The 230,686-nt window shown below is 71.8% G+C and carries 196 protein-coding genes, 2 tRNA genes, 5 pseudogenes and 1 riboswitch (2 of these 204 running past the window's edge); of the genes and pseudogenes, 119 read left to right on the forward strand and 84 right to left on the reverse strand.

Going from position 1 to position 230,686, the window contains the following annotated elements; translation table 11 throughout:
• Together E0H26_RS05610 and E0H26_RS29525 are read right to left on the reverse strand one after the other, a co-directional pair.
• On the reverse strand, window positions 1-10 hold the start of the coding sequence (locus E0H26_RS05610) for a nitroreductase family protein (protein WP_131301572.1). It extends 539 nt beyond the left edge of the window; 10 of the gene's 549 nt are visible here — the first part of the coding sequence; it begins with the start codon at window positions 8-10; its stop codon lies beyond the left edge, outside the window.
• An 83-nt stretch (window positions 11-93) separates the two neighbouring features.
• Window positions 94-903: a hypothetical protein gene (locus E0H26_RS29525; protein WP_240742026.1), complete on the reverse strand. Its 810-nt coding sequence runs from the start codon at window positions 901-903 to the stop codon at window positions 94-96.
• Between the two features lie 223 nt (window positions 904-1,126).
• Here E0H26_RS29525 and E0H26_RS05620 point away from each other — a divergent pair, with 223 nt between their 5' ends.
• Both E0H26_RS05620 and E0H26_RS05625 read left to right on the forward strand, forming a co-directional pair.
• Complete coding sequence (locus E0H26_RS05620; protein WP_131301575.1) at window positions 1,127-2,392, forward strand: aspartate kinase; 1,266 nt, start codon at window positions 1,127-1,129, stop codon at window positions 2,390-2,392.
• Between the two features lie 5 nt (window positions 2,393-2,397).
• Window positions 2,398-3,459, forward strand: coding sequence for an aspartate-semialdehyde dehydrogenase (locus E0H26_RS05625; RefSeq protein ID WP_131301577.1), 1,062 nt, complete (start codon window positions 2,398-2,400; stop codon window positions 3,457-3,459).
• Between the two features lie 94 nt (window positions 3,460-3,553).
• Here the strand turns inward: E0H26_RS05625 and E0H26_RS05630 are convergent, their stop codons facing one another.
• Window positions 3,554-4,972 (reverse strand): sensor domain-containing diguanylate cyclase, encoded by a 1,419-nt coding sequence (locus E0H26_RS05630; RefSeq protein ID WP_131301580.1) that lies wholly within the window; start codon window positions 4,970-4,972, stop codon window positions 3,554-3,556.
• Window positions 4,973-5,161: 189 nt separating this feature from the next.
• Here E0H26_RS05630 and E0H26_RS05635 point away from each other — a divergent pair, with 189 nt between their 5' ends.
• Window positions 5,162-5,941, forward strand: a complete 780-nt coding sequence (locus tag E0H26_RS05635) for a phosphodiesterase (protein WP_131301583.1) — start codon at window positions 5,162-5,164, stop codon at window positions 5,939-5,941.
• A gap of 341 nt (window positions 5,942-6,282) precedes the next feature.
• Window positions 6,283-6,741: a lamin tail domain-containing protein gene (locus E0H26_RS05640; protein WP_240742027.1), complete on the forward strand. Its 459-nt coding sequence runs from the start codon at window positions 6,283-6,285 to the stop codon at window positions 6,739-6,741.
• A gap of 61 nt (window positions 6,742-6,802) precedes the next feature.
• On the opposite strand, the gene E0H26_RS05645 is transcribed toward E0H26_RS05640, so the two are convergent.
• The 3 genes from E0H26_RS05645 to E0H26_RS05655 all read right to left on the reverse strand — a co-directional run bounded on the left by E0H26_RS05645 (window position 6,803) and on the right by E0H26_RS05655 (window position 8,307).
• A complete protein-coding gene (locus E0H26_RS05645) occupies window positions 6,803-7,135 on the reverse strand; it encodes a hypothetical protein (RefSeq protein WP_131301586.1) in 333 nt (110 codons plus the stop codon).
• Window positions 7,136-7,277: 142 nt separating this feature from the next.
• Window positions 7,278-7,354, reverse strand: a tRNA-Pro gene (locus tag E0H26_RS05650).
• Between the two features lie 59 nt (window positions 7,355-7,413).
• On the reverse strand, window positions 7,414-8,307 hold the full coding sequence (locus E0H26_RS05655; protein WP_131301589.1) for a metallophosphoesterase: 894 nt from the start codon (window positions 8,305-8,307) through the stop codon (window positions 7,414-7,416).
• A gap of 25 nt (window positions 8,308-8,332) precedes the next feature.
• On the opposite strand from E0H26_RS05655, the gene E0H26_RS05660 reads away from it, so the two are divergent.
• A complete protein-coding gene (locus tag E0H26_RS05660; protein WP_131301593.1) occupies window positions 8,333-8,788 on the forward strand; it encodes a GatB/YqeY domain-containing protein in 456 nt (151 codons plus the stop codon).
• A gap of 186 nt (window positions 8,789-8,974) precedes the next feature.
• Here the strand turns inward: E0H26_RS05660 and E0H26_RS05665 are convergent, their stop codons facing one another.
• Complete coding sequence (locus E0H26_RS05665; protein WP_131301596.1) at window positions 8,975-11,446, reverse strand: penicillin-binding protein; 2,472 nt, start codon at window positions 11,444-11,446, stop codon at window positions 8,975-8,977.
• 403 nt (window positions 11,447-11,849) lie between these two features.
• On the opposite strand from E0H26_RS05665, the gene E0H26_RS05670 reads away from it, so the two are divergent.
• Window positions 11,850-12,170 carry a WhiB family transcriptional regulator gene (locus tag E0H26_RS05670; protein ID WP_131301599.1) on the forward strand — a complete coding sequence of 107 codons (321 nt, stop codon included), beginning with the start codon at window positions 11,850-11,852 and terminating at the stop codon, window positions 12,168-12,170.
• 9 nt (window positions 12,171-12,179) lie between these two features.
• Here E0H26_RS05670 and bagB read toward each other — a convergent pair whose 3' ends face one another.
• The 3 genes from bagB to E0H26_RS05685 are packed head-to-tail and all read right to left on the reverse strand — an operon-like array spanning window position 12,180 to window position 14,971.
• Window positions 12,180-13,331, reverse strand: a complete 1,152-nt coding sequence (gene bagB, locus E0H26_RS05675) for an ArsA family ATPase (protein ID WP_206024899.1) — start codon at window positions 13,329-13,331, stop codon at window positions 12,180-12,182.
• A 54-nt stretch (window positions 13,332-13,385) separates the two neighbouring features.
• Complete coding sequence (gene bagA, locus E0H26_RS05680; protein ID WP_131301605.1) at window positions 13,386-14,363, reverse strand: ATPase BagA; 978 nt, start codon at window positions 14,361-14,363, stop codon at window positions 13,386-13,388.
• 26 nt (window positions 14,364-14,389) lie between these two features.
• Entirely contained in the window at window positions 14,390-14,971 is a 582-nt protein-coding gene (locus tag E0H26_RS05685) for an Rv0361 family membrane protein (RefSeq protein WP_131301608.1), read from the reverse strand.
• 327 nt (window positions 14,972-15,298) lie between these two features.
• Here E0H26_RS05685 and E0H26_RS05690 point away from each other — a divergent pair, with 327 nt between their 5' ends.
• The 7 genes from E0H26_RS05690 (at window position 15,299) to E0H26_RS05720 (ending at window position 23,201) form a co-directional block, all read left to right on the forward strand.
• The gene (locus E0H26_RS05690; RefSeq protein WP_131301611.1) at window positions 15,299-15,757 is read left to right on the forward strand and encodes a hypothetical protein; all 459 of its coding nucleotides are present in this window, start codon (window positions 15,299-15,301) and stop codon (window positions 15,755-15,757) included.
• A 44-nt stretch (window positions 15,758-15,801) separates the two neighbouring features.
• Window positions 15,802-15,957: a Sp36 family protein gene (locus E0H26_RS05695; protein WP_013736319.1), complete on the forward strand. Its 156-nt coding sequence runs from the start codon at window positions 15,802-15,804 to the stop codon at window positions 15,955-15,957.
• A 37-nt stretch (window positions 15,958-15,994) separates the two neighbouring features.
• Complete coding sequence (locus E0H26_RS05700; protein WP_131301614.1) at window positions 15,995-16,456, forward strand: RidA family protein; 462 nt, start codon at window positions 15,995-15,997, stop codon at window positions 16,454-16,456.
• Window positions 16,457-16,578: 122 nt separating this feature from the next.
• Window positions 16,579-17,481 carry an MBL fold metallo-hydrolase gene (locus E0H26_RS05705; protein WP_131301617.1) on the forward strand — a complete coding sequence of 301 codons (903 nt, stop codon included), beginning with the start codon at window positions 16,579-16,581 and terminating at the stop codon, window positions 17,479-17,481.
• A complete protein-coding gene (locus E0H26_RS05710; protein ID WP_131301619.1) occupies window positions 17,478-21,044 on the forward strand; it encodes an adenylate/guanylate cyclase domain-containing protein in 3,567 nt (1,188 codons plus the stop codon). Before E0H26_RS05705 ends, E0H26_RS05710 begins: the two co-directional genes overlap by 4 nt.
• 143 nt (window positions 21,045-21,187) lie before the next feature.
• A complete protein-coding gene (locus E0H26_RS05715; RefSeq protein ID WP_131301622.1) occupies window positions 21,188-21,700 on the forward strand; it encodes a hypothetical protein in 513 nt (170 codons plus the stop codon).
• Window positions 21,701-21,731: 31 nt separating this feature from the next.
• On the forward strand, window positions 21,732-23,201 hold the full coding sequence (locus tag E0H26_RS05720) for a serine/threonine-protein kinase (protein ID WP_131301625.1): 1,470 nt from the start codon (window positions 21,732-21,734) through the stop codon (window positions 23,199-23,201).
• 63 nt (window positions 23,202-23,264) lie between these two features.
• On the opposite strand, the gene E0H26_RS05725 is transcribed toward E0H26_RS05720, so the two are convergent.
• Window positions 23,265-23,588, reverse strand: coding sequence for a hypothetical protein (locus E0H26_RS05725; protein ID WP_131301628.1), 324 nt, complete (start codon window positions 23,586-23,588; stop codon window positions 23,265-23,267).
• 233 nt (window positions 23,589-23,821) lie between these two features.
• Here E0H26_RS05725 and E0H26_RS05730 point away from each other — a divergent pair, with 233 nt between their 5' ends.
• Window positions 23,822-25,615, forward strand: coding sequence for an alpha/beta hydrolase (locus tag E0H26_RS05730; RefSeq protein WP_131301631.1), 1,794 nt, complete (start codon window positions 23,822-23,824; stop codon window positions 25,613-25,615).
• Between the two features lie 74 nt (window positions 25,616-25,689).
• Here the strand turns inward: E0H26_RS05730 and E0H26_RS05735 are convergent, their stop codons facing one another.
• The 8 genes from E0H26_RS05735 to E0H26_RS05770 all read right to left on the reverse strand — a co-directional run bounded on the left by E0H26_RS05735 (window position 25,690) and on the right by E0H26_RS05770 (window position 35,320).
• Window positions 25,690-26,853, reverse strand: a complete 1,164-nt coding sequence (locus E0H26_RS05735) for an acyl-CoA dehydrogenase family protein (RefSeq protein WP_131302585.1) — start codon at window positions 26,851-26,853, stop codon at window positions 25,690-25,692.
• Entirely contained in the window at window positions 26,853-28,832 is a 1,980-nt protein-coding gene (locus tag E0H26_RS05740) for an ATP-binding protein (protein WP_131301634.1), read from the reverse strand. Before E0H26_RS05740 ends, E0H26_RS05735 begins: the two co-directional genes overlap by 1 nt.
• Window positions 28,833-28,844: 12 nt before the next feature.
• The gene (locus E0H26_RS05745) at window positions 28,845-30,446 is read right to left on the reverse strand and encodes an acyl-CoA carboxylase subunit beta (protein WP_131301637.1); all 1,602 of its coding nucleotides are present in this window, start codon (window positions 30,444-30,446) and stop codon (window positions 28,845-28,847) included.
• A complete protein-coding gene (locus E0H26_RS05750; RefSeq protein WP_131301639.1) occupies window positions 30,443-32,161 on the reverse strand; it encodes an acyclic terpene utilization AtuA family protein in 1,719 nt (572 codons plus the stop codon). Before E0H26_RS05750 ends, E0H26_RS05745 begins: the two co-directional genes overlap by 4 nt.
• Window positions 32,158-33,009, reverse strand: coding sequence for a TIGR03084 family metal-binding protein (locus E0H26_RS05755; protein ID WP_131301642.1), 852 nt, complete (start codon window positions 33,007-33,009; stop codon window positions 32,158-32,160). Before E0H26_RS05755 ends, E0H26_RS05750 begins: the two co-directional genes overlap by 4 nt.
• A gap of 19 nt (window positions 33,010-33,028) precedes the next feature.
• Window positions 33,029-33,664, reverse strand: a complete 636-nt coding sequence (locus E0H26_RS05760; RefSeq protein WP_131301645.1) for a TetR/AcrR family transcriptional regulator — start codon at window positions 33,662-33,664, stop codon at window positions 33,029-33,031.
• Between the two features lie 100 nt (window positions 33,665-33,764).
• Window positions 33,765-34,508, reverse strand: coding sequence for a metallophosphoesterase family protein (locus tag E0H26_RS05765; protein ID WP_131301648.1), 744 nt, complete (start codon window positions 34,506-34,508; stop codon window positions 33,765-33,767).
• A 134-nt stretch (window positions 34,509-34,642) separates the two neighbouring features.
• The gene (locus E0H26_RS05770; RefSeq protein ID WP_013736306.1) at window positions 34,643-35,320 is read right to left on the reverse strand and encodes a Crp/Fnr family transcriptional regulator; all 678 of its coding nucleotides are present in this window, start codon (window positions 35,318-35,320) and stop codon (window positions 34,643-34,645) included.
• Window positions 35,321-35,530: 210 nt separating this feature from the next.
• Between E0H26_RS05770 and E0H26_RS05775 the strand changes: the two genes are divergently transcribed.
• The 6 genes from E0H26_RS05775 to E0H26_RS05800 all read left to right on the forward strand — a co-directional run bounded on the left by E0H26_RS05775 (window position 35,531) and on the right by E0H26_RS05800 (window position 40,822).
• On the forward strand, window positions 35,531-36,193 hold the full coding sequence (locus tag E0H26_RS05775) for an adenosylcobinamide amidohydrolase (protein ID WP_131301652.1): 663 nt from the start codon (window positions 35,531-35,533) through the stop codon (window positions 36,191-36,193).
• A 58-nt stretch (window positions 36,194-36,251) separates the two neighbouring features.
• Window positions 36,252-37,400, forward strand: coding sequence for a CapA family protein (locus tag E0H26_RS05780; RefSeq protein ID WP_131301655.1), 1,149 nt, complete (start codon window positions 36,252-36,254; stop codon window positions 37,398-37,400).
• 27 nt (window positions 37,401-37,427) lie between these two features.
• Window positions 37,428-38,237: an endonuclease III gene (nth, locus tag E0H26_RS05785; RefSeq protein WP_206024927.1), complete on the forward strand. Its 810-nt coding sequence runs from the start codon at window positions 37,428-37,430 to the stop codon at window positions 38,235-38,237.
• Window positions 38,237-38,851, forward strand: a complete 615-nt coding sequence (locus E0H26_RS05790; protein ID WP_420812797.1) for a TlpA family protein disulfide reductase — start codon at window positions 38,237-38,239, stop codon at window positions 38,849-38,851. Before nth ends, E0H26_RS05790 begins: the two co-directional genes overlap by 1 nt.
• A gap of 60 nt (window positions 38,852-38,911) precedes the next feature.
• Entirely contained in the window at window positions 38,912-39,580 is a 669-nt protein-coding gene (locus E0H26_RS05795; RefSeq protein WP_131302586.1) for an NUDIX hydrolase, read from the forward strand.
• A gap of 63 nt (window positions 39,581-39,643) precedes the next feature.
• Window positions 39,644-40,822: a MarP family serine protease gene (locus E0H26_RS05800; protein WP_131301664.1), complete on the forward strand. Its 1,179-nt coding sequence runs from the start codon at window positions 39,644-39,646 to the stop codon at window positions 40,820-40,822.
• A 4-nt stretch (window positions 40,823-40,826) separates the two neighbouring features.
• On the opposite strand, the gene E0H26_RS05805 is transcribed toward E0H26_RS05800, so the two are convergent.
• The 3 genes from E0H26_RS05805 to eccCa all read right to left on the reverse strand — a co-directional run bounded on the left by E0H26_RS05805 (window position 40,827) and on the right by eccCa (window position 47,001).
• Window positions 40,827-41,531, reverse strand: coding sequence for a phosphatase PAP2 family protein (locus tag E0H26_RS05805; protein WP_131302588.1), 705 nt, complete (start codon window positions 41,529-41,531; stop codon window positions 40,827-40,829).
• A gap of 123 nt (window positions 41,532-41,654) precedes the next feature.
• Window positions 41,655-42,965 carry a type VII secretion-associated serine protease mycosin gene (gene mycP / locus E0H26_RS05810; protein ID WP_420812791.1) on the reverse strand — a complete coding sequence of 437 codons (1,311 nt, stop codon included), beginning with the start codon at window positions 42,963-42,965 and terminating at the stop codon, window positions 41,655-41,657.
• A gap of 85 nt (window positions 42,966-43,050) precedes the next feature.
• On the reverse strand, window positions 43,051-47,001 hold the full coding sequence (gene eccCa, locus E0H26_RS05815; RefSeq protein ID WP_131301671.1) for a type VII secretion protein EccCa: 3,951 nt from the start codon (window positions 46,999-47,001) through the stop codon (window positions 43,051-43,053).
• A 100-nt stretch (window positions 47,002-47,101) separates the two neighbouring features.
• Here eccCa and eccD point away from each other — a divergent pair, with 100 nt between their 5' ends.
• Window positions 47,102-48,499, forward strand: a complete 1,398-nt coding sequence (gene eccD / locus E0H26_RS05820) for a type VII secretion integral membrane protein EccD (protein WP_131301674.1) — start codon at window positions 47,102-47,104, stop codon at window positions 48,497-48,499.
• 26 nt (window positions 48,500-48,525) lie between these two features.
• Here the strand turns inward: eccD and E0H26_RS05825 are convergent, their stop codons facing one another.
• Window positions 48,526-49,032: an inorganic diphosphatase gene (locus E0H26_RS05825; protein ID WP_119579760.1), complete on the reverse strand. Its 507-nt coding sequence runs from the start codon at window positions 49,030-49,032 to the stop codon at window positions 48,526-48,528.
• A gap of 431 nt (window positions 49,033-49,463) precedes the next feature.
• On the opposite strand from E0H26_RS05825, the gene dacB reads away from it, so the two are divergent.
• From dacB to tilS, 3 genes and pseudogenes are all read left to right on the forward strand, one after another.
• Complete coding sequence (gene dacB / locus E0H26_RS05830) at window positions 49,464-50,918, forward strand: D-alanyl-D-alanine carboxypeptidase/D-alanyl-D-alanine endopeptidase (protein WP_131301677.1); 1,455 nt, start codon at window positions 49,464-49,466, stop codon at window positions 50,916-50,918.
• A 54-nt stretch (window positions 50,919-50,972) separates the two neighbouring features.
• The gene (locus E0H26_RS05835) at window positions 50,973-52,040 is read left to right on the forward strand and encodes a zinc-dependent metalloprotease (RefSeq protein WP_131301681.1); all 1,068 of its coding nucleotides are present in this window, start codon (window positions 50,973-50,975) and stop codon (window positions 52,038-52,040) included.
• A gap of 10 nt (window positions 52,041-52,050) precedes the next feature.
• A pseudogene (gene tilS / locus E0H26_RS05840) lies at window positions 52,051-53,022 on the forward strand (tRNA lysidine(34) synthetase TilS); the annotation flags it as partial.
• 174 nt (window positions 53,023-53,196) lie between these two features.
• Here the strand turns inward: tilS and E0H26_RS05845 are convergent.
• The gene (locus E0H26_RS05845; protein ID WP_131301686.1) at window positions 53,197-54,174 is read right to left on the reverse strand and encodes a GlxA family transcriptional regulator; all 978 of its coding nucleotides are present in this window, start codon (window positions 54,172-54,174) and stop codon (window positions 53,197-53,199) included.
• A 152-nt stretch (window positions 54,175-54,326) separates the two neighbouring features.
• Here E0H26_RS05845 and E0H26_RS29150 point away from each other — a divergent pair, with 152 nt between their 5' ends.
• The 4 genes from E0H26_RS29150 to folE all read left to right on the forward strand — a co-directional run bounded on the left by E0H26_RS29150 (window position 54,327) and on the right by folE (window position 58,204).
• The gene (locus tag E0H26_RS29150; RefSeq protein WP_165521767.1) at window positions 54,327-54,464 is read left to right on the forward strand and encodes a hypothetical protein; all 138 of its coding nucleotides are present in this window, start codon (window positions 54,327-54,329) and stop codon (window positions 54,462-54,464) included.
• A gap of 99 nt (window positions 54,465-54,563) precedes the next feature.
• Entirely contained in the window at window positions 54,564-55,139 is a 576-nt protein-coding gene (hpt, locus tag E0H26_RS05850; protein ID WP_119579745.1) for a hypoxanthine phosphoribosyltransferase, read from the forward strand.
• Window positions 55,140-55,481: 342 nt separating this feature from the next.
• Complete coding sequence (gene ftsH / locus E0H26_RS05855) at window positions 55,482-57,506, forward strand: ATP-dependent zinc metalloprotease FtsH (RefSeq protein ID WP_131301689.1); 2,025 nt, start codon at window positions 55,482-55,484, stop codon at window positions 57,504-57,506.
• 38 nt (window positions 57,507-57,544) lie between these two features.
• Window positions 57,545-58,204, forward strand: coding sequence for a GTP cyclohydrolase I FolE (gene folE, locus E0H26_RS05860; protein WP_131301693.1), 660 nt, complete (start codon window positions 57,545-57,547; stop codon window positions 58,202-58,204).
• 26 nt (window positions 58,205-58,230) lie between these two features.
• Here the strand turns inward: folE and E0H26_RS05865 are convergent, their stop codons facing one another.
• Together E0H26_RS05865 and E0H26_RS05870 are read right to left on the reverse strand one after the other, a co-directional pair.
• Window positions 58,231-58,953 carry a hypothetical protein gene (locus E0H26_RS05865; protein ID WP_131301696.1) on the reverse strand — a complete coding sequence of 241 codons (723 nt, stop codon included), beginning with the start codon at window positions 58,951-58,953 and terminating at the stop codon, window positions 58,231-58,233.
• Window positions 58,950-61,550: an FtsK/SpoIIIE domain-containing protein gene (locus tag E0H26_RS05870; RefSeq protein ID WP_131301699.1), complete on the reverse strand. Its 2,601-nt coding sequence runs from the start codon at window positions 61,548-61,550 to the stop codon at window positions 58,950-58,952. The genes E0H26_RS05865 and E0H26_RS05870 overlap by 4 nt, the downstream gene beginning before the upstream one ends.
• A 199-nt stretch (window positions 61,551-61,749) precedes the next feature.
• Between E0H26_RS05870 and E0H26_RS05875 the strand changes: the two genes are divergently transcribed.
• Complete coding sequence (locus E0H26_RS05875) at window positions 61,750-62,304, forward strand: hypothetical protein (protein ID WP_131302590.1); 555 nt, start codon at window positions 61,750-61,752, stop codon at window positions 62,302-62,304.
• Between the two features lie 2 nt (window positions 62,305-62,306).
• Here E0H26_RS05875 and E0H26_RS05880 read toward each other — a convergent pair whose 3' ends face one another.
• From E0H26_RS05880 to E0H26_RS05910, 7 genes are all read right to left on the reverse strand, one after another.
• Window positions 62,307-62,903, reverse strand: a complete 597-nt coding sequence (locus tag E0H26_RS05880) for a hypothetical protein (RefSeq protein ID WP_131301701.1) — start codon at window positions 62,901-62,903, stop codon at window positions 62,307-62,309.
• 13 nt (window positions 62,904-62,916) lie between these two features.
• Window positions 62,917-64,086, reverse strand: a complete 1,170-nt coding sequence (locus E0H26_RS05885) for a M23 family metallopeptidase (protein ID WP_131301703.1) — start codon at window positions 64,084-64,086, stop codon at window positions 62,917-62,919.
• The gene (locus E0H26_RS05890) at window positions 64,083-64,640 is read right to left on the reverse strand and encodes a hypothetical protein (protein WP_131301706.1); all 558 of its coding nucleotides are present in this window, start codon (window positions 64,638-64,640) and stop codon (window positions 64,083-64,085) included. Before E0H26_RS05890 ends, E0H26_RS05885 begins: the two co-directional genes overlap by 4 nt.
• Window positions 64,637-66,568, reverse strand: a complete 1,932-nt coding sequence (locus tag E0H26_RS05895; protein ID WP_131301710.1) for an MFS transporter — start codon at window positions 66,566-66,568, stop codon at window positions 64,637-64,639. The genes E0H26_RS05890 and E0H26_RS05895 overlap by 4 nt, the downstream gene beginning before the upstream one ends.
• A 1-nt stretch (window position 66,569) precedes the next feature.
• Entirely contained in the window at window positions 66,570-69,914 is a 3,345-nt protein-coding gene (locus E0H26_RS05900; RefSeq protein ID WP_131301713.1) for an ATP-binding protein, read from the reverse strand.
• Window positions 69,915-70,035: 121 nt separating this feature from the next.
• A complete protein-coding gene (locus E0H26_RS05905; protein ID WP_131301716.1) occupies window positions 70,036-70,398 on the reverse strand; it encodes a hypothetical protein in 363 nt (120 codons plus the stop codon).
• 13 nt (window positions 70,399-70,411) lie between these two features.
• Entirely contained in the window at window positions 70,412-70,729 is a 318-nt protein-coding gene (locus tag E0H26_RS05910) for a hypothetical protein (RefSeq protein WP_131301719.1), read from the reverse strand.
• A gap of 343 nt (window positions 70,730-71,072) precedes the next feature.
• Here E0H26_RS05910 and folP point away from each other — a divergent pair, with 343 nt between their 5' ends.
• The 7 genes from folP to E0H26_RS05945 all read left to right on the forward strand — a co-directional run bounded on the left by folP (window position 71,073) and on the right by E0H26_RS05945 (window position 75,779).
• Complete coding sequence (gene folP / locus E0H26_RS05915; RefSeq protein ID WP_240742029.1) at window positions 71,073-71,984, forward strand: dihydropteroate synthase; 912 nt, start codon at window positions 71,073-71,075, stop codon at window positions 71,982-71,984.
• Window positions 71,981-72,346, forward strand: coding sequence for a dihydroneopterin aldolase (gene folB / locus E0H26_RS05920; RefSeq protein ID WP_131301722.1), 366 nt, complete (start codon window positions 71,981-71,983; stop codon window positions 72,344-72,346). The genes folP and folB overlap by 4 nt, the downstream gene beginning before the upstream one ends.
• Window positions 72,343-72,870 carry a 2-amino-4-hydroxy-6-hydroxymethyldihydropteridine diphosphokinase gene (folK, locus tag E0H26_RS05925; RefSeq protein WP_131301725.1) on the forward strand — a complete coding sequence of 176 codons (528 nt, stop codon included), beginning with the start codon at window positions 72,343-72,345 and terminating at the stop codon, window positions 72,868-72,870. The genes folB and folK overlap by 4 nt, the downstream gene beginning before the upstream one ends.
• Window positions 72,871-72,973: 103 nt before the next feature.
• Window positions 72,974-73,459 carry a DUF3180 domain-containing protein gene (locus E0H26_RS05930; protein ID WP_420812798.1) on the forward strand — a complete coding sequence of 162 codons (486 nt, stop codon included), beginning with the start codon at window positions 72,974-72,976 and terminating at the stop codon, window positions 73,457-73,459.
• 132 nt (window positions 73,460-73,591) lie between these two features.
• Window positions 73,592-74,809 carry an ABC transporter permease gene (locus E0H26_RS05935; protein WP_131301731.1) on the forward strand — a complete coding sequence of 406 codons (1,218 nt, stop codon included), beginning with the start codon at window positions 73,592-73,594 and terminating at the stop codon, window positions 74,807-74,809.
• Window positions 74,810-74,877: 68 nt separating this feature from the next.
• Entirely contained in the window at window positions 74,878-75,180 is a 303-nt protein-coding gene (locus E0H26_RS05940; protein ID WP_131301735.1) for a hypothetical protein, read from the forward strand.
• A gap of 107 nt (window positions 75,181-75,287) precedes the next feature.
• Complete coding sequence (locus E0H26_RS05945) at window positions 75,288-75,779, forward strand: hypothetical protein (RefSeq protein ID WP_131301738.1); 492 nt, start codon at window positions 75,288-75,290, stop codon at window positions 75,777-75,779.
• A gap of 46 nt (window positions 75,780-75,825) precedes the next feature.
• Here E0H26_RS05945 and E0H26_RS05950 read toward each other — a convergent pair whose 3' ends face one another.
• Window positions 75,826-76,821: an ABC transporter ATP-binding protein gene (locus tag E0H26_RS05950; protein ID WP_131301741.1), complete on the reverse strand. Its 996-nt coding sequence runs from the start codon at window positions 76,819-76,821 to the stop codon at window positions 75,826-75,828.
• A 2-nt stretch (window positions 76,822-76,823) separates the two neighbouring features.
• Between E0H26_RS05950 and E0H26_RS05955 the strand changes: the two genes are divergently transcribed.
• The 4 genes from E0H26_RS05955 to E0H26_RS05970 all read left to right on the forward strand — a co-directional run bounded on the left by E0H26_RS05955 (window position 76,824) and on the right by E0H26_RS05970 (window position 81,429).
• A complete protein-coding gene (locus E0H26_RS05955; protein ID WP_131301744.1) occupies window positions 76,824-77,510 on the forward strand; it encodes an ABC transporter permease in 687 nt (228 codons plus the stop codon).
• 37 nt (window positions 77,511-77,547) lie between these two features.
• Entirely contained in the window at window positions 77,548-78,270 is a 723-nt protein-coding gene (locus E0H26_RS05960; protein ID WP_131301747.1) for an ABC transporter permease, read from the forward strand.
• Between the two features lie 202 nt (window positions 78,271-78,472).
• The gene (locus E0H26_RS05965; protein WP_131301752.1) at window positions 78,473-79,474 is read left to right on the forward strand and encodes a glycine betaine ABC transporter substrate-binding protein; all 1,002 of its coding nucleotides are present in this window, start codon (window positions 78,473-78,475) and stop codon (window positions 79,472-79,474) included.
• A 158-nt stretch (window positions 79,475-79,632) separates the two neighbouring features.
• Window positions 79,633-81,429 carry a hypothetical protein gene (locus E0H26_RS05970; protein WP_131301755.1) on the forward strand — a complete coding sequence of 599 codons (1,797 nt, stop codon included), beginning with the start codon at window positions 79,633-79,635 and terminating at the stop codon, window positions 81,427-81,429.
• Between the two features lie 48 nt (window positions 81,430-81,477).
• On the opposite strand, the gene E0H26_RS05975 is transcribed toward E0H26_RS05970, so the two are convergent.
• Both E0H26_RS05975 and E0H26_RS05980 read right to left on the reverse strand, forming a co-directional pair.
• Window positions 81,478-82,659, reverse strand: coding sequence for an NADH-quinone oxidoreductase subunit D (locus tag E0H26_RS05975; RefSeq protein ID WP_206024901.1), 1,182 nt, complete (start codon window positions 82,657-82,659; stop codon window positions 81,478-81,480).
• 44 nt (window positions 82,660-82,703) lie between these two features.
• A complete protein-coding gene (locus tag E0H26_RS05980) occupies window positions 82,704-83,927 on the reverse strand; it encodes an SAM-dependent methyltransferase (RefSeq protein WP_131301761.1) in 1,224 nt (407 codons plus the stop codon).
• A gap of 139 nt (window positions 83,928-84,066) precedes the next feature.
• Here E0H26_RS05980 and E0H26_RS05985 point away from each other — a divergent pair, with 139 nt between their 5' ends.
• The 7 genes from E0H26_RS05985 to E0H26_RS06015 all read left to right on the forward strand — a co-directional run bounded on the left by E0H26_RS05985 (window position 84,067) and on the right by E0H26_RS06015 (window position 90,846).
• A complete protein-coding gene (locus E0H26_RS05985) occupies window positions 84,067-85,023 on the forward strand; it encodes a Rossmann-like and DUF2520 domain-containing protein (protein WP_131301764.1) in 957 nt (318 codons plus the stop codon).
• A gap of 14 nt (window positions 85,024-85,037) precedes the next feature.
• Window positions 85,038-85,886: a pantoate--beta-alanine ligase gene (gene panC / locus E0H26_RS05990; protein ID WP_131302592.1), complete on the forward strand. Its 849-nt coding sequence runs from the start codon at window positions 85,038-85,040 to the stop codon at window positions 85,884-85,886.
• Window positions 85,887-85,915: 29 nt separating this feature from the next.
• Window positions 85,916-86,335, forward strand: coding sequence for an aspartate 1-decarboxylase (gene panD, locus E0H26_RS05995; protein WP_131301768.1), 420 nt, complete (start codon window positions 85,916-85,918; stop codon window positions 86,333-86,335).
• 157 nt (window positions 86,336-86,492) lie between these two features.
• Window positions 86,493-87,389: a septum formation family protein gene (locus E0H26_RS06000; RefSeq protein WP_131301770.1), complete on the forward strand. Its 897-nt coding sequence runs from the start codon at window positions 86,493-86,495 to the stop codon at window positions 87,387-87,389.
• 61 nt (window positions 87,390-87,450) lie between these two features.
• Window positions 87,451-89,145 carry an L-aspartate oxidase gene (locus tag E0H26_RS06005; protein WP_131301773.1) on the forward strand — a complete coding sequence of 565 codons (1,695 nt, stop codon included), beginning with the start codon at window positions 87,451-87,453 and terminating at the stop codon, window positions 89,143-89,145.
• Between the two features lie 26 nt (window positions 89,146-89,171).
• Entirely contained in the window at window positions 89,172-90,068 is an 897-nt protein-coding gene (gene nadC / locus E0H26_RS06010) for a carboxylating nicotinate-nucleotide diphosphorylase (RefSeq protein WP_131302594.1), read from the forward strand.
• Window positions 90,069-90,087: 19 nt separating this feature from the next.
• A complete protein-coding gene (locus tag E0H26_RS06015) occupies window positions 90,088-90,846 on the forward strand; it encodes a type III pantothenate kinase (RefSeq protein ID WP_131301776.1) in 759 nt (252 codons plus the stop codon).
• A 221-nt stretch (window positions 90,847-91,067) separates the two neighbouring features.
• On the opposite strand, the gene E0H26_RS06020 is transcribed toward E0H26_RS06015, so the two are convergent.
• Window positions 91,068-91,826 carry a class I SAM-dependent methyltransferase gene (locus tag E0H26_RS06020; RefSeq protein WP_131301779.1) on the reverse strand — a complete coding sequence of 253 codons (759 nt, stop codon included), beginning with the start codon at window positions 91,824-91,826 and terminating at the stop codon, window positions 91,068-91,070.
• A gap of 91 nt (window positions 91,827-91,917) precedes the next feature.
• Between E0H26_RS06020 and lysS the strand changes: the two genes are divergently transcribed.
• The 4 genes from lysS to E0H26_RS06040 all read left to right on the forward strand — a co-directional run bounded on the left by lysS (window position 91,918) and on the right by E0H26_RS06040 (window position 97,963).
• Entirely contained in the window at window positions 91,918-93,426 is a 1,509-nt protein-coding gene (lysS, locus tag E0H26_RS06025) for a lysine--tRNA ligase (RefSeq protein WP_131301782.1), read from the forward strand.
• 116 nt (window positions 93,427-93,542) lie between these two features.
• Window positions 93,543-93,893, forward strand: coding sequence for a histone-like nucleoid-structuring protein Lsr2 (locus tag E0H26_RS06030; protein WP_111242545.1), 351 nt, complete (start codon window positions 93,543-93,545; stop codon window positions 93,891-93,893).
• 475 nt (window positions 93,894-94,368) lie between these two features.
• Window positions 94,369-96,903, forward strand: coding sequence for an ATP-dependent Clp protease ATP-binding subunit (locus tag E0H26_RS06035; protein ID WP_131302596.1), 2,535 nt, complete (start codon window positions 94,369-94,371; stop codon window positions 96,901-96,903).
• Between the two features lie 415 nt (window positions 96,904-97,318).
• Window positions 97,319-97,963, forward strand: coding sequence for a C39 family peptidase (locus tag E0H26_RS06040; RefSeq protein ID WP_131301785.1), 645 nt, complete (start codon window positions 97,319-97,321; stop codon window positions 97,961-97,963).
• Between the two features lie 39 nt (window positions 97,964-98,002).
• On the opposite strand, the gene E0H26_RS06045 is transcribed toward E0H26_RS06040, so the two are convergent.
• Window positions 98,003-98,905 carry an HhH-GPD family protein gene (locus tag E0H26_RS06045; protein ID WP_131301788.1) on the reverse strand — a complete coding sequence of 301 codons (903 nt, stop codon included), beginning with the start codon at window positions 98,903-98,905 and terminating at the stop codon, window positions 98,003-98,005.
• Between the two features lie 97 nt (window positions 98,906-99,002).
• Between E0H26_RS06045 and E0H26_RS06050 the strand changes: the two genes are divergently transcribed.
• From E0H26_RS06050 to E0H26_RS06060, 3 genes are all read left to right on the forward strand, one after another.
• Window positions 99,003-99,515 carry a glycine cleavage system transcriptional repressor gene (locus tag E0H26_RS06050; RefSeq protein WP_131301791.1) on the forward strand — a complete coding sequence of 171 codons (513 nt, stop codon included), beginning with the start codon at window positions 99,003-99,005 and terminating at the stop codon, window positions 99,513-99,515.
• Between the two features lie 41 nt (window positions 99,516-99,556).
• Window positions 99,557-100,105 (forward strand): peptide deformylase, encoded by a 549-nt coding sequence (locus tag E0H26_RS06055; RefSeq protein WP_131302598.1) that lies wholly within the window; start codon window positions 99,557-99,559, stop codon window positions 100,103-100,105.
• 135 nt (window positions 100,106-100,240) lie between these two features.
• The gene (locus tag E0H26_RS06060; RefSeq protein ID WP_131301794.1) at window positions 100,241-100,960 is read left to right on the forward strand and encodes a hypothetical protein; all 720 of its coding nucleotides are present in this window, start codon (window positions 100,241-100,243) and stop codon (window positions 100,958-100,960) included.
• Between the two features lie 25 nt (window positions 100,961-100,985).
• Here E0H26_RS06060 and disA read toward each other — a convergent pair whose 3' ends face one another.
• The 4 genes from disA to E0H26_RS06080 form a co-directional block, all read right to left on the reverse strand.
• Complete coding sequence (disA, locus tag E0H26_RS06065; RefSeq protein WP_131301797.1) at window positions 100,986-102,164, reverse strand: DNA integrity scanning diadenylate cyclase DisA; 1,179 nt, start codon at window positions 102,162-102,164, stop codon at window positions 100,986-100,988.
• Window positions 102,165-102,271: 107 nt separating this feature from the next.
• The gene (gene radA / locus E0H26_RS06070) at window positions 102,272-103,723 is read right to left on the reverse strand and encodes a DNA repair protein RadA (RefSeq protein WP_131301799.1); all 1,452 of its coding nucleotides are present in this window, start codon (window positions 103,721-103,723) and stop codon (window positions 102,272-102,274) included.
• An 88-nt stretch (window positions 103,724-103,811) separates the two neighbouring features.
• Complete coding sequence (locus tag E0H26_RS06075) at window positions 103,812-104,534, reverse strand: hypothetical protein (RefSeq protein ID WP_131301802.1); 723 nt, start codon at window positions 104,532-104,534, stop codon at window positions 103,812-103,814.
• Between the two features lie 139 nt (window positions 104,535-104,673).
• Complete coding sequence (locus E0H26_RS06080; protein WP_240742030.1) at window positions 104,674-105,513, reverse strand: UbiA family prenyltransferase; 840 nt, start codon at window positions 105,511-105,513, stop codon at window positions 104,674-104,676.
• A 46-nt stretch (window positions 105,514-105,559) separates the two neighbouring features.
• Here E0H26_RS06080 and E0H26_RS06085 point away from each other — a divergent pair, with 46 nt between their 5' ends.
• The 4 genes from E0H26_RS06085 (at window position 105,560) to E0H26_RS06100 (ending at window position 109,298) form a co-directional block, all read left to right on the forward strand.
• Complete coding sequence (locus E0H26_RS06085) at window positions 105,560-106,297, forward strand: methyltransferase domain-containing protein (protein WP_131301808.1); 738 nt, start codon at window positions 105,560-105,562, stop codon at window positions 106,295-106,297.
• A gap of 98 nt (window positions 106,298-106,395) precedes the next feature.
• A complete protein-coding gene (locus E0H26_RS06090) occupies window positions 106,396-107,565 on the forward strand; it encodes an acyl-CoA dehydrogenase family protein (protein ID WP_131301811.1) in 1,170 nt (389 codons plus the stop codon).
• Window positions 107,566-107,599: 34 nt separating this feature from the next.
• Window positions 107,600-108,649: a type III polyketide synthase gene (locus tag E0H26_RS06095; protein ID WP_131301813.1), complete on the forward strand. Its 1,050-nt coding sequence runs from the start codon at window positions 107,600-107,602 to the stop codon at window positions 108,647-108,649.
• A 25-nt stretch (window positions 108,650-108,674) separates the two neighbouring features.
• Complete coding sequence (locus tag E0H26_RS06100; RefSeq protein WP_131301816.1) at window positions 108,675-109,298, forward strand: hypothetical protein; 624 nt, start codon at window positions 108,675-108,677, stop codon at window positions 109,296-109,298.
• Between the two features lie 27 nt (window positions 109,299-109,325).
• Here the strand turns inward: E0H26_RS06100 and E0H26_RS06105 are convergent, their stop codons facing one another.
• Window positions 109,326-110,003 carry a hypothetical protein gene (locus E0H26_RS06105; protein ID WP_131301819.1) on the reverse strand — a complete coding sequence of 226 codons (678 nt, stop codon included), beginning with the start codon at window positions 110,001-110,003 and terminating at the stop codon, window positions 109,326-109,328.
• Window positions 110,004-110,417: 414 nt separating this feature from the next.
• On the opposite strand from E0H26_RS06105, the gene E0H26_RS06110 reads away from it, so the two are divergent.
• The 4 genes and pseudogenes from E0H26_RS06110 to E0H26_RS06125 form a co-directional block, all read left to right on the forward strand.
• Entirely contained in the window at window positions 110,418-110,903 is a 486-nt protein-coding gene (locus E0H26_RS06110) for a CarD family transcriptional regulator (protein WP_007073334.1), read from the forward strand.
• A gap of 56 nt (window positions 110,904-110,959) precedes the next feature.
• Window positions 110,960-111,655, forward strand: a complete 696-nt coding sequence (gene ispD / locus E0H26_RS06115; protein ID WP_131301822.1) for a 2-C-methyl-D-erythritol 4-phosphate cytidylyltransferase — start codon at window positions 110,960-110,962, stop codon at window positions 111,653-111,655.
• Between the two features lie 16 nt (window positions 111,656-111,671).
• Window positions 111,672-112,154: a 2-C-methyl-D-erythritol 2,4-cyclodiphosphate synthase gene (ispF, locus tag E0H26_RS06120; RefSeq protein ID WP_131301825.1), complete on the forward strand. Its 483-nt coding sequence runs from the start codon at window positions 111,672-111,674 to the stop codon at window positions 112,152-112,154.
• Window positions 112,155-112,163: 9 nt separating this feature from the next.
• A pseudogene (locus E0H26_RS06125) lies at window positions 112,164-112,790 on the forward strand (tetratricopeptide repeat protein); the annotation flags it as partial.
• Window positions 112,791-113,928: 1,138 nt separating this feature from the next.
• Here the strand turns inward: E0H26_RS06125 and E0H26_RS06130 are convergent.
• Window positions 113,929-115,092 carry a homogentisate 1,2-dioxygenase gene (locus E0H26_RS06130; protein ID WP_131301828.1) on the reverse strand — a complete coding sequence of 388 codons (1,164 nt, stop codon included), beginning with the start codon at window positions 115,090-115,092 and terminating at the stop codon, window positions 113,929-113,931.
• 86 nt (window positions 115,093-115,178) lie between these two features.
• On the opposite strand from E0H26_RS06130, the gene E0H26_RS06135 reads away from it, so the two are divergent.
• The 5 genes from E0H26_RS06135 (at window position 115,179) to E0H26_RS06155 (ending at window position 119,512) form a co-directional block, all read left to right on the forward strand.
• Window positions 115,179-116,045: a hypothetical protein gene (locus E0H26_RS06135; RefSeq protein ID WP_131301831.1), complete on the forward strand. Its 867-nt coding sequence runs from the start codon at window positions 115,179-115,181 to the stop codon at window positions 116,043-116,045.
• Window positions 116,042-117,250, forward strand: a complete 1,209-nt coding sequence (gene fahA, locus E0H26_RS06140; RefSeq protein WP_131301834.1) for a fumarylacetoacetase — start codon at window positions 116,042-116,044, stop codon at window positions 117,248-117,250. Before E0H26_RS06135 ends, fahA begins: the two co-directional genes overlap by 4 nt.
• 177 nt (window positions 117,251-117,427) lie before the next feature.
• A complete protein-coding gene (locus tag E0H26_RS06145) occupies window positions 117,428-117,637 on the forward strand; it encodes a DUF397 domain-containing protein (protein ID WP_131302600.1) in 210 nt (69 codons plus the stop codon).
• A 92-nt stretch (window positions 117,638-117,729) separates the two neighbouring features.
• Window positions 117,730-118,194: an SRPBCC family protein gene (locus tag E0H26_RS06150; protein WP_131301839.1), complete on the forward strand. Its 465-nt coding sequence runs from the start codon at window positions 117,730-117,732 to the stop codon at window positions 118,192-118,194.
• Between the two features lie 70 nt (window positions 118,195-118,264).
• Window positions 118,265-119,512 (forward strand): outer membrane protein assembly factor BamB family protein, encoded by a 1,248-nt coding sequence (locus tag E0H26_RS06155; RefSeq protein WP_131301842.1) that lies wholly within the window; start codon window positions 118,265-118,267, stop codon window positions 119,510-119,512.
• Window positions 119,513-119,629: 117 nt separating this feature from the next.
• On the opposite strand, the gene hisC is transcribed toward E0H26_RS06155, so the two are convergent.
• The 4 genes from hisC to hppD are packed head-to-tail and all read right to left on the reverse strand — an operon-like array spanning window position 119,630 to window position 123,624.
• Complete coding sequence (hisC, locus tag E0H26_RS06160) at window positions 119,630-120,733, reverse strand: histidinol-phosphate transaminase (protein WP_131301845.1); 1,104 nt, start codon at window positions 120,731-120,733, stop codon at window positions 119,630-119,632.
• The gene (locus E0H26_RS06165; protein WP_131301848.1) at window positions 120,730-121,650 is read right to left on the reverse strand and encodes an RDD family protein; all 921 of its coding nucleotides are present in this window, start codon (window positions 121,648-121,650) and stop codon (window positions 120,730-120,732) included. Before E0H26_RS06165 ends, hisC begins: the two co-directional genes overlap by 4 nt.
• A gap of 22 nt (window positions 121,651-121,672) precedes the next feature.
• Window positions 121,673-122,407: an RDD family protein gene (locus E0H26_RS06170; RefSeq protein ID WP_131301851.1), complete on the reverse strand. Its 735-nt coding sequence runs from the start codon at window positions 122,405-122,407 to the stop codon at window positions 121,673-121,675.
• A gap of 11 nt (window positions 122,408-122,418) precedes the next feature.
• Window positions 122,419-123,624: a 4-hydroxyphenylpyruvate dioxygenase gene (gene hppD / locus E0H26_RS06175; RefSeq protein ID WP_131301854.1), complete on the reverse strand. Its 1,206-nt coding sequence runs from the start codon at window positions 123,622-123,624 to the stop codon at window positions 122,419-122,421.
• 137 nt (window positions 123,625-123,761) lie between these two features.
• Here hppD and E0H26_RS06180 point away from each other — a divergent pair, with 137 nt between their 5' ends.
• Window positions 123,762-124,265: an Lrp/AsnC family transcriptional regulator gene (locus tag E0H26_RS06180; RefSeq protein ID WP_131301857.1), complete on the forward strand. Its 504-nt coding sequence runs from the start codon at window positions 123,762-123,764 to the stop codon at window positions 124,263-124,265.
• A 37-nt stretch (window positions 124,266-124,302) separates the two neighbouring features.
• Here the strand turns inward: E0H26_RS06180 and E0H26_RS06185 are convergent, their stop codons facing one another.
• Entirely contained in the window at window positions 124,303-125,292 is a 990-nt protein-coding gene (locus E0H26_RS06185) for a helix-turn-helix domain-containing protein (RefSeq protein WP_131301860.1), read from the reverse strand.
• Between the two features lie 66 nt (window positions 125,293-125,358).
• Between E0H26_RS06185 and E0H26_RS06190 the strand changes: the two genes are divergently transcribed.
• From E0H26_RS06190 to E0H26_RS06225, 8 genes are all read left to right on the forward strand, one after another.
• A complete protein-coding gene (locus E0H26_RS06190; RefSeq protein WP_240742031.1) occupies window positions 125,359-126,657 on the forward strand; it encodes an MFS transporter in 1,299 nt (432 codons plus the stop codon).
• 108 nt (window positions 126,658-126,765) lie between these two features.
• Window positions 126,766-128,202, forward strand: a complete 1,437-nt coding sequence (locus E0H26_RS06195; RefSeq protein WP_131301863.1) for an outer membrane protein assembly factor BamB family protein — start codon at window positions 126,766-126,768, stop codon at window positions 128,200-128,202.
• Window positions 128,203-128,358: 156 nt separating this feature from the next.
• Window positions 128,359-130,020, forward strand: coding sequence for a fumarate hydratase (locus tag E0H26_RS06200; protein WP_131301866.1), 1,662 nt, complete (start codon window positions 128,359-128,361; stop codon window positions 130,018-130,020).
• Window positions 130,021-130,559: 539 nt separating this feature from the next.
• Entirely contained in the window at window positions 130,560-130,811 is a 252-nt protein-coding gene (locus tag E0H26_RS06205) for a GntR family transcriptional regulator (protein WP_131301869.1), read from the forward strand.
• 308 nt (window positions 130,812-131,119) lie between these two features.
• On the forward strand, window positions 131,120-131,521 hold the full coding sequence (locus tag E0H26_RS06210; protein ID WP_131301872.1) for a hypothetical protein: 402 nt from the start codon (window positions 131,120-131,122) through the stop codon (window positions 131,519-131,521).
• Between the two features lie 210 nt (window positions 131,522-131,731).
• Entirely contained in the window at window positions 131,732-132,385 is a 654-nt protein-coding gene (locus E0H26_RS06215; RefSeq protein WP_131301875.1) for an NYN domain-containing protein, read from the forward strand.
• Window positions 132,386-132,617: 232 nt separating this feature from the next.
• Entirely contained in the window at window positions 132,618-135,596 is a 2,979-nt protein-coding gene (locus E0H26_RS06220) for an AfsR/SARP family transcriptional regulator (protein ID WP_131301878.1), read from the forward strand.
• 45 nt (window positions 135,597-135,641) lie between these two features.
• A complete protein-coding gene (locus E0H26_RS06225; protein WP_206024903.1) occupies window positions 135,642-137,051 on the forward strand; it encodes a class II fumarate hydratase in 1,410 nt (469 codons plus the stop codon).
• A gap of 239 nt (window positions 137,052-137,290) precedes the next feature.
• Here E0H26_RS06225 and E0H26_RS06230 read toward each other — a convergent pair whose 3' ends face one another.
• Complete coding sequence (locus E0H26_RS06230) at window positions 137,291-137,836, reverse strand: CGNR zinc finger domain-containing protein (protein ID WP_131301884.1); 546 nt, start codon at window positions 137,834-137,836, stop codon at window positions 137,291-137,293.
• Window positions 137,837-137,919: 83 nt separating this feature from the next.
• Between E0H26_RS06230 and E0H26_RS06235 the strand changes: the two genes are divergently transcribed.
• Complete coding sequence (locus tag E0H26_RS06235; protein WP_131301887.1) at window positions 137,920-138,882, forward strand: EamA family transporter; 963 nt, start codon at window positions 137,920-137,922, stop codon at window positions 138,880-138,882.
• A 266-nt stretch (window positions 138,883-139,148) separates the two neighbouring features.
• On the forward strand, window positions 139,149-140,828 hold the full coding sequence (locus E0H26_RS06240; RefSeq protein ID WP_131301890.1) for a S8 family serine peptidase: 1,680 nt from the start codon (window positions 139,149-139,151) through the stop codon (window positions 140,826-140,828).
• 107 nt (window positions 140,829-140,935) lie between these two features.
• On the opposite strand, the gene E0H26_RS06245 is transcribed toward E0H26_RS06240, so the two are convergent.
• Window positions 140,936-142,126, reverse strand: a complete 1,191-nt coding sequence (locus tag E0H26_RS06245) for an endonuclease domain-containing protein (RefSeq protein WP_131301894.1) — start codon at window positions 142,124-142,126, stop codon at window positions 140,936-140,938.
• 273 nt (window positions 142,127-142,399) lie between these two features.
• Window positions 142,400-143,035 carry an IclR family transcriptional regulator gene (locus tag E0H26_RS06250; RefSeq protein WP_131302604.1) on the reverse strand — a complete coding sequence of 212 codons (636 nt, stop codon included), beginning with the start codon at window positions 143,033-143,035 and terminating at the stop codon, window positions 142,400-142,402.
• Window positions 143,036-143,224: 189 nt separating this feature from the next.
• Between E0H26_RS06250 and cysS the strand changes: the two genes are divergently transcribed.
• Together cysS and rlmB are read left to right on the forward strand one after the other, a co-directional pair.
• The gene (cysS, locus tag E0H26_RS06255) at window positions 143,225-144,640 is read left to right on the forward strand and encodes a cysteine--tRNA ligase (RefSeq protein ID WP_131301897.1); all 1,416 of its coding nucleotides are present in this window, start codon (window positions 143,225-143,227) and stop codon (window positions 144,638-144,640) included.
• Window positions 144,640-145,764 carry a 23S rRNA (guanosine(2251)-2'-O)-methyltransferase RlmB gene (gene rlmB, locus E0H26_RS06260; protein WP_131301901.1) on the forward strand — a complete coding sequence of 375 codons (1,125 nt, stop codon included), beginning with the start codon at window positions 144,640-144,642 and terminating at the stop codon, window positions 145,762-145,764. Before cysS ends, rlmB begins: the two co-directional genes overlap by 1 nt.
• 76 nt (window positions 145,765-145,840) lie before the next feature.
• Here the strand turns inward: rlmB and E0H26_RS06265 are convergent, their stop codons facing one another.
• A complete protein-coding gene (locus tag E0H26_RS06265; RefSeq protein ID WP_131301904.1) occupies window positions 145,841-146,932 on the reverse strand; it encodes an ABC transporter ATP-binding protein in 1,092 nt (363 codons plus the stop codon).
• A 319-nt stretch (window positions 146,933-147,251) separates the two neighbouring features.
• Here E0H26_RS06265 and E0H26_RS06270 point away from each other — a divergent pair.
• The 3 genes and pseudogenes from E0H26_RS06270 to E0H26_RS29155 all read left to right on the forward strand — a co-directional run bounded on the left by E0H26_RS06270 (window position 147,252) and on the right by E0H26_RS29155 (window position 150,366).
• Window positions 147,252-147,328, forward strand: a tRNA-Thr gene (locus E0H26_RS06270).
• 111 nt (window positions 147,329-147,439) lie between these two features.
• Window positions 147,440-148,243: pseudogene (locus tag E0H26_RS06275) on the forward strand (hypothetical protein); the annotation flags it as partial.
• Window positions 148,244-148,509: 266 nt separating this feature from the next.
• Window positions 148,510-150,366, forward strand: a complete 1,857-nt coding sequence (locus E0H26_RS29155) for a hypothetical protein (RefSeq protein WP_165521768.1) — start codon at window positions 148,510-148,512, stop codon at window positions 150,364-150,366.
• 112 nt (window positions 150,367-150,478) lie between these two features.
• Here the strand turns inward: E0H26_RS29155 and E0H26_RS06285 are convergent, their stop codons facing one another.
• Together E0H26_RS06285 and E0H26_RS06290 are read right to left on the reverse strand one after the other, a co-directional pair.
• Entirely contained in the window at window positions 150,479-151,585 is a 1,107-nt protein-coding gene (locus E0H26_RS06285) for a glycosyltransferase (protein ID WP_131301907.1), read from the reverse strand.
• Window positions 151,572-152,627: a glycosyltransferase family 2 protein gene (locus E0H26_RS06290; protein WP_131301910.1), complete on the reverse strand. Its 1,056-nt coding sequence runs from the start codon at window positions 152,625-152,627 to the stop codon at window positions 151,572-151,574. The genes E0H26_RS06285 and E0H26_RS06290 overlap by 14 nt, the downstream gene beginning before the upstream one ends.
• A 212-nt stretch (window positions 152,628-152,839) precedes the next feature.
• Between E0H26_RS06290 and E0H26_RS06295 the strand changes: the two genes are divergently transcribed.
• Window positions 152,840-153,610, forward strand: a complete 771-nt coding sequence (locus tag E0H26_RS06295) for an enoyl-CoA hydratase/isomerase family protein (protein WP_240742032.1) — start codon at window positions 152,840-152,842, stop codon at window positions 153,608-153,610.
• A gap of 81 nt (window positions 153,611-153,691) precedes the next feature.
• On the opposite strand, the gene E0H26_RS06300 is transcribed toward E0H26_RS06295, so the two are convergent.
• The 3 genes from E0H26_RS06300 to E0H26_RS06310 all read right to left on the reverse strand — a co-directional run bounded on the left by E0H26_RS06300 (window position 153,692) and on the right by E0H26_RS06310 (window position 156,598).
• Window positions 153,692-154,135, reverse strand: a complete 444-nt coding sequence (locus tag E0H26_RS06300; protein WP_131301913.1) for an HNH endonuclease — start codon at window positions 154,133-154,135, stop codon at window positions 153,692-153,694.
• Window positions 154,136-154,459: 324 nt separating this feature from the next.
• Window positions 154,460-155,986 (reverse strand): FAD-dependent oxidoreductase, encoded by a 1,527-nt coding sequence (locus E0H26_RS06305; RefSeq protein WP_131301916.1) that lies wholly within the window; start codon window positions 155,984-155,986, stop codon window positions 154,460-154,462.
• 129 nt (window positions 155,987-156,115) lie between these two features.
• Entirely contained in the window at window positions 156,116-156,598 is a 483-nt protein-coding gene (locus E0H26_RS06310; RefSeq protein WP_131301919.1) for an MSMEG_6728 family protein, read from the reverse strand.
• Window positions 156,599-156,692: 94 nt separating this feature from the next.
• Between E0H26_RS06310 and E0H26_RS06315 the strand changes: the two genes are divergently transcribed.
• The 4 genes from E0H26_RS06315 to E0H26_RS06330 all read left to right on the forward strand — a co-directional run bounded on the left by E0H26_RS06315 (window position 156,693) and on the right by E0H26_RS06330 (window position 170,359).
• Window positions 156,693-158,486: a potassium channel protein gene (locus E0H26_RS06315; protein ID WP_131301922.1), complete on the forward strand. Its 1,794-nt coding sequence runs from the start codon at window positions 156,693-156,695 to the stop codon at window positions 158,484-158,486.
• A gap of 101 nt (window positions 158,487-158,587) precedes the next feature.
• Complete coding sequence (locus tag E0H26_RS06320; protein ID WP_131301926.1) at window positions 158,588-159,130, forward strand: type 1 periplasmic-binding domain-containing protein; 543 nt, start codon at window positions 158,588-158,590, stop codon at window positions 159,128-159,130.
• A gap of 107 nt (window positions 159,131-159,237) precedes the next feature.
• On the forward strand, window positions 159,238-170,040 hold the full coding sequence (locus E0H26_RS06325; protein WP_131301929.1) for a LamG-like jellyroll fold domain-containing protein: 10,803 nt from the start codon (window positions 159,238-159,240) through the stop codon (window positions 170,038-170,040).
• A gap of 70 nt (window positions 170,041-170,110) precedes the next feature.
• Complete coding sequence (locus tag E0H26_RS06330; protein ID WP_131301932.1) at window positions 170,111-170,359, forward strand: hypothetical protein; 249 nt, start codon at window positions 170,111-170,113, stop codon at window positions 170,357-170,359.
• A gap of 331 nt (window positions 170,360-170,690) precedes the next feature.
• Here E0H26_RS06330 and E0H26_RS06335 read toward each other — a convergent pair whose 3' ends face one another.
• Window positions 170,691-170,939, reverse strand: a complete 249-nt coding sequence (locus tag E0H26_RS06335; protein ID WP_131301935.1) for a hypothetical protein — start codon at window positions 170,937-170,939, stop codon at window positions 170,691-170,693.
• 525 nt (window positions 170,940-171,464) lie between these two features.
• Here E0H26_RS06335 and E0H26_RS06340 point away from each other — a divergent pair.
• The 4 genes from E0H26_RS06340 (at window position 171,465) to E0H26_RS06355 (ending at window position 173,611) form a co-directional block, all read left to right on the forward strand.
• On the forward strand, window positions 171,465-172,187 hold the full coding sequence (locus tag E0H26_RS06340; RefSeq protein WP_240742049.1) for a helix-turn-helix domain-containing protein: 723 nt from the start codon (window positions 171,465-171,467) through the stop codon (window positions 172,185-172,187).
• The gene (locus E0H26_RS06345) at window positions 172,184-172,657 is read left to right on the forward strand and encodes an NUDIX domain-containing protein (RefSeq protein ID WP_131301942.1); all 474 of its coding nucleotides are present in this window, start codon (window positions 172,184-172,186) and stop codon (window positions 172,655-172,657) included. The genes E0H26_RS06340 and E0H26_RS06345 overlap by 4 nt, the downstream gene beginning before the upstream one ends.
• 130 nt (window positions 172,658-172,787) lie before the next feature.
• Complete coding sequence (locus tag E0H26_RS06350; protein ID WP_165521769.1) at window positions 172,788-173,261, forward strand: hypothetical protein; 474 nt, start codon at window positions 172,788-172,790, stop codon at window positions 173,259-173,261.
• Entirely contained in the window at window positions 173,258-173,611 is a 354-nt protein-coding gene (locus E0H26_RS06355; protein WP_131301945.1) for a hypothetical protein, read from the forward strand. Before E0H26_RS06350 ends, E0H26_RS06355 begins: the two co-directional genes overlap by 4 nt.
• Before the next feature lie 9 nt (window positions 173,612-173,620).
• Here the strand turns inward: E0H26_RS06355 and E0H26_RS06360 are convergent, their stop codons facing one another.
• Together E0H26_RS06360 and E0H26_RS06365 are read right to left on the reverse strand one after the other, a co-directional pair.
• Complete coding sequence (locus E0H26_RS06360; protein ID WP_131301948.1) at window positions 173,621-174,853, reverse strand: APC family permease; 1,233 nt, start codon at window positions 174,851-174,853, stop codon at window positions 173,621-173,623.
• 9 nt (window positions 174,854-174,862) lie between these two features.
• Window positions 174,863-175,600 carry a phosphatase PAP2 family protein gene (locus E0H26_RS06365; protein WP_206024931.1) on the reverse strand — a complete coding sequence of 246 codons (738 nt, stop codon included), beginning with the start codon at window positions 175,598-175,600 and terminating at the stop codon, window positions 174,863-174,865.
• Window positions 175,601-175,741: 141 nt separating this feature from the next.
• Between E0H26_RS06365 and E0H26_RS06370 the strand changes: the two genes are divergently transcribed.
• Window positions 175,742-176,953 carry a DUF4032 domain-containing protein gene (locus E0H26_RS06370; RefSeq protein WP_119577715.1) on the forward strand — a complete coding sequence of 404 codons (1,212 nt, stop codon included), beginning with the start codon at window positions 175,742-175,744 and terminating at the stop codon, window positions 176,951-176,953.
• 12 nt (window positions 176,954-176,965) lie between these two features.
• Here the strand turns inward: E0H26_RS06370 and nagA are convergent, their stop codons facing one another.
• The 3 genes from nagA to E0H26_RS06385 are packed head-to-tail and all read right to left on the reverse strand — an operon-like array spanning window position 176,966 to window position 180,064.
• Entirely contained in the window at window positions 176,966-178,075 is a 1,110-nt protein-coding gene (nagA, locus tag E0H26_RS06375) for an N-acetylglucosamine-6-phosphate deacetylase (protein ID WP_131301954.1), read from the reverse strand.
• Window positions 178,072-179,091, reverse strand: coding sequence for an ROK family protein (locus E0H26_RS06380; RefSeq protein WP_131301957.1), 1,020 nt, complete (start codon window positions 179,089-179,091; stop codon window positions 178,072-178,074). The genes nagA and E0H26_RS06380 overlap by 4 nt, the downstream gene beginning before the upstream one ends.
• Before the next feature lie 43 nt (window positions 179,092-179,134).
• Window positions 179,135-180,064: an SIS domain-containing protein gene (locus E0H26_RS06385; RefSeq protein WP_131301960.1), complete on the reverse strand. Its 930-nt coding sequence runs from the start codon at window positions 180,062-180,064 to the stop codon at window positions 179,135-179,137.
• A gap of 189 nt (window positions 180,065-180,253) precedes the next feature.
• Between E0H26_RS06385 and E0H26_RS06390 the strand changes: the two genes are divergently transcribed.
• The 6 genes from E0H26_RS06390 (at window position 180,254) to E0H26_RS06415 (ending at window position 185,636) form a co-directional block, all read left to right on the forward strand.
• Window positions 180,254-181,039: a DeoR/GlpR family DNA-binding transcription regulator gene (locus tag E0H26_RS06390; protein ID WP_131301963.1), complete on the forward strand. Its 786-nt coding sequence runs from the start codon at window positions 180,254-180,256 to the stop codon at window positions 181,037-181,039.
• 152 nt (window positions 181,040-181,191) lie between these two features.
• Entirely contained in the window at window positions 181,192-182,196 is a 1,005-nt protein-coding gene (locus tag E0H26_RS06395; RefSeq protein ID WP_131301966.1) for an ABC transporter ATP-binding protein, read from the forward strand.
• Window positions 182,193-183,206: an ABC transporter permease subunit gene (locus E0H26_RS06400; RefSeq protein WP_131301969.1), complete on the forward strand. Its 1,014-nt coding sequence runs from the start codon at window positions 182,193-182,195 to the stop codon at window positions 183,204-183,206. Before E0H26_RS06395 ends, E0H26_RS06400 begins: the two co-directional genes overlap by 4 nt.
• Before the next feature lie 205 nt (window positions 183,207-183,411).
• Window positions 183,412-183,873: a DUF3263 domain-containing protein gene (locus E0H26_RS06405; protein WP_131301972.1), complete on the forward strand. Its 462-nt coding sequence runs from the start codon at window positions 183,412-183,414 to the stop codon at window positions 183,871-183,873.
• A gap of 174 nt (window positions 183,874-184,047) precedes the next feature.
• Window positions 184,048-185,022, forward strand: a complete 975-nt coding sequence (locus E0H26_RS06410) for a hypothetical protein (RefSeq protein WP_131301975.1) — start codon at window positions 184,048-184,050, stop codon at window positions 185,020-185,022.
• Between the two features lie 104 nt (window positions 185,023-185,126).
• On the forward strand, window positions 185,127-185,636 hold the full coding sequence (locus tag E0H26_RS06415) for a GNAT family N-acetyltransferase (protein ID WP_131301978.1): 510 nt from the start codon (window positions 185,127-185,129) through the stop codon (window positions 185,634-185,636).
• 21 nt (window positions 185,637-185,657) lie between these two features.
• Here the strand turns inward: E0H26_RS06415 and E0H26_RS06420 are convergent.
• The 8 genes and pseudogenes from E0H26_RS06420 to E0H26_RS06450 all read right to left on the reverse strand — a co-directional run.
• Window positions 185,658-187,214: pseudogene (locus tag E0H26_RS06420) on the reverse strand (AAA family ATPase); the annotation flags it as partial.
• Window positions 187,215-187,409: 195 nt separating this feature from the next.
• A pseudogene (locus E0H26_RS30550) lies at window positions 187,410-188,024 on the reverse strand (AAA family ATPase); the annotation flags it as partial.
• Between the two features lie 37 nt (window positions 188,025-188,061).
• On the reverse strand, window positions 188,062-188,565 hold the full coding sequence (locus tag E0H26_RS06425; protein ID WP_131301984.1) for a hypothetical protein: 504 nt from the start codon (window positions 188,563-188,565) through the stop codon (window positions 188,062-188,064).
• A 41-nt stretch (window positions 188,566-188,606) separates the two neighbouring features.
• Window positions 188,607-189,359 (reverse strand): GTP-binding protein, encoded by a 753-nt coding sequence (locus E0H26_RS06430; RefSeq protein ID WP_131301987.1) that lies wholly within the window; start codon window positions 189,357-189,359, stop codon window positions 188,607-188,609.
• Entirely contained in the window at window positions 189,337-189,804 is a 468-nt protein-coding gene (locus E0H26_RS06435) for a DUF742 domain-containing protein (protein ID WP_131301990.1), read from the reverse strand. Before E0H26_RS06435 ends, E0H26_RS06430 begins: the two co-directional genes overlap by 23 nt.
• Window positions 189,801-190,271, reverse strand: coding sequence for a roadblock/LC7 domain-containing protein (locus E0H26_RS06440; protein WP_131301993.1), 471 nt, complete (start codon window positions 190,269-190,271; stop codon window positions 189,801-189,803). The genes E0H26_RS06435 and E0H26_RS06440 overlap by 4 nt, the downstream gene beginning before the upstream one ends.
• The gene (locus E0H26_RS06445; RefSeq protein WP_131301998.1) at window positions 190,268-192,913 is read right to left on the reverse strand and encodes a sensor histidine kinase; all 2,646 of its coding nucleotides are present in this window, start codon (window positions 192,911-192,913) and stop codon (window positions 190,268-190,270) included. Before E0H26_RS06445 ends, E0H26_RS06440 begins: the two co-directional genes overlap by 4 nt.
• Window positions 192,900-194,090, reverse strand: a complete 1,191-nt coding sequence (locus tag E0H26_RS06450) for a hypothetical protein (RefSeq protein ID WP_131302001.1) — start codon at window positions 194,088-194,090, stop codon at window positions 192,900-192,902. Before E0H26_RS06450 ends, E0H26_RS06445 begins: the two co-directional genes overlap by 14 nt.
• Window positions 194,091-194,453: 363 nt before the next feature.
• On the opposite strand from E0H26_RS06450, the gene E0H26_RS06455 reads away from it, so the two are divergent.
• The 7 genes from E0H26_RS06455 to paaN all read left to right on the forward strand — a co-directional run bounded on the left by E0H26_RS06455 (window position 194,454) and on the right by paaN (window position 204,725).
• Window positions 194,454-197,318, forward strand: a complete 2,865-nt coding sequence (locus tag E0H26_RS06455) for an alpha/beta fold hydrolase (protein WP_131302004.1) — start codon at window positions 194,454-194,456, stop codon at window positions 197,316-197,318.
• Window positions 197,318-198,244 (forward strand): ABC transporter permease, encoded by a 927-nt coding sequence (locus E0H26_RS06460; RefSeq protein ID WP_240742033.1) that lies wholly within the window; start codon window positions 197,318-197,320, stop codon window positions 198,242-198,244. Before E0H26_RS06455 ends, E0H26_RS06460 begins: the two co-directional genes overlap by 1 nt.
• 297 nt (window positions 198,245-198,541) lie before the next feature.
• A complete protein-coding gene (locus E0H26_RS06465; RefSeq protein WP_131302007.1) occupies window positions 198,542-198,991 on the forward strand; it encodes a DoxX family protein in 450 nt (149 codons plus the stop codon).
• Window positions 198,992-199,172: 181 nt separating this feature from the next.
• Window positions 199,173-199,308, forward strand: a riboswitch (SAM riboswitch).
• A gap of 9 nt (window positions 199,309-199,317) precedes the next feature.
• Window positions 199,318-200,604, forward strand: a complete 1,287-nt coding sequence (gene thrC, locus E0H26_RS06470) for a threonine synthase (RefSeq protein ID WP_131302010.1) — start codon at window positions 199,318-199,320, stop codon at window positions 200,602-200,604.
• 306 nt (window positions 200,605-200,910) lie between these two features.
• On the forward strand, window positions 200,911-201,927 hold the full coding sequence (locus E0H26_RS06475; protein ID WP_131302013.1) for a GNAT family N-acetyltransferase: 1,017 nt from the start codon (window positions 200,911-200,913) through the stop codon (window positions 201,925-201,927).
• 52 nt (window positions 201,928-201,979) lie between these two features.
• Entirely contained in the window at window positions 201,980-202,999 is a 1,020-nt protein-coding gene (locus E0H26_RS06480; RefSeq protein WP_131302017.1) for a GNAT family N-acetyltransferase, read from the forward strand.
• 52 nt (window positions 203,000-203,051) lie between these two features.
• Window positions 203,052-204,725, forward strand: coding sequence for a phenylacetic acid degradation protein PaaN (gene paaN, locus E0H26_RS06485; protein ID WP_206024907.1), 1,674 nt, complete (start codon window positions 203,052-203,054; stop codon window positions 204,723-204,725).
• Between the two features lie 452 nt (window positions 204,726-205,177).
• Here the strand turns inward: paaN and E0H26_RS06490 are convergent, their stop codons facing one another.
• Window positions 205,178-205,708 (reverse strand): GNAT family N-acetyltransferase, encoded by a 531-nt coding sequence (locus tag E0H26_RS06490; RefSeq protein WP_131302025.1) that lies wholly within the window; start codon window positions 205,706-205,708, stop codon window positions 205,178-205,180.
• Between the two features lie 212 nt (window positions 205,709-205,920).
• Here E0H26_RS06490 and E0H26_RS06495 point away from each other — a divergent pair, with 212 nt between their 5' ends.
• The 3 genes from E0H26_RS06495 (at window position 205,921) to groL (ending at window position 209,531) form a co-directional block, all read left to right on the forward strand.
• Window positions 205,921-206,124, forward strand: a complete 204-nt coding sequence (locus tag E0H26_RS06495; protein ID WP_013288855.1) for a cold-shock protein — start codon at window positions 205,921-205,923, stop codon at window positions 206,122-206,124.
• Between the two features lie 401 nt (window positions 206,125-206,525).
• A complete protein-coding gene (locus E0H26_RS06505; RefSeq protein ID WP_131302030.1) occupies window positions 206,526-207,632 on the forward strand; it encodes a hypothetical protein in 1,107 nt (368 codons plus the stop codon).
• A gap of 276 nt (window positions 207,633-207,908) precedes the next feature.
• Complete coding sequence (gene groL, locus E0H26_RS06510) at window positions 207,909-209,531, forward strand: chaperonin GroEL (protein ID WP_099849239.1); 1,623 nt, start codon at window positions 207,909-207,911, stop codon at window positions 209,529-209,531.
• A gap of 53 nt (window positions 209,532-209,584) precedes the next feature.
• Here groL and E0H26_RS06515 read toward each other — a convergent pair whose 3' ends face one another.
• From E0H26_RS06515 to E0H26_RS06520, 3 genes are all read right to left on the reverse strand, one after another.
• Entirely contained in the window at window positions 209,585-209,827 is a 243-nt protein-coding gene (locus E0H26_RS06515; protein WP_131302033.1) for a hypothetical protein, read from the reverse strand.
• A gap of 194 nt (window positions 209,828-210,021) precedes the next feature.
• A complete protein-coding gene (locus tag E0H26_RS30270; protein WP_276320378.1) occupies window positions 210,022-210,153 on the reverse strand; it encodes a hypothetical protein in 132 nt (43 codons plus the stop codon).
• Between the two features lie 130 nt (window positions 210,154-210,283).
• Entirely contained in the window at window positions 210,284-212,794 is a 2,511-nt protein-coding gene (locus tag E0H26_RS06520; protein WP_131302036.1) for a S8 family serine peptidase, read from the reverse strand.
• Window positions 212,795-212,894: 100 nt separating this feature from the next.
• Between E0H26_RS06520 and E0H26_RS06525 the strand changes: the two genes are divergently transcribed.
• Complete coding sequence (locus E0H26_RS06525) at window positions 212,895-214,712, forward strand: glycerol-3-phosphate dehydrogenase/oxidase (protein WP_131302039.1); 1,818 nt, start codon at window positions 212,895-212,897, stop codon at window positions 214,710-214,712.
• Between the two features lie 85 nt (window positions 214,713-214,797).
• On the forward strand, window positions 214,798-215,328 hold the full coding sequence (locus E0H26_RS06530; protein WP_206024933.1) for a hypothetical protein: 531 nt from the start codon (window positions 214,798-214,800) through the stop codon (window positions 215,326-215,328).
• Between the two features lie 94 nt (window positions 215,329-215,422).
• On the opposite strand, the gene E0H26_RS06535 is transcribed toward E0H26_RS06530, so the two are convergent.
• Window positions 215,423-216,823, reverse strand: coding sequence for an FAD-binding oxidoreductase (locus E0H26_RS06535; protein ID WP_131302045.1), 1,401 nt, complete (start codon window positions 216,821-216,823; stop codon window positions 215,423-215,425).
• A gap of 67 nt (window positions 216,824-216,890) precedes the next feature.
• Here E0H26_RS06535 and E0H26_RS06540 point away from each other — a divergent pair, with 67 nt between their 5' ends.
• Window positions 216,891-217,208, forward strand: a complete 318-nt coding sequence (locus E0H26_RS06540) for a DUF4031 domain-containing protein (protein ID WP_131302049.1) — start codon at window positions 216,891-216,893, stop codon at window positions 217,206-217,208.
• Here E0H26_RS06540 and E0H26_RS06545 read toward each other — a convergent pair.
• Window positions 217,177-217,836: an HD domain-containing protein gene (locus E0H26_RS06545; protein WP_131302052.1), complete on the reverse strand. Its 660-nt coding sequence runs from the start codon at window positions 217,834-217,836 to the stop codon at window positions 217,177-217,179. The two genes, E0H26_RS06540 and E0H26_RS06545, sit on opposite strands and share 32 nt — an antisense overlap.
• A 162-nt stretch (window positions 217,837-217,998) precedes the next feature.
• Here E0H26_RS06545 and E0H26_RS06550 point away from each other — a divergent pair, with 162 nt between their 5' ends.
• Together E0H26_RS06550 and E0H26_RS06555 are read left to right on the forward strand one after the other, a co-directional pair.
• Window positions 217,999-219,255, forward strand: coding sequence for an FUSC family protein (locus E0H26_RS06550; protein WP_240742050.1), 1,257 nt, complete (start codon window positions 217,999-218,001; stop codon window positions 219,253-219,255).
• Between the two features lie 27 nt (window positions 219,256-219,282).
• Complete coding sequence (locus tag E0H26_RS06555; protein ID WP_131302614.1) at window positions 219,283-220,776, forward strand: PrsW family intramembrane metalloprotease; 1,494 nt, start codon at window positions 219,283-219,285, stop codon at window positions 220,774-220,776.
• Between the two features lie 52 nt (window positions 220,777-220,828).
• On the opposite strand, the gene E0H26_RS29160 is transcribed toward E0H26_RS06555, so the two are convergent.
• Window positions 220,829-220,996 (reverse strand): hypothetical protein, encoded by a 168-nt coding sequence (locus tag E0H26_RS29160; protein WP_165521770.1) that lies wholly within the window; start codon window positions 220,994-220,996, stop codon window positions 220,829-220,831.
• A gap of 113 nt (window positions 220,997-221,109) precedes the next feature.
• Window positions 221,110-221,448 (reverse strand): GroES family chaperonin, encoded by a 339-nt coding sequence (locus E0H26_RS06560; RefSeq protein ID WP_131302054.1) that lies wholly within the window; start codon window positions 221,446-221,448, stop codon window positions 221,110-221,112.
• Between the two features lie 167 nt (window positions 221,449-221,615).
• On the opposite strand from E0H26_RS06560, the gene E0H26_RS06565 reads away from it, so the two are divergent.
• Complete coding sequence (locus E0H26_RS06565; RefSeq protein WP_131302057.1) at window positions 221,616-222,914, forward strand: AI-2E family transporter; 1,299 nt, start codon at window positions 221,616-221,618, stop codon at window positions 222,912-222,914.
• Between the two features lie 14 nt (window positions 222,915-222,928).
• Here E0H26_RS06565 and E0H26_RS06570 read toward each other — a convergent pair whose 3' ends face one another.
• On the reverse strand, window positions 222,929-225,073 hold the full coding sequence (locus tag E0H26_RS06570; protein WP_131302059.1) for an ATP-dependent DNA helicase: 2,145 nt from the start codon (window positions 225,071-225,073) through the stop codon (window positions 222,929-222,931).
• A gap of 138 nt (window positions 225,074-225,211) precedes the next feature.
• Here E0H26_RS06570 and E0H26_RS06575 point away from each other — a divergent pair, with 138 nt between their 5' ends.
• The 3 genes from E0H26_RS06575 (at window position 225,212) to E0H26_RS06590 (ending at window position 227,664) form a co-directional block, all read left to right on the forward strand.
• Complete coding sequence (locus E0H26_RS06575; protein ID WP_131302062.1) at window positions 225,212-225,718, forward strand: DUF402 domain-containing protein; 507 nt, start codon at window positions 225,212-225,214, stop codon at window positions 225,716-225,718.
• A gap of 310 nt (window positions 225,719-226,028) precedes the next feature.
• Window positions 226,029-226,655, forward strand: a complete 627-nt coding sequence (locus E0H26_RS06585; RefSeq protein ID WP_111211963.1) for a DUF47 domain-containing protein — start codon at window positions 226,029-226,031, stop codon at window positions 226,653-226,655.
• Window positions 226,656-226,659: 4 nt separating this feature from the next.
• Window positions 226,660-227,664 carry an inorganic phosphate transporter gene (locus E0H26_RS06590; protein ID WP_131302068.1) on the forward strand — a complete coding sequence of 335 codons (1,005 nt, stop codon included), beginning with the start codon at window positions 226,660-226,662 and terminating at the stop codon, window positions 227,662-227,664.
• A gap of 76 nt (window positions 227,665-227,740) precedes the next feature.
• Here E0H26_RS06590 and E0H26_RS06595 read toward each other — a convergent pair whose 3' ends face one another.
• Window positions 227,741-228,709: a Gfo/Idh/MocA family protein gene (locus E0H26_RS06595; RefSeq protein WP_131302071.1), complete on the reverse strand. Its 969-nt coding sequence runs from the start codon at window positions 228,707-228,709 to the stop codon at window positions 227,741-227,743.
• 102 nt (window positions 228,710-228,811) lie between these two features.
• On the opposite strand from E0H26_RS06595, the gene E0H26_RS06600 reads away from it, so the two are divergent.
• Window positions 228,812-229,642 (forward strand): NUDIX hydrolase, encoded by an 831-nt coding sequence (locus tag E0H26_RS06600; protein WP_131302074.1) that lies wholly within the window; start codon window positions 228,812-228,814, stop codon window positions 229,640-229,642.
• Window positions 229,643-229,649: 7 nt separating this feature from the next.
• Here E0H26_RS06600 and mshD read toward each other — a convergent pair whose 3' ends face one another.
• Entirely contained in the window at window positions 229,650-230,576 is a 927-nt protein-coding gene (mshD, locus tag E0H26_RS06605; RefSeq protein ID WP_131302077.1) for a mycothiol synthase, read from the reverse strand.
• Window positions 230,577-230,666: 90 nt separating this feature from the next.
• Window positions 230,667-230,686 carry the 3' end of a polysaccharide deacetylase family protein gene (locus tag E0H26_RS06610; RefSeq protein ID WP_131302080.1) on the reverse strand. The gene runs 853 nt beyond the window's last position, so the window shows 20 of its 873 coding nt (coding positions 854-873); its start codon lies off the right edge, out of view — the gene reads right to left on this strand; it ends in the stop codon at window positions 230,667-230,669.

Raw genomic sequence — 230,686 nt, forward strand, 5'->3', positions numbered from 1 at the left:
GGTCGGTCATGCGAACAGTGTCCTGTATGGGGGATTTGGCCTAACCGGTCGGATGGACGAATGTGGGGAAAAGCACCCGTAACGGATATGGGCTCAGGGCGTTCCGGTGACCTCGGGTTCGGGTACGTCGGTGCCGGCCGGTGCGGTCGGGTCGACGACCGGCGCCGCCACGCCCAGCGGTTCGCCCTCCACCACCGGCCCGGCCAGCTGCACCGAGGCCGGGGCCGGCTCGGGCGGCACGGCCAGCGTCAGCGTGCCGAACGCCGCGCGTACCGCGGTCAGGGTGCCATCGGCGTCGAAGCAGTAGATGCCGACATCCAGCGGCGGGTTGATCGACGCGGCGGTGGTCTCCACCGAATAGCAGGAGCCGGTGGCCCCGGCAGGCGCCATGGCCGGCGAGACGGAGAGCGGGGCGCGTCGGTCGGTCAGGACGTCGAGCCAGTCCGTGAACGGGTGCTGCACCCGGGGGTCGAGTCGGCGCGGCAGCGTGTCGTCCCGTTCGCCGAGGCGCACGCAGCTGGCCGGCTCCGGCCGGGTCGGCGTGGGGAGTGCGCACTGGAACAGCCCCTCGCTCGTCGCCGCGAGCGAGACGTCGGCGGTGCCACCGAGTGCGCCGCCGGGTATGTCCACCCGCCAACTGCCGTCGTTCGCGCTGGTCACCAGGATCAGCCGATCGGCAACCCCGTCGACCCGCAGGGTGTAGCGGGCGACCAGGTGCCGGTCCTGGGCGGCGGCCGCGAGCGCGGCCAGCTCGTCGCGAGCGGCGTCCATCCCCACCGGTCGAGGCGCCGATGTCGGCGGCGCCGGGTCGGCGGGCGGGTCGGCCGAGCAGCCGGCGAACAGAACGGGCAGGGCAAGCGCGAGCGGGGCGAACCGGCGTCGGGCCGGACGGTGGGCGTACACCCGGCCATTCTCGGCGTTGTGGGCGTTGTGCGGACACCCCCGGGCGGACACCCGTTTCCGGCGTGTCGCGCGCCACCTCGGGTGCGTACCCGGGCCGGATCGTGGGATCACCTGACCCGGCGGTCAGAGGGGACCGATACCCTGAGTCCGTCCGACCCGCGCCGCCGGCCTCGGTGCCGGCGGCGTCGGCATGCTCAGGGCAACCGGGAGGGAGTGCGCCGTCGTGGCACTCGTGGTGCAGAAGTACGGCGGATCCTCCGTCGCCAACGCCGAGCGGATCAAGCGGGTGGCCGAGCGGATCGTCGCGGCCCGCAAGGCCGGCGATGACGTGGTCGTCGTGGTCTCCGCGATGGGCGACACCACCGACGAACTGCTCGACCTGGCCAACCAGGTCAGCCCGCTGCCACCCGGCCGCGAACTGGACATGTTGCTCACCGCCGGGGAGCGGATCTCCATGGCGCTGCTCGCCATGGCCATCCACAACCTGGGGTACGAAGCCCGATCGTTCACCGGATCCCAGGCGGGCGTGATCACCACTTCGGTGCATGGCCGGGCCCGCATCATCGACGTCACCCCGGGGCGGCTCAAGGGCGCGCTGGACGAGGGTGCCGTGGTGATCGTCGCCGGGTTCCAGGGCGTCTCCCAGGACACCAAGGACGTCACCACGCTGGGGCGCGGCGGCTCGGACACCACGGCGGTGGCGCTGGCCGCCGCGCTGCACGCCGACGTCTGTGAGATCTACACCGACGTGGACGGCGTCTTCACCGCCGACCCGCGGATCGTGCCGAACGCCCGGCACATCAAGCAGATCACCTACGAGGAGATGCTGGAGCTGGCGGCCTGCGGCGCGAAGGTTCTGCACCTGCGCAGCGTGGAGTACGCCCGCCGGGCGCAACTGCCGATCCACGTCCGTTCGTCATACTCGACCAACACCGGCACCATGGTCACCGGATCGATGGAGGAGCTTTCAGTGGAGCAGGCACTGATCACCGGGGTGGCCCACGACCGCAGCGAGGCCAAGATCACGATCGTCGGGGTGCCCGACGAGCCGGGTGCCGCGGCACGGATCTTCGACACCGTCGCCGGTGCCGAGATCAACATCGACATGATCGTGCAGAACGTCTCCACCGAGGGCACCGGCCGCACCGACATCTCCTTCACCCTGCCCAAGGCCGACGGCCCCACCGCGATGGCCGCCCTGAGCAAGATCCAGGAGGCGGTCAACTTCAAGGGCCTGCTCTACGACGACCACGTCGGCAAGGTGTCCCTGATCGGTGCCGGCATGCGCTCGCACCCCGGCGTCGCCGCCGGCTTCTTCGCCGCGCTGGGCCAGGCCGGCGTGAACATCGAGATGATCTCCACTTCGGAGATCCGGGTATCCGTGGTCTGCCGGGACACCGACCTGGACGCCGCGGTCCGCGCCATCCACGAGGCCTTCGACCTCGGCGGCGACACCGAGGCCGTGGTGTACGCGGGGACGGGACGGTAGCGCGCGTGGCCCGGCTGCCCACCCTGGCCGTGGTCGGGGCGACGGGCGCCGTCGGCACGGTGATGTGTGAACTGCTCACCGGGCGCCGCAATGTCTGGGGCGAGATCCGCCTGCTGGCCTCCGAGCGGTCGGTCGGGCGGAAGGTGCGGTGCCGGGGCGAGGAGTTGACCGTCCAGGCGCTGACCGAGGAGGCGTTCGACGGCGTGGACGTCGCGATGTTCGACGTACCGGACGAGGTCTCCGCACACTGGGCGCCGATCGCCGTACGCCGCGGCGCGGTCGTGGTGGACAACTCCGGCGCCTTCCGGATGGATCAGGACGTCCCACTGGTCGTACCGGAGATCAACCCCGAGCAACTGGGTAACCGGCCGCGCGGCATCGTCGCCAACGCCAACTGCACCACCCTTGCGATGATCATCGCGATCGCTCCGCTGCACCGCGAGTACGGGCTGCGTGAGCTGGTGCTCGCCTCGTACCAGGCGGTTTCCGGGGCCGGTCAGGCCGGTGCGGACACCCTGCACGACCAACTGACCAAGGTGGCCGGCGACCGGCTGCTCGGCTCACGCACCGGCGACGTGCGTCAGGCGGTCGGCGACGACCTCGGCCCGTTCCCCGCGCCCCTGGCGCTCAACGTGGTGCCGTGGGCCGGCTCGCTGGTGGACGCCGGCTGGTCGTCCGAGGAGATGAAGCTGCGCAACGAGTCGCGCAAGATCCTCGGGATGCCCGACCTGAAGGTCTCCGCCACCTGCGTACGGGTCCCGGTGGTGACCGGCCACTCGGTGGCGGTGCACGCCGTCTTCGGCACCGAGATCGACACCGACGGCGCCCGTGCGGTGCTGCGCAACGCGCCCGGGGTGATCGTGGTCGACGACCCGGCTGCCGGGGAGTTTCCGATGCCGATCGATGCCGTCGGCACCGACCCCTCCTGGGTCGGCCGGATCCGCCGGGCCCTCGACGACCCCCGTGCCCTCGACTTCTTCGTGACCGGCGACAACCTCCGCAAGGGCGCCGCCCTCAACACCGCCCAGATCGCCGAACTCCTGGCGACTGACCTCCTCCGCTCCTAGGTGTCTCGCGGATCTTGGTACGAAACCGCCCCCATTGGGGCCCTCTCGTACCAAGATCCGCGAGACAGAACCTCGCGCGCCCCCGTGGGTGGGGTTAGGCGGCGGAGAGGTGGACGCCGTCGCGGCCCTGGCGTTTGACGGCGTAGAGGGCCTGGTCGGCGCGGCGGAGGGTCAGCTCGGGGGACTCGCCGGGGCGGGGTAGGGCGACGCCGACGCTGATCGTACGGCCGATCCGGCGGGCGGCCTCGGTGAGCCGCTCGGCGACCCGGACGGCCTCCTCGGGGCGGCTCACCTCGATCACCGCGACGAACTCGTCGCCACCGATGCGGTACAACTCGTCGCCCTGGCGCAGGGCGCCCTCCAGAGCCCGGGCCAGACCGACCAGCACCCGGTCGCCGGCCTGGTGGCCGTAGGTGTCGTTGACGATTTTGAAACCGTCCACGTCGATCGCCAGCAGGGCGGTACGGCCGGGGGTGGCGGTGGCGATCCGCCGCCCGAACGGGCCGGTGTGCCGCAGCCCGGTGAGCGGGTCGGAGCTGGCCTGCTCGCGGAGCCGATCCAGGGTGCGCAGCCGGTCCAGGCAGCTCCACGCCTGGCCGGCGAGTAGTTCCATCAGGTTGACCGTCCGGGGATCCGGACGCAGCAGCCGCTCGTCGGCGACCAGCAGCACCCCGCCGCCGTCGGCCGGGCCGACCGGTACCGCCACCAGCGTGCGTACCCCGGCCCGCACCAGTGGCTCGTGTTCCTCCGTCGGTGGGTGGCCAGGTTCGCCGAGGGTGTGGCCGGCGCCGTACCGGTGGGCCCGGTCGACGATGCGCCGTAGTGCCTGCGGGCCCGCCTCCGTCAGCTCGGCACGCATCCGCGTCTCCAACTCGCCGGGCGTCGCGGTCGGATCGCCGAGTCGTGGACCGGTGCGGCCGGCGAGCACCAGCACCGCCGCGTGCAGGGCCGACACGTCCCGGGCGGCCCTGATCGCGGCGGCCAGCAGATCCCACTCGGTGGTGGCGGCGGCCATCGCGGCGGCATGGCGGAGCAGCTTCTCGCTGCGGCTCTCCGCCGGCCCGCCGAGCGCCACGATCCGGGCGCCGAGGCGACCGGCGACCCGCTCGGCGGTCGCCCGCCAGGCGGCGAGCTCGGCCGGGCCGGTCCATTGCAGGTCGAGTACGCCGATCGGGCGGCCCGCCGGATCGAACACCGGCACGCATACCTCGGCGGTGACGTCGGGGCGTACCGGGATGTGGTCGGGGTCGGTGGTGACGTTCGGGACGACGGCCGGTTCGCCGCCGGTGAAGACCCGGCCGACGATCCCGGCGGCCGGGGCCACGGTGGCGAAGACCTGCCAGGAGCCGGTGGCGGCGACGCAGCGGAGCCGGCCGTTGACGTGCAGCAGGACGGCGATGGTGGCGGGCGTGTAGCGGGCCAGCGCGTCGACGGTCGCCTGGCAGACCTCGGCGACGGTCGGCGCCAGGGGCAGGCGGACCGTGACGTCACGGATGACTTGCTGGTGATCCACTCGTACGTCGTTCCAGGTCGGGTACGGTCCCGGCCGGTGCCGGGTCGCCGATCAAGCGTACTCATGGTTTGTGGGTGGCAGTTCTGCTCGTACACATGTGCTATCCACAGGCTGTGGACGCAGCCTGTGCACCCCCGCGAGGGGTGGCGGCGGCGATAGCGTGGGGGTTCCGGTCGAGTGGAGGTTCCCATGCTCATCGCTCACCTCAGCGATCCGCACCTCACCACTGGCGCGCTCGGCGCGGAGCCGGCCACCGGGCTGCACCGTGCCCTCGGCCGGGTGCTGGCGCTGAACCCTCGGCCCGACTGTGTGGTGATCACCGGCGACCTCGCCGACCATGGCCGCCCCGACGAGTACGCCGTGCTGCGCGAGGTGATCGGCCGTTTCCCGCTGCCGGTGCACCTGGCCACCGGCAACCACGACGACCGGGAGTCACTGCTGGACGCCTTCGGCGGTACGCCCTGGCTGGGCGGTGGCTTCTCGGCGTACTACCAGGTGGACCATCCGGGGGTGACCCTGGCGGTGCTCGACTCCCTGGTCCCGGGGTCGGACGGTGGTCGACTCGGCGCCGAGCAACTCGGTTGGCTCGACGGCGTGCTCGCCGCACGGCCCGACGTGCCGGCCGTCGTCTGCCTGCACCACCCGCCGGTCGAGGTCGGCATCCCGGCGGCCGACGAGATCCGACTCGCCGACGGTGACGCCCTCGCCGAGGTGCTCCTGCGGCATCCCCACGTGGTACGCGTCGCCGCAGGGCACCTGCACCGGCCGGTGACCACCGCCTTCGCCGGCACGGTGCTCACCGTCGCACCGAGCACCTGGCGGCAGGCCACGCTGACCATGAGCGGCGACGAACAGATCGGCTGGGTCGCCGAGCCGACCGCCCTGCTGCTGCATCGGGTGAGTGAGCGCGGATGTGTCACGCACACCGTGCAGGTCAGTCACACCGCCGGCATGACGTGCGGCTATTGACCGGTCGACCGGTGCCCGGCGGGGTGGCGCGAAGCGTACGGAAACGACGCCCGCCGTCTCGATGGTGATCCGTCACCGAACGTCCACAGTGGGCGTCGAAAGAGTAGCGGTCGGGCCGCCCTTCGGTTGAACAATTCCGCACCGGGCCGATTCGGAGAATCCAATCTGGCCGATCGATTCGACCCGGCCGGGTGTCGAATGGCGGCTGCTCGGCCTTATTCGGTGGCACGGCGTGCGCGAGTGTTCACGTTGCCGCGTCACGTCGTTAACCTCGCTCCGGTCACGCGCAGTCGGCGTGGCGCAACCGCGTCGATTTCGGCGCTCTCAGTGGGGGTAGACACATGACGAAAAGGCTCCTCGGGCTCATGACCGCGCTCACCGTGGCGGTGGGCGGTTCGCTGGCCGCCGCCGCCCCGGCGCAGGCCGCCACTCCGGCGATCGAGATCACGAAGGTGTACTACGACTCGCCGGGCGTGGACAATCGCTCGAACGCCAGCCTGAACGCCGAGTACGTGAAGCTGACCAACCGGCGCTCCCGCACCATCAACCTGAAGAACTGGACGCTGCGCGACAAGGCCAACCACGTCTACAAGTTCAGCGGCGACTTCAAGCTTGCCAAGGGCAAGAGCGTCATCATTCGTACCGGCAAGGGCAAGAACACCGCCAGCACCCGGTACTGGGGCTCGGGCAACTATGTCTGGAACAACACCGGCGACACGGCCTACCTGCGTAACGCCAGTGGCAAGCAGATCGACAAGTGCGCCTGGACCAAGAAGGGCAAGGGCTACACCAACTGCTGAGCTTCGCCGGTGCCGGCCGCACACCGTGGCCGGCACCGGCCGGCTCGTCGGCCGGGGCCGCTCAGCTCTCGATCGGTGGGCGGTCGATGTTGAGGTGGAAGGCCCGTTCCTCGGCCTCCTGCCGAGCCGCGACGAAGTCGCGCTGCCAGTCCTGGGCGTCGTCGGGGATGCGCGCGACCACGTGCTCACCGCGCACTCGGCCCTCCGCGTCGGTCAGCGCGACCCCGACGACGGTGTGCCCGCGACCGGGGATGGCGTAGTGGCGCACCGCCCAACGGGCGGACGCCTCCAGCGCGTGGCGTCGGCGCCGGACACGGGCCGTCATAGTCATGGAGACCAGCAGGACGGCGGTCACCACGACGGCTAAAGCGGCCACAAATCCGATGATCCGCATCCGCGCTAGGTTACCTCGCCGGCTGCCCGCGTGCCTGTCCAGGTCACGAGTGACGTCGCCCTGCGGAGACGTCGACGGGCAGCCAGAATGCGATCAGGGCTGGTCTCCGTGGTGGAGAACCAGCCCTGATCGCTGTTACCTCTGGTCGGGGTGGCCGGATTCGAACCGACGACCTCTTCGTCCCGAACGAAGCGCGCTACCAAGCTGCGCCACACCCCGAGGCGTGCCGACAAATAGTAGCCCACCCGTCCCGGTGGTCAAACTCGGTACCCCTGGCGTCAGCGGGGGATCAGGGTGAGCAGGCTGGCCTCCGGGCGGCAGGCGAAGCGGACCGGCGCGGTCGGGTGGGTGCCGAGGCCGGCGGAGACGTGCAGCCAGGAATCGGAGCCGGGCCAGCGGTGCAGCCCCTTCGCCATCGAGCGGGGCAGGCCGCAGTTGGTCACCAGCGCCCCCACCCCCGGTACGCACACCTGGCCGCCGTGCGTGTGGCCGGCGAGCAGCAGCCCGAAACCGTCGGCGGCCATCTCGTCGAGCAGCACCGGCTCGGGGGAGTGGGTCAGGGCGATGGAGAGATCCGCCGAGGCGGAGATCGGGCCGGCCACCACGCCGTAGTCGTCCCGTTCGATGTGCGGGTCGTCGACGCCGGCCATGTCGATCGCCCGACCGCCGGCCTTGACGGTGGTCCGCCGGTTGTTCAGATCCGCCCAGCCGGCGCCGACGAAGACGTCCCGCAGTTCCTCGTACGGCAACTCGAGGCCCTCGGTGTACTCCCGATCGGGCAGGAAGTAGCTGAACGGGCTCTTCCACACCGGGCCGGTGTAGTCGTTGGAGCCGAAGACGAAGGCGCCCGGATAGTCGAGCAACGGTTGCAGCGCCCGCAGGACGCCCGGCACCGCCTCCGGGTGGGCCATGTTGTCCCCGGTCACCACGACCAGGTCGGGGTCGAGAGCGGCCAGCGAAGCCACCCAGTGCTGCTTGCGTACCTGGTTGGGGGTCATGTGCAGGTCGGACAGGTGCAGGACGCGCAGCGGTTCGGTGCCGGCCGGCAGCACCGGGACGTCGAAGCGCCGGAGGGTGAACATGTTGCGCTCGACGAGCGACGCGTACGCCAGGGCGGCGGCGCCCGTCGCGACGGTGGCGGTCGCGAGCCGGAATAGTGTGCGCTTTCGCATGCCGATCAGGGTAGTTTGGGCGTCCATGAGCACGCTGAAGGACCGCCTCACCGCCGACATGCGGGCCGCACTGAAGGCCCGCGACGAGTTGACCACCTCCACCCTGCGGATGGCCCTGGCCGCCGTCGGCACGGCCGAGGTCGCCGGTAAGGCCAAGCGCGAGCTCAGCGAAGACGAGGTGCTGGCCGTGCTGACCAAGGAGGCCAAGAAGCGCCGGGAGGCCGCGACCGCCTTCGCCGACGCGGGGCGTACCGAGCAGGCCGCCAAGGAGACCGCCGAGGGTGAGGTGCTGGAGCGCTACCTGCCGCAGCAGCTCTCCGACGCGGAGCTGACCGAGTTGGTCGCGGGGGCGCTCGCCGCGGGCGGCTTCACCGGCAAGGCCCAGATGGGCCCGGCGATGAAGGCGGCGCAGGCCGCGGTGGCCGGCCGGGCCGAGGGCGGCCGGGTCGCCACCGAGGTACGCAGGCAGCTCGGCCTCTGACGCCTGCCGGCGCCCGGCGATTGCTTACCGGTGCCGGTGGTCGGGGCTGGTCACGATCGCGGAATCACGTTAACAAGGGGCCCTTCCTCTACCGCAGGCGTTAACAGGGTGCCCTTCCTTACACGCCGATGGGCGGGTACCTCCCCGTACGGAGGTACCCGCCCATCGGCGTGTTGCGCTTATCGATCAGCCCCCGGGCCGGTCGTCTGGCGGTCGGCTGGGCGGACCGGACGGACCGTTACCGGGCCGACCGTTGCCGTTGCCGTTACCGCCGCCGTCGTTGTCGTCGTTTCCGCCGCCACCGCCGGCGCTCACCATGATCGTCACGATGCCGCCCTTGATGGTGCGGCCGTCCGGGCTGGTGCCGGCGGCGGTGCCGGCCGGGCAGTCCGAGGCGACCCGGTTGCTGGAGACGACGGGGCTGAAGCCGGCACCGGAGATGCGGGACTTCGCCCGGTCGATGTCCAGGCACCGGACCCCGGGAATGGTGCGTTGGTCACCCAGGGCGATCTTCTGGCCCGGTGGGTCGAAGTTGATCGACTTCTTGCCGTCCATGGCGGCCTTGAGGGCCTGGAAGACCGGCGGGTTGATGCCGTCGGAAGTCTTGTGCTTCATCTTCACGTTGGTCTGCGGCCAGTCCGGGTCGGCCAGGATGCCGGCCACCGCGTACTGCTTGGTCATCGCGACCAGGGAGGCGGACTTCTCCGCGTCGGTGGTGCCGGACTTGCCGGCGATCGGCTTGCCGACGATGCCGCGCCCCTCCGCGGCCGTACGGGTGCCGCCGCACTTGCTCATGGAGGAGTTGTCACCGACCGGGCAGCGGGCGGCGTCGACGGCCGCGCGGGCCACTTCGGTGCTGATCCGCTTCTCACACCGCGGGTTTGCCACGTCCAGCTTGTTGCCGTCCAGGTCGCGGATCGACTGCACCGGGATCGGCTCGCAGTACTTGCCGTCGGCGGCCAGCGTGGCGTACGAGTTGGCCAGCTCCAGCGGCGTGGTGTCCGTGACGCCCAGGGTGAACGAGCCCCACTGGTTCGCGGCCTCCTTGTTGTTGGCCCAGGCGTTTTCCTTGCTGACCCGGAACTGGATGCCCAGCCGCTTCGCCACGTCGACCACGTTCTCCGCGCCGACCTGCTGTTGCAGCGGTACGAAGTAGGTGTTGGTCGAGGCGGAGAAGGCGCTCCACATGTCCTTCACGCCGCCGGGCTGCCGGTTGGAGTTCATCGGGCAGTAGAAGTGGGTGCCCGGGCAGGCGGCGTCGCCGCCAAGTTCGATCCGGTACTCGGACTTGAACTGCTGCGGCGCGTTGATGGTGTAGCTGAGCGGGATGCCCTTTTCCAGCGCGGCCACGATGGTGTAGATCTTGAACACCGAGCCGGCCTGGTAGCCGGTGATGCCGTCGCCGCCGGTCAGTAGCGGGTTCACCGTGTTCGGATAGTTGCCGAGCTTGCCACGGTTGCGCTGGACCGGGTCGCTGTGCGGCCGGTTCTTCGGATTGTTCGGATTGTCGAGCTTGAAGTTCCGGTTGACGGACAGCGCGCGTACCCGACCGGTGCCGGGCTCGATCATGGCGAGCATCACGGCTTCCTTGGCGGTCACCGGCTTGGCGTCGCGGACCGCCTTGTCGGCGCCGTCCTGGGCCTGCTTGTCCAGCGTGGTGACGATCGTGTAGCCGCCGCTCTTGAGCCGCCGCTCCCGGTCGTACGAGGTGGAGCCGAACGTCTCCTGCGCCATCCACCAGCGGTAGAAGTAGTCGCAGAAGAAGCCCCAGGCGTTCTTGTTGGTGGCGACGCAGCCGTTCGGTGCCCGCTTGCCCTTGACCACCAGCTTGACGGCCTTGGCCGCCTCGGCCTGCTCCTTGGTGATCGCACCGGTGGTGACCATGTGGTCGATCACGTAGTCGCGCCGGGTGACCGCCTGCGGGTAGCCGCTGGTGGTGGTCGGGTCGAACGAGGTCGGCGCCTTGACCAGGCCGGCCAGCATGGCGGCCTCTTCGATCTTCAGGTCCTTGGGCTTCTTGTTGAAGTAGACCTGGCTGGCGGCGAAGACGCCGTACGCGCCGTTGCCGAAGGCGGCGAGGTTGAGGTAGCGCTCCAGGATCTCGTCCTTGGAGAGCTCCTTGTCCAGCTGGATCGCGTAGCGCATCTCGCGCAGCTTGCGGGCGCTGGTGTCCTCGGTCGCGGCGAGCACGTCGGCGGGGTGGGTGGCCGAGTAGGCGATGCCCATCCGGACGTACTGCATGGTCAGCGTCGAGGCGCCCTGCCGGTCTCTGGCGGCGGAGCTGTTGTTGACGAACGCTCGGGCCACGCCGTTGAGGTCGACGCCGTTGTGCTTGTAGAAGTCGTGGTCTTCGGCGGCGATGATCGCCGCCACCATGTGGGGCGAGATGTCAGCGAACTTCACTTCCCGCCGGTTCTCGTCGTACATGGTGGCCAGTGGTGTCTTGCCGTCGGAGGCAAGTAGATAACTGATCTGGGGCGCGCGGGCCAGGGTCAATTCCTTCGGCAGCGCGCCGAAGGTGTCCGCGCCGGCCTTCGCGGCCAGGCCCGACATCGCCACCGCGGGAAAGGCCGCAGCGGCGACGACCACGCCGGCCAACAGCCCACAGATGAGCAGCGATGCGGCGTTGGTCAGGACGTTATGGTCACGTTTCCGCATCCAGGTCACCTCGACAGGGTACGCGAACAGGTAACGAGGGGCGCTGGGGCGTCTTTTCCCCATTTCCTGCGTGCGCCGGCCTCGTTGTGCTAGACGCGTGGCACCGGGTGTCCGGTTGCGTGATTCCATGCCGAGTTTCCTCCACGCGGGGGCGGCTCGCAGCGTTTTCGCGGACTCCGGTGGGGTAAGCGGCGGTCCCGAGCCCGAGAAGCCGGGAGTGTCCGAAATGATGGATTTAGCCGACAACGTTGCGTAATCGGGCAACTACAGAGCATGATGAGGGCGGCGACAGCGCCACATGAGTCGTCCGTGCCGCCTTGGGGTAAGGCGCGCCGGACGACCGGGGGGAATGCCGGCTGGCCCGCGACGGCGTCGGTAGTACTGCAAGGGGGGACGTGTACAGATGGGCATGATCACTGACTGGCCGTCGCTGGCGGCGTGTCAGAACGGGGACCCGGACGCGTTGTTCGTACAGGGCGCCGAACAGAACGTGGCGAAGCGGATCTGCCGGAGCTGCCCAGTTCGGTACGAGTGCCTGGCCGATGCGCTGGACAACCGGATCGAGTTCGGCGTGTGGGGCGGCATGACCGAACGTGAACGCCGGGCGCTGCTGCGCCGCCACCCGCAGGTCACCAGCTGGCGCAAGATGTTCGAGGCGGCGATGAAGAAGAACGCCAAGGACAAGAGCGGCAAGGACAAGATCTTGGTCGCCACCAGCGGTTGACCGGCGCGGTCAGGAGCGGCTGATCGCCGCTGCGATCGTCCGTAGCCCGTCGACGTCGTGCACGTCGGCGGGCTGCGCCGTCACCGACACGGTCGGGACCTGCGGGAACTCGTCGGTGAACCGGGCGGCCACCTGCTGCTCGCGTACCGACTGCTCGGCCAGGGCGGCGTGCGCGAGCAGCACCTCGACGGTGCCCTCGTGGCCGCCGGCCGACCGCAGCCGCTCAGCGGCGGCCCGACTCTCCTGGGCGCCCAACTCCGGCACCGCCGGACGGTGTACCCGGTTGAGCACCAGGCCCACCAGCGGCATCTTCTCCTGACGCAGCCGCCCGGCGAAGTAGGCGGCCTCCCGCACCGCGTCCGGCTCGGGCGCCGCGACCAGCACGAACGCCGTCTCCCCCGCCTGCAGGATGCGGTACGTCTGCTCCGCGCGCTGCCGAAAGCCACCGAACATCGAGTCGAGCGCGGCGACGAAGCCGGACAGGTCCGTCAGCAACTGCGCGCCGAGCACCTTCTGCACCACCCGGGAGAACATCCCGAAGGACGCCGTGACGAGGCTGAACATGCTGCGGCCCCCGGTGCGCGCCGGAGCGAGCAGCAGGCGCAGCATCCGCCCGTCGAGGAAGCGGGACAGCCGGGCCGGTGCGTCGAGGAAGTCCAGCGCCGAACGGGACGGTGGCGTGTCCACCACGATCAGATCCCACTCGCCCCGGGCGTGCAGCTGACCCAGCTTCTCCATGGCCATGTATTCCTGCGTGCCGGAGAAGGTGGAACTCATCGCCTGGTAGAAGGGGTTCGCAAAGATCTCCGCCGCCTTCGCCGGGTCGGTGTGCGCGAGCACCACGTCGTCGAAGGTGCGCTTCATGTCCAGCATCATGGCGTGCAACTCGCCGCCGCTGGCCTCGACGTCGATCCCCTTGACCTGCCGGGGGGTGTTGTCCAGCTCGGTCAGGCCGAGCGACTGGGCCAGCCGGCGGGCCGGGTCGATGGTGAGCACCACCGTCCGGCGGCCGTGCTGTTCGGCCGCGCGCAGCGCGAGCGCCGCGGCCGTGGTGGTCTTGCCCACCCCGCCCGCCCCGCAGCAGACCACGATCCGTACGCCCGGGTCGGCCAGGATCTGGTCGACGTCCAGCGGCGGCGTGGCGTTGTCGGAAGGCACCAATCGAGCGTATCGGGCCAACCCCGCCCGCGCGTCAGGCCGACGTCAAGGTGTGAGTCAATCGCCGGGCACCAGCGCCGTGGCGAGGGCGTCCAGGGCGGCCCGGTCCACCCCGCCGGGCAGCAGCGGCAACTCCATCAGCGGTACGCCCAGCTCCGCCAGGTCGCCGCGGAGCGAGTCCTCCAACTCCCGGCGGATCAGCTGGTCGCGCGCCTCGCCGTGCAGTCCGGCGACGATCCCACGTTCGACCGGCAGCCCGGCGGCGCGCAGCCCGCGGGTCAACTCCGCCTCGGTGACCATCCGGCCGGCCGGCAGCGGCGGCCGGGCGCCGTTGACGATCACCCGACCCACCCCGAAGCCCAGCGAGGTCAGTTCGTCGATCGCGTCGACCGTCTCCTGTACCGGCATCTCTTCGAGCAGGGTCACCACGTGCACGGCCGTCATCGGTGAGCGCAGCAGCGCGGCGACCCCCTCGCTCTGGGTCTTGATCGGGCCGACCTTCGCCAGCCGCGCGGTCTCGGCGGTCACGTTCAGAAAACGGCCGATCCGACCGGTGGGCGGGGCGTCCAGCACCACCGCGTCGTACACCCGCCGCTGGTCGACCGTGCGGGTGGTGGCCTCCTTGAGCTTGCCGGTGAGCAGCACGTCACGCAGCCCGGGGGCGATGGTGGTGGCGAAGTCGATCGCGCCGAGTTTGCGGAGCGCCCGCCCGGCCGCGCCGAGCTTGTAGAACATGTCGAGGTATTCCAGCAGCGCCTCTTCGGCGTCCACCGCCAGCGCGTACACCTCGCCGCCGCCGGGTGCCTCGGCCAGGTGACGCTCGGCGTACGGCAGCGGCTCGGTGTCGAACAGCTGCGCGATGCCCTGGCGCCCCTCCACCTCGACCAGCAGCGTGCGACGCCCACCGGCGGCCAGGCCCAGCGCCAGCGCGGCGGCCACGCTGGTCTTGCCCGTGCCGCCCTTGCCGGTCACCACGTGCAGGCGAGCGGGCCAATCGGTGCCGGCCCGGTCGGCCGGGCGCTGCGTTGCTCCCACCTGTCGAGCCTATCCATCCGGCGAGCTCAGGCCACCTCGCAGACCCACCAGCCGGCCTTGCGGATCACGGTGAAGCGGAGATCCTGGTTAGCGATCTTCTCGTCGGCGGTGGTCACCGTCACCGTGGTGGTGACCGTGGCCCGGTCGCCGGTCTCGTTGTCCACCTTCGGGGTGTCCCAGCGGAACCTGGGGCTCTGGTGGGCCGACATGTACGCCTCGACCTCGGCGACCTTGGCGCGAATCTTCTGCTGGTCCCGGGCGGCGGTGCACACCATGCTGGCCGCCTTCGCCGCGTCCCGCTCCTGGTAGACGGCGGTGAGGAACTCGTCCACCGCCACCGACGGCTCCGGCGCGCCCTCGCCGGACTCGGTGTTGCGCAACGTCAGGAACGCGGTCACGCCACCACCGGCGCAGAGCAGCAACACGACCCCCAGCGCGAGCGTGGCCACCAGGGCACCGCGCTTGCGGGGCGGCCTGCCGGCCGGCGAGGAGTACGGCGGGTAACCGGGCGGGGACGGCGGGACGGACGAGCCCATGGCGGCCGGGCCGGACTGGGCCGGCGGCAGGTCCGTGGGGCCGGTCGGGCCGCTGGCGGGTGGCTGGGTCATCGCGTCCCCCCGGTGTGGGCGCGTCGCCGCGTACTGCTGGCGAGCGGTGGGATCGGGCGGCCGGGCAGGCCGCCCGTCCAGACCGGAAGGGTAGCGGTCCACGGACCGGGTGCGGAGGACCTGGTGTCTCTCACACGAGCGGTGCGATCGGCTTCCCGCTGGTCGGGTGTCGCAAATGTGACCGAAGGCCATCGGACACGCGCGTCCTGTTGATGGGACCAGCGGGCCGTCCTACGGTCGCTCCGGCACGTCCGGGGCCGGGTCGGGCGCAAGGGCTCCGGACCGGCGGGCGGCGCCGTGACCAGGTACGACGCCCGGAGGCAGCGCATGCGCGACACGGAAAACACCCCCCGAGCACAGTTCCCGGCGGGGGTACGCGGGGTCAGCCGGACGGCCGGGGCCGGTTCCTCCGGCCGGCTGCCGGTCAACGAGCGGTCGTACCGGCGTCCCGCCGACCCGGTCGGCAGCCTGGAATCGGCCGGCGGGCGGGACGAGGAGAGCCCCGGGTACGTGATCCACCTGCCCATTCGGGTGACCGATCTGGCCGCCGCGACCACCCTGGCCGGTCAGGTGGCCACCTCGCTGAACTTCCTGCCCGAGTTGGACGCCGGTGAGACCGAGGTGTCGACCGCCGACGACCAGAACAACCGGCACCGGGTCTTCTGCGACCTGCTGCTGCCCGACCGCACCCGCTGCCCCCAGCCCTACGACCATCGGGGGCCCTGCGGGGAACTGCCGACCGCACCAGAGCAGCGTCCCGCATCCGAACCGGCTGGCGGACCGTAGGCTGTGCCCCGAAGTGTCCATGCCACTGAGGGAGCTTTCCACCGATGCAGAAGTGGGAATACGCCACCGTCCCGCTGCTGGTCCACGCGACCAAGCAGATTCTCGACAACTGGGGCGAGGACGGTTGGGAACTTGTCTCCGTCGTACCGGGGCCGAACCCGGAGCAGCTCGTCGCGTACCTGAAGCGGCCGAAGGCATGAGTGGGCGAATCGTCGTACTCAGCATGGGAGCGCCGGCATGAGTAACGGCCCCCACGCCAAGCTGGCGGAACTCGGACTGGAGCTGCCGGAGGTGGTTCCGCCGGTGGCCAGCTATGTGCCGGCGGTGCAGTCCGGCCAGCACGTGTACGTCTCCGGGCAGTTGCCGATGGCCGAGGGCAAGCTGCTGGCCACCGGCAAGGTCGGCGCCGGCGTCTCCGCCGAACAGGCCAAGCAACTGGCCCAGCGGTGCGCCCTCAACGCACTCGCCGCGGCCGACGCGCTGGTCGGGCTGGAGAACGTCGTCAAGATCGTCAAGTTGACCGGCTTCGTCGCGAGCGCACCCGGCTTCACCGGCCAGCCCGCCGTCATCAACGGCGCCTCGGACCTGCTCGGCGCCGTCTTCGGCGAAGCCGGCCGCCACGCCCGCAGCGCGGTAGGCGTCGCCGAACTCCCCCTCGACGCCCCCGTTGAGGTCGAACTCATCATCGAGGTCTCCTGACCCCCACGAACTCCCCGCGATCTTGCAGTTTTGGTCGGGACGAAGAGCGCTAACGAGGGCGAATCGGGGACCGAAACTGCAAGATCGCGGAGCCGGGTCGGCGGGGTCGTACGATCGCAGCCATGGGAGGGCATGTGACGGGGGCGGTGACCGCCCTCGCCAGCGAACTGCCGGAGTGGGTGACGTTGTTGCGGGCACCCAACCCGGGGCAGATGACGTTGGACGGCACCAATACCTGGCTGCTGCGGGGCCCGGGTGCCCAGTACGGGGTACTCGTCGATCCGGGGCCGGACGACGAGGCGCATCTCGCCGCGATCACCGCGCACGGGCCGATCGGTCTGGTGCTGATCACGCACGGACACCCCGACCACACCGAGGCGGCTCCCCGGCTGAGCGAACTGCTCGGCGGGGTGCCGGTCCGCGCCGTCGACCCCGCACACAGCATCGGCGCCCCGCCGCTACCCAGCACCCGCCCGACCAGCACCCGACCCGCCAGCACCGGGCCGGAGAGCAGCGGGCCGGAGAGCAGCGGGCCGGAGAGCAGCGAACTGGGCGGTGACGGGCACGGGCTGTCGATCCGGCTGGTGCCGACGCCGGGGCACACCGCCGACTCGATCTGCCTGCTGGTCGAGCATGACGGCCGGCAGGTGGTGCTGACCGGCGACACCATCCTGGGCCGGGGCACCACCGTGGTCGCCCATCCGGACGGTCACCTCGGCGACTACCTGGCCAGCCTGGAACTGCTCTCGGCGTACCGGGGGATCCCGGCGTTGCCGGGACACGGCCCGGCGCTGGCCGACTGCGGCGCCGCCGCCGACTTCTACCTCGCCCACCGGCGGGCCCGGCTCGACCAGGTCCGGGCGGCGCTCGACGCGGGCGCGGAAACCGCGGCGGAGGTGGTCGCGAAGGTCTACGCCGACGTGGACCGGTCGCTGTGGTGGGCGGCGGAGTGGTCGGTGCGCGCCCAACTGGAATACCTGGGTCGGGAATCCGGCGGTGACGCCGTGGGGTTGGACACACCGTGACCTGCCCGGTGTGTGGAACCGTCGCCGTACCCGGCGCGCGGTTCTGCCACAACTGTGGCGCCGCGCTGCCGGCCGCCGCGACCCTGCCGGCCGCCGAACGGCGGGTGGTGACCGTACTCTTCGGCGACCTGTCCGACTTCACCTCCTGGTCGGAGGATCTCGACCCGGAACGGGTCGGCGCGGTCACCGACCGGGTGTTGGCCGCCCTCGCCGGGGCGGTGAAGACCTTCGGCGGGCACGTCGACAAGCTGACCGGTGACGGGATCATGGCGGTCTTCGGTGCCCCGGTCGCCCACGAGGACGACGCCGAGCGGGCGGTACGCGCCGCGTTGTCCATGCAGCGGGCGGTGCGCCGGGTGCTGGACGACGAGCGCGGCGGCGGTGCGCCGCTGGGCCTGCGGGTCGGCTTGAACACCGGCGACGTGATCGCCGGCATCCAGGCCGCCATCGAGTACACGGTCATCGGCGACACCGTGAACACCGCCGCCCGGCTGGCCGACGCCGCCGCGGTCGGTGCGGTCTACGCCGGGGCCCGGACCGCCGCGGCCACCCGACACGTGGCCAGCTGGCGGGCGCTGCGGCCGTTGCGGCTCAAGGGCAAGCGCGAGCCGGTCGAGGCGTACGAGCTGCTCGGCCTGCTGGACGCGCCGGGCACCCGCTCCGGGCTCGGTGACGAGGCACCCTACGTCGGCCGGGAGACCGAGATCGGCCGGGTCGCCGGACGGCTGGCCGAGGTGATCGACCGGGGCGAGCCACGGGTGCTGCTGATGACCGCCGAGGCGGGCATCGGCAAGTCCCGGTTCGCCGCCGAGGCGGAACGCCTCGCCGCCGGTTACGACGTGGGCGCCGGACGGTACGCCGCGCACACCGGGGCCCGGGTGTTGTCGGTACGGTGTGCCGCGTTCGGCGAGCGTCGGCGGCTCGCCCCCCTCGCCGACCTGGTCCGCGCCGCCGCCGGCCTGCCCAACGACGCGGCCACCGCACTCACCCGACCCGCGGTGGAGGAGCGGCTGCGGCGGCTGGGACAGCGACTCAGCCGGTCCCGCACCGAGCCCGCCCCGGTCGCCGTCGACCAGTTGCTGGCCCTGCTCGGGTACGCCGAACTGCCGGACGGCACCGACCAGGTCGACTGGAGCAGCACGCCGTCGTCGGCCGACGCCGACGCCGTGCCCAACGCGGTGGCCGACCTGCTCAGCGCACTCGCCGCCGAGGCGCCGCTGATGGTGGTGGTGGACGACCTGCACGACGCCACGAGCGAGACGATCCGGGCGTTGGAGGTCACCCTGTCCCGGCTCAACGGTTCGGTCCTGGTGCTGCTGCTCGGGCGACCCGAACTGGTGCGTACCGCCGGAACGCTGACCCGGGTCGCGGACGCCGAGGTGCACGCGCTGCCGCCGCTGCGCGGCGCCGACGCGGCCCGGCTGCTCACCAGCTACCTCGGTGGTGGGCGGTTGCCCCAGGCCGACACCGACCGGCTGCTCGCCACCGCCCAGGGCAATCCCTTCTACCTGGCCGAACTGGTCACCCTGCTGATGGAGCGTGGCGCGCTGACCGCCGGGCTGGGCAACAGTTGGCGGCTGGCCCCCGGGTCGCTCGGCAGCCGGCTGCTCTCCCGCGACCTCGCGGCGGTGCTCGCGGCTCGGATCGACGCCCTGCCGCCCGAGGCCCGTGCGGTGCTACGTGACGCGGCGGTGGTCGGCGACACGGTGCCCGACGGTGCGTTGGAGGCGCTGCGGGAGCAGCGCGTGGCCCGGGACGGCCGGCCGGCCGCGGTGGTCGCCGTCGAGCTGGAACGGGCCGTGGAGGAACTGCTGCAACGCCGGATGCTGCACCGCACCCGGACGGGGTACGCCTTCGCCACCCCGCTGATGCGGGAGGCCGCCTACTCCGGTGTCAGCAAGGCGGAGTTGGCCGAGCGACATGCGGCGCTGGCTCGCTGGGCCGCCCCGCAGGAGGGCGCGACGGGCGGGCCGGGTGGCTTCGCCGACGCGGCCCGGGACGACTTCGTGGCCGGCCACGTCGAGCGGGCCACCGCGCTCGCCGACGCGGTCACCCTGCGCCCGGACGCGCCGGCCCGGGCGGTCGCACCGCTGGGCGTCGCCGCGCTCGGCCGCGCCGCGCGCCGGTCCCTGCAGGAGGGCGAGCCGGCGCTGGCCGTCGAGTACGCCGAGCGCGCCGCCGAAGTGGCCCGGGGCGAGGTGCCGGGCGGTGACCGGGTGGTCTACGCCCGGGCGTTGCTCCAGGTCGGGCGGGCCACCGATGCGCTGTCGTACGCCGAGAAGATTGCGGCGAACGCCGGGGACCAGGCGGCGACCCGGATCAGTGCCCTGCTGCTCGCCGGGCAGGCCCAGCAGGTGATGGGTGACCTGCGGCGGGCGGAGAACTGCTGGCGGGAGGCGTTGCAGGTGGCCACCGTCGCCGACCTGCCCACCCTGCGGGCGTCGGCGATGCGGCGGCTGGGCATGGCTGACTTCCTCGCCGGCCGGCTGGGCCAGGCGAGTAGTCGACTGGCCGCCTCGTACCAGGTCAGCCTGGCGGCGAAGGACCGTCGCGGGCAGGCGTGGTCGTTGCAGAACCTGGCCTGGGTGACCACCACCCGGGGAGACTTCGCCGGTACGGACGCCGTCCTCGGCCGGGCCGCCCGACTCTTCGCCGAACTCAAGGATCCGTACGGCCGGGCGTGGCTGCGCGGCACCACGGCGTTCGCCCGGCTGCTCGCCGGCCGGCTACGGGAGGCGCACCGGCTGGCCCGGATCTTCCTGCCGTTCGGTGAGCGGGTCGGCGAGGCGTGGGCGGTGGGCACCCTGCGGGCGGTCGACGCGTACGCCAAGGCGGAACTCGGTGACCTGGCGGACGCCGATCGGGAGGCCCGGCGGGCGTACCGGGAATTCGCCGCCGCCTCGGATGACTGGGGGCAGGGCTTCGCCCTGGTCGTACGCGGGGTGGTCGCCCGAGGGCTGGGCGAGCCGGAGCACGCCGCCGACCTGTTCACCGACGCGTTGGCGTACGCCCGCCGGACGGGTCACCCGCTGCTCACCGGGATGGCCGGCACGCTGCGCGGCTTCGTGGCGTTGGACTCAGGTGACGGCGCCGCCGCCGAACGCGACGCGCGAGCCGTGCTCACCAGTGTGGAGCCGCACAACCCGCAGGCACCGGCGCAGGTGGCTCCCCGGGTGCTGCTGGCGACCGCCCGGCTGGCGGCCGGCGACTCCGGTACCGCGGTCGGGCTGCTCGCGCCGGTCGCCACCGCTGCGGCGGGCACGCCCTCGCTGCTGTTCTCCCGTCGGCAGTCGATGGCCCGGTACGCCTCGGCGCTGCTCGCGCACGGGCAGTGCGAGCAGGCGTTGGACTGGGCCCGTCGGGCGGTGCACGTGCCGGCCGAGGACGTGCGCAGTCAGGTGATCGCGGTCAGTGTGTTCGCCGAGGCGTTGGCGGCGTGCGGCCGTTCGGCAGAGGCGACGGCCCGGGCCGAAGAGGCGGTCCGGCTGGCGTACGCCACCGAGCAGCGCAGCGAGCGGGCCGCAGCCGACGCGTTGCTCACCCGCCTGCGTACCGCCGGCTGAAAACCTCACCGAACAGGCGGGTTGGTACGGCAGATGCAGGTCTGTCGGTTTCGGTGATGTGATCCGTCGGGGGTGGCGGCTAGCGTGCATGTTGCACGCGACGGTCAATATTGACGGCTGTGCCGTCAAGGGGGAGGGCTCAGATGAGGCTGCCGCGCTCGGTTGCCGGCTGGACGATCGCGGTATTCGGCGTGTTGGCGCTGGTGATGGGGGCGGTCGGGCTGCTCTGGCCGGAAGCGCTGCTGGGGATGCTCGGCTTCGAGATACCGGAGACCCGGGCGGCCGGGGACTACACGGGCGTGTTCGTGACCGCCTCGTCGATGGCCTCGTTCAACATGGGCGTCTACTACCTGCTCGCCACCGCCACCGAGTGGCGCGCGTTCTACCGTTTCACGGTCGTCTTCCGGCTGGTCACCTTCACGGTGTTCACCCTCGCGGTGCTGGCCGACGTGGCGCCTGGCCGGTTCTTCGGGGTGGCGGCGTGGGAGGGCGTGGGCGCGCTGGCCACTGCCGCCGGCCTCTGGTGGGACGCTCGGCGCGGCGGTGACGCCGCAGCCCCGGCCGCTGACGATGCCACGGGTTCGGCGTCGTCGTCGGCGGAACACAGTGGTGCGGGAACGTCGGGCGTGGGGCCGGCCGCCGATGCGGTTCGCTGAGCGCCCGGCGCGGTTGGGTATTTTCGATACTGTGACCGACACGCCGCCCGGCGCCTTGCCGACGCCCATTGTGCCTGGTCTGACTGATTTGCAGGTGTTTGCCCGGGGTGGCTACGCGACGGTCTACCGGGCCACCCAGATCTCGGTGGACCGTGAGGTCGCGGTCAAGGTGGAGAACCGCACCCTGGGCAGTGAGCGGGACCAGGCCCGTTTCCTGCGCGAGGCGCGGGCCGCCGGCCGGATGTCCTCGCACCCGCACGTGGTCGACCTGTTCGACGTCGGCGTCACCATCGACCAGCACCCCTACCTGATCATGGAGTTGTGCGACGGGTCGTACGCCGAACGGATGCGTACCTCGCCGCTGGACGCCGTCGAAGCCCGGGACCTCGGCGTCAAGATCGCCGACGCGATCGCCCACTCGCACGGTGCCGGTGTGCTGCACCGTGACGTCAAGCCGGCCAACATCCTCTACTCGCACTTCAACACGGCGGTGCTGGCCGACTTCGGGCTGGCCGTGGTCGCCGAGATGCGCGACGCTTCGGTCGCCCTGGAGGTGCTCACCCCGGCATACGCCCCGCCGGAGATGTTCAACCACAGCCCGCCGTCGCCGGCCGTGGACGTGTACGCGCTCTGCGCCACGCTCTACGCGGTCATGCACGGCCGCCCGCCCCGCTGGCAGGCCGAGCGCAATCCGAGCCTGGTCACCGTGCTGGAGATGTTCCACCAGCCGATCCCCAGCCTGCCCGGAATTCCGGATGAACTGGTCGACGTGCTCCGCGCCGGCATGGCCAACGATCCGGCGGAGCGACCGTCCGCAGCGGAGCTGCGCGACCTGCTGGCCGGCCTACCGCTCGGGGCACCCGGGGCGAACGCCCAGGCCGCACCGATCGGATTCGGCGGTGCCCGGTACGACGCCGCTCGTTCCCCGTCACCTTCCGGCCAGCCGGCCGAGAGTGTCTCGACCGAGCGCAGTCGCCGGCGGCGCTGGTTCCTCGGCGCGGCCGGTGTGGTGGCGCTGGCCGCTTCGGCGGGGGTCGGCGCCTGGGCGGCCGGTGGCATCCCGTCGGGGCAGCCCACCCTCCCGGTTCGCCCGTCGGCGACCGGCGTACTTCGCCCGGGTTGCGCCGCCGTGCCCGAGGCGCTGCCCAGCGGTGCCCGGTGCGCGGAGGAGTTGGAGTGCTTCGGGCCGGTGCAGGTGCGTGGTCAACGGGCCCAGGCCAGTCAGGTGCCGTGCGACACCCGGCACACCTGGGAGAGCTACGCCCAGGGGGAGTTGCCCGCCGAGTTGGCCGGGGCCGGCCATGACGAGATCATCGCCGACCCGACTGTCCAGCGGGTCTGCAACGAGGAGACGTTCCGGCTGGTCAGCGGGGTCCGCCAGGCGACCGGCTGGAACCTGGAGGTGCTGCCGCCGGCCGACGCGGACGCCGACCGCACCTACCGCTGCCTGGCCGGCCGTGGGCTGGACGGGCTGGCTTCGCCGACCCTCACCGGCGGCTGACTCGGCGGCGACGATCGGGTCGGCCACGGTTGCCCGCCGGCCGGGTGGCCCGCTGACCGTCGCCTACTGGTCGTCGCGGCGGTAGCGGGCCCGCATCGCGCGGACCGCCTCGCGGTCACCCAACGTTTCCAGCGTGTCCGCGTCCACTCCGGGCGGTGTGGCCTCGGTGGACCCGGGCGGCTGCGCGGGGTCGGGTACGGCTTCGGCATCGTGCTGGCGGGCTGCGGCCACCGCCACCCCGGCGACGGTGGCCAGCAGTACGCAGAGCAGCGCCATCGCCACACCGAGCAGGTCCTGTCGGCGTCCGGCGACCAGTGACGCCAGCAACCAGCATGCCGCGACGGCCGCGACCACCGCGACGGTTCGGGCATCGGGGAAGCGTCTCACCCGTCCAGAATGTCGGGGACTGTCGATCTGTCAACTACGGGTGCCGTGCGGGTGTCATAACAGTTGGTAACAAGGGCTGATAACAGCGCTCGGAGTGAACAGTCCGTTACATCGGCGGCTGAAATGTGGCAAAGAAGGGCTTTGCCGGCCGGTGTTCATTGCGCGGAATCTCTAGAGTGTCGATGGTCGAGTCTCGACTCGACGTGTCCCTTTCCCCACCGGAAGGCGTCCACATGCCACGACCAATCCGGACCCTGGCCGCAGCAGGTGTCGCGGGCGTACTGCTCGCCGGAATGGCGGTCGCACCCGCCGCTGCCGCCCCGACCACTATCGCTGGCGCGACCGTGTCACATCGCACGAGCGTCAAGGAGCGGCTGCGCGTCGACCGGGTGCCCACGCCCAAGCTCGACTGGTACAAGTGCTACGACTACGCCGAGTGCGCCACTGTCGACCTGCCGCTGGACTACGACAAGCCGAAGGGCGCGACCACCGAGGTCGCGGTCCTGCGGGTCAAGGCGCGCGACCAGAAGCGCAAGATCGGTAGCCTCTTCCTCAACCCGGGTGGGCCGGGCGGTTCCGGCACCAGCATCGCGCTCGCCGCGCCGTACTTCCTGGGAGACGGGCTGCTCGACCGGTTCGACATCGTCGGGGTCGACCCGCGTGGTGTGGGCGCCAGCGACCAGGTCCGGTGCTTCAAGTCGGTGAAGGACCAGACCCGGGCGTACGAGGGGCTGAACGTCGCCTTCCCGTACACGAAGGCCGAGGAGAAGGCGTACGTCGCCGCCTCGATCCGGGTCGGCAAGGCCTGCTCCACCACGGGCAAGCCGCTCAGCGGTGCGATGTCCACCGCCGAGGTGGCCCGGGACATGGACGTGCTGCGCCGGGCCGTCGGTGACAAGAAGCTCAACTACCTGGGCTTCAGCTACGGCAGCGTGCTCGGGCAGTACTACGCGAACATGTTCCCCGACCGGGTTCGCGCCCTGGTGATCGACGGCGTGCTGGACCCGACGGCGTGGTTCGGCACCGGCAAGTCCGGCGACCTCCTCCAGGAGGACCGGATGCGCAGCGCGCAGGGTGCCACCAAGGCGCTGCGGGAGATCCTCAAGCGGTGCAAGCCGGCGGGGCTGGAACTCTGCCCGCTGGCCTACGGTGACCCGGCCGCCCTGTTCGAGACGGCGGCCAAGCGGCTGCAGGCCAAGCCGCTGGTGATCGAGGACCCGGACTTCGGCACGTTCACCTTCACCTACGCGGACTTCATCTCCTACATCCTCGGCGGGCTCTACGGCCCGTACGGCTATGTGGACGTCGCCTACCTCACCCAGGATGTGCTGACGCTGACCGACCCGGCGGCGGCGAAGGCGACCCGCGAGCGGGCCCGCGTCGCGGTGGTCCAGCGCGCGGTCAAGGCGGGGGAGACGAGGCGGGCCTTCGACTTCCCGTACGAGAACGGCCTGGAGACCTTCCTCGGCGTCGACTGCACCGACGCGAACCACCCCAAGGACGCCGGTTCCTGGCCGGCGCGGGCGGCCAAGGCCGACAAGCGTGACCCGTACTTCGGTCGGCTCTGGTCCTGGGCGAGCGCCCCGTGCGCCCGCGACACCTGGACGGTCCGCGACGAGGACCGGTTCACCGGCCCGTTCAACCGGCGGACCGCCAACCCGGTGCTGGTGGTCGGCAACTACTGGGACCCCGCCACCAACTACAACGGGGCGGTCGCCTCGGCCAAGCTGCTGCCGAACAGCCGGCTGCTGTCCAGCGACAACTGGGGGCACACCGCGTACGGGACGTCGGCCTGCGCGACCGATGCCATCGACGCGTACCTGCTGCGGCTGACGCTGCCGAAGAAGGGCAAGGTCTGCAAGGGTGACATCCAGCCCTTCGACGAGCTGCCCGAGTTCGGGGCGGCCGTGCGGGCCGACGTGTCCAAGAGCGACCTGGCCGCGCAGGGCGCACCGCGCCGTGGCGCACCGAAGCAGCTACCGCCGGTGGTGGCGCCGCTGCCGATCGGGACGCTGACCGGTCGCTGAGTTACGTTCGACAAGCCGGGGTACGACGGGCGTTCGGGTCGCCCGCCGTACCCCGGCCCGTTCCGGCCGCGCGGTCAGTACGACTTGTCCTGGCCGAGGACGTGCTGGGCGACGAAGTTGAGAATCATCTCGCGGCTGACCGGGGCGATCCGGCCGGCGCGTACCGCCCCGAGCAGGGTGGCCACGCCGTACTCGGTGGTCATGCCGGCGCCGCCAAGTGCCTGGACCGCCGTGTCGACGGCCAACGCCGCCGCCTCGCCGGCCGAGTACTTGGCCATGTTGCCGGCCACTCCCGCCTCCAGGTCGCGGCCCGCGTCGTAGAGCGCCGCCGCCTTCTGGATCATCAGCCGAGCCAGTTCGACCTGCACGGCGGCGTGCGCCAGCGGGTGTGACACCCCCTGGTGGGAGCCGATGGTCCGGCCGCCCCAGACCGCCCGGGTGGCGGTGTACTCCGACGCGCGCTCGATGGAGTACCGGCCGGTGCCGGCGCCCATCGCGGCGACCGTGATCCGTTCCGGGTTCAGCCCGGAGAACAGCGCCGGCAGGCCGGCGTCGACAGACTCGCCGATCAGCGCGTCGGCGGGCAGCCGTACGTCGTCCAGGTAGAGCAGGAACTGGTTCTCCGGGGAGAGGATCTCCATGTCGAGCTTGGACCGGGTCAGTCCGGGCGCGTCGGTGGGCACCACGAAGAGGGCGGGCTTGAGCTTGCCGCTCGCCGCGTCCTCGGTCCGGGCCACCACCAACACGTGCTGCGCCTCGTCGACCCCGGAGATGTAGCACTTGCGCCCGGAGAGGAGCCAGTCGTCGCCGTCGCGGCGGGCCACGGTGGCGAGGCGGTGGAAGTTCGACCCCGCCTCGGGCTCGGTGATCGCGAAGACGATCTTCTGGGAACCGTCGGCCAGCCCGGGCAGGTGACGTTTGCGCTGCTCCTCGGTGCCGTGCCGGTGGATGACGGTGGCGGCGATGGCGGGGGAGACCACGAGCAGCAGCAGTGGACAACCGGCGGCGGCCAGTTCCTCGCAGACGATGGCCAGCTCGGTGATGCCGCCGCCACCACCGCCGTACTCGGTGGGGATGTTGACGCCGAGGTAGCCGAGCCGGCCCGCCTCGTGCCACAGCTCGCTGGTGTGCTCGCCGGCCCGGGCCTTCTCGACGAAGTAGCGGTGGCCGTAGCGTCGGCCCAGCGCCCGTACCGCCTCGCGGAGCTGGTCCTGTTCCGGGCTGAGGTCGAAGTTCATCACGATGCCTCCTCGAACGGGTTGACCACGGCCAGCACGGCACCCGTGTCGACCTGCCCGCCGGGCGGTACCGGCAACTCGGTGACCACGCCGTCGGTCGGGGCGAACACGGGGTGTTCCAGCTTCATCGCTTCCAGGGTCAGCAGCAGGTCACCGGCGGCGACCCGCTGACCGACCTCGACGTGCACCCGGGTCACCGCACCGGGCAGCGGGGCGAGCAGCGACCCGGCGGCCAACGCCGCGCCGGGCAGCGGGAACCGCGGCAACTCGGCCAGCCGCGCCGCCCCGTCCGGGCCGTCCACGAAGACCTCCGATCCGACCCGGTGTACGCGATACCCCCGCCGCACCCCGGCCACGTCCAGCACGACCTGCTCCGGGTCCGCCTCGACGCCGGTGGCCGTGGCGGCGTCACCGGCGGGCGGCGACGTCGACCACTGGGCGAGCTGGCCAGCGCGGTCCAACCGGTAGCGGACCTCGATCTCGCCGCCGTCCGGGCCGGTGAATCGGGTGACCTGCGGGAAGGCAGGCACGTTGCGCCAGCCCGACGGCAGCCCGGCCAGCACCGGGGCGGCGGCGCGCCGGGCGGCCGCCGAGGCGAGCGCGGCGGCCAGGGCGACCAGCGGGAGTTCAGCGGGTGGCAGCAGCGGCGCGCGGACCTCCGGGTGCCGGTCCAGAAAGCCGGTGTCGACCGCCGCCGCCCCGAACTCGGGGCTGCGCAGCACCCGGACCAGCAGGTCCCGGTTGGTGGTGACGCCGTGCAGTTCGGCCCGGGCGAGGGCGCCGGCCAGGGCGCGGGCCGCCTCGGCGCGGGTGGGCGCCCACGCGATCACCTTGGCCAGCATCGAGTCGTAGTGCACGCCCACCACCGAACCGTCGAGCACCCCGGAGTCGAGCCGCAGGCCGTGGCACGGCCCGAACTCGGCGGTCACCCCGGGCACGGCGAACCGGTGCAGGGTGCCGGTGGCCGGGCGGTATCCCTCGGCGGGATCCTCGGCACAGAGGCGTACCTCGATCGCGTGCCCCTCGGCCGGCGGGGTCGTGGACACCGGCAGTGGCTGGCCCTCGGCGACCAGCAGTTGCAGCCGGACCAGGTCCAGCCCGGTGACCGCCTCGGTGACCGGGTGTTCCACCTGGAGCCGCGTGTTCATCTCCAGGAAGAAGAACGCGCCGTCGGGGGCGAGCAGGAACTCGACCGTGCCCGCGCCGAGGTAGTCGACCGCCCGGCCGGCAGCCACCGCGGCCTGGTGCAGCCGGGCCCGCAGGTGCGGAGCGAGCACCGCCGGTGCCTCCTCGACGATCTTCTGGTGCCGGCGCTGGATCGAGCAGTCGCGCTCGCCGAGGGCGAGCACCGTACTGTGTCGGTCGCCGACGATCTGCACCTCGACGTGCCGACCCCGTTCGACGTACCGCTCGATGAAGATCGTGTCGTCGCCGAACGCCGACGCCGCCTCGCGGCGTGCACCGGCGACGGCGTCGGCGAGCCCTTCGGCGGCACGGACGATCCGCATGCCGCGCCCGCCGCCACCGGCCGCCGCCTTGACCAGCACCGGGAAGTCGGTGACCTGGTCGGTCTCGGTCCAGCTGGGCAGCATCGGGACGCCGGCCTCGGCGAGCAGCGCCTTGGCGGCCAGCTTGTCGCCCATCGCGGCGATCGCTTTCGGGGACGGGCCTACCCAGGTCAGGCCGGCGTCGGTCACCGCCGTGGCGAAGTCGGCATTCTCGGCGAGAAAGCCGTAGCCCGGGTGGATCGCGTCCGCGCCGGACCGGCGGGCGGCGTCGAGGATCAGGTCGATCCGGAGGTACGTCTCGACGGGCGTGTTCCCCGGGAGGCGGACGGCCCGGTCGGCCTCGGCGACGAAGGGCGCGTCGGCGTCCGCGTCGGAGTGCACGGCGACCGTCTCGATGCCGAGGGCGCGGCAGGTGGCGAAGATCCGGCGGGCGATCTCCCCCCGGTTGGCCACCAGCAATCTTCTGATCATGAGTGACCTCTCCTACATCCGGAAGACGCCGAAGGCGTCGGCGCCCCGTACCGGTCCGTTGTGGATGGCCGACAGGCAGAGCCCGAGGACGGTACGGGTGTCCCGGGGGTCGATCACCCCGTCGTCGTAGAGCCGGCCGGAGAGGAACAGGGCACCGGACTGGGACTCGATCTGCTGCTCGACCATCAGCCGCATCGCCGTGTCGGAGTCGGCGTCGAACTCGTGACCCCGGGCGGCGGCGGCCTGCCGGGCCACGATGGACAGCACCCCGGCCAACTGCGCCGGGCCCATCACCGCCGACTTGGCGTTCGGCCAGGTGAACAGGAACCTCGGCTCGTACGCCCGGCCGCACATGCCGTAGTTGCCCGCGCCGTACGAGGCACCCAGGTTGACCGTCAGGTGCGGCACCTTCGAGTTCGCCACCGCATTGATCATCAGGGCGCCGTGCTTGATGATGCCGCGCTGCTCGTACTCGGTGCCGACCATGTAGCCGGTGGTGTTCTGGAGGAAGACCAGCGGGGTGTCGGCGGCGTTGGCGAGCTGGATGAACTGGGTCGCCTTCTGGGCCTCCTCGCTGAACAGCACGCCCCGGGCGTTGGCGAGCACGCCGACCGGGTACCCGTGCAGTTCACCCCAACCGGTCACGAGGGCGCTGCCGTACGCCGGCTTGAACTCGTCGAACTCGCTGCCGTCGAGCAGCCGGGCGAGTACCTCGCGCGGATCGAACGGCACCTTGAGGTCGGCGCTGACGATGCCGAGCAACTCCTCCGGGTCGTACTTCGGGGGTTGCGGATGTGGCGTGCGCGGCGCCGGGCCGCGCTTGCGCCAGTTCAACCGGCGTACGCACTGCCGGGCCAGCCGGATACCGTCCCGCTCGTCGGTGGCGAGGAAGTCGGCCAGTCCGCTTCTTGTCGCGTGCATGGCGGCACCGCCGAGCGACTCGTCGTCGGCGTCCTCGCCGGTGGCCATCTTCACCAGTGGTGGCCCGGCCAGGTAGACCTGTGACCGGTCCCGGATCATGATCGTGTAGTCCGACATCCCGGGCACGTACGCGCCGCCAGCGGTCGCGTTGCCGAAGACCACGCTGACCGTGGCGATCTTCTCGGCGGAGAGCCGGGTCAGGTCGCGGAACACCCGGCCGCCCGGGATGAAGATCTCCGCCTGGGTGGGCAGGTCCGCGCCGGCCGACTCGACCAGGTTCACCATCGGTAGCCGGTTGGCCAGCGCGATCTCACCGGCCCGCCGGGTCTTCGCCAGGGACCACGGGTTCACCGCGCCGCCGCGTACCGTCGGGTCGTTGGCGACGACCAGGCACTCGACACCCTCGACCACGCCGATCCCGGTCACCACGCTGGCCCCGACCGGAAAGTCGGTGCCGTACCCGGCGACCGACGACAGTTCCAGGAACGGGCTGTCCTGGTCCAGCAGCAACTCGATCCGTTCCCGGGGGAGCAGCTTGCCGCGGCGGTGGTGCCGGGTCACGTACTTCTCGCCACCACCGGCCCGCGCCGCGTCCAACGTGGCGTCCAGTTCGGCGAGGCGCTCCAGCAACGCCTCCCGGTTGGCGCGGAACGCCGCAGAGGTGGGATCGACAGCGGTCTCCAGTGTGCTCACGGTGCCCCCTCCGACGCGGCATCGGCGACCAGGTCCGCCGGCAGGTCGACCACCCGGGCGCGGAGCAGTTCGCCGAGCGCCTTGGCCTGCGGGTCGAACCGGGTGGAGGCGGCCACGCCGGCCCCCAGCAGTCCCTCGATGACGAAGTTGACCGCCCGCAGGTTGGGCAGCTCGTAGCGCTGCACGGTCAGCGTGGCGGTTTCCGGCAGCAGTTCGGCCAGCCGAGCGACGGTGAGCCAGCCGCGCAGCCAGGCCCAGGTCGCATCGGTACGCGCCCAGACGCCGAGGTTCGCGTCGCCGCCCTTGTCCCCCGAGCGCGCCCCCACCAGCACCCCCAGCGCCCCCCGCCGGGTCCGGTGAAAGGAAGGGCCCCCTGTTAACGCCTGGTGTTGTACAGGGGGCCCTTCCAAACACTTCACCGACGGCGCAGGGATCGGCACGCGGGTGCCGTCGGGCAGTACGGCGACGTGGGCGACCGCGTCCTGCGGCACCGTCTCGGCCGTGAAGACGCCGTACGGGGTGGCGTCGCCGGGCAGCGTGGTCAGCGTGCACCCCGGATAGGAGGCCAGCGCCAGTTCCACCGCCGCCGCCGAGAACGCCCGCCCGGCCCGTGTCCGGTCACCGTCGCGCAGGTGTACGTGCAGCAGCGCGCTGGCCGTCTCCGTGTCGGCCGCGTCCGGGTGGTCGGTGCGGGCCAGGGTGAACTCCAGCCCCTCCGTGCCGACCGCCTCGGTCAGCTGGGCCCGGACCAGGGCTGCCTTGGCCGGGACGTCCAGCCCGCAGAGTACGAACGTCATCGAGTTGCGGAAGCCGCCGAGATTGTTGACGCCGACCTTGAGGGTGTCGGGCGGCGCCTCGCCCCGGACACCGGACACCCGTACCCGATCCGGCCCGTCCTGGCGCAGCCGCACCGTGTCCAGCCGGGTCACCACGTCCGGGCCCAGGTACGCCGGCCCGCCCACTTCGTACAGCAGCTGGGCGGTGACCGTCTCGACGGTGACCGCGCCGCCGGTGCCGCCGTGCTTGGTGATCACCGACGAGCCGTCCGGATGCAGTTCGGCGATCGGGAAGCCGGGGCGACGGCCCCCGTCGGGCAGCTCGGTGAAGAAGCTGAAGTTGCCACCGGTCACCTGCGCCCCGCACTCGATCAGGTGCCCGGCCACCGTGGCGCCGGCCAGCGCGTCCAGGTCGTCGTGTCGCCACCCGAAGCGGGCGATGGCCGGGCCGACGGTCAGGGACGCATCGGTCACCCGGCCGGTCACCACGACGTCCGCCCCGGCATCGAGGCAGGCGGCGATCCCGAACGCGCCGAGGTACGCGTTCGCGGTCAGCGCGTCAGGCCGCTGGAGGGCGTCGCCCTCGACGTACCCGACGTCGACGTGCAGCCCGAGCCGCTCGGCCAGCGACCGGACGGCGGCGGCCAACCCGGCGGGATTCAGCCCACCGGCGTTGGTGACGATCCGGACGCCCCGGTCCAGCGCGGTACCGAGGCAGCCCTCCAACTGCCGGAGGAACGTCTTGGCGTAGCCGAGATCAGGGTCGCGCATCCGGTCCCGGCCGAGGATGAGCATGGTCAGCTCGGCCAGGTAGTCGCCGGTCAGCACGTCCAGCTCGCCGCCGTCGAGCATCTCCCGCCAGGCGGAGAACCGGTCGCCGTAGAAGCCGGAGGCATTGCCGACGCGCAGCGGCCCCTGCGGGCCGGTCGCCAGGCTCATGCCGGTGCTCCCTCAGTGGGTGCGCCGACCGGCCGGACCGTGCCGTCGGCCCGGTCGCTCGCGGGGTCCACGCGCGGGGGACGGCCGGCGCCGGGTGCACCGGCGAACGCCTGCGCCACGTCCAGCCACTCGTCGGCGACCGGCCCGGTGCTGGCCAGGGCCAGATCGGCGCGGTGCCGGCGTTGGGTCACCAGCAGGCAGAAGTCGAGCGCCGGACCGGTCACCCGGTCGACCGCGTCCGGCGGGCCGAAGTACCAGGTCGTCCCGCCGCTGGGCGCCAACAGCTCGACCCGGACCGGCGCCGTGGGGACCGGGCGGCCGTGGGTGGCGAAGCTGTGCCCGAGAGTACGGAATCCGAGGTACGCGACGTGCCGCAGGCGGTCGGTGGCAGGCCGGTCCACGCCGAGTGCCTCGGCCACGTCCTCGCCGTGCGCCCAGGTTTCCATGATCCGTGCGGTGACCATCGACGTCGGCGACATCCGGGTGCCGTACCAGGGCAGTTTCTCTCCGGCGGGGGTGGCGGCCAGGGCCGCCGCGAGCGTCGACCGGCCGGAGCGCCAGCGGTCCAGCAGCGCGGCGGGTGGGGCGAGGAACGACTCCGCGCCGGCGTCGACCAGCCGGGCCGGGTCCGGTGCGGAGGTGATCGTGGCGGAGAAGGCGGCGGGGTCCGTCGCGGCCAGCCGTGCCACGTGGTCCGTCCAGGCCAGGTGGGCGATCTGGTGGGCGATTGTCCAGCCCGGTGCCGGTGTCGGGCGGTCCCACCCCTGGGCTGGCAGGTCCGCCACGAGCGCGTCGAGCTGCTCGGACTCGGCAGCCAGATCGGTGAGCAGTGCGGGCAGGTCGACCATGGTGCCTCCGGACGGGACGTCAGTGCCGCTCGCTCCCGGGCGGGTCGGCCGCGGGGGTGAGCAGGGTGGCGAGCTGGTGCTTCCAGGCGTGCAGCAGGGCGGCCCGGCGGGCCGAGTCGTCGCTGAGCAGGTTGGCCACGCCGAGCCCACGCAGCAGGTCGAGGGTGGCCTGCACGGCCTCACGTACGCCGGGCTGGCGCTCGTCCACCCCGAGCAGGTCGACGGTCAGCCGGTACATCTCGCGGCCGACCCGGGCCTCCAGGGGCAGCAGGGCGGCACGTAGCTCGGCGTCGGTGCGGGCGGCCACCCAGAGTTCGAGGGCGGCGACGAAGAGCGGGCCGGTGAAGGCGGCGGCGAGCAGGTCGACCACCCCGTCCAGCCGGCTCGGGCCGGCCGGTAGGGCCTCGGCCTCGACCCGCAGCTCCGCCGCCCGCCGCTCGGTGAGGTGTACGACGGCGGCGGTGACCAGGGCCGCCCTGGTCGGGTAGTGGTGCAGTTGGGCGCCCCGGGAGACGCCCGCCCGCTGCGCGACGACGGTGGTGGTGGTGCCGGACCAGCCATGCTCCACCAGGCAGTCGACGGTCGCCTCCAGCAGTCGGGCCTGGGTGGCCCGGCTGCGTTCCTGTTGAGGGATCCGGGTCGATGCGGTGGACACGGGCACAGCCTGCCGCGCCAGAAACAAACAGTCAAGACTGACTTTTTATGCTCGCGGTGCCGCCCTGCGCGTCCTTGGCCGCGCCCGACGCTACGGAAAGTCAGCGCCCGTCGCGCGGACCGAAGACGACCAGGGCGTCCACGTCGCTGTTTCGGGACCGCAGGTACTCGTCGGCAAAGGCGGCGGCGTCCGGATAGCCCGACTCGGCGGAGACCCGGGCGCAGGCGGCGTCGATGTCGTACCCCGTCCGGCGCAACTGGACGCCCGGGCCAAGCAACGCCCACCAGGCGCCCGCGCCGCCGTACGGCATTCCGACGCTGCCCGGGTTGACCACCAGTCGCCGGTCGACCAGCCGGGTGAACGGCATGTGGGTGTGCCCGCCGACCACCGTGCTCACCTCGGGCGCAAGGCCGGCGAAGACCTCGGCCCAGCGGTCGATCCGGCTGTCGACCAGCACGACCTCCTCGTCGTCACGCGGAGTCGCGTGGCAGAACAACACCTCACCCAGCCCCGCCACGGGCCGCGTGACGGTCAGCGGCAGTGCGGCGAGCCGTGCGGCCTGGTCCTCCCGTAGCTGCCCGGCGGCCCAGTTCGACACGTCGATCGGGGACGGTCGGCCGGCTCGCGCCTCGACCAGTTCCCGGTCGGCGTTGCCCCGCACCCAACACGCCCGATCGCCGAGCGACGCGAGCAGATCCAGCACCTCGACCGGTTGGGGCCCGGCCGCGAGGTCACCGGTGAGCACGATCAGGTCGGCCGTTGCCACGTCCGGCTCGGCCAGCACGGCCTCCAGCGCCGGCAGTACGCCGTGGATGTCGGAGAGGACGGCGACGCGTTCCAGCATCGCCTCAGCGTCCTCGGCGGCCGGACCCCCGTCCAGCGATTCTGCGCCGGGCAGACGCCCCCGCGTTCAGGAGTGCGTAGGCACCGCCGGCCCGCGCATCGACCGGACGAGCGGTGCGCGGCGCGGGCGACTGGTCAGACCCGCGCGCGGCGGGCCAGGCGCTCCGGGTCGAGGATGATGATGCTCTTGCCGTCCAGCCGCAGCCAACCGCGCGAGGCGAAGTCGGCCAGGGCCTTGTTGACCGTCTCACGGGAGGCGCCGACGAGCTGGGCGATCTCCTCCTGGGTGAGGTCGTGCGTCACACGCAGCACGCCGCCGTCGCGGGTGCCGAACCGGCCGGCCATCTGGAGCAGGTTCTTGGCGACCCGGCCGGGCACGTCCGTGAAGATCAGGTCGGCGAGGGCGTCGTTGGTCCGGCGCAGCCGGCGGGCGAGCACCCGCAGCAACTGCTCGGCGATCTCCGGCCGGTTGTTCAGCCACGGCCGCAGCGCCTGCTTGCGCAGCCGGGCCAGCCGGCTGTCGGTGACCGCGGTGGCGGTCGCCGTACGCGGGCCCGGGTCGAACAGGGACAGCTCGCCCACCATGTCCGACGGTCCCATGACCGCGATCAGGTTCTGCCGGCCGTCCGCCGCCCGGCGACCCACCTTGATCTTGCCGGACAGCAGGATGTAGAGACTGTCGCCGGGCTCGCCCTCGTTGAACACGACCTCGCCCTTGCGGACCTCGATCGTCTCCATCTCCTTGGCGAGCGCCTCGGCAGCCTCCGGGTCTACTCCCTGGAAGATCCCGCTGCGGGCCAGTACCTCGTCCATCGCGCACCTCCGGTTGCGCGTGCCGTCTGCTCGGCCGGGTCTGCCGTCCGCTGATCCCCTCGCGCGCCGATCAGTCTAGGCGCACGTGAGCGGTAATCAGAGCTCCACCCCTGGAATCTTGATCGTTCGGCGTAACCTGCCCGTCGCCGACGACCAGTACGATCGCCGGCCCGCTCGGGTGGACGAGACCACAGGTCGTAGGGTCACCGCGTGTTGAGCGACCCCCTGCTGACCACCCGACGCGAGGACGGATGGGACATCCCGCTACTTGTGTGGCGGACGAGGCGACCCCTGCGGACGGTCAGCAGCGCACCGCTGGGCGGTGGGATCGGCGTACGACGGTGGGTGCTGAACGCGACCGTGCCGATGTCGTACCACCGGGACGACCCCGCCGAGCACCTGACCGAACTGGCCCGGCAGCTCGGCCTCGACGGACCCGGGGTGGGTCTGCTGACCGGAGTCGACGTCGGTGAGGTGGTGACCCGGACCGATACCGGAGTGCAGGTGTGGGCCACCGTCGGTCTGGGCATCCCGATTCCGGCGGCGGCCCCCGCCGCGCCGGTCGCGGCGCAGCGGGTCGGCACGGTCAACATCGTGGCGTACCTGCCGACCCGGCTCGGCGACGCCGCGCTGGTGAACGCGGTGGCCACGGCCACCGAGGCCAAGGCGCAGGCGATCGCCGAGCTGGGCCTGCCGGGCACCGGCACCCCGACCGACGCGGTCACCGTCCTCTGCCCGCCGAACGGGCCGGTCAGCCCCTACGGCGGCCCACGGTCGGAGTGGGGAGCACCACTGGCCCGGGCGGTGCACGCCGCGGTGCTGGCCGTCGGGACCGACACCGTCGTGCCATGGTCGGATCGGCTCCGGGTCTGAAACTCCCCGGCCGATCGGCCGTCGTGGTCCGGATTCCTGCCCGGTAGGGTCGCCCACGATGTATGCTCCCGCCCCCCTCGCGTCCGGACCACGCCGTCCCGTCGCAGCCGTGCTCGGTGCGCTGCTCGCCGCCGTCCTGCTCGCCGGTTGTGCCACTGCTGCCGAAGGGCCGATCTGGCAGCCGGGTACAGCTGGCGGTGGCACCGGTGCGCCGGTCGAGTCGCCGACGCCGAAGGTCAAGAAGGTCTCGCTCTCCGCCACCGGCGACATCGTGATGGCGATGGCGCCCAACCGGATGCCGCCCAACGACGGCAAGGGCTTCTTCGACTCGGTGAAGAAGGCGCTCGCCGCCGACGTGGTGATGGGCAACCTGGAAGAGCCGTTGACCGTGGACACCGGCACCGGCAAGTGCGGGGCGAACTCGACCCGCTGTTTCCAGTTCCGGGCCCCGCCGGAGTACGCCGCGCACCTGGCCGACGCCGGTTTCGACCTGCTCAACCAGGCCAACAACCACGGCTACGACTTCGGGCAGAAGGGGTACGAGAACACCCAGCAGGCGTTGGAGGAGCACGGCCTCGCCCACACCGGCGCGCCCGACCAGATCACCGTGATCGAGGTCAAGGGCGTCAAGGTCGCGGTGGCCGGTTTCTCGTCGTACCGCTGGTCGAACAGCCTGGTGGACATCCCGGCCGCGAAGAAGGTGATCGAGAAGGCCGCCACCCAGGCCGACATCGTGGTGGTGCAGGTGCACATGGGCGCCGAGGGCTCGGAGATGACCCGGACCCGTCCGGGCACCGAGATGTTCCTCGGTGAGAACCGGGGCGACCCGATCAAGTTCTCCCGCGCGATGATCGACTCCGGTGCCGACCTGGTCGTCGGCCACGGCCCGCACGTGCTGCGCGGCATGGAGTTCTACAAGGGCCGGCTGATCGCGTACAGCCTGGGCAATTTCGCCGGTGGCGGGAACTCGCTGAGCAACACCGGGCGCCTCGGCTGGGGCGGGGTGCTGAAGGTGTCCCTCGAAGCGGACGGCACCTGGGCGGGCGGCTCGTTCGCCTCCACGTACATGGACGGGGTCCGTAAGCCGGTGATGGATCCCGACGACCGAGGGCTCGGGCTGCTCAGGGAACTCACCAAGCTCGACTTTCCGGAGACCGGTGCACAGTTCACCGACTCCGGCAAGATCAGCCCGCCGGACCAGGACTGAGCCGTACCCGTACGCGTGCCGGCGGCGGTGTCGGCGGGGCGACGTAGGCTGGCCGTCGTGACCAGAAGTGCCACCGAGACCGACCTGGGGCGCACCCGGCGGGCGCGGCGGATCGGCCGCGTGCTGACCGAGACGCACCCCGACGCGCACTGTGAGCTCAACCACAACAGCCCGCTGGAGTTGGCCGTCGCCACCATCCTGTCGGCCCAGTGCACGGACAAGAAGGTCAACGAGGTCACCCCGAAGCTCTTCGCCCGCTACCCGACGGCCGCCGACTATGCCGGGGCGGACCGGGCCGAGATGGAGGAGCTGATCCGGCCCACCGGGTTCTACCGCAACAAGACCAGCTCACTGATCCAGCTCGGTCAGGCGCTCGTGCAGCGGTACGACGGCCGCGTCCCCGGCCGGCTGGTCGACCTGGTGACCCTGCCCGGGATCGGCCGCAAGACCGCCAACGTCATCCTCGGCAACGCCTTCGACGTGCCCGGCATCACCGTCGACACCCACTTCCAGCGGCTGGTGCACCGCTGGGGGCTCACCCCGGAGACCGACCCGGTCAAGATCGAACACGCGATCGGGGCGATGTTCCCGAAGCGCGACTGGACCATGCTGTCGCACCGGATCATCTTCCACGGCCGCCGGGTCTGTCACGCCCGCAAGCCCGCCTGCGGGGCGTGCACGTTGGCGAAGCTCTGCCCGTCGTACGGCACCGGGCCCACCGAGCCGGCCGCCGCGGCGAAGCTGCTCAAGGGCCCCCGGGCGGGTGACCTGGCGGCCGCCGCCGGGGTCGATCCCGACCTGGTGCCGGTCCAGGCGGTCCGGGCGGAGGCACCGTGATCCGTCGGATCGCCCTGCTCGCCGTGCCGCTGCTGCTGGCGGTCACCGCCGCCTGCACCGCCGACGCCGAACCACCCCCACCCAGCGGGCAGGACCCGGCCGCCAGCCGGCCGTCGCCGTTCGCGGACTGTGCCGCGCTGACCAGCGCACCGGACGGCTCGGTCGCCGACCGCCCGGCGGACGGCGACAGTCCGCTGCCGGAACTCTCCCTGACCTGCTTCACCGGCGGCGCGCCGGTCGCCCTGCGGGACGTCCGTGGCCCGGCAGTGATCAACATCTGGGCCTCCTGGTGCCCGCCCTGCCGCAAGGAACTGCCCGCCTTCCAGCGCCTCAGCGAGCGCGCCGACGGGCAGCTCCGGGTGATCGGGGTGAACACCCAGGACAGCCGCTCCGCCGCCCAGTCCATCGGCGAGGACTTCGGCGTACGGTTCCCGATGCTGGTCGACCAGGGGCAGGCGATGCAGCGGGCGCTGCGCCGCAACGCCTTCCCGATGACCGTGTTCCTGGACGCCAGCGGGCAGGTCCGGCACATCGACACCTCGGGTGCGCTCGACGACGCCAGCCTCGCTGGACTCGTCCGACAGCACCTGGGCATCGCGGTTGCGGGTGAGTGAGGTGTCGCGGTGAGCAAGGGCCCGGATACGGCGGCTGCGCGACAGGCGGCGCCCGGCTGGATGCAGCCGCTGCTGACCCGGCTCGGCACCGCTCGTACCGAGGACTTCACCCAGCTACGTACGCCGGAGCGTGGCGGCCGGGAAAGCGCGGTGCTGGTACTGCTCGGGGAGGACACCCGGACCGGGCCGGACGTGCTGGTCCTACAGCGGGCCGCGACGCTGCGCAACCACGCCGGTCAGCCGGCGTTTCCGGGCGGGGCCGCCGACCCGGAGGACGCCGACGCCGCCGCGACCGCGCTGCGCGAGGCCAACGAGGAGGTCGGCCTCGACGTCGGCAGTGTCACCCTGCTGGCCGAGCTGCCCCGGCTCTGGATCCCGGTCAGCGACTTCGTGGTGACCCCGGTGCTCGCCTGGTGGCATGCGCCGCACCCGGTGCACCCCCGGGAACCGGCCGAGGTGGCCCACGTCGCCCGGCTGCCGATCGCCGAGCTGGTCGACCCGGACAACCGGGTACGGGTCCGCCACCCGAGCGGCTGGATCGGCCCGGCGTTCTCGGTACGCGGGATGCTGGTCTGGGGATTCACCGCCGGGGTGCTGTCCGCACTGCTGGACATGGGTGGGTGGAGCCGGCCGTGGCCACACCAGCGGATGATCGAACTACCGCCGACGGGGGCGACACCGGCGCCCTCGGCCGGCACGGACGAGGCCGACGAGAGCGCGGTGCGCTGATCTGATGGTCACCTTCCGCTAGCGATCGTCATTCCGTGTGCCATCGGCCCGTACGCTTGAGCCGTGTCGGCCGTGGATCTCGTCCTGCTGTTGCTCATGCTCGTGTTCGCGATCAGCGGATACCGACAGGGGTTCGTCATCGGGGTGCTGTCGTTCTCCGGGTTCTTCCTGGGCGCCCTGATCGGGCTCCAGGTCGGGCCGATGCTCGCCCAGCAGTTCGTGGACAGCGGCACCCGGGTACTGATCTCACTGGTCGCCATCTTCGGGCTGGCCGTGATCGGTCAGGCGCTCGCCGGCTGGCTCGGTTCGCACCTGCGCCGCACGATCAACAGTGACGTGGGCCGGCGGGCCGACGACGTCGGTGGCGCCTTCGTCTCGCTCTTCGCGGTGCTGCTGGTCGCCTGGCTGGTCGCGGTGCCGCTCGGCTCCTCGTCGTTGCCCTGGCTGGCGGCCTCGGTACGCAGCAGCGCGCTGCTCAACGTGGTCGACCGGGTGCTGCCCGACCAGGCCCAACAGCTCTCCACCGCGCTGCGCGACACCGTCGACACGAACGGCTTCCCGGATGTCTTCGACGGCCTACGCCGCACCCAGGCCCGGCAGGTCGAGCCGCCCGACCCGGCGCTCGCCGGCTCCGAGGTGGTGGCCAGCGGTCAGCGTTCCGTGGTCAAGGTGCTCGGCTCCGCACCGAGTTGCTCCCGCCGGATCGAGGGCTCCGGCTTCGTCTACGCCGACGACCGGGTGATGACCAACGCGCACGTGGTCGCCGGCACCCGGTCGGTGGCGGTGGAGTTGCGCGGCGACCGGTACGACGGTGAGGTGGTCGTCTACGACCCGGACCGCGACCTCGCCGTGCTGTACGTGCCCGGGCTGCCCGGTCCGTCGATGCGGTTCGCCGCCGGCAACGCCTCCACCGGCGCGGACGCCATCGTGCTCGGCTTCCCGCTGGACGGGCCGTACAACGCCCAGTCGGCGCGGATCCGGGACGTCGGTCGGATCCCCGGGCCGAACATCTACTCGTCGGGAAGCGTGAACCGGGAGATCTACACGATCCGGGCGCTGGTCCGCAGCGGCAACTCGGGTGGCCCGCTGGTCTCCTCGAACGGTCTGGTGCTCGGGGTGATCTTCGCGGCGGCGGCGGACGACCCGAACACCGGCTTCGCGGTGACCGCAGCCGAGGCCCGGCCGGTGGCCCTGGAGGGCGCGCAGCGCACCCGGGGGGTCGACACCGGCGAGTGCACCTGACCGATCACCGTGCCGGTGGCCGACGAGGGGCCGCCGGCCGGGGCCACACCCCCAGAGCCGTGGCGGCGGCGGTGACCACCGTCAACCCGAGCAGCCACCCGGCCAGTACGTCGCTGGTCCAGTGCACGCCGAGGGCGATCCGACTGAACCCGGTGACCAGGGCGATCAGCAGGGCACCGAGCCAGATCACCGTGTGGACCACCGCCCCGGCCCGGACCACCGGTTGACCGGCCCGGTCCGGTGTCGGCGCGCGGGGCAGGAACACCACCACGAGTACCCCGGCGGCGAGCATCGCGTTCAGCGCGTGCCCCGACGGGAAGGCCAACCCGGGCGCCTCCGCCACGGGATCCGGCAGTGCCGGTCGGGCTCGGCCGACGAGCAGTTTCAGCAGCGGTCCGAGCAGGCCACCGACGAGCATGGTGGTGGCGACCCAGACCGCGAGTCGCCGGGCGCCCCGGCGGGCCAGCCAGACAACCAGGACCAGCGCGGCGGCGCGCAGCGGCATCGGTGCGAAGGCGTCGGTCCAGACGCTCATCACCCGGACCCAGAGCGGATGAGCGACGGCGTACCCGTGCAGGTGTTCGGTCACCGTCACGTCGAGCCGACGCAGTGGCGGCCAGCCGCCCAGCACCAGCCCGGCGAGCAGGGCGAACGGCAGGAACGCCAGCAGGCTGACGGTCGAGGTGCGGCCCAGCCGCAACGCGCCCATCGGCGGTACGCGCAGCTCGCGCCAGGAGGGCGGCGGGGTGCCGCGCCGATTGCTACCCACGGCGAAGGTGGTACCCGAAGCTGGGGGTCGGGTACCGGGCTTCGGCCCGATCCGTCCCGGCGGTCAGCGGGGCGACTGCCGGAACCGGCGCACCATCAGCACGGCCCCGGTGAGTAGCGCGACGAAGATCGCGGAGCCGATCCAGAGCCGTTCCGAACCGGTGTCGTCCTGGGCACCGGCGGCCCGGGCCCGCCAGCGGGTCTCCTGTTGCGCGCCGGTCAGGTCGACCTGGTCGGCGTCCGGGTCGTGGGTCGGGGCGGAGCCCGGCGCCGAGCCGAACCCGGTGACCCCCGGCGCCTCGTTGTCGTCCAGCGGGTTCTGGTGCACCAGGGGTACGTCGGCGGTCAACGCCGCGATCGGGTCCACCAGGCCGTAACCGAACCGGTCGTCGCGACCGGTGGGGCCGATGTCCTTCGCGGTGACCAGCAGCCGGTTGACCACATCACCGGCGGACATCTGCGGATACCGGGCCCGGACCAGCGCGGCCGTGGCGGCGACCAGTGGCGCGGCGAAGCTGGTGCCCTGCACCCGCCAGTACCCGCTCGGGGGACGAGCGCCGACGAGACCGCTGGCGGGCGCCGTCAGGATGGTGGCCCGGCCGGTGATGGCGCCGCTCCACAGGTTGTTGCTGGACCGCTCCAGGCCGGAAACCGCGATCACGCCGGGCTCGCGGGCCGGGTACCACACCTTCGCGTCGGGCGAGGTGGCCAGGTTGCCGGTGCAGGCGACGACCACCACGTCGCGGGCGAAGGCGTAGTCGATGGCGGCGGCCAGCGCCGGGCTGTCCCCGCTGCCGCCGAGCGACAGGTTGATCACCTGAGCGCCGTTGTCGACCGCCCACCGTACGCCCTGGGCGACGATCAGGGCGTCGTCGTAGCGGTTCTCCTCGTCGAGGACCCGCACGGGCAGGATCCGGGCGTCCGGGGCCAGCCCGACCACACCCTGGCGGTCGTCGTTACGCCCGGCGATGAGCCCCGCCACCGTCGTACCGTGCCCGACCGGATCCGGCTCGGCCGCTCCGCCCGGCGAGACCAGGTCGATCCCGGGCAGCACCCGCCCGACCAGATCCGGGTGGGAACCGTCCACCCCGGAGTCGATCACGGCTACCGTCACGCCACGTCCGGTCGACGTTCGCCAAGCGATCTCCGCGCCCAGCTTGTCGAGCTGCCACTGCTCGTCGCGGATCTGGTCGGCCCGATCGGCCACGTCGCCGGGCGCGTACGCCACTGGCACGGCGACGTGCGGGGTGACCGGCACGGCGGCGGCCGGCACCACCGCGACGACCGCCGACACCGCGGTGGCCGCCGTCGCGAGCAGCGTCCGGTTGGCCAACCATCCGGCCCCCGGCGGGCCGCTGTGCCGCACCCTGGTCACAATCTCAGCCGTTCGTCGCAGCAGACATGACGATCGGAGATTACCGGTTCCATTCCGCTCGCAGGGACGTTCGGTGGACTCGACGTCACTGTGGCGACATGTAGGCGAGTTGCACCAGCCGTACACCCTCACGTCGGGTGAACAGCCGGCCGCGTCCGGCCGGCAACGGACCGGGCCGTACCGGCCCGACCAGTGCGCCCTCCTCCGGACTGCCCGACATCACCAGGCCCGACGTGGACAGTTCGCGCAACCGCTGGACGACGGGCTCGTACTGGGCCCGACCGGCGCCGCCGGAACGTCGGACCAGCACCAGGTGCAGCCCCACGTCACGGGCGTGCGGCAGGTGCTCCTCCAGCGACCGCAGCGGGTTCGCCGGACCGCTGGCCACCAGGTCGTAGTCGTCGACCAGGACGAACAACTCGGGTCCGGACCACCAGGACCGGTCGCGTAGCTGGGCCGGGCCGACCTCGGGACCCGGAATCCGACCCTGCATGTAGCCGGCGGCGGACTCGACCAGGTCGGCGGTGTGCGCGGCGGCGGTGCCGTACCCGATCAGATGCGGGGTGTCGATGGTGCCGAGCAGGCTGCGTCGGTAGTCGACCAGGATCACCCGGGCCTGCTCCGGGGTGAACCGGGTGACGATCGAGGTGGCCAGGGCGCGCAGGAACGACGACTTGCCGCACTCGGCGTCGCCGTAGACCACGAAGTGCGGCTCGGTGGTGAAATCGAGGACGACCGGGCGCAGGTCCGCCTCGGCGATCCCGACCGGAATGCGCAGCCCGGTGGCGGCATCGAGGTCCAGGTCGGCGTAGGGCAGCACCGCCGGCAGCAGCCGTACCCGGGGCGCGGCCGGCCCGGACCATGCCCCGGCCACCTGTTTCACCAGCGCGGCGGTGTCCGAGCCGGCGGACTGTGGCACCGCGGTGAGGAAGTGCAGGCTGGCAGCGGTGATGCCGCGGCCCGGTGTCTGCTCCGGCACGTCCGCCGCCGCGCGTCGGGCGACCAACGAATCGGACGGGTCACCGAGGCGCAACTCCAGCCGGGAGCCGAACAGGTCTCGGATGGCCGGGCGGAAGTCCAACCAGCGCACCGCGGTCGCCACCACATGCAGGCCGTACGACAGGCCACGGGTGGCGAGATCGGTGATCAGCGGCTCCAGGTCGTCGTACTCGCTGCGCAGGGTCGCCCAGCCGTCGACGACGAGGAAGACGTCACCGAACGCGTCGCCGCCGGGTGCGCCGGAGGCGGGCTGAGCGGCCCGGCGCTGTCGCCAGGCGGCGATCGACTCGATGCCGGACTCGGCGAAGGCGCGTTCCCGCTCCGCCAACAGGGTGGCCATCTCACCCACCGTCCGGCGTACGCCGGTCGGGTCGGCCCGCCCCACGACCCCACCGACGTGCGGCAGGTCGCGCACCGCCGCCAACCCGCCCCCGCCGAAGTCGAGGCCGTAGACCTGCACCTCGGCCGGGGTGTGGGTGAGCGCCAACGCACAGATCAGCGTACGAAGGGCGGTGGATTTGCCGCTCTGCGTACCGCCGACCACCGCGACGTGACCGGCCGCGCCGTCCAGCGCCAGCCAGAGCAGGTCGCGCCGCTGCTCGTACGGCTTGTCGACCACCGCCACCGGCACCTGGAGGGCGCCGTGCAGCTCGGGGTTGCCGAAGGTCAGGCCACGGACCGGGTCGACCACGAGCGGTCCGACCAACTCGTCCAGGGTGGGTGCGCCGTCCAGCGGTGGCAGCCACACCTGATGGGCCGGCGGACCCTGCCCGGCGAGCCGGCCGACCAGCAGGTCGAGCAGGCTCTGCCCGCTCTCCTCGGCCGGCTCGGCGGTGATGGCCGGGGTGGGTGGCTGCGGCGTGGGCGTGAAGTGGGTGGAGAAGGCGACCAGCCGGGGCCGGTCCGGGCCGGCCGCCGAAGCCGACGTACCTCGCCGTCGGACCGGCCCGGAGACGTACGCGGCCTTGAACCGCAGCAGCGGCTCGGTGCCGAAGCGCAGGTACCCGTGCCCCGGTGAGCGGGGCAGTTCGTGGGCGTCCGGCACCCCGAGCACCGTGCGGGACTCCAGCGCCGAGAAGGTACGCAGACCGATCCGGTACGACAGGTGGGTGTCGAGCCCGCGTAGCCTCCCCTCTTCCAGCCGCTGGCTGGCCAGCAGCAGGTGCACGCCGAGGGAGCGACCCAACCGGCCGATCTGGACGAAGAGGTCGATGAAGTCGGGCTTGGCGGAGAGCAGTTCGGAGAACTCGTCGCAGACCAACAGCAGCGACGGCAGCGGGGCCAGTGGGCTGCCCGCCGCCCGGGCCCGTTCGTAGTCGCGCAGGCTGGCGAAGTTGCCGGCCCGGCGGAGCAACTCCTGCCGGCGGACCAACTCGCCGTTGATCGCGTCGACCATGCGGTCGACCAGCGGCAGCGCGTCGGCCAGGTTGGTGATCACCGCGGCGGTGTGCGGCAGCCGGTCGAAGGAGGCGAACGTCGCCCCGCCCTTGAAATCGACAAGCACGAAGTTGAGCTGCTCGGACGAGTGGGTGGCGGCGAGCCCGAGCACCAGCGTACGCAGCAACTCGGACTTGCCGGAGCCGGTGGCGCCGATGAGCAACCCGTGCGGGCCCATGCCGTCCTGCGCCGACTCCTTCAGGTCCAGTTCGATCGCGCCGCCGTCGGCGCCCACGCCGATGGGCACCCGCAGTCGCTCACGGGCCGACCGGGGTGCCCAGCCCTGCTCGGTGGTGAAGCCCGCCGGGTCCCCGATGCCGAGCAACTCCGGCAGACCCGGCTCGACACCGGGTGCCGTGTCCCGGCCGCCGGTGGCGGCGGCCAGGCGTAGCGGCGCCAGCCGGCGGGCCACCGCCTCGGCCTCGGCGATGCTGAGCGCGTCGGCGGTACCGACCTCGGCGGCCTCGTCGGCCGAGTGCGAGTGCAGGCGGCCACCGCGCAGCTCCAGCAGCAGCGCGAACCGGTCGAGCAGCCGGGGTGGCGGAGTGTCCAGGTCGATCAGGGTCACCGCGTCGATGCCGCCGTCGCCCGCCAACTCGGTGGCGCCGGTCAGATCGCCGCCGTCCAGTACGACGACCAGGTGCGGTCCGTCGGTGGCGGGCCCGGCGGGACTGAACCGGGACCGGCTGGTCAACACCTCGTCGAGCAGGCCCTCCAACTCCGCCGCCGAACTGGTCACCAGCCGTACCGGGCCGAGGGCGTCGGTGCGGCTCGGGTGCTGGGCGTGCGGCAGCCACTTCGTCCACTCCCAGAGGTCGCGCCGCTCCGGCCCGGCGCAGACCGCGACGAGGAGTTCGTCCGGGGCGTGGAACACCGCGAGCTGAGTGATCATCGCCCGGACCAGGGCCTGCGCGCTCGGCGACCCGGTGTTCGCGGCCGGCGCTCCCCGGACGAAGACCCGGGCGAAGCTGCGTAGCGACAGCGCCACCGGCAGATCGGGCACCACCGAGTACGCGTCGAGGAAGCGCCGCAGCGCCCCCGCCGTCATCGGCTCCAACTCCTCCAGCGGGCGGGTGACCGGCGGAACCAACGGCGTGGCCAGGGTCTGCGGCCCGATCGCGACCCGCACCACGGCGAAGTCCGGGTCGGCGGGCCGTCGCTCCCACACCCGGTGGCTGTCCACCGTCGACCAGAGCAGCCCCGGGTCCGGGTGCCGGTAGCAGAGCCCGGTCCGCTGCCGCGCCGCGGCGTGGCGCACCTGGCGTCGCAACGTCGCCAGGTGTCGCAGGTACTCCCGGCGGGCCGCCATCATCTCCGAGCGCCGCGGGGTGCCCGAGGCGCTGCCCCAGGAGGTGACCAGCATGGCCAGCGACGAGAGGCCGAACATGCCACCGACCACGTACGAGTAGGCGCCACCGCCCCGACCGAACATCATCGCCATCGCGACGGTGCCGCCGAGCATCGGCAGCACCATCAGCAGCTGCTGCCAGCGTCCGCCGGTGCTGGCGGGAATCTCCGGCGGCCCCTCCACGGGCAGCTCACCGACCGGGATCTGCGGTGCCGGACGCCGGGGTGGCCGCCGGACGACGACAGTGGGCACTCGACCTCCTGACCGCGCTCGGTAACCCGAAGCTGGCTCATCGTAGGTAAAGTCCTCCCGTCCGCGCAGCCGTCACCCCGCTCAAGATGGAGGTCGGTCGATGACAGTCGGGCTGGCCCGGATCACCGTCAGCGCTCCGCAGCGGCGGGTGGACGTGGCTCTGCCGGAGCACGTGCCGCTCGTCGAGCTGCTGCCCGAGGTGCTGCGGCACGCCGGGGAAGGGCTGGCCGACGACGGGGAGCGCCACGGCGGATGGCTGCTGCGGCGGGCCGACGGCAGCGTGCTGACGACCGGGCAGGCCCTGCTCGCCCAGGGCGTCCGCGACGGTGAGGTGCTGCACCTGGTGCCGGCCAGCGTGCAGTGGCCCGAACTGGAGTACGACGACGTGGTGGAGGCGATCGCCGACGGCGCACGTCGTCGGGGCGGGGCCTGGTCGCCCGGAGCCACCCGCGCCGCCGCGCTGGGCGGGGCGGCCGTTCCGCTCGCCGTCGGCCTGCTCGCCCTCCTCGCCAGCGGCCCCGGCCACCCCGCCGCCTGGCTGGCCGCGACCCTGGTGTCGACGCTGCTCGTGCTGGCGGGCACGGTGCTGTCCCGGGCACAGGGCGATGGTCCCGCCGGGGCCACCCTCGGCGGGTACGCGCTGCCGTTCGCGGCGGTCGCCGGCGCCCTCGCCGTCAGCTCGGGCGACCCGGTCGGCCCGTTCGGCCCACTGCCCTGGATCGGCGCCCCGGAACTACTGGCCGCCTCGGTGGCACTGCTGCTGGCGTCGGTGCTCGGACTGTTGGGGGTGGCCACCCGACTGCGGATCTTCGTGGCCGGCGTGGTGGTCGGCACGGTCGGCGTACCGGTGGCCCTGGGGGGCCTCTGGCTCACCCCGGCCGGCAGCGCGGCCGTGCTGCTCTGCGTGCTGGCCTTGGCGGTCGGGGCCATCCCGCTGCTGGCCATCCGGCTGGGCAAGGTTCCGCTGCCGCCGATCACCCTGCCCACGGGCCCGTCCGACGACCCGGACCGGGCTCGGGACCTGCCGGACCGGAGCCGGGTGTACGCGGCGGTGGCGCGCACCGAGGAGATGTTGACCGGGATGCTGATCGGGCACGGTCTGCTGGCGGTGGCCGGCGCGCTGGTGCTCGGTGGCTCCGGTAATGCTGGTCGGCTGCTGGTCGGGGTGACCTCGGCGGTGCTGCTGCTGCGTGCCCGGCTCTTCGTGGCCGTACGGCACCGGGTGCCACCTATGCTCGCCGGGCTGGCCGGATACCTGCTGCTCGGCGCGGAACTGGCCGGCGGTGCGGGGGCGAGCGGTCAACTGGTCCTGGCGGCCGGCGGGCTGCTGGTCGCCCTGCTGGTCGTGGCCGGCGGCACCACGTACGCCCGCCGCCCGGTCTCCCCGTACCTCGGTCGGGTCGCCGACCTCGCCGACACCGTGCTGGTGGTCTCCGTGGTGCCGATCGCCTGCGCGGTGCTCGGCCTGTACGAACAGGCCCGGGGGCTGCTCAGCTAGCAACCCCCGGGCCAATCGAGCCTTCGTCAGTGCGTGGACTCGCCGCGCTCGGCGGCCTCCCTGGCCCGCCGGTACGACGCCTGGATCTCGGCCTCGGCCTCGATCCGCCCCACCCAGGTCGCGCCCTCGACCGACTTGCCCGGCTCCAGGTCCTTGTACACCTCGAAGAAGTGCTGGATCTCCAGCCGGTCGAACTCGCCCAGGTGGTGGATGTCGCGCAGGTGCTCCTGGCGCGGGTCCTCGTAGGGCACGCAGAGGACCTTGTCGTCGCCGCCCTTCTCGTCGGTCATCCGGAACATGCCGATGGTGCGGCAGCGGATCAGGCAGCCCGGGAAGGTCGGCTCGGGCACCAGCACCAGCGCGTCCAGCGGGTCGCCGTCCTCGCCCAGGGTGCCCTCGATGAAGCCGTAGTCGGCCGGGTACTGCGTGGAGGTGAAGAGGGTGCGGTCCAGCCGGATCCGGCCGGTCACGTGGTCCACCTCGTACTTGTTGCGGTGACCTTTGGGGATCTCAACCGTGACGTCGAAATCCATCTGCACGCTCCCTCGTTCGCCCACGCTGGCTTGACGGAACCGGCGGCCGCGCCCCGGACAGGCGAATGCCCACCCACCGAGTCCGGCCGCCGCATAGTCTTCGGACCGAAGTAGTGTCACCCAGGCCGGTTCCGGGCGGGGAGGAGGGGGTCGTGGGGAGGGAAGATTCACACTACCGACCCGGCGGTGCGAGTGACGGCGGATCCCGCCAACCACCCGCCAAGCCGGCAGCCGGACGGGTGCCGGTGCCCGAGGCGCAGGTCCTCCGGCCGCAGTCGGCCATCCCGGCCAGCCCCGCCGCTGCCGAGCCCGGGCTGGATCCGGCGGAACAGACCCAGCCCTTGACGGTTGGCGCCGGCGCCGGCGCGTCCCTGGCGGCGGAACCGCCGTCGAGCGGACCCGGCGGCGGTGGCCCGAACGGTCCCTCTGGCGTGCCCCCGGTGCCGAGTCAACCGGCTGCGCGCCGTCGGTTGCCGGTGCTGCTCGCCGCCGCGCTGGTGCTGGTACTGGCGGTGGTGGGCCTGGTCGTGGTGCGTCCCGGTCCGGTCGGGCGGTGGCTGGGCGAAGGCCCCGCCGCGCCCAGCACCGAGCCGGTGGAGCCGTCGCCGGTCGCGGTGCTGGCCGGCACCGACATCGGCGCGCCGATGCCCGCCACCGATGGGCTGCGGGCGGTACTCGACCCGCTGATCGCCGACCCCGCCCTCGGGGATCGGGTCAACGTGGCGGTGGCCGACGCGTTGACCGGGCAGCCGCTGTTCGACCAGGGCGGCGGTGCGGGCACCGTGCCGGCGTCGGTGACCAAGCTGCTGACCGCGGTCACCGTGCTCACCGCGCGCGGCCCTGGCCACCGGATCCCGACGAGGGCGGTGGCCGGCGAGCAGCCGGGCGAGGTGGTGATCGTCGGCGGCGGCGACCCGACGCTGGCGGCTGGCGCCAAGGGCTTCTACCAGGGCGCCGGCAGCCTCGAAGACCTGGCCGGGCAGGTGCGTACCGCGCTGGGCGGGACCGCGCCGACCCGGGTCGTCGTCGACTCCTCGCTCTACTCCGGTCCGGTGTTCGGGCCGGGCTGGGACGACGACATCCCCACCGGCGGATACGGCGGCGCGATGACGGCGCTGATGCTCGACGGTGCGCGTACGGATCCGAAGGCCGGCCGGGGCTGGGCCGAGCGGGTCCCGCAGCCGGACCTCACCGCCGGTCGCGCCTTCGCCCGGCTGCTCGGGGTGTCGGAGAGCGCCGTGCGCAAGGGCACCGCTCCGGCGCCACCGGCCGAGGCGACCGGAGCGCCGGCCGGGACCATCGAGCCGGGTGCCGAACTGGGCGTGGTCCAGTCGCCCCCGCTGATCCGCCTGGTCGACATCATGATCAGTGAAAGCGACAACATCGTCGCCGAGGCGCTGGCCCGTCAGGTCGCCCTGGCCCGGGACCAACCGGCGTCGTTCGCCGGTGCCGCCTCGGCGATGGCCGAGGTGGTGTCCGAGCTGGGCCTGCCGGCCGCTGGCCTGACCCTCGCCGACGGCAGCGGACTGTCCCGGAAGAATCTGATCAGCCCCACGTTGCTGACCGAGCTGCTGGCCCTCGCGGCCGGTCCGGACCACCCCGAGCTGGGTGGCATCTTCGGTGGACTTCCGGTCGCCGGATGGTCGGGCACGCTGCGCGACCGCTACGGCTCCGCGCCGGGTACCGCCGCCGGGGCCGGCATGGTCCGCGCCAAGACGGGCACGCTGACCAGGGTGCACGCCATCGCGGGTGTGGTGACGACGGCCGAGGGCCGGTTGCTCACCTTCGCCGTACTCACCGATCAGGTGCCACCCGACGGGATGGAGCCGGCCCGGGTGGCGCTCGACCGGATCGCCGCCGCCCTCGCCACCTGCGGCTGCCACTGACCCTGACGTCGCCGAGCCGTGGACGACTGTGCCGGCGCGGGTACGGTGGGTGGCATGGCGCAGTTCGTGGACTGGGATCTGGCCGTCGCGACCGCGGGGGCACTGGGCAAGACCGGCCCCCGGGTGTCGTACGACGAGGCGACCGAGGTGGTCGCCAACCTGCGCCGGTTGACCGACGAGGCGGCCGGGCACGTCGCCGAGTACACCGGGCTCACGTCACAGGTGGCGCACCCGCCGGTGCGGGTGGTCGACCGGCGTGACTGGGCCGCCACCAACATCGCCGGCCTGCGCGAGGTGATCACCCCACTGGTCGGCCGGCTGGGCAAGGACAAGCAACCAGGTGCGCTGACCGAGGCGGTGGGGTCCCGGGTCACCGGGGTTCAGGCGGGCACCGTGCTGGCGTACCTGTCCGGCCGGGTGCTCGGCCAGTACGAGGTCTTCTCGGCCGATCCGGGCCAGTTGCTCCTCGTCGCGCCGAACATCGTCGAGGTGGAGCGCAAGCTGGACGCCGACCCGCGCGACTTCCGGCTCTGGGTCTGCCTGCACGAGGTGACCCACCGGACGCAGTTCACCGCCGTGCCGTGGATGCGGGGGTACTTCCTCGGCGAGGTGCAGGCGTTCGTGGACGCCGCCCAGGGCGGCGAGCACCTGCTCGACCGGCTGCGCCGGGGCGTGGGCACCCTCGCCGACGTGGTCCGCAACCCGCAGAGCCGGTCCAGCGTGCTGGACATCGTGCAGACGCCGGGGCAGCGGGCCGTGCTGGATCGGCTGACCGCGCTGATGACCCTGCTGGAGGGGCACGCCGAGTTCGTGATGGACGGTGTCGGCCCGCAGGTCATTCCGAGCGTCGAACGCATCCGGGCGGGCTTCAACCGGCGCCGGGAGGCCGGCAACCCGGTGGAGAAGGCCGTCCGCCGGTTGATCGGCATCGACGTCAAGATGCGGCAGTACGCCGAGGGCCGCAAGTTCGTGCACGCGGTGGTCGACCGGGTCGGCATGGCCGGATTCAACCGGATCTTCGAATCGCCGCTGACCCTGCCGCGCCTGACCGAGTTGAGTGAGCCGGACGCCTGGGTGGCGCGGGTGCACGGCCCGGTCGGACCGGTACCGCCCGCAAACTGAGACGGCGTCGATGGCCGCGATCCCGCCGCCGGTCGCCGCGATCCGGGTCGCGGTCCGTCGCGCGCTGACCGAACTGTCGGCGGACGGACCGGTGCTGGTCGCCTGCTCCGGGGGTGCCGACTCGCTGGCCCTGGCCGCCGCCGTCGCGTTCGTGGCACCCCGAGCCGGCCACGCGGCCGGCCTGGTCACGGTCGACCACGGCTTGCAGACCGGGTCGGCGGAGCGGGCCGAGACGGTGGCCCGCTGGGCCGAACAGGTCGGGCTGACCCCCGTGGAGGTGGTCCGGGTCGAGGTCGCCGGGCGGCGCGGCGGTCCCGAGGCGGCGGCCCGCGAGGCCCGCTACCAGGCGCTGGTCGAGGTGGCCGGGCGGCATCGTGCCGCCGCGCTGCTCACCGGGCACACCCGCGACGACCAGGCCGAGACGGTGCTGCTCGCGCTGGCCCGGGGCGCCGGCCCGCGCGGGCTGGCGGGGATGCCGCCGCGCCGGGACCTGGCCGGGGTGCCGCTGGTGCGCCCACTGCTGGAGATCAGCCGGGGGCAGACCCGGGCGGCGTGCGCGGCGCTCGGGCTGACCCCGTGGGAGGACCCGCACAACCTCGATCCCGCGTACGCCCGGTCCCGGGTCCGGGCCGAGGTGTTGCCGGTGCTGGTAGCGACCCTCGGCCCCGGTGTCCTGGACAACCTTGCCCGGACCGCGCGACTGGTTGCGGCGGACAACGCCGTGCTGGACGAGTTGGCGGACGAGGCGCTGCTCGCGGCGCGGCACCCCGACGGTGGGCTGGCCGTCAAGACGCTGGCCGACCTCGCTGCCGCGGTTCGTGGCCGGGTGCTGCGGGCCTGGGTCCACGAGTTGGGCGCGCCACCGGCCGCGCTGTCCCACCGGCACCTCGCCGCGCTCGACCTGCTGGTCACCGACTGGCGGGGGCAGGGGGCGGCGTACCTGCCGGGCGGGCTGCGGGTGGTGCGCCGGGCCGGCCGCCTGCTGCCAGCGCCGGACGAAGCCCCGGGTGCGGTGGACGAAGCCCCGGGTGCGGTGCCCGCCGAGGGGCCGGATCCCGCCGTCCCCGGTCTGTGACGCCGTCGGCCCGGTCCTGGTCATCGGCACCGACATCGACCGTTTCCGGCCAGGCCAGCCGGGCCAGGTCAGCCGGCCAGGTCAGCCGGCCAGGTCAGCCGGCGCCGGGGCGCGGTCGCGGAACGTGGCCCGGTAGGCGTGCGGGGTGGCACCGACCCGGCGGCTGAAGTGGTGGCGGAGGGCGGCGGCGTCGCCGAAACCGGCCCGGTCGGCCACCGCCTCCACGGTCAACCCGGTCTCCTCCAACAACCGACGGGCCAACAGGACCCGCTGGTTGGTCAGCCAGTCGTGCGGGGTGGTGCCGGTCTCCGCGCGGAACCGCCGGGCGAACGTGCGTGGTGCCATGCCGGCCCGGGCGGCCAGCTCGTCGACGGTGATCTGCTGGTCGAGCCGGCCCATCAGCCACTCCAGGACCGGCTCCAGGGTGGGGGCCTCCGGCGCCTTGGCGATCGGGGCCTCGACGTACTGGGACTGTCCACCGTCGCGGTGCGGCGGCACCACCATGCGGCGGGCGAGCCGGGTGGCGGTGGCCGAGCCGTGTTCCTGACGTACCAGGTGCAGGCAGGCGTCGATGCCGGCGGCGGTGCCGGCGCTGGTGAGTAGCCGGCCGTCCTGCACGTAGAGCGAGTTGCAGCGGACCCGGGCGGTCGGATGCCGGCGTTGCAACTCGTCGACGTGCCGCCAGTGGGTGGTGCACTCCCGCCCGTCGAGCAGCCCCGCCTCGCCCAGCAGGTACGCGCCCGCGCACACGCTGAACAGGTACGCGCCCCGGTCGGCGGCGCGACGCAGCGCCTCATGCACCTCGCCGGGCGCGGTGGTGCTGGGATCGTGCGCCGGGACCGCCACCAGGTCCGCCTGCTCGACCGGGCCGAGGTCGGCGTTCGGCACCAGCTGGAAGCCGGCGGAGGTGCGCACGGTGGCGCCCCGTGGACTGCACACGTCGAACCGGTAGCCGGGCAGACCGTCGGCGGTGCGGTCGGTGCCGAACACCTCGGCCAGCACACCCAGCTCGAACGGTGCGACGCCATCCAGGACGAGTACGGCCACCGAGTGAAGCATGTGACGAGGGTAACCGGACAGGTGGCAGGAAATCGAGGCCAGGTGGCATTCCTGCCACTGTCGGGTCCGTGGCGCGGCGCGCAGACTTCAGGGTGTCCGGTGCGCACCGGCGGCGACAAACCACCAGCAACCGTGTGAAAGCGAGCGCCGCCATGGAGTTCCTGTTCCTGCTCCTCTTCCTCCTCTTCCTCGCCGCGACCTCCGCCGTCGGGCTGACCACGGACAGCCGCGACTCCGCCGACTGGAAGCCCTCCGAGGGTGGTCGCCGGTGGCGATCCCGCTCCTGCTGAGATGATTGGTCGGCTTCGCCGGAAATTCCGGGCCGGGGTCGCCCCGCAAAGGGGCGGCCCCGCCGACGGCCCAACCCGGGCGTACGGCAGGCTAGGGTCATGGCTGACGGCTCCTGGTACGACGCCGACATCGACCACGTGATCATTTCCGAGGCGCAGATCCGCGAGAAGACCGCGGAACTCGCCAAGCAGGTCTCCGCGGACTACGCCCACGTCACCGACGGGCTGCTGCTCGTCTGCGTGCTCAAGGGCGCGGTCATGTTCATGGCCGACTTCGCCCGGGCGCTGGGCCGCCAGGGTCCCCCCGCCGAGCTGGACTTCATGGCCATCTCCTCGTACGGGCAGGGCACCACCTCCTCCGGCGTGGTGCGCATCCTCAAGGACCTCGACCGGGACATCGCGGGCCGGCACGTCATCGTGGTGGAGGACATCGTCGATTCCGGGCTGACCCTCTCCTGGCTGCTGCGCTACCTGGAGTCCCGGTCGGCGGCCAGCGTCGAGGTGGTCGCACTGTTCCGCAAGCCGGACGCGGTCAAGGTGACGGTGCCGGTCAAGTACGTCGGCTTCGACATTCCGACCGAATTCGTCGTCGGATACGGCCTCGACTTCGCCGAGCGTTACCGCGAACTGCCGTACGTCGGCGTACTCAAGCCCGAGGTCTACGCCCGCTCCTGACCGACCCGCGCCGGTCCCGTACCCCGGACCGGCCGGTCGCCACCCGGTACGACGTTCAGCCGGCTTTCAGCTGCTCGGGCTACCGTTGACGACGGTGGTGGGGAGGTCCGCTCCCGGCCACGCCGGTCGACTCCCGGGTTCGCCGTGCGCGTAAGTGCTGGGCTCGCCAGCTCACATCCGTCTCGCACGGTGTACCGTCGAATGACCGTGGCGCGGCAATTCGCGCCTCGGGGTCGAGGCCGGCCCGCACGGCGGCTACGGCAGCCGCCCCGGCGGCGACACCCAACAGTCGGTCAGGACGTCGATCAGGAGGATGCGGGCGTCTCGGCGCTCGACAACAGCATGGAACGTACGCGTTTCTTCCGCCGACCGGTGTTCTGGGTCATCCTGGTCATCCTCGGCGCCGTTGTGCTCAGTCAGTTGTTCACCGGTGGTCCCAGCTACCACCGCGTGGACACGTCAGTCGCGCTCGACCAGCTCAACAAGGGCGGCATCGAGAAGGTCGTCTTCCAGGACAAGGAACAGACGATCCAGCTCGAACTCGCCCAGGAGGCCGAGTTCGGCAAGACCACCACCAAGCTGATCGAGGCCCAGTTCCCGTACGAGGTCGGCAACGAGGTCTGGAACCAGATCCTCGACGCCAAGGCGAACAACCGGGTGACCGGTCCGGCCGACACCGAGGTGTCGTCCGACAGCATCTGGGTCAGCCTGCTGGTCAACCTGCTCCCCATCGTCCTGCTCGTGCTGCTGCTGCTGTTCTTCATGTCGCAGATGCAGGGCGGCGGCTCCCGGGTGCTCAACTTCGGCAAGTCCAAGGCCAAGATGATCACCAAGGACACGCCGAAGACCACCTTCGCGGACGTGGCCGGTGCCGAGGAGGCCGTCGAGGAACTGCACGAGATCAAGGACTTCCTGCAGAACCCCGGCAAGTACCAGGCGCTCGGCGCGAAGATCCCGAAGGGCGTACTCCTCTTCGGTCCGCCCGGAACCGGTAAGACGCTGCTCGCCCGGGCGGTTGCCGGCGAGGCCGGGGTGCCGTTCTACTCGATCTCCGGTTCCGACTTCGTGGAGATGTTCGTCGGCGTCGGCGCCAGCCGGGTCCGCGACCTCTTCGAGCAGGCCAAGGCGAACGCACCGGCGATCGTCTTCGTCGACGAGATCGACGCCGTCGGCCGGCACCGTGGCGCCGGCATGGGCGGCGGCCACGACGAGCGCGAGCAGACCCTCAACCAGTTGCTGGTCGAGATGGACGGCTTCGACGTCAAGGGCGGCGTCATCCTGATCGCCGCCACCAACCGGCCGGACATCCTCGACCCGGCGCTGCTGCGCCCGGGCCGGTTCGACCGGCAGATCCCGGTGGACGCCCCCGACATGGAGGGCCGCAAGGCCATCCTGCGGGTGCACGCCAAGGGCAAGCCGTTCACCCCGGACGTCGATCTCGACTCGGTGGCCAAGCGGACCCCGGGCTTCAGCGGCGCCGACCTGGCCAACGTGATCAACGAGGCCGCCCTGCTGACCGCCCGGAAGGACCAGCGGGCGATCAGCAACGAGTCGCTCGAGGAGTCGATCGACCGGGTCATCGCCGGTCCGCAGCGGCGGACCCGGGTGATGAGCGACCAGGAGAAGAAGATCACCGCGTACCACGAGGGTGGGCACGCACTGGTCGCCTGGGCCCTGCCGCACGCCGCGCCGGTGCACAAGGTGACGATCCTGTCGCGTGGCCGTTCCCTCGGTCACACCCTGGTGCTCCCCACGGAGGACAAGTACACCCAGACCCGCGCCGAGATGATCGACACCCTGGCGTACGCGCTGGGTGGGCGGGCCGCCGAGGAACTCGTCTTCCACGAGCCCACCACGGGCGCCGGCAACGACATCGAGAAGGCCACCCAACTGGCCCGCGCGATGATCACGCAGTACGGGATGAGCTCCAAGCTCGGTGCGATCAAGTACGGCACCAGCGGCGACGAGCCGTTCCTCGGCCGCAACATGGGCCACGAACGGGACTACTCCGACGTCGTCGCCGCCGAGATCGACGGCGAGATGCGGGCCCTGATCGAGCTGGCCCACGACGAGGCCTGGGAGATCCTGGTCGAGTACCGGGACGTCCTGGACAACATCGTGCTCGAGCTGATGGAGAAGGAGACTCTCTCCACCGCCGACATGGCGCGGATCTGCGCCCGGGTGGTGAAGCGTCCGCCGATGGCCCCGTACAACGGCTTCGGCAAGCGGCAGCCCTCCACCGAGCCGCCGGTCCTCACCCCGGCCGAGAAGGACGCGCTCAAGGTGCGGGCCGAGGCGGATGGCGCGCAGGCCACCGTCGGCAGCCCGAACTCGAACAACTCGAACAACTCGGACGGTTCGCACTGAGTACCGCCGACCCGGCGGCCAGCCCTTCGCAACAAGGGCTGGCCGCCTCAGCCACCGAACCCGACGACACCCTCGACTACATCGCCGCACGGCTGATCAACGGCCGGTTGACCGGACGACCGGTCGAGGAGGTCGTGGACCTCGCCCGGATCGAGAAGGCGGTCCGCGAGATCCTGGTCGCGGTCGGCGAGGACCCGGACCGCGACGGGCTCCAGCAGACCCCGGCCCGGGTGGCACGGGCCTACGCCGAACTCTTCGCCGGCCTGCGGGTCGATCCCGGCACGGTGCTCACCACCACCTTCGAGGCCAATCACGAGGAACTCGTGCTGGTCCGGGACATCGACGTGATGAGCCTCTGTGAGCACCACCTGCTGCCGTTCCGGGGCAGCGCCCACATCGGTTACATACCCGGGCCCGACGGCCGGATCACCGGGCTGTCCAAGCTCGCCCGGCTGGTCGAGGTCTTCGCCCGCCGTCCGCAGGTGCAGGAACGGCTCACCTCGCAGATCGCCGACCTGCTGATGGACAAGCTGGCCGCGCGCGGGGTGGTGGTCGTACTGGAATGCGAGCACATGTGCATGGCCATGCGCGGCATCCAGAAATCCGGCGCCATGACGATCACCTCGGCGGTGCGCGGCAGCCTTCAACGGGACGCCAAGTCGCGCGCCGAGGCGATGGCCCTGATCCATCCCCGCTGACCGTCCGCCGGTCGGTGCACGTCCGGTCAGGCGGCCAGCATGGCCAGGACGATTCCGGCGGTGGTCACCACCGCCGGAATCAGGCAGGCCAGGGCGCCGAACCGAGGCGTCCGGTCGACCCGCTCGCCGGGCTGGGCCGGGAACAGCCGCGGCACCGTCAACCAACCCACACCGAACGCGACCGCCGGGCCCGGCAAGCCCACCACCAGGGCCAGGATGGTCAACGGGCCGACGCCGGCCGTCAGGTAGACCGCCATCAGGAGCAGCGGGACGAGCAGCCCCAACGGGCCGTACACCAGCAGGTTGCGCGGCCGGGACGACCAGTGCGCCACCCGCGACAGGCCACGCGCGGTCAGGACGTCGTCGGCGCCGTACGCCCACCGCCGGGCCTCCCGCAACGCGGCCAGCACCGCCGCCGGACGGCCGGACATCGACCTGGTGGCCTCGGACAGTTCCGGCGGCGTCGGCGCCAGCGAGATCGACGGTACGCCCAGCTCACCCAGCCGGGCCTCCTGCGCCGCCAACCGGGTGCGGACCACGGCCAACTCGTCGCGCGCCGCCTGGACGGTACGCGCCTGCTCACCAGCGGCCGTCGTCGCGTCTCGGCGTACCCCGTCGAGTTGGCGCGCGGCGGTCAGGTAGTCGGCCCACGCGGCCGCCAGAACATCCTCGGATGCCGGCGCCGCTACGTCCCCGGTCCGCTGCCGGCCGGGGCGGACGACCGCGCTCCGTGACTGGCTGGTCGTCATGCCTGCTCCCCGTCCTCCGGCACGTCGTACGGCACCAGCACCACGCCCCGCTCACCCGGACCGTCCCACAACACCACCCGGTCGGGGCGGGGCCGCCACTCCACCGGCCGCCCGAAGACCGGCGTGAGCTGGGCGCCCGGTACGCCGGCCACCGCCACGGCGGTCAACTTGTCGACCGTCTCCTCCGGGTCGATCAGCGCCGCGAACGACGGCACCGTACGCCACCAGCCCAGCAGGTGCTGCCCGGCCGGTGGTCCCTCACGCAGCAGCATCCGCAGCCGCACCGGGGGCAGTTGCTCCGGCGGTGCCACATCCAGCCCGAACACCACCAGATAGGCGCCATCCCCGGCCTCCAGGACGGCGACCAGGCCGGCCAGGTCGACCGTCTCGACCGGGTGCCGCGCGGCCAACTCGGTCACCAGCGCCTCGGCCGTCGGCCGGACCTCGACGTCCGGCACGGCGACCACGAAGCGGGCCGTACCCGGCGGGTGATGGGCCGCGACGCTGCGGGCCGCCATGGCCAGCAGCCGGCTGCCCTCCGGCCGAGGGCCGAGGACGGCGAGATTACGCCCGGCAGCCGGCCCGAACGGCACCGCCGCCGTGCTCCGCGCGACATCCACCGCCCGCCCCAACAGCGCGGCCGGAGCCATCGCCCGCCCGGCAACGGCCGACCGGTACCGAGGGTCGTTACCCAACAGCGGGCGGGCGTACCCGGCGAAGACCACCGGTGGTCCAGAGCCTTCGGTACGGGCCGACCAGAGCCGGTGCCGGAGCTCCTCCACGACCTCCGGTTCATCATGCGGATCAGGGAACCGGACCATCCGCTCGTGGCCCCGGATCGCACCCCGCGGTCCACCCAGGCCACCGGCGGTGTTGACCACCGCGCTACCCACCGGCAGCCCGGCCGCCGAGTCGTTCGTCGGTTCCAGCACCGCCCCGCCACCCGGCAACGCCACCCGGACGGGGAACTGGCCGAGCAGCGAATCCCGCTGCCCACCCTCGCGCTGCCCACCTTCGCGTTGCCCACCCTCGCGGTGCCCGGCCTCGCCGCGAACACCCAGGCCCAGGTCAGCCTCGCCGGCGAGGACCAGATGCACACCGTGGGCCCGGCCGGTCCTGGTCAGCACATCCAGCCGGGCAGCGGCGTCGGCGGTCAGTCGATCCCGCTCGGCGAAGAGCAGCGACAGATTGTCCACCACGCACACGATCCGGGGCAGCGGCTGATGTTGCCGTAGCTCCGCGAAACGCTGCCCGCCCGCGCGGGCGGCAGCCTCCGCGCGCCGCTGGACCTCGGCCGTCAACTGGTCGAACAGGTCGAGCACGTACTCCCGGTCCGCGGCCATCGCCGCCGCCCGCACCTGCGGAATCCAGGACCGGTCGCGCTCGGTCTGCAGGAACTCCGCGAACGACTCGCCCTCGCCGAGATCGACCAGGTACAACGACAACTCGTCCGGGCCGTACCGGGCGGTGAGACCCAACAGCGCGGTGGTCAGAAAGGTCGACCGGCAGGCCCGCGACCGGCCGCTGACCAACCAGTGCGGAGTCAACTCGGTGAAGCCGAGCGACACCGGCCGACCGCTGGCGTCGCCGACCGTGGTGCTCATTGCCTCGGTCGCGTCCGCCCGCCACAGCTCCTCCTCGGCCGGCGGCAACAGGCCGGCCAAGGGCAACCGGGTACCGGCCTCGACCTGTGCGGCGAGCCGCCGGCACACCACATCCACCAGTTCGGCCGGTGGATCCGGCTCGACGAACACCGGCGAATTCAACCCGCCGTCGTCGCCGACCGCGGCGAAGGCGGCACCGGGCGGATCGCCCAGCAGGGCGTAACCGGTGCGCATCGCCAGCGGGGTGGCCCTGGACAAGGGAGCACGATCCGCAGACGGCCAGCCGGCGACCACCAGATGCAGCCCGGCGGCCGGCCCCTGCTCGGCCAGCGACTCGATCCGGGCCAGCTCGCTCCCGCCGGTCGGCTCGGGTAGGGCGGCGAGTACCACCAGCAGCAGCCGGTCATGCCGGCGAGGACCGGACGCGCCCGGCGCCACCCACCGTTCCGCCTCGTCGAGTACGGCCTGTAGTCCGGCGACGTCCCTGGCTGGTGGCGACAGCAGTCCGGCGTCACCCAGCGCCCCGAACGGCGCCAGCACCTCACCCGTCACGTCGACCGCCCGCACCAGCAGCGATCCCGCCGGGGTCGCCGCCACCAGCCGGAGCACCACGGCCCGCAACATTCCGGCCACCCTCGGATCGTGCGCGTCGGCGTCCACCACCAGGTGACCGGCGCCGAGCAGGGGGACCAGAGCGGGGAAGCGGGCATCATCCAGCGGTGCGGCAGTCCCGACCCGGACGAAGGACGGCGGACCGTCCCCAGCGCAGGTCGCCGGCTCGATACTCGCCAGCGCGTCGCCCGCCCAACCCGGAGCGAGCACAGTGGCCGCCGTCCGCAAACGCTCCGCGAGCGCATACTGGCGGCGCTGGTCGGCTGGGACCGGGCGGGTCTCGTCCAGGACGGCCGCCGCCGCAGCAACCGTCGCGGCGGCTCGACGATGCAACGCGGCGGCGCGCAGTGCCCGTGCCTTCGGACCGCCCACCGCGTCCACCTCCTCCGCCCGAGGTCGGCACCCACTCGCCGGGCAGAGACGACGGTAACCCAGCGACGACCGGACCTCGGGGACGCGGGGCGGTGGTGCGTAGGTGTTTGTCGTGGATCTCACCGGTCGGCAGCGGTCCGTCACGATCTGCTGAATCTGAGGCATTGGGTCCACAGCGTCCAGCCGATAGCCTCAGGGGGTGGAATCAGTGCCGCCCCCCGCCGGTTCCCAGGTCTCCCGCGTACCGGCGCAACGGACCCCGCCAGAGGAACTGGCGCCGCCTACAGTCGCGCCAGCACCCCAGCGGCCACGTCGGCGGGTCCGTACGGTGTTGGCGGTGGTCGCCGGGGTGCTCGCCGCGATGTGTCTGGGCGGCGGCGTCGTCGGCTACCTCGTCTACGACCGCGTAACCACCCCCGACCGCAGCACACCCGACGTCGTGGTGGTCGCGTATCTCCAGGCGACGCTGATCTCGCCCGATCCGAACCGAGCGGCACTTTACACTTGCGGCAGTTCACTTTCGGCCGTGGAGGCATTCCGGCAGCAGATAGAAGAGCGCGAGCAGGACTTAGAGGTCAAGTTCTCAATCAATTTGGAACACGTGATCGTGTCCCAGACTAGTCCAGATGACGCCATCGTTACGCTCAACATCCGGCGTAGCGCATATATCGATGGCGTGCCACAGAGCCTGACCGACAGTTGGCGATTCCAAGTTGTAAATCGGCATGATTGGCGAGTCTGCGGTGGAGAACCAGTGATTTAGGGCTACTCGAGCCACAACAGATGAACGGGAACTTCCAAAGTGGTTGGCGACTGGCCGCGCCAGGCCCAGCGGTACCACTCCATCTCGGGCGTGACCCGGATGCAGATGTCCCCCTCGGCGCCCGAGTAGGTTTCGGTGACGGCGCGCAGGTCGCGCTGCTCGACGGAGCCCACCATGTGCACCACCCGGCGCCCGACCACCGAGTCCGCCTCGAAGACCGGTGTCGGCGGCCGGTGCGCCGGTGCGTCCAGCGAGACGAGCCGGAGGCCGCTGCCGTCTGTCGTCGCGGTGGTCGGTGCGCCGACTTTCTCGACCCAGACCCGTTCGATGGGCACCAGCGGGGCGAAGACCTCCACCTGGTCGGACTCGGCGCGGTACCACTCGTGCTCGGGGATGACCGGTACGTAGGTGCGGCTGTTCTGGACCACCTTCTCGTCGGCTCGCAGATCACCGCGCCAGCCGAGGCCGGGCAGTCCCACCAGTACCCGTTGCCCCCGCAGGTCCAGTCGCCCGGCAGCCGGAACGATCTCGATGGGCCGGGGTGGCTGCGGTGCCCAGTCTGGCTGGTCGGCGAACGGGTCCGGTAGTGGCTCGGTCATGACGGAGGAGAGCTCACCCTGCGCCCTTGAGCGGGGCGCCCTTCGACCGCATGAACGGCACCGGGTCGATGGCGCTCCGGCTGCTGCGGTCACCGTCGGTGTGCACCTCGAAGTGCAGGTGCGGTCCGGAGGAATTGCCGCTGCTGCCCACCTCGCCGATCACCTCACCAGCCTCCACGGTTTCCCCGGCGGAGACCCGGGGACGACTCACCATGTGACAGTAGCGGGTGACGATGCCCTGGGCGTGCAGCACGTCGACGAACCATCCGCAGCCACCCTTGCCCGGCCAGCCGTCCACGTCGCAACTGTGTCGGCCACTCCGATCGGGATCGCAGCGGGAGACCAGGACCCGACCGGTCGCCGCGACCCGGATCAGCGTTCCCTTCGGCGCGGCGATGTCCACCCCGTTGTGACCGGGACGGCTCGCGGTCCGGAAGCCGGAGCCGACGCCCCCCGGGATTGGGGCGGTCCAGCCGGAAGCGGCTATCTCACCCGACGCGGCCGCGTCACACACCTCCTGACCGGCGATCAACGACGTCCGGGCCGCACCACCGGCCAGCGCGTCGACGATTCGCGCGGCGAGTTCCTCGTGCTTGGCGTACGCGTCGGGAAAGGCACTGATCTGTACCCGTTGGGCGGCCACGGTGAGCGGTAGCTTCTGCCAGTCGGGTAGGTCCACCAGCTTCTCGTAGAACTTGCGGGAGGCGTAAGCGGGGTCCATCCGCTGCGCGACGCTTCCCCAGGACGCGCGTTGCTGGAACAGCCCGACCGAGTCATGGTCGGCACCGATGCCCTCGTGGGGGATGTCCCGCGACTCGGCGACCGTGCTGTTGGCCAAGTTCAACAGCCGGGACTCCTGCATCGCCGTCGCCACCGCGATGACCCACCCGCGGGCGGGCACCTTCATCTCCTGGCCGACCTTGATGATCACTGCTGCGTTACGGAGCTGGCGCTCGCCGTACTGGGAGAACCGGGGCATCTTCCCGGTCACGTCCACCTCGAAGTCGCCGGTGCATTCCAGGCTCGCCGGGGTGATCTGCTCGCCCGCGTCGCCACCCAACTCGGTGAGGAAGAAGGCGCCGGCGCCACCGGTGCAGCACAGGAACGCGAGCGTCGCGGTGAGCGCCGCGGCCAGTGCGCCGACCCGGACCGGTCGGCGGTGCGGAGTATTCGCGTCGGTCATGACCGCTCCCAGTCCACGGCGTCCACCAGCCACCGTCCCTCCGGCGCCACCAGTTCGAGCCGCAGCCGTCCGGTGTCGAGCGCGATCAACGCCTCCACGAAGGTCTCACTCCGCGGCCGGATGCTCACCCCGTCCGTCATCTCACCCGTCGGCACGCCGTCCGGATCGGCGCCAGCGAGTTTCTCGATGAGGGCGCCGGTGGAGAGCGGACGCAGACCCTCGTGCCAACTCTCTGCTGTCAGACCGGATCGGCCGAGCCACGCCACGACGAAGCGCTCCGCGACCTGCTCCGGTGCCGCCTCGCCCGGACGGGTCAGCGGTGACGGTGTGGTGGTGGTCGAAATGGCCCCGTCGTCACCCGTGGTCGGATGCACCGTGGTGATCGGCTCTGTCGGCCGGTTACTCAGCCCGACGGTCGGATCGCCGGGGCCGGCGACCAGCCGGGCCGCGCCAACCACGCCGAGCACCAGTACGGCAATGCCGAGGGCGACCCCGAGCCGGGAGCGGAGCAGCCGGGTGAACAGAAACTCGATGGCCCGCCGCACTGCGGTCACCGAGCCTCGGAGCGGATCCGGGGCGCCGGCTTCTCAGGTGCCCGTTCAGCCGAACCCGGACGGTAGATGACGAAGGCGGGGTTCTCGTCGGGTACATCCGGCTCGGTCCAGGAGGCGGGCTGCCGCCGACGAGGCCGGGGTGCGGTTGGCCGGGCCTCGGGGCGCCGCTCCTCCTTCGGACCTTTGCCGTCGCTGGCCTTGCGGCCGTCCGGCGGCTCCGGGGCCGGGGATGCGCCGCTCGGAACCGGGTCCGGGCGGGCCTCCGGCCGTACCTTCGGCTGTTCCACCTCCACCGTCCGGCGTCGCCCCATGCTGGGCTCGGTGGTGCCGCCGGGCTCGGCGACGTCGAGCCGGGCCGCGGTACGCATGTCGCGGAAGAATCGCCGATGCCAGGAGCCGGCCGAGCCGACCGCCTCGCTGCTGTCCTTGCCGCCGAGCTGGGTGATCCGCCGGTATGGGCGCAGCAGCAACCAGCCGACCACCCCGCACAGCCAGACCAGCACCACCTGCAGCCAGCCGGGCAGGGTGGGTGTGCTCATGATGAGGTCCACGGCGAAGAGATAGATCGCCGCCCCGGTCCCGAAGATCGCGATGTTGAACAGGGCGGCCACCACCGCGTTGCCCAGCCGGCGCAGGCCGGCGCTGGCCGGTCGGAGCAGACCGATCGTGCCCAGGATCGGCGCGGCGATCACCGCCCACCGGAAGATCAGGAAGCCCAGCAGCACGAGCAGCGACGCGGTCAGGTCGAACATCGCGAAGAGCAGCGCGGCCAGCACCGCGATGAAGCCGGCCCCTACCCGCTCCATGTCTCGGATGCCCTGGAGGTACTCGTACGCCTCTGGATCTTCCTGCTTAATTTGCTCCGCGACCTTCATCCATTGCATTTTCTTGGCTTCGATGATGGCCTGACGAGTCGTCGGGTTGGCGCGAATTGACTCGGCTTCGCCCCACGTCAATGAGCGGGCGTCATAGAGAGCGGGGCCATATTTCTTTGCGGTTGGACTGTCTGCCGATCCAAGCACCCCTCGTAGCCAATTTCGATAGAGCATCGAATCGGTAACCGTGTCGCTGGCGCGAACGGCTGGCGGACGGAGATCCTTGCATCGATCAGGGTTGGCGTCGATGCATCGTCCTGGCCCAGGATCCTTAGTCTGTGGCCCGACGGCGTCATGGACCACACCAAGGGTCGAGATGAGGGCACCGTCCGCGAGGTTGGCAGACTTCACTGGCCACGCGGCAAGCGCCGTTACGGCCACCATTACCAATAATGCCCAGCCCGCGGTCGTCATGGCGTTGCTCATGTCAGACTGGCGCGACCGCCACAGCAAATAAAGTCCGACAACGCAAAGGGTGACAATTCCGAAGACGCTAAAGACTTTTTGGTAAACTGCCTTCGTTGCCTGATCCACGAGGGGGTCGGACCAGTCCCACATTGAACGCGGATCCCATGCTCGTTCGCGTAGCGCGTTCGAAGCGCCGATCACGGCCGTAGCAATCATTAGTTCGCCGTTGGCAATGGTTGTGGTGAACTTGTAATCCGGATGCAGCAATGGCGCCGCACACCCGATGTCGTACGTGGTGTAGCTGTATCCGGCGTACCCGTAAAGGCTGTAGCGCCCCATTACGCCACCAGTAGCGTCCTCTGCTGGCGTGCTAGCAAACCAACCCGCGAGGCCAGCATCTGGAGTTCCAGGTGTCGGCGGCTCTAGGCACTCCGCGCGCTGTCCTGTTACATCGTCAAGCTTGGTGACGCAGGCGCGGAAGTCGGCCTGCCATTCTTCGGTGGTGCAGAGGTTGGTGGGGGCCTGGTACGCGACCGGGGCGGCGTACGCGGGTGTGGCGGTGAGCCCGGGCCAGCTGATCGTGGCCGCGGCGAGGACGCCGAGTGCCAGGAGGAGCGCCGTGATCTGTGCCCGGGCCCTCGCCATGTCACGCCTCCAGGTCAGGCAGCACGGTCGGCAGCACCCCGGCGGCGGCAGCGATGGCGGCGGGGGTGGTGTCGAGGTGATCCAGCAATCCGTCCACATAGGACACATCGACCCGGACTTTCTGCACCCGGCCGTCGACGTCGCGCATGACGAATTCTCGGAAACCGAGGCGGTGGGCGGAGGTCGCGTCGGCGGTGGAGAGCGAGGCGAGGGTCGCCTCGTAGCCGTCGTCGACCGGTACCCGTAGCAGGCGTAGCGCCTCGGAGGCGATCTCGGCGTCCTCGGCGATCCGGCCGACGAAGACGGTGGAGACCAGGTTCTGGACGTCGAGACCGAGGATGTCGCGGGGGTTCTGCGAGGCGACCAGCGCGGCGAGGTTCCACTTGCGGGAGTCCCGGGCGAGGCGGACGAGGAAGGAGCGCCCGGAGCGCCACCCTTCCATGAAGTGCGCCTCGTCCAAGCCCACCAGCTTGCGGGACGACATCGAGCCGCCGTAGCAGCGGCGTACGGCCAGCCGGTGGGCGGTGTGCAGCATCGGCAGGGCCAGTGCCTCCTCGGCCGACCAGTACTCGCGTTCGATCTTGAGGTCGGGCAGCCGGAGCCCGGCCATGGTGATCACGGTGAGCGCCGCGTCCGCGCCGAGCAGTCCGTCCGGTGGCCGGCCGAAGAAGAGCATGGCCAGCGGCATCTCGGCGGTGTCGAGCAACAGGTTGGCCAGTTCCCGGCCGGTGTCGTCGTCGAGCTGCCCAAGGCAGCTGACCACGTCGTCCAGGGTGGAGGTCTCCTCGGCCGGCACCTGGCGTACGGCGTGCCGGAATAGCGTCGCGGTGGACGCCTCGCGAGCCACCTGCGGCGGCACCAGCATCATGCAGATGTCCTGCACCAGCATCCGGCGTTCGGCTCGGGCGTTGGAGACCGCGATCTCGAACTCGCGATCCCCGGCGGCTCCGGCGGCGAACTCGCTGCGCAGCGGCGTCGGGATCAGTGAGTACGGCGCCAGGGTGCCGTGCTCGGACCCGGTCAGGTTGAGCACCCGGGAGTACGGCCGCAGCTCCGGCATCGCGCAGAGGCGGGCCAGTGGGCCGGACGGGTCGAGCAGGGTCACCTGCACGCCTCGCCGGGCTGCCAGGTAGCCCAGCGCGCCGAGCAGGGTCGACTTGCCACCACCCGGCTCGGCCACGAAGACCGCCAGACCGGAGCGCTCGCGTACCTCCATCGGGAAGTGCAGGTCGAGGAAGACGGGCCGGCGGCAGGTGCCGGCGGTCCGCCCGATCAGGTCGCCACGGCGGTCGCCGACCGTGGACGCGGCCTGCGGCAGCGCCGCCGCCAGCAGGTGAACCGGCATCCGCCGGACGTATCCGGTGTTGGCGACCGGCTCGCCGGGGATGAACTCCCGGGCCAACCAGTCCTGGTTCTTCGGATGTTGCAGCGAGACGCGCAGTTCCCGGGAGTAGAGCTGGATCAGGCGGCGGGCCCGCTCCAGGCATTCCTCCCGGGTCCGTCCACCCACCGCGATCCGGTGCCAGCCGTGTGCCCGAGCGGAATCCACCGGCAGGCCGGTGGTCATCTCGTCGCCGATCACCAGCGCCCGCTTGGCCAACCGCTCCAGCTCCGGCGGGGCGTCGATGCCGTGTTCGGCGTAGTCGAGTTGCTGCGACCGGATCATCCGCAGCCGGTGTTCCAGGTTGCGGAAGGAGTCACCGGAGCCCAGGATGTCGACCCGGGTGGAGAGCTCCATCGGCCACGGCAGCCGCTCGTGGAAGTGCAGCCAGGGCTCGTGCCGTTCGGGAATCTCCAGCGGCTCCATCCGGCCCACCGCGAGCACGGCCACGTGCCGCTCCTCGCCGGTCATCCGGTTGACCAGCTTCACCGTCGAGCCGTACGGGGTGCGGTAGCGCTCCACCTGCTCGGTGAGGGCGAGCAGGTCACCGCGCTCCCAGCGGCCGTCGGTGATCGGTGAGAGCGCACCCGGGGGCGCCATGCAGAGCGCCACCGACCGGTAGAGCAGCCATTCCAACTCCTGTGCGGTGACCCGCCGGCCACGCATGCCGAACGCGCCGAGCACCTCGTCGAACTGCTCCACGGTGCGGCCCAGCCTGCGTCGTTCGCCTTCGGCGACGCCACGGCCGAAGGTGCGCAGCAGCCGCTCGGTGAGCGAGTCGCCGAGCGAGCGGCGGGCGAAGGTGACGCCGAGGTAGGTCTGGCCCTCGGCGTGGTTCACCGAGAGCAGGTGCCGTTGCGCGGCCACCAGGTGGTCGGCCCAGGCCGGGGTGCCGGGCACGTCGGGCAGCGGGGAGACGGTGTGGGCGTCGATGGTGCGGGCCCACTCGTCGGCTGGGAAGGGGCGGGTGGTGCGGCGCAGGTGCAGCCGGAACCCGGCCAGGCCGGCGTACTGCTCGGAGATCGCCGCGAGTAGCGCCTCGCGTTCCGCGTCCGGCCGGAAGGCCCACCGCACCTCGGGCAGCCAGTACCAGGCGGTCACGGTGTTGGGGGTGAAGGTCAGATGGCCGGCGATCTCGGTGATGGCCAACTCCACCGCCGGGTCGCGGTCACCGAACTTGATTTTCGGCGCGCGAACCCGAGCGGGTTTGACCGGGCGGTCCCGGCGGTCGCCGGACCGCTGCCGGGGTGGGGTGGCGGTACGGGTGGCCGGCGCCGCGGCGGCGCGGCGTGGCGTACGCGGCGCGGGGTCGACCGGCGGGCCACTGTCGCGGTGCGGCTGGTCGTCGGCGGGTGGTCGGGCGTTCGGTAGCCGGTCGCCGGCCGGCGCGGGTGCCGGGGGGTACGGCGGCGCGGGCGCCTGAGCGCGCGGCGGTGCCGCTGGCTGGGCGGGCAGGGGTGCCGGTGCGGGGGGCGGTGGCAACGGCACGGCCGGGCTGGTTGTCGCGACGGTGTCGTCGACCGGTCTGCCGGGCGGCGCGACCGGCGGCGGGCCGGCGGGCTGGGTGGGCAGCGGGGGCGGCGCCGGCCGGCGGGTCACCGGTGCGGGTGCGGTGGGGGCCGCCTGCTGCGGCAGGGCCCGTGGTGGAACGCCGTTGCCCCGCTGGGCGGAACCAGGCCGGGCATAGGTGCCGCCGAACAGGTCCAGGAACGGTGAGTCGATGTCGGCGCCCTCGCGGGGGGCCGGCGTGCCCGGCGTGGGCTCGGCCGAAACCGCTCGACGCTGCGGTGGGCGGGGCGCCTGGAACACCCCGACACCGCCGTGTCCGGGGGTGGTGGCCAGCGCCGGATCGAGCGAGGTGTCGTCGAGCTCCCCGGATTGCGGGTAGTCGAACGATCGCGCACGGTTACCGTGCGGTGCGGCCGAACGACCGGCCGGGGATCCCGGCGTGGAGGAGCGGCTCATGCGATCGCCCTGCCCGCGCCCGCAGCGGTCAACCGGTAACCACGTGGCGGCTGCGGCTCCGCCTCGCGTCTCGCCGGGATCACCGGCGAGCTCTCCGACGGCCGGTACGGCGTGCAGCCGGTCATGCCAGTTCCTCCCGGATCCTGATCCCGCTGCCGACCAGGCGCGGGTCGCGCTGCTCGGCGGCCGGCTCCCGGGTGCGTCGCCAGTCGGTCAGCGCGGTGCGGATCACCATCCGCGCCGGCCGGTCCGGGTCGACGTACCGGAAGACGAACGAGGTGGTCACGATGGCGAGGGCGATCTCCCACGCGGGGAAGAGCTCGACCTGCAACGTGAACAGCCAGTGGATGAACATGTAGAGGGGAACGAGCAGGATGAACAGCCCGTACTGGGCGTACGGCAGGTGGACCGGAAGGGTGTAGCCGGGCGGCCCGAGATAGACCAGGCGGGCCCGGTAGATGTCGTCGTCGGTGCGCAGCCGCATCTCGTGCCCGCGCCTATTCGAAGATCAGGTTGATCAGGAAGTCGCCGATGAAGAAGAGGGTGGCGGCTCCGGCGATGAAGGCCAGCCCGACGATCGCGATGGCGGAGCTGGTGAGCACCTTGGAAATCTCGCCCCGGCTGGCCCGGCCGATGAAGATGACGCCGAGCACGGCGAGCAGGATCGGCGCGATCTTGCTGGCGAAGAAGGTGACGACGCCCTCTGTGTTGATCCCCTTCGGCTCCTCGGCGGCGAGCGGGATCGACGATGCCAGGGCGGAGAGCAGGTGGGCGGCGTTGCTCGACGCCGTTTCCATCAGCTCGATGGCGATCACTGGAACCTCCCCAAGTCGCGGCCGGCGGCGCCGCGGTGGTGCAGTAGGCAAGCGTTGCGGGATCGGTGCTTACTCTGCGCAGCGCCCGAGACCCTGCGTGCGTCACTCGCCACGGAAGGTGGCGATTTTTGGGCGGATTACCCCGCTTCGGCCCTCCCCTCCAAGCGTCGCCATCTCGATGCTGGGCAATTCCACAGCGTACGGCCCGCCCCCCTTTGCGACAAGCCGCGAAGAGTCTGCCCGATCCGACCCGGACGACCGATCGTACACATGTTTCAATTCCCATGTCAGGGCCGGGACCCGGGCTGATCGCGGCGGCCGTGACGACCGGTACCGTCTAGTCGTGACCGATCTGGTACGGGCCCCGGCCCCGGTGGTGATGGGCGTCCTGAACGTCACGCCCGATTCGTTCTCCGACGGCGGACGCTACGCCGACGTCGGAGCCGCTGTCGCACATGGAGTCCGGCTGCGTGACGAGGGTGCGGGGTTGGTTGATGTCGGTGGCGAGTCGACCCGGCCCGGTGCCGACCGGGTCGACGCCCGGACCGAGGCGGCCCGAGTGGTGCCGGTCATCCGCGAACTGGCCGGCGCCGGCGTACCGGTCAGCATCGACACCACCCGGGCCCGGGTCGCCGAGGCGGCCCTCGCGGCCGGTGCGGTCGTGGTGAACGACGTCTCCGGCGGGCTGGCCGACCCCGACATGGCCCGGGTCGTCCGCGACGCCGGCTGTCCGTGGGTGCTGATGCACTGGCGGGGTCACTCCCGCCGGATGAACGAGCTGGCCCGGTACGGCGACGTGGTCGCCGACGTACGCGCCGAACTCGGCCAGCGGGTGGCGGCAGCCCTCGCCGCCGGGGTGGCCGCCGATCGCATCGTCATCGACCCCGGCCTCGGGTTCGCCAAGACGGCCGCGGACAACTGGCAACTCAGCGCCCGCCTCGCCGAGCTGCTGGACCTCGGCTATCCGTTGCTGTTCGGGGCGAGCCGCAAGTCGTACCTCGGTCTGCTGCTGGCCGGATCCGACGGCGTGCCGCGACCCACCGACGACCGCGAGTCGGCCACCGTCGCCACCAGCCTGCTCGCCGTCGCCGCCGGGGCCTGGGGGGTACGCGTGCACGACGTCCGGGCCACTGTGGACGCCCTCACCGTCTGGCAGGCGACCGGCCGGCCCCGGTTGGCCCGGACGCCCGACGACCCGTCGCCCGCCGGGCCGGACCCGGCGCACGCCGGCGACCATCAAGGGGTACGGCGATGACCGACCGGATCGCGCTGACCGGCCTGCGGGCGCGCGGCCGGCACGGGGTGTACGACTTCGAACGCGTCCAGGGGCAGGACTTCGTCGTCGACGCGGTGCTGGAGTTGGATCTCGCCCAGGCCGCCCGTTCCGACGAGGTGACCGACACCGTGCACTACGGCGAGCTGGCCGAGCGGCTGGTCGCGGTGATCACCGACGAGCCGGTCAATCTGATCGAGACCCTCGCCGACCGGCTGATCACCGTCTGCCTGGCCGACCCCCGGGTCTGCGCCGCGACGGTCACCGTGCACAAACCCGAGGCTCCGGTCCCGCACACCTTCACCGACGTGGCCGTCACCATGCGCCGGAGCCAGGTCCGATGACCCGCGCCGTACTCGCCCTCGGGAGCAACCTCGGGGACCGGATCGCTCACCTGCGTACCGCCCTGGCGGTCTTCGGTGATCAGGTGCTGGTGACGTCCGGGGTGTACGAGACCCCGCCGTGGGGCGACACCGAACAGCCGGCGTACCTGAACGCCGTGCTGCTGGTGGCGGACCCGGATGCCGGCCCGTACGACTGGTTGACCCGGGCCCGGGAGGCGGAACAGGCCGCCGGCCGGGTCCGCGACCCGCGACGCCGGTTCGGCCCTCGCACGCTCGACGTCGACGTGATCTCGATCTGGACCGACGACGACGAGCCGGTGCTCAGTGACGACCCGGAGCTGACGCTGCCGCACCCCCGGGCGCATCTGCGCGCCTTCGTGTTGCGGCCGTGGATCGACATCCAACCCTACGGCCAACTGCCCGGACATGGCTGGTTGACCGATCTGCTGACCGCCGGGCCGGCGGCAGCCGAGGTCGCGGAAGTGCGTCCCCGCCCGGATCTGGCGTTAGAGTCGACGGCATGAGCGAGCGGCGAGCGAATGATCGACGCGGTGCCGTGGCGCCTCATCACGGCATACCGCGCAGGTGGCCGACATGACGCAGTCCCCACCGCCCGACGGTTCGCGGATGGGCCCCACCCGCATCTCGACCCTGGTGGTGACCGCCCTGGCCGCTGCCGCGGTCGCCTGGCTGCTGATCAGCAGTCTCTACTACAACCGGCTGCCGCCGCTGCCGTGGCTGCCGGTGGTCACCCTGGCCGGGCTCGCCGTGCTGGAGGCGTACGCCGCGATCAACACCCGGGGCCGGATCGAGCGGCGGCCGGGCCGGGATCCGGTCAACCCGCTGGTGGTCGCCCGGTTCGTCGTGCTCGCCAAGGCCTCCGCTCTGGTCGGGGCGATCTTCGCCGGCTTCTACGCGGGGCTGGCCGGCTGGTTGTTCGTCCAGCCGACGCGGGCCGCAGCCGATGACCGGCCGGCCGGCGTCGCCGGCCTGGTGGCCTCGGTCGCCCTGGTGGCGGCAGCGCTCTGGTTGGAACGATCGTGCCGGGTTCCGGAGCGGCCGGAGGACGAGCGCGAGCCCGACGACTGGGAATCTCGCCCGGGTCGCCCCTAGCCCTGCCTGACCGGCGGGGGGTTACGCCCGGCTGCGCTCGCGGGTACGGTGCCTGCGACCGCAGGGCAAGCGGCGAACACCAATACGCCCTCTCGTCGAAGCAGTCCGGGCGGCCGCTGGAAGGCAGGGATCATGGCGTACGACGAACCAGGCCGGGGCGGGCAGTCGGAGCCGACCCTGGCCGCCCCCGCCGTCGGCGCGGAGCCCGTCACCGAGGACCTCCAGAACGCTGAGCCGGGCCGTGACCGGTTCGGGGTCCACGTGCTCTGGGAGACGCTCCTGCTGTTCGGGTTCGGTGCCCTGGTCTACCTGCTCTGGCGGGAGGATCCGGCCACGCTGCGCGGCAGCGGGCTGCGCGTCCTCATCGTCGCCGTGGTCGCCCTCGGCCTGCTGGCGTTGGCCGCCGGACTGAGTCTGCGTACCGCCGCGGTGAACCTCGCGATCGGGCCGGTCGCGGTCGCGGCCGGGCTGCACTTCGCCGAGCAGTCCGACCGGGGCCTGCTCGTCGCCGTGGGCACGCCCGCCGCGGTGGCCGCGATCGGTGGCCTGTTGCTCGGACTTGTGGTCGTGCTGTTGCACGTCCCCGGCTGGGCGGCGAGCCTGGGCGCGGCGGCCGGCGTGATCGTCTACATCGAGCAGCGTGCCGCACCGGTGCTCGTCCAGGGCGACTACAATCCGCGCGGCATCGCGGGGCAGCTTTTCGTCGGCTTCGCCGCGATCGCGGTGATCGGTGGGCTGTTCGGCGCGATCGGGCCGATCCGCCGGCTGGTCGGCCGGTTCCGTCCGGTCGCGGACCCGGCGCGGCGGCGCGGGGTGGCGGCCGCCGCTGTCACCACCGGTGGGTACGTCTGCTCCACCGTGCTGGCGATGCTCGCGGGCATGCTCGTCGCTTCGGCCGACGGGTCGGTGGCGCCGGCCACCGGGCTGGACTGGACGCTGCTGGCCGTCGGCGCGGCGCTGCTGGCCGGCACCAGCGCCTTCGGACTGCGCGGTGGTGTGTTCGGCACCCTGCTGACGGTCGGCGCGATCGGCCTGTTCCTCACGTACGCGCAGGCGCGCGGCTGGACCGTCAGCCGGTGGACGGTCGGTGGGGTCGCGCTGGCCGGCGGGCTGGTGGTGACCCGGCTGGTCGAGAGGTACGGCCGCCCGGCGGCGGAGCCTCCGGCCCGCCCGGTGTCGCCACCACCGGTCGGGCCGCAGCCTGGCGCGGGCTGGGCGATGCCCCAACCGGCGCCGGTCGGTGACTGGCCGCCCGTCCTGCCGACTCAGCCGACCGGCAGCCCCGCCGATCCGTGGGGCCCGCGCCGGTGGGAGACCAACGCGCCGGTGTGGCAGGCCGACGACCGGTGAGCGGGCGCCGATGGTTCCAGCGGGCCGTCGGCGAGCCGAATGTGATCTCGGCGGTTAGGCTCGGCAGCATGACCGACACATCATCGAGCTCCGGCCGGTCGTTCGAGGAGTTGGACGCCCTTTCCACCGAGGAGCTGCGTGAGCGGGCGTTCGACCTGGCTCGGGAGCGCCGGGACGTGAGGTTCTTCTGGTCGGTGCTCCGGCACCTGCCGAACGCCGACGAGGCCGCCGCGCTCGACGGTGCCCCGAACTCGGTGGGGCCGACGGTCGACGAGGCGGTGGCCCTGTGGCGGGAGATGACCGGTCACGGTTACGAGGAGTCGGCCCCGTTGCTGCGCGCCGCCTTCATCGACTACCTGATGAAGCACTGACCGCAGTCTCCGGCGGTGCCCGTGCTCGGTGGTGGGCCCGGCCCGGCATACCACCATAAAACGCGCCCCGCGTTTGCCCATGTCGATCCGCTGGGAACTAGCGGGCCATGGCTCTCACCAATCGATACAAGTCCGCACCGGGCGCCGGCACGCTCGCCGCGCTCCTCCTCGTCCTGATCTTCGGCAGCCCCTGGTACGCCGACTGGGCCAGGAACAACACCGATCCCGACAGCGCCGGCGGCTGGTTCCTCAGACTGCTCGCCTGGCCCGCCTGGCGGTTCGACTCTTCCGACTCGATCCAGGAGATCTTCGCGGCCGACCTGAAGGCGATCCTCGTGGTCGTCCTGACCTTCGTCTTCCTCTACCTGCTGCCCGGCTCCCAGTTGGCCCGCGCCCGGGGCACCCTCAGCCAGCTCTTCGCCGGCTGGGCGGCGTACGTCTTCGCGGGAGCCCTGGCCGCCCTGCTCACCGCGCTGATCCGGACCAATCCCTCGCTGCTCGGTGCACTCCAGGCCGCCGGCGACGGTGCGGAGTACGGGCTGTTCACCGGCTGGATCGTCGGAATCGCCACGCTGGGTGGCTACCGGGGCCGCCGCTGACGCCGAGGCCGGCCCGGGAACCCGGTTTCCGTGGCCGGCCCGTTTTCTAGCCGGTCGGTTCGGCGAGTGCCAGCACGCGTTCCCGGCTGAGCACGCCGACCGGCCGGCCCTGCTCGGTGACCACGGCCTGCCCGCCGGCCGAGGTGAGCAGCACGGCCAGCGCGTCGTACGCCGAGCCGCCCAACGGCACCGTCGGCAGTGCCGCTACGCCATCGCTGGGCAGCGGTTCGAGTACCTCCCGGGTGACCGGGGTGACCACCAGCCGGCGGATGCCCCGGTCGGCACCGACGAACTCGCGGACGAACGGCGTGGCGGGGGCACCGAGCAGAGCCGCCGGGGTGGCGTACTGCTCCAGGTGGCCGCCCTCGGAGAGCACCGCGATCCGGTCGCCGAGCCGGACGGCCTCGTCCAGGTCGTGGGTGACCAGGACGATGGTCTTGCGTACCTCGGCCTGCAACCGTAGGAACTCCTCCTGTAGCCGGGTCCGCACGATCGGGTCGACGGCGGAGAACGGCTCGTCCATCAGCAGGACCACCGGGTCGGCGGCGAGCGCCCGGGCCACGCCGACCCGCTGCCGCTGACCGCCGGATAGTTCGTGGGGATAGCGCCGCCCGAACTGCGCCGGGTTCAGCCCGACCAGGTCCAGCAGTTCGTCGACGCGCCGTCGGGCGCGATCCTTGGCCCAGCCCAGTAGCCGGGGCACGGTGGCCACGTTGGCCGCCACCGTCTGGTGGGGGAACAGCCCGACGTTCTGGATCACGTAGCCGATCTGCCGGCGCAGGCGCACCGGATCGGCCCGGGTGACGTCGGAGTCGCCGAGCATGATCCGGCCGCTGGTCGGTTCGATCAGCCGGTTGACCATCCGCAGCACCGTCGACTTGCCGCAGCCCGACGGGCCGATCAGGACGACGAGTTCGCCCGCGTCGACGTGCAGGCTGAGATCGCGGACCGCCTCGGTGCCGTCCGGATAACGCTTACCGATGCCGTCGAGGGTGATCGACGCCGCGCGCTGACCGTCGTCGGCGGCCGGGGTACCGTCCACGTATGTCCTTCCGCCTGAGCTACCGGGCCGACCCGGGTAACCCGTGGTTCACCTGGCAGTACGTGCGGGACAACTCTGACACGGTGCTGGCCGCCCTGCGGGACCACACCACCCTCACCCTACGGGCGGTGCTGATCGCCACGCTGATCGCCGTCCCGCTGGCCGTGGTGGCGTACTGGTTCCGACCGCTCACCGGGCCGATTCTCGCACTCACCGGAGTGCTCTACACCGTCCCCTCCCTGGCCCTGTTCGCGTTCATCGCGCCCTATCTGGGCATCGGCGTCGCGACGGTGCTCAGCGTGGTGGTGCTGTACGCGCTGCTGGTGATCGTCCGCAACACCGTCGCCGGGCTCAACCAGGTGCCGGCGGAGGTGCGGGAGGCGGCCGAGGGCATGGGGTACGGCCGGTGGGGCCGGCTGCTGCGGGTCGAACTGCCGCTCGCCCTGCCCGGCATCCTCACCGGGCTGCGGCTGGCCACGGTCTCCACGGTCGCGCTGATCACCGTCGGTGTGGTGATCGGGCGCGGCGGGCTCGGGCAGATCATTTTCGCGGGCTTCAACAACAACTTCTACAAGGCGCAGATCATGACCGGGACACTGCTCTGCGTCCTGCTGGCACTCGTGCTGGATCTGCTCCTGGTCGGCGTCGGCCGACTGTTGACCCCGTGGCTGCGCGGGCGGGTCGGATGAGGGGCCGGGCGGGTGGCGTGACCGACCGGAGGCGTCGATGAACCCCGTACAGCAGGCAGTGGTCTGGCTCAACGATCCGCTGAACTGGACGAACCCGGGCGGCATCCTGGACCGGCTCGGCGAGCATGTCAGCATCTCGGCCGCCGCGGTGCTGCTGGGCTGCCTGGTGGCCTGGCCGCTCGGGCTGTGGCTGGGCCACGCCGGGCGGGGTGGCGGGCTGGTCGTGCTGATCTCCAACCTCACCCTGGCGGTGCCCACGCTGGCCCTGCTGACCATCCTTCCGCTGACCTTCCTCGGCTTCGGCCGGCCGGCCGTGGTCGTCGCCCTGGCGGTCTTCGCGGTGCCGCCGCTGCTGGCCAACGCGTACACCGGGGTCCGGCAGGTCGACCCGCAGACCCGGGAGGCGGCCCGGGGAATGGGCATGACCGGGACGCAGGTGCTGCGCCAGGTCGAGTTGCCGCTGGCGATTCCCTACCTGGCCGCCGGGTTCCGGACCGCCGCGGTCCAGGTGGTTGCCACGGCGGCCCTGGCGACCTTCGTCAACGGCGGCGGGCTGGGCGAGATCATCCGGCTCGGGTTCGGCCTGAGTATCGCGGTGGGCGGCGGCCAGATCCTCGCCGGCGGCCTGCTGGTCGCCGGGCTCGCGGTCGGCGTGGAACTACTGCTCGGGTTCGTCGAGCGGCTGGTCACCCCGCGTCCGCTGCGCCGCGCCCGGCGTCGCGCCGCGCGCCGTGCCGCGGACGCGGTGACCGGTTCCTGACCCGATCCCCCGACTGCTGCCGCGACCCGGCGGCCGGCTCGGTGTGGATGGATGGTGACGTTCCGATGACGAACACCTCACAGAAGTTGTCGGTGGTGGTCGGCACGATGTTGGGTGGATCAGCGGGCGGCCGAAAGGCGGATCGCCCGTCGGACACGCGGCCGGCCCGATCGGGTCGCGCCGGGACACGGAAGGCGGGCTTATGCGCGCAGGTAGAAGACTGTCCATCGCGGTTGTCGGCGCCGTCGCCGCGGCAGGTGTGCTGGCCGGGTGTGGCGAGGCCGGTTCGTCCGGCACGGAGGCGCCACAGCAGGCCGCCTCGGGCGAGGGCTGTGCTCCGGTGGCCGGCGAGCAGCTGATCGCGCTCGCGGACGACAAGGCCCTACAGAACGCTGACAACATCATCCCCGCGATCAACACCAAGGTCGCCACGCCGCAGGTCGTCGCGGCGCTCGACAAGGTCTCGGCGGTGCTCGACACCCCGAAGCTGGTGCAGCTCAACAAGGCGGTCGACGTGGACCGCAAGAGCGCGCAGGCGGCGGCACAGGAGTTCAGCTCCGCCAACGGGCTCGCCGACGGCGTCGAGAAGGGCCCCGGCGGGCGGATCACGGTGGGTGCGGGGAACTTCACCGAGAGCGAGATCATCGCCGAGCTTTACAAGATCCAACTGACCGCCGCCGGTTACCAGGTCACCGTTCAGCAGATCGGCAACCGCGAGCTGTACGAGCCGGCGCTGGAGAAGGGTGAGATCCAGGTCGTCCCGGAGTACGCGGCGACGATGGCCGAGTTCCTCAAGGGCAAGACCGGCGGTGGCAGCGATCCCGTCTCCTCGCCCGACGTGGAGAAGACCGTCATCGCCCTGCGCGGCCTCGGCGAGCAGGTGGGGATCAGCTTCGGTCAGCCGGCGGCTGCCCAGAACCAGAACGCCTTCGCGGTGACCAAGGAGTTCGCCGACAAGTACGGCGTACGGACGCTGTCCGAGTTGGCCGCGAAGTGCTCGGGTACCGCCACGGTGCTCGGCGGCCCGCCGGAGTGCCAGGAGCGCCCGTTCTGCAAGGCGGGCCTGGAACAGACCTACGGGCTCTCGGTCGGCTCGTTCTCCTCGTTGGACCAGGGTGGTCCGCTGACCAAGACCGGGCTGCGCAACGGCACCATCAGTGTCGGCCTGGTCTTCTCCACCGACGCGGCCTACGCGACGGCCTGAGTCACCGCGTACCGTCCGGCGCCCTCGGCTGAACTGGCCGGGGGCGCCGGGTCGTTGCTGCTCCCAGCCCGGCCCGGGGGAAGGCCCCCGAACTTCCGGGGCGACAGCTGCCACCGAGCCGTTCCCAGGTAACGCAACTCTCGGTAGGCTGCGGACCCATGCCCGCCCCGGTGCCCGCGGACCCGCGCAACAAGCAGCTACTCACCGCCCTTTTCTGGGGCGGGGTGGCGTTGGCCCCGGTCGCGGCGCTGATATTGCTGGTCGCCGACGGCAACGGTCCACTGCGGTTCGCCGCGGTACTGGCCATCCTGGCCGTGGTGTTGATCGGGCTTTCCATCGCGCTGCGTACCGACAGTGGTCGCCAGGAGAACGCGGAGGAACTGCGCGAGGAACTCGACGAACTGCGGCGCGAATTGCGTGGCGAGATCGTGGCCGCCGCGCAGCGCGGCAATCAGGCCCTGGACGAGGCCCAACGGGTCCAGCAGGCGCTGGCCGGCCTGCGCCGTCGGGTGGAGGCGGCAGGCGCCCCGGTGACTGGCGGAGAGCCGGCTGGCGGCGGTCGGGCCCGGGTGGCGGCAGCGGAACCCGAGGCGCCGGCCCAGGCGGGGGAACGGCCCGCCAGCCCGAGCGGGGTCTACGGCTCGGCCCAGGGGGCGAACCACGGCGCCGGCCCGGCCGGCCGGTACGACGAGGAACAGGCGGGTGCCGGGTACGCCGAGCGCCCGCCGGCGGGGTATGCCGGCGACCGTCCGGCGACCGGCTCCGCCGGGGTCTACGGCGCGGCCGCCCGCCCCGACCACGAGGGTGCCCGTCCGCTCGGTGTGGTCCGCCACACCGAAACCGTGCACGTCACCACCCGGCACACCATAGTGGACGGTGGGGTCGGTGAGTCCGGAAGCCGCTACGGCGGCTACGCGGCGCCATGGTCGGCGCAGCAGGAGGAACGACCACGGGGCGGACCCGGCGCGGACCGTGACGACCGACAGTGGCCCGACGCGGACGATCGCGGGCGCCGCGACGACGAGCGGGCCTGGTCCGGACCGGCTCGCGAGGAGGAGGCCGCCTGGTCGGAACCGCGGGCGGAACGCCAGTGGTCCGGACACCGTGACGAGCGGTCCGCGCCCCGTGACGACCGGTCCGCGTACCGCGACGACCACTCCGGTGCTGGCGACGACCGCTCGGGTTACCGTGACGACCGCCCTGCGTACCGCGACGATCGCGCCGGGCAGCGTGATGATCGCGGCTGGGGGGCACCGCGCGACGAGCGAGGTTGGGACGACGGCGGACAGCAGTGGGAGGCTCCCGCCGAGGCGGCACCGGCCGGCCGGCCGCAGCGTCCGGACGACACGGGCGAGTACTGGGCGCAGTTGCGCGCCGGAGACCGCTGGGCCGCCGTCCGCGACGACGACCGGGGACGCGAGTTCCGGGTGGGTGAACGCCGCGCCGAGGTACACGCGGACCACACCGGCACCGAGTACCGGATGGAGGACCGCTGGGCCAGCGTGCGTCGCGACGAGCCGCGCCGCGCCGCCGACGGTGACGAGGGGCGACGGGACGGCTGGGGCGAGCCGGAGGGCCGGGCCGCACTGCCCGCCGGTGGCGTGCCGGTGCCGGAGGAATGGCGGCCACCGCGACAGCGCGGACACCAGCCCGAGCCGGCTCGCGGACACCAACCCGAAGCAGCTCGCGGATACCAGCCCGAAGCCGCCGGGGGATACCAGCCCGAGCCGGCCCGGGGGTACCAGCCCGAAGCGGCCCGCGGGTACCAGCCCGAAGCCGCCGGGGGATACCAGCCCGAGCCGGCTCGCGGATACCAGCCTGAAGCGGCCCGGGGATACCAGCCGGAGCCAGCTCGGGAATACCAGCCGGAGCCGGAGCCCTACGGCCGACGGCACCGGGCCGAGGACACCGGCTATGGTCCGCCGGCCCAGGACCCCAACAACCGCTGGCGCTGATCGGACCCGGCCCGGCACGATCAGCCGCCGGGCGTCACGTCGACCGGCTCACTTGTCGATGTCGCCGACCACGAAGAACATCGAGCCGAGGATGGCGATCAGATCCGGCACCAGACAGCCGGGCAGCAGGGTGGCCAACGCCTGCACGTTCGCGTACGACGCGGTGCGCAGCTTGAGCCGCCACGGCGTCTTCTCACCCCGGGACACCAGGTAGTAGCCGTTGATGCCGAGCGGGTTCTCCGTCCAGGCGTAGGTGTGTCCCTCGGGCGCCTTGAGCACCTTCGGCAACCGGGTGTTGATCGGCCCGGTCAGCCGGTCCACCCGGTCCAGGCACTGCTCGGCCAGGTCGAGTGAGGCGTACACCTGGTCGAGCAGCACCTCGAAACGCGCGTGGCAGTCACCGGCGGTGTGGGTGACCACCGGCACGTCGAGCTGGTCGTAGGCCAGGTACGGCTCGTCGCGGCGCAGGTCCAGGTCCAGCCCGGAAGCCCGGGCGACCGGCCCGGAGGCGCCGAACGCGGCGGCGTCGGCGGCGGAGAGCACGCCCACGCCGACCGTACGGGCCAGGAAGATCTCGTTGCGCCGGATCAGGTTGTCCAGGTCGGGCATCCGGCGGCGCACCTCACCGATGGCCGCCCGGGCCCGGCCGGTCCAGCCGGACGGGACCTCCTCCTTCAACCCGCCGACCCGGTTGAACATGTAGTGGATCCGCCCGCCGGAGACCTCCTCCATCACGGCCTGGAGCGTCTCCCGCTCGCGGAAGGCGTAGAACATCGGGGTGATCGCGCCGATCTCCAGCGGGTACGACCCGAGGAACATCAGGTGGTTGAGTACCCGGTTCAGCTCGGCCAGGGCCATCCGGAGCCAGGTCGCCCGCTCCGGCACCTCCATGCCCATCAGCCGTTCCACGGCCAGCACCACGCCCAGCTCGTTGGCGAACGCCGAGAGCCAGTCGTGCCGGTTGGCCAGCACGATGATCTGCCGGTAGTCGCGTACCTCGAACAGCTTCTCCGCGCCCCGGTGCATGTACCCGACGATCGGCTCCGCGGCGATCACCCGTTCGCCGTCCAGGACCAGCTTCAGCCGCAGCACGCCGTGCGTGGACGGGTGCTGCGGTCCGATGTTGAGCACCATGTCCGTGCCGAGTTGCTCCCCGCCGGTGCCCGCCACCAGCCCGGCGCCGGTGCCGACGGTCAGCTCGCGCAGGTCGCCCGTGGTCATGCCCGCCATCGTGCCATGGCCGGCCGGTAAAGACGGCGCAGCCCGTCGACCGGTCAGGACCGGGCCGGCGGCAGCCGGTCGGCGGGCAGGCCGACCGGCTGCCACAGCCACCAGTGCCCGCCGAGCCCGGCCGGATCGGTCAGTTCGGCCGCCGCCGACGCCGCGGCCAGCGCCCGCACGTACCCGGCCGGGTCACTGGCGGCCAGGCTCAACGGTGGTCGCCCACCGTCGGCCCCGAGCGCTCGCAGCCCGTCCCGCTGCGATCCCAGGAGGTACGCACACCGGGCGACCCGCTCACCGGCGGAGGCGACCGAGTCCATCGCCACGTGCGCGGTGACGTCACACGATCCGTCCGGCACCGGCGGCACCTGCCGCCCGCCCCGGTACCCGGTCAACGTCCCGTCGACCGGCCGTCCCGCCCGCAGATGCCCGTAGTCCACCGCCAACGCCAGTCCCCGGTCGACGTGGCCCACCGCCTCCGCCCACGCCTCGTCCCTGGCGCGCCCGATCTCGGCCAGGTTTCCGGGTCGCCACGAGCGGTCCGTGGGGGTGCGGTCCGTGGAGGTGCGGTCCGTGGGGGTTTCCGGGCAGCCCGACCGGCTCCGGGCGGTCAGGCTTGATCCCTGCGCCGGTCGGGCTGCCCGGAAACCCGACCCGGTCGGGCTTTTGGTGTCTGGTGGGGCTTCCGGGGGGTCCGTCGGGTGGGTGTCCGTCGGGGTTGGCCACCAGGTGGACAGCCAGTCGGCGTCTGCTTGGCTGACCGGTGCACCTGTGGTCTCCTCGCCGGTGGTGGGGTCGACGCGGAGGTAGTGCCAGCCGCCCTGGGCGTGGGTGGCGAGGTCGAGGGGGACGTTGTCGAGCCATTCGGTGGCCAGGAGCAGGCCGGTGATGCCGGCGGGTATCTCGTTCGTCCAGCTGATCTGTTCGGGCAGCTCGGCGGGGCGTGGGGCGAGTTCGACGGCGGTGAACCGGATCCGCCCGGCGAGCGGGACCGGGGCCGCCGCTGCGGTGGGCTCCCGGGCAACCTCCACCCCGACCCCAGCGGACAACGAGCGAAGCAGCTCACCCCGCCCTGCTCCCACGTCGACCACATGAAAGTCACCGGGAAAACCGAGGACACCATCGAGGTGGTGGATCAGCCGGACGAGGGCGGCGGCGAAGGCCGGGGAGGCGTGCACGCTGGTGCGGAAGTGCGCCGCTGGCCCGGCACCGGACACGAAGAATCCGTCGGTCCCGTAGAGCGCCTGCTCCATCGCCTTTCGCCAGGGCAATGTCATCAGCTCGATCCTCGCTTCCCGACCTCGCCGCCGTGCCGATCCGGGGGCGGTGAACGATTTCACACACCCTTGTTTCGGATCCGTGTCCGCGACGCATACTTGCCTCGACCGGTACCCATCTCGAGGACTGGATCGTGACATGAGCGCACCGCTGCGCCCGCACCCGGCCGCCCGTCGGCGGCCGGCGACTGGGCCGTCCGTCGCCACCCCTGCCGGGTTGACCGTCGGCGTCATCGGCGCCGGACGGGTCGGCGCCACGCTGGGCGCCGCGCTCGCCGCCGCCGGTCACCGGGTGGTCGCCACCACCGGTAGCTCCGGTGCCTCGCGGGCCCGCCTGGCGCTGCTGCTTCCCACCGTCGCCCGTCGCCGGCCGGTCGAGGTCGCCCGGGCGGCCACCGACCTGCTGCTGATCTCCGTACCGGACGATGCGCTGGCCGGGGTGGTCGCCGGACTCGCCGCCGACGGCGCGCTGCGGGCCGGCCAGGTGGTCGCGCACACGTCCGGGGCGCACGGTCTGGAGGTGCTGGCCCCGGCCGCCGCGACCGGCGCCCGCCCGTTGGCGTTGCACCCGGCGATGACCTTCACCGGTACGCCCGACGACCTCGGCCGCCTGCCCGGCATCTCGTACGGGGTGACCGCGTCGGCCGAGCTGCGCCCGCTGGCCGCCCGGCTGGTGGCGGACCTCGGCGGCGTACCCGAGTGGATCGGGGAGTTCGACCGGCCGCTGTACCACGCGGCGCTGGCGCACGGCGCGAACCACCTGGTGACGCTGGTCAACGAGGCGGCCGATCGGCTGCGCGACGCCGGTGTGGCGCAGCCCGAGAAGGTGCTCGCCCCACTGCTGCGGGCCGCGCTGGAGAACGCCCTGCATCTCGGTGACGACGCGCTGACCGGGCCGGTGGTCCGGGGCGACGCGGGCACGGTCGCCCGGCACCTGGCGCGGCTGGCGGCCACCGCACCCGAGTCGGTCGGCGCGTACCTGGCGCTGGCCCGGCGTACCGCCGACCGGGCGGTGGCCGCCGGCCGGCTGCGCGGGGCCGACGCGGAGCCGCTGCTCGGCGTTCTCGATCGGGATCCCACCAAGGTGGCAGCGTGAGCGGGATGGCGCGCGTGACCGAACTTGTGCACACCCGCGCCGAGTTGGCCGTGGCCCGGGCCGCCCGCACCGGAACGGTGGGGGTGGTGATGACCATGGGGGCGTTGCACGAGGGGCACGAGTCGCTGTTGCGGGCGGCCCGCGAGCGCGCCGACCACGTGCTTGTGACGATCTTCGTGAACCCGTTGCAGTTCGGCCCGACCGAGGACTTCGACCGCTACCCACGGACCCTCGACGCCGATCTGGAAGTGTGCCGGCGGGCCGGCGTCGACCTGGTCTTCGCCCCGGCCGTACCGGACATGTATCCGGGCGGCGCACCGCAGGTACGGGTCAACCCGGGCCCGCTCGGCGAGGACCTGGAGGGGTTGAGTCGGCCGGGCTTCTTCCACGGCGTACTCACCGTGGTCTTGAAGCTGCTCCAGCTCACCCGCCCGGACCTGGCCTTCTTCGGCGAGAAGGACTACCAGCAGTTGACCCTGATCCGGCGGATGTGTCGGGACCTGGACGTGCCGGTCGAGGTGGTCGGCGTGCCCACCGTCCGGGAGCCGGACGGGTTGGCGCTGTCCAGCCGCAACCGTTACCTCTCCGCCGTCGACCGGCAGGTGGCGCTCGGCCTGTCGGGGGCGCTGCGGGCCGGTGCCGAGGCCGCCGAGGCGGGGCGCGATGCCGGGGCGGTGCTGGCTGCGGCACACGCCGCCTTCGGTGCCGGCGGATCCGGTGCCCGGCTCGACTACCTGGTCCTCACCGATCCCGACCTGGAGCCAGGGCCGGTCCAGGGCCCGGCTCGGCTGCTCGTCGCCGCCTGGGTGGGTGACACCCGGCTGATCGACAACGCCCCCGTCACGTTGCACCCGACGTCCTGAACAGACTCGTACCCGCGAAAGGCGTCCTGATGTACCGCACCATGCTCAAGTCCAAGATCCACCGCGCCACGGTGACCCAGGCGGATCTGCACTACGTCGGCTCGGTGACCGTGGACGAGGACCTGCTGGACGCCGCCGACCTGCTGCCCGGGGAACAGGTGGCGATCGTGGACATCACCAACGGCGCCCGGCTCGAGACGTACGTGATTCCGGGCCGGCGGGGCAGCGGTGTGATCGGCATCAACGGCGCCGCAGCCCGCCTGGTCCAGCCCGGTGACCTGGTCATCCTGATCTCGTACGGGCAGATGGACGACGCCGAGGCGCGTACGTACCGTCCTCGGGTGGTGCACGTGGACGCCGAAAACAAGGTCGTCGACCTTGGCGTCGACCTGTCGACGGCCGCCCCTGGTACCGCCGGCACCCCCGTCCCCAACCCCCTGTCGGTGTAAGGAAGGGCACCTTCTTAACGCCTCGTGAGGTAAAAGGGCTCCTTGCTAACACCTGCGGTCGCCGCACGCCGGGAATCCGGTCTGTCACCGGAAGGTCATTTCTGGTTACGCTGGTACCGCCGTCGGGGGACGGCCGCTGGCTGGGGGAGGCGGCGTCATGCAGCGTGCGACGAGAGCCCTGATCGCGGCCTTTGCCGGCCTGGTGTTGCTGGTGGGCTGCGGTGCACCGCACGGCCTCGACGGCGACCTGGTGGACGACTGGGCGGCCCTGCCCGCACCGGGCCCGTTCACCCCGGCCGCCGAGGTCTGCCACGAGACGGACTTCGCCGATGCGGTGCCGGTCCCGGCGTACGCTCCGGTCGACTGCGCCACGCCGCACCGGGTGGAAACCGTGCACGTCGGTGTCTTTGCCGGCGCGCGGAGCGAGCCACCGCCGATCGCCTCACCTGAACTGCGTACCGCCTTCGCCGACTGCGACCAGCGGACCACCGGCTACGTCGGCGACAACTGGCGGGCCGGCCGGCTGCGGCTGGCGGTGGCGGTCCCGTCCGGGGCGGGTTGGGCTGCCGGGTCGCGCTGGTACCGGTGCGACCTCATGGAGGTGACCACGGCCGAGGCGGGCGCCACGGTGGTGACCCGTACCGGCTCGCTGCGTAATGCCCTGCGGCCACCGTCACCGCTCTGGTTGGGGTGCCAGCAGGCACGCATCGACCGGACCAGGGTGGTGCAGGCCCTGGTGCCGGTGGACTGCGCCGAGCGTCACGACGCCGAGTTCGTCGGGGTGTGGCAGGCGCCCGACCGCCCGTACCCGACCCGCAGCGCGCAGTGGGCGCCGTTCTACGCCGGCTGCCGTACCGTGCTCGCCCGGTATGCCGGCGTGCCCGACGACACCGACCTGGCCTTCCGCAGCGACGTCGTGGTCCGTCCGCCCGGCGCCGGGCGGTGGCGGGTCGGCGACCGGGGGGTCCGTTGCTACCTGTGGCTCAGCGACCGGAAGGTCACCGGGTCGCTCAAGGCGGTCGGACCGGCGGGCCTGCCGATCCGGACGAAGTAGCCGGAAGCACTCGTCCCGCCCCGGCCACCCGAGGCGAGGGACGTTCGGGTTGACTGGAGGCATGGAGTTCCCGACCGTCGGCCTGCCGGTACTGCCCAGCCTGCTGTCCGCGCCGGCGCCCGGCTGGGTGGAAACCACCGACGTGATCGTGGTCGGCTCCGGGGTGGCCGGGCTGACCGCCGCGCTGCACCTGCGCGAGGCCGGCCTGCACGTGACCGTGGTGACCAAGGTGAACATCGACGAGGGATCGACCCGCTGGGCGCAGGGCGGCATCGCCGCGGTGCTCGACCCGGCGGACACCCCGGCGATGCACGCGGCGGACACCGAGACCGCCGGCGTGGGGCTCTGCGATCCGGTGGCGGTGGGTGTGCTGGTGGAGGAGGGGCCGACCCGGCTACGGGAACTCATCCGCATCGGCGCCATGTTCGACCGCAACCCGGACGGCTCGTTGATGCTTACCCGGGAAGGTGGGCACCGGGCGGACCGCATCGTGCACGCCGGTGGTGACGCGACCGGTGCCGAGGTCCAGCGGGCCCTGCACGAGGCGGTCCGTCGTGACCCGTGGATCCGGCTGGTCGAGCACGCCCTGGTGCTGGATCTCCTCCGCGCCCCCGGCGACGGCCCCGGCGGGCTCGGCCCGGCCTGCGGCATCACCCTGCACGTGCTCGGTGAGGGCAGCGAGGACGGCGTGGGCGCCATCCTGAGCCGGGCCGTGGTGCTGGCCACCGGCGGGATGGGTCAGATCTTCGCGGCCACCACCAACCCCGCGGTCTCCACCGGCGACGGGGTGGCCCTGGCCATGCGGGCCGGCGCGGCCGTCACCGACGTGGAGTTCGTCCAGTTCCACCCGACCGCGCTGATCGTGCCGGAACACGCCCGGGTGCCCGGCGCCGGCCACGCTCAACAGCCGCTGGTCTCCGAGGCGCTGCGGGGCGAGGGGGCGCACCTGGTGGACGCCGACGGCAAGCGGTTCATGCTGGGCCAGCACGAACTGGCCGAGTTGGCCCCCCGGGACGTGGTGGCCAAGGGCATCCACCGGGTGCTGCTGGCCACCGGGGACGACCACGTCTACCTCGACGCCCGCCACCTCGGCGGCGACTTCCTGGCCCGCCGCTTCCCGACCATCGTCGCCTCCTGCCTGGCCATCGGGGTGGACCCGGGCAGCGACCTGATCCCGGTGGCACCGGCCGCGCACTACGCCTCCGGCGGGGTCCGTACGGATCTGCACGGTCGTACCTCCATCCCCGGCCTGTACGCCTGCGGCGAGGTCGCCTGCACCGGGGTACACGGCGCGAACCGGCTGGCCAGCAACTCCCTGTTGGAGGGGCTGGTCTTCTCCCGGCGGATCGCCGACCACATCGCCGCCGGACTGCCCGAACAGGCCCGTCCCGCGGACACCGGAGCCTGGCGCGGAGGCGCCGGCTGGGTGCTGCCGGCAACGACGACACCCGTCCTGCAACGGGCGATGACCCGGGGTGCGGGCGTGCTCCGGTCGTCCGCGACGCTGGCCGGGACCGCTGCCGAGCTGGTGGATTTGGGCGCCGGTCGCGGCAGGCCCGGCACCGCCGACTGGGAGGCGACGAACCTGCTCACGGTGGCGACGATGCTGGTCGCCGCCGCGTACGCCCGCCAGGAGACCCGGGGATGCCACTGGCGGGAGGACCATCCGGTGGCCGATGGACGGTGGCACGGCCACCTGGTCGGCGCGATCGGGGCGGACAGCCGACTGGCCATGCGGTGGGAGGAGACCCGATGAGCGAGATGACGACGGGACATGCCGGCGTGAGCGCCGCGACCGAGGGATTGCTGCGCGAGGCCGGGCTGGAGCCGGCGCAGGTACGCAGGATCGTCGAGAACGCCCTCGTCGAGGATCTCGGTACGGAACTGCTCGACGTCACCAGTGTCGCGACCATTCCGGCGGCGCAGACCGACACCGCCGACGTGGTGGCCCGGGCCGACGGGGTGGTGGCCGGGCTGGCCGTGGCCGCCGCCGTCTTCGAGCTGGCCGGTGAGGTGACCGGCGCTGGCCGTACCGTCGAGGTGTCGGTGGTGGCCCGCGACGGCGAGCGGGTGGCCCGCGGCGATGTGCTGGCCACCGTGACCGGCCCGACCCGGGTGTTGCTCACCGCCGAACGCACCGCGCTCAACCTGCTCTGCCGGCTCTCCGGGGTGGCCACCCACACCCGGGCCTGGGCGGACGCGCTGGCCGGCAGCAAGGCGATGGTCCTCGACACCCGCAAGACCACCCCCGGCCTGCGCGCCCTGGAGAAGTACGCGGTGCGTGCCGGCGGCGGTACGAACAAGCGGATGGGCCTGCACGACGTCGCGATGATCAAGGACAACCACAAGTACGCCGCGGGCGGGATCACCGCCGCCTACCGCCGGGTTCGGGAGGCGTTCCCGGACGTGCCGGTGCAGGTCGAGGTGGACACCCTCGAAGAGGCGGTGGAGGCGGTCGAGGCCGGCGCGCGGTTCCTGCTGCTGGACAACATGTCCCCGCAGCTGCTCACCGAGGTGGTGGCGGCTGTCGGCGACCGGGCCGAACTGGAGGCGACCGGGGGGCTGACCCTCGCCCACGCCGCACAGGTCGGGGCAACCGGCGTCGACTTCCTCTCCGTGGGCGCCCTCACCCACTCCTCGCCGATCCTGGACATCGCCCTGGACCTGCGTACGGAGTGAGCCCGTCTAGGCTTCGTGCGTGCTGCTCTGCATCGACATCGGGAACACCAACACGGTGCTGGCGACCTTCGACGGCGACCAGCTGGTGCACTCCTGGCGGATCAAGACCGACGCCCGCTCGACCGCCGACGAGCTGGGCCTGATGTTCCGGGGGCTGCTCGCCGGGGACGCCGTCGAGATCACCGGGGTGGCGGCCTGCTCGACGGTGCCGGCCGCGCTGCGCTCGCTGCGGACCATGCTGACCCGCTACTACGGTGAGCTGCCGAGCGTGATCGTGGAGCCGGGGGTACGCACCGGTGTGCAGCTCGCCATCGACAACCCGAAGGAGGTCGGCTCCGACCGGGTGGTGAACACGTTGGCCGCGTACACCCTCTACGGCGGGCCGTCGATCGTGGTCGACTTCGGTACCACGACCAACTTCGACGTGATCAGCGGTCGCGGCGAGTTCCTCGGCGGCGCGTTCGCGCCGGGCATCGAGATCTCGTTCGACGCGCTGGCGGCCCGCGCCGCTCAGCTGCGCAAGGTCGAGGCGACCAAGCCCCGGTCGGTGATCGGCAAGAACACCGTGGAGTGTCTCCAGGCAGGGCTCTACTTCGGCTTCGCCGGGCAGGTGGACCGGATCGTCGAGCGGATGGCCGCCGAGATGGGCGAGCTGAAGGCGGTGATCGCCACGGGTGGGCTGGCGCCGTTGGTGCTCAACGAGTGCCGGACGATCACGCACCACGAGCCGATGATCACGTTGATCGGGTTGCGCATGGTTTATGAGCGGAACGTTTGATTCCGTTTGTTCTGGTTGGTGGGGTTTCCGGGCAGCCCGACCGGCTCCGGGCGGTCAGGTTTGATCCCTGCGCCGGTCGGGCTGCCCGGAAACCCGCCGGTGTGGCGGTCTCATCCGTTCCTCTGGGGCCGTGTCTGAGGCGGGTTGGGCTTGTGCCGTCTGTTGGGTGGGTGTCGTTCGGTGGTTGCGGTCGGTGTGGGGGTTACGGGGGCGGGGAAGGGTCAGGTGCGTCGGGAGCGGGCTACCAGGGTGCGGTACGGGAGGGTGAGGGTCTCCTGGCCGGTCAGGTCGGGGTGGGTGTCGAGGAGCCGGCGGATTTCTTGATCGACTTCGGCCTGTCGGGTGGGGGTCGCGGTCAGGTAGTAAGAGCGGGTGTGGATCAGGCCGAGCAGGTCGGTGCGGGTCAGCGTGGTGGTGTGGGCGAACTCGGACCACTCGGGTGCGCTGAAGGCGTCCCCGAAGTCGGTGACGGTCTGCCGTAGCCGGTCGACGGTGTCGCCGATCTCGGCGATCCGGCTCAGCTCGGTCACCCAGGGGACCCGGTCGTCGCGCAGGTTCCAGATCGGGGCGAACACCCCGCCGGGGCGGAGCACCCGGGCGATCTCCGGGTGGGCCGCCGGCCGGTCGAACCAGTGGTACGCCTGTCCGGCCAGCACGGCGTCGACGGAGCCGTCGGGCAGCGGCAGCGATTCGGCGCTGCCGGCCAGTGCGCGTACGCCGGGAGTGGCCGCGGCCAGCTGGGCCCGCATGCCCGGGTCGGGTTCGACGGCTGTGACCTGGTGGCCCAGCGCGAGCAGAACACGGGTGAGGATGCCCGTGCCGGCCGCCAGGTCGACCACCTGGACGGGCCCGGTGGGTGCCTCGGCGGGCTCGGTGCCAGCGAGGGCCCAGCGCAGGGCCGCTGCCGGATAGCGGGGTCTGAACCGGTCGTACTCGGCGGCGGCGGCGCCGAAAGAGAGGCGCTGGGTGGGGTCGGTCATGGCCGGCAGGCTATCCAGTAACGGTCGTCCGGGCGCTTGAGTACGCTCGGGGCTTGACCCCGCCCGAATTCTCCCTCCGAGGAAGCGTGCCGTGACCCAGCAGAGCCCCGTGCCAGTCGACCCCGCCGACGACCTTCCCGAGCAGATGAAGGTCCGCCGGGAGAAGCGGGAGCGGATGCTCGCCGACGGCGTCGAGCCCTACCCGATCAGCTTCCCGCGTACCAGCACCCTGGCGGAGGTGCGCGAGCGCTACGCCGACCTGCCCACGGACACCGCGACCGGCGACCAGGTCTCGGTCACCGGCCGGGTGATCTTCGTACGGAACACCGGCAAGCTCTGCTTCGCCACCCTGCGGGACGGGGATGGCACCGAATTGCAGGCCATGCTGTCGCTGGACCGGGTCGGCGCGGAACGGCTGGACGACTGGAAGCGCCTGATCGACCTCGGTGACCTGGTGGGCATCACCGGCGAGGTGATCACCAGCCGGCGGGGCGAGTTGTCCGTGCTCGCCGCGCAGTGGGCGATCACCGCCAAGGCGCTGCGCCCGCTGCCGGTGGCACACAAGCCGCTCAGCGAGGAGGCCCGGGTCCGGCAGCGTTACGTCGATCTGATCGTCCGCCCGCAGGCCCGCCAGATGGTCCGCACTCGGGCCGCCGCCGTGCGCAGCCTGCGCGATTCCCTGCACGGGCAGGGATTCATCGAGGTCGAGACCCCGATGCTGCAGTTGCTGCATGGCGGCGCGGCGGCCCGACCTTTCGTGACCCACAGCAATGCGCTCGACACCGATCTGTATCTACGAATCGCGCCGGAACTGTTTCTCAAGCGCGCCGTGGTCGGCGGTGTCGAGCGAGTGTTCGAGATCAACCGCAACTTCCGTAATGAGGGCATCGACTCTTCGCACTCACCCGAGTTCGCGATGCTGGAGGCGTACCAGGCGTACGGCGACTACGACACGATGGCCGAGTTGACCCGGAATCTCGTACAGCAGGCGGCGGTGGCGGCGAGCGGGTCGACCGTGGTGACGCACGCCGACGGTCGGGAGTTCGACCTGGGCGGTGAGTGGCGTTCGGTGAGCCTGTTCGGGGTGCTTTCCGAGGCGCTCGGAGAGGAGGTCACCGTCCGCACCGAACGAGCCCGTCTGGTCGAGTACGCGGACAAGGCCGGTGTGTCCGTCGATCCCAAGTGGGGGCCGGGCAAGCTGGCCGAGGAGTTGTTCGAGGAGTTGGTCGTACCCGGCCTGGAGGCGCCCACCTTCGTCCGCGACTATCCGGAGGAGACCAGTCCGCTGACCCGGGGGCACCGCAGTGAGCCGGGCCTGGCCGAGAAGTGGGACCTGTACGTGTTCGGGTTCGAGTTGGCCACCGCGTACTCGGAGCTGGTCGACCCGGTGGTGCAGCGCGACCGGCTACTCGCTCAGGCGCAACTGGCCGCCCGTGGCGACGACGAGGCGATGCGGCTGGACGAGGACTTTCTCCGGGCGATGGAGTACGGAATGCCGCCGTCCGGTGGGATGGGAATGGGAATCGATCGACTCCTGATGGCGCTGACCGGCCTGGGAATTCGGGAAACCATCCTCTTCCCGTTGGTTCGCCCCGAGTAGTCGGTTCGAAACTCGCTGGCGCGTTTACCGCATCCTATTGACGCGGCAAGCATCTCACAGGCTATTGTTGCTCTTGCAGACGGCAGTATCAGCCCTGCTCGAAAGGAATGTGGGACGTGGCCAAGCAGATCATTCACAAGCTGGTCGATGACCTGGACGGCGGGGACGCGGACGAGACCGTCAAGTTCGCGCTCGACGGCGTTCAGTACGAGATCGACCTGTCGAGTTCGAACGCCGAGAAATTGCGTGACGTATTCGCCCAGTACATCGCCCATGGCACCAAGGTCGGCCGGGGCGGTGTCGTCGTCGGTGGGCGTGCCGCCCGTGGTCGGGGCGGCGCCACCGCCGACCGTGAGCAGAACAAGGCCATCCGGGCCTGGGCCCGCAAGGCCGGCAAGGACATTTCCGACCGGGGCCGGATCCCGCAGGAGATCGTCGACGAGTACCACGCCAAGGCCGGTCACTGAGACCACGCCGACGGTTGTCCGCCGACGCCGGCCCGGAGTCCTCCGGGCCGGCGTCGGCGTCTCCAGGCGGGTCGTTGCCGGTCCGGCGGGCCTGTCGTGGTCGGGACTAATCCCGCCGGGTCGGGCGTTGTCCACAGCCGGTGGATGCGTTGTCCACATCCTGTGGATGGCGTCGAAGGGACGCCGTCCGGCCCCGGGACCCCTCCGTGCGGTGGTTTCCGGCGGCCTGCGGCTACCGGCCGAATTTCGCTCTGCGCGTACAGACGCCACGCCCGGAACACCCGCTGAGCGTGGAGGGTTGTGCAAAACGACGCGTACCGGGCCTACGGCGCAGACACACGAGGTCAGCCGAGCCGGTTCGCGGCGATAGAGTAATGAGGCGCGGACGCCCGTCCCGGGCGCTCGCGTATCCGGCCCCGCCGAGAGTCTTGACCACCAAGATCGAGTGCGCACGGCACGTGAGGAGCACGAGGGCATGTTCGAGCGGTTCACCGACCGAGCGCGACGGGTTGTCGTCCTGGCCCAGGAAGAGGCCCGGATGCTCAACCACAACTACATCGGTACGGAACACATCCTGCTGGGCCTCATCCACGAGGGTGAGGGCGTCGCCGCCAAGGCCCTGGAGAGCCTGGGCATCTCCCTGGAGGGCGTCCGCCAGCAGGTGGAGGAGATCATCGGCCAGGGCCAGCAGGCGCCGAGCGGGCACATCCCGTTCACGCCGCGGGCCAAGAAGGTGCTGGAGCTGTCGCTGCGCGAGGCGCTTCAGCTCGGCCACAACTACATCGGCACCGAGCACATCCTGCTCGGCCTGATCCGGGAGGGTGAGGGCGTCGCCGCCCAGGTGCTGGTCAAGCTCGGCGCCGACCTGAACCGGGTCCGCCAGCAGGTGATCCAGCTGCTCTCCGGCTACCAGGGCAAGGAGCCGGCGGCCGCCGGTACCGCGCCGGGTGAGGCCGCGCCGTCGACCAGCCTGGTGCTGGACCAGTTCGGGCGGAACCTGACCCAGGCGGCCCGGGAGGGCAAGCTCGACCCGGTGATCGGGCGCGAGAAGGAAATCGAGCGGGTGATGCAGGTGCTCTCCCGCCGTACCAAGAACAACCCGGTCCTGATCGGTGAGCCCGGCGTCGGCAAGACCGCCGTGGTCGAGGGGCTGTCCCAGAAGATCATCAAGGGCGAGGTGCCCGAGACGCTCAAGGACAAGCAGCTCTACACGCTCGACCTGGGCGCGCTGGTGGCCGGTTCCCGCTACCGCGGTGACTTCGAGGAGCGCCTCAAGAAGGTGCTCAAGGAGATCCGTACCCGGGGCGACATCATCCTGTTCATCGACGAGATCCACACCCTGGTGGGTGCGGGTGCCGCCGAGGGCGCGATCGACGCGGCGAGCATCCTCAAGCCGATGCTGGCCCGTGGTGAGCTGCAGACCATCGGCGCGACCACCCTTGACGAATACCGCAAGCACCTGGAAAAGGACGCCGCGCTGGAGCGCCGTTTCCAGCCGATCCAGGTGGGTGAGCCCTCGCTGGCGCACACCATCGAGATCCTCAAGGGCCTGCGCGACCGCTACGAGGCGCACCACCGGGTGAGCATCACGGATGCCGCGCTCGTGGCCGCCGCGACGCTGGCCGACCGGTACATCTCCGACCGCTTCCTGCCGGACAAGGCGATCGACCTGATCGACGAGGCCGGTGCCCGGATGCGGATCCGTCGGATGACCGCGCCGCCAGACCTGCGTGACTTCGACGAGCGGATCGCCCAGGTGCGCCGCGACAAGGAGTCCGCGATCGACGCGCAGGACTTCGAGCGCGCCGCGCAGCTGCGCGACAAGGAGAAGCAGCTGCTGGGCCAGAAGGCGCAGCGGGAGAAGGAGTGGAAGGCCGGTGACCTGGACGTCGTCAGCGAGGTCGACGACGAGCAGATCGCCGAGGTGCTGGGCAACTGGACGGGCATCCCGGTCTACAAGCTGACCGAGGAGGAGACCTCGCGCCTGCTGCGCATGGAGGACGAGCTGCACAAGCGCGTCATCGGCCAGGAGGACGCGGTCAAGGCGGTCTCGAAGGCCATCCGGCGTACCCGGGCCGGCCTGAAGGACCCGAAGCGTCCGTCCGGCTCGTTCATCTTCGCCGGCCCGTCGGGTGTGGGTAAGACCGAGCTGTCCAAGGCGCTCGCCGAGTTCCTGTTCGGCAGCGAGGACGCCCTCATCCAGCTGGACATGTCCGAGTTCCACGACCGGTACACCGTCTCCCGGCTCGTCGGTGCCCCGCCCGGATACGTCGGTTACGACGAGGGCGGACAGCTGACCGAGAAGGTGCGGCGTCGGCCGTTCTCGGTGGTCCTCTTCGACGAGATCGAGAAGGCCCACCCGGACGTGTTCAACACGCTGCTCCAGATCCTGGAGGACGGTCGGCTCACCGACGGTCAGGGTCGGATCGTGGACTTCAAGAACACGGTCATCATCCTGACCACCAACCTCGGTACCCGGGACGTGGCCAAGGCGGTCTCGCTGGGCTTCCAGGCGTCGGAGGACTCGGACTCGAACTACGACCGGATGAAGCAGAAGGTCAACGACGAGCTCAAGCAGCACTTCCGGCCCGAGTTCCTGAACCGGATCGACGACACCATCGTCTTCCACCAGCTGCGTCAGCAGGAGATCCTGCAGATCGTCGACATCATGATCGCCCGGATCGAGACCCAGCTGAAGAACAAGGACATGGGTCTTGAGCTGACCGACAACGCCAAGAAGTACCTGGCGGTCAAGGGCTTCGACCCGGTGCTGGGCGCGCGGCCGCTGCGCCGCACGATCCAGCGGGACATCGAGGACAACCTCTCCGAGCGGATCCTGTTCAACGAGCTGACCCCGGGTCAGATCGTGGTGGTGGACTGCGAGGGCGACCCGAACGACATCGACAAGTCCAAGCTCGTCTTCCGGGGCTCCGACCGGCCGGTAGAGGTGCCGGACGCCGTCCCGGCGGACCTCGGTGGCAGCGCCGCCACTGCGGGGGCGGACGAGTAGTCGTACGGCTCTCAGATCGACGGGCGGCCCGGTGGCATCTGCCACCGGGCCGCCTCGTCTTGTCCTGCCGGCCGGGTGGCTCCCGAATCCTCGCAACAGGGATCTAGCGGACGAACCTCCCAATTGATCCGGTAGACGACATGGTGGGCGGCGTGGGTCGAGCTGGTGTCGGGGTCGCCGAGGTCCGGGCGACCCGGCGACGTCGTGTGGCCGCCGTCACGGTTTGCTGGGGCATGGCCCGCTGGCAGGGGCCGTTGTACCAGGGGTAACCGCACCGGCCCGCCGTAAGTGACAGAGCGAGCCGCTGCATCTGACAGCCGCCCCGTTGAGTGACGGCGGCGCTTCCCTCCGACGCGGTTCGCACCCTCCCTTTCCGGGTGTCGTGTCGATCCCCCGAGATGGAAGGCGATGTCTCATGAACACTCTGATCTACAAGGCTGCCCTGACCGTGGCCGGCGCCGCCGTCGTCGGCGGCATGGTCGCCGGCCCGGCGAGCGCGATGGCCGCGCCGCAGGCCGCCAGCCCACTGGCCGCCGATCGTGGGCAGGGCAAGGGCGAGCGGCAACTCAAGGTGCGCTACCAGGCCCAGCCGAACTTCTACTACTGTGGCCCGGCCGCGGTGCGCAACGCCCTGACCACCATGGACAAGGACGTCTCTCAGGACGACCTGGCCCGGGAGATGGGCACCACCGAGCGCGGTACCGACTCGGCGCATCTGATCACCAAGGCGCTCAACGAGCGGACCGGTAGGGACGTCTACCGGACGGTGGAGATCCCCGGTCAGACCGCTGACGAGGCCGAGACCGCCCGGCTGCGTGCCGACATCGTCCGCGCCGTCGACGACGGCCGGAGCGTGGTGGCCAACGTCTTCGGCACCGCCACGGACAACGACGGAGTCAGCCACTCCTTCGACAACGGGCACTACATCTCGGTGACCGGCTACCGGGACGGCGGCGCCCAGGCGAAGATCGCCGACTCGGCCGACCCGACGCAGGCCGAGTACTGGATCAACGTCGACGCGCTGGCGGACTGGGTCGCCAGCCGCGGCTACTCCGCCTGATCCGCAGAGGACGACCCGTGTCCGGCGCCGATGTGCGGCTCAGCCCGGCACCGGCGTCGGCGGGCCGTCGCCGATCAGGCGGAAGGACGCCTCGCCGACCGGCTCGACCAGCCCGTCGGTGATCAGCCCGGCCAGCGCCCGAGCCCGTTGCACGTCGTCGGCCCAGACCTGGTCCAGCCGTTGGTGCGGCACCGGGCCGGTCGCCTCCCGAAGCACCCCGAGCAGCAGGCCGCGTACCTGACGGTCGGTGCCGGCGTACCGCTGGGGTCGGCGGGTCGGCCCCGCCGGCGCGACCTGACCGGAGGCGCGCCAGGCGCAGGTCGCCTCGACCGGGCAGGCGGTACAGCGCGGCGACCGGGCGGTGCAGATCACCGCTCCCAGTTCCATGATCGCGGCGCTGGCCAGGGCGGCGGCAGCCGGCTCGATGGGCAGCAGTTCCTCGGTGGCGACCAGGTCGGCGGGGCGGGTCGCCGGGCCGGCGTCCGGTTCTCCGGCCACGGCCCGACAGACCACCCGGCGTACGTTGGTGTCGACCACCGGGTGCCGCTGACCGTACGCGAAGGCAGCCACCGCCCGGGCCGTGTACGTGCCGACGCCGGGCAGGGCGAGCAGCTGCTCCAGCCGGTCCGGCACCGCACCGCCGTGCCGCTCCGCGATGGCCACCGCGCAGTCGCGCAGCCGTACCGCCCGACGTGGATAACCGAGCCGTCCCCACATCCGGATCGCCTCGGCCGGGCTGTCGGCGGCCAGGGCGGCCGGGGTCGGCCAGCGGTCCAGCCATGCCTGCCAGGCGGGCAGCACCCGGACCACCGGGGTCTGCTGGAGCATGACCTCGCTGACCAGGATCGCCCACGGGCTCGTGCCGGGCTTGCGCCAGGGCAGGTCGCGGGCATTGCGCTCGTACCACCGGCTCACCTGTCCGGCGAAGGTCGATTCCGTCATCGCGCCGCTGATGATGTCACGCGCGTAGGTCGCGCCGATCGGACACCTCCGGGCGGGCCGCCGCCGGCGGCGCGTGGCGATCGGGGAGAATGCCCGGATGAACGAGCTCGCGATCACCGTCATCGGCCGGGACCGGCCGGGCATCGTGGCCGACGTCGCCGAGGTGCTCGCCCGGCTCGGGGCCAACCTCACCGACAGCACGATGACCCGGCTGCGGGGCCATTTCGCGATGACCCTGATCTGCGTCGGCCCGCCCGCCGCCGAGGTCGAGGAGGCCCTGGCCCCGCTGGCCGCCGATGGGCAGTTGCTGGCGACCGTACGCGCGGTGCGGCCCGACGGGGAGACCGCGCCGGCCGGCGAGCGATATGTGATGTCGGTGCACGGCGCGGACCGGATGGGGATCGTGGCCGCGATGACGCGGGCGGTCACCGAGGCGGGCGGCAACGTCACCGACCTGAGTACCCGGCTGGTGGGGTCGCTCTATGTGGTCGTCGCCGAGGTCGATCTGCCGGCCGGCGCGGCCGACCCGCTCGCCGGTCAGCTGGCGGACGTGGCCGCTGGCCTGGGTGTGGAGGTCACTCTCCGTCCCGCTGATCCGGATCTGCTGTGACCGGGCAGGCTGGCGGGCCGGACCCGGACCCGCAGACCGACATCTCCGTCGGACTCGGCGACTGGACACCGGAGCTGCTCGGGGAGGGGCAGGTCCTGTCCGTGGTCTCCGCGCCGTATCCGGCGCTCAGTCGGGCCGGTGCGCAGGTCGACCCGACCGCCGAGGAGACGGTCCGGCTGGCGGCCGACCTGATCGCCACGATGCGGGTGTCGCCCGGCTGTGTCGGCCTGGCCGCGCCGCAGGTGGGCGTGGGTGCGCAGGTGTTCGCGGTGGACGTCACGGGACACGCCAAGGCGGTCACCGTGCACGGCACGTTCGTGCTCTGCAACGCCCGGGTGGTCGAGGCGACCCGCTGGAAGGCGGGCCGGGAGGGCTGCATGTCGGTGCCCGACCTGACCGGTGACGTCAAGCGCGCGAGCCGGCTGGTGGTCGAGGGGGAGTTGCCGGGCAGCGGCAAGTACGTCCGGCTGGTGACCGACGGTTTCGAGGCACGCGCCCTGCAACACGAGATCGACCACTGTGCCGGCCTGCTCTTCCTGGACCGGGTGGCCGGCGCGCACGCGATCTACCAGCGCAAGGTCTATCTCTGAGCCGGCCGCGCCGGCACCGTGGGTGACTGCCCGGAACAGGTCCGTCGACAATGGAGGGTGGGTTCCGATGGCTCGGACGTGCCTCGGCGCGTCGCTACCGTCCGTGGCACACGACGCCATTACGGTGGGGGCATCATGCGTCTGACGGTCGGCCCCCTGTCTCCCGCCGTGTACTGGCGGCGTCGCGCCGTCGTGCTCGGCGCGGTCCTGCTCTTCCTGGTTGTCCTGCTCTACTCGTGCAACGGCCAACGTGGCGGCAACGACGCGACGGGCAACGGCCAGCCCGATCCGGGCGTCTCCGGCACACCGGACCCCACCGGGTCGGTGCTGACCCCGCAGACCGGCTCGCCGCCCCCGTCGGGTGACGCCGGTGCCGGCCCGGCCACGCCGACCGGCAGCCCCGCGTCCGAACCGAGCCTGACGAACAACCCTCCCGTCGTCGCCCCCGTGGCCGACGAAGGCACCTGCACGGACAACGAACTTTCGGTGACCGCCGTGGCGCTGCCCGCGCAGGTGATCCGGGGCGCCGGCGTCGACCTGCACCTGAAGGTGCGCAACCGGGCCGACCGGACGTGCAACCGGGATGTCGGGGCGACCGCGCAGGAGATCTACATCAAGTCCGGTGCCGAAGTGGTCTGGTCGTCGGACACCTGTGGGACCGCCTCCGGGTCGGACGTGCAGTCCTTCACCTCGGGCTTCGAGCGTTCGTACCAGGTCGGCTGGAACGGCAAGGACAGCAGCCGCTGTGCCAACGGCCTGGCGAGCGGTGCCACCCCACCGGCCGGGACGTACGAGGTCTTCGCTCGGGTGGGCACCAAGCTGAGCCAGCCGGCCAAGCTCGTCCTCACCGGCTGACCGGCGTCGGGCCGGCGAGCAGGGGTCAGACGTAGCGTTCCAGGATGGACGCCTCGGCGAGCCGGGACAGGCCCTCCCGTACGCCCCGGGCCCGCGCGTCGCCGACGCCCTCGACGGCCTGTAGGTCCTCTACGGTGGCGCCGAGCAGCCGCTGAAGGCTGCCGAAGTGCACCACCAGCCGGTCCACCACGGCCGCCGGCAGCCGAGGCACCTTGGCCAGCAGCCGGAAGCCACGCGGGCTGACGGCCGCGTCCAGCGCGTCGGAGGCGGCCGGGTAGCCGATCGCCTTGGCGACCGAGACCAGGTCGATCAGCTCGGTGGCGCTGAGCAGGTCCAGTTCGACCAGGGCCTCGTCGAGGGTCCGGGACTTCCGGCCGGTGGGCAGGTAGTCACGGATGACCAGGGTACGGTCGGCGTCGACGCCGGCCATCAGTTCGTCCAGTTGAAGCGCGAGCAGTCGGCCGTCGGTGCCCAGTTCCACCACGTACCCGGCGATCTCGTCGGCGATCCGGCGGACCATCTCCAGTCGCTGCACCACCGCCACCGCGTCACGTACGGTGACCAGATCCTCGATCTCCAGGGCGGAGAGCGTGCCGGAGACCTCGTCCAGCCGGAGCTTGTACCGCTCCAGGGTGGCCAGCGCCTGGTTGGCCCGGGACAGGATCGCCGCCGAGTCGTCCAGCACGTGCCGTTGGCCGTTGACGTAGAGGCTGATGATCCGCATCGACTGGCTGACCGAGATCACCGGGTAGCCGGTCTGCCGGGCGACCCGCTCCGCGGTGCGGTGCCGGGTGCCCGACTCCTCGGTCGGGATGGTCGGGTCGGGCATCAGGTGCACCGCCGCCCGGACGATCCGGGTGCCGTCACTGGAGAGCACCACCGCGCCGTCCATCTTGCACAGCTCACGTACCCGGGTCGCGGAGAACTCGACGTCGAGTGGGAAGCCGCCGGTGCACAGGCCCTCGACCACCTTGTCGTAGCCGAGGACGATCAGTGCGCCCGTGCGGCCGCGCAGGATGCGCTCCAAGCCGTCGCGCAGCGCGGTGCCGGGCGCCATCAGGGCCAGGTTGGCGCGCAACGGATCGCCGGCGCTGCCACCCCCGGTCACGCTGATGCTGATCGGACGGGCGGGCGAACCCACGGCACCGGTGCGGGCGTGGGGTGTCGCGCCGGCAGGCTTGGTGGTATCGCGGTCGACTGGCACGGGCACAGTCTACGGACTGCCCTGCGGTGGGTGCTCCTGCGGTTACTGTGATGTGTCACGATCCGCCCGTCCGGTCGGTGCCGGGCGGATCGCCCGAGACGTGGCATTCACTCCGCCGATGCCCGAGCCGCGGCCTGAAGCGCCGAACGGACGTCGGCGACCTCGATCACCCGCATCTGCTCGGGACCGGCACCGGTGTTGCCCGGCCCGCAGCCGGGCGGCACCAGAGCCATCCGGAAGCCGAGCCGGGCCGCCTCGGTCAGCCGGCGGGGCACCGCACCGACCCGGCGTACCTCGCCGGTCAGGCCGACCTCGCCGATCACCACCAGGTGGGGCGCGATCGCCAGGTTGAGCCCGCCGGAGGCGACGGCGAGCGCGACCGCGAGGTCGGCGGCCGGCTCGACCACCCGGATGCCGCCCACGGTGGCCGCGAAGACTTCCCGGTCGTGCAGGGTGAGCCGTTCGGTACGACGCTGGAGCACCGCCAGCACCATCGCCAGCCGAGCGGAGTCCAAGCCGGAGACGGTACGCCGGGGCGAGCCGGCCACGGTGGCGCCGATCAGCGCCTGCACCTCGGTGACCAGGGCCCGCCGCCCCTCCATCGCCACCGTCACGCAGGTCCCCGGCACCGGCTCGGCGTAGCGGGTGAGGAACAGCCCGGACGGGTCGGCGAGGCTGCTGATGCCGCCCTCGTGCATCTCGAAGCAGCCCACCTCGTCGGCGGCACCGAACCGGTTCTTGACCCCACGCACCATCCGCAGCGACGAGTGCTTGTCGCCCTCGAAGTGCAGCACCACGTCGACCAGGTGCTCCAGCACCCGGGGGCCGGCGACCTGGCCGTCCTTGGTGACGTGGCCGACCAGCACCGTGGCGATGCCGCGTTCCTTCGCCACCGCGACCAGTGCGGCGGTGACCGCCCGGACCTGGGTCACCCCGCCGGGCACCCCCTCGGTGCCGGTGGTGGAGATGGTCTGTACCGAGTCGAGCACCAGCAGGCCGGGCTTGACCGCGTCGAGGTGACCGAGCACCGCCGCGAGGTCGCTCTCGGCGGCCAGGTAGAGCTGGTCGTCCAGGGCGCCCATGCGTTCGGCGCGCAGCCGCACCTGGCTGACCGACTCCTCGCCGCTGACCACCAGCGACGGGCTGCCCGCGCTGGCTGCCCACTGCTGGGCGACGTCGAGCAGCAGGGTGGACTTGCCGACTCCCGGTTCACCGGCGAGCAGCACCACCGCCCCGGGCACCAGCCCGCCTCCGAGCACCCGGTCGAGTTCGCTGACCCCGGTGGGTCGGGCCCGGGCCGGTGCCGCGCTGATGGTGGCGATCGGCCGGGCCGGCTCGGCGGGCATCCGGGAGCTGACCACGCGGCCCGAGACGGTCGGGCCGGTGACGGTGCATTCGACCACCGAGCCCCACTCGCCGCATTCGGGGCAGCGGCCCACCCACTTGGGTGGCTGGTGCCCGCAGGCGTCGCACTCGTACGCGGGGCGGGGCTCGCGGCCGGCGGCCTTGCCGCGCCCGCCACCCGCTCCCCGGGCCGGGGTCGATCGGGAGATGCTCACCCGAGCGACGCTAACCCCCGGGTACGACGACGGCGCCGTCGGCATGGGGTCACCACGCCGGCGGCGCCGGAATTCTGTCGCTCGGGGCTCAGTGGCCGCCTTCGTCCTCGTACCCGGTGTGGCGCTCGATGATGGGCGACGGCGGCGGTGCCGGGGTGAACGGCACGGCGATCGGCGCCGGGGTGGTGATCCGGTCGCCCCCGCCGAAGTCGAAGTTCAGCGTGATGCTCTGGCCCGGGCGCACGGCCGCGTTCAGCCCGACGAGCTGAAGCACCCGGTCACCCTCGGTGTTGAGCTGCACGTAGCTCAGCGGCGGGACCTGAATCCGGGCCGGCTCGCTGGCCGGCGACCCGGTCGGGCTGGGCGACGGCGAATTGTCCGGGGAGGGGGAGTTGTCCGGAGAGGGGGGGCCTTCCGGCGACTCCTCCGGCGACGGGGACGCGGTCGGCGAGGGCGAGCCGGTGGGCGACGGGCTGGTCGCCGCACGGACCGTGGTGAGCACCACGTCACGGGCGTCCGGCGAGGTGACCGTCACGGTGACCGGCTCCTGTGAGTCGTTGTAGAAGACCGCGTTCAGCACCGCGTTGTCGCCGGCCCGGTAGCCCTCGACGCCGGGGAACGCGACCAGTACGCTCCGCACGCCGTACTTGCCGTCGGCGGCCTGGAGGTTGACGCCCTGGATCGACGGCACCTTGTTGGCCGTTTCGGAGATTTGGCCGGCGCCGCACCCGGACAGCAGCAGCGCCGCTGCCGCCGCGATCCCGGGCAGTAGTACGGCAGCCCGCCGGGAACCCCTGATCGAGCGCGTCACGTCGGTCCTCCTCGTCACGATCACACCCGGCTACGCCGCCGGACCCGCTGGCCATGCCCGCGCAGACCGCGCTCCAGGGTAGTTGGAGCTGATCGTGGCCCGCACGCCGACCCGGTGCAGCCACCTGCCGGGGTGAGGCTCACACCAGCCGACCGCTCGTGACCAGCAGCACGACATCGATCACGGCGACCAGCATCATCGCCCGGAAGACGGCCACCGGACGAGCGCCGGCCCGGTCGGCGGTGCGGCCGGCGTACCAGGCGAGGGCGGGGATCAGCACGGCGGCGGTGACCGCCGCCAGGCCCACGCCCGACGGCGGCCCCGGTGGCCCGAGTACCAGCGTGCCGGTCGCCGTGAGCAGGAGCCCGACGGCGGCCCACCGGCTGCCCGCCGGGCCCAGCCGGTGCGGCAACCCGCGCACCCCGGTCCGGGCGTCGTCGGCGAAGTCGGGCAGCACGTTGGCGAAGTGCGCGCCCGCGCCCAGCAGGGCCGCGGCGGCGACCAACCAGGCCGGCGGGGCCGGCGCGTCGGGCAGCGCCAGCACCACGAAGGCGGGCAACGCGCCGAAGGAGATCGCGTACGGCAGCACCGAGATCGGCGTCGACTTCAGGGGCCAGTCGTAGAGCAGGGCCGAAACCAGTCCGATCGTCGCCCACGACGCGGCCGCCGGGTTCGTGGTCAGGGCCAGCGCCACAGTGGCGATGGCGGCCAGTACGGCGGCCACCGCCACCACGCGCCGGCTGACCAGACCGGCCGCGACGGGTTTGTCGGCGCGAGCGACCACGGCGTCCCGGTCGGCGTCGACCAGGTCGTTGGTCCAGCCGACCGCGAACTGGCTGGCCGCCACGGTGAGCATCACCGTGGCGATGCCGCCGGGCGGGTGCCCGACGCCGACGGCGAGCAGGCCGGCCACTGTGGTGACTGCCGCGGTCGGCTCCGGATGGCTTGCTCTGACCAGCCCTAACACCGTGGACGACATAACGGAAGTCTGGTCGTTACCGGCTAGTCGTGCCACGCTCGGTGCCATGCGTGACGCCGGCCTCAGCCTGCCCCGCAACGACCCGCGTCAGTACGACGACCTGGCCGGCGAATGGTGGCGGCCGGACGGCGCGTTCGCCATGCTGCACTGGCTGGCCCAGGCCCGGGCCGCCCTGGTACCGCCCGCCGCCCGCCCCGGTGCGCTCCTGGTCGACCTCGGTTGCGGCGCCGGACTGCTCGCACCGCACCTGGCCGGCAAGGGCTATCGGCACGTCGGGGTGGACCTGACCCGGTCGGCGCTGACGCAGGCGGCCAGGCACGGCGTGACCGTGCTCAACGGGGACGCCACGGCGGTGCCGCTCGCCGACGGCTGCGCCGACGTGGTCGCCGCCGGTGAACTGCTGGAACACGTGCCGGACTGGCGTGCCGTGGTCGCGCAGGCATGCCGGTTGCTGCGTCCCGGCGGCCTGCTCGTGCTCGACACGCTCAACGACACGGCGCTGAGCCGGTTGGTGGCGGTCCGGATCGCCGAGCGGCTGCCCACGGTGCCGCGTGGAATCCACGACCCACGGTTGTTCGTGGACGACCAGCAGTTGCGCACCGAGTGCGCCCGGCACGGGGTCGACCTGCGAATCCGGGGTCTGCGGCCGGGCGTACCCGGCCTGCTGCGCTGGTTGGTACGACAGGCCCGGGGCGTCACCACGCCCGCCGGTGAGCGGCCGCGGATCGTGCCGACCAGATCTACCGCCGTGCTCTACCAGGGCTGGGGGGTACGCGGCGGGTAACGGATCCCGGTGGGGGTATGGGACGTGCGACAAGGGGGTTCCATGAGCGAGCGGATCGTCGGGTGCGGCCGTACCTCGTGGCGGCACGGAGTGCCGGCATGAGCGGGCGGAGCGCGTGGGAAACGGCCCGGAGGCTGGCGCCCCGGCTGGCGGCTCGGGCCGCCGAGCATGACCGGGACGGCTCGTTCCCGGCGGACGACTTCGCCGATCTGCGCGAGGCCGGGCTGTTCGGGCTGATGGTCCCCGACGAGCTGGGCGGCGCGGGCGCGACGTTCGCCGAGTACGCGGCGGTCGCCACCGAACTGGGCCGGGGTAACGGTGCGACCGCGCTGGTGTTCAACATGCACGCCTCGGTCACCGGGGCGCTCGGCGCGGTGACCGAGGAACTGGCCGAGGCGCTCGGCGTACCGCAGGAGGCACTTGCCGCCCGGGACCGGTTGCTGCGGGCGGCGGCCGAGGGGGCGTGGTACGCGGTCGCGATGAGCGAGCGCGGCGCCGGCGCCCGGCTCTCCCAGCTCAGCACGGTGTACGAGCCGGTGGACGGCGGTTGGCGGATCAAGGGCAGCAAGACCTTCTGCTCCGGCGCCGGTCATGCCGACGGCTACCTGGTGGCCGCCCGTAGCGCGGCCGACCCGGCGGTGGTCTCGCAGTTCCTGGTCCCGGCCGGGGACGGCCTGACCGTCGAACCGACCTGGGACGCGCTGGGCATGCGGGCCACCGCCTCGCACGACCTGCACCTGGACGTCACCGTCCCGGCCGATCGGCTGCTCGGTGGGGTGGAGGGGCTGGCCCTGGTGGTCGCCCAGCTCATGCCGCACTGGCTGGTGGCCAGCTACGCCGCCGTCTACGTCGGGGTGGCCCGGGCCGCGATCGACGCGGCGGCGGAACACCTGAACGCCCGCAACCTCGCCGGCCTGCCGGCGGTGCGCGCCCGGCTGGGTCGTGCCGACGCCACCGTCGCGGCGGCACAGTTGACGGTGGCCGAGGCGGCCCGTCGGGTCGACGAGGCACCCGGTGACCCGGAGACCAACCGGTGGGTGTGGCGGGCCAAGCTGCTGGCCGGTACGACCGCCGCCGACGTGGCCGCGTCCATGCTGGAGGCGGCGGGCACCTCCGCCACCCGACGTGGCCACCCGTTGGAGCGGCTCTACCGGGATGCCCGGTGCGGATCGCTGCATCCGGCCACCTCCGACGTCTGCGCGGACTGGCTGGGCGTCGCCGCTCTCGGCGGTGACCCGGACCGCGAGGGATCGGCGCCTCGTTGGTGAGGGTGGGGAGTCCGAGCAGGAAGAGGGTGGCAACGTGTCGGTACCGGTGATCGCGGGCCTGGGCACGGCATCGCCGCCCTCGGCCGAGCAGCATGAGTTGTGGGAGAAGTTCTTCTCCGGGCACTTCTCCGGCACCACCCGGACGCTCGCCCAGCGGATCTTCGAGAACTCGGGGGTCGACCGGCGGCAGGCTGCGGTGAATCCGCTGATCGAGGACGTCTCCGACTGGCCGACCGAGCGGCGGATGCGCCGCTACCAGGTCGAGGCGCTGCCGCTGGGCAAGGAGGCGGTCGGGCGGGCGCTGACCGCGGCCGGCCTGGCGGCCGGCGACATCGGGCTGTTCGTCGTCTGCTCCTGCACCGGGTACGCGACGCCGGGGCTGGACATCCTGCTCGCCCGGGACCTGGGTATGGCCCCGTCGACCCAGCGGATGTTCGTGGGCCACATGGGTTGCTACGCGGCGCTACCCGGGCTGGGTGCGGTGAGCGACTTCGTGACCGCGCGGGGACGTCCGGCGCTGCTGCTCTGCGCCGAGCTGACCAGCCTGCACCTACAGCCGTCGTCGGCCCGGGTGGACACCCAGCAGATCGTCTCGCACGCGCTCTTCTCGGACGCCGCCGTCGCCGCGGTGGTCGTCCCGGGGGGCCGTGGGTACGCGATCCGCTCCGTCACCTCGGTGACCGACTCCTCCACCGCCGACCACATGACCTGGGACGTGACCGACACCGGCTTCCGGATGGGACTGTCACCGAAGGTGCCGCAGGTGCTCTCGACCCACGTCCGGGGCCTGGTCGACGAGGTGTTGGCCGGGCACGGCACCGGTCTGTCCGAGGTGGATGGCTGGGCCGTGCACCCGGGCGGACCGCGCATCCTCAACGTGGTGGAGCGGGAGTTGGCCCTGGCTCCGGCCGCCCTGGCCGCGTCGCGGGAAACCCTGGCCGAGCACGGCAACTGCTCGTCCCCGACGGTGCTGCTGATTCTCGACCGGCTGTTGCGGGCCGCACCGTCGCCGCGCCGGGTGGTGATGCTCGCCTTCGGCCCCGGCCTGACCCTCTACGCGGTGTTGCTGGAACGGCACGGCTGACCGGTGGGGCGGCTACCCTTCAAGGGTGGACGTCGATCCGTGCTATCGGTTGCGGGGAGCCCTGCTTGCCGGGGTCGGCGTCGTCGCGCTGGTCGTCGGTGGCTGGTGGTGGCGGGCCGAGGCCCCGGCGCCGGCTCCGACGGGTGTCGGGGTCGCGTCGGACGGTTCCCTGCTGGCCACCTACTGGCAGGAGGATCCGGTCAGCGGGACGATGTTCCGGCAGGATCCGGGCGCCTCCTCGCTTGTGCTCGATTCGGCGACTGGCGCGGTGCTGGTGGATCCGCGCACCGGCGCGGTGCTCCAGTCCGCTGGCGCAGGCGGGGACGCGGCCCGTGGTGCGGGACGGGAGGGCAGCCGCCGCGACGTGGTGTGGACCGAGCGCGCGTCGCTCAGCGAGGGCACGGCGGTGGTTCGGGCGGCCCGGATCGGCCGTGACGAGCGACACCTGCTGATGTTCAGCTGCACCGGCCCCGGAGAGCTGCTGGTCACGGTGGTCGGCGCCCGCGCGGCCGACCCGCTGACGGTGGGCTGCGACGGCGCGGTGACCACGACGGAGATGACGGGCAGCGGGGCCCCGGTGCAGGTGTCGTTCTCCACTGCCGGTTCGGCACCGCTGCAACTCGTGGCCCGCCTGGTCGCCCGGTCCTGAGCCGCGTACCGGCCGGTCGGGCGGGGCTCAGCCGGCGAGGGTGGCCAGCTCGGCCTGGTAGTCGGCGATCGTATGAACCTCGGCGACCACCAGGACGATCCGGCCGCTGCGGTCGGCCAGCAGGACGGTCACGGCGTCGGGGTGGACGGGCAGGTGCAGGAAGGCGCGTAGGCCGCCCGCCGGGTCGCCGAGGGCCAGTACGTCCGTTTCCACCGGTGCCGTGGGCGGGCTTCCTGCCGTCACGGTGACGACGCTGACGCCAGCGGGTGCCGCCGCGGCCGCCTCGGCGACTCGCTGCGGGCAGGCGCAGCCGTCCACCAGCAGCACCACCGCCGGCAGCAGCCCGCGTAGCGGTACCGGCGACTGTCCGGCGTCGACGAGATCCAGCGCGGGCAGCGCCCGGCCGGTCAGCGGGGCCGGTGCCGGGTCGGGCCCGCTCGCTGCCGGCCCGGGGGTGCGGCCGGCCCGGGTCCAGGTGACGGTGGCCAGGCCGGCGACCGCCGCGATGACCGCGATGAGCAGCACCAGCACGGGCACGGTGAACGGCCGCCACCGGCGGGGCTGGCGCACCACCCGCAGGCGCAGCTCGCGGCGGAGCTGTTCGGCCTCCTCGGCCAGCGCGGAAGCATCGTCCGGTACGACCAGCCGGCCCCACTCGGGAGGCAGGTCGGGCAGCCCGGGACCGTCGGCGTCAGCCTTGCCCATTACGACCCCCTGGAGCTTCGCGGGTGCGCGGACAGTGGCGCTTCTCCAGCGTCCCGCACTGCGCGCGGTCTCGCTACCGCTGCCCACACTCAGGCACGGCGAGATATCATGGGGTGGGTACGAAGCCCCTGATCAAGTGACGTAGGCGTAATTGGGTGGCCGACGCAGACGTATTGATCATCGGCGGTCGTACTGATCATCGGCGGACAGGTCCGGCGATCATGGCGTTTCGTCGTCCGTGTCGAGGGGTCATCTCCAGATTACAGAGCGTGGTCGAATCAGTGGCTCGGCCATCTGTCAAGCCGAAGAAATACCTCTCACAGGGCCCCTGAGCTGCGCCAACGGTCAGGCCAGCGGTGAGACATCGGTGCCTGAGCGTGTTACCCTAGACACAGCGAAAGGGGTTTCGAACCTATGGTTTTCAGTGTCGGCGAGACCGTTGTTTACCCCCACCACGGGGCCGCACTCATCGAGGCAATCGAGACTCGGGTCATCAAGGGCGAGCCCAAGCAGTACCTCGTCCTGAGGGTCGCGCAGGGTGACCTGACGGTCCGGGTGCCGGCCGAGAACGCCGAGATCGTGGGTGTGCGCGAGGTGGTCGGCGAAGAGGGTCTCGGCAAGGTTTTCGACGTTCTCCGGGCTCCGCACACCGAGGAGCCGACCAACTGGTCGCGGCGTTACAAGGCGAATCTGGAGAAGCTGGCCTCCGGCAATCCGCTGAAGGTGGCCGAGGTCGTCCGCGACCTGTGGCGCCGGGAGCGGGAGCGGGGTCTTTCCGCAGGCGAGAAGCGGATGCTTGCCAAGGCCCGCGACATTCTCGTCGGTGAGGTCGCATTGGCCGAGAAGAGCACCAAGGACGAGGCGGAGACGCTGCTCGACAAGGTGCTGACCGAGGCCTAGTCCGCACAGCATCGTCGTACCCACTTCGTAGCGAAGAAACCATCGAGGACCGCGACGTGACCGCGCAGCTGAATCCGCGCGGTGACGTCGCGGTCCTCGTGCCTGCGGCCGGTGCCGGCGTACGGCTGGGCCCCGGCCGGCCGAAGGCGCTGCGGCTGCTGGCCGGAGAGCCACTACTGGTGCACGCGGTCCGCCGGCTCGCTGCCGCCAGGTCGGTGCACACCATCGTGGTGGCCGCCCCGATCGCCGAGGTCGCGGCCGTGCGTGAGCTGCTCGCCCCGATCGCCCCGGTCACCGTGGTACCGGGCGGGGCCGAGCGGCAGGCATCCGTGGCCGCCGCCCTTGCCGCCGTGCCCGCCGGACCCGACATCGTCCTGGTGCACGACGCGGCCCGCGCGTTGACCCCACCCGCGCTGGTGGAGTCGGTGGCGGCTGCGGTGCGGTCGGGCCACGACGCGGTGATCCCGGTGCTGCCGGTGGTCGACACGATCAAGGAGGTCGACGCGGGCGAGCTGGTGCTCGGCACGGTCGACCGCCGGGCGCTGCGGGCGGTGCAGACGCCGCAGGGTTTCCGCCGGTCGGTGCTGACCGCCGCGCATGCCGCCGCCAACGACGCGCTGACCGACGACGCCGGCCTGGTGGAGAAGCAGGGCGTGCCGGTGTTCTGCGTGGCCGGCTCAGACCACGCCCTGAAGATCACCCGCCCGTTCGATCTCGCCCTGGCCGAGCATTTGCTGGCGACCGGTGAGTGACGCGTACCCTCGATTCATGATCGTTCCTCGGGTGGCCATCGGGACGGACGTGCACGCCTTCGAGGCCGGGCGACCCTGCTGGGTGGCCGGCCTGCACTGGCCGGACCAGGACGGTCTGGCCGGGCACTCCGACGCCGACGTGGCCGCCCACGCCGCCTGCAACGCGCTGCTCTCCGCCGCCGGGCTGGGCGACCTCGGCGCCAACTTCGGGGTGGGCCAGCCGGAATGGGCCGGGGCGAGCGGGGTGCGGCTGCTGGCCGAGTCCGCGCGCCGGGTCCGTGCCGCCGGCTTCGCCATCGGCAACGTGTCCGTGCAGGTGGTGGGGGTACGGCCCAAGATCGGCCCACGCCGGGAGGAGGCCCAACGGGTGCTGTCGGAGGCGGTCGGCGCCCCGGTCACCGTGTCGGCCGCCACCACCGACGGCCTGGGCTTCACCGGGCGCGGCGAGGGACTCGCCGGCATCGCGGTGGCCCTGGTGTACGAGCAGCCGAGCGCCTAGGCTCGCGCGATGTCCGCCGACGTCCCCGCCGACCCGCCCGCCGCCGACGGCTACCTCCAGCGCGCCACCCTCCTCGCCGAACTGGGCCGCTACGACGAAGCCGCCAGTGAACTCGGCTTCGCGCTCGCCCTCGACCCCACCCACACCGAAACGTTGATCATGCTGGCCCGGGTGCACCTCGCCGCCAGCCGCCCCGTCGAGGCGTTGGCCGCCGCCGACTCCGCCATTGCCGCCGCACCCGGTCAAGTCCCCCCACTCGTCCTGCGTGGTCTGGCCCTCGGCGATCTGGAACGGTACGGCGAGGCCGCACGTACCGCCGACGAGATCCTGGCCCTGGGCCCGGAGGACGGGTACGCCCAACGCAGCGCGGCGGCGATCCTGGCCGGCTCCCGGAACGGTCAGCCGGCGTTGAACGCCGCCTGGCACGCGGTGGAGCTGGCGCCCGAGGAGCCCCAGGCGCATCTGGTGCTCGGCCTGGTGGCGGCGAACATGCAGATGTTCGATCTTGCCGAGCGGGCCTACCGGGAGGCGCTGCGGCTGGACCCGCGCCTGGCCGAGGCGGGTGACGACGTCGGCGTACTGCGACTGGAACAGCGGCGCTGGAGCGCGACGCTGGAGCGCCTGGCCGAGGCGGCCGTGCCGACTCTGCCCCCGACCGACCCCCGCCGGACCAGCGGACCTTCACCGGGCGGAACCCCGTCCGATCCGAGCCGGCATGATCCGGATCGCCCGACCGCACCCGGCTGGCCGGCCGAGGGGCACACTGATCCGCGCTGGCCGACCCAGGGGCAGCCGAACCCGGGCTGGCCGGCGGACGAATCCACGAAGCCGGGTGGGGCAGCCGGAGGGTCCACCAGGCCCGGCTGGCCGGCGGAGGAGTCCACGAAGCCGGGCGAGTGGCCGACCGCGCCGGGCTGGCCGGCGGGGGAGCCCACGAAGCCGGGCGAAGGGTCCACCGGGCCGGGCTGGCCGGCGGGGGAGTCCACCAAGCCGGGCGGGGCGGGCGAGGGCCACCCGCCGCCGGGTGGGCCGACCGATAGGCCGGGCGGGCGGGCTGGCTGGCCTGCGGAGGGTTGGCCGGAAGGTCCGGGGCGGCCGGCTGACGGCTGGGACGCCGCTGCCGGTGAGCGTCGCCCAGAGCCCGCCGGTGGGGAGCAGCCGGACCGGCGCGGGGCCGAGCTGTTCGGGTCGGGTCAGGTCGGCAGCGGGCCGGTGGACGCCAGCCGGGCCGACATGGGCCCGTACGTGGCACGCCGTCCGGTGCCAGCGGCCCTGCGGCAGTTCGTGCTCTGGGGTGCCGGCTGGTCGATGGTCGCCGCCATCGTGATCGCCTGTTCGGCCACCACCGGCTCCGGATTCTCCCGGCTGATGGCGGTGGTGGCGGCCGCCGGAGGCGGCATGGTGCTCTGGCGGCACGCCTCCCGGATGCCCGGTCTGACCCGGACCATCCTGCCCGTCCTGCGGCGTACCGACCCTCCGCTGGTCCTGGCCGTCTACGCGGCAGCCGCCGCGCCCGCCTTGATCCTGCTCTACGCCCTGGTCGGCAGTCCCTGGCCGTTGGTGCTGTCCATCGGCATCGCCACCGTCGCCCAGTTGATGATCGTCTCCCGCCCGGTGGCCTGAGGCACGGCAGACCCTGCCGCACGCGAAAACGCCGACGGCACCCGGTAGTGCCGTTATGGAAGCGGTGGGGCTGGGCGTTGATGCGGTGGGGGCTGGGCGTTAACAGGGGGCCCCTTTACTACGCGAGGCGTTAATAAGGTGCCCTTCCTTCTCAGCGGCGGGACCAGGTCCAGGCGTAGGCGTCGTCTTCGCAGTCTGCGGCGGCGTCGCAGAGGTCGAGCGGGCGGAAGGTGTCGACCATGACGGCCAGCTCGTCGAAGAAGTCGACCCCGATGGAGCGTTCGGCGGCGCCGGGCTGCGGGCCGTGGGTGAAGCCGGACGGGTGCAGCGAGATGGAGCCCTGCTCGATGCCGGAACCGCGCCGTGCCTCGTAGTTGCCGCCGGTGTAGAAGAGCATCTCGTCGGAGTCGACGTTGTGGTGGTGGTACGGGACCGGGATGGCGTCCGGGTGGTAGTCGACCTTCCGGGGCACGAACGAGCAGATCACGAAGTTCGGTCCCTGGAACGTCTGGTGCACCGGCGGCGGCTGGTGGATCCGGCCGGTGATCGGCTCGAAGTCGTGGATGGAGAAGGCCCACGGATACATGTGCCCGTCCCAGCCGACCACGTCGAACGGGTGGTTGGCGTACACGTGGCGGGTCCAACCACGGCGGTGGCGGACCAACACCTCGACGTCGGTGCCGTCGACCAGCAGCGGCGTGTCCGGCCCCCGGACGTCGCGCTCGCAGTACGGCGAGTGTTCCAGGAACTGGCCGCGTACGGACAGGTAGCGCTTGGGCGGGCCGATGTGGCCGGACGCCTCGATGGCCAGCAACCGGGTCGGCGCGTCGCCGGTGGGTACCAGCCGGTGCACCGTCGAGGTCGGGATGATCACGTAGTCGCCGGCCACCGCGTCCAGTACGCCGAAGGTCGACTCGACCCGCAGCGTGCCCGCCTCGACGTACAGGCACTGGTCGCCGGTGGCGTCGCGGAACAGCGGGGACGGCCGGTCGGCCAGCACGTAGGCGATCCGTACGTCGTCGTTGGCGAGCAGGTAACGCCGGCCGAGGACCGGGTCGGCCCCGGTGCCGTCGAGTTTGTGGGTACGCAGGTGCCGGGGCTTGAGCGGCAGGTTCGGCAGCCGGGTCACGGCGGGCGGGGTGAACTCCTCGGCGGCGACGATCGCGGTCGGGGCGTACCGGTGGTAGAGCAGGGACGAGTCGGACGAGAAGCCCTCCTGGCCCATCAGCTCCTCGGTGTAGAGGCTGCCGTCGGGCTGCCGGAACTGGGTGTGGCGCTTGCGTGGCAGTTCGCCGACGCTGCGGTAGTACGGCATGTCGCCCTCCCGGTCACCCGCTCGGTTGCGTCCGATTATCGGACGCTGTTGTCCGCTTCTTGAAGCGTCCCGTACATTCTTGTCTCGTGTCAACGCAGCTGCCCGCGCTCGTCGCCGGTCTGGTCGACGATGCCGCCGTCTTCCCGCCGGGTAGCGCCTCGTTGCCCGATGCCGTGGCCGCTCACCGGCGGCATCGCGCCGCCTGGTACGCCGACCTCGTCGGCCCCCTGCTGCTGCCGGCGTCGACGGTGACCGCAGGCGAGCTGGACGGCCTGGTCGACCCCGCCGAGGAGTTCGCCATCGGATTGATCGGCGACACCGGCATCGACCGACTGCCCTTCGCGTTGTCGTTCCTGCCGCCGCTCCGGGTGACCGTGCGGCAGATCGAGGCGCCGGTCGCCAAGCGTGGCGAGGACCCGCAGCCCGGCCTGGCCGAGCTGGTGAGGCTCGCCGACCGGCTGGACGGGGTCGCCGTCTCCGCCGAGATCCCGTTGACCTTCGGGTTGATGGGGGCACTGGACGCGCTCGCCGAGGCGAGAGGCCGTGGTCTGCCGGTCGCCGCCAAGTTCCGCACCGGCGGGCTGGCCGCCGAGCTGTTTCCCACCCCCGTCGAACTGGCGGCGGTGATCTGCGCCTGCCGGGACCGGGATCTGCCGTTCAAGCTGACCGCCGGGCTGCACCACGCGGTGCGGCAGGCCGACCCGGAAACCGGCATCACGCATCACGGCTTCGCCAACGTCCTCGCCGCGACGCTGGCCGCCGCCGAGGGCGCCGGGGCGGACGCCGTGGCCGAGTTGCTCACCGTCCGCGACGAGCGACCGCTGGTGCAGCAGTTGGACGGTCGGCACGAGCTGGCGCGTCCGCTGTGGGTGGGATTCGGCTCGTGCAGCATCGTGGAACCACTTACCGATCTGATCCGGCTGGGGCTGGTGAACGGGGGCTGTCAGGCATGAGTGCGCGAGCGAGCTGGGTGACGGGCGCGGACGGTTCCGGGTTCGGGATCCACCACCTGCCGTACGGGGTGTTCCGGGTCGGTGCCGGCGAGCCGCGCATCGGCGTACGCATCGCAGACGTCGTCCTGGACCTGGCCGGCGCGGAGGCGGCCGACCTGGTGCTGGCCGGCGGGGCGCTGTGTCAGCCGACGCTCAACACGTTCCTGGCGTTGGGCGCACCGCAGTGGACGGCGGTACGGCAGCGGATCACCGAACTGCTCACCGACCCGGCCCACCGGGCGGCCGTGGAACCGCTGCTGGTCCCACTCGACCAGGTGCGGATGGAGCTGCCCTTCGAGGTCGCCGACTACGTGGACTTCTACTCCTCGGAGCAGCACGCCTCGAACGTCGGCCAGATCTTCCGCCCCGGCCAGCCGCCGCTGCTGCCCAACTGGAAGCACCTGCCGATCGGCTACCACGGCCGGGCCGGCACCGTGGTCGTCTCCGGCACCCCGGTGCTACGCCCGCAGGGTCAGCGGCCGAGCAAGGACGGGCCCGTCTTCGGCCCGTCGGCCCGCCTCGACATCGAAGCCGAGGTCGGGTTCGTGGTCGGCGTACCCAGTCCGCTCGGCAGCCGGGTGGCCGCCGCCGACTTCGCCGACCACGTCTTCGGCGTGGTGCTGGTCAACGACTGGTCGGCCCGGGACATCCAGGCGTGGGAGTACCAACCCCTGGGCCCGTTCCTGGGCAAGTCGTTCGCCACCTCGATCGCCGCCTGGGTGACTCCGCTGGACGCGCTGCGGCACGCGTACGTCGCGGCGCCGGAGCAGGATCCGCAGGTGCTCGACTACCTGCGCGACGAACCGCACGTCGGCCTGGACCTGCGGTTGACCGTGAGCTGGAACGGCGAGCGGGTCAGCGAGCCGCCGTTCGCCGGGATGTACTGGACGCCGGCCCAGCAACTGGCCCATCTGACCGTCAACGGCGCCGCGCTGCGTACCGGTGATCTCTACGCCTCCGGCACCGTCTCCGGTGTCCGGCGCGACCAGGTCGGCTCGTTCCTGGAACTCACCTGGGGCGGGGCCGAGCCGGTGACGGTGGGCGGGACGGAACGCACCTTCCTCGTCGACGGCGACACGGTGACCATCACCGCCACCGCCCCCGGACCGGACGGCGCGACCATCGAGTTGGGCGAGGTTACGGGCACGATCAGGCCGGCCTGCTGACCCCTATCCGACAGGCCCGACGCGATCGCACCGGCTGTGCGATCAAGGCCCGTCACCGTGATCGTTGATCGCCTCGGAAAATTCCGTCGCCACGCCGCGCCGGGCCGACCGGTGCCCCCCGTTCCGGCCGGTCCGGTCGCGGGTGGCGGCATGTCGAAGCCGAGGGAGATGACGACGATGCACGATCTCGTGGGCGCGGTCTGGCGTACCAGCAGCCGCTCCAATGACCAGGGTCTCTGCGTGGAGGTGGCCGACAACCTGGCCCGTCTCCACGGTGTGGTGGGCGTACGTGACTCCAAGGACCAGACCGGGCCGGCGCTGGTCGTCAGCCCGTCGGGCTGGAGCGCGTTCGTCGGCGCGATCCGCGCGGGTGGCTTCGCCCGCTGACCGAGAGCATCGGGGTCTCCGGTGGCGGATCTTCCGTCCCGGGGGCCCCGTACCGCGTTCACGGGGCGTACCGTCGACGCCACGGAGGTGGCATGTCGACGGTGGCGGTCAAGGGGCTGGTCGCGGCGTCCGCGGCCGACCTGTGGCGCCTGCTGACCGCGCTACCCCGGTCGTTTCCCGCCGAAGGCTCGGTCGAGGTGCTGACGCCGGGACCGTTCGGGCCGGGCACCGCCTGGCGTGAGACCCGCACCGGGCCGGACGGCAACTCGCTGACCGAGGAGTTCGTCGTGCTGACGGCCGAGCCGCCCCGGCGGCTGGTGCTCGGGTCGCCCGGCGCGGGCGTCGACTACCGGATCACCTGGACGCTGCGGGAGGTGCGCCGTCGCCGCCGCCGGTACGCCGCCGTGGCCGTGACGGTGCGTGCCCTTCCGGCCGCGCCCGCCGGCCGGGCCGCCGCGCTGTTGCTCGGTGGGCTGGCCGTCCGCACCGCCGAGCAGGTGCTGCGGCGGGACATCGCCGCGTTGGCCGCCGCCGCCGACCGGCACGAGGCGGTCTGACCGCCGCTCTCGGGCCTCCCCAAGGTCGTAGGCCCGCCGGTGGGTAGGGTGCCGGGCGGGGAGGTACGGCATGGGGTGGACGACGGGCCGGCGACGGGTCGTGGCGGTGGTGGCGGCGACCGGGGTCGCTGCGGCGCTCGCGCTCGTCGCGTACCGGGTCCTGGCCCCGGCCGAGGTCAGCACCGTCGCCCGAGGTGACTATCCCGCGCTCGGCAGCCCACCGGCCGGCGTGGTGGGCCGCCTGCCGGTCGCCCCGTTGATCGTCGACGGCCGGCTGCGGGTGTACGCGGCACAGCGCCAGGTCTATGCCGACCGACCGGTCGACGGCCGGCACCGGAGCACGCCGTACTGGTCGTACCGGCGGTGGCCGGCGACGCTGGACGCGGTGGTGGCGAGTGGGACGACGGTGGTGAGCCGGTGGTCCGACGGCCACCTGGTGGCGCTCGACGCGGGTACCGGGCGGGTCGCCTGGCGCGCGGACGGCCCCGAGCCCGACCGGGAGCCCGCTGCCCGACGTACCGGGACATCCATCGTCTGGCAGCCGCGCGGGCTCGCGGTGGTCCGGACGGACGGCCGGGACGTGGTGGTGAGTTCCGGCGCGGGTGAGGTGCACGGCCTGGACCTGGCTGGCGGCGGGCAGCTCTGGCGGTCCGAGGTGGGGCTGGGCTGCCGTGAGCCGATCGGCAGCAGCAGCACCGGTCAGTTGCTCACCGTGGACGATTGTGCCGGTCCGACGGTGGTCGAGTTCCGCGACGCGGCGACCGGGGCGGTGGCTGACCGGTGGCGCCCACCGGCCTCCGGGGACGAGTTGACGGTGACCCTGATCGGCTGCGCAACCGCGGGCTCGGGTTGCGCGGCGCTGCGTACCGCCGGTCCCGGCGACGCGGCGGCGCGGGGCTGGTTGCTCGGCTCCGGCGAGCCGGTCGCGGCCCCGGTGCTCGACGGACCGGACGCCGAACTGGTCGACCGGACGGCCGTGACGTTGGTGGACGGGGTGCTGACCGGCCGCGCGGTGCGGGGCGGCACCGAACGCTGGCGGGTGTCGGTGGGGCCGGCCCGGCTGATCGCTGCCCAGCCCGGCCGGGTGCACCTGCTGACCGAGGAGCGGGAACTGGTCACGCTGGATCTGGCGGCCGGCCGGGAGCTGTCCCGGTTCGTGCTGAACGTGGGCTCCGACGGCACGGGCTGGGCGCCGGGTGCGGCGTACGCGGCCGACGGATACGTCGTGGTGGAGCGGTTGCGACGTCCGGTCGATCCCGACGGGGACGACCAGGCTTACTACTTCACGGCGGAGCCGTTGGTCCTGGCCGCGACCTGACCAAGGCCGAAATTAGCCGTAAAGCGGACAAAAGCGACTATGCTGCTGGTCGTACGGCTTCCGGGCCGGTCCGCAGGGGGATGGCGGACCGGCCCGGCTTCAGCTCGGTGGCCGTACTCAGGCCAGCGCCGACTCGGCCGCAGCCAGGAAGGCGTCGTTCTCGGTCGGGGTGCCGATGGTGACCCGTACCCCGTCGCCCGGGAAGGGCCGGACGATCACGCCCCGGGCCTCACACGCCTTGCCGAACTCCACTGCCCGGTCGCCCAGCGGCAGCCACACGAAGTTCGCCTGGCTGGCGGGCACATCCGGAACCAGCTTGCCCAGCGCCTCGGTGACCCGCTCCCGCTCGGCCACCACGAGCGCACACCGCCGCTGCACCTCGTCCGCCTGGGCCAGTGCGGCCAGCGCCCCCGCCTGCGCCGCCGCGCTGGTGGAGAACGGCGTGACGACCTTGCGTACCGCCGCCGCCACCGGGGGCTGCGCCACCAGGAACCCGATCCGCAGGCCGGCCAGGCCCCACGCCTTGGACAGGGTGCGCAGCACCGCCACGTTGGGCCGGTCGGCGTAGCTCAGGCCGTCGGGCACCTCGGGATCGGTGACGAACTCCCGGTACGCCTCGTCGATCACCACGAGCACGTCGTCCGGCACGGCGTCCAGGAAACGGTCCAACTCGGCGCGACGTAGGGCGGTGCCGGTCGGGTTGTTGGGGTTGCAGACCAGGATCATCCGCGTGCGGTCGGTCACCGCCGCCGCCATCGCCGTCAGGTCGTGCCCGTGCCCGGCGTCGTTGGGCACCCGTACGCTGGCCGCGCCGCTGGTCGCCGCGATGATCGGGTACGCCTCGAACGACCGCCACGCGTAGACCAGCTCGTCACCGGGCAGGCAGGTGGCGCGTACCAGGTGCTCGGCCAGCGCCACCGAACCACAGCCGGTGGCGACCTGGTCGGGGTGGACCCCGTACCGGTCGGCGAGCGCCTGGCGGAGCGCGACCACCCCCATGTCCGGGTAGCGGTGCACCCCGGCGGCGGCGTCGGCGACCGCCTCCACGACGCCGGGCAGCGGGCCGTACGGCACCTCGTTGCTGGCCAGCTTGATGGCCTCCGGCAGGCCAAGCTCCCGAGCCAGGTCGGCCGGGCTGCGGCCGGGCACGTAGTTGGGCAGCGCGTCGAGGTCGGCGCGGGTCAGCCGCAGCGCCGGCTGGTGGCGTCCGGTGTCGGTCATGGGGCATCTCCGGGTGGGTTGGCGCGGTCTACGGGGGTACGGGGAACCTTGACCACCACGGTCTGCGCCCGCTTGTCGTGCAGCGCCTGCCGCAGCGGGTGGTCGAAGAGGGGGGAGATCGCGTCGATCAACTGGAGCAGCAGACCGAGGCCGCAGCAGTACCAGAGCAGGGTGGGCAGGCCGAGGGTGTTCCACCGGCGCAGCGCGCGGCCGAAGCCGAGCGGGGTGTCCGCCTCGACCGGCACCGCCTTGATCCCCACCAGCCGCTTGCCGAACGTCTGCCCGTTGGCCGCCATCGCCGGCACCTCGTACGCCAGCCAGAGCAGGGTGGCGATCAGCAGGATCACCACGATCAGCGATCCGGTCTGGTTGCCCGCTGCCGGCAGCGGCTCGCTCGTCCGGTCCTGCTCCTGGATGCGGCGCACGAACTCGTTGATGGGCGCCGAGGTCTCGTCCACGAGCCGGACGACGAACCAGCGGGTGACCACCACGATGAGCGCGAACACGATGCCGAGGTCGATCAGGCGGGCAGCCAGCCGGGCGCCGAACGAGGCCAGCGGCAGACCGTGCGGTCGGGGTTCCGGCGGGCGGCCGGGCCAGGTCGGGTACGGCCAGCCGGGGGGTGGGCCGTAGCCGGGCCCGGCGGCCGGCTGCCCCGGCGTTGGCCCCTGCTGCCAGTTGGCGGGCGGTTGGTATCCGGGGGGTGGGCCGGATGTCGGTGGCCCGGCGGCGGGCCCGCTGGCCGGCGTCACCGGTTTGGGCGCGGGCTCGGGTTCGGGCTCGGGTTCGGGCGGGGGTGGGCCCTCGGGTGGGGTGGCGTCGACCGGGATGGGCGCGCCGAGCCAGCCCTCGCCGTCCCAGTACCTGCGGGTCTGCGGGTCGGCGGGGTCGACGTACCAGCCGGGTGCCACACTCACGTCGCGGCCTTACTGCGCTCGTTCACCTCGACACCTTAACGACGACCGTTCCGGCGAACTTGTCGTGGAGGCACTGCTGCCAGGGCTTGTCCCACAGTTGCCAGAGTCCGTCGACGTAGCTGCCGCCGGGCACCAGCGAGCCGCCGACGAACTGCACGAGGTACCGCTTACCGGCCATTCGCCGGTCCAGCGTCTGGGTCGGATCGAGGGGTACCACCCGCAGTTTCATCACCCGCTTGCCGAGGGTCTGCCCGGTCCGCTTCAGGTACTCGACGTGGTAGAGCCAGTAGAAACCCAGCATCAGCACCAGGAGTCCGAGCTGCATCAGCAACATCGGCAGCAGGAGCTGCGCGAAGAAGACGCCGGGGTCGGGCTCGGCGACCGTCCCGTCCGGGTTGGTGCTGGTTATCCCGGCGACGAGCTGGAGCGTGAAGATCAGGAAGATCGGCATGACCAGCAACAGCAGGACGGCGGTGGCGGCCACCACGTCGATCAGGTACGCCAGCAGTCGGTCGCCGAAGCTCGCCAGCGGTTGCCCGCCCGGTCCCAGCACCGGTGGCGGTGGGCCGGCCGACCAGGCCGGGGGAGGTGGGCCCGCCCAACCCGGAGGTGTCGGGGCGTACTGCGGCGGGATCAGGGGGGCGGGGCCGGCGGGCCAGGCGACGCCACCGGGGGCGGACGGCGGCGCACCGGCCGGTACGCCGCTGGGCTGCGGTCCACCGGCCGGTGGCGTCGGGTACGGCGAAGGCTGGGTCACGCTCGACAGTGTTACAGGTTGCCGCGCTTTTCCTGCTCCCGCTCGATCGCCTCGAAGAGAGCCTTGAAGTTGCCCTTGCCGAAACCGAGCGAGCCGTGCCGCTCGATCAGCTCGAAGAAGACGGTCGGGCGGTCCTGCACCGGCTTGGTGAAGATCTGCAGCAGGTAGCCGTCCTCGTCCCGGTCGACCAGGATCTTGCGGGCCTTCAACTCCTCGATCGGCACCCGTACCTCGCCGATGCGGGCCCGCAGCTCCGGGTCGTCGTAGTACGAGTCGGGGGTGTCCAGGAAGTCGACGCCGGCGGCCCGCATCGCGTCGACGCTGGCCAGGATGTCGTTGGTGGCCACCGCGATGTGCTGCGCACCCGGGCCCTGGTAGAACTCCAGGTACTCGTCGATCTGCGACTTCTTGCGGGCGAGCGCCGGCTCGTTGAGCGGGAACTTCACCTTGCGGGTGCCGTTGGCGACCACCTTGCTCATCAGCGCCGAGTAGTCGGTGGCGATGTCGTCGCCGATGAACTCCGCCATGTTGGTGAAGCCCATGACCCGCTTGTAGAACTCGACCCACTCGTCCATCCGGCCCAGCTCCACGTTGCCGACGACGTGGTCGACGGCCTGGAAGAAGCGCTTCGGCTGGATGCCGGCGTCGATCATCGGCTGCCGGTCCACGATCGGGCCGCGGGCGACGAAGCCGGGCAGGAACGGGCCGGTGTAGCGGGACCGGTCGACCAGGGTGTGCCGGGTGTCGCCGTACGCGGCGATGGCCGCCATCCGGACGGTGCCGTGCTTGTCGCTGACGTCGTGCGGCTCCAGCAGGCCGGTCGCGCCCTGCGCGGTGGCGTGCGCGTACGCGGCGTCCACGTCCGGCACCTCCAGCGCGATGTCGCTGACGCCGTCACTGTGCCGGGCGACGTGCTCGGCGCCGTCGGCGTCCGGGCGCACCACGCCGGTCAGCACGAATCGGGCCGAGCCGCTGGTCAGCACGTACTGGGCGTGGTCGCGGTGACCCTGCTCCGGGCCCCGGTACGCCACGCAGGTCATGCCGAAGGCGGTGGAGTAGTAGTGCGCGGCCTGCTTGGCGTTGCCCACCAGGAAGTGCACGTGGTCGAGGCCCCGGACCGGGAACGGGTCGCGGGTGATGTCGTGGTTGACGGCCCCGACGAGGGCATCGACGTCGACTTCGTCGGTCGACTGGGGTCGGTCGATCGCCTGGGTCATGGTGGCCTCCCTTGCGTACCGGCCGGCCTCGTGGGCCGACGCTGTGCTCTTCCCCGGACTATCGCCGTGAGCAGCCGCACTGGGCAACTGTCGGTCATCTAGCTGGTCAGGTTGCACAACAAGTAGGGTGTCGAGCCGTGGACCCTGGACAGGATGTACAGCTGGATGCCCTGGATGTCAGCCTGATCGAACTGCTCGCCGCCGAGCCCCGGATCGGCGTACTGGAGTGCTCGCGCCGCCTGGGCGTGGCCCGGGGCACCGTCCAGGCCCGGCTCGACAAGCTGGTCGACCGCAACGTCATCGGCGGCTTCGGCCCGGACGTCTCGCCCGCCGCCATCGGGTTCTCGGTGACCAGCTTCGTCACGCTGGAGATCAGCCAACGGCACGGACACGACCCGGTGGCCAGCCATCTGGCGGGGATACCGGAGGTGCTGGAGGCACACACCATCACCGGCTCCAGCGACCTGCTCTGCCGGATCGTGGCCCGTTCGAACGCCGACCTGCAACGGGTGATCGACCAGATCGTCGCGTACGAGGGCATCGCCCGCGCCTCCACGATCATCGCCCTAGCCGAACAGATCCCCTACCGCGTCCTCCCCCTCGTCCGCTCCGCCCTGCGGGAAGGAAGGGCACCTTATTAACGCCTCCGGTAGAGCAGGGGACCCTTGTTAACGCCGATCAGTCGGCGGCGAGCGCGTCGCCGAGCGGGGTGCGCCGATAGCGGACGGAGCGGCCGGCGCGGATCCGGCTGACCAGCCCGGCCTCCCGCAGCACCGTGAGATGGTCGCCGACGCCGCCGAGGCTGAGCCCGAGTTGGGCGACGAGCTGACTGGTGGTGGCGGGCAGGGCCAGCGCCCTCAGCACCGCTGCCCGGGACCGGCCCAACAGCCGGTCCAGCGCCTCGTCGGGCCGGGCCGGATCGGGCGGACCGAGCAGTTCGGCCACCCCGGAGGCCCGGTAGACGATCGCGTACGGCCAGGGCTGCTCGACGTACGTGATCAGGGTGCCGAAGACGGTGGGCACGAAGAGCAGGCCCCGCCCGGCCAGCGCGTGGGTCGCCGGATCCCGGTCTGCGACCTCGATCACACCGACGTCACCGCCGGTAACCCAGCGCAGCCGTGGATCCAGGTCCGCCACGGCCGCGCCCCAGCCGTAGGCGAGCAGCCGACCGGCCCGGCGCACCAGATCGCGCTCCAGGATCGCGCGCAGGCGTGGCCAGTCGGGCTCGACCAGCGCCGTCCAGGCCGCCTCGATCGCGTCCGCGAGCAGGTCGACGACGTTCGGCGAGGCGTAGATCCGCTGGGCGTACGCCGGTGGGGTGACCCGGGGGCCGGCGAGGTTGCGGGCCAACTCGTCGCGGGCCTGCGCCAACGGGGTCGCCCGGACCACGGCCAGCTCGCCGGAGAAGTCCCGTGCCGTGCCGTCCGGCGGCGGCTGGATGAAGTCGGCGTTGTAGCCACCACGGCGCAGCAGCGCCAGCAGCGCACCGACCGCCGGCAGGTCGCGTCGCAGCCGCTCGTACGCGGGCCTGGTCCGCGCCACCCACGGCCCCAGCCCGTCGAAGGACCGTTGGCCGGCGTGCAGTCGCAGCGCGGACACCGCCTCGCCGAGCGGTGAGATGGCGTACCGGCTGGCCGCCACGTCGGCCGGGGTGACCTCGATCCGCATCCCGCCACCTTTCGTCCAGGAGCGAAAGGATAGAGCGGACCGGGACGTACGTTCAGGCTGGCCCGCGTGAACGACACGCGTACGACCGCGCCGTCCGCCCTGGACCCGCCGGCCACCTTCCGGAACGTCTTCGCCGTCGCCGAGTTCCGGGTGATCTTCGCCAGCTTCGGCATCTTCATGATCGGCGAGACGGTGAAGATGCTCGCCCTGTCGGTGCTGGTCTACGAGCGCACCGGTTCCGGCCTGCTGGCCGCGTTGGCGTACGTGACCGGGTTTCTGCCGCATGCCCTCGGCGGGGTGTTCCTGCTGGCTCTGGCGGACCGCTTGCCGGCCCGTGCCCTGATCGTCGGGTACGACCTGCTGCGGCTGGCGGTGGTGGCGGTGCTGGCCACCGGCGTGCTGGCACCGCCGCTGATGCTCGGCCTGGTCGCCGTCGTGGCACTGTTCGGCCCGGTGAGCGGTGCCGCGCGTACGGCGCTGCTGCCCGAGGTGCTGCACGGTGACGCGTACGTGCTCGGACGGTCCCTGCTCACCGTGGCCGCCGGGGGAACGCAGGTGGCCGGGTTCGCCGTCGGGGGCCTGCTGCTCGGGCTGGTCGGCCCGCACGGCTCACTCTGGCTGACTGCCGTGACCTGCGGCCTCTGCGCGCTGCTGGTACGCCTCGGGCTTGCCCGGCGTCCCGCGCGGGTGCGCAGTGTGCCGATGCCCGGCCGGGAGCGGCGCGGTGCCGTTCGGGAGACGTTGCGGGTCAACCGGGAACTGCTCGCCGATCGCCGGATCCGGGGACTGTTGCTCGCCCAGTGGCTCCCCGGCTCGCTGCTCGTCGGGGCGGAGGGGGTGGCGGTGCCGTACGCGGCCGACCTGGGTAAGGGCGCCAGTGCCGGCGTACTGCTGATGGCCGGTGCGGGCGGCATGCTGGTCGGTGACCTGCTGGTGGGGCGGTTCGTGGCGCCGGCCCGCCGGGAGCGGTGGACGCCGTGGCTGGCGCTGCTGCTCGGCGTACCGATGCTGGCGTTCCTGGCCCGGCCGGCGCTGATGCCGGCGGCGGCGCTCTTCGCGGTGGCCACCGCGGGCTTCGCCTACCAACTAGGGCTGGCCCGGCGCTTTCTCGACGCGGTGCCCACCGAACGCCGGGGTCAGGCGTTCGGGCTGGTCAGCACCGGGATGATGGCGATGCAGGGGCTGGCGGCGGCGGGCGCGGGCGCGCTGAGCGAACTACTCGCCCCGGGCGTCGTGATGGCGATCGCCGGCGCGGCGTCGGCCGCCGCGACTCTGCTGCTGTGGCCGATCCTGACGCCGGCCGGTCGTCCGCCCCACCCCGACGGCGAGCCGCGGTCGGTCGGCGCGGGGCGCGCTGATCGCTGAGTTAATAGGGGGCCCTTTTACTACCGAAGGCGTTAATAAGGTGCCCTTCCTTGCACGACACGCGGTGGGGTGCGCGCGGTCGGGGGTGTGGGTGGCTACCGTGTTCCGGTGGCGAAGGGGAGTGGCCTCGGCGTGCGTGGCTGGCTGCTGCTCGGCCTGACCACCGTGGTCGCGCTGGCCGCGACCGGAGTGTGGAACCCATTCCCCGGCATGTGGGACTGGGTCAACCGGCGGACGCCGATCTCCGAGCCGGACGTGGTCTGGCAGCAACGTATCGGTGGCACCCCGCGCAGCGTCACGATCGCCGGCGAAGCGGTGGTGGTCGAGCAACGCACCCGGGTCGAGGCACGCAGCCTGGCCGTCGGCAGCCAACTCTGGGAGCGCAAGGCCGACTGGAGTGCGGTGGCCGGCGGCGGTGCCGACGCCGTGGTGGTCGTCGGTCGCCTGCTGGTCAAGGGGTACGAGGTGCTCGACCCGACCACCGGAGTGACGCGCCGGCGCGACGACGATGCGGTGGCCGTCTGGACCTATCGCAATCTGTTGCTCGACGCGCGTTGTGTGGCGGCGACCGACTGCACGCTGAGCGCCTGGGAGCCGCGGGGCGTCGCACCGCTCTGGACGGCCTTCCTGCCCGGCGTCAGCAGCGGCCTGCTCGCCGACAATCCGAACCTGCTCGACACCCGCCGGCTCACCAGCGCGCGGATCCATGGTGAGGTGGCGGGCCCGGAAGCCGTACCGCCGCTGCTTGGCTTCCCGGTCGACGGGCGGGTGCACGTGGTGGACACCGCCACCGGCCGGGTCCTACAGAACGTGGAGCCGGGGCGGGACGAACGGCTCGCGGTGATCGGTGGCCGGCTGTTGCGCGTCGTCGCGCGGTCCCAGGACGGCAACTGCTACTTCACGATCTCGGGCCGGGACGCGGCCACCGGCCAGGAGACGTGGCAGCGTGCCGGGCTCAACCTGCGTACCGCCGACAGCGCCGGGTGTGTGCAGCGGGAGGACCCGTACGGCGCCCGCAACGTACTGGTCGGGGTCTCGCCGGACGGTCGGGAGGCGGTCCTCGACGGGTACGACGGGCGGCTGCTGCTGGCCACCGAGAACTCCGAACGAGTGCTCGCCGTGGACGACCGGTACGCGGTGGTGCGTACCGCCGACCGTGGTGCGCTCTCCGGCCGTGAACTCAGCTCCGGCCAGGTCCGCTGGAACCGGCCGGCCGGCGAGAAGGCGGGTGCGGCACTGACCCCGTACGCGGCCATCGTCGCCGACGAGAAGCCGAGCCGCCTGGTGGCCCTGGACCCCCGCACCGGGCAGGAGTTGGCCGCGTTGCGGTCCTCCGCCAACGCGCTGGCGGTCGGCCCGGCCGGCATGGTGATCGGGGAGGGCCGCGAGATCGGATACGTCCGTTTCGGTGGGGCGGCCGGCGATCCGGCGCGCAACGGCGACGGGAGCGTACCGGGGCCGGCCGGCACCGGACGGGTGCCGGCGCCGCAGGACAACTGCGGGCCGAAGAACGAACTGTGCGCGACCCCTGATTCCGGCAAGTGACCGCTCGCCGCACGGATGAGCACACCCCACCCGGCGGGTGGGACTGATCGAATCTTCTGCCCTAGGCTTTGCCGTCATGAGCGAGCGTGAGCGAGCGAATCATCGGCTCGGTGCGGTGGTGTCTCATGGCGGCACGGAGCGAAGCGGAGTGCCGGCATGAGCGCGGACTTCTCGTACGCCCCCCTGTTGCCGACCGGCCCTGATCAGACGGAGTACCGCCTGGTCACCGACGAGGGCGTCGACGTGGTGAACGGCCCGGGTGGGCGTCGGTTCCTCACCGTCGACCCGGCGGCGTTGACCGCGTTGACCGCCGAGGCGATGCATGACATCGCCCACTACCTGCGGCCCGCGCACCTGGCCCAGCTACGGTCGATCATCGACGATCCGGCGGCCTCGCCGAACGACCGGTTCGTCGCGCTGGACCTGCTGCGTAACGCCAACATCGCGGCCGGCGGGGTGCTGCCGATGTGTCAGGACACCGGCACCGCGATCGTGATGGGCAAGCGTGGCCGGCACGTGCTTACCGACGGCAGCGACGCCGAGGCGATCTCGCGTGGGGTCTGGCAGGCGTACACCCGGTTGAACCTGCGCTACTCCCAGCTCGCCCCGCTCACCATGTGGGAGGAGCGCAACACCGGCAGCAACCTGCCCGCCCAGGTGGAGCTGTACGCGGAGGACCCGGACGGGCACCCGGACGCGTACAAGTTCCTGTTCATGGCCAAGGGCGGTGGCTCGGCCAACAAGTCGTACCTCTACCAGGAGACCAAGGCACTGCTGAACCCGACGCGGATGATGCAGTTCCTGGAGGAGAAGCTGCGGCTGATCGGCACCTCCGCCTGCCCGCCGTACCACCTGGCCGTGGTGATCGGCGGCACCAGCGCCGAGTACGCCCTGAAGACCGCCAAGTACGCCTCCGCGAAGTACCTCGACGCGCTGCCCACCTCCGGCTCGATGACCGCGCACGGCTTCCGTGACCTGGAGCTGGAGGCGGAGGTGCTGGAGCTGACCCGCAACTTCGGCATCGGCGCGCAGTTCGGCGGGCGCTACTTCTGCCACGACGTACGGGTGGTGCGGCTGCCCCGGCACGGCGCGTCCTGCCCGGTGGCGATCGCGGTGTCCTGCTCGGCGGACCGGCAGGCGGTTGCGAAGATCACCCCGTCGGGCGTGTGGTTGGAGCGACTCGAAACCGACCCGGCCCGCTACCTGCCCGAGGTCACCGAGGCCCAGCTGGACACGACCGAGGTGGTACGGGTCGACCTGAACCGGCCGATGGACGAGATCCGCGCCGAGCTGTCGAAGTATCCGGTGAAGACCCGCCTGTCGCTGTCCGGCCCGTTGGTGGTCGCCCGGGACATCGCGCACGCCAAGATCGCCGAGCGGCTGGACGCGGGCGAGCCGATGCCGCAGTACCTGCGCGACCACGCGGTCTACTACGCCGGCCCGGCGAAGACCCCGGAGGGCTACGCGTCGGGTTCCTTCGGCCCGACCACGGCCGGGCGGATGGACGCGTACGTGGAGAAGTTCCAGGCTGCGGGCGGGTCGATGGTGATGCTCGCCAAGGGCAACCGCTCCGCCCAGGTGACCCGCTCCTGCGACCAGCACGGCGGCTTCTACCTCGGCTCGATCGGTGGCCCGGCCGCCCGGCTCGCCCAGGACTGCATCAAGCACGTCGAGGTCCTCGAATACCCGGAGTTGGGCATGGAGGCGGTCTGGAAGATCGAGGTGGAGGACTTCCCGGCCTTCATCGTGGTCGACGACAAGGGCAACGACTTCTTCGCCGAGGTGACCAAGCCCGTCCTCACCATCGGCCGCCACTGACCGCTCCGGCGACGGTAGTGCGACGATGCGAGCCCTCGGCGGGTTGCCGAGGGCTCGCCTGCCGGGTTCAGTAGGGCGTCTCGGACTCGTATAGGGCCGTTACACCCTCTCCCCGGTCAAGATCGGAGAGGGTCAGCCGCTTCACGGGGATCATGACGCGCTGGCCGGTGGAACCACTGCCAGCATCAAGCAACACTTCGACGGTCTCCGTCTTCGGTAGCTCACGCGGGCCGATCGCCAGGATCCTCCCGAAGTCTGCCTCCCGCTCGAACCTGTGGGCGGTCGATGACCGGGCTCTTGACGGGCGGGTAGAGCGCCGTCAGGCGGGCGGGTGTGGGGTCCGTCCGGCGGGGCCGGGCCGGGGAAACTGTTCATGGTCGGACCTCCCGTGTCCGATCAAGGTCCCGGGTTGGGGTGTCAGCGCCACCCGGGACCGACTGCAAGGTCTCCCGTTACCCTAAAGCCAACCTGTCTACCATGTCCATCCGACGAACAGCATGTACAGCATGGTGTGCCTGGACAGGTGAGACCTTGAAGGCATGATCGACCCTTGGTCACCGCGCTCGTTCGCTGAGCAGTTGGCCGACGTGCTACGGACGAAGATCGACAGCGGCGAGTGGCGGCCTGGGCACAAGCTTCCCGGGGAGATCACGCTGGCGCAGACCTACGACGTGGCGCGCGGCACCGTGCGGGCCGCGTTGGACCAGCTCCGCGAGGAGGGTCGGGTGGTCACCTTCACCGGCCGGGGCACGTTCGTCACACCCGAGGCCACCGGGAGTCCTGGCGCTTGACTGTTGGGCCCGCTTCCCGCGTCACCGGACGAGCGTTGCCTGAACCGGCTTCCCCGGGAGCGCTTCGACGGTCGCTTCGCCAGCCTCAATCCGGTCGCGTCCGAGGCATGCGCGTTGAACGTCAACGGTCAACAACGTCAACGGCATGGCTGGCAGGGGCGGTGCTAGAGATCTGATGCTGAGGTCACCAAGCCGGTCCTCGCCATCGCCCGCCACTCAGCAAGGTGAGAACCTCAGTTTCCTTCGTGTGTCACTGAGCCTTTGATGAACTAGGTTTGGTATCGTCGCGTTTGACGAAGAGGTGACGCATGCCATCGATCGAGATTGACGACGACACAGACCGGTACCTGTCCTTTGCTGCCGAGATCGCGGGTCTCAGCAAGGGACAGATCGTTGCGAAGTTGGTAGTGGACGCGCGTTCTCGCGTCAGGGCGCCACTACCGGAGGGCGGCGACCGAGAGGAGCCGAAGGCCGTACGGGTCTACGCCGACTACGCCGGCCACCGCACCTATGCCTCGTTTGTGCCCGGCCCCGGGCGGATGGAAATCACCTCCGGGCCGCTGGCCGGGCAGGTCTTCAAGACTCCGAGCCAGGCGGCTCGGGCGATCGTCAGTCATCACAAGCCGGAGGTGAGCCCGCATCGCAACGGCTGGAGCTTTTTCCTGATCGAGGAGAGCAACGTACCTCTCCAGACCCTTCGGCACCGCTGAGGTCGGCGTGGGCGTACGTCTTCGTAGACGAGGCCCAGAAACGCGGCCTGATCGTGGCCGCCGCTGCGGTAAGTGCAGTGATCGGCTGGCTGCTTGGTGCGTCAGACCGTCACTCGCAAAAAAACGGCCCCCGAAGGGGCCGTTCCTGCCGTATCTCTCGGCGTCGTATACGGCCACCATACACCAGCCAGGCAACCAAGAGGGGTGAACGTGGGCACAGTCGCCGCCTACATCGACGGCTTCAATCTGTACTACGGCATGAAGAGCAAGTACGGCCGCAAGCACATGTGGCTCGACGTCGTCGAACTCGTTCGCCAGCTCAGGTCCAAGGACACCGTCGCTTCGGTGCACTACTTCACCGCCATCGTCAAGAACGAACCTGCGGCTGCGCAGAATCAGACCAACTACATCGAAGCCATGAAGATCCGCAATGGGGCGGCGCTCACAGTGCACCTTGGCCGCTTCAAAGAGCGCACCATCCGGGACTGTCGGCGTTGCGGCCAGAGCTACACCTGCGGCTGCGGCCGCCCCTACAAGAGCTACGAGGAGAAGGGCACCGACGTAGCCCTTGGTGCCATGATGGTCGCCGATGCGGCTCTCCGGGTCGCTGACACCACCTTGTTGATCAGCGCCGACACTGATCTCGCTCCTGCCCTGGCCACCGTCAAGCAGGTCAACCCTGCACAACTGATCTACCTCGCGATGCCTCCCGGGAACACCCGGGCGTCCAGCCACCTCACCAGCATCGGCGCTTTGGGCCAGTTCTTCATCAGGGAACAAGCCCTGCGCAGCGCCCAACTACCCGGCATCGTGGCCGATCCCGTGACCGGACGAAGCTACACCCGCCCCAGCAAGTGGATCTAGTGTCCCGGGCTCGTCGGGTTGGTCCGCTGAACGGAAACGGCCTGGTCGACATCGGTGCGCCCGCCCTGTCGGGCGGGCGCACCGCCCCCGTCGATCGCACAGACGTGCAACCGAACAAAGTCTGCGGCCTGCCGCTTTCGATCCACTCTCAGATCGCTATCAGGACGATGGGACTCCCGTGACCGTCGGATTACGCTGATGGGAGTTGCACCAGTGCCGGGCGGGGGAGTGGATGCGGTTTCAGATCCTGGGGCCACTGTGCGTCGGTGGGGGCGAGGCCACCATCACCGCACGCCGGGACCGGGTCGTACTCGCGGTTCTGCTGCTGCGGACGAATCGCGTCGTTTCCGTGGACGAACTGGTCGACGCGATGTGGGAGGAAGACCCGCCGGCCACCGCCCGGGCACAGTTGCAGACCTGTGTGTCGCGGTTGCGACAGCGGCTGGCCGATCTCGGCCTGCCACCGGACACCATCGTCACCAATCCTGTCGGGTACGGCATCCGGACCAGCCCCGGTGAGCTGGACAGCGAGGTCTTCGCCCGGGGCGCCGATGCGGCCCGGGTGGCGCTCGCCTCGGGTCGGTTGTTCGACGCGCGCCGGCAGTTCCGCGCCGCGTTGGAGCTGTGGCGTGGGCCGGCGCTGAGCGGCATTCCGCACCGCAGCGTACGGCGGCGGGCCCAGTCCCTCGACGAGCAGCGCCTCACCGTGCTCGAAGAGTGTGTGGACGTCGAGCTCAGGCTCGGCCGCGCGGCGGCGTTGCTCGACGAGTTGACCGAGCAACTGGAGCAGCACCCGCTGCGGGAGCGGCTACGCGGGCAGCTCATGCTGGCGCTCTCCGCCGTCGGCCGGCAAGCCGACGCGCTCGCCCTGTACCGGGACGGTCGGCGCTTGTACGCCGAGGAACTCGGCATCGAGCCCGGAGCCGCTCTACAGGAACTGCACCAGCGGGTGCTCGCCGGTGACCTTGCCGTCGGCGGATCCGAGCGGCGGGCCACCGCCGCCGTCCACGCCCTGCCCCGGGCCATCAAGGATTTCACCGGACGGTCGGAGACCGTCGCCCGGCTGGTGAAGGAGATCGAGGAGGGGGAGAGCCGGATCCACCTGATCGACGGGATGGCCGGCAGCGGCAAGACCACCCTGGCCGTGCACGTGGCCACCCGGATCGGTGAGCAGTACCCCGACGCGCACCTCTTCATCGACCTGCACGGGCACAGCGAACGGGCGCCGTTGACTCCCGCCGCCGCGCTGGCCACCCTGCTGCGCCAACTTGGGGTCCCGGCCGAGCGGATCCCGGTCGACCTGGACGATCGGCTGGCCATCTGGCGTACCGAGCTGGCCGACCGGCGGGCCCTGGTGCTGCTGGACAATGCGGCGAGCGCCGAGCAGGTGGCGCCGCTGCTACCCAGCGGCGCCGGCTGCCTCACCTTGATCACCAGTCGGCGCCGGCTGGTCGGTCTCGACGAGGGACGGCCCTCGTCACTACCCGTGCTCGACGCCGACGAGGCGGTCGAACTGCTCGGGCGGGTAGCTGGCGAGACACGAATCGCCGCGGAACCGGCTGCGGCCGTCGAGGTGGTGCGCCGCTGCGGCTACCTGCCGCTGGCGATCCGGCTGGCCGGAGGCCGGCTGGTCCACCGTCCCCGATGGCGGATCGCCGACCTCGCCGACCGGCTCGGCGGGGCCCGCGACACCCTCGCCGAACTGGCCGCCGGCCAACGCTCGGTCGGGGATGCCTTCGCCCTGTCGTACGCCCAGGTGTCCCCGGCGGCGCAGCGCACCTTCCGGCTGCTCGGGTTGCATCCCGGGGTACGGGTCGACAACAACACCGCCGCCGCGATCGCCGGCGTACCGCTGGTCGAGGCGCAGGACGCGCTGGACGAGCTGGTCGACGCACACCTGATGGACGAGCCGGAGCCGGGCCGTTACCGCCTGCACGACCTAGTCCGTGAGTACGCCCGGACGCTGCTGTCCGATCCGGCCAACGCCGCCGAGCGGCACGTCGCCCTCGACGGGCTGCTGGACCACTACCTGCACGTGTCGGCTGCGCTCGGCCGGCAGACCGAGTCGCCGAACACCCGACAGACTTTCCGCCTGCCCCCGACATCCCGGCCGGACCTGGTGGCGAACTGCGTCGAGCAAGGGCTCGGCTGGCTCGACGAGAACCTCTGCGCGTTGGTGGCCATGCCCGCGCTCGCCGAGCAGGACTTTCCGCAACGTGCCTGGCAGTTGGCGCGGGCCAGCTGGCGGCTGCTCTACAACGGCGGCCACCTGGACGAGTTGGTCGAGCTGCACCGGGTGGGGCTGCGGGCGGCCGAGGTGCTCGGCGACGAGTCCACGCAGGCCCTGATGCTCAACTACCAGGCTTCCGCCTACTTCCGGCGGGCCCGCTTCGCGGAGTCGATCGCGTTGCTGCGGCGGGCCGTCGAGCTGTGCCGCCGCAGCGGTCCGCCCAGCCTGTTGCGAACCGTGCTGGAGAACATCGCCGTCAGCAGCCACGGCAACGGCGACCACCGCCAGGGCATCGCGTACCTCCGCGAGGCGGGTACGACCGTCAAGGGTGGCCACGAACTGGCCGAACGCTGTGCCCGGCTGAACAACCTGAGCTACGCCCTGTGCATCTGGGGTCGCTACGAGGCGGCGCTGCGGATCGCCCGCCTGCACCTGCTCGTGGCCCGCGAGGTCGGGGACCGCCGACAACTGGCCAACGCGGTGGGGCACATCGGCACCATCCGGCACCGGATGGGTCACACGGAGCCCGCGCGGCGGCTGCTGCTGACGGCGTTGACGCTCCAGCGCCGGGGCCACAACCGGTTCGACGAGGGCGAGCTGCTCAACGAACTGGGTGTGATGGAACGTGAGGCGGGTCGGCCGGACGAGGCGGCAGCCCTGCATCGGGAGGCGTTCGTCGCGATCAGCGAGGCCGGTGACCTGGTCGGCCAGTGCGGGTCGCGGAGCCTGCTGGCACGCGCCATTCTCGACCAGGGCGACGTTCGTAGCGCCCAGGACCTGTTCGGCCGGGTGCTGATCGACGCCACGAAGATCAGCCACCGGTACGAGCAGGCCCGCGCTCTGGACGGTCTCGCCCGGTGTCTGCGCCGCACCGACCCGGCGGCGGCCAGGTCGCACTGGGTGCGGGCGCTGTCGTTGCTGGAGCAGGTCGAGTCACCCGACGCGGCCGAGGTCCGCCGGTTGCTGGCCGAGCTGGACTGAGCCGGCTGCCGCGATCATCTGCACGTGCCCGCCGAGCGGGGCAGGATGGTACGCGTGACGACTCCAGAGACGACGGGCTACCGGATCGAACGCGACTCGATGGGCGAGGTGGAGGTGCCCGCCGAGGCGCTGTGGCGGGCCCAGACGCAGCGGGCGGTGCAGAACTTCCCGATCTCGGGTCGGGGCATCGAGCCCGCCCAGATCCGGGCGCTGGCCCAGATCAAGGGGGCGGCCGCCGAGGTGAACGGGGACCTGGGCGTGATCGATGCGAACGTGGCGGCGGCCATCGCCGCGGCCGCCGCCCACGTCGCCGACGGCGGGTACGACGACCAGTTCCCGGTCGACGTGTTCCAGACCGGCTCTGGCACCTCCTCCAACATGAACACCAACGAGGTGATCGCCACCCTGGCCGGCCGCGAGTTGGGCCGACAGGTGCATCCCAACGACGACGTCAACGCCTCCCAGTCGAGCAACGACGTCTTCCCGTCCTCGATCCACCTGGCCGCCACCGAGGCCGTCGTCCGCGACCTGCTGCCGGCGCTGGAGCACCTGGCCGGCGCGCTGGAAGCCAAGGCCGAGGAGTTCGACACGGTGGTCAAGGCGGGGCGTACCCACCTGATGGACGCCACGCCCGTCACTCTGGGCCAGGAATTCGGTGGGTACGCCGCACAGGTCCGCTATGGCGTCGAGCGGTTGACGGCGGTGCTGCCCCGGTTGGCCGAGCTGCCGCTGGGCGGTACGGCGGTCGGCACCGGCATCAACACCCCGCTGGGCTTCGCCGCCCGCGTGATCGAGAAGCTGCGCGACTCCACCGGGCTGCCGGTGACCGAGGCGCGGAATCACTTCGAGGCGCAGGGCGCACGGGACGCGCTGGTGGAAGCGTCCGGGCAGCTGCGTACCGTCGCGGTGGGCCTTTACAAGATCGCCAACGACATCCGCTGGATGGGTTCCGGCCCCCGCGCCGGCCTGCGCGAGCTGCGCATCCCCGATCTCCAGCCGGGCTCGTCGATCATGCCCGGCAAGGTCAACCCGGTGGTCTGCGAGGCGGTCCGGCAGGTCTGCGCGCAGGTGGTCGGCAACGACGCCACGGTGGCGTTCGCCGGGTCCCAGGGCGACTTCGAACTCAACGTGATGCTGCCGGTGATGGGCCGCAACCTGCTGGAGTCGATCCGGTTGATCGCCGCGTCGAGCCGCCTGCTCGCCGACCGCTGCGTGGTCGGCCTGGTCGCGGACGCCGAGGTCTGCCTGTCGTACGCCGAGGGCTCACCGTCGATCGTCACCCCACTCAACCGCTACCTCGGGTACGACGAGGCCGCCTCGATCGCCAAGGAGGCGTTGGCCAAGCAGATCTCCATCAAGGAGGTGGTGCTCGCCCGTGGCCACGTCGACTCCGGCAAGCTCAGCGATACCCAACTGGAGGAGGCGCTCGACCTGCTCCGGATGACCCACCCCTGAGCGCGTCGCCCGTGAGCCGTCCCTCGTTCACCCACCGCGCACCAGAGATCTTGGTACGAATGTGCCCCTGGAGGGGCGCGTTCGTACCAAGATCTGGGGTGCTGCGGTGTGGCAGCGAGTGGGGGCGGGACTGTTTGCGTTGGGTTGGGCGGGCGACTCGTGGTTGAGACTGAGCTGCTGCCCTGGCGACAACGGGCGTACCCGAGGAAGTGCGGTGCGGAGGGCTGGGTGGGTGGGGGTCAGGGGCGGGCGGCGGCTCTGCGGGCGCGGTAGGCGCTGACTGCCGCCCGGTTGCCGCAGCCGGCCTCGCAGAACCGGCGGGACCGGTTCTTGGAGAGGTCGACCAGCACGTTGTCGCAGTCGGGGTACTCGCAGGTGCGCAGCCTGCCCAGCTCGCCACCACGGACCACGTCGGCGACGGCCATTGCCGCCTCGACCGCCATTCTGGTGGCCAGCGGGGCGTCCCGGGGTACGGCGTGCAGGTGGTACGGCTCGTCGTCGTGGGTGATGAGTTGGGGCAGGGCGCGGTGTTCGCGGAGCAGCCCGTTGACGATCGAGACGATCTCGTCGATGTCGGCCTGCCAGATCCGGCGTAGCCGGGGGCGCAGAGCGCGTACCGCCCGCAGTTCGGCCTCGGTGTGTTCGTGTCGTCCGGTGTAGGAGTGGGCGGTGAAGAAGGTGTTCAACGCGGCCACGTCGGGCAGCCCTTCACCGCCCCGGCCGCCGGTGTTGACCAGCGCGGCGGTGGCGATCAGCGAACATTCGGTGTCATGGGCGAAAAGCAACTTGACTCCTGTCGCGGCCGGACCCTAGCGTCATCGGTGTAGCCCTAGTTTGCCCATGTCGGGGCGCCGTGCCAAGGAGAGCCATGCGTCAATCTTCCGCCGCCGGTGCCGGCCTCGCGCTGGCCCTGCTCTCCGCGGTCACCTTCGCCACGTCCGGTACGTTCGCCCGCTCGCTGATCGACGCCGGCTGGTCGGCCGAGGCCGTCGTCATGGCCCGAGTCGGCATCGCCGCCCTGGTGCTGGCGGTGCCCGCGCTGCTCGTCATGCGCGGCCGGTGGCCGGTGCTGCGCCGCAACCTCGCCTCGATCGGTGTCTTCGGACTGCTCGGGGTGGCCCTGGCCCAGGTCTGCTTCTTCAACGCGGTGCGTTACCTGCCGGTCGGCGTCGCACTGCTGCTGGAGTACCTCGGCATCATCCTCGTCGTCGGCTGGACCTGGCTGGTGCAGGGGCAACGCCCCCGCCGGCTGACCGTGGTCGGCTCCGTGGCGGCGCTCGCCGGCCTGGTCTTCGTGCTCGACCTGACCGGCGCTGCCCGGCTCGACCCGATCGGGGTGCTCTGGGGGCTGGGCGCGGCGGTCGGGCTGGCCGGCTACTTCGTGCTCGCCGGCCGGATCGACTCCGCGCTGCCCTCGGTCGTCATGGCCAGCGGCGGGATGGCCGTCGGCTCCTGCGCGCTGCTGCTGCTCGGCCTGCTCGGCGCGTTGCCGCTGCGGGCCACCTTCGGGACGGTGCAGTTCGCCGGGCAGCAGACAAGCTGGCTGGTGCCGATCGCCGGTCTCGTCCTGGTGGCCGCGGTGGTCGCCTACCTGGCCGGAATCGCCGCCGCCCGGATTCTCGGCGCGCGGCTGGCCTCGTTCGTCGGGCTGACCGAGGTGATGTTCGCGGTGCTGATCGCCTGGCTGCTGCTGGGTGAGCTGCCGGCGATCGTGCAACTGTTCGGCGGGGCGCTGATCGTGGCCGGGGTGGCGCTGGTCCGCCTGGACGAGCTACGCGCCCCGGTCGAGCCGACCCAGCCGAAAACGGCGGATCCGGCGCTCACGGCGTAAGGAAGGGCACCCTGTTAACGCCTGCGGTAGAGCACGGGCCCCTTGTTAACGCTGGTGCTGGTCGTACCGCCGGGGCCCTGCCTGACCGGCGCCCGGCCGGCGGTGGCGCCGGGCGCGACAGTGTCCTCGCTGGCCGGGTTGCCCGCTGCCCTGGTTGGCCTTTCCGGCGAAGGGGATCTTCCATCGTCTATCCGGCGCCAGTCTGGCGGAACGTCATGCGTTGATGTCTGATGACGCCACGTCCCTCAACGAGAGGATTCGATGTGGTGAGCAAGCGCTTCACCGTCGGTGTGGTCGCGACCGCGGCGGCACTGGCACTCGCGGTGACGGGTCTGGGCGTACCGGCCGGCGCCGAGCCGGCCAGCGTCCGAACCTTCACCGTGGTGGCGGAGGACGGCGTCTCCGCCGACGCGGCTCTCGCCGCGATCCGGTCGGCCGGCGGGACCGTGGTGTCCCGCACCGACGAGGTCGGTGTCTACCAGGTGACCAGCGACCGGGCCGACTTCGCGACGAAGGCGACTGCCGCCGCCGCGCTGATCGGTGCGGCCGAGCAGAAGGCGATCGGGCGTAAGCCCAAGCTGGACCGGGTCGAGCAGGAACACCTGCTGGCGGTGGCCGCCGCCAAGGGCGCCGGCAAGCTGCGGGGCAAGGCGAAGGCCGACCCGCTGGACGACAAGCTCTGGGGCCTGGAGATGATCCGGGCCGACAAGGCGCGCAAGATCGAGTCGGGCGACCGTCGGGTCACCGTCGGCGTGCTCGACACCGGCGTCGACGCCAGCCACCCGGACATCGCCCCGAACTTCAACTGGGCGCTGTCGCGGAACTTCGCCCCGGACATTCCCGAGGTCGACGGGCCGTGCGAGGTGGCGAGCTGCCTCGACCCGGTCGGCACCGACGACGGCGGACACGGTACGCACGTCGCCGGCACCATCGGCGCCGCCGCCAACGGTTTCGGCGTCTCGGGCGTCGCCCCGAACGTGTCGCTGGTCAACCTCAAGGGCGGTCAGGACTCGGGTTACTTCTTCCTCAACCCGGTGGTCAACGCCCTGCTGCACGCCGGCAAGTCGGGCCTGGACGTGGTCAACATGTCCTTCTACGTGGACCCGTGGCTCTACAACTGCACCGCCAACCCGGCCGACTCGCCGGAGGCACAGGCGGCGCAGCGCGCCACCATCCGGGCCATGAAGCGGGCGCTGACCTTCGCCCACAACCGGGGCGTCACCCTGGTCGGTGCGCTCGGCAACAACCACGAGGACCTCGGCGACCCGCGTACCGACGTGTCCAGCCCGAACTACGGTGACGTCGCGCCGTACCCCCGGGAGATCGACAACAACAGCTGCTGGGATCTGCCCACCGAAGGGCCGCACGTCATCAGCGTCTCGTCGGTCGGGCCGTCCGGTAAGAAGGCCGACTACTCGAACTACGGCACCGAGCAGACCGCCGTCGCCGCGCCGGGCGGTTGGTTCCGCGACGGCTTCGGCACCGACACGTTCCGGACCGACGCCAACATGATCCTGTCCACGTACCCGTTGAAGGTCCTCCAGGAGGAGGGCGCGGTGGACGAGGACGGCAACATCGTGCCGGGCGCCGAGACGTTCGTGTTCAAGGAGTGCAAGGCCAACGGGCAGTGCGCCTACTTCACGTACCTCCAGGGCACCTCGATGGCCGCCCCGCACGCCTCGGGCGTGGCCGCGCTCATCGTGAGCCGGTACGGCAAGCCGCAGGGCCGGGGTGGCTTCGGCCTGGCGCCGGACGTGGTCGAGCGGCAACTACTCCGGACGGCTGCCGAGCGGGCCTGCCCCGAGCCCCGGTTGCAGACCTACACCAACGAGGGTCGTCCGGCCGAGTTCGACGCCTACTGCGCCGGCTCGGCGAACTTCAACGGCTTCTACGGCCACGGCATCATCGACGCGTACGCGGCGGTGACCACTCCGCTGCGGCGGTAGGGCGCGGTCCGCGTTCCGGTCCGCGGTTCCGGTCCGCGGTTGCGGTTCCGGCGGAATGGCGGTTACCCGAGGTCTGGGTGACCGCCATTCCGGCGAAACGGAGATGATCACCGCCGCCATCCTGCGGCGGCGAGGGTGGTACGGATCTCCCGCAGCAGCCTCGGGAAGTCGCGGTGCAGGCGTCGGCTGGTCACGTGCAGCACCTGCCAGCCGGCCCCGACAAGCTGGTTGAGTCGCTGCCGGTCGAGGTGCATCCGCTCGGGGTCGCTGTGCCAGTGCCCGTCGTACTCGACCGCCACCCGGTATTCGGGCCAACACAGATCCAGGTGCAGGACCCGCCCGTTGGGCAGCCGTACCGGATGCTGGGTGACCGGCCGGGGCAGCCCGGCGAGGATCAGCCGGACACGTAACTGTGACTCCGGTGGCGACTGCGCGCCCGCATCGGCCAGCCCGAACACCCACCTGGCCCGCCGGCCGCCGGGCCGGCTCGCGTTCGCGCTGGCCACGGCATCGAGCCCGGCACAATCGACAAGTTCCCGCCCGAGCAGGGCGTCGATGATGCCGACCGCCCGGACGGGCTCCAGCCACACCGCGCACTCCCAGGCAGCCCAAACGGCATCCGACCGGAGCAGAACCGAGCCCGCCGACGCGGCGCTCGGAGTCGATCGGCGGGTGCGCTGGCCGAACGCGGCGGCCGACAACGACTGGCGAGGCGCGGCGGTCGTGGGCGGCGGGAGGGTGAGCTGCTCGACCGGGTCGCGGGGTGGTGCGGGATGCGGCTGGTCGTCGGTGTGGCGGGGTGGGGGAATTGGCTGGTCGTCGGGGTCGGGGTGTCGCGGGGGATGGTGCTGCTCGACCGGGTCGCGGGGTGGTGCGGGATGGGGTTGGAGGTCGGTGTCGCGGGGTGGTGGGGGATGGGGCTGGTCGTCGGGGTCGGGGTGTGGCGGCCGACGTGGGCCGAGGGTGTGCACCCGGATGCCGCGCTGCGAGCCGGGTCGGAGGTGCATCGGTGCGAGGACGTGCACGTCGTCGGTGAACGTGGCGGCGTGCTCGATGCCGTGCAGGTATGCCGCTGACGGTCCCGCGATCACCACGCCGGGTGGTAGGCGGAGGCAAGCCGCTCGGCAGCGCAGTTCGTGATCGCGGTCGAGGCGTGCGTCGGCGTACACGTCCTGCATCAGGCGGACCCAGGACGCGCCCCGAAGTTGGTGCCGGGTGAGTAGGCCATCGCGGGTCGCCTCGGAACCGCGGAACACCTGCCAGGCGAGGGCGGCGGGCCGGTACGGGAGAGGAGGCATGCCTCCACCGTGCAATCCCGACCTACCCCGCCGGCACCCCTGTGGACAACCCACCGCCACATGATCGTTGCCCGTTGTGGACAACCGCCGCACCGCAGCTCGGGTGTGGTATTGGGCCGACTCCGGCCCCGCCCCGGCGAGCCGATCGTGGCCAGCCACCGTTCCGCCGGAACGGCGGCTTCCACCGACCCGCCGGAACGGCGGCTTCCACCGATGGCGGACAGCGCCATTCCGGCGAAACCGTGCGGGCACCCGGAACCGTGGACCTGGGCGTCAGCGTAGGGCGGTGGCGATCGCGGTGGCGGCGGCGAGTACCTGGGCGCCGACCGTCTCGGCGTCCAGGGGGGCCAGGGCGACCACGCCGACACTTGCCTCCAGGCCGGGTACGCCGAGCACCGGGGCCGCGACCCCGTACGCGCCGGGTTGCAACTCGCCGACGGTGCTCACCGGGCCGGCGGCACCGGTCCGTCCGGCGAGGATGGCCTGCCCGGCGGCTCCCCGCTCCAACGGGTGGCGGGCGCCGGTCCGGTACGCCACGTGGAACGACGTCCAGCTTGGCTCGACCACCGCCAGCGCGACGCCCTCGCCGCCCTCGACCACGGTGAGGTGTGCGGTGGCTCCGGCCTGCTCGGCGAGGCGCCGCAGCGCCGGCAGGGCGCCCTCGGCGAGCAGCGGTTGGGCCCGCCGGGCCAGATGCAGCACGCCGGCACCCAGGCGTAGCCGACCATCGCCGTCACGGCGCAGCATCCCGTGCCCGGCCAGCGAGGTGACCAGCCGGTAGACGGCGGCCCGCCCGATGCCCAGCCGGCTCGCCGCCTCGGTGACGGTGAGCCCTCCGGGCGCGTCCGCCACCAGGTGCAGCAGCCGCAGCCCCCGATCCAACGTCTGCGAGGACTCCCCACCGGGGATCCCCGCCCCACCCCCACCCGTGCCACCACCCGCGCCCGCGCCACTGGCCGGGTCGGGGGTGGGCGTGGCGGGGGTAGGCGTGGCGGGTGGGGGCGGGTCGCTGCCGGGGGCCACGGGGGAAGTCACGATCAGCAGCGTACGACCCGGCTCCGGCCGACTGGAAAAACGACGGACGGCTACCCTTGTACGGTGACGCTTCGCCTGTACGACACCGCCGCCCGATCGGTGCGGGACTTCGTCCCGCGGGAAGCCGGCAAGGTGGGGGTCTACCTGTGTGGGCTCACTCTCCAGGCGCCGCCACACATCGGTCATCTCCGTTCCGGAGTCAACTATGACGTGCTGCGTCGCTGGTTGCTGGCGGCCGGCAACGAGGTCACCTTCATCCGGAACGTGACCGACATCGACGACAAGATCCTGGTCAAGGCGCAGGAGCAGGAGCGCCCGTTCTGGTCGATCGCGTACGCCAACGAGTTGAAGCTCGCCGAGGCGTACCGGGCGTTGAACGTGCTGCCGCCGACCTACGAGCCACGGGCCACCGGGCACATTCCGGAGATGCACGAGCTGATCGTGCAGTTGATCGACCGGGGGCACGCGTACCCGGCCACCGACGGCTCCGGCGACGTCTACTTCGACGTGCGGTCGTGGCCGGCGTACGGTGCGCTGTCCAACCAGTCGCCGGACGACATGCAGTCCGCCGACTGCGCGCCGGAACGCGGCAAGCGTGACCCGCGTGACTTCGCGCTCTGGAAGGGCGCCAAACCGGACGAGCCGGCGGACGCCTACTGGCCGTCGCCGTGGGGCCGGGGCCGTCCCGGCTGGCACATCGAGTGCTCGGCGATGTGCTGGCGCTACCTTGGCGCCGAGTTCGACATCCACGGCGGTGGGCTCGACCTGATCTTCCCGCACCACGAGAACGAACTGGCCCAGTCCCAGGCCGCCGACCTGCCGTTCGCCCGCTACTGGGTGCACCACGGCCTGCTCGGCATCGGCGGGACCAAGATGGGCAAGTCGCTCGGCAACACCCTCGACCTGGCGTACGTCGCCGGGCTCGGGGTGCGGCCGGTCGAGCTGCGCTACTACTACGTCGCCGCGCACTACCGCTCCCGGATCGACTACTCCGAGGAGGCGCTGTGCGATGCGGCCGTCGCGTACCGGCGGATCGAGGGTTTCGTGCAGCGGGCCATCGAGCGGGTGGGTGCCGGTCAGCTCGGCGAGTTGCCGGCCGCGTTCGCCGCCGCGATGGACGACGACCTGAACACCTCGGCCGCGTTGGCCGTGCTGCACGACGTGTTGCGCGACGGGAACAACGCGCTGGCCGGCGGGGACGATGTGACCGTCCGCACGGCGCTCGCCAGTATTCGCGCGATGCTGGATATCCTCGGCGTCGACCCCCTCGACCCGGCCTGGACCGGCGGCGCCCGGGCCAGCGACCTCCGTGGTGTGGTCGACTCCCTGGTCGCCCTCGCCCTGGAACAGCGTGCGCAGGCCCGGATCCGTAAGGACTGGGCCGCCGCCGACGCGCTGCGGGACCAACTCAAGCGGGCTGGAGTGGTGGTCGAGGACACCCCCCAAGGCCCGCGTTGGACTATTGGAGAGCATGACTGATGGCCGGCAATTCGCAACGTCGTGGCCGGCGGGTGACGTCGAAGGCAAGCGCCCCCAAGGGGTCCGGCGGCAAGAACCGGGACGCCCTCGCCGGGCGTGGTCGGACCCTGCCCGCCGACGAGCGGCCCTGGCACAAGGCGTACTCCGGCACGGAGAAACTGCCTCAGCGCACCGCCTGGAAGCAGGAGAAGGAACGCCGGGCCGCGGCCGACGAGGGGCGCGCCCCGAAGATCGGTCAGCCGGGCAGCAAGGACACCACCTGGGGCAAGGGTGGCGGCCGGGACAACAGCGGCGCCAAGCAGCCCGCCCGAGGTAAGCAGCCGGCCGGGCGCGGCGGCCCCCGGGTGGCACCCGGACGCAAGTCCAACCCGGCGAAGGACGCACCAGAACTGCTGGTCGGCCGTAACCCGGTGCTGGAGGCGCTGCGGACGCAGGTGCCGGCCACGGCGCTCTACACCGCGCAGGGCATCGACATCGACGAGCGGGTCAAGGAGATCGTCCGTACCGCGGCGGACCGGGGCATCGCCATCCTTGAGGTCAGCCGCGCAGAACTGGACCGGATGACCGGCGGCGTGCTGCACCAGGGCGTCGGCCTTCAGGTGCCGCCGTTCGCGTACGAACCGTTCGAGGATCTGGTCGCCGCCGCGCTGGAGCAGGCGGCGCCGCTGCTGGTGGCGCTGGACGGGGTCACCGATCCGCGCAACCTCGGCGCGGTGATCCGGTCGGCCGCCGCGTTCGGCGCGCAGGGTGTCTTCGTACCGGAGCGTCGGGCGGCCGGGATCACCGCGACCGCCTGGCGGACCAGCGCCGGTGCGGCGGCCCGGGTGCCGGTGGCCCAGGTCACCAACCTGACCCGGTCGTTGAAGGCGTGCCGGGACGCCGGCTTCGTGGTGGTCGGCCTGGACGCCGACGGCGAAACCGACCTGTACGACCTGGAGGCCGCCGTCGGCCCGCTGGTCGTGGTGGTCGGCTCGGAGGGACGGGGACTGTCCCGGCTGGTCGGGCAGACCTGCGACCTGACCGTCAGCATCCCGATGGTCTCCGACGTGGAATCGCTCAACGCGAGCGTGGCCGCTGCGGTCACGCTCGCCGAGGTGGCCCGCCGCCGGGCCGTCGAGGGCTGAGGCCCGCCGAGAAGCCCGCACAGTACGCGAAAGGGGCGGCCCGCCAGCAGCGGGCCGCCCCTTTCGCGTTGCTACGTCAGATCCGCTTGCCGGTGGTGGCGTGGAACACGTGGCTGCGGCCGGTACGCGGCTTCACGAAGATCGTGTCGCCCATGTTCGGGCTGTGCTGCCGGTCGGTCCGCACCACGAAGCGCTCGGAGGCACCGTCCAGGGCGGCGTGACCGTAGACGTTGGCGTCCGAACCGAGGTCCTCGACCAGCTCGACCACGACCGGCATGCCGCCCTCGGTCGGGCTGACGATGTCGCAGTCCTCCGGGCGGAAGCCCACGGTCACCTTGCCGTCGCCGCCCTCGGCGCCGGCCGCCTCGGCCTGCTCCCGGGTGAGCGGGACGAGCATCTCGGCGAACGACGCGCCCTGCTCGGTGAAGGATACAGTCTTGATGTTCATGGCGGGCGAGCCCATGAAGCCGGCGACGAAGACGTTGGCCGGGGTGTCGTAGAGCGCACGCGGGGTGTCCACCTGCTGGAGCACACCGTCGAGCATGACCGCCACCCGGTGACCCATGGTCATGGCCTCGACCTGGTCGTGGGTCACGTAGACGGTGGTGACGCCGAGCTTGGCCTGCAACGAGGCGATCTGGGTACGGGTCTGCACCCGGAGCTTGGCGTCGAGGTTCGACAGCGGCTCGTCCATCAGGAAGACCTGGGGCTCACGAACGATGGCCCGGCCCATCGCGACCCGCTGACGCTGACCGCCGGAGAGCGCCTTGGGCTTGCGGCTGAGGAACTCCTCCAGCTGGAGCAGCGCCGCCGCCTCCTTGACCCGCCGGTCGATCTCGGCCTTCGAGGTCTTGCGCAGCTTGAGCGCGAACGCCATGTTCTCGTACACCGTCATGTGCGGGTAGAGGGCGTAGTTCTGGAAGACCATCGCGATGTCGCGAGCCTTCGGCGGGAGGTGGGTGACGTCCCGGTCGTCGATGTAGATCGCGCCGTCGTCGACGTCCTCCAGGCCGGCGAGCATGCGCAGGCTGGTGGACTTACCGCAACCGGAAGGGCCGACCAGGACGAGGAACTCGCCGTCGCCGATCTGGAGGTCGAGCTGGTTGACCGCGGGGCGTTCGGTGCCCGGGTAGATCCGGGACGCCTTCGCGTAGGTGACCGTAGCCATGAGGGGACGCTTCCTTTCACCGGCAGGAACGTGCCGGACGATCCGAGTGAAGGAGCGACCGGCACGGAAGCCCGTACCGGCGCCACGGCCGCCAAGGGACGAGCCCATGTCGGCCGTGTCACTGCACGGTAAACGGCTTTCGCCCCGCTGCCAAGGTCGGGGACAGTGGATGGGACGGGCGGCTTGCGCATTCCGGTCACTCGGGCACGGTCGGACACGAATCGACGTCCGCGCGTCGGGATGTTGACGTTTCCCGTGCTCGGGACCCCTGCCGGGCGGGAAAAGCGGACGTCGGTCGCTATGCTGACCACGGCACACTGCCCCTGTAGCTCAGCTGGCCAGAGCACCCGCCTTGTAAGCGGGATGTCGCCGGTTCGATCCCGGCCGGGGGCTCCATCCGTACCGCGTACGGCACACCGAGCTGACACCTCGGTGTGGCCGGGTGTTCAGGTGGGCTCGTTACGCTCCGTCTCCACCCGTCGGTCGCAACGAGGGACGCCCTCCGCCGTGCACCATGCCAACCACTACTACGGGCACTCCCAGGTGCTGGCCCGGTACTGCGGTTTCGACGGTGACGATCCGCCGCGTATCCACGGCTACCTCCAGCATGGCTGGAACATCGGCGACGGGATGGCGCCCGACCACGAGTTCGTCCCCGGGGTGCCGCTCTTCCTCTGGTCCGAGCGGACCAGGCGACGGGCCTGGTCGCTCGGCCGCCGGCAGACGTACGTGGTCGGGTCGCCGTGGGCGTACCTGCTGGCCATGGCGCCCGACGGCGAGCGGCGGCGGGAGGGCACGATCTGGTACCCGTTCCACGGCTGGGAGGGGCAACAGGTGGTGGGCGACCACGGCCGGCTGATCGACGAGATCCGGGCGGTGGAGTCGGGCCCGGTGACGGTCTGCCTCTACTGGCAGGAGTACCGGTCGGCACGGGTACGGCGACACTACGAGCGGGCCGGCTTCCGGGTCGTCTGCCACGGCTACCGGGGCGGCCGGTGGCGCGACCTCGACCCGGACTTCCTCCACCGGCAGCTCGCCGAGCTACGCCGGCATCGGCGGGTCGCCTCGAACCGGCTGTGCAGCGCGATCTTCTACGGCGTTCTGGCCGGCTGCGAACCGGCCGTCTACGGCGATCCGATGCAGTTGGCGGGGGAGGCCCCGGTCTGGGGCGGTCAGCCGAGGATCCGCCGGCATTGGGCGCACCTGCACGGCCCGCAGGTCGACGTGGCTGCCGCCCGCGCGCTGGCCGTCGCCGAGCTGGGTGCCGATCGCCTGCTGCCCCCGGCCGAGCTGCGCCAGCTCTTCCGCTGGCCGACCCCGGCCCCGACCCCGACCCCGGCCCCGGCCCCGACCCCGGCCCCGCACCTGGCCCCGACCTCGGCCCCGCACCCGACCCCGCACCCGGCCCCGCACCCGGCCCCGGCCCCGACCTCGGCCCCGCACCTGGCCCCGACCTCGGCCCCGCACCCGACCCCGCACCCGGCCCCGCACCCGGCCCCGGCCACGGCCCTGACCCCGGGCCCGGGCCGGACCGTCCGATCCGGCCAGCCGCCGATCTACCGCAGCGGAGTGTCGGCGTGAGCGTGCACCTGCTGGGCGGCGAGATGCTGGGCTGGTCGGATCTTGATGGCCGGCACGGTCCTGGCCCGGTCCGCGGACCGGCGATCACCGCCCTGCTGGCCGCCGGGTCGAGCCGCCCGGATCTTCCGCCGGGTGGCGGCCGTACCCTCGTTGTCGGGCCGCACGACCCGGAACTGGTCGACGTGCTGGACCCGGCAGACCTGACCGTGCTGGTGCGGGGACTGCCGGACGCCGAGGCGCTGGTCGCCCGGTACGCGGACCGGCCCGGCGTCCAGGTGTGTTGCGGCAGCCCGGAGAAGCTCGCCACGATGCCGGCGTACGACACCGTGATCGCCCTGGACGGGCTGGCCCGGCTGAGTTCGGTCGAGGGCCCGGAGCTGACCTGGGGCGAAGCCTTCGACCTGCTCGTCTCGGTGCTCCGGCCGGGTGGCCGGCTGCTGCTCGGAGTCGAGAACTTCCTTGGTACGCACCGGCTGCTGGCGCTGCCCGGGGAGGGCACCGACTCCGACTGGGCGGCGCTCGGCGAGTACGACGACACCCGCCCGGCGGGCCTGACCCGGCTGCGGCAGCGGTTGGCCGCAGCCGGATTGTGGACCGCCGGCACCTGGGCCGCCTTCCCCACCCCACTGGCACCCGCCGCCCTGCTCAGCCCGGAACTGCTGGCCGACGAGACGGTCCTCGGCTTCCTCCAGGCCACGTCGACCGGTCAGCTGTTCGTCGACCGGGCGGCCGGGGCAGGCCGCCGCGAGTCGCCCGAGCTGACCGACCGGGCGGCTGGGGCGGGCCGCTGGGAATCGGTCGCGCTGACGGACCGGGCGGTCGGGGCGGGCCGTTGGGAATCGGTCGCGCTGACGGACCGGGCGGTCGGGGCAGGGCGGTGGGAGTCGGTCGGGCTTGCGGCACCGGTGTTGGCCGATCCGGGCCGGGTGGTGGGGGCCGCCATCCGGCACGGGACGGCGACCGAGCTGGCCCCCGGCTGGGTGGTGTTGACCGAGCGCGTCCGCACCGCCGACCCGCACACCGATGGCCCGGTCGGCGGAGCACTGCCCGCAGACGTGCATGGCTCGGTCGGTGCAGCACTGCACGCCGACTCGTACGACGGTGGCCCGGTCGGCGGAACGCTGCCTGCAAACCCGCATGGCTCGGTTGGTGCAGCACTGCACGCCGACTCGTACTCCGGTGGCTTGGTCGGCGGAGCACTGCCGGCGGCGGTGCTGACGTATGCCGGCCGGCTTCGGCAGGTCCAGCGTGAGCCGGGCGGCGGGTGGCGGTTCGTCGGCGGTGGGCCGGTGCCGTCGGGGCGTACCGTCGAGGATCTGGTGGTGGCCGGGACGTTGCGGCGGGACCTGCCCGCGGTGCGCGCGTTGCTGACTGCCTGGCAGGCCGGCCCGCAGGCGGGGGTGCCGGCGGACCAGGTGGTGGTCGCACCGGACGATGCCTGGCACGGCCTCACGGAAGCCGCCGGGCCGGCGGAGGCGTTGTGGCGCCTGGCGGATCGGTTTGTCGACGCCGGGCTCGCCCAACTTTGGCCGGCCGGCGAACTGGTGGCCACCCTCACCGCGATGTCCGGACGGGCACCGGAGGCACCCGCCGAGCACCGCCGTCGAACCGTCAGCCGGGGCTGGCGGGAACTGCTGGTGGACCGGGATCGGCTGGCCCGCGAACTGGCCGAGGCCCGGGCCCGGCAGGAGTGGTACGAGCGGACGTTGACCGAGCGCGACGACGAGCTGAAGCGGCTACGCCGGATCGTCTCGTTGCTCAGCGGCACCCCGACCACCCGCGCCGGCCGCGTCATCCTGGCCGGCGCCCGCACCGCCCGCGCCGCTCTCCGTCAGCTGCGCACCCCGGACTGACCCGGCACCCGCACACGCTGACCCTGCGCGCCCCAGCTTCGGTCTCGCGGATCTTGGTACGAAATAGCCCATATGGGGGCCCTTTCGTACCAAGATCCGCGCGGGGCAGGGGCTAGGTGACCGAGGCGTAGAGGGTCTGGAGGTGGTGGGTCTGGTGGTCGAGGTTGAAGTCCGCCTCGACCCGGTGGCGGGCCGCCACGCCCAGGCGTTCGCGTAGTGCGTCGTCGGTGAGGAGCCGTCGGAGATTCGCGGCCAGCCCGGCCCGGTCGCCCTCGGCGCTGAGCAGGCCGTTCAGCTCGTGGCCGACCGCCTCGGGGATACCGCTGTGATACGTCGAGACGACCGGTACGCCGACGCTGCCCGCCTCCAGGATCGTCGTCGGCAGACCTTCGGTGTCGCCGTCGGCGGCGGTCCGCGACGGTGCCGCGAGGATCCGTGACTCGGCGATGTGGCGGATCACCTCGGCCGGCGGCAGCGCGCCGAGGAAGGTGGCGTCCACGCCGAGGTGCTCGGCGCGGGCGCGTACCCGCTCGTGCAGCGGTCCGGTGCCGATGAGCAGCAACCGGGGCCGCAGGTCGGACAGCGCCCCGGCGGCCTCGACGAGGTCGTCCACCCCCTTCTTCTCGACGAACCGCCCGACGAAGACCACGTCCCAGTTCTTCGGCCCGGCCACCGGTACGGGTGGTACGGGTACCCCGGTGTGATGTACGCGGACCTTCGCCGGGTCCGCGCCCAACTCCACCGCCCGGTCCCGGATCGGTCCGGAGACGGCGAGGATCAGGGCGGCCCGGTCGAACGCGGTACGCAGGTTGCGCCGATGCCGGGCACCCCGCAGCCCGGGCGCGGCCGGCTGCCGGGTGACGTCGAGGCCGTGCAGGGTGACGACCAGCGGAATGCCGAGTTGCGTGACCGTCCGGCTGACCAGCCAGCCGTCGCCGCCGAAGTGGGCGTGCACCACGTCGGGACGGATCCGGGCCAGCAACCGGTGCAACCGGGGCGAGCCGCCGGTAACCCGGAGCCGCCACCATTCCCGGTGGCCACGCGGCGTGTCCGGGCAGACCACCACGTCGGTGTCCCGGGACAGTGGCGAGGCGACCCGGACGGCACCCAGGTACACCGGGCGCCAGTCGGTGAGCGCGTCGCCCTGGTGCCGGACGAACGTCTCCGAACCGGGCAGCAGGCAGCTTCGCCAGATCACGGCGACCTTATCGCCGGACATCAGCTCCGGTTTTCGTCGGCACGGCCATCGGGCGGCCGGCCGCGCCCGGAACCGGTTCACCGCCGGTCGGGCTGCCAGCCTGGCCCGACCGGTCGTGGTGGTCTGCGGCTCGGCGGCCGCCGAGGATCCGGTCGCGTATCCGGTGCCGCACCTGCGGCGGAATCAACCAGATCTGGACGAACGTCAGGTAGTCCCACGCCCCTGGCCGGCCATTGCGGCGGGCCTCGGTGAGCAGCAGCCAGAAGACCCGGAAGCTGCGGGTCGGCGCGGCCATCGAGCTGATGATGCTCATGATGATCGCGGCGTACGCCCGGGGCGTGATCAGCGGCCGGATGCCCCGCAGCCAGTCCAACTGCGCCTGCCAGGGTGAGCTGAGGCTGATCCGTGGACGGTTCTCGTCCTGGTGCCACAGCACCAGCGGCTCGGCGGCGATGAGCAGGCCGACGTCGGGCTGACTGCTGGCCCGCACCGTCCAGTCGAGTTCCTGCTGCCGGCGTAGGCCGACGGTGAACGGCACCCGACGCAGCAGTTCGGTCGGCGCCAGGATGGTCGAGGTCTGGATGAAGCCGTCGCCGTGGAACAGTCCTCGGCGCCGGGTGAGGTACTCGCAGACCGGCTCGCCCGGTTCGGGTAGCCGGCGGGGCATCACGAACTCCGCCCGAGGCGTCTTGTTGATCAGGCGACTGGCCACGACCGGGCTGGGCATCGAGGCGGACCGGGCGAGTTCCAGTTGGACGGCCAGCTTGTTGGGCAGCCACTCGTCGTCGTCGTCCAGCAGGGCCGTCCAGAAGGCGCGAGCCTCGCGTACGCCCACGTTGCGGGCGTTGGGGGCGCCGCCCTTCGCGGGCAACTCCACCACCCGCAGCCGGGGATCGCCGATCGCGGCGAGGGCCCGGCCGGTGTTCTCGTCCGGCCCGTCGACAACGACGACGACCTGGATGTCGGTCACGGTCTGGGCGAGCGCGCTGCGGACCGCCCGGGTCACCAACGCCGGGCGGGCGAAGGTGGGAACAACCACGCTGACCTCGGGTGTGGATGGCATGACCACCTGCTCACGGTTGCCGGGTACGACGTGTGCGCGCAGTGACGTTAGGGATCGGCGGCGACTCCCCGATGAATGCCGGGCGGCGCTCAGGCGTACAGCGGCGGTCGCCCGGTGCCGGCCCTGGGCGCCGGATGTCGGGACAACGCTAGGGTCGCCCTGTCCGGGGCGACGCCCCTGCGGCAGGCCGCACGCGGCCAGAGGGGCGGTGGGTGGTGGCGGACGCGGAACTTCTCGTCGAGGTGTCGGCGGCGGTGGCCACGGTGGTCATCCGCAATCCGGACCGGCGAAACGCGATGACCCTGGCGATGTGGCGGCAGTTGCCGGTGCTGCTGGACCACCTGGAGGCGGAGCCGGGGGTACGCGCCCTGGTGCTCACCGGCGCGGACGGCACCTTCTGCGCCGGTGCCGACCTCAGCGACCTGGACGAGCTGCTGTCCACCGGCGACGCCAGCGTCGCCGTCGCCGCCGAGGAACGGCTGGCCGCCTTCGCCAAGCCCACCGTGGCCGCCATCCGGGGCGCCTGCGTCGGCGGTGGCTGCCAACTCGCGGTCGCCTGCGACCTGCGCATCGCGGCCGACGACGCGCGGTTCGGCGTACCGCCGGCCCGGCTCGGCCTGGTCTACCCGGCGCCCACCACCCGCCGGCTGGCCCGGCTGGTCGGCCCGGCGGCGGCCAAGCACCTGCTGTTCACCAGCGAACTGGTCGACGTCGAGCGGGCGCTGCGGATCGGTCTGGTCGACGAGGTGCTGCCGGGCGTCGACCTGGCGGCCCGGATCGACCGGCTCACCGCCACGATCACCGAACGCTCGCAGCTCACCGTCGCCGCCGCGAAGGAGATCATCGACGGGCGGGTGGACGACGACCGGGTGGCCTGGTGGTACGGGCAGGTGCGGGCCAGCGGCGAGGCCCGCGAGGGCGTCACCGCCTTCCACGAGCGCCGCCCGCCACACTTCGCCTGGACCCCGCCGCCCGGCCGCTGAGTTGCGGAACCGGACCGGATCGGGGGCCGGCGGGTGCCGCGCCGTCGCCGACGCGGCCCCCCGTTCCCGCCGGCCCGTCCGTCACCGTCCGGCCAGCGCCGCCCAGCTCGGCACGACCGGCACGCGCCGCAGCGGCATGCCCGCCTCGGCCGGCGTACGGTCGCCCTTGCGCTGGTTGCAGGCGTAGCAGGCGGCAGTCGTGTTCTTCCAGGTGTTCCGGCCACCGCGCGAGCGGGGCAGGATGTGGTCGATGGTGCTCGCCGGCCCGTCGCAGTAGGCGCAGCACCGGGCATCCCGGCGCAGCACCCCGGCGCGGGACCAGGCCGGGCCGGCGGAGAACCGCCAGCGGGTCACCACGTACCGGACCAGCCGGACCACCCGGGGCACCGGAAAGACACCGATGACCTGGTCCGGCACGGCCTCGTGGATCTCGGCGACCCGACGGCAGAGCATCCGGATCGCATGCTGGACGGTGACCCGGTGCAGCGGGCCGAGGTCGGCGTTGACAACGAGGACGGCGTCCACCGGTTTCTCCCTCCGAAGGCGGTGACGGACAGGCGGGCCGGACAGCGACGAGCCGCCCGGACCCAGGGCGGGTGGGCGGCTCGACGGGATGCGGGTACGCGCGTCAGACGGGCCGGCCACCTCGGGGGCGTTCCACTCGGTAACCGTTGCCGAGCAGCCACGACGGCACGGCGGTGACGTGCGGCAGCGACATGGCGTACTCCTGGAACAGCGGTTGACCTTGCGCGATCACCGTAGGTGCGGCCCGAGTGCGGCGGCAACGCATTTCGATGCGCGCCGGGCGGTCCGGCCGGCTCTGGAGCGCGGACTGCGTCGCCGGGTCGGCTACCGGCGGGCGAGCAGGCCCCGGGGGCGCACCGACCGCAACGGCTCGGTGGCCGCGCCCGCCGACCGCAGGATGTGGTTGGCCGCGAGGATGCCGGTGGCCGCCGCCCGTTCCATCAGGGCGCTGGGGAAGTCGGTGTGGATGCCGTCGCCGGCCAGGTAGAGCCCCGGGGCGTCGGTGCGTACCCCGGGCCGTCGGGCATGGCTGCCCGGCGCGAAGGCGGGTGCCTTGGCCTCCACCCGGGCACGCAGCTCGCGTACCGTCAGCCCGCCCACCTCCGGCCAGAGGGCGGTCAGCTCGGCGCGCATCCGTTCGGCCAGCTCCGTCGCGGGCACGCCCGGCTCGCAGGCGTACGCGTGCAGTTCGAGCACCGAACCCCCGGTGTGCTCGGCCCAGCGCCGGCAACCGTGCTCCAGCCGGTGGTACAGCGTCACCGAGTCCAGGGTGGACTGTCGGGTGACGCCGCTGAAGATCGCTCGGTCGGGGGCGACGTCCCCGTCGCACCAGTAGCGGGCCACCGCGTACGGCGGGCCGGGGCGTCCGTACGCGGGCATCGCCGCCACCAGGTCCGGCGCGACGTCGGTCAACCCGGGGGAGGCCGCGACCAGCGCGGCGAGTGCCGGCGGGTCGACGGCGAGCACGACGTGCCCGGCCTGGTACGCGCCCTCGCCGGCCGCCACCCGCCACCCGCCCGGAGCGGGTTGCAGTCCGGTGGCCTGGACACCGGTGACCACCCGGCCGCCGTGCCGCTCGACGTGCCGGGCCAGTGGCCCCCAGATCGTCTTGGCGTAGTCGTCGTCGGGGCAGTCGAAGGCCAGCCCTTCCGGGTTGCCGAGCAGGTAGAAGTGGAACTGGGCGATCATCTCGGCCGCCGACATCTCCGCCTCGTGGTTGAAGAACGAGTGGGAGAAGACCTCGAACAGCATCGCCCGGGCCCGGTCCGGCAGCCGCAACGAGGTGAGCAGTTCGTCGGCGGTGCGCTCGTCGAACTCGGCGTAGGTGCGTACCGGGTCGTAGGTCAGCAGCGGCAGGGCCGCGTCCCGGTCCATCCCGCGCAGGTCGCGCAGCCGCAGACTGGGACTGCGCGCCAACAGGGTGAGCAGGTTCGCCGGCGGGGCGGGCGGCAGCCGTCCGAACTCCTCGGTCGGCCACTCGGCGCTGAGCACCGGATAGCTTGGTACGGGCCGGAGGAAGCGGAGCCCCGAGTCGATCCGGCGCAGGATGTTCCGCCAGTTGTAGTACTGCCGGAAGAACGCGTGGAAGCCGTGCTCGTTGACCTGCCGGCTGCCGTCGCCCAGCGTCTCCGGCCAGGCACCCAGCCGGCCGCCCAACGTCGGCGCCGCCTCCAGCACGGTCACCTCGACACCCCGCTCGGCGAGCACCACGGCGGCGGACATGCCGGCGATCCCGCCACCGACGACCACCACGGCCACCGGCTGCGGCACCCGCGGCAGGCCGCCGCCGCCCGGTTCCACCTGATACGGCCGTACGCCGAAAAGCCGGCCGACCACCTGCGACAGCGCCACCCCACCCTCACCTCCCGCCTCACCACCCCCCAGTCTGCCTGAGATGCAAGGAAGGGCCCCTTTTTAACAGCCGCGTTGTTAATAAGGGCCCCCTATACCGCGTTAGGCGTTAATAAGGTGCCCTTCCTTTCACCCAGGTTGCCGCCGAGGGCGGTCGGAGGCGGGCCAGACGTAGTCCAGATCGGCGGGGACGTCGTCGCCGAAGAGTGGGCGATAGTGGGCGGGGTCCTTGCGGATCAGCGACGAGCGATGGCTCAGGTGCAGGTCAGCACGCCCGAGCCAGGGCGGAAGCTCGCCCGCCACGGCCAGTTCCTGCTGCGACCGGACCCGTTCGATCCCGCAGGCGGCGGCCAGGTCGGTGGTCAGCGTGGCGGCGCAGGTGTCGGCCCGACCGGCCGCGCACCAGACCGTGCAGACGTCGAGACCGTACCGGGTCAGGGCCTCCTCGTATCCGGCCCACATCCGTACCGCCGGATGGTTACGCCAGCCGTAGTCGGGCCTGGTCAGCCCGCGCAGCACCTGGATCGCCTCGACCCGCTGCTTGCCCAGTCGACGCTGGTCCAGGGCGCGGGCGCTGGCCAGGAAGTCCGGATACGGCAGGAACGTCTGCATGCCGCTGCCCTACCCGCCACCACGCTGGACATGCCGACGCACCGGACGACATGATCAATCTCGGGGCTGCGCGGGGCGCGATCGGCTGATTACCATGCGGGTCATGGCGGAGCCGCTGCTCGATCGGGCCCTGCGGGCCAGCCGCCGGTTGCGGACCAACGGGGAGCCCCGGGCCCACTACGTGATCTGCGGCCAGGATCCCCTCGCCTACTGGGTGGTGCGGGCGTTGCGGGGCAGCGAGCCGCAGGCCGGGCGGCTGCGCATCACCCTGATTGTGCCGGAACGTCGACGCTCGCCCGGACCGGACGGCCGTGACCTGCCCGGCGTCGAGGTGATCCGGGCCGACCGGCTGGACGAGCACACCTTCCGCCGGGCCAACCTGACCGGGGCGGCCGGGCTGGCCCTGCTGCATCAGGACGACGTGGGCAACATGCACGCCGCGCTCTGCGCACAGGAGGTCGAACCCCGGTTGCGCCTGGTGGTGCGGATGTTCAACACCGGACTGGCCAACGGGGTACGCCAGATCTTCCCCGACTCGGCGGTGCTGTCGGACGCCTCGATGGCCGCGCCCGCCTTCGTGGCCGCCGCGCTCGGCGAGGTCGCCCCCACCCACTTCCGGCACGGCGGGCGCACCCTCTACCTGGCCCGCCGCGAAGACGTACGCCCGAACGAGGTCGTCTGCGGGGTGGCCGACACCCGTGACCCGCAGCAGGATCTGGTGCTGCCGGCCGACGACCGGCTCGCCGACGTGGTGCTCGCCGAAGCCGTCGGCCGGCCCGCCGGCACCGAGTTGGCGGCCCGCCGGCTGGCCCGGGCCCGGCGACGGCGCCGCCCGGTGGCGATGGTGCTCCGGGCGGTCCGCAGCTTCGCCACCCGCAAGATCGGCATCGCGGTGATCCTGCTGCTCGCGGTGGTCGGGCTGCTGGGTGGGTTGTACGCCAACGCGGCGCACGTCAGCCTGGCCGACGCGCTCTACCTGACCCTGGTCACCACGCTCACCGGGCAGGACCCGGACACCGCCAAGGGCGCCGCCGAGCAGGTCGTGCAGGTGATCCTCAACCTCGCCGGGCTGGCCCTGATCCCGTTGATCACAGCGGTGGTGGTCGACGGCGTGGTCAACGCCCGGCTGGCCCTGCACACCGGCCGGATCCTGCCCGAGCGGTCGGGGCACGTCGTGGTGGTGGGCCTGGGCAACATCGGTACCCGGGTGATGGCCCAGCTCAACGACTTCGGCGTCGAGGTGGTGGCGATCGACAAGAACCCGGACGCGCGCGGCGCCGGGCTGGCCCGTCGGTTGGGCGTACCGCTGGTGGTGGGGGACGCGGCCGAGGAGGAGACCCTGCGCGCCGCCTCGGTGACCACCTGCCAGGCCCTGGTGGTGGTCTCCACCGACGACGGCGCCAACCTGCGGGCCGCGCTGAACGGCCGGACCATCAACGACCGGCTCCGGGTGGTGCTGCGGCTGTTCGACGGCGACTTCGCCGAACGGGTGCAGCGTGCCTTCGGTATCGGTACCTCGCGCAGCGTCTCCTACCTGGCCGCCCCGTCGTTCGCCGCCGCGCTGCTGGACCGGGCGGTGATCGCCACCATCCCGGTCGGCCGGCACGCCCTGCTGGTCACCGAGGTGCCGGTGACCGCCGGTTCGGCCCTGGACGGCCGACCGCTCGCCGCCGTCGGCAAGGCTGGGAGCGTACGGCTACTCGCGCACGCCAGACCCGGCCAGCGGTACGACTGGTCGCCCGACCAGCGGTTGGTGATCGTGGCGGGAGACCGGCTGACCGTGGTGGCCCGACGGGCCGGCCTGAACGCCCTGCTCCGCGAGGCCGCGCCGCCCGAGCCGCCGCCGTCGCCGGGGGCACCGCCGTTGCCACGGGAGGCCGAGGAGTGAGGTTCGGCCTGTCGCGGCGAGCGCTCGCGGCGCTGTCGTCGGGGCGGGACGCGGAGTAGGGTGCGGCCGTGCTTGGTGGTGGCGTCGGGCGGCGAGCCCGGATGCGGCAGGTGCCCCGGCGGGGCTTGCCGTCGTGGGTGTCCGTGCCACGTCCGGTGTGGCGTTGGTCGCTGGCGGCGGCCGCTCTGGTCGTGGTGCTGACAGCTGGCTGGCTGCTCTGGCCGGACGACGAACCGCCGCCGCGTCAGCGCGAGTATCGGGCCGAGACGGCTTGCCTGCTCACCGGCGCCCAGGGAGTTGGTTCGCCGGAGGCCAGTCCGGTGTGGTCCGGGATGCAGGAAGCCTCCCTCGCCACGCAGGTGAAGGTGCAGTTCCTCGAAGTGGACGGTCCGCAGACCGGGGCACAGGCCGAGACCTTCCTGGCCGGCCTGGTGCAGAACCGTTGCGATGTGATTTTCGCCGTTGGTGCGGCTCCGGTTGCCGGAGTGTCGAAAATCGCTGCCCGGTATCCCCAGGCGCGGTTCGTGGCGTTTGGTGCCACCGCGCCGAGTCGCAATGTGTCGGTTGTGGAGACAAACGACCCGGAGGAGACCCGTCGGCAAGCACACGACCTGGTCGTTGCGCTGACCCAAACGCCCTCCTGAGCACTCAGGTTTTTCTCAGAGTCTGTCCGTTCGGACAGCTTGCCGCTTGATCGGCCACGCCCCAGACTTCCTGAGAATTATCAATATCAACGGGGGAGGGAGCGGCCATGGGCCGATCCTTCAGCAGGGCTGGTCGCCGGTCGGCGCTGGTCGTCGCTGTGGTCTTCGGGCTGACCGTCGCGGTGCCGCCGGACGTGGTGCGGCCGGGCGGCGAGTTTCCGCTCACCTGGCTGACCTGGTTCAAGCAGCATCCGGCATGGTCTGCCACGGCGGCCTTCGTGGGGCTGCCGGTGCAGCAGATGGGCCGTCCGGCGAAGGTGGATCCGCACGTGCCCGCAGCGGCGACCGATGCGCGGCGCGGCGCCGGGCGGGCACCGGAGCCGGCCGCCGGCACGCTCGACTCGTACCAGCCGCATCGGATCGAGTCCACCCCGGACCAGACCGGGGTCGCCGAGCCCGGTTTCGACGCCCGGACCAGCAAACGGGACGCCCGCAGGTCGAGTGCCCGCTCCGACGTGTACGTCAACGCGGACGGGTCGTTCACCAAGCGCACCCACAACCGGCCGGTCAACTACCTGGCCCCCGACGGCAGCTGGCAGAAGATCGATTCGGACCTGGCCCGCAAGCCCGACGGGCGCCTGCACGTCAAGGCGAACCGGTTGGAGTTGTCCGTGGCCGGCGCGCCAACCGCCGCGGGTGCCCGTACCGCCCGGTCCGGCGCCGACACCGGGGCCACGGCCCAGGAAGCGGAGCTGGCGCGACTCACCCTGCCGACCGGCGAGTCCGTCGCCTACCGGCTGGAGGACAGCGCGATCGGCGCTCCCGAGGTGACCGGAGCCACCGCCTTCTACCGCGATGTCCTGCCGCACACCGACCTGGAGCTGACGACCTTCGACGCCGGGATCAAGGAAACCCTGATCCTGCGATCGCCGGAAGCGGCCTCGACCTGGGTGTTCCCTCTTCAGTTGGACGGACTGACGCCACGCCCGACCGCCGACGGCTCGGTGGAGTTGCTCAACGGCGAGGGCAAGGCCGTCGCCTGGTTCCCGCACGGATCAATGCAGGACTCCAAGGTCGACCCGCAGTCGGGGGCACCGGCCGAGTCCTCGGCCGTGAGCTTCGAACTGGTGACCGTCGACAACCGGCCAGCGCTGAAGGTCGTCGCCGACCCGGCCTGGCTCAACGACCCGGCGCGGGAGTATCCGGTCCGGGTGGACCCGACGACGACCACCGGCACGACCGGCGACGTCTACGTCGACAACGACTCCGGTACGACCAACCACAACGGTGACAACCTGCCGGTCGGCACCTACAACGGCGGCACGGTCAAGGCCCGGTCCTTCATCCACTTCGACGAGTTCGACGACGACGGCCTGATGGGCAAGCGGATCACCGCCGCGAAGCTGAAGCTCTTCCACACCTGGTCGTACGACTGCACGTCGCACAAGCCGTTCAACGTCCACCGGATCAACGAGGCGTGGACGGTGGCGAACCTGACCACCGGGAACTACCCCGGCCCGGCGATCTCGTCGTCGATCGGCTCACTGACCATCACCGACAACTACCCGGCCTGTACGAACACGAACGCGGTCCGCAGCACCGGCAAGTGGGTCACCGTCCCGCTCGGGGTCGACACGTTCAACGACTGGTCGACCGGCGGGATGAACGAGGGCCTGGCGCTGACCGCCTCGGTGACCGACTCGACCGCCTGGAAGCGCTTCACCGCGGCCAACTACGCGGCCGGCGCGTACAAGCCGTACCTGGAGCTGACGTACTCCAACAACGTCGCGCCCCAGATCAACCTGCGTTACCCGGGCAACAACGCGGTGGTGAACACGCTCACCCCGCAGTTGCTGTCCCGCGCGGTCGACTCGGACAACTGGCCGGCCAAGGGCTTGACCTACAACTACGTGGTCACCGATGCCGCGACCAACGCCGCCGTGGTGAACTCCGGCTGGGTCACCACTCCGACGTGGACCATCCCGGCCGGCCGGTTGGCCTGGAACAAGACCTACCTGTACACCGTCCGGGTCTACGACAAGGTCAGTTACAGCGCCGTCTACCCCGCGTACGCCTTCACCACCTCGGTGCCGCAGCCGCTGCTGACGACGAACCTCGCGCAGAACGCCGGCAAGGGCTTCGACCCGAGCGTCGGCAACTACACCACCTCGGCCACCGACGCGAGCATCGCCACCGTGGGCCCCTCGCTCTCGGTGACCCGCAGCTACAACAGCCTGGACACCCGCCGCGACAACGCCTTCGGCGCCGGCTGGTCGAGCCTGGTCGACGTGCGGGCGACCCAGGTGAAGGACGTCGCCGACAGCGTGCAGTCGGTGCTGGTCACCTACCCCACCGGCCAGGACGTCGCCTTCGGTCGCAACGCCAACGGCACGTTCAGCCCGCCGTCCGGCCGGTTCGCCACGTTCGTGGAGACCAAGGATGCCGGCGGCGCGGTCACCGGCTACACCCTGACCGACAAGGACGCCACGGTCTACACCTTCGGGCGGGCGACCGGTGCCGGCGTGTTCAAGGTGACCCGGATCGCCGACGCCAACGGCCGGGCGATGACCTTCTCGTACGACGCGTCCGCGAATCTGACCAAGGCGACCTCCGCCTCCGGTCGCTCGCTGCACTTCACCTGGTCCACCCCGGCGGGGTCGAGCAAGCCGCACGTCGCCACGGTCTACACCGATCGCGCCGTGGCCAGCGACCCTAACTCCGTCGCCACCTGGACCTACAGCTATGGCGCCAACGACCAGTTGGCCAGGGTGTGCCCGCCGACCGATCACAGCAGATGCACCACCTACCAGCAGGACACCACCTCCCAGTACGCCAATGCGGTGCTCAACGCCGGCCCGTACTCGTACTGGCGGCTGGACGAGGGCGCCGGTGCGACCACCGCGGTCAGCCGGGTGCTGAGCAACGCGGGCGTCGACAACGCCCGGTACACCAACGTCACGCTCGGCCAACCGGCCGCGCTGCCCGGCTCGACCGCGACCACGGCGGCCTTCAACGGCACCAGCTCCCACGTCCAACTGCCCGGAAAGCTGGTCGCCGACGGCCAGTACCAGTCGATCAGCATGTGGTTCAAGACCAGCACCCCGAACGGTGTGCTGTTCAGCTACCAGGCCGACGCGATCAGCAAGGGCACCACGGCCGGCAACTACACCCCGTCGCTCTACATCGGCAGTGACGGCAAGTTGCGCGGCGAGTTCTGGACCGGCAGCGCCACCCCGATCACCACGGACGTCACGGTCACCGACGGCGCCTGGCACCACGTGGTGCTCGCCGGCGCCGGTAACGTGCAGCGGCTCTACCTCGACGGCGTGCTGAAGGGCACGCTGAACGGCACGATCGCCCAGATCGCCGGTGGATCGGCAAACGTACTGGTCGGCGCCGGCTTCGTCGGCAACTCCTGGCCGGGGCACGTCAACTCGGGAGTCTCGCCGGCCAAGGCGACCTACTTCAACGGCTCCATCGCCGACGTCGCGTTCTTCAACCAGGCGCTGACCGCCAGCACCGCGGCCGAGCTCAACAGCGTCGGCCGGAGCAGCCATCCGGTCCTCAGCAGGGTCCTCCGCCCGTCCGGCGGGGTGACCGCCGAGATCGGCTACGACAAGACCACCGGCCGGGTCGCCACGGTCACCGACGAGAACGGCGGCGTGTGGCGACTGGGCAGCCCGGCCGTCTCCGGCAGCAGCGACGTCTACGCGGCCTCGGTGCTCGGGGCCAAGCCGGCGGACTACTGGCGCCTCGGCGAGGTCGAGGTGACCGACGCGGTGAACGAGGTGCAGGGCGGCACCGCCACCTACAACGAGGTCACCCTCGGTGTGGCCGGCCCGTTCAGCGACAGCGCAGCCGGGTCGTTCAACGGCACCACCTCGCACGTGGTGCTCCCGCCCGAGGACATGCCCACCACCGGACCCAACTCCATCGAGATGTGGTTCAAGATGCCGTCCGGCAACACCAAGGGCGGCGTCCTCTACGGCTACCAGGCGAGCCCGCTCAACGAGCCGACCGTCACCGGCAACTGGACCCCCGCGCTCTATGTCGGCACCGACGGCAAGCTGCGTGGCGGGTTCTGGACCGGCAGTTCCACCCGGGTGATTACCACCGCCACGGCCGTCAACGACAACAAGTGGCACCACGTGGTGCTCTCCGCCGCCAGCAACACCCAGTCGCTCTACCTGGACGGCGTCGCCGTCGGCAAGCTCGACAACGCGCTCGTCACCACCGACGCCGTCAACGCGTACGTCGGCGCGGGCAAGTGGGCCGGCAGTTGGCCGCTGCGCGGCACCGGGGACGTCGGCTACTTCCCCGGCTCGATCGCCGAGGTGGCGTTCTACCGTTCGCAGCTCTCCGCCGACCAGGTGGCCACGCACTTCCTGGCCTCGAAGCAGACCGCCCCGGTCGCGGTGACGATGGTCTCCGGGGTCGCCACCGCCTTCCCGATGCCGGTCTCCACGATCACCGTGACCGGGCCGACCGGTGAGACCACCTCGTACACCTACGACCTGGTCAACGGCAACCGGCTGGTGGCCCAGACCGACGGGTTGGGCAACACCACCAAGTTCGGCTACGACGTCGGCGGCTACGGAAACCTCACCTACGACCCGCGCGGCGTCTGGACCCAGGAACTCCAGGACGTCCGGGGCAACACCAAACAGGTGATCACCTGCCAGGACCAGTCCGCCGGCAGATGCTCGTCGGTCTACTACACGTACTTTCCGGACGCGACGACCACCACGCTCACCCCGGACGCCCGCAACGACCTGATGCTGACCCTGCGTGACGGCCGGTCGGCGTCGGAGACCGACAACACCTACCTGACCAGCTACGGCTACGACACCAAGGGCAACCAGACCACGATCACCGACCCGCTGGGCCGGATCACCCGTCTGACGTACACCGACGGCAGCACCGTCGCGGCCAAGGACGGCGGGTTCGCGCCGGCCGGTCTGCCGGCCACGGTGACCACGGCGGGTGGCCAGACCCAGCGCATCACCTACTACGCCAGCGGTGACATCGCCGAACTCGTGGAACCGGGTGGCAAGATCACCCGATTCGCGTACGACGGGCTCGGGCAACTGCTCACCGAGACCGAGGTGACCGACACCCACCCCGGCGGCCTCGTCACCAGCCGCACGTACGACCGGCTCGGGCGGGAGGCCACCGAAACCGAGCCGGCGGTGACCAACCGGGTCACCGGCGCGGTGCACACCGCCCACACCAGCACCACGTACGACCCGGACGGCAACATCACCGAGGTCACGGTCAGCGACCTGACCGGCGGCGACGCCCCGCGTACGACAAGGCACACCTTCAACGCGTACGGGCAGGAGGCGTCGACCACCAACGCGGCGAACCAGACCACCCGGTTCGAGTACGACAAGTACGGCCGCATCGTCACCGAAACCGAGCCCGACGGTGGCGTCACCACCAGCACCTACGACGTCGAAGGCAACCTGCTCACCTCGACCGTGGTCGGTTTCACCGGCGACCCGAACAACCCGTCGGCGCCCCGCGACCTGGTCACCACGCGGCGGTCCTACGACCCCGCCGGCCGGCTGGCCCGCGAGGTCGACTCGATGAACTGGGAGACCCGCTACACCTACACCGACAACGGCCTGGAGGCACGGATCGTCCGCGCCGACAACGCGGGCAACGAGTTCCTGATCGAGGAGAACTTCTACGACGCGGCCGGCAACGTGGTGCGGGAGGTGACCAACAACGGTCACACCACCACCACGACCGCCTACGACGCGGCCGGCCGGACGATCTCCACGACGCTGGACCCGGACGGGCTGAAGCGGACCACCACCCTCACCTACGACGCCGACGACAACGTCGTCTCCACCGTCTCGTCGGGCGCGGGCGGCACGGTCACCGGCATCTCGGAGGCGATGTACGACAGCGCCGGACGGGCCCTCGCCGAGATCGAGTACACCTCCACCGGGCTGACTCCGGTGGCCCGCTGGAAGCTCGCCGAGACCGGCGGCACGACGGCCGCCGACTCTGCCGGCAACAGCCCCGCCGCCGCGATCGGTGGCGTCACCTGGTCCACCGACCGGGGCGGCGCCGCCGTGCTCAACGGCACCACCGCGTACCTCAAGTCCGCCCCGGTCGTGGACACCACCCGGGCGTACACGGTTTCCGCCTGGGCGAAGCTCGCCTCGAAGAATGCCGCGTTGGGGGAGGAGCAACTCGTCTTCGCCGCGCCGGGCGCGATCGGCAACTCCGCGCTCAAGGTCTTCTACGCGCCGGTCAGTGACCGCTGGTATGCCGCCATGTCGGTCCGCAAGGCCGACGGCACCACCGCGTGGTTCGGTGGCGGCGGACCGAACGGCTCCGCGGTGACGGGCACCTGGACGCACCTGACCCTCACGGTGGATCCGGACGGCAAGACGATGCGGCTCTACGTCGACGGTGTGCTGCAAACCACGGTGAACGTCACCGAGAGCTTCAACAACGCGGCGACCGGCTTCACCATCGGTGGCGCCGACGGCTTCGGCTGGTTCCCCGGCTCGGTCAGCGACGTGCAGGCGTACCAGAAGGCGCTCTCCGCCACCGAGATCGGGCAGGTCCGGGCCGGCACCGCTCCGGCGGCCGGGGCGCAGGTCATCCGGACCTCGCAGACGCTGGACTTCGACGGTCTGCCCACCTCCGTCACCGACCCGAACGGCCACACCACCTACTACGGGTACGACGAGGAAGGCCGGGCGGTGAAGACCACCGCCCCGGCGGGCCTGGTCGAGCAGGCGGGTCAGGCCTCGGCGATGGCCAACGCGGTCAGTTGGGTCGGCTACAACACCTTCGACGAGCCGACCGACACCCGCGACGCCAACGGCAACTGGTCCGTGGTGGAGTACGACGCCGCCGGCCGGGTGGTGACCGAGCGGGCCCCGGCGTACACCCCGCCGGGCTCCTCGACGCCGATCGTCCCGCAGAGCACCCAGGCGTACGACGCGGGTGGTCAGCTCCTCTCCGTCACCGACCCGGCGGGCCGGGTGACCCGCTACGAGTACGACCAGCTCGGCCGGGTGTCCAAGGCGATCGCGCCGAACGACGGCGCGACCACCTACACCTACGACGACCTGGGCAACATGCTGTCGTCCACCGACCCGACCGGGGCGGTCACCACCGCGACGTACGACTACCTGGGCCGGACCCTCACCACCACGGAGGTGGTGCGGCAGGAGGGGAAGAACCACACCACCCGCTACGGCTACAACGCCCAGGGCTGGCCGTCGACGGTCACCACCGCGACCGGCGTGACCAGCAGCACCGAGTACAACGTGGTCGGTCAGCCGACCTCGGTGCTCGACGGCGCCAACAACCGGACCCGCTACGAGTACGACTCGGAGGGGCGGACGACCAAGAGCACCCGCCCGGACGGCTCGTACGCCACGGTCGAGTACGACCTGGCCGGGCGGGCGACCCGCACCGCCGAACACGCCGCCGGAGGTGCCCTGCTCTCCGAGCAGCGGGCCGGCTACGACCGGGCCGGCAACATGGTGGCCAGCACCGACGCGCGCGGCACCACCACCACCTTCGAGTACGACGCGACGGGCGTGCTGACCCGGCAGACGCAACCGATCTCCGGCTCCGACTCGATCGTCACCACGTTCGGCTACGACCTGGAAGGCAACCGCACCCGGTTCACCGACGGTCGGGGTAACGCCTTCCACACGACGTACAACTCGTGGGGGCTGCCCGAGTCGCAGATCGAACCGGCCACCAGCGCCCACCCGGACCCGGCCGACCGCACCTTCACCATCGCGTACGACCGCAGCGGCCTGCCGGTGCGGCAGACCCTGCCCGGCGGGGTCAGCGTGACCAACTCGTACGACCAGTCGGGTCAGTTGATCCGGCAGGCCGGCGCCGGTGCCGAGGTGGAAACCGAGGACCGGGAGTTCGGCTACGACCTGGCCGGCCGGATGACCTCGCTCTCCGGTTCCGGTGGCACCAACACGATCAGTTACGACGATCGTGATCTGCCGGTGTCGGTGACCGGTCCCTCCGGGAACTCGGCGTTCGGCTACGACGCCGACGGGCGCCTCGCCTCCCGGCAGGACGCGGCCGGCACCACCTCCTACGGCTACGACGTGGCGGGGCGGCTGTCGAGCCTGGCCAACCCGACGGCCGGCGTGCAGATGGCCTACACCTACAACACGCTGTCCCAGGTCACGAAGATCACGTACGGGACGAACGGCAACAGCCGCAACTTCACCTTCGACCCGCTGCGCCGGCTCACCGACGACGAACTGAAATCGCCGGCCGGGGCGTCGCTGGGGAAGATCTCGTACGGCTGGGACCCGAACGGCAACATCACCGCCAAGACCACGACCGGCTTCGCCGGCTCGGCGGCCAACACCTACACCTACGACCTCGCCGACCGCCTGACCTCGTGGAACAACGGCAGCGCGATCACCGCGTACGCGTACGACAAGTCCGGTAACCGGGTGCAGAACGGCAGCAAGCTGTTCAGCTACGACCAGCGCAACCGGCTGCTCAGCGCGGACGGCGCCGGATACACCTACACCGCTCGGGGCACCCTGGCCCAGGCCGCCGGCAACATCACCCGCACCGACGCGTTCGGGCAGGTGGTCGAGCAGCAGTCGACCGGGGGGACGCAGACCTACACGTACGACGGTCTCGGTCGGGCGATCCGGCCCGGCCACTCGTACACCGGACTCGCCAACGACCTGGCCGCCGACGCCTCCGCGAGTTACGTGCGCGGGCCGTCCGGTGAGGTGGTCGGTGCCGCCTCCGGTGGTGACAAGCGACTCGTCTGGACCGACCTGCACACCGACGTGGTGGGCCAGTTCGGCGCGACCGCCCCGGCACTGACCGGCTCGGTCAGCTACGACCCGCTCGGCAAGGTGCTGAACACCGCCGGGCTGCTCGGTCAACTCGGCTACCAGTCGGAGTGGACCGACGCGCTGACCAACCGGGTCAACATGCACGCCCGCTGGTACAACACCGACACCGGACAGTTCGACACCCGGGACACGGCGAGCAACAGCCCGGTACCGGACTCGATCAACGCCAACCGCTACCAGTACGGTGACGCGAACCCGCTGATCGTCACCGACCCGACCGGGCACTGGGGCTGGGGCAGCGTCAAGAAGTCGTTCTCCCGGGCGGTCAGCTCGGTCTCCTCGTCGGTCCGCTCGGCGTACTCGTACACCTCGTCGTACGCCTCCCGCGCCTACTCGTACACCTCGTCGTACGCGTCCTCGGCGTACCGGTCGGCCAAGTCGACGGTGACCAAGACCGTGACGAAGGCCAAGACCACCGTCAAGAAGAAGTACCAACAGGCGAAACGCAAATACAGCCAGGTCAAACAGCAGGTCAAGAAGAAGTACAACCAGGTCAAACGCACGGTCAAGAAGAAGTACGAGGCCGTCAAGAAACACGTCAGCAAGAAGGTCGCCGAGGTCAAGAAGCGGGCCAAACAGGCGATCGCCAAGGCGAAACAGGCCGGCAAGAAGGTCGCCGCCAAGGCACAACGAACCATCAAGAAGGCCGTCAGTCAGGTACGCGACGCCACGAACGCGGCGAAAAAATGGGTCAAGGACCATAAGGACGTCCTGTTGGAGGTCGCCGCGATCAGCGGCGCGATCCTCGCCGGCATCGCCTGTACCGCGGTGACCGCCGGAGCCGGCGCGCTGGCCTGCATGGTCGGTGCCGGAGCATTGATCAACCTGGCGAAGGACGCGGCGCAGGGCGACATCCACAGCATCGGTGACGCGCTGGGCTCCATCGGCACGGGCGCGGTCACCGGTCTGGTCGGTGGTGCTGGTGGTGCTATCGCGGCGAGGGTTGGTGCTGCGGTGGCGAAGAAGGCGGGCACTGGCCTGTTGGGTCGGTTGGCGACCGAGTCGGCTGAGGCTGGTGTCGAGGATGCGATGTCGCAGTTGGCGGTGTCGGGGAGCTACAACCCGCGTACGGCGGCGGAGAACATGGTGCCGGGTCTGGGTGCGCTCAACCGCAAGAGCGGTGGCGGCGCGCGTAGTGGTGGTGCGGTCGCTGGTGGTTCCGGTGGGGGTAACGGCTTCGGTATCTCGGTCGGTGGTGCTGGTGGGTCGTGTTCGACGTCGGGGCGGCGGCACAGCTTCGATCCGAAGACGCCGGTGTTGATGGCCGATGGCAGTAGCCGGCCGATCGAGGACGTCAACGTCGGTGACCGGGTCGTGGCCACCGATCCGGTGGCGGGGGTGTCGGTGCCGAAGCGGGTCACCCAGTTGCACCGCAACCTCGACGAGGACCTGACCGACCTGACCGTGAAGGACCAGGACGGCAAGGTGACGAAGGTCGAGACGACCTGGCACCACCCGTTCTGGAACGCCTCGGAGCGCAAGTGGACCGACGCCAAGGATCTGAAGCCGGGTACAAAGCTGCTGGTCAAGGGCCAGGGCGCGGTCACGGTCGTAGCGGTACTCAACAAACTCGGCCTCGAAGAGATGCGCGACCTCACGGTGGCCGACATCCACACGTACTATGTGCTCGCCGGCAACACGCCGGTGCTCGTCCACAACAACAATTCTGTTGAATTGGGCTGTGGAAAAGCGACACGTGCCGCCAATTGGGTAGATGAGGGAGGCTTCCAGAACTCGACGCCGCCCGCACCGAGTACCCGAAGCGGTTGGTTCAGATTCCAGAGCGCCGCTGCGGGTTCGAGATCAAACCTTCAGACAGGCAGGGCGCAGGTTCCGCAATACAGTGCGCCCGATGGTAATGGTGGCACGGTTACTGCGAAGTTCGACTCCGCCTTTGGCGACGAAGCTATTGATAGAAAGCTTGGCTTGACTAGCTTCGGTCGGGACGAAGCTGAACGGCAAGCCGCTGTTGCAGGTCATCATGGGTTTGATGCGGTGTACGAGCTACCCTCTCAGAAAGAAGGTTGACGAGGCAAACGTGCTTCTCGGCAAGTGGGGCGTGACAGGCATCAAGACTAGAGTGGGAAGTTGGTGAGCCGTGATCTCAGATTATCTTTTCAAGGCGTTGCTCTCGGTTGTAGCGATTCTTGAGGACGGTGCAAAGTTCGGCCTAGATTCACACGCGGCCGTAAACGCGTTGGAAAGTGTCGGATTTGAGCTGGATCAGATGGAGGATCGCGATCGCCAAGAATTCGCTGAAATTGTAGAGCGGGTTGCAGAATTGGCTGATCCTGAGCAGCGCGAATGGATTCGCGGCATTCCCCGTGATCTGGGGATTGAAATGTAAAGAACCTGGCCGCCGTGAGCCGGGTGGACTTGGCGCTGGGTGGCAGGTGGGGGCGTCGGTGTGCGGCCACCCTGCTGTCACGGCTGATGTCATTCGATCATGCTCATGCATGACGGTCGATTAGTAGGCTTTCGGCCTGTCCAAGAGTTGGATATCGATGCCTGTCAGTGGCGATGCCGTGAGGCGAATCGCGCGTTGGCATGTTTCCGCCTGGCGTGCGCGCGGGGCCGTAGGCCTTGAGCGCGTGCGCGCGGCCCGGCGGGAGCCGGGCCGTTACTTGATCCTGTATAGCTTTTCTTAGCCAATCGGCCGTTGTGCGCTGGCGCTGCGGCTACTTGGTCGGCTTGCGGGCGCGGCGTGGCTTCGCGGGCTCGGGTGCTGCTGGTGCGGCGTCGGCTGGGTCGATGCCGGTGTTGGCCTTGTACTTCGCGATGTCTTCGGCGAGGTCTTGGTGTGCTGTGTTGAGGTCGGCGAGTTCCTGAGCTGCGACGTTCATGCCGTGGACGTCTTTGGCCATCATCGCGTCGACGACGCGGCCGGCGATCTCGTTCTGTTTCAGCAGGAATGTACTCGCCGGCACCGAACCGGTCCTGGTGCACAACAACGATCCCGCTTTCGCAGGAAGGGCATGCGATGTTCCTCGCCTGGGGCGTAGTGCTGAGCGGATCAATGGTTCGCTCGATCTCATCGCTAGATCGCAGCGAGACACGGTTGTGATGAGTACCGAGAATGGTCCAGACCTTGTGGCCTCCGGCGTCCGCGACGTTGACCCACGCCAGCGAGCCGCGATGGGCGGTTCCGAACTGGAAGCGCGGCTTCCTGGACATCATGCTGAGGTAACCGCAAATGAACGGGCGAAAGACCTTGGGCTGAAGCCCCGTGCGCTCTCCAGTTATCCGCATGCAATCGGGTAGCGGCGGGCGGTGCGGACGAACTTCTTGATCGACCAGCCCGTGCGGTCTTCGATCCCTGCCCCTGAACCTACGAACCAGCTCCGGGCACCCCAACGTCCCGATAGACATCAGCCCGGACACTTCCACGACCCTGGCGCGTCCCGCTGTGTCCACTACCGTGGGACGGTATGAGTCACCGCCTGCGCGCGGCCATGCTCCGCGCCCACCTCGACCCGGCCGCCCTCGCCACAGCCGTCGGTGTCGACGTCAAGACCGTCACCCGGTGGCTCGCCGGCCGCGTCCCCCACCAACGCACCCGCCTCGCCGTCGCCGACGCCCTCGGCGAAACCGAAGCCGACCTGTGGCCCCAGACCCGCCCCGACCAGGCACCCGGCGCGGAAGCCACCGCTGAGGTCGTCGCCGCCTACGCCCACCGCGCCGACATCGGCCACCACGTCTGGGCCGCCCTGCTCACCGGCGCCACCACGCGGATCGACCTGCTCGGCTACGCCTACCCGTTCCTGCTGGAACTGCTGCCCAACACCATGCAGCTCATCACCGACAAAGCCGCCAACGGCGCCCGGGTCCGGCTCGCGTTCGCCGACCCCGACTGCCCGCACGTCGCCGAACGCGACGGCCTCGAACAGATCGGCGGCACCCTACCCGGCCGGATCCGCAACGCCCTCAACTTCTGCGAACCCCTCCACGGCGTGCCAGGGGTGGAGATCGGCCTGCACACCGTGCACCTGTACAACTCGGTGTTCCGGTTCGACCACCAGATGATCGTCACCCCACACCTGTACCGCGCCCGCGGCTACCAACACCCCGCCCTGCACCTGCGCGACCTCTCCCCGCACGGCATCTTCGCCGCCCACGCCGACCAGTTCGAACAGATCTGGCAAACCACCACCGCCTACCCGAAGGAGACCCGGTGACCGGCCGGCGCGACTACTACCACGACCCCCAAGCCCCCACCGCGAACAGCCTCGTCCCCGGCGCCGCCGCCCTCGTCACCGACCAGCACGGCCGCGTGCTGCTGCAACGGCGCACCGACTCCGGCAACTGGGCCCTACCCGGCGGCGCCATGGACATCGGCGAAACCCTCCAACAATGCGCCGTCCGCGAGGTCAAGGAAGAAACCGGCCTCGACATCGAGATCACCGGCCTGCTCGGCATCTACACCGACCCCGCACACGTCATCGCGTACGCCGACGGCGAAGTCCGGCAGGAGTTCACCGTGACCTACCTCGCCCGAGTCACCGACGGCACGCTGACCGTCAGCGACGAGTCCACCGAGGTCCGCTTCATCCACCCCACCGACTTCGACCGCATCCCCATCCACGACACCGTCCGCCTTCGCCTCCACCACCACGCCGAGCACCGCGACACCCCCTACCTCGGATAGCCCCACCCATCGATGCGCTGGCCTTCGGCGCGGGCGACGAGCTGTCGACTCCGGCGGTCACGACAACGTCACTGTGATGGTTATCGACGTGGCGTGACCCTCGGTGGACTTCCACGGTAGTGTGGAGGTCGTGTCGGCGGTCTACGAAGAGCTTCCGTTCAGCGAGTTCCTGCATCGTCCCGCGGCCGCAGCCGAGCGGCTCGGTCAGGTGCGCGCCCTTCGGCTGCGTCGTCGCGGTGCCGACGACCTGGCCCTGACGTCCGCCGACCAGATGGAGCGGGACGCGGTGGTCATCGACTTCACCGCACGGCTGCTGGCCGGTCTCATTCGGTCGGAACCGACCGATGTCGTTCGTCGGGTGCTCGGCGAGGCGCTGCCCTGGGTCGCCTTCCTTCCTCCGGAAGACGTGACGGAACTGCTGAGTGAGCTGGTCACGGTCGCACAGGGAGCGGCCTCGTTGGAGAACCTGTCGCCGGTCGCCGTCCTGTTGGCGCAGTGGCGACACACCGCCGAGATCTACGCGGACCCGGTGCTGTTGGAGCGGGTCACCAGGGAACCGGCGGGCGACCTTGGACCGGTGCCGGCACCGGGTTCGGAGCGGTGAGCCCCAAACGAGGCGACCGCGCCGCGCCTCCGGCCTTACCGGGCGAGTTCGACCTGCGCTTCGCCGACTCTGCGGCAGCCGACGGCTGGGAACACCTCTCCCGGCAAGCACCGAGCAATCTGCGGCGCGCCTTCGAGGCCTTGCGGAACGCCCCACGCTTACGCACCTCACCCGAGCGCCAGCACCGCCTCAAGGGGTCGCTCGCCTCCGCCAGTTGGAAGGGCCAGGAACTGGAGCGCTGGCAGTACGAGGTGACCGGCGGAGGACGGATCTGGTACCTCGTCGACGACGAGCGCCGGACGGTCTGGCTTACGTACGTCGGCACCGGCCACCCACGTGAGACGGAGTGACCGAGACGGTCATTGGCGGGCTGCGCGGAGCACGTACCAGGCGGCGCCGAGGGCGAGCACGCCGAAGCCGGCGAGCACGTTCGACAGCGGCAGGTTGACCGCGAGTACCAGGCAGCCGACCAGCCCCGCGACGGCGAGCGCCTGGACCGGCAGCTTCCGCGCCGGCTCCCGGCCGAGGGTCAGTGCCGCCGCGTTGGTGATCGCGTAGTAGACCAGCACGGTGACGCTGGAGAAGCCGATCGCGCTCCGTACGTCGCCAAGCGTCACCACCAGGATCACCACGGCGGCCACGGCCAGTTCGGCGCGGTGCGGCACCCGGTGTACGGGGTGCACGGCGGCCAGGGCGGCGGGTAGGTCGCGGCGGCGGGCCATCGCGAGGGTGGTGCGGCCGACCCCGGCCACCAGGGAGAGCAGCACCCCGGTCACCGCGACGGTCGCTCCGGCGCGGACCACCCAGGCCAGGCCGGGCAGCCCGGCGGCGGTCACCACGTCGGCAAGCGGTGCGGTCGACCCGGCGAGCCGTGCCGGCCCGAGTACCCCGAGCGCGATCACGGCCACCGCCAGGTAGATGACCAGCACCAGGCCGAGGGCCAGCGGCACCGCGCGGGGGATGGTGCGCTCGGGTTCGCGTACCTCCTCGCCGAGGGTGGCGATCCGCGCGTACCCGGCGAAGGCGAAGAAGAGCAGGCCGGCGGCGGTGAGGATGCCCCGGGTGGAGCCGCCGGGCTGGTCGATCCGGTCGATCGAGACGCCGGTCGCGCCGGCCACCGCGACCAGGGCCAGCACCGCCAGCACGAGCAGCACCAGGATCCGGGTGGCGGCGGCGGTTTTGCTGATGCCGCGCAGGTTCACGCCGGTCACCGCGACGACGGCGGAGACGGCGACGAGCCGGGCCTGCCCCGGCCAGAGGTACGCCCCGATGGTCAGCGCCATCGCCGCGCAGCTGGCCGTCTTGCCGATCACGAAGCCCCAGCCGGCGACGAAGCCGGCGAACGGGCCGAGTCGTTCCCGGCCGTACACGTAGGTGCCGCCCGACTCGGGGTAGCGGGCCGCCAGCCGGGCCGAGCTGGTCGCGTTGCAGAAGGCGACAAAGCCGGCCAGCGCCAGCGCGACGAGCAGCCCGACGCCGCCGGCCGCCGCCGCGGCGGGCGCGAAGACCACGAAGACGCCCGCGCCGAGCATCGACCCCAGACCGATGATCACGGCATCGGGTACGCCCAACCGGCGCGCCAGCTGATCCACAGCGGCAGCCTAGACAGGCGGGATGAACGGGCGGTCCCATCGCCGTAACCGGGCCGGTAGCGGCAGTTCGTCCCAGGGCACCCGGTGCAGCAGCCGGTCCAGCAGCAGCCCCAGCATCAGTCCGGCCACCGAGTCGCTCAGCCAGTGCCACCCCAGGTAGGTGGTGGTGCAGAGCACGACGGCCGGCGGCACGATCCGGACCGCCAGCACCACCCGGCGCGGCAGGGTGCGGCCGAGGCTGGCCAGCAGGGGCGCGAGCAGCAACGCGAGTACGCCGTACCAGACGATCGCGTTGGCCACGTGCCCGGACGGGTACGACTGGGCGAACCGGACCGGCAGGTCGTCCTGGAACAGCGGGAGGGTCTGCTCGGGTGGCAGGAACGGCTCCTTGACGCTGGCGCTCGGGGCGGGCCGGGCCGTCCACACCTTCAGCGGGCCGACGGTGAACAGCGTCAGTACGAAGGCGGCGACCGGGACGAACAGCGGGCGCACCGAGCGCAGCCGGATCGCCAACAGCAGTCCCAGGCCGGCGGCGATCAGGGCCAGCGGGGTGCCCTGACCGAGGTAGTTGAGGATGAACGCGATCCACCAGGCGGCAGTGGGCCGGTGTGCGTCGGACCAGTCGGCCACCGCCCGGTCGACCCCGAAGAACCAGCCGGCGGCGAGCGCCGCGGTCAGCCCGACGAGGGCGGCCAGCAGCAGCGCGTCGAACCACCAGCCGGCCGGGCGGACCGGCACCAGCCGCACCTTCCGGCGTACCGTCGGGGTTTCTCGCACCCGATCACGCTACCGGCCCGGCGCGGTGGCCGGGTTCGCGCGGTGCGGGGCGACTGTGGGCCGAGCCACGCGGGGAAGCGTTCCGGGCGGCGAGCCGTCAGACTTGACGCCGTGCGGATCACTTCGGCCCTCGTAGACCCGGCGCTGCTCGACCTGCCCTGGTCGACACCGCTGGAGCAGTGGCCGGCCGAGCACCTGGTCGCGCTGCCGCAGGGCATCTCCCGGCACATCGTGCGGTTCGTCCGCCTCGGTGGGTACGTCTACGCGGTCAAGGAGACCGGCGAGCGGGTCGCCGAGCGGGAGTACGACCTGCTGCGCGCCCTGGAGCGGATCGACTTCCCGTCGGTGCAGGCGGTGGCGATCGTCGCCGACCGGGAGTCCGAGGCCGGTGAGCCACTCGACCCGGTGTTGATCACCCGGCACCTTCAGTTCTCGCTGCCGTACCGGGCGTTGTTCTCGCACACGCTGCGGCCGGAGACCATGGGCCGGTTGCTGGACGCGTTGGCCGCGCTGCTGGTCCGGATGCACCTGACCGGCTTCTTCTGGGGCGACTGCTCGCTGTCGAACACGCTGTTCCGGCGGGACGCGGGCGCCTTCGCCGCGTACCTGGTCGACGCCGAGACCGGGGCGCTGCGCACCGCCCTCTCCAACGGCCAGCGCGGCGAGGATCTGGAGATCGCCCGGGTCAACATCTTCGGCGAGGCACTCGACCTGCAGGCCGCCGGTCTGCTGCACGACTCGATCGACCCGGAGGTGGTCTGCGAGGAGGTCGTGCAGCGCTACGAGCGGCTGTGGCACGAGATCACCTACGAGCAGCAGGTCGAGCGGGAGGCCCGGCACGACATCGAGGGGCGGATCCGCCGGCTCAACGAGATGGGCTTCGACGTGGCCGAGGTGGCGATGTCGACCATCGACAACGGGCGGTACCTGATCCGGCCGAAGGTGGTCGACGCCGGCTACCACCACCGGCGGCTGCTCCGGCTGACCGGGCTGGACGCCGAGGAGAACCAGGCCCGCAAGCTGCTCAACGACCTCGACGCGTACCGGGCGGAGAGCGACCTGACCGACGAGCAGCAGGCCGCCCACCGCTGGCTGACCGAGGTGTTCGAGCCGGTGGTCCGGGCGGTCCCCGCGCACCTGCGGCGCAAGCTGGAACCGCAGGAGCTGTTCGCCCAGATCATCGAGCACAAGTGGCTGCTCTCCGAGCGGGCCGGGCGGGATGTCGGGATGCGTCACGCGGTGCAGTCGTTCCTCACCGACGAGTTGGTGCACCGTCCTGACGAGCAGGCCGTCCTCGGCGTGGAGATCCCGGCGCCGCGCTGACCGGCCAGCGGGTCACTGCACCCACTCGCCGGCGCGCATCACCCGGACGACCTCCAGATCGTTGTCGAGCACCACCAGGTCGGCACGCAGGCCGGTCTGGAGGGCGCCGACCTGGTCGCCGATCCCGACCGCCAGGGCCGGGGTGGTGGCCACCATGCGTACCGCGTCGGGCAGCGGGACGCCGGCCGCCACCGCGTGCCGCAGCGCCGCGTCCATGGTCAGGGTGCTGCCGGCGATGGCGCCGTCGCCGGCCAGCCGGGCCACCCCGTCGGTGACGGTGACGGCCTGGCCGCCCAGCTCGTACTCGCCGTCGGGCATGCCGGCGGCGGCCATCGCGTCGGTGATCAGCGCGCAGCGTTCCGGCCCGGCGGTCGCGGTGGCGAAGGTGAGCGTCCCCTCGTGCAGGTGCACCCCGTCGGCGACCAGTTCGCAGACCACGTTCGGCGCGCTCAGCAGCGCCACCACCGGCCCAGGCTCCCGGTGGTGCACCGGACGCATGCCGTTGAAGACGTGGGTGCCGACGCTCGCGCCGGCCGCGATGGCGGCCCGGGTCTGCTCGTACGTGGCGTCGGTGTGCCCGACCGCGGCCACCACACCCTGCTCGGCGAGGAGCGCGATGGCCTCCAGTGCGCCCGCGCGCTCGGGCGCGAGGGTGACCATCCGGACCGCCCCGTCGCCCAGCTTGATCAATTCGGTCAGTTCGTCGGCGGACGGGTCGCGGAGGAACTCGGGGTTCTGCGCGCCGCAGCGGGCGGCGGACAGGTACGGCCCTTCGAAGTGGATGCCGGCGAGGACGCCTTGGTGAACCAGCGGCGCGAAGGCCGTGGTGGCCGAGCGCATCAGCTCGAAGGGGGCGCTGACCAGGCTGGCCAGCAGGCTGGTGGTGCCGTGGCCCAGGTGGAACGCGGCGGCGGCGCGGGCGGAGTCGGCGTCGCCGGTGGTGAAGGTGTGCCCACCCCCGCCGTGGGTGTGCACGTCCACGAAGCCGGGCACGATCCAGTGCCCGTCGCGCACCGACGGGTACTCGGCGACCGCACTGATCCGGTCGCCCCTGACCTCGATGCAGCCCTGTCGGATCACCCCACTCGGGGTCACCACCTTGCCGTTCACCCGGACGGTCATGACGTCTCCAACTGGTCGAGGGCGAGCAGGGCGGCGCCGAGGCAGCCGGCCTCGTCGCCGAGAGCGGCCGGGACCAGTCGTGGCTCCCGGTGGAAGGTCAGCCGATCCCGCAGCGCGGTACGCAGCGGGTCGAACAACCCGGCGCCGGCCTGGGCGAGACCACCGCCCAGCACGATCGTCTCCACGTCGAACAGCGCCTGGCCGGTGGCGAGGCCGTCGGCCAGCGCCTCGACGGCCTCCCGCCAGACCCGGGTGGCGAGTTCCTCGCCGGCCGCCGCACGGGCGGCTACCTGGGCGGCGGTAACCATGCTCGGTCCCGACTCCCACCGGGCGGCGGACCCGTCGTCCGATCCGGCGCCGGCAAGTTCGGCGGTGCCGGTGCCGGCGGGTTCGGCCGTCGGGATCGGTTCGGCGGCGCTGAGTTCGGCGTAGCGCCGGGCGACCGCCGAGGCGGAGGCGATCGCCTCCAGGCAGCCGGGCCGGCCGCAGCCGCAGACCGGCCCGTCCGGTCGGACCAGGATGTGGCCGAGTTCCCCGGCGGCGCCGTGGGCACCGGTGGCCGCCGTTCCGGCGACCACGTGCGCGGCGGCGATGCCGGTGCCGATCGCCACGAAGAGGACGTGCCCGGCGTCGCGGCCGGCGCCCAGCCGCGCCTCGGCCAGGCCACCGGCGCGTACGTCGTGGCCGAGCGCCGTGGGCAGGCCGAGCCGCGTGGACGCCAGTTCCCGCAGCGGTACGTCCCGAAAGCCGACGTTCGCCGACCAGACGGCGACGCCACGGGCCTCGTCGACGATGCCCGGTACCACGATGCCGAGCGCGGTCGGGGTGAGCCCGTCCGCGTGCGCCTTGCCGGCCAGCCCTTCGGCCACCGCCAGGATCGTCTCGACCACGGCGTCGGGACCGCGCCCGGCGTCGGTGGGGTGCCGTTCGGTGTGGCGTACGGCGCCGTCCGTGTCGATCAGCGCGCACTTCATCCCGGTGCCACCCACGTCCAGCGCCACGACGACGTCGCTCATGCCGACCCCTCGCTGCGCTCGGGGCTGGCCGGAACGAACTGCCTCACGTGAGGACCACGGACCGGCTCAGGTGCCGGGGCGCGTCGGGGTCCAGCCCGCGACTTGTCGCCAGGGCGACGGCGAAGCGCTGCGCCAGGATCAGGTCGGCCATCGGATCGACCGGGGTACGCCCGGCCGCCCAGCGACCCAGCACGGTGCGGACCCCGTGGGTGCGGCTGTGCGCGAAGGCGGCGCCGGTGGCGGCGACGTCCTCGGGCAGCCCGTCGGGCAGTTCACCGAAGGCCCAGACGAGCCGGCCCGGGGCGGCCACCGAGATCGGGCCGTGCCGGTAGTCCATCGCCGGGTACGCCTCGGCCCAGAAGGTGGCCGCCTCGCGGCACTTCAACGCCGCCTCCTGGGCCAGGCCGACGGTCCACCCACGGCCGAGGAAGGTGACCTGCTCGATCAGGCTCGGGTCGATCGGCAGCGGGGCGCGGACGGCGACCTCCGCGTCGGCGACCAGCGCGTCGATGTTGTCGCCGAGTTGTGCGCGCAGCAGCGCCAGCGCGGTGGTGGCGAAGCGGGTCTGCACCACCGACCGTTCGTCGGCGAACGCCATGGTGACGGCGCTGTCCGCGAGGCCCACCGCCGGGGATGTGGGGTCGCCGACCAGCACGGTGGTGGGAATCCGCCCGCGTAGCGTGGCAAGCAGATCGAGCACCTCGGTGGTGGTGCCGGAGCGGGTGATCGCCAGCAGCCGGTCGTAGCGGCGGCCGGACGGGAACTCGCTGGCCTGGAAGGCGTCCGTCTCGCCGTGGCCGGTGGCCTCGCGGCGGGCCGCGTACGCCATCGCCATGAACCACGACGTGCCGCAGCCGACGACGGCGACCCGTTCCCCGCTGGCGGGTAGACGGTCGAGCACCGTGGGAGCGAGTTCGGCTGCCTGGCGCCAGCAGTCCGGCTGGCTTGCGATCTCCGCGTTCACGTACGCCATGAGAACTCCTCGCAGCGGCTGCGCATTACGGCTCGTTTGACCCGTCTTTCGCGCGTCATTCTGCGTGAAATCCGGTGGAAATAGCAACCGCTGGCGTGATCGCGCAGCCCAGAGTTTTGCCTCATCGTAGTTTCGAGCACTAGTGTGCACGCAACCAATCACCGTTCGTGCAGACACGGAGGTCCCGGGGTGGACCGTTACGCGAGATGGAACGCCCTGCTCGAAATGCTGACCGACTCCGGTCGGGTCACCGTCGAGGAGGCCGCTGACCGCCTGGACGTCTCCCAGGCGACCATCCGTCGGGACTTCGACCAGCTCGCCCAGCAGCAGATGATCACCCGTACCCGGGGCGGCGCGGTCGCCAACGGGGTCTCCTACGACCTGCCGCTGCGCTACAAGACGGCCAAGCACTCCGCCGAGAAGCAGCGCATCGGTGCCGCCGCCGCAGCGCTTGTCGCGCCCGGCACGGTGGTCGGCCTCAACGGCGGTACCACCAGCACCGAGGTGGCCCGGGCGCTGGCCGTCCGGCCGGACCTCAACACCAGCGCGGAGGGCGCGCAACTGACCGTGGTCACCAACGCCCTCAACATCGCCAACGAACTGCTGGTCCGCTCCCGGATGAAGGTCGTGGTCGCCGGCGGGGTGGTGCGACCCAAGTCGTTCGAGCTGGTGGGGCCGCTGGGTGGAGCGCTGCTGCGCGAGGTCACCCTGGACGTGGCGCTGCTCGGGGTGGACGCGATCGATCCGCAGCTCGGTGCCGCCGCCCATCACGAGGGTGAGGCCGCGATGAACAACCTGATGGTGGCCCGCGCCAAGCGGGTGGTGATCATCGCCGACTCGTCCAAGTTGGGCGGTCACGCCTTCGCCCGGATCTGTCCGGTCGAGCGGGTCGAGACGCTGGTGACCGACTCGGGCGCCGCGCCCGAGGTGGTGGACGCCTTCCGCGCCGCCGGCGTCCACGTCATCTCCGCCTGAGGTGCAAGGAAGGGCCCCCTGTTAACGCCTCCGGTAGAGCAGGGGGCCCCTTTTAACAGGGAGTTCGGCATGGCGATGCATACCGGGTATTGCCCTCCGCTGTATACCGAGTATGGTGTCGGCGTCACCCACACCAACGGGGGAGGTGCAGCTTGCCAGCTGTCCTGGAAATCGAAGGTCTACGAAAGACGTACCGGAGCCGACGACGCGGCACACGCAACGCCCTGGACGGCTTCGACATGCGAGTCGAGGCGGGCCAGGTGCACGGCTTCCTCGGGCCCAACGGCTCAGGAAAGACCACCACCCTGCGTACGCTGCTCGGCCTGATCCGCCCCGACGGCGGCCGGATGAGCATCCTCGGGCACGAGGTGCCCGCCGCGCTCGCCGAGGTCGCCGGGCAGGTCGGCGCGATCGTCGAGAGCCCACAGTTCTTCCCGCACTTCACCGCCCGCGACACCCTGTCGTTGCTGGCCGGTGCGGGCGAGGTGCCCGCGCAGCGGGTCGACGAGGTGCTGGAACTGGTCGGGCTGAGCGGCCGGGCCAACGAGCGGGTCAAGACGTACTCGCTCGGCATGAAGCAGCGACTGGCGGTCGCCTCGGCGCTGCTGAAGAATCCGCGGCTGCTGATCCTGGACGAGCCGGCCAACGGCCTCGACCCGGGCGGCATCCGGGAAATGCGTACGCTGATGCGCAACCTCGCCGAGTCCGGCATGACGGTGGTGCTCTCCAGCCACATCCTCGGCGAGATCCAGCTGATCTGTGACTCGGTCACCATCATCTCGCTGGGCCGGCGGGTCGCCTTCGGTCCGGTGGAGGAGGTGTTGGCGCAGCACTCCTCGGGCGCGGTACGGCTCCGACTGGACGCGGTCACCGACCTTCCGCTCGCCGCCACCGCGCTGACCCGGGCCGGCGTACGGGTCACCGCGAACCCGGACCACCTGATGCTCGCCGGGGTGGACAAGCCCGCCACGGTCACCCGGCTCCTCGCCGAGCAGGGTCTCTACGTCAGTGAACTCACCCCGGTCGCCGTCGACCTGGAGAGCGTATTCCTCGACCTGACCGCCACCACGCCGGTCCCCGGGCAGCACCGGCAGGTCGACCAGTCCGTACGAGTCGATGGGCCGCCCGCGCCCACCGGGGGAGGTTGGGGCGCGTGAGTCTCTTCCGTACCGAACTGCGCCGGCTGACCAAGCGGCGCTTCACCCGCTGGACGACCGTGGGCGGCCTGCTGGTGCTGGCCCTCGTCGTGGTGGGCCTGTTCATCACCAACCAGAAGATCGGCCCCGAGCAGTGGGCAGAGGCCAAGCGATCCGCCGACCAGAGCCACGCCGAGCAGGTTCGGTGGGTCGAGCAGGAGCGCGCCAACTGCGAACGGGCGAAGGCGGCCGGCGAGAACGTCGACTACTACCCGGCTGACTGCGCGGAGATCGCCCCACCGGCACGCGAGGACATCCGGGACGAGTGGTACCTGCCGTCGACCTTCATCTTCAAGTCCTCCTTCCAGGACATGCTGATCCCACTCGCGGCAATCCTGGCCATGGTCGGCTTCGTGGTCGGTGCCTCCTTCGTCGGCGCCGAGTGGAGCACCGGCGGGATGATGAACCTCCTGCTGTGGCGGCCGAAGCGGCTCACCGTCCTGTTGACCAAGCTGGGAGCGTTACTCACCGGGCTGCTCGCCCTGGCGCTGCCCGCCTCGGCGGCCTGGTTCGGCAGCCTCTGGCTGGTCGCCAACTGGCGCGGGAGCACCGAGGGGATGACCTCCGGTACCTGGCAGTCGTTCCTGCTCACCGGGCTACGCGGCATCGTGCTGGCGTTGGTGGCGGCGACCGTGGGCTTCGCCCTGGCCTCGCTCGGTCGACACACCGCGATGGCACTCGGCGGGGCCGTCGCGGTCATCGTCGTCGGTCAGGGCGGGCTCGCCATCCTGCTGGACATGGCCCAGGTGCGGTTCGGTGAGGCGTGGCTGCTGCCCACGTACGTCTATGCCTGGATGACCAAGACGGTCACCCTCGAAGACTGGCGATCCTGCAACGCTTCCTACACCGGCGAGTGCAACGCGGCCACCCTGGACATCACCTGGCACCACTCGTCGCTGCTGTTCACCGTGGGCATCGCGCTCTTCCTCGGCGCGGCGCTCTGGACGATGCGACGGCGGGACGTCACCTGAGTTGCTGCCGGGCGCGAGCGGCACACCGCTCGCGCCCGGCACCGGCAGGCGCGGTCGGGTCCCCGGCCGCGCCGTCGGCGTCGGTGCGGCGAGCGGCCGGCAACCGTACGCCGGTGCCGATCGCGCCGCCGCTGCGAGCTGGGTGACCGGTGGCTAGGCTGGTAGGCCCGGTTGGCGTCGCCGGCCGACCCCCGTGAGGAGCCGCATGCAGCCCGCCGACGCCACCCCGGTTGCCCAGACCGGTCCGGACGCCGTCACGGTGCCGCCGCCGAGGTCCGCACCAGAGGTGGAGTCGGCGCCGGAAGACGAGTTCTCCCCGGCGCGTGACCCGGCGGACGAGCCGGCGGAGGATCCGGAAGACGAGTTCTCCCCGGCGGAGGAGGCGGCAGCAGAGAGTACGTCGGCGCCGAGTGCCGCCGATACCGTCCCGGCTGGCGTGGCCCTGAGCGACCGCGAGCGCGAACTCCTCGCCTTCGAGCGGCAGTGGTGGCGGCATGCGGGCGCCAAGGAACAGGCGATCCGGGACCGCTTCGGGCTCTCCGCCACCCGTTACTACCAACTGTTGAACGCGCTGCTGGACAACCCGGCGGCGCTCGCCGCCGATCCGGTGCTGGTCGGCCGGCTGCGCCGGCTGCGCGCTTCCCGGGCCCGCAACCGCCGCCGCTGAGTCCGCCGCGACTCCGGTGCTGGTCGGCCCGGCTGCGGGCCGGCTGTCTCCGTCCGAGCCTGAGGGCATGTCGGGCGGTGCTGGTCGGCCCGGCTGCGGGCCGGCTGTCTCCGTCCGAGCCTGAGGGCATGTCGGGCGGTCGGGCGGGTAGCCGGGGCGGCGGAGGTGGCGGCGATGACCGGAGGCGAGCCCGGGAAACCGAGGCGGACGGCGGTGCGGGTGACGCACCCGGACAGCGGTACCGGACCGCCCGAGGCGACCGCCGGTGAGCGTCGGCGGGGCGCGGCGGTCGGGGCACCGCCGACCATGCGGGTACGCAGCGCGTCGGCTCCGCCACCGGGCCGCGCGGTCAACGAGGACGTGGTGTTCCAGTTCGGGTCCCTGGTCGGGGTGCTCGACGGGGCGACCGTGCCGGAGGGCTTCGACACCGGCTGCGTACACGGGCCGCAGTGGTACGTCCAGCACCTGGCCGCCCGGCTTGGCCTGGCCGAGGCGGCTCGGCCGGCGGCCACGCTGGTGAGCAACCTGGCGGCGGCGATCCTGGCGGTCCGCGCCGACCACGGCGACCAGTGCGACCTCGATCATCCGGGTACCCCGGCGAGCACGGTCTGCCTGCTGCGCGACGGTGGGGATCAGGTGGACTATCTGGTGCTCTGCGACAGCCCGCTGGTGCTCGACAGCGGCGACCGGGTGGACGTGGTCGTCGATGACCGGCTGGCCGACGCGGCGGCCAGGCTGCGCGGCACCGCCGCCGTACTGCCGGAGTCGACCGACCGGGCCACCCGGTTGCGGCACGCCGTCACGGCACAGCGGGAGCAGATGAACCGTACGCACGGCTACTGGGTCGCTGCCGCCGATCCGGACGCGGCGTACCACGCGGTGGTCGGCACCCTGCCACTGCGCGGGCCCGGGGCACTGCGCCGCGCGGTGCTGCTCAGCGACGGCGCGTCGGCGGCCGTCGAGGAGTTCGGGCTGTTCGACTGGGGCGGCCTGCTCGACGTGGTGGCCGCCGAAGGGCCGGGTGGGCTGATCGATCGGGTGCGGGCCGCCGAGCGGGAGCATCTCGACCGGTTGCGTCGGCACAAACGGGCCGACGACGCCTCCGCCGTCTGCTGCGAGTTCCACCCGCCAGACGACAGCGGAGCGTGAGGCAGCAGCAGGTCCTGGCCCGACCGGCTGGTCCCTTCGGCCAGAGGTTCAGCTCGGCGCCAACCGGGTGGACTTCCGCTGCCGAGCGCGGAAGACTCCGGCACGTGACGGGTGCGGTCCGGTTGGAGCCGGTGGACGAGCAGAACCTTGAGCCGTTGCTCTCCGTAGCGGTTGCCGAGGCAGAGCCGGCCGATGTGATGCCGCCGGTGGCGGCACCGGCCGGCTGGTCGCATGCTCGCCGGGAGGCGTTCCGGGAGTTCCACCGGGCCAACTTCGGTGGTCTCGACGCGGCCACCCGCACCGCCATGTACGCGATCCTGGCCGGCGGCGAAGTGGTCGGGATGATCCGGATGACCCGACGGGACGAGCCCGACGCCGTCGAGGTCGGCATGTGGCTCGGCCGCTCGGCCCGGGGCCAGGGCATCGGTGCGGTGGCGTTGCGCGAGTTGTTGAACCTGGCCGCCGCAGCCGGGATGCGGGTCGTGGTCGCGGACACGGCACCGGAGAATCGCGGCGCGTTGTCGGTGCTCGACAAGTGCGGCGCGAAACTGCGCGAGGACGACGGCCGGGTCCACGCCGAGATCCACCTCGATTCGACCCCGCCGGCACCGTAGCGGCGCCGTCGTACGTCGCCGTCAGCCGCGTTGTTCGGCGTACGCGGCCAGCCAGGCCACCTGGGCCGGGTCCAGGGACGGGCGTACCCGGGACCGGGCCGTCTCGACGTGCGCGGCGGTGACCGTGGCGGCGGAGAGTGATTCGCGCATCGCGGCCAGGGCCGCCTCGCGGACCAGGGCCGCGCAGTCGGCGGCCGAGAAGCCGTCCAACGCCGTGCCCAGGGCGGCGAGGTCGACGTCCTCGGCGAGCGGCACGTTGCGTGCGGCGGCACGCAGGATCTCCGACCGTGCCTCGGCGTCCGGCGGCGGCACGTAGACCAGCCGTTCCAGCCGCCCCGGGCGCAGCAGCGCCGGGTCGACCAGGTCGGGGCGGTTGGTCGCGCCCACCACGACGACGTTGCGCAGCGCCTCCACCCCGTCGAGTTCGGTGAGCAACGCGGCGACCACCCGGTCGGTGGTGCCGCCGTCGGTGGCCTGGCCGCGTACCGGGGCGAGGGCGTCCACCTCGTCCAGGAAGACCAGCGTCGGCGCGGCCTCCCGGGCCCGGCGGAAGAGTTCGCGGACCGCCCGTTCGCTCTCGCCGACCCACTTCGACAGCAGCTCCGCGCCCTTGACCGAGAGCACGTTCGCCCGGCCGGAGCCGGCCAGCGCGGTGACCAGGTAGGTCTTGCCGCAGCCGGGCGGCCCGTAGAGCAGCACCCCGCGCGGCGGTTGCACGCCGAGCCGAGCGAACGTGTCCGGGTAGGTCAGCGGCCAGAGCACCGACTCGGTCAGCTTCTCCTTGACCTCCACCAGGTCGCCGACGTCCTCCAGGGTCACCCGGGCCAGTTCCAGGGTGGACGCGGCCATGCTGGTCGGCCGGACCACCTCCAGGGCGGCCGTGAAGTCGCTCATCTGCACCGTCGGGTTCTCCGCCGACTTCTGCCGCAGCGCCGCGCGGACGCCGGCCTCGCGGACCAGCGCGGCCAGGTCGGCGGCGACGAACCCGGGGGTACGCCCGGCCACCTCGTCCAGCCGTACGTCGTCGGCGAGCGGGACCGGGCGGGTCAGCACGGTCAACTGTTCCCGGCGCAGCGCGGCGTCGGGCAGCGGTACGTCGATCCGCAACGAGAGCAGGTCGGGGGCGCGCAGTGCCGGGTCGCTGGCCTCCGGTCGGCTGGTCGTGCCGACCACCGCCGCGCCGGCACGGACGATCTGGGCCAGGCACTGGCGGAACACGGTCGCCACCGGCCCCGGGGTGTCCGCCGGGGCCAGCGCCTCCACGTCGGAGACCAGCAGCACGGCCGGTCCTTCGGCGAGCACCTCGGCGGTCGCGGCCCGTAGCCGTGCGGCGGCGGAGGAGTTGCTCAACGCCGCGACCTCGGGTGCCCAGAGTTGATGCACCCGGGCACCGACCTGGGCGGCGACCGCGCGGACCAGCGCCGACTTGCCCGAGCCGGCCGGGCCGCTGACGAGCGCCCCGAGTGCCACGGTGGTGCCCAGCCGGCCCAGCACCTCGCGGTGGTGGAAGCCGAGGTCGAGCAGTTCGGTCAGTTCCTCGGCCTGGGAGCGCAGGCCGGGCAGTTCGTCCACCGACGGGACGTGCTCGGCCGCCGTCGTGGTGGCGCCGGTGGCCAACCCGCCGGCATCGACACCCTCGACCTGACCGGCCTCGGCCCCGCCGCCGACCCGGTCACCCGCGAGAACGCCGAACCCGCCGACGCCGGCACCGCCGAACTGGCCGGCGCCCGTACCGCCGAACTGGGCGACGCCGGTCCGGGCGCTGCCACCGTTGGCGGCCAGGGCCGCGGGGCGGCCGGCGGCGCCGTGGGTGGCGGCGCCGTGCTCCCAGCCGACGACGGTGTCCATGGTGACCAGGGCGGCCACCTCGGGTTCGGCGGCGACGACCCGGAGCAGGGTGCTGGTCCAGGCGTAGCCGACTCGGGTGGAGAGGCTACGCCGGGCCGCCTCGACCAGGCTGCGCGTCGAGGCGTCGGGCAGGACGTCCTGGGGCAGCAGCGACACGTCGTCGCCGGTGGTGACCACCTTGCCCAGCAGCGCCAACCGGAGCATCTCCGGGGAGACCACCGCGACCACCTCCGCTGGCCCGGCGAGCAGCACCCGGGGCGCCGCGCTGACCGGGGCGGGGCTCACCCGTACCTGCCCGCCGTCGCGTACGCCGAGGTTGCCCAACATCAGGTCGTCGGCGTGCAGCAGGGCGGCGCTCGCGGTCGGCTCGGTCGGGGCGACGACCCCGGCGGTCACCCGCCGGCCGGCCAGCCGGACCGGGTCGCCCGGCCGCAGGGCCAGCGCGGTGAGCACCTCGGGGTGCAGCCGGACGATGCCGCGCCGGGCATCCAGTGCGGCCGGCCGCAGGCTCGCGGTCAGGGTCAACTCGGGTTCGCCCATCGCCCGACCCTAGACGGCCCGGTCATCCCACGTCCGGTCAGCCCGTCGGCTCCTCACCGGTGAGCAGGGACGGGTCGCGGCGGATCAGCTCGGCCAGCCGGGCCGCCGGGTCCGGGTTGTCCTCGCGGGTGGACCAGCCGGGCTCGGCGGTCGCGGAGATCGGCCAGGCCGGTGGTGCCGCCACGGGTTGCCCGGTCACGGTCACCTCCTGGCCGGTCCAGGCCACCCGCAGGTCGTACGCCTGCCCGTCGTGATCGATTCGGGCGGCGACCGACGTGCCCGGATGAAGCGCCACGGCGGCCCGCAGCGCCTCGGCGACGTCCTCCAACACGTGTCGCGGCTGCGCCTCGCGGGCGGTGCCCCAGCCGGGTCCCGCGTTGCGGCTCTCGACCCGGCTCACGCCGGTGCCGGGCGTGGGGCCCGTCTTTTCTGGAGGACCGACCTGGTCGTCGGCCGTCCCGGCCGGGTCCGTGGACCGGCGGCGTAGCGCCTCCTCGCGCCGACGCATCCGGTCCAGGGTTTCGTCCAGTCCGCCTCTCATCCGTCTCACCCCTTCCCACGAGGGGCCCCGAGCCGGTCGGCTCAGGCCCGTTTGTCCCGGGTGGCGCGGTCCAGCGCCCGATCCAGGACGACCAACAGAGCGTCTCGCACCGAGAGCCGATCGCGGGCGTCGAACTGCACCAGCGGTACGTGTTCGCCGACCGCCAGGGCCCACCGGATCGAGTCGAGGTCGTGCGCCAGTTTTCCGTCGAAGGCGTTCACCGCGACGACGAAGGGCAGGCCGGTCTGCTCGAAGTAGTCGACCGCCGGATAGCAGTCGTCCAGCCGGGCACTGTCGACCACCACCAGCGCACCGAGCGCCCCCTCGGTCAGGTCGTCCCACATGAAACCGAAGCGGGCCTGGCCCGGAGTGCCGAACAGGTAGAGCTTCAGGCTGCGGTCGATGGTGACGCAGCCGAAGTCCATCGCGACCGTGGTGGTGGTCTTCGCGGAGTTCTGCCCCGGGTCGTCGATTCCGATCGCGGCGGCGGTCATCACCGCCTCGGTGGTCAGCGGGACGATCTCCGAGATCGAACCCACCGCAGTGGTCTTACCGACGCCGAAACCACCCGCGATCACGATCTTGACAGGGATCGGCGGGGTGGGCCGGGACGCGTCGGTCACCACCGGTGGCCGGTACGGCTCCGGTACGGTCGGCGCGCTTGCCGGTGGTAGGGCTGCCCGGCCCACGTGGGGCGGGGTCGATCCGGGGGCGCCATAACGGCCGGTGGCGCTGTTCGGGGTGGGCCCGCCCGGTGGGGTGACTGGCCAGTCAGGAGATCGCACGGAGTCCATCAATCACTCGCAGGATGACGTCGGGGTTGAGGGTGTCGTCGGTGTCGGCGACATGTACGTCCAGGTGGCCGGCGGCGCGCAGATCGCCGACCAGGACCCGGGTCACGCCGAGGTGGAGCCGGGTCTTGGCGGATATCTCGGCGACCGACATCGGCACCGCGCAGAGCGCCACGATCGCCTGGAGTTCGGGCGCCAGCCGGGCGACGGTGAGGTTCCACGGCTCGGCGGCGACCCGGGCGGTCACCTGGGTCTCCAGTCCGATCGCCGGGTCGGCGCCGGCCACCCGCCCGGAGGTGAGCACGAAGGGGCGGGGCCCGGCAGGCCCTCCTTCCGACTCCGGTCCGACGGCCGCTGGCCCGACGCCGCCGGGCGAAGCGGTTTCACGCAGGTAGGGCCGGATCCGGATGACCGGCTCCGGTTCCGACCCGGCGGCGTCGGGACTCATTGCTGTACGGCGTTCTTGAGTTCGGCGATCAGGCGGGGGGTGAGCGCGCTACCGGCCCGACCGGCGAAGAGGGTCATCTCGTAGGCGACGGTGCCCAGGTTGGCCGACCGGTCGGCCACGACACCGAGTACCGAACCGCTGCTGATCGCCGTGATCAGCAGGTAGCCCTCGGCCATGTCCACCACCACACGGTTCAGCCCGCCGAGCGCGTACCAGCTCGCCACGCCGCCGGCCAGGCTGGTCATTCCCGACACCACGGCGGCCAGCCGCTCCGCGTTGGACCGATCCTTGATCGCGGACATCGCCATCAGCAGGCCGTCCGACGACACCGCGATTGCCTCCTTCACCCCGGCAGTGCCCGAGGTGAAGGAGTCCAGGAGCCAGTTGAAGGTACGAGCCTCGGGGCTCAGGTCACCGGCGGGATGACTCTGGTGGTCGAGATTCTCGTGCACGTTCGAGCTTGTCACCGTGATTTTCCTTCTTCGCTGCTGTGATCGGGACGGACATCGCGCAGAGCCCGGGCGACACCGGTCTCGAACGCGTTCATCAGGTCGCGGACCTCGGCCGGATTACCGGGGTTCTGAGCCGGCGCTTGCCGGGGCGGCGGTACGACCAGGTTGGCGCCGGGGACCCGCCGGGTCAGCTTGGTCGGCCGTACCGGCGCCCTGGCGGTGACCGGTGCCGTGGCGCTGATCGGGGCCGGCCCGGCCTCGCTTCTGGTCTGTTCGGCTCGGCGTACCCCGGACTCGAACTGTTCGACCAGGGCCCGGGCGGCGGTCGGGTCGGCGCTGGTGGCGTCGACGGGACCGATCCGGGGCGTGCTCATCGGCAGGCTCGCGCCGGGCACCCGTTGCCGGACCCCGGGTAGCGGGCCGGCCGGGGCGGGTGGGGCGGACGGTGGCGCGAGCTGCCGGACCTGCGGGGCCGAGTCGCTCGGTCCGGCCGGGACCTGGTCGGGAGCGGTGACCGGCGGCGAGCCGGCCGCAGTGGTGGTGGTGGGACTCGTGGCGAAGGCGTCCCAGGAGCCGGAGACCTCGATGCTCTCGGTGGCCCGGGTCAGCAGCTTGGGATCGAAGCCGGGCAGGGAGGTTGATTCGATCACCGGCCGGGTCGAGCCGGTGACCACCGCCAGCGCGCGTCCGGGCGGCGTCGGACTGCCGCCGGCCGGCCGCCGGATAGCGGGCTGGGGCTCCCGGCCGCCGCCGGGTCGGGACGTCCTGGCGAACGGCACGACCGCGCCACCGGGCGGCTCGGGCGTACCGACCACCAGGTCGGAGAGCGGCACCAGCACGGTGGCGGTGACGCCGCCTCCTGCGGTAGCGGTGAGCGAGACGGTCCAACCGTGCCGCCGGGCCAGCCGGCCCACCACGAAGAGTCCGAGCACCTCGGTCGGGGCCAGGTCCAGTCGCTCCCGTCGGGTGAGCCGGGAGTTCTCGTCGGCCAGCCGGGCCTCGGTCATGCCGATACCGTGGTCCGTCACGGAGACCCGCACCCCGTCGCCGGCGAGTTCGCCGCTGACCAGCACGCGGGTGTGTGGTGGGGAGAAGACGGTGGCGTTCTCCATCAACTCGGCCAGCACCAGCAACAGGTCACCGACGACCGCGGGCGCCGCCGCGATTCCCGGGGGGAACCGGACGTCCACCCGGGTGTAGTCCTCGATCTCGCCGAGCGCCAGGCGGACCACGTCGCCGAGTTGGACCGGCGCCACGTGCGGATCGTCGCCGGTGGCTCCGGAGAGCACCACCAGGCTGCCCGCGTTACGCCGCAGCCGGCTGGAGATGTGGTCGAGCCGGTACAGGCTCTCCAGCCGCTCCGGGTTGGCCTCCTCCCGCTCCAGCCGGTCGATCAACGCGAGTTGCCGGCCGACCAGGTTCTGGGTACGCCGGCCGACGTGACCGAACATCTGCGCCACGTTGCGCCGGCTCGCGGCCTGCCGTTCCACCAGCCGGGCGGCGGTGTCCTGGACCCGTTCGAAGGCGCGGGCCAGGTCACCGATCTCGTCCCGGGCCCGTACGTCGACCGCGTCGAGCCGGACCGGTTGGGCGGTGTCCGTCTCGTCGTCGGCGACCCTGGTCAACTCGGACTCGGCGACCCGGGCGACCCGGTCGGCGGAGCGGGTGAGCCGGGTCAGCGGGTTGGCCACCGACCGGCCGATCGTCACGGCGAGCGCGACGACACCGATCAGGACCAGCAGCACCAGCAGGGTGACCCAGTACGCCACGGAGAGGGCCGCCTCGCGCTCGGCGCGTACCTCCGCGGTGACGTCGGCGATCAGCTTCTTCTCGACGAACTGCCCGAGGGTGATCATCGAGGACATGGCGGGGAAGAGTTCCTCGGCCGTCAGGTCGGCCAGCGCCCCCACCGGGTCCAGGGCACTCTGCACGAGGAACTCCGGACTGGTCCGGGCGACCACGGCGGCTTGTTCGAGGTTGACCAGCTCCAACTGGGCGGGCGTGAGCAGGCCGATCACCTGCTGGCTCTCCGTCACGAGGGAGGCGTTGTTCGCCACGAACAGGCTGGCCAGTTGCGGGTCCGGCGTCGCCGCGAGCAGCACGGTCAGGGCGCCGCCGGTGGAGAGCCCTTCACCCATCCGAAGGATGCCGTCCAGGGCCAGCACCTGCCGGCCCGCCGAGGACTGGGTGTCCACGTCGTAGGACAGACGCAGCGAGTCGATCAGCGCGATGTGTCGCGGTCCGTACGCACCCAGGATCTGCGCCGGGTCGGCCTGGCCGGTCAGCGCGGCGGCCCGCACCTCAGCCAGCTGCTTGAGGCCGTCGAGGGCGGTGGACACCTGGCGGGGGAGTTCGGCCCCGAGATCCGCGCGCAGGTCGACGATCATGTCGTCCACCTCCGCGATCTCCTGCACCAGCTCACTGCGGTCGGCCTGGCCGAGCAGCAGGCCGAAGGCGAGCATGCGTTCGTGCTGGAGGTGCTGGAGCAGGCTGCCGACGCGGCTGGCGACGGTGATGGTCGTCTCGATGTCGCCGGCGCGCTGTGCCACCCCGACCCGCTCGGCGACGACCGGCAGGGTCAGGCCGAACATGCCGATCAGGGGGATGATCACCAGGGCGGTCAGCTTGCCCCGGATCCGAAACCTATCGAGCAGCATCGAACGGCCTCCACCGGTCCGGCTCGCGCCCCTGGCCGGCCGCTTGCAGAGCCGGCAGTTGCTCGTTCGTCGGGCGGTCCGGGGTCGGCTCCAACCGGCCGGTTGGTGGCGTCGGCTCAGGCTTGGCGCTGGTGGGTGACTCGCCCGCGCCGCCGGGGACGCCGGCCCGGCGAGGGAACAACCAGCCGCTCGCGGCGAGCAGGGTCAGCAGCAGTCCCACGGTCGCGCCCGCGCCGAGAATGCGCAGGTTCTCGCGATCCAGCTGGTCGATCCGATCCAGCAGCAGTCGGTCGATCTCGTCGAGGATGACCGGCTGGAGCTGGATGGCAGCTTCCTGGGCCTGTTCCCGAGCCGTGGCGAGCCGAGCCGCATCCACCGTGTCCGTCCCGCTGGCCGGCTGGGCCGCGGCGGCCATCGCCCCGACCGCCTGCTGGTAGACGTCGAAGGGGGCGAGCACGCTTGCGCCCAGCTCGGTGCTTGTCGAGCTGTCCACCGCCGACTGGAGGTTGTTCACCAGGTCGTTGGCGGGTTGCAGGGCGGCGAACCGGAGGGTGGACAGCTCGCCGAGAGAGCGTGCCCGGTCGGCGGCGGGCCGACGCTCGATCAACACCGCCATGTCGGCGAGCCGGCCGGCCGCCACCATGGCCTCCGGCATCTCCTCGCCCACGCCGTCCTGAAGGAAGTACGAGTCGGCACCGGAGTCGCGGATCAGGCCGGAGGTCTCGCGTACCTTGCCGTGCAGGGACAGCAGCAGGTCGGTGACCTCGCCGTACGCGGAGAAGGCGGCTTCCGGGTTCGTCAGCGACCGCTCGGGCAGTGCCTCCAACTTGGCGCGCAGGCCAGCCCACCGCTCACTGGTGCTCAGCTCCCCGCCGATGCGGGCATCGACGGCTGCGGCGCTCTCTACCGCCTGGTCGAGGCGTTCCCGTGGTGCTGGCTGGCCGGTGACGGCGGCGCTCTGCGCGTCCACGAGTGCCTCGGTGACCGGGCCGAGGGCCCGGATGTACTCGACGCCGAGTCGTTCCCGTTCGAGAACCTCCCGGTCGGCGTCCACGCCCCGATAGGCCTGTACGACGAGGAACGCCACCGGCAGCAGGAGCGCGGTGGCGAGAAACAGGGGCAAGAGTCGACCCGGTGTCCGGGGCCGACGACGGACCCGCGACGCGGGAGCGGTCATGGTGGTCTCCTCGGCGGTTGCGCAGCTTCGGGGCGGCGTGAGGAGCCGGTCCCGTGCGCCGGACCGGAAAACTAACCGAAGCGCGATGAGCTGGTAGCTGTCAGCGCCGGTCAGTTTTGCGTCACTTGCAGCGGGGTGACCCTGGACGATCGAAGAGGGCACGTTCAGTGCCTTTCGCGGGTCGAAAAGGGAGTGAAGCCCCATTGTGGATGGAAGACAAGAATTTTCAAGATATGAAATCCCTGTGGGGTGCGTCGATGGACGATGTGCGCATGACTGCTTTGGACTGCCAATCGGCTGGTCAGGATGGACGTACGGCGGATCTCAGGTAATACACAGGTTCCGGGCCGTACCGTGTGCCGAATGAGATCGCCGTTCTCGGCCGCGCGGCTGCGCCGTGCCCTGCCCTCCGGTCGTCGGGCTGTCGCCGCAGCGGTGGCCGTCGTCCTGCTGGCGGCCGTCGTGGTCTGGGCCGTCTGGCCGGACCGACCGGGTTTCCGCACCGAGTCCGCGCTGCTCACCGTCGCGTCCGGACCGGGCGGCAACGAGCCGGTCGACCTGGACACCACCCTGTACCTCCCAAGTGACGCCGCCGCCGACCGGAAGGTGCCGGCGGTGCTGCTCGCCCACGGCTTCGGCGGCACCAAGAACTCGGTCCGCACCGACGCCGAGGACCTGGCCGCCCGGGGTTACGCGGTGCTGACCTGGACCGCCCGGGGCTTCGGTCGCAGCGGCGGCCAGATCCACCTGGACAGCCCCGACCACGAGGTACGCGACGCGCAACGCCTGCTGGACTGGCTGGCGGCGCGGCCGGAGATCCGCACCGACGGCGACGGCGACCCCCGGGTGGGCGTGGTCGGCGGCTCCTACGGCGGTGCCCTGGCGCTGCTGCTGGCCGCACAGGACCAGCGGGTGGACGCGATCGTCCCGATGATCACCTGGAACGACCTGTCCCGTTCCTTCCTGCCGGAGAGCACCGGCGGCGAGCCGACCGGGGGAGTGTTCAAGTCCGGCTGGGCCGGCATCTTCTTCGGCGGCGGCGGGAGCGTGGGCTCCGGTCCGGCGGGGATCTCCGGTAGCACCGCGGAGGCCCCCGAGGGCGCTCCGGCCCCCGGCCCGCCCAGCCCGGCACCGGGGCAGGGGCCCGGCACCGCGCCGGGTGCCCCGACCACCGGCGCGATTCCGGATCCGTCCTGTGGCCGGTTCGCCCCCGACGTGTGCGCCGCGTACCTGCGCATCGCCGCCACCGGCCAGGCCGATCAGGCCGCCGTGGACCTGCTGCGCCGCTCCAGCCCGGCCCGGGTGCTGGACCAAATCAAGGCGCCCACCCTGCTGGTGCAGGGCGCGGCGGACACCCTCTTCCCGCTCGGCGAGGCCGACGCCAACGCCCGGGGCATCGCCGCGAACGGCACCCCGGTCCGGGTGGCCTGGTTCACCGGTGGTCACGACGGCGGGGCGGGTCCGCGTTCCGACTCCGACCGGGTGAAGTTCCTGACCGCGCAGTGGCTCGACCACTACGTCGCGGAGACCGCCGCCGCCCCCGGCGACACCTTCACCTTCTCCCGCATCGCCGGCTTCGACGCGATGGACCGTGGGCTGGTGGCCACCGGCTACCGGACCGCCGACTATCCGGGCCTGAACGGGGAGTCCCGACAGGAGGTGGCGGTCGCCGGGCCGGCCCAGCCGGTGGCGAACCCGCCCGCCGGCAACCCGGCGGCGATCTCCTCGGTGCCCTTCGCCGGCTCGTTGAGTTCACTGCTCAGTGGTGTGGCCGGCGACATACCGGGGCAGCACGCCCGGTTCGAGTCCGAACCCCTGGCCGAGGCCGTCGACGTGGTCGGGGCGCCCACCGTGCAGATCCGCGCGGCGTCGGCGAGCGGCGAGGCGGTCCTCTTCGCCAAGCTCTACGACGTCAACCCGGAAGGGGCGGCCACGCTGCCCAGCGGGCTGATCGCCCCGATCCGGCTGACCGGCCTGCCGACCGACATCAACGACGCCGCACCGGTCACCGTCACCCTGCCGGCGATCGTCCACCGGATCGAGGGCGGCCATCGCCTCCGCCTGGTCCTGGCCACCTCGGACCAGGCGTACACCACCCCGGTCGAGCCGACCGTCTACCAGGTCGCGGCCTCCGGCCCGGTGAGCCTGCCCACGGTCGCCGCCGACCCGATCCCGACCGAGGCGGTGCTCTGGCGCTGGATCCTGGCCGGGCTGCTCACCGCGATCGTGCTCGGGCTCGTCGTGCTCGTGGCCGTCCTGCGCCTGCGGCACCGCCGCCAGGACACCTCCGTCCACCCGGAGTACGCGGGCACCCCGCTGGCCGTGCGCCATCTGCGCAAGGAGTACGCCGACGGCTTCGTCGCCGTCTCCGAGGTGGACTTCGAGGTGCACCCCGGTCAGGTGGTCGGCCTGCTCGGGCCCAACGGTGCCGGTAAGACCACCACCCTGCGGGTGCTGATGGGGCTGACCCAGCCGACCGCCGGGGAGATCTACGTCTTCGGGCACCGGCTGGTCCCCGGCTCGCCGGTGCTGTCGCGGATCGGCGCGCTGGTCGAGGGCCCCGGCTTCCTGCCGCACCTGTCCGGCCTGGAGAACCTGCGGGCGTACTGGCGGGCGACCGGTCGGCCGCTCGCCGACGCGCACTTCGATCAGGCGCTGGAGATCGCCGGGCTCGGCTCGTCGGTGCACCGCAAGGTACGCAAGTACAGCCACGGCATGCGCCAGCGGTTGGCCATCGCCCAGGCCATGCTCGGCCTGCCCGAGCTGCTGGTGCTCGACGAGCCCACCGACGGGTTGGATCCGCCGCAGATCGCCGAGATGCGCCGGGTGCTCCAGCGTTACGCCACCGACGGTCGGGCGGTGCTGGTCTCCAGTCACCTGCTCGCCGAGGTGGAGCAGACCTGCACCCACGCGGTGGTGGTCAACAAGGGCCGGATCGTGGCCTCCGGGCCGGTCGAGGAGATCGTCGGCGACTCGCCCAGCGTGCTGTTCGAGGTGGGCGACCCGACGGCGGCCCGCAGCGTGCTCGACCGCCTCGGCGGGGTACGCGTGCTCGACGACGCCGACGGGCACCTGGTGGTCGACACCAACGGCACCGCCCGCAGCGAGGTGGTGGCCGAGCTGGTCCGGGCCGGGATCGCAGTGGACCGGGTGGTGCCTCGGCGCCGCCTGGAGGACGCCTTCCTCGCCCTGGTGGGCGAGAACTCTCGGGGAAGCGGGGACCGGTGATGGCGGGATCGACTGTCGATGCCACGCACGGCGGGGACGAGCCAACGCAGTCCGGCGCGGCGATCGGGGTGGCGCCCTCGGGTGCGGGGGCGGGCTACCGGGCGTCCCGTACGTTGCCGTTCGCGGCGGAGTTCCGGCGGCAGGCGTCGCGCCGGCGGACCCAGCTGGCGCTCGGCTTCATGGTGCTGCTGCCCCTGATCATCCTGATCGCCTTCCAGTTCGACACGGGCGACGACGACAACGGCCGGGGTGAGTTCGGCAGCCTGGTCTCCTTCGCCACCTCCGGCGGGCTGAACTTCACCCTGTTCACCATCTTCGTCTCGGCCTCGTTCCTGCTGGTCGTGGTGGTGGCGCTGTTCTGCGGCGACACGGTGGCCAGCGAGGCGAGCTGGGGCAGTCTGCGCTACCTGTTGGCGATCCCGGTGCCCCGGGCCCGACTGCTGGCGATCAAGCTGCTCGTCGCGCTCACCTACTCGGCGTTGGCGTTGCTGCTGCTCGCCGGCACGGCCCTGCTCATCGGCACCCTCCGGTACGGCTGGTCGCCGCTGCGCAGCACGGTCGCCGCCCAACTGGAGCCGGGTGAGGGGCTGCTGCGGCTGCTCGCCGTCCTCGGCTACCTCGCGGTGGTCCTGCTGGTGGTCGCCGGCCTGGCCTTCCTGCTCTCGGTGATCACGGACGCGGCGCTGGGCGCGGTGGGTGGCGCGGTGCTGCTGTGGATCCTGTCCAGCATCCTGGATCAGATCACCGCGCTGGGCGCGATCCGGTCGTTCCTGCCCACCCACTACAGCACCGCCTGGCTGGGGCTGCTCTCCACGCCGGTGCAGACCGACGACATCGTGCGCGGCGCCGTCTCCGCGATCTGCTACGCCACCCTCTTCTGGGGTCTGGCCTTCTGGCGCTTCACCCGCAAGGACGTCGTCTCGTAAGCCCGCTCCGACCGATCTTGGTACGAACCTGCCTTTCCGGGGGCAGGTTCGTACCAAGATTTTGTTTTGCCCGGCATCGGGCCGGGTGGACGGCCTATTGATGGGGGTCGCGGTGTGGGTGAGGTGTCGTTGGCTGGCGGGGGAATCGGGATTGCGGGGCTGGTGAGAGGGGCGGTTGGAAGTTTCTGCCGGTAGCATGAGCTTGGGAGCGTTCCCACAGGGAGAGATTGCATCGACAACTATCTATAGCGTCTCGCATTCTGGATGCCACCACCAATCGGCAATGGAGGTATCGGAATGCGTATCGACCGGTTCGGCGGGCCGGCCATGTCCCTCTTCCGCATGGTGATCGGCCTGCTGTTTCTCTGTCATGGACTGGCGTCGCTGTTCGGCGTCTTCGGCGGTAACCGGGGCAGCGGTGAACCAGTGCCGCTCGGCCAGTGGCCGGGCTGGTGGGCCGCGCTGATCCAGGCGGCCTGCGGCGCCCTGGTGCTGCTCGGCCTCTTCACCCGTCCCGCCGCGCTGCTGGCCTCGGGCTCGATGGCGTACGCGTACTTCGTGGTCCACCAGCCCGAGGCGCTGCTGCCGCTGCGCAACCACGGTGAGCTGTCCGTGCTGTTCTGCTGGTCGTTCCTGCTGATCGCGGTGCTCGGCCCCGGCAACTGGGCGCTGGACAACCTGCGGCGGCAACGCGGCGTCGCGGCGGTCGACCTCGAAGCGGGCGAACGCCGCTCCGTGCCGGCCTGATCGCCCCGGCGTCAGCCGGGATCATGCTCAGTCCTGGATCAGGTGGCGATCCGGTGGCGCTGATGCCACGTGATCCAGGACCGGGCGTGCACCCCGGGGACCTCGGCGATGTCGCTCACAAGCTGAGATCGATAGGAGACGAGCGCGGCGCGATTGCCTAGAATCGGCAGCACAACTGCATACCTCATCCAGAGGGGCTGAGGGATACGGCCCGACGACGCCCCGGCAACCACCCCGCGCGCTCACCGTTGAGCGTCCGGCGGGGCAGGTGCCAATTCCGTCCCCGCCGCAGGGTGCGATGCGGGGAAAGATGAGAGGACCTCGACATGACGTCGACGCTCGCCCCCTCCGGCATCGACACCGCCGCCAGCCCGGCCCGCGCCCTGGTCTGCCGCGCCTGTTCGGCCCGCTACCCGCTCGCCGCCCAGCACGCCTGTTACGAGTGTTTCGGCCCCTTGGAAGTCGACTACGACCCGGCCGCTCTCGCCGCCGTGACCCGCGAGCAGATCGAGGCCGGCCCGCGCAACCTCTGGCGGTACGCCGCCCTGCTGCCCGCCGGTCAGGACCCGGCCACCCGGGTCACCCTGGACCCCGGGCTCACCCCGCTGGTCGCCGCCGACCGGCTCGCTGCCGAGCTGGGGATCACCGCGCCGCTCTGGGTGAAGGACGACAGCGCCAACCCCACCCACTCGTTCAAGGACCGGGTGGTCTCGGTGGCGCTGACCGCCGCCCGGGCGCTCGGTTTCTCCCGCTTCGCCTGCGCTTCCACCGGCAACCTGGCCAACTCCGTCGCCGCGCACGCGGCCCGGGTCGGCACGCCCTCGGTGGTCTTCATCCCCAGCGACCTGGAGCAGGGCAAGGTGGTGACCACCGCCGTCTACGGTGGCGAACTGGTCGCCATCGACGGGTCGTACGACGACGTGAACCGGCTCTGTGGCGAGCTGGTGGAGACCGACGAGTTCGAGGACACCGCCTTCGTCAATGTCAACGTCCGGCCGTACTACGCGGAGGGGTCGAAGACGCTCGGCTACGAGGTCGCCGAGCAGCTCGGCTGGCGGATCCCCGCCCAGGTGGTCATCCCGATGGCCTCCGGCGAGCTGCTCACCAAGATCGACAAGGCGTTCACCGAGCTGGTCGAGATCGGGCTGGTCGAGGCACCGGCCGGCGGGTGGAAGGTGTTCGGCGCCCAGTCGGCCGGCTGCAACCCGATCGCCACCGCCCTGCACGCGGACAGCGACACCATCACCCCGGTCAAGCCGACCGGCATCGCCAAGTCGCTGAACATCGGCGACCCGGCCGCCGGCCTGTACGCGCTGGAGGCGGTACGTCGTACCGGCGGGTGGATGGAGTACGCCGACGACGACGAGATCCGCGCCGGGGTGCGACTGCTGGCGCGTACCACCGGGGTTTTCGCCGAGACTGCCGGCGGGGTGACCGTGGCGGTGCTGCGCAAGCTGGTCGAGTCCGGCCGCCTGGACCCGGCCGCCGAGACGGTGGTGTTCAACACCGGCGAGGGGCTCAAGACGCTCGATGCGGTGGCCGGCGAGGTGGGACCGACGCACCGGATCAAGCCGTCGCTGCGGGCCGCTCGGGACGCCGGCCTGCTCGGCTGATCTGCGGATCGACCCGGCAGCAACGGAATGGTGTGCCGGTCCGGCGGGAAATGATCAAGCGGCATCGCCGTGGATCGAAGTGGAATCGCGTTTCTTCAGAAATGCGGAAAACACGCCGTCGGGGACTTGACGTCGAGAACCGGGCAGCGGAAGATGCTCCGTGCGGGAGGGCGTTTCGCCGTAGACTTTCAGTCTGTACGACCCAACGCCGGAGGCGTTGTGCGATCGACCCTCCCGACCAACGTCCGAACGGGCCAGCGAGAAATTCGCTGGCCCGTTCGTCTGTCTCTCGCGCACGCTTCCGGCATGACCACCACCATCACCTCCTTCGGGGCCGGCGACGAGGCCGCCATCGAGCAGGCGTACCAGGTCGACATCGCCGCCGCGGCCGTGGACATGCCCGAGTTGCCCACCTGTCGGCAGCGCTTCTTCGCCATGATCGGGCACCCGATGCCGGGGAACTCGCCGGTGCACCTGCTGGCCCGGCTGGACGGTGAGCCCGCCGGTTACCTGACGCTCGACCTGCCGCAGTTGGACAACACCGAGAACGCCTCCGCCGACCTGATCGTGCACCCGGCGTACCGCCGCCGGGGTGTGGGCCGCGCGCTGTTCGAGCATGGCCTCGGTGTGCTGCGCGAGCGGGGACGCAAGCGGGTCAGCGCGATGAGCACCGAGAACCTGCCCGGCCAGCCCGACCGGCCCGCACCCGCAGCGGCGTTCGCGGCCCGCGTCGGCGCCGCCAACGCCCTGGTCGACGTACGACGACGGCTCGACAGCAGCCAACTCGACCAGCAGCGACTCGACTCGCTGCTGGCCGACGCCTGGACCCGCGCGGCCGGTTACAACCTGCTGTTCTGGCAGGGACGTACGCCGGACGATCTGGTCGCCGACGTGGCGTACCTGGACGGCCGGCTGCTGGCCGACGCGCCGATGGGCGATCTCGCCTGGGAGCCCGAGCAGATCGACGCCGAGCGGGTACGCGGCACCGAACTGGCACTGGAGGCGCGTGGCCGGCGGCGCTACCACGCCGGGCTGCGCCACCAGGCGACCGGACGGCTGGTCGCATGGACCCTGCTGGAGGTCGGCGCGTCCGCCGACTGGCACGCCTTCCAGCAGATCACCATCGTCGACCCCGACCATCGCGGGCACCGCCTCGGCCTGATCGCCAAGATCGAGAATCTGCGTCACCTGCTCACCCACGAGCCGGCCGTCAGGGCCATCGACACCTTCAACGCGGACACCAACGAGCACATGATCGCGATCAACGAGCAGCTCGGTTTCCGGGTGCGGGACCGGTGGAGCAACTGGCAGCTCAACCTGTGACGGGTGGAAAATCGTTGGCGCCGACGGGCCGGCGGTAGGCAGCCTCGTGGCCATGGAGATCGCCGTCACCCCGTACCAGGTCACCGACGAAGCCGCGCTGGACGAGGCGTACCGGCTGGTGGTGGCGGCGCACGCCGTCGACCTGCCCGACCTGCCGGTCGGTGACCGCGCCCAGTTCGGCCTCGTCGCCACCAACCCGCCGTACGGCAATCTGATCCACCGCGCGTTGGCCTGGCGCGACGGCGCGGCGGTCGGCCACCTGTGGATGCGGCTGCCGGAACTGGAGAACACCGGCAACGCCAGCGTCGAGCTGGTCGTGGACCCGGCACACCGGCGGCAGGGGGTGGGGCGGGCACTGCTCGGGTACGCCCGGCGGGTGGCCGCCGAGCACGGCCGCGAGCGGCTGATCGCGGAAACCATCGGCGCGCTGCCGGACGGCCCGGCGGGCCAGACGTCCGGCGCCGCCTTCGCGGCGGCGGCCGGCGCGCAGGCCGTGCTGACGGAGGTACGTCGCCGACTGGACACCAGCCCGCTCGACCAGCCCACCCTGGCGGCACTGCACGCGCGGGCCAAGGCCCGGGCCGGTGACTACCGCATGGTCACCTGGTCGGGCTCGGTCGCCGAGGAGTACGTGGCCGACCTGGCCCGGCTGGAGGGCCGGTTGCTGATCGACGCACCCACCGGCGACCTGACCATCGAGGCGGAGAAGATGAGCGCGGACCGCTTCCGGGAGATCGAGCGGATCCAGGTGGCGCGCCGGCGGCGGCAGTACCACGCGGGGGCGGTGCACGAGCAGACCGGCCGAATGGTCGCCTGGACGATGATCGACATGGGCCCGTCGGACACCTGGCACGCCCAGCAGGAGATCACCATCGTGGATCCTGAGCACCGGGGGCACCGCCTGGGGCTCCTGGTCAAGATTGAGAACCTACGGCAGGCGTTGGCGGTCGAGCCGGAGTTGCAGGCGATCGACACCTGGAACGCGGCGGTCAACGACCACATGATCAGCATCAACGAGCAACTCGGCTTCCGGGCGCGCGACGCCTGGACCTGCTGGCAGTTGACGCTTTGAGTTGTGACACGCCTCTACTGATCGCGGGGCTTCCTGTTGCATGATGGCGGGCATGACGGACACCCCGCACCCCCACTACGACAGGCACGCCGAAACCCTCAACCGCGCGCTGACCGCGATCACGGAGCGGGGCTACTGGTCCGCCTACCCGGAATCACCGAGCCCCCGGGTGTACGGCGAGACCGCGGCAGCCGACGGCAAGGCCGCCTTCGAGGCGTACCTGGGCGGTAACTTCCCGCTCGACCAGCCGACCGACGGCCAGTCGATCGCCACCGAGCGCAGCCCGTTCGGCGTCGAGCTGAACGTGGCCTACCCACACGCCACCGCCGACCAGCTGGTCGCCGCCGCGTCCGCCGCGCTGCCGGCCTGGCGTGCCGCCGGGCCGCAGACCCGGGCCGGCGTCTGCCTGGAAATCCTGGACCGGCTGCACAAGCACGTCTTCGAACTGGCCAACTCGGTGCAGTTCACCAGCGGCCAGGCATTCGTGATGGCGTTCCAGGCCGGCGGCGCGCACGCCCTCGACCGGGCCCTGGAGGCGATCGCCTACTCCTACGCCGAGATGACCCGACACCCGGGCACCGCCGGCTGGGAGAAGGCCGCCGGCAAGGGCGACCCGCTGCGGATGACCAAGACCTTCCACGTGGTGCCCCGGGGCGTCGCCCTGGTCATCGGCTGCAACACCTTCCCGACCTGGAACTCGTACCCGGGCCTGTTCGCCTCGCTGGTCACCGGCAACCCGGTGGTCGTCAAGCCGCACCCGCGCGCCGTGCTGCCGCTGGCCATCACCGTGCGGTACGCCCGCGAGGTGCTCGCCGAGGCCGGCTTCGACCCGAACCTGGTGCTGCTCGCCCCCGAGGCCGCCGACGAGAAGCTGGCCACCACGCTGGCCCTGCACCCGGCCGTCAAGATCGTCGACTTCACCGGCTCCAGCGAGTACGGCGACTGGCTCGAAGCCAACGCCCGCCAGGCCGCCGTCTACACCGAGAAGGCCGGCCTCAACACGGTCGTGATCGACTCCACCGACGACTTCGCCGGGATGTGCCGCAACCTGGGCTTCACGCTCACCCTCTACAGCGGCCAGATGTGCACCACCTCGCAGAACATCCTCATCCCCCGGGACGGGATCGACACCGACCAGGGGCACAAGAGCTTCGACGAGGTGGCCGCCGGCATCGCCGCCGCCGTCGGCAAGCTCACCGCCGACCCGGCCCGGGGCGTCGAGCTGACCGGTGCCATCGTCAACGACGGCGTACTGGAGCGGCTGGACGAGGTCACCAAGGTCGGCGAGTCGGTGCTGGAGTCCCGTACCGTCGAGCACCCGGCCTTCCCCGGCGCCGTCGTGCGTACGCCGACGCTCGTCAAACTGGACGCGGGCGACACCGCGACCTACTCGCGGGAATGGTTCGGGCCGATCTCCTTCGCCATCGCCACCGACTCCACCGCGCACAGCCTGGAGATCCTGCGCGCGACGGTCGGGGAGAAGGGTGCCCTGACGGCGGGGGTCTACTCCACCGACGAGGCGGTGCTGGACGCCACCGAGAACGCCGCGATCGAGGTCGGGGTGCACCTGTCCAGCAACCTCACCGGCGGGGTCTTCGTGAACCAGTCGGCGGCGTTCTCCGACTTCCATGGCAGCGGGGCAAATGCGGCAGCCAACGCGGCGCTGACCGACGGGGCGTACGTGGCCAACCGGTTCCGGATCGTGCAGAGCCGCCGGCACGTCTAGCGGTTGCGGTGGGGTGTTCCGGGGCGGCTCGGACGTTGCGGCGTGGGTGTTCTGGGGCGGCTCGGACGTTGCGGCGTGGGTGTTCTGGGGCGGCTCGGACGTTGCGGCGTGGGTGTTCTGGGGCAGCTCGGACGTTGCGGCGTGGGGGTTCCGGGGGCAGCTCGGACGTGCGGCGTGGGGGTTCCGGGGCAGCCCGACCCGCTCCGGGCGGTCAGGCTTGATCCCTGCGCGGGTCGGGCTGCCCCGGAACCCCTCCCTGGTCGCGCTGCGTGCGGACCGGTGATGGTGGTGCTGCGTCGGGTTAGGTTCTGGCTCGCGGATCTTGTTGGTCGGGGGCGGCGGGTGGGCCGATCGAAGTTCGACGAGTCCAACATCGCTAGTCGGCCTCCCGGTCCTAGCCGCGGATCTTGGAACGAGGCGGCCTCTATGGGGGCCGTTTCGTACCAAGATCCCTAGGCCTGCCGGCGCATTTGCAGTTCGCGGAGGGTGGGGACGGTGGGGTGGGGGAGGCGTACGCCGGTGTCGACGAAGCCCAGCCGCTGGTAGGCCCGGTAGGCGCGGTCGTTACCGACCACCACTTCGAGCATCAGTTCGTCGCGCCCCTCGGCGCGGGACCAGGCCGCCACCGTCGCGACCAGGTCGGCCAGCAGGCCGGTCCCCCGCCAGGTCGGGGTGACGTAGATCGCGTAGAGCAGGGTGACGCCGGGCTCCCTGGGGTGGGCGACGCCGCCCGCGTGCCCGACCAGTCTGCCGCCCGGATCGGCGACGAACTGGGCGCTGGCGGCGCCCGTGGCGGTCTGGGCGATCCGGGCCGCGTACTCGGCGTGCGGGCGAGCGGCAGCCTCGGCGAGCGTCTCCAGGAAGGCCAGCGGGGCGTCGGCGAGCATCTCCAGCCGCAGTGCACGCATCCGGCCGGCGTCCGCCGGGCGGACCCGCCGCACCTCGGCCCGCAGGGGGGCCTCTTCGCCCAGGGCGCTGGTCATGCCCGCATTGCTATCACAATGACGGACGACGATGCCGCCGGCCGGAATATGCCCGATTTGCGGTCGTGCGCCGCCGTCACGCCTCGTGTACCGTGCGATTTCGGTCACCCTTTTTCAGTGGTCGTCGCGGACCGCTTGAAGACGGTGAGTTCGGGCCGTCGGCGTGCCTTCGGTCCGGGTAGTGGAACGCCGCGCAGAGTGAGGACAACACCGTGGCACAGGGCACCGTGAAGTGGTTCAACGCCGAAAAGGGCTATGGCTTCATCGCCGTCGACGGCGGGCAGGACGTATTCGTCCACTTCTCCGCGATCGAGATGGACGGCTACAAGGCGCTGGACGACGGCCAGCGGGTCGAGTTCGAGATCGCCCAGGGCCAGAAGGGCCCCCAGGCCGAGCGGGTACGCGTCATCGCCTGAGTGCATCCCACCCACCCGCGCCGGCCGACCGTCGGTGAGGGTGGCGTGATCGCGGCCGGAGGGGGGCTGCGGTGCGGACACCTCACAAGGGAAGATCATGGGCCTCATCCAGCTGTCGCTGAGGAGGGTTCATGTCCGACCAGCCACCCCCGGCAGGTCCGCCGCATTCGTCGCCCGACGAATCGGCCCCGGCCGTCGGCGCTTCCAGTGGGCAGCCAACCGACCCGACCGCACCAGGCCCGCAGCCGCCGGACCCGGCCGTGCCCGGCCCGTCTTCGGGCCCGCCGCCGGTCGAGTACGGGTCGCCTGCGGCCCCGCCGCCTGCCGCCCCACCGCCCTGGGCCGGCTATCCCGGCCCGCCGGTCCCGTCGGCCGGTCATCCCGGCCCGCCGGTCCCGCCGGTGGCCTATCCGGGTCAGCCGTATCCGGGCCAGCCGTATCCGGGCCAGCCGTATCCGGGTCAGCCGTATCCGGGCCAGCCGTATCCGGGCCAGCCGTATCCAGGGCAGCCGTATCCAGGGCAGCCGTATCCAGGGCAGCCCGGCCCTGCGGCGGGCTATCCCGGGCAGCCCGGGTTCCCGACGGCCCATCCGGGTCAGCCGGGTCCCGCGGCGACCTATCCGGGGCAGGCCTACTCCGGGTGGCACGACCCGGCGTACGGGCTCGATCCCGCCGACGCCCTGGTCACCCCGCCCGGCGCGGGGCTGGGCGGTTGGTTCACGCGCTGCCTGGGCGCGGTTCGCCGGGGCTGGCATCTGCTGCTGCCGATTCTCGTACTCACCCAGGTGCTGCCGGCGGTGGTGCTCTCGGTGCTCGGGTTGTTCTTCGACCCGTCGGCCCGGTGGGAGGCCGATATCGCCAGCGACTCGGCGGCCCTGCCCGCCAACTTCTGGGTCGACTCGGCGCTGTGGATCGGCCCATTGGTGGCCGGAAGTCTGCTCTTCGGCCTGGTCCAGTGTCTGGGCTGGGCTGCCGGTACCTGGGTGATCGCCCGGCAGGCCGCCGGTGAGCCGGTCGGCCTCGGTGCCGCCTTCCAGTACGGCCTGCGCCGGGCGCTGGGTCTCTGGGGCTGGCTGCTGATCTTCACCGTGATCCTGACCGTCGGGTTCTGCCTCTGCTTCCTGCCCGGCATCTACGCGGCCTTCGCGCTGGCGATGGCGGGTCCGGTGTACCTGTTCGAGCGCCGCGACCCGATCGGCCGGTCGCACCGGATGCTGCGCGACCGGCTTGGTCTGCTGCTCGGTCGGGTGGCGCTGATGATCGGGGTGGTGATCGGCATCGCGTTCGCCGTCAGCGTGGTGGAGTCGGTGGCGCGGCTGCCGTTCGGCGTTACGCCGATGGATTCCGTCGGTACGGCGGTGGGTGTGGTCCTGGTGACCACCGTGGCGGCGGTGCTGGCGCTGCCGGCGCACCTCGCCCAACTGGTCGGACTGGTGGTCACCTACGCCGAGCAGCGAGCCCACGAGGGGCCGGTGAACAGCGGGCAACTGGCTGCCGAACTCGGCTGAGTCGGGCGGTCGTGCTTGCACTCGGCAGGGCAGAGTGCTAAACAAGTCATTGGCACTCGCATGGCGTGAGTGCCAGCTGGTCGGGACGGTGGGGCCATGGCCGCGCTCGTGGCATAACCACGGGTGAGGCACGTGGCCGGTCGTCGCGGGCTATCCGGCCCGGCCGAGGAGACGTCGCCGTCGCCAGGTGGCGACGTCCCAAGGTGCGTACACCAGACGGCCCATCCGGGGCACACAACTCGGGTGGCCCGTGAGTGTCCAGGAGGACAACGCCGTATGGCCAAGATGATCGCGTTCGACGAAGAGGCGCGCCGCGGCCTCGAGCGGGGCATGAACCAGCTCGCCGACGCCGTGAAGGTGACCCTCGGCCCCAAGGGCCGCAACGTCGTGCTCGAGAAGAAGTGGGGTGCCCCCACCATCACCAACGATGGTGTGAGCATCGCCAAGGAGATCGAGCTCGAGGACCCGTACGAGAAGATCGGCGCTGAGCTGGTCAAGGAGGTCGCCAAGAAGACCGACGACGTGGCCGGCGACGGCACGACGACGGCGACCGTCCTGGCCCAGGCTCTCGTTCGCGAGGGTCTGCGCAACGTGGCCGCCGGTGCCAACCCGATGGCCCTCAAGCGGGGCATCGAGGCCGCCGTGGCCAGCGTCTCGGAGGAGCTGCTGAAGCTCGCCAAGGACGTCGAGACCAAGGAGCAGATCGCCTCCACCGCCTCCATCTCCGCCGGTGACAACACCGTCGGCGAGATCATCGCCGAGGCGATGGACAAGGTCGGCAAGGAAGGCGTCATCACCGTCGAGGAGAGCAACACCTTCGGCCTGGAGCTTGAGCTCACCGAGGGCATGCGCTTCGACAAGGGCTACATCTCGGCCTACTTCATGACCGACCCGGAGCGTATGGAGGCCGTCTTCGACGACCCCTACATCCTGATCGCGAACAGCAAGATCTCGTCGGTCAAGGACCTGCTCCCGATCCTGGAGAAGGTCATGCAGGGCGGCAAGCCGCTGCTGATCATCGCCGAGGACCTGGAGGGCGAGGCCCTGGCCACGCTGGTGGTCAACAAGGTCCGGGGCACCTTCAAGTCGGTCGCCGTCAAGGCGCCGGGCTTCGGTGACCGCCGCAAGGCCATGCTGACCGACATCGCCATCCTCACCGGTGGCCAGGTCATCAGCGAGGAGGTCGGCCTCAAGCTGGACGCCGCCGGTCTCGACATGCTGGGCCGCGCCCGCAAGGTCGTGGTGACCAAGGACGAGACCACCATCGTCGACGGTGCCGGCGACGCCGAGCAGATCCAGGGTCGGGTCAACCAGATCCGGGCCGAGATCGACAAGAGCGACTCCGACTACGACCGGGAGAAGCTGCAGGAGCGTCTGGCCAAGCTGGCCGGCGGTGTTGCGGTGATCAAGGTCGGCGCGGCCACCGAGGTCGAGCTGAAGGAGCGCAAGCACCGCATCGAGGACGCGGTCCGCAACGCCAAGGCCGCCGTCGAGGAGGGCATCGTCCCGGGTGGTGGTGTCGCGCTGGTGCAGGCCGGCAAGACCGCCTTCGACAAGCTGGACCTGGCCGGCGACGAGGCGACCGGCGCGCAGATCGTCAAGATCGCGCTGGACGCTCCGCTGCGGCAGATCGCCGTCAACGCCGGCCTTGAGGGTGGCGTCGTGGTCGAGCGGGTTCGCAACCTCGACTCGGGTCACGGCCTCAACGCCGCGTCCGGCGAGTACGTCGACCTGCTGGCCGCCGGCATCATCGACCCGGCCAAGGTGACCCGTTCGGCGCTGCAGAACGCCGCTTCGATCGCCGCGCTGTTCCTCACCACCGAGGCCGTCGTCGCGGACAAGCCGGAGAAGACCCCGGCCGCCCCGGCTGGCCCGGGTGGCGGGGACATGGACTTCTGAGTCCAGTTCCAAATCCGGAAAAGGCGGGCCGCGTCAGCGGCCCGCCTTTTCCGCTATCTGGGCAGCGGGCGCTGGTTGCGTCGTTTCTGTGCCCGGTTGTACGGCGGGCGGTGCGGCACCGGCTCGTCCACCAGGATGAGTGGCTCCTCGGGTGGCTCGGCCGTCCCCGTCATCTCCGCCAGCTGCTCGGCGTCGCCGTAGTCCAGCCGCTCGATCGGCAGTTGGCCCGGGAGTTCGTGGACCGGGGCCCAGATGACGGGCGGGCCGTCCTGGGTCTGATCTTCGTCCGTGGTCATGGCTGCCTCCTCTACCGAAACGGTAAGGGGCGTCGATGAGCCGGGCGGGCGAACGGTGCTATCAGAGCCGATGCACTATTCGCCCACTTCTGGGCCGAGTACGGGTGTCCGTTCGACGGTCAACTCCGTGACGGCCGTCTCGGACTGCCTGGCCGCCGACCCCGGATCACGGTTGGTCGGCTGTCGGTCGTCGTTCATGGCGGGGTGCTGATGCCGCCCCGCACGCTGAACGGGTCTTCGACGGCGGACTTGGTGACCACCTGGATGATTCCGCAGCACAGTGCCACGACGAGTGCCGGCACGCCCAGCAGGACCAGCAGCGTCATGCCACGCCACCGGGCAGTCGACGGCGGGAGGGGAGCCGTGCCGGATGAATGACCCTGCATGAGGCCGCAAGATAGCAGGTCAAGACCATTTTGTTGACCCCCCGGCGAGAGCTGCTCACGTTACGTGAGGTCAGCCGCTGGCAGCCCGCACGGCGGCGTACGCGTCGACCAGGCCGGCACCGACCACGTTGCCCGTACCGCCGCAGGCGTCGACCCGCTCCGCCGAACCGGTGCCGGCCCGCACCGCAGTGGCCGTGCTGCGCAGTAACTGCCGGGTCCGATCCAGGTCACCGACGAGATCCGGGTTGGCCGACCACATCAACGCCACCACGCCCGCCACGTGGGGGGTGGCCATCGACGTGCCGTCGAACGTGGCGTACCCACCTCCGGGCATCGCGGAGAGGACGCCCGCGCCCGGGGCCATCAGGTCCGGCTTGGTCGTCCCGGACGGCGCCGGACCACGGGAGGAGAAGATGGCGACCTGGCGCTGCTGGTCAACCGCGCCGACGGTGAGCACGTCCGGGTACGGCGCGGGCGGGTCCTGCACCGACCCGCAGCGCGGTCCACTGTTACCGGCCGCCGCGACGACCAGGATTCCCGCCGCCTCCAACGCGTCCGTGGCGGGCCGTAGCGCACCCGGGTCACAGCCTTCGAGCGGCGGGCAGCCCCACGAGTTGGTCAGGATCTCCGGCGCCCGGGCCGGCCGCCCGTCGGTGAACGGATCACCGCCGGGCGGGAAGGGCGCCAGCATGAACTGGAGGCAGTCGAGGTAGGACGCCGGGTTGCCGAGGTTGCGGTCGAGGTTGACGCAACCCACCCAGTTCGCTCCCGGCGCGACACCGAGGCCGCCCTGGCCGACCGCACTGCCCACCGTGTGGGTGCCGTGCCCGCTGCGGTCGGTCGGCGTACGGGTGCCGTTCCACGGATCGAACCAGGAGTCGTCGCCGCCCCGGAAGCCTCCGGCCAGCGCCGGATGCCGCGCGTCCACGCCGGAATCGGAACTGCCCACGGTCACCCCGGCGCCGACGACCCGCAGCTCGGACCAGACCCGGTCGGCGCCGATCATGGTGATGTTCCAGGGTGGGCCGTTCGGCGCCGCCGTCTCGCCGCCGGACGGCTCGGCGGGCGCCGGCAGCGGGCGCAGCCGCTGACTGAGCAGCACTCGGGCCACCTCGGGCCGGCTGGCCAGCCAGGCCCGCACCGCCGGCCCACCATCCACCTCGATCGCGTTGACCAGGTAGTACGGGGTGTGGTCCAGCCGCAGCCGGCGCAGGTCCCGACGCAGGTCGGCCTGGGTCCGCTCGGCCGTGGCGACCAGCCGCTGGTAGACCTCCCCGGCGCGGGCGTCCCGGCCTGCCTTGCCCGTCCCACCCGGCAGGTCGGCGAGGTTCGCCTGCTCCCGCAGCACCACGAAGAGCCGCTCGCCGTGCAGGCCCGGCTGGCCGAAACCGACGCCGACCGCACCGACCGCGACCAGCACGGCCAGGCTGGTCACCGCGGCCACCGACCGGCGCGGCGCACGGGCCGCCGGACGGGCCAGCAGCAGGCCGTACGCGATCGCCAGCACGAGCGCGACGACGAGCCCGGCGCCGGCGGCAACCGCCACCCAGAACGGTACGTCCCGGCCACCGGCGAGCAGCAGGCTGATCTCCTCCGGATCGGTGAACGCCAGCGGGCCGAACACGGTGAGCCCGACCAGCCAGGCGGTGGCCGTGCGCCCGGCGGTCCGGGGGTGCCGGCGGCTCAGCGCGTGCAGCGCGGCCAGCGCGAAAGCCACCGGCGGTAGCGCCACCAGCAGTGGCAACTGGGCACCGGACTGGCCGGTGCCGGCACCGACCAGCAGCAACACCACCCCGGCGACCAGCCCGCCCAGCAACACGAGTCGCGCCGGTCGGGGCGGCTCGCCGTGGGTGAAGTAGCCCCAGAACCGGCCATCGAGCAGCGCTCCCGCCAGCGTTCCGACGGCCGCCGCGGCCAGTCCGGCGAGCACCGTCTCCAGCAGCCCGCCGAGCGCGCCGAGCCAGACCCAGGGCAGCAACAGCACCAGCCCGGCGGCCAGCGCCAGGAGGGTCACCACCGACGGCCCGGAGGCGGGTAACTGGGCCACCCCGGGCGCTGCCACCCCGGGCGCCGTCACCCCGGGCGCCGGGTCGGGCGCTGGCGCTGCGAACGCCACCACCCCGGGCGCCGGGTCGGGGGCCGGTCCGCTGGCGGGCCGGTCGGTGCCGGCCAGCGGGTGCGACATCCGCCCTGCGAGCAGCGCTAACAGCGTGGCGGTGGCGGCCAGCGCGGCGAGGTACGCCTCGTGGTGCACCGGGGGGATCGCGCGCAGCAGGCCCAGTGCGCCCAACGCGAGCGTTCCGGCCAGCCACGCCCGCCCGGTGCCCCGGACCGCCGACGAGCGGGGCAGCATGGCCAGTGGCAGTGCGGCGATGCCGATCACCAGAACGGTGATCAGGCTCACCAGCGGCCAGAGCGGCACCGACCAGTCCAGCCCACTGACCAGCAGCACCTGGTCCACCGTCCACCCGGCGGTCTGCGAGACGAGGGTGACGCCGGTGACCCAGCAGCCCACCAGCACCGCCGCCACGATCGCCCAAGGGCTGCTGGCAGTGCCGGATGTGGAGTAGTCCGCCCGCATCCGCACACAGTACGACGCCGGTCGCCGGCCGCCGTGCGCGGAAAGACCTGTGGCCACGGCGGCACATGTCGCCGCAGCGCCCGGACGTTACGGTGGACGGGTGCGCGATCCACATGTTCCGCGGTCCGTTGCCGGGCAACTCTCGCCCTCCCGCCGCGCCAGCGACCTGCGTCGGCTCCGGGCCGAACGCTTCGACGTGCTGGTCATCGGTGGTGGGGTGACCGGTGCGGGCGCGGCTGTCGACGCCGCGTCGCGGGGGCTGAAGGTGGCCCTGGTGGAGGCGCGTGATCTCGCGGCCGGCACCTCCAGCCGATCCAGCAAGCTGATCCACGGCGGCCTGCGCTACCTGGAGCAGTTGGAGTTGAACCTGGTGCACGAGGCGCTCACCGAGCGGGGGCTGCTGGCCACCCGGCTGGCGCCACACCTGGTCCGCCCGGTGCCGTTCCTGGTGCCGCTCCCCGCCGGTCAGGGCGTACGCGGGCTGCCCGCCCGGATGATCCGCCGGGCCTACTACGGCGCGGGGGTGGCCGCGTACGACGCTTTCGCGGGTCTCTTCGGCGGCGGTCGGGGCATGCCGCTGCACCGGCACCTGAGCCGGGAGGGTGCGCGCCGGGTCTTTCCGAGCCTGCGCGCCGACGGGCTGGCCGGCGCGATCCGCTACTACGACGGGCAGGTGGACGACGCCCGGCTGGTGGTCACCTTGGCCCGTACCGCCGCGAGCCTGGGCGCGACCGTGGTGAGCAGCGCACAGGCGGTCGGTCTGATCCGGCAGGCCCGGGAGGTCACCGGGGTCCGGGTGCGGGACCTGGAGGCACCTGCCGGGTCCCCGGACGCCGAGTTCGAGGTGCACGCCCGCACGGTGATCGCCGCGACCGGGGTGTGGACCGACGACATGTCGCGGATGCTCAACGACGTCGGGCTGCGCCCCGGCATCCGGGTCCGGGCCTCCAAGGGCGTGCACCTGGTGGTGCCCCGCTCGGCGATCACCGGCGACACCGGGCTGATCCTGCGGACGGCGACCAGCGTGCTCTTCGTCATCCCGTGGGGCGGGCACTGGATCATCGGCACCACGGACACCGACTGGCAGCTCGACCGCTCGCACCCGGCGGCCTCCGCCAGCGACATCGACTACCTGCTGCGGCAGGTCAACACCGTGCTGGACCGGCCGTTGACCACCGCCGACATCGAGGGCGTCTACGCCGGGCTGCGCCCGCTGCTGGCCGGCGAGGCCGACTCCACCTCCAAGCTCTCCCGGGAACACGCGGTCATCGAGCCGATGCTCGGTCTGCTGCTGGTCGCCGGGGGCAAGTACACGACCTACCGGGTGATGGCCGCCGACGTGGTCGACCGGGCCGTCCGTCGGCTCAACTGGCAGCGGCCGTCGCGTACCGCCGATCTGCCGTTGCTCGGCGCCGACGGGTACGCGGCCATGTGGCGGGACCGGGCCGACCTGGCCCGCCGGCACGGGCTGCCGGTCGGGGTGGTGGAACACCTGCTCGAACGCTACGGCAGCCTGACCCTCGACCTGCTCGCCCTGATCGACGCGGATCCGTTGCTGGCCTCCCCGCTGGCCGGGGCACCGGAATATCTGGCGGCCGAGGTGACCTACGCGGCTCGGGCCGAGGGTGCGTTGCACCTGGAGGACGTGCTGACCCGGCGTACCCGGATCTCCTTCGAGACGACCCACCGGGGTCTGGAGTCGGCCGAGCACACGGCCGAGCTGATGGGTGCGGTGCTGGGGTGGGACGACGCCCGCCGGGCCCGTGAGGTGGCGCACTACCGGTCCCGGGTGGTGGCCGAACGGCAGTCACAGCTGATGCCGGACGACGCCACGGCCGACGCGGCGCGACTGGGTGCGCCGGACGTGCGAGGCTACGCCGCCGACCGGGGCGCCGACGACGCCGGACTTCCACGCTGACCGGTCCACATCGGAGGACGTTTGCGTTGGATGTCCACTTGACGGGTTACGCTCGCTACCTACGGTGGGGTAAGTTCCGCGCGTGATGGCGCTTTCCTGGTCACGGCTGGCTTACCTCTCCGCTACCGCCCTGCTGGCGGCTGCCCTGACCGGGTGCGCCCCGTTCGGCGAGCAGGGCGAGACAGCGGAGCAGCCGGGCACAGCCGGCGGCGGTGCGCCCCCGGCCAGTGGCGCCGCCGTCGTCGGGAAGCACCGGGTCAGCCTGTTGCAGAACGAGGGCACGGACGGCCCGCTGCGCACCTTGAACGTGGAGCCGGACGGGCGCTGGGAGTGTGTCGACTGTGCCGGCGACGGCGTGTCCTCGACGGGCACGCTGAGCGAGGAGCACGTGGAGCGGTTGCAGTTCCTGCTCGCCGAACCGGCGCTGACCAAGGAGACCGACGAGGCGCGCGGGTACAAGGTGACCTGCGTCGGCGCGTTGACCTCCAGCCTGTTGACGACCGCCGGCCTGATCACCTCGCAGGACTGCCCGGGGGAGGAACGCCCTCCGTTGGCGGAGGAGATCCTGTACCTGCTCACCCAGAACACCCCGGCGGAGCTCACCTCGCCGAAGTAAGGAAGGGCACCTTCTTAACGTCTTCTGTATAGGAAGGGCCCCTGCTTAACACCGCCCGAGCCCGGCCGACGGCACGGGCCGGGCGGTCGTGGGGTCAGAGCACCTTGCCGGGATTGAGCAGACCGGCCGGGTCGAGCGCCGACTTGATCGCCTGGTGCACCCGTACGCCGACCGGCCCGATCTCCCGGGCCAGCCAGTCCCGCTTGAGCAGCCCGACGCCGTGCTCGCCGGTGCAGGTGCCGCCGAGATCCAGGCCGAGCCGCATGATCTCGTCGAAGGCCCGTCGGCCGCGTTCCAGGCTGGCCGGGTCGGCCCGGTCCACCACGATGTTGGGGTGCAGGTTGCCGTCGCCGGCATGACCGACGACCCCGATCGGCACGGAGCACTCGGCCGCGATCCGGGCCACCCCGTCGAGCAGTGCGGCCAACGCGCCCCGGGGCACCGCCAGGTCGTCGATGATCAGGCCACCGTTGCCGCCCGGGTACGTGTCCGTGGCGTACTTCTCCATCGCCGGATGCGCCAGCCGTCGGGCCTGCAACAGGGCGGCAGCCTCCACCGCGTCGGTGGCCGCGTACACCTCCTCGGCACCGGCCGCCGTGCAGACCGCGGCCAGCTCGGTCAGGTCCTCGGCGGCCCTCGGGCCGGTGTCGGCGGCGGCCAGCAGCAGCGCCTCGGCGTCGGTACGCAGCCCCATCGGCCGGTACGCCTCGATCGCCGTCAGATGGGTGCGGTCGAGCAGTTCCAGCAGGCTGGGGGAGAGGCCCTGGGCGGCGATCCGGGCCACCGCCTCGCCCGCCGCAGCGGTCGAGCCGAAGACGGCGACCAGGGTCAGCGACGCCGCCGGGGCGGGCCGCAGCGCCACGGTCACCTCGGTGATCACGCCGAGGGTGCCCTCGGATCCCACGAAGAGCCGGGTCAGGTCGTACCCGGCCACCCCCTTGGCGGTACGACGACCGGTGCGCAGCACCTCGCCGGAGGCCAGCACGACCTCCAGTCCGAGCACGTATTCGGTGGTGACGCCGTACTTGACGCAGCACATGCCGCCCGCGTTGGTGGCGACGTTGCCGCCGATGGTGGACGACTCCCAGGAGCCAGGATCGGGCGGATACCACAGGCCCTGCTCGGCCACGGCGGCGCTGAGTGCCGCGTTGACCACGCCGGGTTGGACGACCGCGATCCGGCTCACCGGGTCGATCTCCAGGATGGCGTCCATCGCCACGGTGCTGAGCACCACCGCGCCGTCGACCGCGTTGGCCGCGCCGGCCAATCCGGTCCGCGCCCCCTGCGGCACCACCGGTACGCCGTACCGCCCGGCCGCCCTCACCACGGCGGCCACCTCCTCGGTGCGGCGTGGCCGGGTGACCACCAGTGGCGTGCCGGCGGCGCACAGGTCGGCCTCGTCCCGCTCGTACCCACGCAGCAGGTCCGGGTCGGTGAGCACCGCCTCCGGCCCGAGGGCGGCACGCAGGTCGTCGAGGAGCGGGGAGGCGGCCATGTCGCCGAGGCTACGACCGGTCACCGGTGATCATCAACCGGGCGTGCCGCCGGGTACCGTGGCTGCCGTGATCTACGTCGACCGGCCGGCCTGGCCGGCGCGGGGCCGCCTCTGGTCCCACCTGATCAGCGACGTGTCCCTCGCCGAGCTGCACGTGTTCGCCGAAACGCTGGGCGCACCCCGGCGCGGCTTCGACCGCGACCACTACGACATTCCCGCCGACCGGTTCGCCATGGCGGTCTGGCTCGGTGCCCAGGTGCGTCCCAGCCGCGACCTGGTCCGCCTGCTGTACGCGGCCGACCTCCGCCGCCCCAAACACCTGCACCGGATGCCCGGCCCGGCCGGTCGGTCGATCACCCCTGCGGCGCCGGATCGGAAGGCGTGAGGGCGTGCAGTTCGCGGGCGAGGTTGGCGCGGGCCCGGGGCTCCCAGCGGTCGCTGAGGGCGGGTAGCCGGTAGCGGGCGGGCAGGGCGAGCAGGTTGGTGAGGACCTGGGCACGACCGACCCGGTAGGAGACCTCCGGTACGTGGGCGTACTCCCGCCGGATCGCGGCCGCGTACCTGTCGTACTCCGGCTCCGGCGCGGCCAGTACGGCCAGGTCGGCGTCGCAGAGCAGCACCCCGTCGGCGTCCGCCGGGTCCACCCGGTGCCCGGCGGTGAGCAGCACCAGCCGGCGTACCTCGGCCACCTCGGAGTCGGGCAGCCCGGCGCGGGCGAGCAGGGTGCCGGCGAGCGCGGCGCTGTCGCGTTCGTTGTGGTCACCCGGTGCCCGGGGGTCGTACACCGCGTCATGACACCAGGCGGCGAGCCGGACCAGGTCCGGCCGTGGCGCCGCCGGGGCGTACCGGTCGACGACGTCGAGCACGGCGGTCAGGTGGGCGACGGTGTGGTAGTGCCGGTGCGGCTCGCGCCACCGTTCGAGCAACTCCGCCCCGGCGGCCTCGGCCGCCGTCGGCTCGGTCGCCCCGGCGGCCCGTACGGCCGCGCGCCACCGTTCGATCAGGCCTGCCACCCGGCCAGTCTGCCGTACCGGCGCTGCCGGTGCCGGTGTCGGTGTCGGACCGGGGCGGGCGCGGCACCCGGCGTCGTGCCGTTCCCGACCGGGTGATCCGGGACGGCGGGCCCGCTGCGGGAGGAATGTCCCGGCGTGCGGTGGGTAGTCGCGGCCATGGCGGTGGCCCGGGATCGACGATTTCCACTGCTGCGCCGTAACCGGGTGCGGGAGAGCCTGTCCGACGTGGACACGGCGCGGATCGCCGAGACGGTGGCGCAGCTGCATCGGCAGAGCAAGGCCACCCTGCACGACCGGCTGCACCGGGTACGGATGGCGCTCGGCCTGGCTGTGCAGGCCGGTCTGGCCGCCGGGCTGAGCTGGGTGGCCGCGCACGACCTGCTGGGCAACCCGCAGCCGGTCTTCGCCCCGATCTCCGCCGTGGGCACCCTCGCCGTGTCGGTGGGGCAGCGGTTCCGCCGGACGGTGGAGCTGATCGTCGGCGTGGCGGTCGGTGTGGCCATCGGTGACCTGCTGATCCACTTCCTCGGTACCGGCCCGTGGCAGCTCGGGCTGGTCGTCACCGCGGCCATCCTGCTGACCATCTTCGCCGGTGGCAGCGTCGCCATCGTCATCCAGGCGGCGGCGACCGCGGTGCTGATCGTGACCCTCAGCCCGTCGGTCGCCAACCTGGAGCCGACCCGGTTCATCGACGCCGCCGTCGGCGGCACCATCGCACTGCTGGTCACCGCGGTCCTGCTACCGCTCAACCCGCTGCGGGTGCTCAACCGGGCCGCCCGACCCGCCCTGGACCTGCTCGCCGAGCAACTCGACGCCACCGCCGACGGGCTGCGCGAGCGGAACCAGGAGAGGATCCAGGCGGCGCTGGACCGGCTGCGCGACAACAAGCAGGAGTTGGCCACGCTGACCGAGGCGATCGAGGGCGCCAAGGAGACGGCGTTGCTCTCCCCGGCGCGCTGGCACCGGCGCAGTGAACTCACCCACTATGCCGACGCGGCCGACCCGATCGACCGGGCGATGCGCAACAGCGGCACCCTGATCCGCCGCGCGGTCACCCTGATCGAGGACGACGAACCGGTCCCCGAACCGATGCCCCACGCGATCGCCCACCTCGCCGAGTCGGTCCGCCTGCTCAAGCGCGAGTTCGCCCAGGGCGAGGAGCCCGAGCAGGCCCGGGAGCGCTCACTGCGCGCGGTGAGCGAGGCCGGCCGGGCGTACGCCGAAGGGGTCGGCTTCTCCGGCAGTGTGGTGGTGGCCCAGGTGCGTACCACCGCCAGTGACCTGATGGTGGCCTCGGGGATCAGCCAGGAGGAGGCCAACCGGTTGGTCCGGCAGTCCTTCGGCGAGACGGAGCGGCCCGGGGCGCCAGCCGGCCCGGAGCCAACCGCGAAGCGCCCCGCCGCGCCGCCGGTCGGCTGAGCGCGCAGGTGGCCGCCGGTGCGGCCGATGCGCCCGGCCCGACGAGCCGGGGATGACTACGCTGGCCGCATGGCCGACACCCCGTCCGGCGGGCACCTACCGCCGTCGCCGTCCGTGCCCGCCGCACCGCCCGGGGGCATCGGGGCACCCGGAATGCCGCGCCGCCGGCTGAGCTGGCAGCGGGCCCTGGTGCTGAGCGGGGTGATCCTGCTGATCGCGGCCTGCGCGATCTTCATGCTCTTCACGCTCGGCACCAACCTCGGCCCGGAGGCGTTGCTGATCGGCACCGCCGCCGCGATCCTGCCGGTGCCGGTGCTGGTGGCCTGCTTCCTCTGGCTGGACCGGTACGAACCGGAGCCGTTGAAATACCTGATCTTCTGCTTCGCCTGGGGTGCCTTCGTCTCCACCGCGGCATCACTGACGGTCAACGAGACCGCCGCCGGGTGGTTCGAGGATCAGGGCCTGCCGGTCGCGCTCACCGCGGTACTGGTCGCACCCTTCATCGAGGAACTGACCAAGGCGCTCGGCCCGATCCTGCTGCTGCTCTTCCGGCGCCGGGAGTGGTCGGGGATCACCGACGGCCTGGTCTACTGCGGGTTGTCCGCGATCGGCTTCGCGATGGTGGAGAACATTCTCTACCTCGGTGGATACGGGTACGCCTCGGGCGTGGAGCAGTACGGTCCGGCGACCGGCGCGCAGCAGGTGATCGCCATCTTCATCGTCCGGATCCTGCTGTTCGGGTTCGCCCACCCGCTGTTCACCGCGATGACCGGCATCGGCCTGGGTATCGCCGCGCGGACGGCGGACCGTCGGGTCCGGGTGCTCGCCCCGATCGCCGGTCTGCTGCTGGCGATGATGCTGCACGGCGCGTGGAACCTGATCCCGACGCTCACCCAGGCCACCGGCGAGGTGCTGATCTCGCTCTTCGGTTTCGTCGGTGTGATGGTGCCGATCTTCTTCGGCATGGTCGGCCTGGCAGTGTGGCTGCGGGCCTGGGAGGGCCGCCTGACCGAGCGGACCCTGCCGGACTACGTCCGGGCCGGTTGGCTCACGCCACCGGAGGTGGCGGCGCTGAGCAGCCTGGGCCGGCGGCACGCGGCCCGGGCGTGGGCCCGACGGGTGGCCGGCGACGCCGGACTGCGCGCGATGCGCGGCTACCAGTTCGCGGCGACCCGGCTGGCGCTGCTCCGCGACGGGGCGTTGCGCGGGCTGGACCGTCGGCCCGTCGACCGGGAACGGACGGCGCGGGAGGAACGGGAGCTGCTCGACGCGATCAGCGCGTACCGGTCGTTCTTCGTCGGTCGGGACCCGCAGGCTCCGGTCGGCGTCTGGGACGGTCACCGCTACCACCTGCGCTTTCCGGACGGGTCGCAGCGTGCGGTGGACGCGCCGGAGGAGCCGGTGGTGCCGATCCCGGTGGTGCTCGCCGCACCGCCGCCCCCGCCGCCCCCGTATCCGGGCTACCCCCCGCCGGGCTGGTACGGACCCCGGCCGCCGGCACCCTGGCCGCCGCACCGTTGACCGGCTCCCCTCGGCGCGGCGGCCGGCATTCTCCGGCGCCCGCCGTGGCGGATCAGGTCATCAGGCTGGTGAGGAAGTCGCCGAGCCCCTGGGCCATCATCACCAGGGCGGCGCCGATCGCCTTGAACATCTGGGCGGCGCCCTCGGGCCGGAACGCCATGAAATAGATCAAGAACGCGAGGCTTCCCCAGGCCAGCACCTTCTTCACGAATACCGGCATCGTCCCTCCCCAGGGCCGGTGGTGCGGCTGGCTTCCCACCGGGGAGCGAGGCAAACGACGCGGACGGTGTCAGCGGGCAGGCGTGGGCCGGCTCATCGGGCGCCGGGGTGGGCTCACAGGTACAGCCCGGTGGCGTCCTCCTCGACCCGCTCGGCGGCCACCGCGTGCACGTCGCGCTCACGCAGCAGCACGTAGCCGCGCCCGTGCAGCTCGACCTCGGAGCGGTCGTCGGGGTCGAAGAGGACCCGGTCGCCGGAGACGATCGAGCGTACGTGCGGCCCGACTCCCACCGCAGTGGCCCAGGCCAGGCGCTTGCCCATGGCTGCGGTGGCCGGGATCACGATGCCGGCGGTGGAGCGGCGTTCGCCCTCGCTGCCCTCCATCCGCACCAGAACGCGGTCGTGCAGCAGCCGGATGGGCAGGCCGGAGTCGAGATTCGGGTCGGCTGTCACGCCGCAGACGCTACCGTGTCGTTTCCGGCACGCCGTGGGTGGTCACCGGTTCACCGGGTCGCCGGACGGGGCAATGTGTGTGGTGGAACTGGCCTACCGTCGAATCGCCGGGCGTATCCTGTCCGACCTGGCGCCGTGCACGGGCCGAATCTTGCCGGGAGGTGCCCTTGAGCCGATTCGAGCGGTTACGCGGGCGACTGCGTCGCGCGTACGAGTCGGGACGGGAAACGGTCCGCGCCGCGCGCAGCACGCCGCCCGACGTACCCAAGCCTGCCCGGGCGGCCTCACCGGCGGAACCCGGGCCGGTGGCGCCGCCGGATGCCACCGTGGTGAGCGCGGAATCCGCCCCGGCCCTGCATTCCTCCACCGCCAGCCGCGACGACGCGGACGTGCCGCACGCGCTGCGCATCGCCGCCGCCTGGTCGTGGCGACTGATCGTCGTCGGCGTCGTGTTCTGGGCGTTGGTGAAACTGGTCAGCACCATCAGCATCGTGATCATCCCGCTCGCCGTGGCGATGCTGCTCTCGGCGCTGCTGGCGCCCGCCGTGGGCTGGCTGCTGCGGGCCCGGTTGCCCAGGTCGCTGGCGACGGCCGTGGTGCTGGTGGCCGGTCTCGCCGCGGTGATCGGCACGCTGACGCTGGTGGTGAACGAGTTCATCAAGGGCGTACCGGAGTTGGCCGCCAAGTCGACCCAGGGCCTCCAGCAGATCCAGGACTGGCTGAAGACCGGGCCGCTGCACCTGTCGGACAACGACCTCAACCGCTATCTCGAAGAGGCCCAGCAGTGGGTCAACAACAACACCGAGCGGTTCACCAGCGGCGCCCTCTCCACCGCGACCACCCTGGCCGAGGTGCTGACCGGTACGGTCCTGGTGCTCTTCGCGGCGTTCTTCTTCCTGCGTGATGGCAACCTGATCTGGCGGTTCCTGGTCCGGCTGCTGCCGGTGGCCGCCCGCTGGAAGGTCGACGACGCCGGCCGCGCCGCCTGGGCCACCCTGGTCGCCTACGTACGGGCGACGGTGCTGGTGGCCTTCATCGACGCGGTGGGCATCGGCATCTTCCTGGTCATCTTCGACATCCCGTTCGCCTTCCCGCTCGCCGCCCTGGTCTTCCTCGGCGCGTTCATCCCGATCGTCGGTGCGACGCTCTCCGGCGGCGTGGCGGTGCTGGTCGCCCTCGTCGACAGCGGTCCGGTGACCGCGTTGATCATCCTCGGTGTGGTGATCGGCGTGCAGCAGGTCGAGGGGCACATCCTCCAGCCGTTGATCATGGGGCGGGCGGTGGCCATCCACCCGCTCGCGGTGATCATCGGGTTGGCCGCCGGTGTGGTGCTCGCCGGGATCACCGGCGCGCTGGTCGCGGTCCCGTTGATCGCGGTGCTCAACACCGCGGTACGTCGGCTCGCCGCCCGTACCGTGCCCGACACCCCGCCCGACGCGGTCGTCGTCGCCTCACGCGCTCCCTGACCCGGGCCGCTCCGTCAGCTGCCCGCCAGCCGGGTCAGCGCGCCCCGGACCACCTCGGGTCGGGTGGTGTACCAGAACGGCGGAAGCGAGCGGCGGAGGAACGGACCGTAGCCCCGGGCGGACTCCAACCGGGAGTCGAGCACGGCCACCACGCCCCGATCGCCGGTGGCCCGGATCAGCCGGCCGACGCCCTGCGCCAGCCGGACCGCCGCGATCGGAACGCTGACCGCCGCGAACCCGGACCCGCCCTGCGCGTCCACCGCCGCCGCCCGCGCGGCCGCCAGCGGCTCGTCGGGCCTGGGGAAGGGGAGCCGGTCGATCACGACGAGCTGGCACGAGTCACCTGGCACGTCCACCCCCTGCCACAGGGACATCACCCCGAACAGGCAACTCGACTGCTCCTGCCGGAACCGGCGGACCAGCAGCGGCAGCGCCTCCTCGCCCTGCAACAACACCGGCAGGTCGGTGCGCGCCCGCACCAGCTCCGCCGCCTGGGTAGCGGCCCGCCGGGAGGAGAACAGCCCGAGGGTACGACCACCCAGGGCGGTGACCAGCGAGAGCAACTCCTCCCCGGCCGCGTCCGGTAGCCCGGAGACGCTGGGGCGAGGCAGATGCGCGGCCACGTAGAGGATCCCCTGCCGGGGGTAGTCGAACGGGGAGCCGACGTCCAGTGAACGCCAGCCCGATCCCGAGTCGACGACTTGGCCGCTGGCATCCGCAGTGGTGCCGCCGCTGGTCGGTGGCTTGCCCGACGCCCGGTCGGTCGCGGCGGCGAGCGCGGCGGCGGCCGGCGACGGCGGGGTGGCCGGGGGCGCGTCGAGGCCCAGCGCGCGGGCCACCGTGTCGAACCGGCCGCCCAGCGCGAGCGTGGCCGACGTGGCCACCACCGTCCGCTCGTCGTAGAGGTGGGTGGCGAGGGTGCCGGCGACCGAGAGCGGCGCCACCACCAGCGCCCGCCGGCCGGTGTTGTCGTTGCGTTCCACCCAGGCGACGTCGTGCTCGGCCTCCTCCAACAGCCGCTGGGCGGTCGTGGACAACTCGTCGAGGACGGCCTTGGACTGCTGTTTGCGGACCGGATCGGGATCGTCGGCCTTGATCTCGCCGATCGCGTCCAGCGCGGCGCGGGTCGCGGCGTCCAGCAGCGTGCACGCCTCGCGGAGCGGGCCGGGCAGCCCGCTGGTGATCCGCCCGGCCGGGGCTTCGGCCAGCCCGACCGCGAGGGCGTCGCCGGACGCGGTCAACGCCTCGGCCGTCTCCGGACGCAGCAACGGGCGGGCCCGCCGGGCGGACCGGTCGATCAGCTCCGGGGTCAGCTCCGCCTGCGCCGCCGAGGAGACCCGGTCGGCCAGCTCGTGGGCCTCGTCGACGACCAGCAGCTTGTGCGGCGGGACGATGTGCCGCCCGGCGAGCATGTCGACCGCGAGCAGGCTGTGGTTGGTGACCACGATGTCGGCTTCCCGGGCCCGGGCGCGGGACGCCTCCGCGAAGCATTCCGCGCCGTACGGGCAGCGGGCCGCGCCGACGCATTCCCGGGCCGGCATGGAAGCCAACCGCCAGGCATGGTCGTCGACGCCCGGATCCAGCTCGTCCCGGTCGCCGGTCTCGGTCTCCACCGCCCAGTCCCGCAGGCGCTGGATCTGCTTGCCGAGCCGGCCCGCCTCACCGAGCCAGCGGGTGCCGCCGCCCGGCCGCTCGGTCGGGGCGTCGAAGAGGGTGTCCTCCGGCTCGTCCTCGGTCGAGTTCTCCAGCCGGGCCAGGCACAGATAATGGTGCCGACCCTTGAGCACCGCGTACGTCGGGCGGCGTCCGAGCAGCGGTTCGACGGCGTCGGCCAGCCGGGGCAGATCGTGCTCGACCAGTTGGGACTGCAAGGCCAGGGTGGCGGTGGAGATCACCACCGGGCCGTCGACGGTGAGCGCCGGAGCGAGGTACGCCAGCGACTTCCCGGTGCCGGTGCCCGCCTGCACCAGCAGGTGCTCACCGGCGGCCACACACTCCTCGATCGCCGTGGCCATCTGCTGCTGGCCCGGACGGGCGGCGCCGCCGGGCACCGCGCCCACCGCAGCGGCCAGCAGCTCGGTGCCACCCGGGCGCGCGCCGGATCGGCGGGCTCTGGTGCGGGTCGAGGCGGGGCCGGCGGTGGTGCGGGGCGGGGTCACCGTGGCACGGTACCCGCCGGGACCGACGCGGGGGGCGTACCGATCGGCCCGTGTTGGGGTCACCCGGCGGGATGCCGCCCTGCCGTCCGGTAACTTCCCGACGGCGCCGGTTGGGCGCAATCGGCTAGGGTGCGACTCATGCCGAGCGATGTGGTCCGGGTGATCTACCGCAAGTACGACGGCAGCATCCACCGGGACTACCCGGCCCGCCGGCTGGCAGAGGACGACCTCGGGGTCTGGCTCGGCGTACCGGCCGGCACCAGCTCGGTCTACCACGGCCGCCCCTCGGTGGAGCAGATTCCCTTCGTGCTGCTGGTGCCGCACCACGCCTGGTGGACCGGCATGTTCAACCCGCCACCGCGGACCAGCGAGGTCTACTGCGACATCGCCACCCCGGCCCGCTGGGAGGGCGCGGAGACCGTACATCTGGTCGACCTGGACCTGGACGTGGTCCGTCGGCGGGAGACCGGCCTGGTCGAGCTGCGCGACGAGGACGAGTTCGCCGAGCACCGGGCCCGTTTCGGTTACCCGGACGATCTGGTGGTCGAGGCCGAGGCGGCGGTGCGCTGGCTGCTCACCGCGCTCGGTGACGGCACCGAGCCGTTCGCCACCTCGTACCGTAAGTGGCTCGCTCTGGTGCTCTGACCCGGCCGCGGCCGTTGGCGCGGGCGGCGACCTACGGCCCGACCTGGGCGGTGGCGCACCTGCTGGGTGAGACGTTCGACACCCTCGCCCTCGGGTATCCACCGCCCGCTTTCTGGATAACTCGGGAACGTGCGCGTCTGCTGGGGACAGCGGGGCGAATGAAGGTGAACGGAAGTTGAACGAGCGGTGAATGGCACCTGGCCAGGGGTGGGCCGCCGAATCGCCGGTCCGGGTGTTCCCTAGCATTCCCTCAGCAGGGCGCCGGACAGCGCGCTGACACCCCTTCCACCGACACGACGAGGTCCGTGCTGTGAGGTTTTCATTTCGCCCCAACGAGGGCGCCTTCTACGAGCTCTTCACCAGGGCCGCGCAGAACCTGGTCCGGGGTACCGAGCTGCTCAACGAGCTTGCCCTGCCTGATGTCGAGGTGCAGTCGGTCAGCGAACGGCTCACCGAGGTCGAGCACGACAGCGACCAGATCACCCACGACCTGTTCAAGAAGATCAACTCGACCTTCGTCACCCCCTTCGACCGGGAGGACATCTACCGTCTGGGCTCGCTGCTCGACGACGTGATGGACCACCTGGAGGCGGTGGGCAACCTGCTCTACCTCTACGGCCTGACCAAGCTGCCGTCGCTGCCGCGGGAGATGCACGAGTTGGTGCACGTGCTCGACCAGCAGGCGAAGCTGACCGCCGAGGCGATGCCCCGGCTGAAGTCGATGAAGGATCTCGAGGACTACTGGATCGAGATCAACCGACTGGAGAACGACGGCGACCAGGCGTACCGGATGCTGCTGGTCCGGCTCTTCTCCGGCGAGTACGACGCGTTGACCGTGCTCAAGATGAAGGAGGTCGCCGACGAGCTGGAAGCCGCCTGCGACGCCTTCGAGCACGTGGCCAACACCGTCGAGACCATCGCGGTCAAGGAGTCCTGAGCCCGTGAGTCCCGAGCTCATCGCCGTACTGGCGGTGATCGGGGTAGCCCTGGTGTTCGACTACACCAACGGCTTCCACGATGCCGCCAACGCGATCGCGACCAGCATCTCCACCCGGGCCCTGACACCCCGGGTCGCCCTGGCCATGGCGGCGGTCGGCAACTTCATCGGCGCCCACTTCGGCGCCGAGGTGGCCAAGACCGTCGGTAGCGGCCTGGTGCAGTTGCCCGCCGGGGTGTCCAGCCTCGGCATCGTCTTCGCCGGTGTGATCGGCGCGATCACCTGGAACATCATCACCTGGTACTTCGGGTTGCCCTCGTCGTCCTCGCACGCCCTGATCGGTGGGCTGGTCGGCTCGACCGTCGCGGCCTCCGGCACCGTGCTCTGGTCGGGCATCGGTGAGAACGTGATCATCCCGATGATCCTGTCGCCGATGGTCGGCTTCATCCTCGGTTACATCGTGATGGTCGCCGTGCAGTGGATCTTCCGGAAGGGGCACCCGGGCAAGTTGAACCGGGGCTTCCGCTGGGCCCAGACCGCCTCGGCCGCGGCCATGTCGGTCGGCCACGGCATGCAGGACGCCGCCAAGACCATCGGCATCGTGGTCCTCGCCCTCTTCGTCGGTGGCTACCAGGACGACGCCACCTACATCCCGGAGTGGGCGTTCTGGACCTCGGCCGCCGTACTGGCCGCCGGCACGTACGCCGGTGGCTGGCGGATCATCCGTACCCTCGGTCGGAAGATCATCGACCTGCGCCCGCCGGAGGGCTTCGCGGCCGAGACCGTGGCCAGCGGCGTGCTCTACTTCAACGCCCTGGTCCTCGGCGCCCCGATCTCGACCACCCACACGATCACCTCGGCGATCATGGGTGTCGGTGCCACCAAGCGGCTCTCCGCCGTCCGGTGGGGCGTGGCCGGCAACATCGTCGGCGCCTGGATCCTGACCTTCCCGGCCGCCGGTTCGATCGGCGCGATCATGTACTTCGTGGTTCGGCCGCTCTTCAGCTGAGCTGTAAGGAAGGGCCCCTTGTTAACGCCTAGCGTTGTACAAGGGGCCCTTCCTAACACTCGGTGCGGGGCCGGCGTCAGAGGTACGAGACGCCGATCTGGGCGCGGACGTCGTCCAGCAGGCCCATGATCTCCAGGGTGGCGGCGTGCGGCACCAGCGGGCTCTCGGTCAGCCCCTCGGCCAGGCAGCGCTGCACCTCGATGGCCTCGTACTGGTAGCCCGAGCCGACCAGCTCGGCGGTGACCGTCTCGGTTTCGGCGCCGTCGCGGTGCAGGTGGAACGCGGCCGGCCGGAAGAACGGCTCCGGCAGGTCGATCCGCCCGGCGGTGCCGGTGATCGAGGCGCTGAGCCCGGTCGCACCGACCATGCCGCAGCTCAGCGTGGCGACGGCTCCCGAGTCGTACCCGAGGACCAGGCCGGTGTTCTCGTCCGTGCCCTCCGGACCCAACTTCGCCCACGAACGTACGTGCTGCGGTGCGCCGAGCAGCAGGTGGGCCAGGCTGACCGGATAGATGCCGAGATCCAGCAGGGCGCCGCCGCCCAGCGCGCGGGCCCGCATCCGGTGCTCCGGCGGGAACGGTCCCGCCACCCCGAAGTCGGCCCGGACGCTGGTCACCGTCCCGATCGCGCCGTCCGCGATCAACTCGCAGACCCGCAGGATGAGCGGGTTGCAGCGCATCCACATCGCTTCCATCAGGAAGACCCCGGCGGCGCGGGCGGTGTCGATCAGTTCGGTGCTGGTGGCCAGGTCGAGGGTGAACGGCTTCTCCAGCAGCACCGGGCGGCCGGCGGCCAGGCAGGTGCGGGCCGCCTCGTAGTGCGTGGCGTGCGGGGTGGCGACGTAGATCACGTCTACGTCCGGGTCGGCGGCCAGCTCCGCCCAGGAGGCGTACGCCCGCGCCGCGCCGTGCCGGTCGGCGAAGCGTTGCGCGGTCTCGGCGGTTCGTGATCCGACCGCGACCAGTTCGGCCCCCGGCACCAGCCGGAGGTCCTCGGCGAAGCGGGCGGCGATGTGGCCGGTGGCCAGGATGCCCCAACGAGTCATGGCGTGACGCTACCGAAGATCACCACAACGGTGTACGGCTGATCCACCCGTCGAGACCGGGGCGTACCTGGGCTGGCCGGTCACCCGGCTAGGCTGCTGCCGGTGACGACCGACCGTGGTTTTCCGGCGCCGCCCGCGCTGGTGGAGCATGCGCTCCGGTTCCAGGCCAGTGGCGACGCTCCGGCGGTGCCCCGGGTGGCGGCCACCGTGCTGCTGCTCCGCCCCGCCGACGGGGGCTTCGAGGTGTACCTGATCCGGCGGGTCGCCGCGATGGCCTTCGGCGGCATGTACGCCTTCCCCGGTGGCGGGGTCGACCCCTCGGACTCCACCACCCACGTCGACTGGGCGGGACCGGAGCCGGCGGGCTGGGGATCCCGGCTGGCCCTGGCACCGGCTGCCGCGCAGGCGGTCGTCTGTGCCGCCGCCCGCGAGGTCTTCGAGGAGGCCGGGGTGCTGCTCGCCGGCCCGGATGCCAGCCGGGTCGTCGGTGACGTCAGCGACGACGGCTGGGAGGCCGCCCGCGTCGAGCTGGAGCAGCGCCGTACCGGCTTCGCCGAACTGCTCGCCCGGCGAGGGCTCACCCTCCGGTCGGACCTGCTGTTGCCCTGGAGCCGCTGGGTGACCCCGGAGTTCGAGCCGCGCCGGTTCGACACGTACTTCTTCGTGGCCCTGCTGCCCGAGGGCCAGCGGACCCGGGACGTCTCCGGGGAGGCCGACCACACGCTCTGGATCAGGCCCGCCGACGCGTGCGACCGAGCCGGGGCCGGTGCGCTGACCATGCTCCCGCCCACCCTGGTCACCCTCGGCGAGGTGGCCGCCTGCGCGGATCTCGCCGCGGTGGCGCAGGCGGCGGCGGCCCGGGACGCGATCACCCCGATCACCCCCCGGCTGGACCTGTCCGACCCGGACCGCCCCCGGTTCCACCTGCCCTGAGCGGTCGTCAGTCGAGCTGGTAGTTCACGTGGGCGGACCAGCGGGCAAAGCCCAGCCGCTCGTAGAGCGCCACCGCCGAGGTGTTCGACTCGTCGACGTAGAGCATCACCCGGTCCAGCCCTCGCTGCTCACGCAGGTACGCCAGCCCCGCTGCGGTCAGCGCCTTGCCGAGCCCGCTGCCGTGCGCCGACGGATCCACGCCCAGCACGTACACCTCACCGATGCGGGCCGAGCCGGGCCGCTCGTGCACCTTCGTCCAGTGGAAGCCGAGCAGCCGGTCGGTCGCCGACTCCACCGCGAGCAGGAAGCCGGCCGGGTCGAACCACGGCTCGGCGAGGCGGACCCGCAGCTCCTCGGCGCCCCACCGGCCCTGCTCGGGATGCTCGGCGAAGGCCCGCGCGTTGAGCGCCAGCCAGGCATCGTCGTCAGCGCCGGGGCGGAACGCGCGCAGGACGACCCCGTCGGGCAGGCGCGGTTCGGTCAGCGGTGCGGTGAGCGGCCGGCGTAGTTGCCAGAGCACGCGGGCGCGGCGGAAGCCGAGGTCGACGCCGAGTGCCGCCGCCGAGGGGTGGTCGCCGTGTGCCCACGCCCGAAGGGGCCGGTCAGCGGTGGCGAGCACCTGCCGCGCCAGCGCCCGGCCGGTGCCCCGCCGCCGGTACGCCGGATGCACCACGAGTCCCACCCCGACGCCGGACCCGGCGTCGGACGTGTCGAGGTGGGCGTACCCGGTCAGCGTCCCGTCGGCGGACCGGGCGATCAGGTGGATCGCCGGGGCCCGCTCGTCGCGGAGTCGAAGCAGGACCTGCTCGTCCAGCGGGTCCGCGCCGTCGGTGTCGCCGGCCGCTGCGGCGAGCGCGACGAGTTCGGCGATGTCCCCGGGATCGAGTCGGTCGAGCCGGTTCACCTGGTCGCTGGTGGGCTGGGTGCCGGTCATGCCCGTGCTCCGCGGTGCCGGCTGCCGGGGTGCGTTCGCTCGCTCATCATCAGCACGGTATCGGCAGCGGCAGGTGGGTGGGGAGATCCCTCACGTGCCCCGGTTCGGCA

The sequence above is a fragment of the Micromonospora zingiberis genome (assembly GCF_004331455.1).
GTDB classification, from domain to species: Bacteria; Actinomycetota; Actinomycetes; order Mycobacteriales; family Micromonosporaceae; genus Micromonospora; species Micromonospora zingiberis.

Coding starts and splice junctions, on each gene's coding strand:
- E0H26_RS05635 (WP_131301583.1), top strand. CDS start 5,162: ATGCTCATCGCTCACCTCAGCGATCCGCACCTCACCACTGGCGCGCTC.
- E0H26_RS05640 (WP_240742027.1), top strand. CDS start 6,283: ATGACGAAAAGGCTCCTCGGGCTCATGACCGCGCTCACCGTGGCGGTG.
- E0H26_RS05645 (WP_131301586.1), bottom strand. CDS start 7,135: ATGCGGATCATCGGATTTGTGGCCGCTTTAGCCGTCGTGGTGACCGCC.
- E0H26_RS05655 (WP_131301589.1), bottom strand. CDS start 8,307: ATGCGAAAGCGCACACTATTCCGGCTCGCGACCGCCACCGTCGCGACG.
- E0H26_RS05660 (WP_131301593.1), top strand. CDS start 8,333: ATGAGCACGCTGAAGGACCGCCTCACCGCCGACATGCGGGCCGCACTG.
- E0H26_RS05665 (WP_131301596.1), bottom strand. CDS start 11,446: ATGCGGAAACGTGACCATAACGTCCTGACCAACGCCGCATCGCTGCTC.
- E0H26_RS05670 (WP_131301599.1), top strand. CDS start 11,850: ATGGGCATGATCACTGACTGGCCGTCGCTGGCGGCGTGTCAGAACGGG.
- E0H26_RS05685 (WP_131301608.1), bottom strand. CDS start 14,971: ATGACCCAGCCACCCGCCAGCGGCCCGACCGGCCCCACGGACCTGCCG.
- E0H26_RS05690 (WP_131301611.1), top strand. CDS start 15,299: ATGCGCGACACGGAAAACACCCCCCGAGCACAGTTCCCGGCGGGGGTA.
- E0H26_RS05695 (WP_013736319.1), top strand. CDS start 15,802: ATGCAGAAGTGGGAATACGCCACCGTCCCGCTGCTGGTCCACGCGACC.
- E0H26_RS05700 (WP_131301614.1), top strand. CDS start 15,995: ATGAGTAACGGCCCCCACGCCAAGCTGGCGGAACTCGGACTGGAGCTG.
- E0H26_RS05705 (WP_131301617.1), top strand. CDS start 16,579: ATGGGAGGGCATGTGACGGGGGCGGTGACCGCCCTCGCCAGCGAACTG.
- E0H26_RS05715 (WP_131301622.1), top strand. CDS start 21,188: ATGAGGCTGCCGCGCTCGGTTGCCGGCTGGACGATCGCGGTATTCGGC.
- E0H26_RS05730 (WP_131301631.1), top strand. CDS start 23,822: ATGCCACGACCAATCCGGACCCTGGCCGCAGCAGGTGTCGCGGGCGTA.
- E0H26_RS05735 (WP_131302585.1), bottom strand. CDS start 26,853: ATGAACTTCGACCTCAGCCCGGAACAGGACCAGCTCCGCGAGGCGGTA.
- E0H26_RS05740 (WP_131301634.1), bottom strand. CDS start 28,832: ATGATCAGAAGATTGCTGGTGGCCAACCGGGGGGAGATCGCCCGCCGG.
- E0H26_RS05750 (WP_131301639.1), bottom strand. CDS start 32,161: ATGAGCCTGGCGACCGGCCCGCAGGGGCCGCTGCGCGTCGGCAATGCC.
- E0H26_RS05755 (WP_131301642.1), bottom strand. CDS start 33,009: ATGGTCGACCTGCCCGCACTGCTCACCGATCTGGCTGCCGAGTCCGAG.
- E0H26_RS05765 (WP_131301648.1), bottom strand. CDS start 34,508: ATGCTGGAACGCGTCGCCGTCCTCTCCGACATCCACGGCGTACTGCCG.
- E0H26_RS05770 (WP_013736306.1), bottom strand. CDS start 35,320: ATGGACGAGGTACTGGCCCGCAGCGGGATCTTCCAGGGAGTAGACCCG.
- E0H26_RS05780 (WP_131301655.1), top strand. CDS start 36,252: ATGTATGCTCCCGCCCCCCTCGCGTCCGGACCACGCCGTCCCGTCGCA.
- E0H26_RS05795 (WP_131302586.1), top strand. CDS start 38,912: ATGCAGCCGCTGCTGACCCGGCTCGGCACCGCTCGTACCGAGGACTTC.
- E0H26_RS05805 (WP_131302588.1), bottom strand. CDS start 41,531: ATGGGCGCGTTGCGGCTGGGCCGCACCTCGACCGTCAGCCTGCTGGCG.
- eccD (WP_131301674.1), top strand. CDS start 47,102: ATGACAGTCGGGCTGGCCCGGATCACCGTCAGCGCTCCGCAGCGGCGG.
- E0H26_RS05825 (WP_119579760.1), bottom strand. CDS start 49,032: ATGGATTTCGACGTCACGGTTGAGATCCCCAAAGGTCACCGCAACAAG.
- E0H26_RS05835 (WP_131301681.1), top strand. CDS start 50,973: ATGGCGCAGTTCGTGGACTGGGATCTGGCCGTCGCGACCGCGGGGGCA.
- E0H26_RS05845 (WP_131301686.1), bottom strand. CDS start 54,174: ATGCTTCACTCGGTGGCCGTACTCGTCCTGGATGGCGTCGCACCGTTC.
- E0H26_RS29150 (WP_165521767.1), top strand. CDS start 54,327: ATGGAGTTCCTGTTCCTGCTCCTCTTCCTCCTCTTCCTCGCCGCGACC.
- hpt (WP_119579745.1), top strand. CDS start 54,564: ATGGCTGACGGCTCCTGGTACGACGCCGACATCGACCACGTGATCATT.
- ftsH (WP_131301689.1), top strand. CDS start 55,482: ATGGAACGTACGCGTTTCTTCCGCCGACCGGTGTTCTGGGTCATCCTG.
- E0H26_RS05865 (WP_131301696.1), bottom strand. CDS start 58,953: ATGACGACCAGCCAGTCACGGAGCGCGGTCGTCCGCCCCGGCCGGCAG.
- E0H26_RS05880 (WP_131301701.1), bottom strand. CDS start 62,903: ATGACCGAGCCACTACCGGACCCGTTCGCCGACCAGCCAGACTGGGCA.
- E0H26_RS05885 (WP_131301703.1), bottom strand. CDS start 64,086: ATGACCGACGCGAATACTCCGCACCGCCGACCGGTCCGGGTCGGCGCA.
- E0H26_RS05895 (WP_131301710.1), bottom strand. CDS start 66,568: ATGGCGAGGGCCCGGGCACAGATCACGGCGCTCCTCCTGGCACTCGGC.
- E0H26_RS05900 (WP_131301713.1), bottom strand. CDS start 69,914: ATGAGCCGCTCCTCCACGCCGGGATCCCCGGCCGGTCGTTCGGCCGCA.
- E0H26_RS05905 (WP_131301716.1), bottom strand. CDS start 70,398: ATGCGGCTGCGCACCGACGACGACATCTACCGGGCCCGCCTGGTCTAT.
- folB (WP_131301722.1), top strand. CDS start 71,981: ATGACCGACCGGATCGCGCTGACCGGCCTGCGGGCGCGCGGCCGGCAC.
- folK (WP_131301725.1), top strand. CDS start 72,343: ATGACCCGCGCCGTACTCGCCCTCGGGAGCAACCTCGGGGACCGGATC.
- E0H26_RS05930 (WP_420812798.1), top strand. CDS start 72,974: ATGGGCCCCACCCGCATCTCGACCCTGGTGGTGACCGCCCTGGCCGCT.
- E0H26_RS05935 (WP_131301731.1), top strand. CDS start 73,592: ATGGCGTACGACGAACCAGGCCGGGGCGGGCAGTCGGAGCCGACCCTG.
- E0H26_RS05940 (WP_131301735.1), top strand. CDS start 74,878: ATGACCGACACATCATCGAGCTCCGGCCGGTCGTTCGAGGAGTTGGAC.
- E0H26_RS05945 (WP_131301738.1), top strand. CDS start 75,288: ATGGCTCTCACCAATCGATACAAGTCCGCACCGGGCGCCGGCACGCTC.
- E0H26_RS05955 (WP_131301744.1), top strand. CDS start 76,824: ATGTCCTTCCGCCTGAGCTACCGGGCCGACCCGGGTAACCCGTGGTTC.
- E0H26_RS05960 (WP_131301747.1), top strand. CDS start 77,548: ATGAACCCCGTACAGCAGGCAGTGGTCTGGCTCAACGATCCGCTGAAC.
- E0H26_RS05965 (WP_131301752.1), top strand. CDS start 78,473: ATGCGCGCAGGTAGAAGACTGTCCATCGCGGTTGTCGGCGCCGTCGCC.
- E0H26_RS05970 (WP_131301755.1), top strand. CDS start 79,633: ATGCCCGCCCCGGTGCCCGCGGACCCGCGCAACAAGCAGCTACTCACC.
- E0H26_RS05975 (WP_206024901.1), bottom strand. CDS start 82,659: ATGGCGGGCATGACCACGGGCGACCTGCGCGAGCTGACCGTCGGCACC.
- E0H26_RS05980 (WP_131301761.1), bottom strand. CDS start 83,927: ATGACATTGCCCTGGCGAAAGGCGATGGAGCAGGCGCTCTACGGGACC.
- E0H26_RS05985 (WP_131301764.1), top strand. CDS start 84,067: ATGAGCGCACCGCTGCGCCCGCACCCGGCCGCCCGTCGGCGGCCGGCG.
- panD (WP_131301768.1), top strand. CDS start 85,916: ATGTACCGCACCATGCTCAAGTCCAAGATCCACCGCGCCACGGTGACC.
- E0H26_RS06000 (WP_131301770.1), top strand. CDS start 86,493: ATGCAGCGTGCGACGAGAGCCCTGATCGCGGCCTTTGCCGGCCTGGTG.
- E0H26_RS06005 (WP_131301773.1), top strand. CDS start 87,451: ATGGAGTTCCCGACCGTCGGCCTGCCGGTACTGCCCAGCCTGCTGTCC.
- E0H26_RS06020 (WP_131301779.1), bottom strand. CDS start 91,826: ATGACCGACCCCACCCAGCGCCTCTCTTTCGGCGCCGCCGCCGCCGAG.
- E0H26_RS06035 (WP_131302596.1), top strand. CDS start 94,369: ATGTTCGAGCGGTTCACCGACCGAGCGCGACGGGTTGTCGTCCTGGCC.
- E0H26_RS06040 (WP_131301785.1), top strand. CDS start 97,319: ATGAACACTCTGATCTACAAGGCTGCCCTGACCGTGGCCGGCGCCGCC.
- E0H26_RS06045 (WP_131301788.1), bottom strand. CDS start 98,905: ATGACGGAATCGACCTTCGCCGGACAGGTGAGCCGGTGGTACGAGCGC.
- E0H26_RS06050 (WP_131301791.1), top strand. CDS start 99,003: ATGAACGAGCTCGCGATCACCGTCATCGGCCGGGACCGGCCGGGCATC.
- E0H26_RS06060 (WP_131301794.1), top strand. CDS start 100,241: ATGCGTCTGACGGTCGGCCCCCTGTCTCCCGCCGTGTACTGGCGGCGT.
- E0H26_RS06080 (WP_240742030.1), bottom strand. CDS start 105,513: ATGTCGTCCACGGTGTTAGGGCTGGTCAGAGCAAGCCATCCGGAGCCG.
- E0H26_RS06085 (WP_131301808.1), top strand. CDS start 105,560: ATGCGTGACGCCGGCCTCAGCCTGCCCCGCAACGACCCGCGTCAGTAC.
- E0H26_RS06090 (WP_131301811.1), top strand. CDS start 106,396: ATGAGCGGGCGGAGCGCGTGGGAAACGGCCCGGAGGCTGGCGCCCCGG.
- E0H26_RS06105 (WP_131301819.1), bottom strand. CDS start 110,003: ATGGGCAAGGCTGACGCCGACGGTCCCGGGCTGCCCGACCTGCCTCCC.
- E0H26_RS06110 (WP_007073334.1), top strand. CDS start 110,418: ATGGTTTTCAGTGTCGGCGAGACCGTTGTTTACCCCCACCACGGGGCC.
- ispF (WP_131301825.1), top strand. CDS start 111,672: ATGATCGTTCCTCGGGTGGCCATCGGGACGGACGTGCACGCCTTCGAG.
- E0H26_RS06130 (WP_131301828.1), bottom strand. CDS start 115,092: ATGCCGTACTACCGCAGCGTCGGCGAACTGCCACGCAAGCGCCACACC.
- fahA (WP_131301834.1), top strand. CDS start 116,042: ATGAGTGCGCGAGCGAGCTGGGTGACGGGCGCGGACGGTTCCGGGTTC.
- E0H26_RS06145 (WP_131302600.1), top strand. CDS start 117,428: ATGCACGATCTCGTGGGCGCGGTCTGGCGTACCAGCAGCCGCTCCAAT.
- E0H26_RS06150 (WP_131301839.1), top strand. CDS start 117,730: ATGTCGACGGTGGCGGTCAAGGGGCTGGTCGCGGCGTCCGCGGCCGAC.
- E0H26_RS06155 (WP_131301842.1), top strand. CDS start 118,265: ATGGGGTGGACGACGGGCCGGCGACGGGTCGTGGCGGTGGTGGCGGCG.
- hisC (WP_131301845.1), bottom strand. CDS start 120,733: ATGACCGACACCGGACGCCACCAGCCGGCGCTGCGGCTGACCCGCGCC.
- hppD (WP_131301854.1), bottom strand. CDS start 123,624: ATGACCCAGGCGATCGACCGACCCCAGTCGACCGACGAAGTCGACGTC.
- E0H26_RS06185 (WP_131301860.1), bottom strand. CDS start 125,292: ATGCGGATCGAGGTCACCCCGGCCGACGTGGCGGCCAGCCGGTACGCC.
- E0H26_RS06200 (WP_131301866.1), top strand. CDS start 128,359: ATGAGCGCGGACTTCTCGTACGCCCCCCTGTTGCCGACCGGCCCTGAT.
- E0H26_RS06205 (WP_131301869.1), top strand. CDS start 130,560: ATGATCGACCCTTGGTCACCGCGCTCGTTCGCTGAGCAGTTGGCCGAC.
- E0H26_RS06210 (WP_131301872.1), top strand. CDS start 131,120: ATGCCATCGATCGAGATTGACGACGACACAGACCGGTACCTGTCCTTT.
- E0H26_RS06220 (WP_131301878.1), top strand. CDS start 132,618: ATGCGGTTTCAGATCCTGGGGCCACTGTGCGTCGGTGGGGGCGAGGCC.
- E0H26_RS06225 (WP_206024903.1), top strand. CDS start 135,642: ATGGTACGCGTGACGACTCCAGAGACGACGGGCTACCGGATCGAACGC.
- E0H26_RS06235 (WP_131301887.1), top strand. CDS start 137,920: ATGCGTCAATCTTCCGCCGCCGGTGCCGGCCTCGCGCTGGCCCTGCTC.
- E0H26_RS06245 (WP_131301894.1), bottom strand. CDS start 142,126: ATGCCTCCTCTCCCGTACCGGCCCGCCGCCCTCGCCTGGCAGGTGTTC.
- rlmB (WP_131301901.1), top strand. CDS start 144,640: ATGGCCGGCAATTCGCAACGTCGTGGCCGGCGGGTGACGTCGAAGGCA.
- E0H26_RS06265 (WP_131301904.1), bottom strand. CDS start 146,932: ATGGCTACGGTCACCTACGCGAAGGCGTCCCGGATCTACCCGGGCACC.
- E0H26_RS06285 (WP_131301907.1), bottom strand. CDS start 151,585: ATGTCCGGCGATAAGGTCGCCGTGATCTGGCGAAGCTGCCTGCTGCCC.
- E0H26_RS06290 (WP_131301910.1), bottom strand. CDS start 152,627: ATGCCATCCACACCCGAGGTCAGCGTGGTTGTTCCCACCTTCGCCCGC.
- E0H26_RS06310 (WP_131301919.1), bottom strand. CDS start 156,598: ATGCAGACGTTCCTGCCGTATCCGGACTTCCTGGCCAGCGCCCGCGCC.
- E0H26_RS06315 (WP_131301922.1), top strand. CDS start 156,693: ATGCGGGTCATGGCGGAGCCGCTGCTCGATCGGGCCCTGCGGGCCAGC.
- E0H26_RS06320 (WP_131301926.1), top strand. CDS start 158,588: ATGCGGCAGGTGCCCCGGCGGGGCTTGCCGTCGTGGGTGTCCGTGCCA.
- E0H26_RS06325 (WP_131301929.1), top strand. CDS start 159,238: ATGGGCCGATCCTTCAGCAGGGCTGGTCGCCGGTCGGCGCTGGTCGTC.
- E0H26_RS06340 (WP_240742049.1), top strand. CDS start 171,465: ATGCTCCGCGCCCACCTCGACCCGGCCGCCCTCGCCACAGCCGTCGGT.
- nagA (WP_131301954.1), bottom strand. CDS start 178,075: ATGACCGTCCGGGTGAACGGCAAGGTGGTGACCCCGAGTGGGGTGATC.
- E0H26_RS06380 (WP_131301957.1), bottom strand. CDS start 179,091: ATGAGCGACGTCGTCGTGGCGCTGGACGTGGGTGGCACCGGGATGAAG.
- E0H26_RS06385 (WP_131301960.1), bottom strand. CDS start 180,064: ATGGCGTACGTGAACGCGGAGATCGCAAGCCAGCCGGACTGCTGGCGC.
- E0H26_RS06405 (WP_131301972.1), top strand. CDS start 183,412: ATGCAGCCCGCCGACGCCACCCCGGTTGCCCAGACCGGTCCGGACGCC.
- E0H26_RS06410 (WP_131301975.1), top strand. CDS start 184,048: ATGACCGGAGGCGAGCCCGGGAAACCGAGGCGGACGGCGGTGCGGGTG.
- E0H26_RS06425 (WP_131301984.1), bottom strand. CDS start 188,565: ATGAGAGGCGGACTGGACGAAACCCTGGACCGGATGCGTCGGCGCGAG.
- E0H26_RS06430 (WP_131301987.1), bottom strand. CDS start 189,359: ATGGACTCCGTGCGATCTCCTGACTGGCCAGTCACCCCACCGGGCGGG.
- E0H26_RS06435 (WP_131301990.1), bottom strand. CDS start 189,804: ATGAGTCCCGACGCCGCCGGGTCGGAACCGGAGCCGGTCATCCGGATC.
- E0H26_RS06445 (WP_131301998.1), bottom strand. CDS start 192,913: ATGCTGCTCGATAGGTTTCGGATCCGGGGCAAGCTGACCGCCCTGGTG.
- E0H26_RS06450 (WP_131302001.1), bottom strand. CDS start 194,090: ATGACCGCTCCCGCGTCGCGGGTCCGTCGTCGGCCCCGGACACCGGGT.
- E0H26_RS06455 (WP_131302004.1), top strand. CDS start 194,454: ATGAGATCGCCGTTCTCGGCCGCGCGGCTGCGCCGTGCCCTGCCCTCC.
- E0H26_RS06460 (WP_240742033.1), top strand. CDS start 197,318: ATGGCGGGATCGACTGTCGATGCCACGCACGGCGGGGACGAGCCAACG.
- E0H26_RS06465 (WP_131302007.1), top strand. CDS start 198,542: ATGCGTATCGACCGGTTCGGCGGGCCGGCCATGTCCCTCTTCCGCATG.
- thrC (WP_131302010.1), top strand. CDS start 199,318: ATGACGTCGACGCTCGCCCCCTCCGGCATCGACACCGCCGCCAGCCCG.
- E0H26_RS06475 (WP_131302013.1), top strand. CDS start 200,911: ATGACCACCACCATCACCTCCTTCGGGGCCGGCGACGAGGCCGCCATC.
- E0H26_RS06480 (WP_131302017.1), top strand. CDS start 201,980: ATGGAGATCGCCGTCACCCCGTACCAGGTCACCGACGAAGCCGCGCTG.
- paaN (WP_206024907.1), top strand. CDS start 203,052: ATGACGGACACCCCGCACCCCCACTACGACAGGCACGCCGAAACCCTC.
- E0H26_RS06490 (WP_131302025.1), bottom strand. CDS start 205,708: ATGACCAGCGCCCTGGGCGAAGAGGCCCCCCTGCGGGCCGAGGTGCGG.
- groL (WP_099849239.1), top strand. CDS start 207,909: ATGGCCAAGATGATCGCGTTCGACGAAGAGGCGCGCCGCGGCCTCGAG.
- E0H26_RS06515 (WP_131302033.1), bottom strand. CDS start 209,827: ATGACCACGGACGAAGATCAGACCCAGGACGGCCCGCCCGTCATCTGG.
- E0H26_RS30270 (WP_276320378.1), bottom strand. CDS start 210,153: ATGACGCTGCTGGTCCTGCTGGGCGTGCCGGCACTCGTCGTGGCACTG.
- E0H26_RS06520 (WP_131302036.1), bottom strand. CDS start 212,794: ATGCGGGCGGACTACTCCACATCCGGCACTGCCAGCAGCCCTTGGGCG.
- E0H26_RS06530 (WP_206024933.1), top strand. CDS start 214,798: ATGGCGCTTTCCTGGTCACGGCTGGCTTACCTCTCCGCTACCGCCCTG.
- E0H26_RS06535 (WP_131302045.1), bottom strand. CDS start 216,823: ATGGCCGCCTCCCCGCTCCTCGACGACCTGCGTGCCGCCCTCGGGCCG.
- E0H26_RS06555 (WP_131302614.1), top strand. CDS start 219,283: ATGCGCCCGGCCCGACGAGCCGGGGATGACTACGCTGGCCGCATGGCC.
- E0H26_RS29160 (WP_165521770.1), bottom strand. CDS start 220,996: ATGCCGGTATTCGTGAAGAAGGTGCTGGCCTGGGGAAGCCTCGCGTTC.
- E0H26_RS06575 (WP_131302062.1), top strand. CDS start 225,212: ATGCCGAGCGATGTGGTCCGGGTGATCTACCGCAAGTACGACGGCAGC.
- E0H26_RS06595 (WP_131302071.1), bottom strand. CDS start 228,709: ATGACTCGTTGGGGCATCCTGGCCACCGGCCACATCGCCGCCCGCTTC.
- mshD (WP_131302077.1), bottom strand. CDS start 230,576: ATGACCGGCACCCAGCCCACCAGCGACCAGGTGAACCGGCTCGACCGA.